The 179,852-nt window shown below is 66.7% G+C and carries 148 protein-coding genes, 1 tRNA gene and 2 riboswitches; of the genes, 69 read left to right on the forward strand and 80 right to left on the reverse strand.

The annotated features are described in order from the left end of the window. Positions 1–241: 241 nt before the first annotated feature. From ACFVTD_RS09210 to glyA, 8 genes are read right to left on the reverse strand one after another with little or no spacing between them, the layout of a single operon-like run. Positions 242–493 carry a hypothetical protein gene (locus tag ACFVTD_RS09210; protein WP_387561289.1) on the reverse strand — a complete coding sequence of 84 codons (252 nt, stop codon included), beginning with the start codon at positions 491–493 and terminating at the stop codon, positions 242–244. Positions 494–498: 5 nt separating this feature from the next. Continuing rightward, on the reverse strand, positions 499–1,395 hold the full coding sequence (gene purU / locus ACFVTD_RS09215; protein WP_387561292.1) for a formyltetrahydrofolate deformylase: 897 nt from the start codon (positions 1,393–1,395) through the stop codon (positions 499–501). A gap of 3 nt (positions 1,396–1,398) precedes the next feature. After that, positions 1,399–2,814: an L-serine ammonia-lyase gene (locus ACFVTD_RS09220; protein ID WP_387561295.1), complete on the reverse strand. Its 1,416-nt coding sequence runs from the start codon at positions 2,812–2,814 to the stop codon at positions 1,399–1,401. Continuing rightward, positions 2,814–3,464, reverse strand: a complete 651-nt coding sequence (locus ACFVTD_RS09225) for a sarcosine oxidase subunit gamma (protein WP_387561298.1) — start codon at positions 3,462–3,464, stop codon at positions 2,814–2,816. Before ACFVTD_RS09225 ends, ACFVTD_RS09220 begins: the two co-directional genes overlap by 1 nt. Beyond that, positions 3,457–6,399: a sarcosine oxidase subunit alpha family protein gene (locus ACFVTD_RS09230; protein ID WP_387561301.1), complete on the reverse strand. Its 2,943-nt coding sequence runs from the start codon at positions 6,397–6,399 to the stop codon at positions 3,457–3,459. The genes ACFVTD_RS09225 and ACFVTD_RS09230 overlap by 8 nt, the downstream gene beginning before the upstream one ends. Continuing rightward, complete coding sequence (locus ACFVTD_RS09235; protein ID WP_286399868.1) at positions 6,396–6,800, reverse strand: sarcosine oxidase subunit delta; 405 nt, start codon at positions 6,798–6,800, stop codon at positions 6,396–6,398. The genes ACFVTD_RS09230 and ACFVTD_RS09235 overlap by 4 nt, the downstream gene beginning before the upstream one ends. Before the next feature lie 29 nt (positions 6,801–6,829). Continuing rightward, complete coding sequence (locus tag ACFVTD_RS09240) at positions 6,830–8,050, reverse strand: sarcosine oxidase subunit beta family protein (protein ID WP_387561305.1); 1,221 nt, start codon at positions 8,048–8,050, stop codon at positions 6,830–6,832. Further along, positions 8,047–9,387, reverse strand: coding sequence for a serine hydroxymethyltransferase (gene glyA, locus ACFVTD_RS09245; RefSeq protein ID WP_387561308.1), 1,341 nt, complete (start codon positions 9,385–9,387; stop codon positions 8,047–8,049). The genes ACFVTD_RS09240 and glyA overlap by 4 nt, the downstream gene beginning before the upstream one ends. Before the next feature lie 125 nt (positions 9,388–9,512). Between glyA and ACFVTD_RS09250 the strand changes: the two genes are divergently transcribed. Beyond that, the gene (locus tag ACFVTD_RS09250) at positions 9,513–10,181 is read left to right on the forward strand and encodes a GntR family transcriptional regulator (protein ID WP_387561311.1); all 669 of its coding nucleotides are present in this window, start codon (positions 9,513–9,515) and stop codon (positions 10,179–10,181) included. A gap of 67 nt (positions 10,182–10,248) precedes the next feature. On the opposite strand, the gene ACFVTD_RS09255 is transcribed toward ACFVTD_RS09250, so the two are convergent. Then, entirely contained in the window at positions 10,249–10,536 is a 288-nt protein-coding gene (locus ACFVTD_RS09255; protein ID WP_387561314.1) for a hypothetical protein, read from the reverse strand. A 12-nt stretch (positions 10,537–10,548) separates the two neighbouring features. Continuing rightward, positions 10,549–12,006 carry an amidase gene (locus ACFVTD_RS09260; RefSeq protein ID WP_387561316.1) on the reverse strand — a complete coding sequence of 486 codons (1,458 nt, stop codon included), beginning with the start codon at positions 12,004–12,006 and terminating at the stop codon, positions 10,549–10,551. Between the two features lie 205 nt (positions 12,007–12,211). Here ACFVTD_RS09260 and ACFVTD_RS09265 point away from each other — a divergent pair, with 205 nt between their 5' ends. Both ACFVTD_RS09265 and ACFVTD_RS09270 read left to right on the forward strand, forming a co-directional pair. After that, entirely contained in the window at positions 12,212–14,125 is a 1,914-nt protein-coding gene (locus ACFVTD_RS09265; protein WP_387561319.1) for an amylosucrase, read from the forward strand. Positions 14,126–14,177: 52 nt separating this feature from the next. After that, entirely contained in the window at positions 14,178–15,032 is an 855-nt protein-coding gene (locus ACFVTD_RS09270; RefSeq protein WP_387561322.1) for a prephenate dehydratase, read from the forward strand. Positions 15,033–15,064: 32 nt separating this feature from the next. Here the strand turns inward: ACFVTD_RS09270 and betT are convergent, their stop codons facing one another. Both betT and ACFVTD_RS09280 read right to left on the reverse strand, forming a co-directional pair. After that, on the reverse strand, positions 15,065–17,299 hold the full coding sequence (betT, locus tag ACFVTD_RS09275) for a choline BCCT transporter BetT (protein WP_387561325.1): 2,235 nt from the start codon (positions 17,297–17,299) through the stop codon (positions 15,065–15,067). 189 nt (positions 17,300–17,488) lie between these two features. After that, positions 17,489–19,387, reverse strand: coding sequence for an FAD-binding monooxygenase (locus tag ACFVTD_RS09280; RefSeq protein ID WP_387561328.1), 1,899 nt, complete (start codon positions 19,385–19,387; stop codon positions 17,489–17,491). Between the two features lie 225 nt (positions 19,388–19,612). Here ACFVTD_RS09280 and ACFVTD_RS09285 point away from each other — a divergent pair, with 225 nt between their 5' ends. The 7 genes from ACFVTD_RS09285 to ACFVTD_RS09315 all read left to right on the forward strand — a co-directional run bounded on the left by ACFVTD_RS09285 (position 19,613) and on the right by ACFVTD_RS09315 (position 27,581). Then, positions 19,613–21,085: a fumarylacetoacetate hydrolase family protein gene (locus ACFVTD_RS09285; RefSeq protein WP_387561725.1), complete on the forward strand. Its 1,473-nt coding sequence runs from the start codon at positions 19,613–19,615 to the stop codon at positions 21,083–21,085. After that, positions 21,078–21,737: a GntR family transcriptional regulator gene (locus ACFVTD_RS09290; RefSeq protein ID WP_387561331.1), complete on the forward strand. Its 660-nt coding sequence runs from the start codon at positions 21,078–21,080 to the stop codon at positions 21,735–21,737. The genes ACFVTD_RS09285 and ACFVTD_RS09290 overlap by 8 nt, the downstream gene beginning before the upstream one ends. 61 nt (positions 21,738–21,798) lie before the next feature. After that, positions 21,799–23,310 carry a 5-carboxymethyl-2-hydroxymuconate semialdehyde dehydrogenase gene (gene hpaE, locus ACFVTD_RS09295; RefSeq protein ID WP_387561334.1) on the forward strand — a complete coding sequence of 504 codons (1,512 nt, stop codon included), beginning with the start codon at positions 21,799–21,801 and terminating at the stop codon, positions 23,308–23,310. Positions 23,311–23,384: 74 nt separating this feature from the next. Next, positions 23,385–24,464 carry a 3,4-dihydroxyphenylacetate 2,3-dioxygenase gene (gene hpaD / locus ACFVTD_RS09300; RefSeq protein WP_387561337.1) on the forward strand — a complete coding sequence of 360 codons (1,080 nt, stop codon included), beginning with the start codon at positions 23,385–23,387 and terminating at the stop codon, positions 24,462–24,464. Between the two features lie 2 nt (positions 24,465–24,466). Then, complete coding sequence (gene hpaH / locus ACFVTD_RS09305; protein WP_387561339.1) at positions 24,467–25,252, forward strand: 2-oxo-hept-4-ene-1,7-dioate hydratase; 786 nt, start codon at positions 24,467–24,469, stop codon at positions 25,250–25,252. After that, a complete protein-coding gene (locus tag ACFVTD_RS09310) occupies positions 25,237–26,049 on the forward strand; it encodes an HpcH/HpaI aldolase/citrate lyase family protein (protein ID WP_387561342.1) in 813 nt (270 codons plus the stop codon). The genes hpaH and ACFVTD_RS09310 overlap by 16 nt, the downstream gene beginning before the upstream one ends. A gap of 23 nt (positions 26,050–26,072) precedes the next feature. Continuing rightward, the gene (locus tag ACFVTD_RS09315) at positions 26,073–27,581 is read left to right on the forward strand and encodes an NAD-dependent succinate-semialdehyde dehydrogenase (protein ID WP_387561345.1); all 1,509 of its coding nucleotides are present in this window, start codon (positions 26,073–26,075) and stop codon (positions 27,579–27,581) included. 129 nt (positions 27,582–27,710) lie between these two features. Here the strand turns inward: ACFVTD_RS09315 and ACFVTD_RS09320 are convergent, their stop codons facing one another. Next, positions 27,711–29,276: a DUF1565 domain-containing protein gene (locus ACFVTD_RS09320; protein ID WP_387561348.1), complete on the reverse strand. Its 1,566-nt coding sequence runs from the start codon at positions 29,274–29,276 to the stop codon at positions 27,711–27,713. A 319-nt stretch (positions 29,277–29,595) separates the two neighbouring features. On the opposite strand from ACFVTD_RS09320, the gene ACFVTD_RS09325 reads away from it, so the two are divergent. Beyond that, positions 29,596–31,005, forward strand: coding sequence for an aldehyde dehydrogenase family protein (locus ACFVTD_RS09325; protein WP_387561351.1), 1,410 nt, complete (start codon positions 29,596–29,598; stop codon positions 31,003–31,005). A 73-nt stretch (positions 31,006–31,078) separates the two neighbouring features. Here the strand turns inward: ACFVTD_RS09325 and ACFVTD_RS09330 are convergent, their stop codons facing one another. The 6 genes from ACFVTD_RS09330 to ACFVTD_RS09355 form a co-directional block, all read right to left on the reverse strand. Continuing rightward, complete coding sequence (locus tag ACFVTD_RS09330; protein WP_387561354.1) at positions 31,079–31,465, reverse strand: hypothetical protein; 387 nt, start codon at positions 31,463–31,465, stop codon at positions 31,079–31,081. Positions 31,466–31,661: 196 nt separating this feature from the next. Next, on the reverse strand, positions 31,662–32,087 hold the full coding sequence (locus tag ACFVTD_RS09335) for a heat shock protein transcriptional repressor HspR (protein ID WP_141159097.1): 426 nt from the start codon (positions 32,085–32,087) through the stop codon (positions 31,662–31,664). 15 nt (positions 32,088–32,102) lie between these two features. Then, a complete protein-coding gene (locus ACFVTD_RS09340; RefSeq protein ID WP_387561358.1) occupies positions 32,103–33,074 on the reverse strand; it encodes a DnaJ C-terminal domain-containing protein in 972 nt (323 codons plus the stop codon). A 273-nt stretch (positions 33,075–33,347) separates the two neighbouring features. Continuing rightward, entirely contained in the window at positions 33,348–34,049 is a 702-nt protein-coding gene (locus ACFVTD_RS09345; protein ID WP_387561361.1) for a nucleotide exchange factor GrpE, read from the reverse strand. 3 nt (positions 34,050–34,052) lie between these two features. Beyond that, the gene (dnaK, locus tag ACFVTD_RS09350) at positions 34,053–35,921 is read right to left on the reverse strand and encodes a molecular chaperone DnaK (protein ID WP_387561364.1); all 1,869 of its coding nucleotides are present in this window, start codon (positions 35,919–35,921) and stop codon (positions 34,053–34,055) included. Between the two features lie 173 nt (positions 35,922–36,094). Beyond that, positions 36,095–36,418, reverse strand: coding sequence for an ArsR/SmtB family transcription factor (locus tag ACFVTD_RS09355; protein WP_387561367.1), 324 nt, complete (start codon positions 36,416–36,418; stop codon positions 36,095–36,097). 97 nt (positions 36,419–36,515) lie between these two features. On the opposite strand from ACFVTD_RS09355, the gene ACFVTD_RS09360 reads away from it, so the two are divergent. Next, a complete protein-coding gene (locus tag ACFVTD_RS09360) occupies positions 36,516–37,760 on the forward strand; it encodes an MFS transporter (protein WP_387561370.1) in 1,245 nt (414 codons plus the stop codon). Positions 37,761–37,778: 18 nt separating this feature from the next. Here the strand turns inward: ACFVTD_RS09360 and ACFVTD_RS09365 are convergent, their stop codons facing one another. After that, positions 37,779–38,075 (reverse strand): hypothetical protein, encoded by a 297-nt coding sequence (locus ACFVTD_RS09365; protein ID WP_387561373.1) that lies wholly within the window; start codon positions 38,073–38,075, stop codon positions 37,779–37,781. A gap of 93 nt (positions 38,076–38,168) precedes the next feature. After that, on the reverse strand, positions 38,169–38,915 hold the full coding sequence (locus ACFVTD_RS09370; protein ID WP_387561376.1) for a TetR/AcrR family transcriptional regulator: 747 nt from the start codon (positions 38,913–38,915) through the stop codon (positions 38,169–38,171). Between the two features lie 134 nt (positions 38,916–39,049). Between ACFVTD_RS09370 and ACFVTD_RS09375 the strand changes: the two genes are divergently transcribed. Beyond that, positions 39,050–39,970, forward strand: coding sequence for an NAD-dependent epimerase/dehydratase family protein (locus tag ACFVTD_RS09375; protein ID WP_387561728.1), 921 nt, complete (start codon positions 39,050–39,052; stop codon positions 39,968–39,970). A gap of 17 nt (positions 39,971–39,987) precedes the next feature. Here the strand turns inward: ACFVTD_RS09375 and ACFVTD_RS09380 are convergent, their stop codons facing one another. Next, positions 39,988–42,189 (reverse strand): MMPL family transporter, encoded by a 2,202-nt coding sequence (locus tag ACFVTD_RS09380; RefSeq protein WP_387561379.1) that lies wholly within the window; start codon positions 42,187–42,189, stop codon positions 39,988–39,990. 207 nt (positions 42,190–42,396) lie between these two features. Between ACFVTD_RS09380 and ACFVTD_RS09385 the strand changes: the two genes are divergently transcribed. After that, on the forward strand, positions 42,397–42,903 hold the full coding sequence (locus tag ACFVTD_RS09385) for a MarR family winged helix-turn-helix transcriptional regulator (protein ID WP_387561382.1): 507 nt from the start codon (positions 42,397–42,399) through the stop codon (positions 42,901–42,903). A 73-nt stretch (positions 42,904–42,976) separates the two neighbouring features. Here ACFVTD_RS09385 and ACFVTD_RS09390 read toward each other — a convergent pair whose 3' ends face one another. Then, positions 42,977–45,010: a phytase gene (locus tag ACFVTD_RS09390; protein WP_387561385.1), complete on the reverse strand. Its 2,034-nt coding sequence runs from the start codon at positions 45,008–45,010 to the stop codon at positions 42,977–42,979. Positions 45,011–45,198: 188 nt separating this feature from the next. On the opposite strand from ACFVTD_RS09390, the gene ACFVTD_RS09395 reads away from it, so the two are divergent. The 6 genes from ACFVTD_RS09395 (at position 45,199) to ACFVTD_RS09420 (ending at position 51,526) form a co-directional block, all read left to right on the forward strand. Continuing rightward, a complete protein-coding gene (locus tag ACFVTD_RS09395; protein WP_387561388.1) occupies positions 45,199–46,017 on the forward strand; it encodes a methyltransferase domain-containing protein in 819 nt (272 codons plus the stop codon). Positions 46,018–46,047: 30 nt separating this feature from the next. Further along, a complete protein-coding gene (locus ACFVTD_RS09400; RefSeq protein ID WP_387561391.1) occupies positions 46,048–46,671 on the forward strand; it encodes a LysE family transporter in 624 nt (207 codons plus the stop codon). A gap of 146 nt (positions 46,672–46,817) precedes the next feature. Continuing rightward, a complete protein-coding gene (locus ACFVTD_RS09405; RefSeq protein ID WP_387561394.1) occupies positions 46,818–47,351 on the forward strand; it encodes a low molecular weight protein-tyrosine-phosphatase in 534 nt (177 codons plus the stop codon). 72 nt (positions 47,352–47,423) lie between these two features. Next, positions 47,424–47,975: a DUF2231 domain-containing protein gene (locus ACFVTD_RS09410; RefSeq protein ID WP_387561397.1), complete on the forward strand. Its 552-nt coding sequence runs from the start codon at positions 47,424–47,426 to the stop codon at positions 47,973–47,975. A gap of 33 nt (positions 47,976–48,008) precedes the next feature. Beyond that, positions 48,009–50,120: an aminodeoxychorismate synthase component I gene (pabB, locus tag ACFVTD_RS09415; protein WP_387561400.1), complete on the forward strand. Its 2,112-nt coding sequence runs from the start codon at positions 48,009–48,011 to the stop codon at positions 50,118–50,120. A 137-nt stretch (positions 50,121–50,257) separates the two neighbouring features. Next, a complete protein-coding gene (locus ACFVTD_RS09420; protein ID WP_387561403.1) occupies positions 50,258–51,526 on the forward strand; it encodes a multidrug effflux MFS transporter in 1,269 nt (422 codons plus the stop codon). Between the two features lie 49 nt (positions 51,527–51,575). Here the strand turns inward: ACFVTD_RS09420 and cls are convergent, their stop codons facing one another. Continuing rightward, entirely contained in the window at positions 51,576–53,051 is a 1,476-nt protein-coding gene (gene cls, locus ACFVTD_RS09425; RefSeq protein ID WP_387561406.1) for a cardiolipin synthase, read from the reverse strand. A gap of 94 nt (positions 53,052–53,145) precedes the next feature. Between cls and ACFVTD_RS09430 the strand changes: the two genes are divergently transcribed. After that, positions 53,146–54,075, forward strand: a complete 930-nt coding sequence (locus tag ACFVTD_RS09430; protein ID WP_387561411.1) for an aminodeoxychorismate lyase — start codon at positions 53,146–53,148, stop codon at positions 54,073–54,075. A gap of 61 nt (positions 54,076–54,136) precedes the next feature. Further along, positions 54,137–54,601, forward strand: a complete 465-nt coding sequence (locus ACFVTD_RS09435) for a pyridoxamine 5'-phosphate oxidase family protein (protein ID WP_387561414.1) — start codon at positions 54,137–54,139, stop codon at positions 54,599–54,601. A 38-nt stretch (positions 54,602–54,639) separates the two neighbouring features. Here ACFVTD_RS09435 and ACFVTD_RS09440 read toward each other — a convergent pair whose 3' ends face one another. Beyond that, positions 54,640–55,344, reverse strand: coding sequence for a TetR/AcrR family transcriptional regulator C-terminal domain-containing protein (locus ACFVTD_RS09440; protein ID WP_387561417.1), 705 nt, complete (start codon positions 55,342–55,344; stop codon positions 54,640–54,642). Positions 55,345–55,569: 225 nt separating this feature from the next. On the opposite strand from ACFVTD_RS09440, the gene ACFVTD_RS09445 reads away from it, so the two are divergent. Next, positions 55,570–55,824: a hypothetical protein gene (locus tag ACFVTD_RS09445; protein ID WP_387561419.1), complete on the forward strand. Its 255-nt coding sequence runs from the start codon at positions 55,570–55,572 to the stop codon at positions 55,822–55,824. Between the two features lie 112 nt (positions 55,825–55,936). On the opposite strand, the gene opgC is transcribed toward ACFVTD_RS09445, so the two are convergent. After that, positions 55,937–58,405, reverse strand: coding sequence for an OpgC domain-containing protein (opgC, locus tag ACFVTD_RS09450; RefSeq protein WP_387561422.1), 2,469 nt, complete (start codon positions 58,403–58,405; stop codon positions 55,937–55,939). Between the two features lie 165 nt (positions 58,406–58,570). Further along, a riboswitch (SAM riboswitch) is annotated at positions 58,571–58,686 on the forward strand. A gap of 13 nt (positions 58,687–58,699) precedes the next feature. Here opgC and ACFVTD_RS09455 point away from each other — a divergent pair. From ACFVTD_RS09455 to ACFVTD_RS09465, 3 genes are read left to right on the forward strand one after another with little or no spacing between them, the layout of a single operon-like run. Continuing rightward, positions 58,700–58,975, forward strand: coding sequence for a DUF1737 domain-containing protein (locus ACFVTD_RS09455; protein WP_387561425.1), 276 nt, complete (start codon positions 58,700–58,702; stop codon positions 58,973–58,975). After that, on the forward strand, positions 58,972–59,382 hold the full coding sequence (locus tag ACFVTD_RS09460; protein WP_387561428.1) for a rhodanese-like domain-containing protein: 411 nt from the start codon (positions 58,972–58,974) through the stop codon (positions 59,380–59,382). Before ACFVTD_RS09455 ends, ACFVTD_RS09460 begins: the two co-directional genes overlap by 4 nt. Continuing rightward, the gene (locus ACFVTD_RS09465; RefSeq protein WP_141159079.1) at positions 59,383–60,591 is read left to right on the forward strand and encodes an O-succinylhomoserine sulfhydrylase; all 1,209 of its coding nucleotides are present in this window, start codon (positions 59,383–59,385) and stop codon (positions 60,589–60,591) included. A gap of 125 nt (positions 60,592–60,716) precedes the next feature. On the opposite strand, the gene ACFVTD_RS09470 is transcribed toward ACFVTD_RS09465, so the two are convergent. The 7 genes from ACFVTD_RS09470 to ACFVTD_RS09500 form a co-directional block, all read right to left on the reverse strand. Beyond that, entirely contained in the window at positions 60,717–61,943 is a 1,227-nt protein-coding gene (locus tag ACFVTD_RS09470; RefSeq protein ID WP_387561432.1) for a glutamate--cysteine ligase, read from the reverse strand. 67 nt (positions 61,944–62,010) lie between these two features. Beyond that, positions 62,011–63,534: a UDP-N-acetylglucosamine 1-carboxyvinyltransferase gene (locus tag ACFVTD_RS09475; RefSeq protein WP_387561435.1), complete on the reverse strand. Its 1,524-nt coding sequence runs from the start codon at positions 63,532–63,534 to the stop codon at positions 62,011–62,013. A gap of 115 nt (positions 63,535–63,649) precedes the next feature. Then, a complete protein-coding gene (locus ACFVTD_RS09480; protein WP_387561438.1) occupies positions 63,650–64,450 on the reverse strand; it encodes an energy-coupling factor transporter transmembrane component T family protein in 801 nt (266 codons plus the stop codon). Continuing rightward, positions 64,447–65,991 carry an ABC transporter ATP-binding protein gene (locus ACFVTD_RS09485; protein ID WP_387561441.1) on the reverse strand — a complete coding sequence of 515 codons (1,545 nt, stop codon included), beginning with the start codon at positions 65,989–65,991 and terminating at the stop codon, positions 64,447–64,449. The genes ACFVTD_RS09480 and ACFVTD_RS09485 overlap by 4 nt, the downstream gene beginning before the upstream one ends. Then, the gene (locus ACFVTD_RS09490; protein ID WP_387561444.1) at positions 65,991–66,614 is read right to left on the reverse strand and encodes an ECF transporter S component; all 624 of its coding nucleotides are present in this window, start codon (positions 66,612–66,614) and stop codon (positions 65,991–65,993) included. The genes ACFVTD_RS09485 and ACFVTD_RS09490 overlap by 1 nt, the downstream gene beginning before the upstream one ends. Before the next feature lie 67 nt (positions 66,615–66,681). Then, positions 66,682–66,822: riboswitch (TPP riboswitch) on the reverse strand. Between the two features lie 225 nt (positions 66,823–67,047). Then, the gene (locus tag ACFVTD_RS09495) at positions 67,048–68,448 is read right to left on the reverse strand and encodes an MFS transporter (RefSeq protein ID WP_387561447.1); all 1,401 of its coding nucleotides are present in this window, start codon (positions 68,446–68,448) and stop codon (positions 67,048–67,050) included. 116 nt (positions 68,449–68,564) lie between these two features. Further along, on the reverse strand, positions 68,565–69,500 hold the full coding sequence (locus ACFVTD_RS09500; RefSeq protein WP_387561450.1) for a dihydrodipicolinate synthase family protein: 936 nt from the start codon (positions 69,498–69,500) through the stop codon (positions 68,565–68,567). 167 nt (positions 69,501–69,667) lie between these two features. Here ACFVTD_RS09500 and ACFVTD_RS09505 point away from each other — a divergent pair, with 167 nt between their 5' ends. Both ACFVTD_RS09505 and ACFVTD_RS09510 read left to right on the forward strand, forming a co-directional pair. Next, a complete protein-coding gene (locus ACFVTD_RS09505) occupies positions 69,668–70,702 on the forward strand; it encodes a LacI family DNA-binding transcriptional regulator (protein WP_387561453.1) in 1,035 nt (344 codons plus the stop codon). A gap of 78 nt (positions 70,703–70,780) precedes the next feature. Beyond that, a complete protein-coding gene (locus tag ACFVTD_RS09510) occupies positions 70,781–71,044 on the forward strand; it encodes a DUF4235 domain-containing protein (RefSeq protein WP_387561456.1) in 264 nt (87 codons plus the stop codon). A gap of 16 nt (positions 71,045–71,060) precedes the next feature. On the opposite strand, the gene mnhG is transcribed toward ACFVTD_RS09510, so the two are convergent. The 6 genes from mnhG to ACFVTD_RS09540 are packed head-to-tail and all read right to left on the reverse strand — an operon-like array spanning position 71,061 to position 77,561. Beyond that, the gene (gene mnhG, locus ACFVTD_RS09515; RefSeq protein ID WP_387561459.1) at positions 71,061–71,465 is read right to left on the reverse strand and encodes a monovalent cation/H(+) antiporter subunit G; all 405 of its coding nucleotides are present in this window, start codon (positions 71,463–71,465) and stop codon (positions 71,061–71,063) included. After that, entirely contained in the window at positions 71,455–71,733 is a 279-nt protein-coding gene (locus ACFVTD_RS09520; protein WP_387561462.1) for a monovalent cation/H+ antiporter complex subunit F, read from the reverse strand. The genes mnhG and ACFVTD_RS09520 overlap by 11 nt, the downstream gene beginning before the upstream one ends. Beyond that, positions 71,730–72,275: a Na+/H+ antiporter subunit E gene (locus ACFVTD_RS09525; protein ID WP_387561465.1), complete on the reverse strand. Its 546-nt coding sequence runs from the start codon at positions 72,273–72,275 to the stop codon at positions 71,730–71,732. Before ACFVTD_RS09525 ends, ACFVTD_RS09520 begins: the two co-directional genes overlap by 4 nt. Next, positions 72,272–73,879 (reverse strand): Na+/H+ antiporter subunit D, encoded by a 1,608-nt coding sequence (locus ACFVTD_RS09530; protein ID WP_387561468.1) that lies wholly within the window; start codon positions 73,877–73,879, stop codon positions 72,272–72,274. Before ACFVTD_RS09530 ends, ACFVTD_RS09525 begins: the two co-directional genes overlap by 4 nt. Then, positions 73,876–74,478, reverse strand: coding sequence for a Na(+)/H(+) antiporter subunit C (locus tag ACFVTD_RS09535; protein WP_387561471.1), 603 nt, complete (start codon positions 74,476–74,478; stop codon positions 73,876–73,878). The genes ACFVTD_RS09530 and ACFVTD_RS09535 overlap by 4 nt, the downstream gene beginning before the upstream one ends. Continuing rightward, positions 74,475–77,561, reverse strand: a complete 3,087-nt coding sequence (locus ACFVTD_RS09540; protein ID WP_387561474.1) for a Na+/H+ antiporter subunit A — start codon at positions 77,559–77,561, stop codon at positions 74,475–74,477. Before ACFVTD_RS09540 ends, ACFVTD_RS09535 begins: the two co-directional genes overlap by 4 nt. Positions 77,562–77,756: 195 nt before the next feature. Here ACFVTD_RS09540 and ACFVTD_RS09545 point away from each other — a divergent pair, with 195 nt between their 5' ends. From ACFVTD_RS09545 to ACFVTD_RS09555, 3 genes are all read left to right on the forward strand, one after another. Further along, a complete protein-coding gene (locus tag ACFVTD_RS09545) occupies positions 77,757–79,157 on the forward strand; it encodes an MFS transporter (RefSeq protein WP_387561477.1) in 1,401 nt (466 codons plus the stop codon). A 62-nt stretch (positions 79,158–79,219) separates the two neighbouring features. Further along, positions 79,220–79,702 (forward strand): cation:proton antiporter regulatory subunit, encoded by a 483-nt coding sequence (locus ACFVTD_RS09550; protein ID WP_141159065.1) that lies wholly within the window; start codon positions 79,220–79,222, stop codon positions 79,700–79,702. A gap of 5 nt (positions 79,703–79,707) precedes the next feature. Continuing rightward, positions 79,708–80,889 (forward strand): cation:proton antiporter, encoded by a 1,182-nt coding sequence (locus ACFVTD_RS09555; protein ID WP_387561480.1) that lies wholly within the window; start codon positions 79,708–79,710, stop codon positions 80,887–80,889. 16 nt (positions 80,890–80,905) lie between these two features. Here ACFVTD_RS09555 and dcd read toward each other — a convergent pair whose 3' ends face one another. Then, positions 80,906–81,481, reverse strand: coding sequence for a dCTP deaminase (gene dcd / locus ACFVTD_RS09560; protein ID WP_159630142.1), 576 nt, complete (start codon positions 81,479–81,481; stop codon positions 80,906–80,908). 142 nt (positions 81,482–81,623) lie between these two features. On the opposite strand from dcd, the gene ACFVTD_RS09565 reads away from it, so the two are divergent. Continuing rightward, positions 81,624–83,321, forward strand: a complete 1,698-nt coding sequence (locus ACFVTD_RS09565; protein WP_387561483.1) for a CAP domain-containing protein — start codon at positions 81,624–81,626, stop codon at positions 83,319–83,321. A 17-nt stretch (positions 83,322–83,338) separates the two neighbouring features. Here the strand turns inward: ACFVTD_RS09565 and ACFVTD_RS09570 are convergent, their stop codons facing one another. After that, entirely contained in the window at positions 83,339–83,800 is a 462-nt protein-coding gene (locus ACFVTD_RS09570; RefSeq protein WP_387561486.1) for an SRPBCC family protein, read from the reverse strand. A 240-nt stretch (positions 83,801–84,040) separates the two neighbouring features. Here ACFVTD_RS09570 and ACFVTD_RS09575 point away from each other — a divergent pair. Beyond that, positions 84,041–84,114, forward strand: a tRNA-Gly gene (locus ACFVTD_RS09575). 30 nt (positions 84,115–84,144) lie between these two features. Here the strand turns inward: ACFVTD_RS09575 and ACFVTD_RS09580 are convergent. Beyond that, a complete protein-coding gene (locus ACFVTD_RS09580) occupies positions 84,145–85,524 on the reverse strand; it encodes an MFS transporter (RefSeq protein WP_387561489.1) in 1,380 nt (459 codons plus the stop codon). Positions 85,525–85,665: 141 nt separating this feature from the next. Here ACFVTD_RS09580 and ACFVTD_RS09585 point away from each other — a divergent pair, with 141 nt between their 5' ends. Together ACFVTD_RS09585 and ACFVTD_RS09590 are read left to right on the forward strand one after the other, a co-directional pair. After that, positions 85,666–86,520 carry a LysR substrate-binding domain-containing protein gene (locus ACFVTD_RS09585; RefSeq protein ID WP_387561492.1) on the forward strand — a complete coding sequence of 285 codons (855 nt, stop codon included), beginning with the start codon at positions 85,666–85,668 and terminating at the stop codon, positions 86,518–86,520. A gap of 168 nt (positions 86,521–86,688) precedes the next feature. Then, the gene (locus tag ACFVTD_RS09590) at positions 86,689–87,003 is read left to right on the forward strand and encodes a hypothetical protein (protein ID WP_387561494.1); all 315 of its coding nucleotides are present in this window, start codon (positions 86,689–86,691) and stop codon (positions 87,001–87,003) included. Between the two features lie 77 nt (positions 87,004–87,080). On the opposite strand, the gene ACFVTD_RS09595 is transcribed toward ACFVTD_RS09590, so the two are convergent. Beyond that, positions 87,081–90,587 (reverse strand): bifunctional proline dehydrogenase/L-glutamate gamma-semialdehyde dehydrogenase, encoded by a 3,507-nt coding sequence (locus ACFVTD_RS09595; protein ID WP_387561497.1) that lies wholly within the window; start codon positions 90,585–90,587, stop codon positions 87,081–87,083. 284 nt (positions 90,588–90,871) lie between these two features. Next, positions 90,872–92,335: an amino acid permease gene (locus tag ACFVTD_RS09600; RefSeq protein WP_387561500.1), complete on the reverse strand. Its 1,464-nt coding sequence runs from the start codon at positions 92,333–92,335 to the stop codon at positions 90,872–90,874. Between the two features lie 155 nt (positions 92,336–92,490). Here ACFVTD_RS09600 and ACFVTD_RS09605 point away from each other — a divergent pair, with 155 nt between their 5' ends. From ACFVTD_RS09605 to ACFVTD_RS09625, 5 genes are all read left to right on the forward strand, one after another. Next, positions 92,491–93,405 carry a LysR substrate-binding domain-containing protein gene (locus tag ACFVTD_RS09605; protein WP_387561503.1) on the forward strand — a complete coding sequence of 305 codons (915 nt, stop codon included), beginning with the start codon at positions 92,491–92,493 and terminating at the stop codon, positions 93,403–93,405. Between the two features lie 129 nt (positions 93,406–93,534). Continuing rightward, complete coding sequence (gene panD / locus ACFVTD_RS09610) at positions 93,535–93,960, forward strand: aspartate 1-decarboxylase (protein ID WP_387561506.1); 426 nt, start codon at positions 93,535–93,537, stop codon at positions 93,958–93,960. Between the two features lie 51 nt (positions 93,961–94,011). Next, complete coding sequence (locus ACFVTD_RS09615) at positions 94,012–94,938, forward strand: AEC family transporter (protein ID WP_387561509.1); 927 nt, start codon at positions 94,012–94,014, stop codon at positions 94,936–94,938. A gap of 38 nt (positions 94,939–94,976) precedes the next feature. After that, the gene (locus tag ACFVTD_RS09620) at positions 94,977–96,140 is read left to right on the forward strand and encodes an FAD-dependent oxidoreductase (RefSeq protein ID WP_387561512.1); all 1,164 of its coding nucleotides are present in this window, start codon (positions 94,977–94,979) and stop codon (positions 96,138–96,140) included. After that, positions 96,137–97,237: an alanine racemase gene (locus ACFVTD_RS09625; RefSeq protein WP_387561515.1), complete on the forward strand. Its 1,101-nt coding sequence runs from the start codon at positions 96,137–96,139 to the stop codon at positions 97,235–97,237. Before ACFVTD_RS09620 ends, ACFVTD_RS09625 begins: the two co-directional genes overlap by 4 nt. A gap of 68 nt (positions 97,238–97,305) precedes the next feature. Here ACFVTD_RS09625 and ACFVTD_RS09630 read toward each other — a convergent pair whose 3' ends face one another. From ACFVTD_RS09630 to ACFVTD_RS09640, 3 genes are all read right to left on the reverse strand, one after another. Continuing rightward, positions 97,306–98,769, reverse strand: a complete 1,464-nt coding sequence (locus tag ACFVTD_RS09630; RefSeq protein ID WP_387561518.1) for an MFS transporter — start codon at positions 98,767–98,769, stop codon at positions 97,306–97,308. Between the two features lie 69 nt (positions 98,770–98,838). After that, entirely contained in the window at positions 98,839–101,469 is a 2,631-nt protein-coding gene (locus ACFVTD_RS09635; protein ID WP_387561521.1) for a trehalase-like domain-containing protein, read from the reverse strand. Positions 101,470–101,692: 223 nt separating this feature from the next. After that, positions 101,693–102,688 (reverse strand): LLM class flavin-dependent oxidoreductase, encoded by a 996-nt coding sequence (locus tag ACFVTD_RS09640; RefSeq protein WP_387561524.1) that lies wholly within the window; start codon positions 102,686–102,688, stop codon positions 101,693–101,695. A 142-nt stretch (positions 102,689–102,830) separates the two neighbouring features. Here ACFVTD_RS09640 and ACFVTD_RS09645 point away from each other — a divergent pair, with 142 nt between their 5' ends. After that, positions 102,831–103,700 carry an aldo/keto reductase gene (locus tag ACFVTD_RS09645; protein WP_387561527.1) on the forward strand — a complete coding sequence of 290 codons (870 nt, stop codon included), beginning with the start codon at positions 102,831–102,833 and terminating at the stop codon, positions 103,698–103,700. A 64-nt stretch (positions 103,701–103,764) separates the two neighbouring features. Further along, positions 103,765–104,463 carry a type 1 glutamine amidotransferase domain-containing protein gene (locus ACFVTD_RS09650; protein WP_387561530.1) on the forward strand — a complete coding sequence of 233 codons (699 nt, stop codon included), beginning with the start codon at positions 103,765–103,767 and terminating at the stop codon, positions 104,461–104,463. 97 nt (positions 104,464–104,560) lie between these two features. Here the strand turns inward: ACFVTD_RS09650 and ACFVTD_RS09655 are convergent, their stop codons facing one another. Further along, positions 104,561–106,894 carry a chromosome segregation ATPase gene (locus ACFVTD_RS09655; RefSeq protein ID WP_387561533.1) on the reverse strand — a complete coding sequence of 778 codons (2,334 nt, stop codon included), beginning with the start codon at positions 106,892–106,894 and terminating at the stop codon, positions 104,561–104,563. Positions 106,895–107,214: 320 nt separating this feature from the next. On the opposite strand from ACFVTD_RS09655, the gene ACFVTD_RS09660 reads away from it, so the two are divergent. Further along, positions 107,215–108,192 carry an ABC transporter substrate-binding protein gene (locus tag ACFVTD_RS09660; protein WP_387561536.1) on the forward strand — a complete coding sequence of 326 codons (978 nt, stop codon included), beginning with the start codon at positions 107,215–107,217 and terminating at the stop codon, positions 108,190–108,192. Positions 108,193–108,266: 74 nt separating this feature from the next. On the opposite strand, the gene ACFVTD_RS09665 is transcribed toward ACFVTD_RS09660, so the two are convergent. Then, positions 108,267–108,965, reverse strand: coding sequence for a maleylpyruvate isomerase family mycothiol-dependent enzyme (locus ACFVTD_RS09665; RefSeq protein WP_387561538.1), 699 nt, complete (start codon positions 108,963–108,965; stop codon positions 108,267–108,269). Positions 108,966–109,295: 330 nt separating this feature from the next. Between ACFVTD_RS09665 and ACFVTD_RS09670 the strand changes: the two genes are divergently transcribed. The 4 genes from ACFVTD_RS09670 to catC all read left to right on the forward strand — a co-directional run bounded on the left by ACFVTD_RS09670 (position 109,296) and on the right by catC (position 113,070). Next, on the forward strand, positions 109,296–110,669 hold the full coding sequence (locus tag ACFVTD_RS09670; protein WP_387561541.1) for an MFS transporter: 1,374 nt from the start codon (positions 109,296–109,298) through the stop codon (positions 110,667–110,669). A 76-nt stretch (positions 110,670–110,745) separates the two neighbouring features. After that, the gene (locus ACFVTD_RS09675) at positions 110,746–111,666 is read left to right on the forward strand and encodes a LysR substrate-binding domain-containing protein (RefSeq protein ID WP_387561544.1); all 921 of its coding nucleotides are present in this window, start codon (positions 110,746–110,748) and stop codon (positions 111,664–111,666) included. Continuing rightward, positions 111,663–112,763 carry a mandelate racemase/muconate lactonizing enzyme family protein gene (locus ACFVTD_RS09680; protein ID WP_387561547.1) on the forward strand — a complete coding sequence of 367 codons (1,101 nt, stop codon included), beginning with the start codon at positions 111,663–111,665 and terminating at the stop codon, positions 112,761–112,763. Before ACFVTD_RS09675 ends, ACFVTD_RS09680 begins: the two co-directional genes overlap by 4 nt. A gap of 28 nt (positions 112,764–112,791) precedes the next feature. Then, complete coding sequence (gene catC, locus ACFVTD_RS09685) at positions 112,792–113,070, forward strand: muconolactone Delta-isomerase (RefSeq protein WP_387561731.1); 279 nt, start codon at positions 112,792–112,794, stop codon at positions 113,068–113,070. Positions 113,071–113,075: 5 nt separating this feature from the next. On the opposite strand, the gene ACFVTD_RS09690 is transcribed toward catC, so the two are convergent. The 5 genes from ACFVTD_RS09690 to benA form a co-directional block, all read right to left on the reverse strand. Next, positions 113,076–115,907: an AAA family ATPase gene (locus tag ACFVTD_RS09690; RefSeq protein ID WP_387561550.1), complete on the reverse strand. Its 2,832-nt coding sequence runs from the start codon at positions 115,905–115,907 to the stop codon at positions 113,076–113,078. A gap of 58 nt (positions 115,908–115,965) precedes the next feature. Then, positions 115,966–116,793 carry a 1,6-dihydroxycyclohexa-2,4-diene-1-carboxylate dehydrogenase gene (locus ACFVTD_RS09695; RefSeq protein ID WP_387561553.1) on the reverse strand — a complete coding sequence of 276 codons (828 nt, stop codon included), beginning with the start codon at positions 116,791–116,793 and terminating at the stop codon, positions 115,966–115,968. Further along, positions 116,793–118,364, reverse strand: a complete 1,572-nt coding sequence (gene benC, locus ACFVTD_RS09700) for a benzoate 1,2-dioxygenase electron transfer component BenC (RefSeq protein WP_387561555.1) — start codon at positions 118,362–118,364, stop codon at positions 116,793–116,795. The genes ACFVTD_RS09695 and benC overlap by 1 nt, the downstream gene beginning before the upstream one ends. 123 nt (positions 118,365–118,487) lie before the next feature. After that, positions 118,488–119,024 (reverse strand): benzoate 1,2-dioxygenase small subunit, encoded by a 537-nt coding sequence (benB, locus tag ACFVTD_RS09705; protein WP_387561558.1) that lies wholly within the window; start codon positions 119,022–119,024, stop codon positions 118,488–118,490. Positions 119,025–119,059: 35 nt separating this feature from the next. Continuing rightward, positions 119,060–120,445 (reverse strand): benzoate 1,2-dioxygenase large subunit, encoded by a 1,386-nt coding sequence (gene benA / locus ACFVTD_RS09710; RefSeq protein ID WP_387561560.1) that lies wholly within the window; start codon positions 120,443–120,445, stop codon positions 119,060–119,062. Between the two features lie 326 nt (positions 120,446–120,771). Between benA and catA the strand changes: the two genes are divergently transcribed. Further along, entirely contained in the window at positions 120,772–121,653 is an 882-nt protein-coding gene (gene catA, locus ACFVTD_RS09715; RefSeq protein WP_387561563.1) for a catechol 1,2-dioxygenase, read from the forward strand. A gap of 92 nt (positions 121,654–121,745) precedes the next feature. Continuing rightward, a complete protein-coding gene (locus ACFVTD_RS09720; RefSeq protein WP_387561566.1) occupies positions 121,746–123,023 on the forward strand; it encodes a benzoate/H(+) symporter BenE family transporter in 1,278 nt (425 codons plus the stop codon). A 43-nt stretch (positions 123,024–123,066) separates the two neighbouring features. On the opposite strand, the gene ACFVTD_RS09725 is transcribed toward ACFVTD_RS09720, so the two are convergent. After that, the gene (locus tag ACFVTD_RS09725; RefSeq protein ID WP_387561569.1) at positions 123,067–123,255 is read right to left on the reverse strand and encodes a hypothetical protein; all 189 of its coding nucleotides are present in this window, start codon (positions 123,253–123,255) and stop codon (positions 123,067–123,069) included. Positions 123,256–123,408: 153 nt separating this feature from the next. On the opposite strand from ACFVTD_RS09725, the gene ACFVTD_RS09730 reads away from it, so the two are divergent. The 7 genes from ACFVTD_RS09730 to ACFVTD_RS09760 all read left to right on the forward strand — a co-directional run bounded on the left by ACFVTD_RS09730 (position 123,409) and on the right by ACFVTD_RS09760 (position 133,257). Continuing rightward, the gene (locus ACFVTD_RS09730) at positions 123,409–124,035 is read left to right on the forward strand and encodes a TetR/AcrR family transcriptional regulator (RefSeq protein WP_387561572.1); all 627 of its coding nucleotides are present in this window, start codon (positions 123,409–123,411) and stop codon (positions 124,033–124,035) included. Between the two features lie 99 nt (positions 124,036–124,134). Next, complete coding sequence (locus tag ACFVTD_RS09735; protein WP_387561575.1) at positions 124,135–125,673, forward strand: aldehyde dehydrogenase family protein; 1,539 nt, start codon at positions 124,135–124,137, stop codon at positions 125,671–125,673. Further along, the gene (locus ACFVTD_RS09740) at positions 125,674–127,314 is read left to right on the forward strand and encodes a GMC family oxidoreductase (protein ID WP_387561578.1); all 1,641 of its coding nucleotides are present in this window, start codon (positions 125,674–125,676) and stop codon (positions 127,312–127,314) included. Positions 127,315–127,460: 146 nt separating this feature from the next. Further along, positions 127,461–129,035 (forward strand): APC family permease, encoded by a 1,575-nt coding sequence (locus ACFVTD_RS09745; RefSeq protein ID WP_387561734.1) that lies wholly within the window; start codon positions 127,461–127,463, stop codon positions 129,033–129,035. A gap of 150 nt (positions 129,036–129,185) precedes the next feature. Continuing rightward, positions 129,186–129,755, forward strand: coding sequence for a hypothetical protein (locus ACFVTD_RS09750; RefSeq protein WP_387561581.1), 570 nt, complete (start codon positions 129,186–129,188; stop codon positions 129,753–129,755). Then, entirely contained in the window at positions 129,752–132,601 is a 2,850-nt protein-coding gene (locus ACFVTD_RS09755; RefSeq protein WP_387561584.1) for an ATP-binding cassette domain-containing protein, read from the forward strand. The genes ACFVTD_RS09750 and ACFVTD_RS09755 overlap by 4 nt, the downstream gene beginning before the upstream one ends. A gap of 221 nt (positions 132,602–132,822) precedes the next feature. Then, a complete protein-coding gene (locus tag ACFVTD_RS09760; RefSeq protein ID WP_387561587.1) occupies positions 132,823–133,257 on the forward strand; it encodes a hypothetical protein in 435 nt (144 codons plus the stop codon). A 9-nt stretch (positions 133,258–133,266) separates the two neighbouring features. Here ACFVTD_RS09760 and metH read toward each other — a convergent pair whose 3' ends face one another. Together metH and ACFVTD_RS09770 are read right to left on the reverse strand one after the other, a co-directional pair. After that, positions 133,267–136,914 carry a methionine synthase gene (gene metH, locus ACFVTD_RS09765; RefSeq protein ID WP_387561590.1) on the reverse strand — a complete coding sequence of 1,216 codons (3,648 nt, stop codon included), beginning with the start codon at positions 136,912–136,914 and terminating at the stop codon, positions 133,267–133,269. Between the two features lie 214 nt (positions 136,915–137,128). Next, positions 137,129–137,851 carry a hypothetical protein gene (locus ACFVTD_RS09770; RefSeq protein WP_387561593.1) on the reverse strand — a complete coding sequence of 241 codons (723 nt, stop codon included), beginning with the start codon at positions 137,849–137,851 and terminating at the stop codon, positions 137,129–137,131. A 390-nt stretch (positions 137,852–138,241) separates the two neighbouring features. Between ACFVTD_RS09770 and ACFVTD_RS09775 the strand changes: the two genes are divergently transcribed. Further along, positions 138,242–140,056 carry an ATP-dependent endonuclease gene (locus ACFVTD_RS09775; RefSeq protein ID WP_387561595.1) on the forward strand — a complete coding sequence of 605 codons (1,815 nt, stop codon included), beginning with the start codon at positions 138,242–138,244 and terminating at the stop codon, positions 140,054–140,056. Between the two features lie 138 nt (positions 140,057–140,194). Here the strand turns inward: ACFVTD_RS09775 and ACFVTD_RS09780 are convergent, their stop codons facing one another. The 4 genes from ACFVTD_RS09780 to ACFVTD_RS09795 all read right to left on the reverse strand — a co-directional run bounded on the left by ACFVTD_RS09780 (position 140,195) and on the right by ACFVTD_RS09795 (position 143,219). Further along, positions 140,195–140,656, reverse strand: coding sequence for a hypothetical protein (locus tag ACFVTD_RS09780; protein WP_387561598.1), 462 nt, complete (start codon positions 140,654–140,656; stop codon positions 140,195–140,197). Between the two features lie 186 nt (positions 140,657–140,842). Then, on the reverse strand, positions 140,843–141,262 hold the full coding sequence (locus tag ACFVTD_RS09785) for a transposase (RefSeq protein WP_387561601.1): 420 nt from the start codon (positions 141,260–141,262) through the stop codon (positions 140,843–140,845). A gap of 74 nt (positions 141,263–141,336) precedes the next feature. Then, positions 141,337–141,801 (reverse strand): transposase, encoded by a 465-nt coding sequence (locus ACFVTD_RS09790; RefSeq protein ID WP_387561604.1) that lies wholly within the window; start codon positions 141,799–141,801, stop codon positions 141,337–141,339. A 365-nt stretch (positions 141,802–142,166) separates the two neighbouring features. Further along, entirely contained in the window at positions 142,167–143,219 is a 1,053-nt protein-coding gene (locus ACFVTD_RS09795; protein WP_387561607.1) for an LLM class flavin-dependent oxidoreductase, read from the reverse strand. A 139-nt stretch (positions 143,220–143,358) separates the two neighbouring features. Here ACFVTD_RS09795 and ACFVTD_RS09800 point away from each other — a divergent pair, with 139 nt between their 5' ends. Then, positions 143,359–144,303: an alpha/beta fold hydrolase gene (locus ACFVTD_RS09800; RefSeq protein ID WP_387561610.1), complete on the forward strand. Its 945-nt coding sequence runs from the start codon at positions 143,359–143,361 to the stop codon at positions 144,301–144,303. A 79-nt stretch (positions 144,304–144,382) separates the two neighbouring features. Here the strand turns inward: ACFVTD_RS09800 and ACFVTD_RS09805 are convergent, their stop codons facing one another. The 7 genes from ACFVTD_RS09805 to ACFVTD_RS09835 form a co-directional block, all read right to left on the reverse strand. Continuing rightward, on the reverse strand, positions 144,383–144,901 hold the full coding sequence (locus ACFVTD_RS09805) for a nucleoside deaminase (RefSeq protein WP_387561613.1): 519 nt from the start codon (positions 144,899–144,901) through the stop codon (positions 144,383–144,385). A 118-nt stretch (positions 144,902–145,019) separates the two neighbouring features. After that, positions 145,020–145,592, reverse strand: coding sequence for an SRPBCC family protein (locus ACFVTD_RS09810; RefSeq protein ID WP_387561616.1), 573 nt, complete (start codon positions 145,590–145,592; stop codon positions 145,020–145,022). Positions 145,593–145,685: 93 nt separating this feature from the next. Next, positions 145,686–147,146, reverse strand: coding sequence for a polysaccharide deacetylase family protein (locus tag ACFVTD_RS09815; protein WP_387561619.1), 1,461 nt, complete (start codon positions 147,144–147,146; stop codon positions 145,686–145,688). Positions 147,147–147,262: 116 nt separating this feature from the next. Next, complete coding sequence (locus ACFVTD_RS09820) at positions 147,263–148,174, reverse strand: intradiol ring-cleavage dioxygenase (RefSeq protein ID WP_387561621.1); 912 nt, start codon at positions 148,172–148,174, stop codon at positions 147,263–147,265. A gap of 330 nt (positions 148,175–148,504) precedes the next feature. Further along, a complete protein-coding gene (locus tag ACFVTD_RS09825) occupies positions 148,505–149,140 on the reverse strand; it encodes a GntR family transcriptional regulator (RefSeq protein ID WP_387561624.1) in 636 nt (211 codons plus the stop codon). Between the two features lie 39 nt (positions 149,141–149,179). Then, positions 149,180–150,643 (reverse strand): FAD-dependent tricarballylate dehydrogenase TcuA, encoded by a 1,464-nt coding sequence (gene tcuA, locus ACFVTD_RS09830; RefSeq protein WP_387561627.1) that lies wholly within the window; start codon positions 150,641–150,643, stop codon positions 149,180–149,182. 107 nt (positions 150,644–150,750) lie between these two features. Next, positions 150,751–151,419: a GntR family transcriptional regulator gene (locus tag ACFVTD_RS09835; RefSeq protein ID WP_224023586.1), complete on the reverse strand. Its 669-nt coding sequence runs from the start codon at positions 151,417–151,419 to the stop codon at positions 150,751–150,753. Positions 151,420–151,737: 318 nt separating this feature from the next. On the opposite strand from ACFVTD_RS09835, the gene ACFVTD_RS09840 reads away from it, so the two are divergent. The 5 genes from ACFVTD_RS09840 (at position 151,738) to ACFVTD_RS09860 (ending at position 157,940) form a co-directional block, all read left to right on the forward strand. Further along, on the forward strand, positions 151,738–152,829 hold the full coding sequence (locus ACFVTD_RS09840) for a PrpF domain-containing protein (protein WP_387561630.1): 1,092 nt from the start codon (positions 151,738–151,740) through the stop codon (positions 152,827–152,829). A gap of 39 nt (positions 152,830–152,868) precedes the next feature. Beyond that, the gene (locus tag ACFVTD_RS09845; protein ID WP_387561633.1) at positions 152,869–153,966 is read left to right on the forward strand and encodes an ABC transporter ATP-binding protein; all 1,098 of its coding nucleotides are present in this window, start codon (positions 152,869–152,871) and stop codon (positions 153,964–153,966) included. Further along, positions 153,963–155,747 carry an ABC transporter permease gene (locus ACFVTD_RS09850; RefSeq protein WP_387561636.1) on the forward strand — a complete coding sequence of 595 codons (1,785 nt, stop codon included), beginning with the start codon at positions 153,963–153,965 and terminating at the stop codon, positions 155,745–155,747. The genes ACFVTD_RS09845 and ACFVTD_RS09850 overlap by 4 nt, the downstream gene beginning before the upstream one ends. Before the next feature lie 32 nt (positions 155,748–155,779). After that, a complete protein-coding gene (locus ACFVTD_RS09855; RefSeq protein WP_286400165.1) occupies positions 155,780–156,898 on the forward strand; it encodes an ABC transporter substrate-binding protein in 1,119 nt (372 codons plus the stop codon). Between the two features lie 76 nt (positions 156,899–156,974). Beyond that, positions 156,975–157,940, forward strand: a complete 966-nt coding sequence (locus ACFVTD_RS09860; RefSeq protein ID WP_387561639.1) for a serine hydrolase domain-containing protein — start codon at positions 156,975–156,977, stop codon at positions 157,938–157,940. A 53-nt stretch (positions 157,941–157,993) separates the two neighbouring features. On the opposite strand, the gene ACFVTD_RS09865 is transcribed toward ACFVTD_RS09860, so the two are convergent. Then, positions 157,994–158,899 carry a LysR family transcriptional regulator gene (locus tag ACFVTD_RS09865; protein WP_387561642.1) on the reverse strand — a complete coding sequence of 302 codons (906 nt, stop codon included), beginning with the start codon at positions 158,897–158,899 and terminating at the stop codon, positions 157,994–157,996. A gap of 128 nt (positions 158,900–159,027) precedes the next feature. On the opposite strand from ACFVTD_RS09865, the gene ACFVTD_RS09870 reads away from it, so the two are divergent. Both ACFVTD_RS09870 and dctA read left to right on the forward strand, forming a co-directional pair. Continuing rightward, on the forward strand, positions 159,028–160,164 hold the full coding sequence (locus tag ACFVTD_RS09870; protein ID WP_387561645.1) for a PrpF domain-containing protein: 1,137 nt from the start codon (positions 159,028–159,030) through the stop codon (positions 160,162–160,164). A gap of 56 nt (positions 160,165–160,220) precedes the next feature. Continuing rightward, complete coding sequence (gene dctA, locus ACFVTD_RS09875; protein ID WP_387561648.1) at positions 160,221–161,531, forward strand: C4-dicarboxylate transporter DctA; 1,311 nt, start codon at positions 160,221–160,223, stop codon at positions 161,529–161,531. A gap of 209 nt (positions 161,532–161,740) precedes the next feature. On the opposite strand, the gene ACFVTD_RS09880 is transcribed toward dctA, so the two are convergent. The 7 genes from ACFVTD_RS09880 to ACFVTD_RS09910 are packed head-to-tail and all read right to left on the reverse strand — an operon-like array spanning position 161,741 to position 168,060. Then, positions 161,741–161,890, reverse strand: coding sequence for a hypothetical protein (locus ACFVTD_RS09880; RefSeq protein ID WP_387561651.1), 150 nt, complete (start codon positions 161,888–161,890; stop codon positions 161,741–161,743). Positions 161,891–161,922: 32 nt separating this feature from the next. Then, positions 161,923–163,296, reverse strand: a complete 1,374-nt coding sequence (locus ACFVTD_RS09885; protein ID WP_387561653.1) for an NtaA/DmoA family FMN-dependent monooxygenase — start codon at positions 163,294–163,296, stop codon at positions 161,923–161,925. Positions 163,297–163,308: 12 nt separating this feature from the next. Next, positions 163,309–164,370 (reverse strand): LLM class flavin-dependent oxidoreductase, encoded by a 1,062-nt coding sequence (locus ACFVTD_RS09890; RefSeq protein WP_387561656.1) that lies wholly within the window; start codon positions 164,368–164,370, stop codon positions 163,309–163,311. Continuing rightward, a complete protein-coding gene (locus tag ACFVTD_RS09895) occupies positions 164,367–165,200 on the reverse strand; it encodes a DUF1684 domain-containing protein (protein ID WP_387561659.1) in 834 nt (277 codons plus the stop codon). The genes ACFVTD_RS09890 and ACFVTD_RS09895 overlap by 4 nt, the downstream gene beginning before the upstream one ends. Further along, positions 165,197–166,213: a transporter substrate-binding domain-containing protein gene (locus ACFVTD_RS09900; RefSeq protein ID WP_387561662.1), complete on the reverse strand. Its 1,017-nt coding sequence runs from the start codon at positions 166,211–166,213 to the stop codon at positions 165,197–165,199. Before ACFVTD_RS09900 ends, ACFVTD_RS09895 begins: the two co-directional genes overlap by 4 nt. A gap of 9 nt (positions 166,214–166,222) precedes the next feature. After that, complete coding sequence (locus ACFVTD_RS09905; RefSeq protein WP_387561665.1) at positions 166,223–167,032, reverse strand: amino acid ABC transporter ATP-binding protein; 810 nt, start codon at positions 167,030–167,032, stop codon at positions 166,223–166,225. After that, positions 167,032–168,060 carry an amino acid ABC transporter permease gene (locus tag ACFVTD_RS09910; RefSeq protein ID WP_387561668.1) on the reverse strand — a complete coding sequence of 343 codons (1,029 nt, stop codon included), beginning with the start codon at positions 168,058–168,060 and terminating at the stop codon, positions 167,032–167,034. Before ACFVTD_RS09910 ends, ACFVTD_RS09905 begins: the two co-directional genes overlap by 1 nt. Positions 168,061–168,338: 278 nt before the next feature. Here ACFVTD_RS09910 and ACFVTD_RS09915 point away from each other — a divergent pair, with 278 nt between their 5' ends. The 4 genes from ACFVTD_RS09915 (at position 168,339) to ACFVTD_RS09930 (ending at position 173,796) form a co-directional block, all read left to right on the forward strand. Continuing rightward, entirely contained in the window at positions 168,339–170,300 is a 1,962-nt protein-coding gene (locus ACFVTD_RS09915) for an FAD/NAD(P)-binding protein (protein WP_387561671.1), read from the forward strand. Between the two features lie 4 nt (positions 170,301–170,304). Beyond that, positions 170,305–170,856, forward strand: a complete 552-nt coding sequence (locus ACFVTD_RS09920) for a GNAT family N-acetyltransferase (RefSeq protein WP_387561674.1) — start codon at positions 170,305–170,307, stop codon at positions 170,854–170,856. A 48-nt stretch (positions 170,857–170,904) separates the two neighbouring features. Continuing rightward, positions 170,905–172,659 (forward strand): helicase HerA-like domain-containing protein, encoded by a 1,755-nt coding sequence (locus tag ACFVTD_RS09925; protein ID WP_387561677.1) that lies wholly within the window; start codon positions 170,905–170,907, stop codon positions 172,657–172,659. Positions 172,660–172,803: 144 nt separating this feature from the next. Next, a complete protein-coding gene (locus tag ACFVTD_RS09930) occupies positions 172,804–173,796 on the forward strand; it encodes a hypothetical protein (RefSeq protein ID WP_387561680.1) in 993 nt (330 codons plus the stop codon). A 69-nt stretch (positions 173,797–173,865) separates the two neighbouring features. On the opposite strand, the gene ACFVTD_RS09935 is transcribed toward ACFVTD_RS09930, so the two are convergent. The 4 genes from ACFVTD_RS09935 to ACFVTD_RS09950 form a co-directional block, all read right to left on the reverse strand. After that, positions 173,866–174,735 (reverse strand): type IV toxin-antitoxin system AbiEi family antitoxin domain-containing protein, encoded by an 870-nt coding sequence (locus ACFVTD_RS09935; RefSeq protein ID WP_387561683.1) that lies wholly within the window; start codon positions 174,733–174,735, stop codon positions 173,866–173,868. 169 nt (positions 174,736–174,904) lie between these two features. Further along, positions 174,905–176,929 (reverse strand): NHL domain-containing thioredoxin family protein, encoded by a 2,025-nt coding sequence (locus ACFVTD_RS09940; RefSeq protein ID WP_387561686.1) that lies wholly within the window; start codon positions 176,927–176,929, stop codon positions 174,905–174,907. After that, on the reverse strand, positions 176,929–179,091 hold the full coding sequence (locus tag ACFVTD_RS09945) for a cytochrome c oxidase assembly protein (protein WP_387561689.1): 2,163 nt from the start codon (positions 179,089–179,091) through the stop codon (positions 176,929–176,931). The genes ACFVTD_RS09940 and ACFVTD_RS09945 overlap by 1 nt, the downstream gene beginning before the upstream one ends. A gap of 114 nt (positions 179,092–179,205) precedes the next feature. Next, complete coding sequence (locus ACFVTD_RS09950) at positions 179,206–179,490, reverse strand: HU family DNA-binding protein (protein ID WP_011693739.1); 285 nt, start codon at positions 179,488–179,490, stop codon at positions 179,206–179,208. Between the last annotated feature and the right edge of the window lie 362 nt (positions 179,491–179,852).

Raw genomic sequence — 179,852 nt, forward strand, 5'->3', positions numbered from 1 at the left:
GCCCGGGACTGTTCCCGGGCCGCACGCCCCTCTTGCTGCGCCCAATTGCCTGCCAGGTCTCCCCGGGTTGGCCTGGACTGCCCGCCGGACGACGGCGTGTGGCCGGGACACGCCGTCGTGCTTTCCCAAAGCCGGGGAAATTCAGCGCCGCCTGCCTTCCGGTAAGGCTATCGGCACATGCAAAAGCGCGGCCGGCGGCCCTTGTGGGGCAGCCAGCCGCGTTCTTGGCAGTCCAGGAGGATTACACGCTGACGGGCGCAGCCACCTGCAGGAGGTGGTGCGCTTCGAGCAGCTCCAGTTCGATCCAGACCTCAAAGTCCTCGTGGGCGTTGTAAAGAGTCCGGCCATGGGACGAGTCGGCCATCAGCCACAGCATGGAGGAATCCGGCATGACCTCGTCCACCACGCCGGTGCGGATGGTCCGGCCGTACCGCCGGACCTCCACGGGGATGCCCACGAGCCGGTTCCAGTCACGGTATTTGCGCAGCGACACGGCAGTTACCGGAGCACCACGGTGCGGTTGCCCTGCAGGATGACCCGGCCTTCGCAGTGCCACTTCACGGCATTGGACAGGGCCTTGCATTCGGTGTCGCGGCCGGCGGCCACCAGGTCCTCGGGGCCGTAGGTGTGGTCCACGTCCACCACCTGCTGGGAAATGATGGGTCCCTCGTCCAGCTCGGCGTTGACGTAGTGGGCGGTGGCGCCGACGGTCTTGACGCCGCGCGCGTACGCCTGGTGGTACGGCTTGGCGCCCTTGAAGCTGGGCAGGAACGAGTGGTGGATGTTGATGGCCCGGCCGTCCAGCTTGCGGGTCAGGTCGTCGCTGAGCACCTGCATGTAGCGGGCCAGCACCACCAGTTCCACGTCCAGTCCGTCCACCAGCGCCATCAGCGCGGCTTCCGCGGCGGGCTTGGTGTCGGCCGTGACCGGGATGTGGTGGAACGGGATGCCGTGCCACTCCACCAGTGCCTCGTGGTCCCGGTGGTTGGACACCACGGCAACGATTTCCACGGGCAACTCGCCGATGCGGGACCGGAACAGCAGGTCGTTGAGGCAGTGCCCGAACTTGGACACCATGATCAGTACCTTGCGCTTGGACCCGTGGCGTTCCAGTTGCCAGCGCATGCCGAACTTTTCCGCCACCGGGGCGAAGGAGGTCCGCAGCTCCTCCAGCGTGGAATCATCGCCTTCGGAGGCGAAGTGCACGCGCATGAAGAAGTGGCCTTCGGAGCGCTCACCGAACTGCTTGTTGTCGATGATGTCGCAGCCGTGTTCCAGCAGGAATCCGGACACTGCGTGCACAATGCCGGGCCCTTCCGGGCAGTCCAGGGTCAGGACGTGTTCCACGGTGGTGGGCGCCTTTGATGCGGGGAGATGGGTTTCAGTAACAGTCATGGCTCAGCACTCGATTACATTCACGGCGAGGCCTCCTCGGGAGGTTTCCTTGTACTTGGTTTTCATGTCGGCTCCGGTGTCGCGCATGGTCTTGATCGCCTTGTCCAGCGAGACCTTGTGGCTGCCGTCCCCGTGCAGGGCCAGCCGGGCCGCGTTGATCGCCTTCACGCTGGCGATCGCATTCCGCTCGATGCACGGGATCTGCACCAGGCCACCCACGGGATCGCAGGTGAGGCCCAGGTTGTGCTCGATCCCCACCTCAGCGGCGTTCTCCACCTGCGCCGGCGTTCCGCCGAGCACTTCGCAGAGCCCGGCCGCAGCCATCGAGCAGGCGGAGCCCACCTCGCCCTGGCAGCCCACTTCGGCGCCGGAGATGGAGGCGTTCAGTTTGAACAGGATTCCGACGGCGGCCGCCGCCAGCAGGAAGCGGACCACACCGTCGTCGTTAGCCCCTGGAACAAACTTCACGTAGTAGTGCAGGACAGCCGGAACGATGCCCGCGGCCCCGTTGGTGGGGGCGGTGACGATCCGGCCGCCGGCGGCGTTCTCCTCGTTCACGGCCAGCGCGAAGAGGTTAACCCATTCCATCGCGAGCAGCGGGTCGGCCGGTGCCTGGACGGGCGACGGCGACGCTGCCGCGGCTTCGGCGGTGGCGGCAGAGGCCGTCAGGGTGCGGAACAGGGCAGGCGCCCGCCGGGTGACGTTCAGGCCGCCGGGCAGGATGCCTTCGGCGTTGCAGCCGTTCTCTACGCATTCGCGCATGACGGCCCACAGCCCCAGCAACTGCTCGCGGAGTTCCGCTTCGCTGCGCCAGGTGAGTTCGTTGGCCAGCATGACCTCGGAGATGGACATGCCTTCACGGCTGCAGATCTGCAGGAGTTCATCCGCGGTGGAGAACGGGTACGGCAGCACGGTGTCATCAGGCACCACCTTGTCCGCACCCTCGGCGTCGCCGTCCACCACGAAGCCGCCGCCGATCGAGTAGAAGCTCCGCTCGCTCAGCACGGCACCCGCGTGGTCCAGGGCACGGAAGGTCATGCCGTTGGGGTGTGCGGGGAGGGACTTGCGCCGGTGGAGGACCACGTCCTCTTCCCAGTTGAAGTCCACCCGGTGAACCCCGGCGATGTGGAGTTCGGCGTCCAGCGCGGCGGCTGCCACCTGGTCGTCCGCCGTGAAGGTATCCACGGTTTCCGGATCCAGGCCCTTCAGCCCCAGGACCACCGCTTTATCCGAGCCGTGGCCGCGGCCCGTGGCGCCGAGGGAGCCGAAGAGTTCGGTCTGGACGCGGGCGGTGGCGGCCAGCTGGCCATCACCTTTCAGGCCGTCCGCGAACAGCTTTGCCGCCCGCATCGGGCCCACCGTGTGTGACGACGAGGGCCCGATGCCGACGGAAAAGAGGTCAAGGACGCTGAGCGCCATCAGGGAACCTCTGGCGAGGCGTACTCCCGCATGGCGTCCAGCAGCCACCGGCCAAGGAACTCGGCGAAGGAAGCGCGCGGGAAGATCCGGAAGGACTCCTCACCGGTCTTCCACAGGATGGCGGGGATGTTCGCGATTTCGGTGGAGAAGGCGGTGCCGGTCTTGAAGACCCGCGGGTGCAGGTCCAGCGAGTTGCCCTTTTCCAGGACGGCGCGGGCCCGGGGGCCCGTCAGTTCGAACGTGGTCCGGTTGGCGGACAGGTCCACCACCTGGCCCGCGTCGCCGCCCAGCGCTTCCCGGAGGGCGGGGATGAGGTCCCCGCCGAGGGATTCGTGCGCCTCGGTGGGTGCCACTACCAGGAACTCGGAGGGGCCAAGCCACAGCACGGAGGTGTCGCCGTTGCCGGCCACCGCGCCGGAGCCGGCGGGGAGGCCGCCGGTGACGCCGGCCAGGCGCTCCGCCGCGGCGGAGCCGGCCGGTACGCGGAGGCCCACCATGGTCAGGAAGGGCACCTCGGAGATTTCGACGGTGCCGGCCAGGGAGCCTGCCGCGAACTCGTCCGCCAACTGGCGGGCCGCGCTGACGCGGGCGGCGAGGTTCTTCTCGGCGTTGGTCTTTGCGGAGGTCGGGGATGCTGCTGTCTCAGCCATCTTTACGGGTCCCTTCAGAGTCAAAAAGCACTGTTTCTGCGACAACCACGTCCACCAGCTGGTCGCCGGCGGCTGCCACGAGCGTTTCGCCGATGCGGTTGCGTCCGTTCTTGATCAGGGCCAGGCCGAACGACCGGCCCAGCGCTGCGCTGTGGTAGCTGGAGGTGACGAACCCTTCCATCGGCACGGGACCGTAGGCGGGGTTGGTGGAGCGTCCCTTTTCCACGAGCTGGGTGCCTTCGGGCAGGCGCAAAGTACCGTCCACGGGAAGGACGCTGACCAGGTGCTTGCGGTCCTCACGCTGGGCGTCCGACCGGGTGTAGGAGCGCTTGCCGATGAAGTCCTTGGCCTTGGAGACGATCCACTCCATGCCGGCGTCCTGCGGGGTGACGGTGCCGTCGGTGTCCTGCCCGACGATCGGGTAGCCCTTTTCGGCGCGCAGCACGTGCATGGTTTCGGTGCCGTAGGGGGTGATGTTGAACTCGGCCCCGGCGGCGGCCACGGACTCCCAGGTGTTCAGCCCGTACCAGGCCGGAACATTGATCTCGTAGGCGAGCTCACCGGAGAAGGAGATCCGGCAGATCCGGGCGCGGATGCCGGAGGCGAGGGTGGTTTCGCGGAACGTCATGAACGGGAAGTTCTCCGCGTCCAGCCCGCCGTTGGTGGCCAGTTCCGGGGCCACCTTGGCAATCACTTCGCGGGACTTGGGCCCAACGACGGCGATGGTGCTCCACTGCTCGGTCACCGAGGTGCACTGTACGTCCAGCTCCGGCCACTCGGTCTGCAGCCATTCCTCCAGGTGGTCCAGCACCTTGGCTGCGCCGCCGGTGGTGGTGGTCATGAAGAAAGTGTCCTCGTCCAGGCGGAGGGTCACGCCGTCGTCGAAGATCATGCCGTCGGCGAGGCACATGACGCCGTAGCGTGCGGAGCCCGGGGCGAGCTTCTTGAAGGCGTTGGTGTAGACGCGGTTGAGGAACTCTCCCGCGTCCTTGCCGCGGATTTCGATCTTGCCCAGGGTGGTGGCGTCCATGAAGCCCACGGAGTCGCGGACGGCGGCGCATTCGCGCAGCACGGCGGCGTCCATGTCCTCCCCGGCCTGCGGGTAGTACCAGGGGCGCTTCCACTGTCCGACGTCCTCGAAGAGCGCGCCCTTGGCCACGTGCCAGGGGTGGATGGACGTGACGCGGGCGGGGTCGAACAGTTCCCCGCGCTGGCGCCCTGCCAGTGCGGCGAAGGCCACCGGGGTGAAGGGGGCGCGGTAGGTGGTGGTGCCGATGTCGCCGATTCCCCGGGAGGCTTCGCCGGCGGTGCGCAGGGCCGCAGCGATCACGCCGATGGCGTTGACGCCGGACGTCTTGCCCTGGTCGTTGGCGGTGCTGATGGAGGTGTACCGCTTGATGTGTTCCACCGAGCGCATGCCGGCTCCGGTGGAGCGGAGGACGTCCGCCACGGACTGGTCGCGCTGGAAGTCGACGAAGTGGTGGTGCCAGTCGTCCGGGGTGCCGCTCTCGCCCGGTACCAGCCACAGCTGGCGGGTGGGGGCGGAAGCCTTCGGCTCGCCAAACACGGACGGTTCGACGTCGGATTCGAAGCCTGCGGCGATAGCCGCCTTCGCGCCGGCGGAGATGCCCTCCGCGACGCAGTCTTCGGTGGCGAAGGAGCCGCGGCCGGCACCAATGGTCTGCTGGGCGGGAACCTCGGTGCTGGGCACGAAGGCTGCCAGCTCCTCGTCCCAGCGCAACTTGCCCTGGCGCTGGGAGTGCAGGTGGACCAGCGGGCTCCAGCCGCCGGACACAGCCAGCAGATCTGCTGCGATCTGTTCGACGCCGGAGGTGAGCTCGCCGTCGTCGTTGATGCTGCGGACGGTCACGCCGTCCAGGCGCCCGTCGGCGCCGGCGGAGGTGTTGGCCACGGCGCTGCCGATCAGCACCCGGATTCCGGATTCGACGGCGGCGCTGGCCACGGCGGTCAGGGCAGGGCGGGCGTCCACCACGGCGGCGACCTTGACGCCTGCGGCGGCGAGGTCGGTTGCCACGGCGTAGGCGCTGTCATTGGTGGTGCTGATGACGACGCGCTTGCCGGCGGCCACGCCGTAGCGGTTCAGGTAGCTGCGCACGGCGGAGGCGAGCATGATGCCGGGACGGTCGTTGTTTTCGAATACCAGGGGACGCTCGTGGGCGCCCGGAGCGACGACCACCTGGCTGGCACGGATGTGCCAAATCCGCTGGCGGGACACACCCGGGGCTGCGGGGCTGGTGAGATGGTCAGTGCGGTTCTGGACGGCGATGACGTAGTTGGCGTCGTAGGCGCCGAACGCGGTGGTGCGGTTCAGGACCGTGGATTCGGCGCCGGACACCAGTTCGGCTTCGACGTCGGCCACCCATTCCAGGGCGGGCTTTCCCTCGATGGTCTCGGCATGGCCGGGAGCGGTGGAACCGGAGAGCAGCGAGCCGCCGAGTTCGGGCTGGTCATCGAGCAGCATCACCCTGGCGCCGGTGCGGACAGCCTCGCGGGCCGCGGCGAGTCCGGCGGGGCCGCCGCCGATCACCAGGACGTCGGTGTGGACGTACTTCTTGTCGTATTCGGCGCGGTCGTCCTCCGGGTCCAGCTTGCCCAAGCCGTTGAGCAGGGTGGCCTGGAGTCCGTCCACCAGGGAGACGGCGGTGGCGGGAAGCATGGATTCGGCCACGTGGCCGGGGAACCGGGCTTCCACGCGGACCAGGGCGTTGGCCTCTTCCACGCCGGCGGACATGATGCCGCGGGCACGGTCCTCGTAAAGGGAGTTGCCGGCGGCGATGCGGCCGTTGGCCAGCAGTGCCGAGGCCAGGGTGTCACCGGGGTGGCCGGTGAACTCCTCGCCGTCCACGGTGAAGCGCCAGGAGATGGTGCGGTCGATGCGGCCGCCGGTAGCCAGGCGGGCGTTCTGGGAAGTCACTTGGTCGCTCCTTCCGGGGCGGTGGTGCTGAGGATGCTCGTGGTGGAGGTGCTGGGTGCGGCGGTTCCCGTGGTGGTGCTCTCGGGGCCGGTGCTGGCAGTCCCTGTTTCGGGTGCGCCGTCCGGGGAGCGGTCAGGCCGCTTCGACCCCATCGGGTAGACAGCCTTGATGTCGTAGCTCACGGTGTCGCGGAGCATGTTGAACCACTGGCGGCAGCCGGTGCTGTGGACCCAGCGTTCGGCGAAGATGCCTTTGGGGTTCTCCCGGTAGAAGAGGTAGCGGGACCACTCAGTGTCGGTCAGCTCGTTGGGGTTCTCGGGGTAGGCGACGTGGGCCTGTCCCCCGTAGTGGAATTCGGTTTCGTCCCGCGGGCCGCAGTTGGGGCATGGGATCAGCAGCATGTGCGTTAGTCCTTTTCTGGTGGCGGCGGCTAGTGGGCCACGGCGGCGGCGCCGTGTTCGTCGATGAGGGCGCCGGTTTCGAAGCGTTCCAGCGAGAACGGCTTGTTCAGCTGGTGCGGGGCGCCGGTGGCGATGGTGTGGGCGAAGGTCATGCCGGCGGCGGGCGTGCCCTTGAAGCCGCCGGTTCCCCAGCCGCAGTTCACGAACATGTTCTCCACCGGGGTGGTGCCGACGATCGGCGAGGCGTCCAGCGTGGTGTCCACGATGCCGCCCCAGGTCCGGAGCACGTGGGCCCGGGCGAAGATGGGGAAGAGTTCGACGGCGGCGGCCATCTGCTGCTCGATCACGTGGAAGGAGCCGCGCTGGCCGTAGCCGTTGTAGGAGTCGACGCCGGCGCCCATGACCAGTTCACCCTTGTGCGCCTGGGAAACGTAGACGTGCACGTGGTTGGACATGACCACCGTGGGGTGGACGGGCTCGTGCAGTTCGGACACCAGGGCCTGCAGCGGGTGGGACTGGATGGGGAGCTGGAAGCCCGCCATTTCGGCCAGGACCGAGCTGTGGCCGGCGGCGCAAAGACCCACCTTTTCGGTGTTGATGGTGCCGCGGTTGGTCTTGACGCCCACCACACGGTCGCCGTCCTTGAGGAAGCCGGTCACCTCGCAGTTCTGGATGATGTCCACGCCCATTTCGTCGCACTTGCGGGCGAACGCCCAGGCCACGTGGTCGTGCTTGGCGATGCCGGCGCGGGGCTGGTAGGTGGCGCCCATGACCGGGTAGCGGATGTTGTCGCGGATGTTCAGGATGGGGCAGAGTTCCTTGACCTGCTGCGGGTCCAGCCACTCGGCGTCCACGCCGTTGAGCTTGTTGGCGCCCACCCGGCGCATGCTTTCGCGCACGTCGCCCAGGGTGTGGGCCAGGTTCATCACACCGCGCTGGCTGAAGAGGAAGTCGTACTCGAGCTCCTCGGGCAGGATTTCCCACAGCTTGAGGGCCTGCTCGTAGATCGCCGCACTCTCGTCCCAGAGGTAGTTGGAGCGGATGATGGTGGTGTTCCGGGCCATGTTGCCGCCGGCCAGCCAGCCCTTTTCCAGGACGGCGATGTTGGTCATGCCATGGTTTTTGGCCAGGAAGTAGGCGGTGGCCAGCCCGTGGCCGCCGCCGCCGACGATCACGGCGTCGTAGGAGGACTTGGGTTCCGGGTTCCGCCAGAGGAAGTCCGGGTGTTCGGGGAGGTGGGGGGCGCTCACTGGGCTGCTCCAATCAGTTCTGCTTCTGCACCGGCCAGGCTGGCATCGGCGGAGAGGTGCGGGTAGAGGGGGAACTTTTCGGCCAGGGTGGTCACGCGGGCGCGGAGTTCGACGGCGGTGTCCCCGGGCAGGGTGCCCGTGCCGGCGGAGGCGATCAGTGCCGTGGCGATGATGTCTGCAACCTCGGTGAACTCGGCGGCGCCGAAGCCGCGGGCGGCCAGCGCGGGGGTGCCGATCCGGAGGCCGGAGGAGACCATCGGGGGACGGGGGTCGAACGGGACGGCGTTGCGGTTGACGGTGATGCCGATGCGGTGGAGGGCGTCCTCACCCTGCTGGCCATCCAGTTCGGAGTTGCGGAGGTCCACCAGGACCAGGTGGACGTCGGTACCGCCGTTGACCACCGAAATGCCCGCGGCTGCGACGTCTTCCTGGAGGAGGCGTTCGGCCAGCAGCTTGGCGCCTTCCAGCACGCGCTCCTGCCGCTCCTTGAACTCGGGGGCGGCTGCGAGCTTGAAGGCCACGGCCTTGGCGGCGACAACGTGCTCCAGCGGGCCACCCTGCTGGCCCGGGAAGACGGCGGAGTTGATCTTCTTGGCGTATTCCTCCTTGGCCAGGATGACGCCGCCGCGGGGGCCGCCCAGGGTCTTGTGGGTGGTGGTGGTGACCACGTCCGCGTACGGGACGGGGTTGGGGTGCAGGCCGGCTGCCACCAGGCCGGCGAAGTGCGCCATGTCCACCATCAGGTAGGCGCCCACGAGGTCCGCGATGCGGCGGAACTCGGCGAAGTCCAGCTGGCGGGAGTAGGCGGACCAGCCGGCCACGATCAGCTTGGGCTTGTGTTCGAGGGCAAGGGCTTCCACCTCGGCCATATCGATCCGGAGGTCCTCTTCGCGGACGTGGTAGGGCACCACGTTGTAGAGCTTGCCGGAGAAGTTGATCTTCATGCCGTGGGTCAGGTGGCCGCCGTGGGCCAGCGACAGTCCCAGGATGGTGTCGCCCGGGTTCAGCAGGGCGAACATGGCGGCGGCGTTGGCCTGCGCGCCGGAGTGCGGCTGCACGTTGGCAAACTCGGCACCGAACAGGGCCTTCACGCGGTCGATGGCCAGCCGCTCGATGACGTCCACGTGCTCGCAGCCGCCGTAGTAGCGCTTGCCCGGGTATCCCTCGGCGTACTTGTTGGTGAGCACCGAGCCCTGGGCTTCCATCACGGCGGTCGGAGCGAAGTTCTCCGACGCAATCATTTCCAGGGTGGACTGCTGGCGGTGCAGTTCCTGCGCCACAGCGGCGGCGACGTCGGCGTCGACCGTGGCGAGCGAGGCGTTGAGTACGTCCTGCATTGTTCTCCTTATGTGCCCTTCGGAGTTACTGACCTCTAACTGATCTGTAACTGATATATTAGAACTGTCGTAATAGTATGTTCCAGATCACTTGGACGTCAATAGCACTCCTGGGAAGGCTCGAAATGAGCGTCATATTAGAGAACCACCTGGCCGGCGACGGGGACCTCTCGCTTTCCGAACAGGCCTACCGGCACCTCCGCGACCGGCTCATCATGCTGGACATCCGGCCCGGCGAGGCGATCAACGACGGGAAGCTGGCCGCCGAACTGGGGATCGGCCGCACGCCGGTCAGGGAAGCACTCAAGCGCCTGGAGAGTGACCACCTTGTGGTGTCCTATCCCCGCCGCGGCACGTTCGCCACCATCGTGGACATCACCGAACTCGCCGATGTCTCCGAGCTCCGCGAGTCCCTGGAGCCGCTGGCAGCACGCCGCGCCGCCAAGCTGGCAACGCCGGCGCTTCGGGCGGAAATCCGGGAGACCGCGGAAGCGATTTCCACCATGGGTGACGACTATGACCCCTATGACCTCATGCGGTACGACATCAAGGTCCACCGCCTGATCTACCGGGCCGCGGCCAACGCACACCTTGAGGACGTCCTGATCCGCTACGACAACCTGGCCACGCGCATCTGGTGCATGGTGCTGGAAAAGGTACCGTCCGTCGCGTCCCACATCGCCGAGCACGTTGAGCTGCTCGAAGCAGTGGCCGACGGCGATGCGGACCGGGCCGGCAAGCTCGCCCTGGAGCACGTCACCAGTTTCGAGCAGGCCATCCGGAACGTGCTCTAGGCTGCTGCGCCAAAAGGGAGATTATTCGGCAACCATTGGAGTGCGGAATGGCCCGCGTGCGGTTTCCTTAGGCAGTGCGTTCAACCGGCAGGACGTAGCTTTTGACGTCTCCCACGTGCTGTATCTCGGGACGGGGCAGGCCGGCAGAGGCCACCAACTCCTGAAATGCCCGGCTGCCGCTGAACCTGTCGAAGATTTCCCGGTCCGGGCAGGTGTCCAGGACGGCAATGCCGTCTTTTGTCTGCACACACAGGTGCAGGTCGAGCTGGCCCTGGGGCAGGAGCGCCAGCAAGCGGTCGTGGCCGGCAAGAAGCTCGGCCGGGTCCCCGCGGAAGCTGTACATTCCCAAATACATTGCGCGTCTCCTTCACCTGGATTCGCTGCTGGATGGTTGCGGCGCGGATTCACTGAGCATCACCGCCGGGCGCCGCCCGGCCCAGGGACTGGCCTGCTCCAGCTGGGCTGCCAGCCGGAAGAGGGTGCCCTCGGCACCAAACGATGCCAGGAAGGACATACCGATGGGAAGCCCGGCAGAATCCACGGCCAACGGAACGGACATGGCCGGGTTGCCCGTAATGTTGGCGTACTCGCCGTCAAACATCAGGAAGCGGCCAGCCTCCCGTTCTCCGCGAAGGGGATCGTCCGCGGGCCCCGTCAGTGTGCCCAGCGGCAACGGCGGCCAGCCGACCGTCGGGGTCAGCCACAAGTCGTAACCTTCAAAGAACCCGGCAATCCGGCGGCTGAATCGCTGCAGTTCCTCGACTCCCTGAAGGTAATCTGCCGCGCTGACCTTCCGCCCGCGTTCGAACAGGACCTCGGTGTACGGCTCGATTTCCCCAGGTTCCGGCCCACGGTTCAGCCGCCGCCTCCAGTACCCCTCGATCCATCCCGCCGCTGCTCCGTAGACAGCGCGGATGGCGCGGTGTCCGGCACGGTCCAGCGGTTCGGGGTGAGCTTCTGTTACCTCGTGGCCCAGGCTTGCGAGCAAGTCCACCGTTGCATCGAACGCCCGCCGGTAGTCAGGATGGACCTGTTGGCGTCCGTTGGGTGCCGCCGTGGCTGCGATCCTCAGCCGGCCCGGGGCAGTCGCGGCTTCGGCCGTGTACGGTCGCAGCTGAGTCGGAGCGCAATAGGGGTCGCCGGCTGAAGGACCGGCGACGGCGTCGAGCAACGCCGCCGCATCGCGCACCGTACGGGTCAGCGCAAATTCGGCCGCGAGGCCACCTGCCACGTCCCCGTACTCAGGGCCCAGCGGCACCCTGCCCCGGGTCGGTTTGAGACCGAACAGCCCGCACCATGCTGCCGGGTAGCGCAACGACCCGCCCAGGTCGTTGCCGTGGGCCATTGGGACTATCCCGGCGGCAACTGCGGCCGCCGACCCTCCGCTGGATCCGCTGGTTGAAAGGGCCAAGTCCCAGGGGTTGCGTGTTGCACCGTGCAACAGTGGTTCGCAGTGCGGGCTCAAGCCAAACTCGCAGGTATTGGTCTTACCCGTGACAGCCAACCCGGCCCGGCGAAACCGCTGGGCGAGTTCCTGATCGCTGCGCGAGACATTCCCGGCAAGCCACCGCGAGCCCTCGGAGAAGGGTGTCCCGGCAATTTCCAGGGCAAGGTCCTTGACCATGAAGGGCACCCCCGGGAAAGGGGCTTCGACAGAGCTCTGCTCCCCTGTCAGCGCATTGCCGAGCGGCGGGACTTCCAGTTCAGTGACCACGGCGTTAAGGAGGGGGTTGAGGATCCTGATGCGCTCCCGGGCCTCTGCAAGGAGTTCGGCGGCAGTGACCTGTCCGGAGCGGACCAAATCGGCCTGCCCGGTTGCGTCCATCCAACGGAGTTGTTCATCCACTGCAACCTCCCGGTACGGGATCACTGCGGTCGCTGTCTGCGACAGTCTACGCCCGGACGCCGGGCGATGACAGGCCCGCACGCCCCCTTCCACGTCACACCGGCTCCACCTCGGTGTGACGTGGAATACTTCCGTACAGGGCCGCCAAATGTACCGGCGGGAAGTTCGGAAGGGACAGACGGTCATGCAGGAACACGTCAACGAGGACGAAGAAGCCCGGCGGCATGTCCTTGCGGCACTGTCGGCGGGACGGGAGCAAGGACTGCGACCGGGCCCGGACTTCGACCGCCGCTTCGACCAGCACTTCCCCACCCTCCGCAGCCTCTTCCACTCCCTGTACGGCGACCGCAATGACTGGATGGACCAGCTGTCCGCGCTGGTGGTCCAGAGCGCCCGGTCCTGGCAGGAACGCTCGCCGGAACTGAAGGCCCTGGACGCCGGCCGCGAACAAGAGCCGGACTGGTTCCAGTCCAACCGGATGCTCGGCGGCGTCTGCTACGTGGACCGGTACGCCGAAAGCCTGGAAGGGGTCCGTGCCCGCATCCCGTACTTCAAGGAACTGGGCCTGACCTACCTCCACCTCATGCCGTTGTTCCTGGCGCCGGAACCGCACTCGGATGGCGGGTATGCGGTCTCGAGCTACCGTGAGGTCAACCCCAAGCTGGGCGCCATGGAGCAACTGCGGTCCCTGGCCGCCGAGCTCAAGGCCAACGGAATCAGCCTGGTGGTGGACTTTATCTTCAACCACACCTCGGACGAGCACGAGTGGGCCCGCAAGGCAGCCGCCGGCGATCCGGAATACAGCGGCTACTACTGGATCTTCCCGGACCGGACCATTCCGGACGCTTTCGAAGCGAACGTCCGCGAGATCTTCCCCGAGAACCACCCGGGCTCCTTTATACGGATGGACGACGGCCGGTGGGTGTGGGCCACGTTCCACACGTACCAATGGGACCTGAACTACTCCAACCCCGAGGTTTTCCGGGCCATGGCGGCCGAAATGCTGTTCCTGGCCAACCAGGGCGTGGACATCCTGCGCATGGATGCGGTGGCGTTCATCTGGAAGCAACTGGGAACGCCCTGCGAGAACCTCCCCCAGGCGCACACGCTGCTGCGGGCCTTCAACGCGGTATGCCGGCTGGCCGCGCCGTCGCTGCTGTTCAAGTCCGAGGCCATCGTGCACCCGGACGAGGTGGCGCTCTACATCGACCGCAAGGAATGCCAGCTCTCCTACAACCCCCTGCAGATGGCGCTCATCTGGGAAGCCCTGGCCACCCGGGATGTCTCGCTCCTGGCTCAGGCTCTCCACCGTCGGCACAACATCCCGGACGGCACGGCGTGGGTGAACTACGTCCGCAGCCATGACGACATCGGCTGGACCTTCGCGGACGAGGACGCGGCCGAGCTGGGCATCAACGGCTTCGACCACCGGCGCTTCCTGAACTCCTTCTACGTCAACCGCTTTCCCGGCAGCTTCGCCCGCGGCGTCCCGTTCCAGGACAACCCGAAGACCGGCGACTGCCGGATTTCAGGCACGACGGCGTCCCTGTGCGGCATGGAGGTTGACCCGGCCGAGGCGGTGGAACGGATCCTCCTGGCCCACTCGGTCCCCTTCAGCACCGGCGGTGTCCCGCTGCTGTACCTGGGGGACGAAGTGGGGCAAGTCAACGACTACGACTACGCGTCCGAGCCGGGCCACGGGGCGGACAGCCGCTGGGTGCACCGGCCGCATTTCCCCGCGGAACAGTACGCCCGCAGGACAGACCCGTCCACGCCGGAAGGAGCAGTGTATGCCGGGCTGAAGCGGATGATTGAGGTCCGGGCCGGCACCCCCGAGCTGGGAGGGACCACGCTGATCGACTTCGGCACCAACAATCGCGCGGTGCTCGGGTACCAGCGGCCGGGCGGCCCTGGCGGCGGCCCCACCATCCTGGCCCTGGCCAACTTCAGCGACTCCGCCCAGACCCTCCCGGCGGAAACGTTCGGCGGGTTCTCCCCCGCCGCCGTCGACCTTCTCTCCGAAGCAGCCCTGCACATGGACGACGGCGTTACGCTCCTTCCCCGGCAATACCTCTGGCTGCGCGTCACGCCGCGGTAACCCCGGGACCAGTAATTGGGAGCTGGCGGCGCGCCGTGAAACCATACGGATCATGGCCTCCAAAATTGCGTACCAGGGTGAGCCCGGCGCCAACTCCAACATCGCGTGTCAGCAAATGTTCCCGGACATGGAAAGCGTGCCGTGCGCGAGCTTTGAGGACGCCTTTGAGCTGGTGGCCGGCGGCGAGGCGGAGCTGGCCATGATCCCGATCGAAAACTCCATCGCCGGCCGGGTGGCGGACATCCACATCCTGCTGCCGCAGTCCAGCCTGCAGATAGTGGGCGAATACTTCCTGCCCATCCACTTCGACCTGCTGGGCATCCCGGGCAGCACCATTGAAGGGGCCACCGAGGTCCACAGCCACATCCACGCACTGGGCCAGTGCCGGAAACTGATCCGCGACCACGGCCTCAAGCCGGTCATCGCCGGTGACACTGCTGGGTCCGCCAGGGAGGTGGCGGAGTGGAACGATCCCCGCAAGCTCTCCCTCGCCCCGCCTCTGGCCGCCCAGATCTACGGCTTGGAGGTCCTGGCCTCCCGGGTGGAGGACGATCCCTCCAACACCACCCGCTTCGTGGTCCTGGCCCGTGAAAAGGCACTCCCGGCCAAGGACGAACTTCCCGGTCCGGCCGTCACCAGCTTTGTGTTCCGCGTGCGCAACGTCCCATCCGCCCTGTACAAGGCCTTGGGTGGTTTCGCTACCAACGGCGTCAACATGACACGGCTGGAAAGCTACATGGTGGGCAACGAATTCGCCGCGACCATGTTCATGGCCGACGTCGAAGGCCACCCCGAGGACCTGCCGCTGAAGCTGGCCCTCGAGGAACTGGACTTCTTCACCACCGAGGTGCGGATCCTCGGCGTGTACCCGGCGGCCGACTACCGGGCCGCGGCAGCCACCGCCTGACCCAGGGCTCCCCGCCACAGCGCGCGGGGGTGTTACTCCCCGCGCGCTGTGGCGTCGGATTCCACCACTGCCATGCTTCCCGTGGACATTGGCGGGGTGAGCACAGACGCGTAGTCGTGCTGGGTTGAGTACGTGAGGAAGCCCAGGTGCGCTTCGTACCGGTCCAGGACGTCGTCGATCACTTGCTGGTGGGACAGTCCCATCAAGTCGTAGCCTTCGGAACCGGTCTGGGCGAAAACCTCCACCCGATAGTAGATATCGGTCTGCCTGGACATGCGGCCGCCAAACATCGGCACCGGCGCTTCCACGGCCTGGACCTGGTAATGGAAGTCCCGGTGCCCCGGGATGCTGACTACCAGGGCGTGGCTGGAAATACCCGTGTGCGGATTTGGCAGCAGGTCCAGGGTGGCGTGATACCCCTGCTTGGTGAACTCCTTCAGCACATCGGCGAGCGCCGGCTGCACCGTCTCCTCCATGAACAGGGCCACCTGCTTCTTCGACGGGTAGGCCCGCATGCCCGCAAGCCGCTGCCGCCAGGTTCGGTCCGGCACCTGGCCGCCGTGGGCCGCCGTCGACTGCCGCCGGAGGACCTGCCCTTCCCGTTCGGCCCGCTCCATCCGGAGCGCCTTGGAGAACGAGGCCATCACGAGCCAGGCGATGACGGTTACCGGAAGGGCGAAGATCAGGGTTGCGTACTCCATGGTGGTGACGCCCCCTGCCACCAGCATGGCAATGGTCAGCAGCGCCGTCAGGACAGCCCAGAAAATCCGCAGCCACTTGGCGCCGTCCTGTGCCGGGTCCGGAATGGTGGACGAGAAATTGGACATGACCATGGCGCCGGAATTGGCACTGGTGAGGTAGAACAGCATGCCGGACAGCGTGCCGAGCCCGATCAGGAAGCTCGCTCCCGGGAACATGTTCAGGAGGGCGTACCAGCCCTCCTCCGGGCTGGCCATGGCGAGCCTGGCAAACTCCGAGTTGCCGCCCAGGACCTCATGCATGGCGCTGTTCCCGAAGATGCTCACGATCAGGAAGTCGCAGAGTACCGGTGCGGTGATGGCGGCGATCACGAATTCCCGGAGGGTCCGGCCGCGGGAGATGCGGGCCAGGAACAGCCCCACAAACGGGCCCCATGCCAGCCAAAAGGCCCAGAAGAAGAGCGTCCAGCTGGCCATCCATTGCGAGCCCCCGTCCTCATAGGCGAAGGTCTGCAGGGTGCGGTCGGGCAGGGTGAAGAGGAACCTGCCGATGTTTTCCACCATGGAGTTGAGCAGGAAGGACGTCTTGCCCGTCACCAGGATGTACAGCAGCATGGCCGCGGCGCTCCAGATGTTCAGTTCGGAGATCCAGCGGATGCCTTTGTCCACCCCTGAGGTGCAGGCCGCCGCGGTGAGGACGACGGCGACAACCACCAGGGCGATCTGCAGCGCCAGGCCCTCCGGCAGACCGAACAGAATGGAAAAGCCGACGTTGAGCAGGACAACGCCGATGCCCATGGACGTGGCCACGCCGAAGACGGTGCCTACCAGGGTGACGATATCGATGGTGTCGCCCACTCCCCCGCGGACGCGCTTGCCCAGGAGCGGATACAGGACTGCGCGGATGGAGAGCGGCATGCCCCAGCGGTAGGCGAAATACCCCATGGCCATGCCCAGGAGCGAATACATTGCCCAGCCGGCGATGCCGTAGTGGAACATGGTCCACACCACGGCGTCCTGGGCTGCGGCAGCGGTTTGGCCTTCGCCTGCCGGGGGTTTCATGTACTGGGTGATGGGGCCCGTGACGGAGTAGAAGAGCATGTCGATGCCCACTCCGGCCGCGAACAGCATGGCCACCCACGTGAAGAGTTTGTACTGGGGCCTGGAATGGTCCGGTCCCAGCCGGACCTTCCCCTCCTTGGACAGCGCCACCCACAGCACGAATCCGATCACCACCGTGACGGTGAGGACATAGAACCAGCCCACATTGGTCGCGATCCAGGCCACCACCGATTTCATGGCGGATTGGGCGTTCGACGGCGCGAGCATGGCCCAGGCCGAGAACGCCAAAATGATGACCGATGAAATGATGAACACCCGCCAGTTGACCCTGGGCTTGGGTTGTTCGACGAGCTCGCCGGGGGCCCTGCTTAGCTCGCGGCTGGAAACGGGTGCGCGGTTCTCCCCGTCAGGGGCAGGGCGCCGCCGTTCGGTCCCGCCCAGCTGGCTGCGTTGAACAATCGCCGTCGGCTGCTGGTCCCCTGGGTGGCGTGCGTCTTCTTCGGCCAATGAAGTCCTCCTCCGATCGGCAGCGGGCCGGCCGGGCACCCGTGGCGGGTGGCCGCAGGAGACCCCGGTCCGGGAAAGGAGGGAGGCCGTGCACAGAAGGGCACTCGCCGTGCGGGCTGCATGCCAATGGTAGTACACGGCCTCCGGGCCGGGCCGGGCCGGGCGGAGTGGGACCGGGGAGGGCGGCACCTACACCTTTTGGGCCTGCCGGGTATTCAGCAGGGGTGAGAAAAACGCACTGAGTTCCGCGGTTGCCGTCAGCGGCAGGACATTGGCCACGTACTGGTCCGGGCGGACCACCACCACAACGCCGCTGCGGTCCAGGCCGCGGAGGTCGAAGATGTCCGCCTTCGGGTCCGTGGCGTACACCTTCTCGTAGTCGGTCAGCTTGAAGGGGCCCACCAGCGGCTTGAAGACGGCGGGCACGGCATTGATGTCGACGGCGGTGTGCGGCTGCTGGTAGATGACCTTCAGGTCGAACCACGCGTCCGGGTCGGCGCCGTTGGGGGTGGCGGCCAGCGGGGACTCCGGCGAGTTGCCAAACCAGTCGGCGAGCTTGTCCGTGGCCGAATTGGTGCCAGGCAGGGCGGGGTCGGCGAAGACGTAGATCCGCCAGCGCCCGTCGGCGGTGGCGTGGTGGCCCAGGTGGAGCGGGTTGGTGTCCCCCACGCGGACCACGGGCGCGGATTTGAAGCGCTTGCCCACGGGGAATCCGGCGGCCAGGTCCTGGTGGTCGGTGCCGCCAACAATCAGGGACGGCGTGTACTGCGTCATGAACCCGGCAGGGAATTCCGCGGTCTGTACGTAGAAGTCCTCAAGGTCGGAGGGGTGCTCGAACTCCTCCGGCTTCTTGGCCATCATCGTTGACCATTCCTTGTCGAAGTCGATGAGGTTCTTGGCCACCACCTGGCGTTCCTCCGAGTAAGTGGAGAGCAGGCTTTCCGGGCTGCGGCCCTCGAGGACGTGCCCCAGCTTCCAGGCGATGTTGAAGCCGTCCTGCATGGACACGTTCATGCCCTGGCCCGCCTTGGCACTGTGCGTGTGGCAGGCGTCGCCGGTGATGAACACCCGCGGGGTGCGCGTGCCGCGCTCGTCCGGCAGGACGTCGTCGAACCTGTCCGTAAGCCGGTGGCCCACCTCGTACACGCTGTGCCATGCGACGTTCCGGACATCCAGTGTGTAGGGGTGGAGGATCGCGTTGGCCTTGGCGATGATCTGCTCGATGGTGGTCTCGCGGACCGAGTGCTGGCTGGCGGGGTCCACCTCGCCCAGGTCCACGTACATGCGGAACAGGTGGCCGCCCTCACGCGGGATCAGCAGGATGCTGCCTTCGGCACCCTGGATGGCGCACTTGGTCCTGATGTCCGGGAAGTCGGTGACGGCCAGCACGTCCATGACACCCCAGGCATGGTTGGCCTGGTCGCCGGCAAGGGTGCAGCCGATGGCCTGGCGCACTTTGCTCCGCGCCCCGTCTGCCCCCACGACGTACTTCGCACGAACAACCCGTTCCTGGCCTTCGTTGGGTCCGGCGGTGCGCCGCAGCGTCACCGTCACCGGGTAATCCCCCTGCCCTGCCACCGTGAGGCCCTGGAAGTCGTAGCCGTAGTCGGGCTTCATCCGGGTGGGAGCGTTGGCCATGTACTCCGCGAAGTAGTCGAGGACGCGGGCCTGGTTGACGATGAGATGAGGGAATTCGCTGATGCCCATTTCGTCGTCAACCGCACGGGCGGTGCGGATGATGTTGGCGTGGTTGGCGGGATCCGGCTTCCAGAAGGCCATTTCGGTGATGCGGTACGCCTCGGCGATGATCCGCTCAGCGAAGCCGAAGGCCTGGAAGGTCTCCACGCTGCGCGCCTGGATGCCGTCGGCCTGCCCGATGGCGAGCCGGCCGGGTCGCCGCTCGACGATGCGGGTGGTCACGTTGGGGAACATGGACAGCTGGGCAGCGGCGAGCATGCCGGCAGGGCCGGTGCCCACGATAAGGACGTCCACTTCGTCGGGAAGTTCCTCGGGGCGATTACGGCCGACGCCGGCTGCCGGCTGGATTCGCGGGTCACCGGATACGTATCCGTGGTGGTGGAACTGCACGGGCTTTTCCTCACTTCGTTGTGGATGACTGTCGCTCTGAACGTGTTCTATATGAGAACACAAGGTTCGATAATCGAAAATTAAGCTTGGCTTCAACTGTACGCTCGATGTGATCCGGGCGACAAGTGCCATCGGTCCGGCCGCCAAAAGCCCGGAAAGCAGGGGTTGACGACCGGCGCGGGATGGGCAATAGTGATCGTATACGATTTCGTACTTGATGAGGAGATGGCTTTGGAGCAGGTCAACGGCGACACCCTGGCGGCAGCACGCAAGGTGATCGCAGTGCACATCAACTACCCCAGCCGGGCGGCACAGCGGGGCCGCACCCCTGCCCAGCCGTCCTACTTCCTCAAGCCTTCCAGCTCGCTGGCCCTGGGCGGAAGCCCCGTGGAACGGCCCGCCGGCTGCGAACTGCTCGGCTACGAGGGCGAGATCGCCCTGGTGATCGGCAAGGCCGCCCGCCGCATCCCGATCGAAGACGCCTGGAGCCACGTCGCCGCCATCACCGCCAGCAACGACCTCGGCGTGTACGACCTCCGCTGGGCGGACAAGGGTTCCAACCTCCGGTCCAAGGGCGGCGACGGGTTCACCCCCGTGGGCCCGGCACTGATCCCGGCAGACGCCGTCGACCCTTCCAAACTGCGCATCCGCACCTGGCACAACGGGGAGCTGGTCCAGGACGACACCACCGAAGACCTGCTCTTCCCATTCGCCCGGCTCGTCGCGGACCTCTCCCAGCTCCTCACGCTCGAAGAGGGCGACATCATCCTCACCGGCACCCCGGCCGGCGCCTCGGTCGCGAAACCGGGCGACGTGCTGGAGGTTGAGGTGGGCACCATTGATGGTTCGCTCTCCACCGGCCGCCTGGTCACCACCGTTGAGGAAGGCACGACGGCGTTCGCGGACTTTGGTGCCCAGCCCAAGGTCGATGACCTGCAGCGCGAGGAAGCCTACGGTTCCCGCGCAGCCGCGGGCCTTGCCGCCGTCGCGCCTGCTCTTACTCCGGAGCTGAAAGCCAAGCTGGAGTCCGTCGCCACCGCCACCCTGTCCTCCCAGATGCGCAAGCGCGGCCTGAACAACGTCAGCATCGACGGGTTGCAGGCCACCCGCCCGGACCGCCGCGTGGTGGGCCTGGCGCGCACCCTCCGCTACGTCCCCAACCGGGAGGACCTGTTCAAAACGCACGGCGGCGGCTTCAACGCCCAGAAGAAGGCCATCGACTCCGTCAACGAGGGCGAAATCCTGGTCATGGAAGCCCGCGGCGAAAAAGGAACCGGCACTGTGGGCGACATCCTGGCCCTGCGCGCCCAGGTCCGCGGCGCCGCAGCCATCATCACCGACGGCGGCATCCGCGACTACTCCGCCGTCGCCGACCTGGACATGCCCACCTACTTCGCCAACCCGCACCCGGCTGTGCTTGGCCGCCGCCACATCCCGTGGGACACCGACATCACCATCGCCTGCGGCGGAGCCACCGTGCAGCCCGGCGACATCATCGTGGCCGACTCGGACGGCATCCTGGTCATCCCGCCGGCCATCGCCGAAGAACTGGTGGACGACTGCATCCAGCAGGAAAAGGAAGAGGCCTTCATCTTCGAGATGGTCAGGCAGGGCAACAGCGTGGACGGCCTCTACCCGATGAACAAGGAGTGGCAGGCCCGGTACAAGGAATGGGAAGCAGGAAACCACAATGACTGAGGCCACCACGGTTGCCGGCAGCAAGTCCGAGCAGGCCTACCAGGCCGTCAAAGCCCGGATCGTCGAAGGCACTTACACCCCCGGCTACCGGCTGGTCCTGGGCGCCATCGCCAAGGACCTGGGCTTCAGCGTGGTCCCGGTCCGGGAGGCCATCCGCCGGCTCGAAGCTGAGGGCCTGGTGACCTTCGAACGCAACGTGGGCGCCACCGTCGCCGGCATCGATCCCACCGAGTACCTCTACACCATGCAGACCCTCAGCATCGTGGAAGGTGCCGCCACCGCGCTGTCGGCCCCGCTGATCGATCCCGCGGCGGTAGGCCGGGCCCGCGCCGTGAATGAGGAGATGCGCGCATGCCTGGACCACTTTGATCCGGTCCGCTTCACGCAGCTCAACCAGGACTTCCACAGCGTCCTGTTCGAGCACTGCCCCAACCCGCACATCCTGGACCTGGTGCACCGCGGCTGGAACAGGCTCGCGTCCCTCCGGTCCTCCACTTTCCGCTTCGTCCCCGGCCGCGCCCGCGACTCCGTGGAGGAACACGAGAACCTGCTGAAGCTCATCGAGACCGGAGCCGACGCGGACGCCATCGAAAAGGCAGCCCGGCTCCACCGGACCGCCACCTTGGACGCCTACCTCGCCCAAACCACCTAGCCGAATCGCCCGGCAGAACGCACACCACTTGTACGCAAAGAACACAGTTAGGACTTCAACGATGACTGCCTCTGTAGAAACCGCCAAGCACTACATCCCCGAGGATCTGCCCACGCACATCCAGCACTTCATCAACGGCCAGTTCGTCGACTCGGTCTCCGGCAAGACCTTCGATGTCCTGGATCCGGTGTCCAACCGGAACTACGCCACCGCCGCCGCCGGGCAGAAGGAGGACATCGACCTCGCAGTGGCCGCCGCCCGTGAAGCGTTCGTGAACGGCCCCTGGCCCAAGATGAAGCCGCGCGAGCGTGCCCGCGTGCTGAACAGGATCGCCGACGCCGTCGAAGCGCAGGAAGCCCGCCTGGCCGAACTTGAAACCTTCGACACGGGCCTGCCGATCACCCAGGCCAAGGGCCAGGCCCTGCGCGCCGCAGAGAACTTCCGCTTTTTCGCCGACCTCATCGTGGCGCAGTTCGACGACGCCATGAAGGTCCCCGGTTCGCAGATCAACTACGTGAACCGCAAGCCGATCGGCGTTGCCGGGCTCATCACCCCTTGGAACACCCCGTTCATGCTGGAGTCCTGGAAGCTCGCCCCGGCCCTGGCCACCGGCAACACTGTGGTCCTCAAGCCTGCCGAGTTCACCCCGCTCTCGGCGTCCCTCTGGGCCACCATCTTCAAGGACGCCGGCCTCCCGGACGGCGTCTTCAACCTGGTCAACGGCCTGGGCGAGGAAGCCGGCGACGCGCTGGTCAAGCACCCGGACGTTCCGTTGATCTCCTTCACCGGCGAGACCACCACGGGCCAGACGATCTTCCGCAACGCCGCCGCCAACCTCAAGGGCCTGTCCATGGAGCTCGGCGGCAAGTCCCCCTGCGTCGTCTTCGCTGATGCGGACCTGGACGCCGCCATTGACTCCGCGCTGTTCGGCGTCTTCTCCCTCAACGGCGAGCGCTGCACCGCCGGCTCCCGCATCCTCGTCGAACGCGCCATCTACGACGATTTCTGCGAGAAGTACGCCGCCCGGGCCAAGAACATCGTGGTGGGCGATCCCCACGACCCCAAGACGCAGGTGGGCGCCCTGGTCCACCCGGAGCACTACGAAAAGGTGGCATCCTACGTGGAGATCGGCAAGTCCGAGGGCCGGCTCCTGGCCGGCGGCGGCCGCCCCGGCCACCTGCCCGAAGGCAACTACATTGCACCCACGGTGTTTGCCGACGTCGCCCCCGACGCCCGGATCTTCCAGGAGGAGATCTTCGGACCTGTCGTGGCCATCACCCCGTTCGAGAACGACGACGAGGCCCTCGCCCTGGCCAACAACACCAAGTACGGGCTGGCCGCCTACATCTGGACCCAGAACCTGACCCGGGCCCACAACTTCTCGCAGAACGTCGAGGCCGGCATGGTGTGGCTGAACAGCCACAACGTCCGCGACCTGCGCACCCCGTTCGGCGGCGTCAAGGCCTCCGGCCTGGGCCACGAGGGCGGCTACCGCTCCATCGACTTCTACACCGACCAGCAGGCCGTACACATCACGCTCGGAACCGTCCACACCCCCAAGTTCGGCGCCTAGGACACCGTTCGGCGCCTAAGCCAGCCGGCCGCCGTCGTACCCTCCACGCCCCCTTTCAAAGAAGAGAGAATCCAATGACCAACTTCGTCCCCACCCCCACCGTTCCGGCTCCGGACATCGTCCGCTGCGCCTACATGGAGATTGTGGTCACCGACCTCGCCAGGTCCCGTGAGTTCTACGTGGACGTCCTGGGCCTGCACGTCACCGAAGAGAACGAGAACGCGATTTACCTGCGCTCCCTGGAGGAGTTCATCCACCACAACCTGGTGCTGCGCAAGGGACCGGTGGCCGCCGTCGCCGCCTTCGCCTACCGGGTGAAGTCCCCCGCCGAGGTGGACGCCGCCGAGGCCTACTACCGCGAGCTCGGCTGCCGGGTGGAACGCCGCAAGGAAGGCTTCACCAAGGGCGTGGGTGACTCGGTCCGCGTGGAGGACCCGCTGGGCTTCCCCTACGAGTTCTTCTACGACGTTGAGCACGTCGAGCGCCTCACCCAGCGCTACGACCTCTACTCCGCCGGTGAACTGGTCCGCCTGGACCACTTCAACCAGGTCACCCCGGACGTTCCCCGCGGCCGCAAGTACCTGGAGGACCTCGGCTTCCGCGTCTCCGAGGACATCAAGGACTCCGACGGCGTCACGTACGCCGCGTGGATGCACCGCAAGCAGACCGTCCACGACACCGCCCTGACCGGCGGCAACGGCCCGCGCATGCACCACGTCGCCTTCGCCACGCACGAGAAGCACAACATCATCCAGATCTGCGACAAGATGGGCGCCCTGCGGATCAGCGACAGGATCGAACGCGGCCCCGGACGGCACGGCGTCTCCAACGCCTTCTATCTCTACATCCTGGACCCGGACGGCCACCGCATCGAGATCTACACCCAGGACTACTACACCGGCGACCCGGACAACCCCACCATCACCTGGGACGTCCACGACAACCAGCGCCGTGACTGGTGGGGCAACCCCGTGGTCCCGTCCTGGTACACCGAGGCCTCCCTGGTCCTGGACCTCGACGGCAACCCCCAGCCGGTCATCGTCCGCGAGGAAAAGTCCGAAATGGCCGTGACCGTGGGCGCCGACGGTTTCTCCTACACCCGCAAGCCCGAAGGCGAAGCAGCCGAAGGCTTCAAACTGGGAGTCCAGGTCTAACCATGCTGGAACCGACGACGATTGAGGCCATCGCGGACGAACTGCTGGAAGCCGGCCGGACCCGCACCCCTGTTCCCCGCCTGACCGCCCGCTACCCGGACATGACCGTGGAGGACTCCTACGCCGTGCAGCAGCTGTGGCGGCGCCGCAACGAGGAAGCCGGCCGGACCCTGGTGGGGCGCAAGATCGGCCTCACGTCCAAGGCCATGCAGGCCGCCACCGGCATCACCGAACCCGATTACGGCGCCATCTTCGATGACATGGTGCTGGAGACCGGCTGCTCCGTGGAGTGGGACCGGTACACGCACCCCCGGGTGGAGGTGGAGCTGGCGTTCGTGTTGAAGGACGGGCTGAAGGGCCCGGGCGTGACCATCTTCGATGTCCTGAAGGCCACCGACTACGTGGTTCCGGCCCTCGAGATCCTGGACTCCAGGATCGAGATGGAGGGCCGGACCATCGTGGACACCATCTCGGACAACGCCGCGATGGGTGCCATGGTGGTCGGCGGGAACCCCGTCAAGCCCGACGCCGTGGACCTCCGCTGGGTCTCCGCCATCCTCTACAAGAACCAGACCGTGGAGGAAACCGGCGTGGCCGCCGGCGTCCTGGACCACCCCGCCAACGGCGTGCACTGGCTGGCCAACAAGATCGCCGCCCACGGCGACGCCCTGAAAGCCGGAGACATCATCCTCGCCGGGTCCTTCACCCGGCCCATGTGGGTCTACAAGGGCGATACCGTCCACGCCGACTACGGTCCCTTGGGGAGCGTGACATGCCGTTTCGAATAGAGGACACCTTCCGGTCCGCCTTGGCTGAGGCGGACCGGCCGCTGGCGGGGATGTGGGTCTGCTCCGGCAGCCCGCTGGTCGCCGAGCTGTGCGCCGGTTCCGGGCTGGACTGGCTCCTGGTGGATGCCGAGCACTGCCCCAACGGGCTCGAATCCATCCTCGCCCAGCTCCAGGCTGTCCACGGCTACCCGGTCCACACCCTGGTCCGGCCGCCAGTGAACGACACCGTGGTGATCAAGCAGTACCTGGACCTGGGCGTGCAAAACCTGCTGATCCCGATGGTCAACTCCGTGGCCGAGGCCGAGGCCGCCGTGGCCGCCACGCGCTACCCGCCCCTGGGCGTCCGCGGAGTCGGATCCGCGCTGGCCCGCGGAGCCCGCTGGAACCGGGTCCCGGACTACCTGGCCCGGGCCAACGAAACCATCAGCGTCACCGTCCAGATCGAATCCACCGCCGCCGTCGAAGCCGTCGAGGACATCCTCAAGGTGGACGGCGTTGACGCCGTCTTCATCGGCCCGTCCGACCTCGCCGCCTCCATGGGCCTGCTGGGACAGCAGGAACACCCGGAGGTGCGTGCCGCCGTCGACCATTGCCTGTCCACCGCGAGGGCGGCCGGGAAGCCCGCCGGCGTCAACGCCTTCAACCCCGACACCGCCAAGCACTACCTCGCGAACGGCGCCGGTTTCATCCTGGTGGGCGCCGACGTCGCCCTCCTCGCCCGCGGCTCTGAAGCCCTCGCCGCCAAGTACATTCCGCACCCGGCTGCTGGGCCTGACGAAACCCGCCCCAGCTACTGACCTTCCCTTCCTAAGGACATCCCATGACAGTTACTTCCGAGCTGCCCCCTGCCCTCACACCGGAGCGCGAAGCCACGCTCCTGGCGTCCGTTCCCACGGGCCTGTTGATCAACGGGCAGTGGGTGGGGGCGTCCGACGGCGGCACGTTCGACGTGCACGATCCCGCCACCGGGGACGTCCTCGCCACCCTCGCCTCAGCCACCAGTGCCGACGCTTTGGCGGCGTTGGATGCTGCCGATGCCGCGCAGGCCTCCTGGGCTCGGACCGCGCCACGGGTGCGGTCCGAGATCCTGCGCCGCGCCTTCGACCTCGTCACCGAACGCGCCGAAGACTTCGCCCTGCTGATGACCTTGGAAATGGGCAAACCCCTGGCCGAAGCCCGCGGCGAAGTGACCTACGGGGCGGAGTTCCTGCGCTGGTTCGCCGAGGAAACCGTCCGCGACTACGGCCGCTACCTCACCACCCCCGAGGGTAAGAACAAGATCCTCGCCCAGCACAAACCCGTCGGCCCCTGCCTGCTCATCACCCCCTGGAACTTCCCCCTGGCCATGGCCACCCGCAAAGTAGCCCCCGCCATCGCCGCCGGCTGCACAATGGTCCTCAAACCCGCCAAGCTCACCCCATTGACCGCGCAGTACTTCGCGCAGACCATGCTCGACGCCGGCCTGCCCGCCGGAGTGCTGAACGTCGTCGCGTCCTCCTCCGCGTCCGGGATCTCCGGGCCGCTGCTGAACGACTCCCGGCTGCGGAAAGTCTCCTTCACCGGATCCACCCCGGTCGGCAAGCGCCTGATGGCCGACGCCGCCCACAACGTGCTCCGCACCTCCATGGAACTCGGCGGGAACGCACCGTTCATCGTGTTCGAAGACGCCGACCTGGACGCCGCCGTCGAGGGTGCCATGGCGGCGAAAATGCGGAACATGGGTGAGGCCTGCACCGCGGCCAACCGTTTCCTGGTCCACGAATCCGTGGCGCAGGAGTTCACCCGCAAGTTCGCCGCCGCCATGGGCGCACTGACCACCGGCCGCGGCACCGGCCCGGACACCAAGGTGGGTCCGCTCATCGACGCCGGCGCCCGCGACGACGTCCATACCCTCGTCACCGCGGCCATCGATGCCGGGGCCGTCGCGGTGACCGGCGGCGCCCCCGTGGACGGGCCGGGCTACTTCTACCAGCCCACCGTCCTGGCCAATGTGCCCAACGACGCAGCGATCCTGGGCCAGGAAATATTCGGCCCCGTCGCCCCGATCACCACCTTCACTTCTGAAGAAGAAGCCATCAAGCTGGCCAACAACACCGAGTACGGGCTCGCGTCCTACCTCTACTCACGCGACTTCAACCGCCTCCTGCGCGTGGCCGAACAGATCGAGTTCGGCATGGTCGGGTTCAACGCCGGTGTCATCTCCAACGCCGCAGCACCCTTTGGCGGCGTCAAGCAGTCCGGCCTCGGCCGCGAAGGCGGCTTCGAAGGCATCGCCGAATACACCACCACCCAATACATCGGCATCGCAGACCCGTACGCAGGCAACTGAGACGGCCGGACTGGCCCAGTTTTGGCGGTGGGAAACCCGGGAAAATCAGGGTTCCCACCGCAGGCCACACCCAAAACGGGGCCAGTTTGTGCACCGCTGCGTCCTCGGGGCCCGAGGTGAACGCCCTGCCTAGGCTGTGAGCGCGTTCGCTACCAGGATCAGCGTATCGGCGGCGTAGCCGCTGATGTGCTTTTGCGACTGGGCGTTGAGCTCCTGGACGAAGGCTTCCAGGGCATGGTCCCCAAGCTTGTCCACGAGGCTGTCCCTGAGGCCCTGGTTGTCGATGTCACCCGAATCGGCGTAAACACCCACCAGCTTCTGCAGGGTTGCATAAGGGTCACCCTGGTCAGCGAGGTAGCCCAGGCCGTTCTTCTGGAGCTCACTTCCGGCCGCCGGCTTCAGGAATGAGACATCGGGAAGGGCACCGTCCTTTTTGCGGGGAGCGGTGAGTTGCTGCATGTCGAGGCTTTGGAAGTCTCCCGCAGCCAGGGCGAGACCACCGTTGACCGTCCACGAGTTGTTCGTCTCGTTTTCAGCCGGGGTGTTGTCGTTGGACGTCAGCGCACCGGTGTAGGCCACGTTGTTATGCAGGACTTCCCGATACCCGGCAATGTTGTCCGCACTCGTGGGGCTCACGCGTTCCAGCATGTTGAAGTTGGAGCCGTAGCCCGGTTTGTACGCGGTGTTGTTGAGCCAATAGGCCGACTGGCCCGGCTGATGGTTGGCATAGAAGTTGTTGGCGCCGTTGTCGGCGGCCAGGGAGTTGATGACCGTGTGCAGCGGGATGGGCTGGGGCAGTCCGTCGGTTCGGTAGGCATATCCCCCAACTTTGAATCCGTTCTGGTCACCCACCCCGTTCTGGTTGCCGTGGTGGCCGAAGGACCAGTCGTTGACGTAGGTAACCCGCCCTTGCGAAGTGATGCTGTCGAAGCCGTCATCGCTGTTGTGCCAGGCCCGGTCACCAATGAACCACACGTTCTTTCCGTGGGCACCGAACCCGTCCGTGTTTCCGGCTGACTTCGCGGTGGGACCGATGTTGTTGTAGGCATCGCTGTTCAGTACCACCCCGGTTCCGTCCAGCGTGTAGTAGAACCCGATCGCCTCGTTGTCGTGGGCAGCCATGTTTACGAAGTTGGCACCGCCGGCGATCCTGAACGCCTCAGACTGCTTTTGGTCACCAACCTTGACGCCCGTGACATCGAATCCGACGAAGTTGACGTCGGTTACTTGTGTTTCCACGTAGAACGCGGCGACGCGCTGGTCGGTGGGCACGCTGCTGAAATCAAAGACCGGCCGTGGATCCCCCGGGTATGCGGAATAGGTGATTCCGCTTTTATTGATGTCATTGACGTAGTGGTAGACATCTTCGAACGGGTTGTTGGTTTCGGGTATGTCGAACTGGCTGTAGGTGCCGCCGCGGATATAGACCACATCTCCCGCAGCCGCTGCCGACTGCGCCTTCATCAGTGTCCTGAAGGGGGCATCCTTCGTTCCAGGATTGTTGTCATTCCCGGTTGGCGAAATGAAATAGGCGTGGGCATCTACAGAGGGCGCAGGCTTCAGCGCACCCAGCACTGACAGGGTCGAATCCTGCGTTCGATCCACGGGGGCCGCGTGGGCAGGGGCTGTGACACCCAGGGCCCCCAACACGCAGGCACCGGCGACGGCCATAGCGGCACGCTTCGAGTTTTTCACGGACATGACTCCTTTGTATGTCGATTCATGGCGTCGGCCCCCTGGCGCCCAGCCACCCCAGCATGGGTGGAGTCAGAATCCGGCACCGTCACGACGATGAATCGATTCAAGCAGTCGGAAAGCGCTTTCACAAGGGGTTGGCGAAATTCGTGTTCCCTGGGTGCTCCGTTGCTGGCGCCAGTCCGGCTGCCCAACCTTCGCTCCCGCACAACTGTCCTGCGCACAAAGACAAGAGCCCGGACCGGGGCGCCAACCACACTGGGAGTAACCCGCTACGCCGACCGGCTGGCGTCCTTGCCTACTCGAAGTGGAGTATCCCGTGGAAACCTATGATGCGCTTCTAGCGTCCATTGCCCCCGCCGCCGGCACCGGCCGGACCATTTTTGACCCGGCCACCGGGGAAGCGGTGGGCGAAGCCCCCATCCACGATCTCGACTACCTGGAAAGTGCCGTGGCCGCAGCCGTCGCCGCCCAGCCCGCGTGGGCCGCCCTGGGCCACGACGCCCGCTCCGCCGCGCTCCTCAAAGCAGCCGACGCCGTCGAACGCTCCGCCGAGGAACTGGCCCAGCTGCTCTCCCGCGAACAGGGAAAACCGCTGAACGGCCCCAACGCCCGCTTTGAGGTGGGCGCCTGCATCGCGTGGTTGCGCGCCACGGCCGGGCTGCCGCTGGAACCGGAAACCATCGTGGACGACGGCGAAACCCGCGCCGAACTGCACTACCGGCCCATCGGCGTCGTCGGCGCCATCGGTCCGTGGAACTGGCCCATGATGATCGCCGTCTGGCAGCTCGCCCCGGCCCTGCGCATGGGCAACGCCGTGGTGGTCAAGCCCTCCGGCAACACACCGCTGTCCGTCCTGGCCCTGGTCAAGGTCCTCAACGAGGAACTGCCTGAAGGCATCCTCTCGGTGGTTTCCTGCGGCCGCGAAGTGGGCGCCCGCCTCACCGACCACCCGGCGATCGGCAAGATCATGTTCACCGGTTCCACCGCCGGCGGACGCGCCATCATCAAGTCCTCCGCGGACACCGTCAAAAGGCTCACCCTCGAACTGGGCGGCAACGACGCCGGCATCGTCCTGCCCGACGCCGACCCCAAGGCGATCGCCCAGGACATCTGCTGGGGCGCGTTCCTGAACACCGGCCAGACCTGCGCCGCACTCAAGCGCCTCTACGTCCACCACAGCATCTACGACGCCGTCTGCGAGGAACTCACCGCCGTGGCCAAAGCCATGCCGATGGGCAACGGCCTGGACGAGGACAACGTCCTGGGCCCGCTGCAGAACAAGGCCCAGTACGACGTCGTGGCGAACCTCGTGGAGGCAGCGAAGGCTTCCGGAGCACGCGTCCTGCTGGGCGGCAACCCGGACACCAGCCAGCCCGGCTACTTCTACCCCACCACCCTGGTGGCGGACATCGACAACGACAACCCGTTGGTGGCCGAGGAACAGTTCGGCCCGGCCCTGCCGATCATCCGCTACAGCACCATCGACGAAGCGGTGGAGAAGGCGAACGGGCTCGACGTCGGCCTCGGCGCCTCCGTCTGGTCCCCGGACCTGGAAGCCGCGCGCGAGGTGGCCGCCCGGATCCAGGCCGGAACCGTGTGGATCAACCGGCACGGCGCCGTGGACCCGCGCATCCCGTTCGGCGGCGCGAAGCAGTCCGGCTACGGGGTGGAATTCGGCGTCGAAGGCCTTAAAGCGCTCGGCGTCCCGCAGGTCATCAACGGCTGACCGGGACGGTAACGGCGGGGGTCCTGCATCCAACCCGCATGCAGGACCCCCGACGTATTGCTTGCCGGCGTTGCTAGCCCATGGCCGGGGCGGTGGACGTCCGGCCGGCTAACTGCCGGCGGGCCCAGCGGGCGAGCTTCTTCCCCTTGCCCTTCCACCAGTTGTCCTCGTCCTTGTTGTAGTGGAAGCGGAAAACGATGGCTACCAGCACGAACATGCCCATCACCACATCCACCCAGGACGAGACCACCAGCGCGATGAAGACTGTCAGCGCGTTGGCCATGACGGCGGGGATGGCCAGGGTCCGGAACACGGTGCTGGCCACGAAGCGCCGGTGCGACCGCGGGACCGACAACTCCCGGACCATGTCGAAGCAGACACAGACCACAACAATGGTCTGCCCGACGGCCAGCAGGATCTGCCCCGGCATGGAGCCACTGAAGGCACTTACCGCTTCCATTCCCGGACTCACGGCCGGGCCTGGCTGCTAAGAGCTTTGCTGAGAACTTTAAACACGGAAAACCCCCAGAACTTGCGGAACTATCGCCGCTGATCCGGCGATGGTTCCATTCAAGTTTCAGGGGGCTTTTCCGTCACGAGTAGTGGGTACTCTATTTTCGCGCGACGCCGGGAGTCGGTACCTGCTGGCCTGGCTCCTACTGCCCGATGGCCCGCGGCCGCCACACCACCATGGCCTGGGACCTGGGCCGTGGCCGCTGCCCGCGGGCCAGGCTCACCACGTCACCGGCAGCCCCGGCAGCAAAGATCCGGGAATCCACCGCGCGCGGGCGGCGCCCGAGTTCCTCGGTGAGTTCCGAGATCCGGCTCTGCAGCGCGGCTACCTGGTTTTCGAGTTCCAGGATGCGCTTGATCCCCTCCAGCGACACACCCTCGTGGGACAGGCGCTGCACTTCGCGCAGCATGTTCACGTCCCGCTGGGAGTAGCGCCGGGACTTCCCCGGGGCGCGGCTGGGCTTGACGATGCCGAGCCTGTCGTACTGCCGCAGCGTCTGGGGGTGCATGTCCGCCAGCTCGGCCGCCACGGAGATCACGAAGATCGGCTGGTCAGCACTGATGTCCACGGCTCACCTCCGCTCCTACAACCGGGCCTTGGCTGCCAGGCCCTCACGGACATCCGCCGACGACGTCGCCTCGGCGAACGCCTTGACCGCAGCTTCGGCTTCCTTGTTGAGATTCTTGGGAACCGCGACGTCGATGGTCACCAGGAGGTCGCCCGTGGCCTTGGACGTCTTCACGCCTTTGCCCTTGACCCGCAGGGTACGGCCCGACGGCGTGCCCGCCGGAACGCGGACCTTCACCTTCTCGCCGTCGATGGTGGGAACCTCGATGTCCGCTCCCAAAGCAGCTTCGGGGAAGGTGACGGGTACGTGGATGCGGAGGTTGTCGCCGTCGCGCGTGTAGAAGGCGTGGGGCTGGACGGAGACGGACACCACCAGGTCGCCGTTGCCGGCAGCACCGGGCTGGCCCTTGCCGCGGACGCGGACCTTCTGGCCGTCCTTGATGCCCGCCGGGACACGGACGTCGATGACCTCGCCGCTGGGTTCGCGCAGTCCAATAGTGGTCCCGCGGATGGAGCCGGCAAAGGAAATGCTGGTGGACGCGGTCCGGTCGGTACCTTTCTGCGGCGTGCGCTGGAAGCCGGGGGAACCGCCGAAGCCGCCGAAGAGGTCTGCGAATTCGGGCGGGATGCCGCCGCCTGCGGGGTTGAACCCGCCCGCGTGGCGTCCGGTGTTGCCGGTGAACAGGCCGCCGAACATGTCCTCGAACCCGCCGTTGCCGCCGGCGGCCCCGCCGGGAGCAAAACGGGCACCGCTGCCCATGGCGCGGATGGCGTCGTACTGCTGGCGCTCGTCGGGATCCGAGAGCACCGAATAAGCCTCGGAGATGTCCTTGAACTTCTTCTCGGAAGCAGCGTTCCCCGCGTTCGTATCAGGGTGGTGCTGCCGCGCAAGCTTCCGGTAGGCCTTCTTGATATCGGCTTCGGAAGCGTCCTTGGCAACACCAAGGATCTTGTAAAAGTCCTTGTCCACCCAATCCTGGCTAGCCAATGGCGTTTCCTTTCAGAGTTTCTAACTAACAGCTCTCCGCGGTACAGGGGCCCCCGCCCCTACGCTGGGTGGCTGAGGATCTGCGATCCCCAGCCACCCAGCTTCGGCAGGCCCGATGCCACTCCCGGGGCCCCTGTACCGCTGCGAGCTTCGTGGTTACCTCACCTTAGGCGAGATGACCGTTGGCGCGGAGGCCGGATATGGGGCGGCGGTGTGGAGGGCACCGCGAAGCGGGCACCGCCCCATGTCCGGCGTAGCGCCTGGCGACCCCGACTAAGCCGGAACCGCGACGATGACCTGGGCGGCGCGGAGCACGCGGTCGCCTGATTTGTAGCCGGAGCGAAGGACCTGGCTGACGGTGTCAACCTCGATGTCCTCGCCGGGCTGCTGGATCAGGGCCTCGTGGATCGTGGGATCGAACTCCACGCCGGTCTCGTTGATGCGGACCAGGCCGTAGGTCTTCAGCGCATTCTCCAGCTTGTTGGCGATCGCGGCGAAGGGGCCGTCGGTGAGGTCGCCGTGCTGCCGGGCGGCGTCGACGTCGTCCAGGACCGGGAGCAGGGAGTTCAGGACGCCGATGACGGCCATCTCCCCTGCCACGGCGCGGTCGCGTTCAACCCGCTTGCGGTAGTTGACGTACTCAGCCTGCAGGCGGAGCAGGTCGTTGCGCAGTTCGGCTGCCTCGGCGTTGCCGGCTGATCCTGCCGGAGCGCCCTGGGCCACGGATTCCTCGGCCGGCACGTCCACGCCGTTAAGGATCTCTTCGGCCTGGGCCAGCGCGTCGCCGTCGGAATCCGCTGCCCCGGCCTGGGATCCGGCCCCGGGGGCGGACTGGCCGCCCTCGGGGTGCCGGGCCTGCCCGGTCACCGGATCAACCTTGCGGTTGTCCCGGATGACCGGCTCCTGGCCGTTGCCGTGTGCGTTCTGCTGGCCGGCGGATGCGTTGTGCTCTTCCTCGTTACCGTGGTGCGGCATGGGTTACTTCTTCGCTTCGTCTTCGTCGATGATCTCGGCGTCGACGATGTCCTCGTCCGAGGAACCTGCCGAAGCTCCGGCGGCACCCTCAGCGCCGGGAGCGGACGCGCCGTCCGGGGAACCGGCCTGGGAGTAGATGGCCTCGCCCAGCTTGGTCTGGGAAGCCTGCAGCTTCTCAAACGCGGTCTTGACGGCGGCGTCATCCGTGCCTTCAAGGGCCTTCTTGAGGGCGTCGACGTCGGCCTGGACCTCGGTCTTGACCTCTTCGGGCAGCTTGTCCGCGTTGTCGGCGATCAGCTTGTCCACGGAGTAGGCGAGCTGCTCGGCGGTATTGCGGGTGTCGGTCGCCTCGCGGCGTGCCTTGTCCTCGGCTGCGTGCTCCTCGGCGTCCTTGACCATGCGGTCGATGTCTTCCTTGGAGAGGCTGGAGCCGCCGGTGATGGTCATGGACTGTTCCTTGCCGGTGCCCTTGTCCTTCGCGGAGACGTGCACGATGCCATTGGCGTCGATGTCAAAGGTGACCTCAACCTGCGGGACGCCACGCGGCGCCGGGGCGATGCCGGTCAGTTCGAACGTGCCCAGCGGCTTGTTGTCGCGGGTGAACTCGCGTTCGCCCTGGAAGACCTGGATGGCCACGGACGGCTGGTTGTCATCCGCCGTGGTGAAGGTCTCGGACCGCTTGGTGGGGATGGCGGTGTTGCGCTCGATCAGGTGCGTCATCACGCCACCCTTGGTCTCGATGCCGAGGGACAGCGGGGTGACGTCAATCAGGAGGACGTCCTTGCGCTCACCCTTCAGCACACCGGCCTGCAGTGCGGCGCCGACGGCCACTACCTCGTCCGGGTTCACGCCCTTGTTGGGCTCCTTGCCGCCGGCCAGTTCCTTGACCAGTTCGGAGACGGCGGGCATACGGGTGGAGCCACCGACCAGCACGATGTGGTTGATGTCGGAGAGCTTGATGCCGGCTTCCTTGATGACGTCGTGGAACGGCTTCTTAGTGCGCTCCAGCAGGTCCTTGGTGAGGTCCTGAAACTTGGCGCGGGTCAGCTGCTCGTCCAGGTGGACCGGGCCGTCGGGGGTGACGGAAAGGTACTGGAGGGAGACGTTGGTGCTGGAGGAGGAGGACAGTTCCTTCTTGGCCTGCTCGGCAGCTTCGCGGAGGCGCTGCAGGGCGATCTTGTCCTTGGAGAGGTCGATGCCCTTGACCTTGAGCTGGTTCAGCAGGTAGTCGACGACGCGCTGGTCCCAGTCGTCGCCGCCGAGGCGGTTGTCACCGGCGGTGGCGCGGACCTGGATGGTGGAGAAGTTGTCTTCGTCCTTGCCGACTTCGAGCAGGGAGACGTCGAAGGTGCCGCCACCGAGGTCGAAGACCAGGATGAGTTCGTCTTCCTTGCCCTTATCCAGTCCGTAGGCGAGGGCCGCGGCGGTGGGCTCGTTGACGATGCGCAGGACGTTCATGCCGGCGATCTCGCCGGCCTCCTTGGTGGCCTGGCGCTCGGCGTCGTTGAAGTAGGCCGGGACGGTGATGACCGCGTCGGTGACCTTTTCACCCAGGTAGGACTCGGCGTCGTTCTTCAGCTTCATGAGGATACGCGCGGAGATTTCCTGCGGGGTGTACTTCTTGTCGTCGATGCCCACGGTCCAGTCGGTGCCCATGTGGCGCTTGACGGAGGCGATGGTGCGGTCGATGTTGTTGACGGCCTGGCGCTTGGCGATCTCGCCAACCAGGACTTCGCCGGACTTGGAGAATGCAACAACCGACGGCGTGGTGCGGCCACCCTCGGCGTTGGCAATGACGGTGGGCTCGCCACCTTCGAGAACGGAGACGACGGAGTTGGTGGTTCCGAGGTCGATACCTACTGCACGTGACATGTGTTGCTTCCTTCTTCCCTTGGAAACTGGGTGGCGCCCAATGATTGAGCGTTCTGCACTCAACTTTACTCAGCCACCAAAGGATGTCAACACAAGTTGAGCGAACCACGCTCAACTTTGCTCAGGGCGTACAACAGCGCACGACGTCGGCACGCGCCGGCGGTGCGGAGGCGTCAGTCCGCGCCGGGCGCATCCAGGACCGCGGCGAGCAATCCGGGGAACCGGGCATCAAGATCCTCGGCGCGCAGGGTCAGCCTGCGCCCGCGCCCATTGGCCTCATTCCGGATAACGCCTGCCTCGCGGAGCACCTTCATCAGGTGGGACTTGGTGGACTTCGGCATATCCGGGTTGCCGAGGGTGCATTCAGCCATATCGAGAGGGCCGGCGCGGAGCTGGCGTGCGATCTCCAGCCGGTCGGGATCACTCAGGGCGAAGAGCACACTGGGTAATTGGAGGTCCGCGCGTTCGGGATGGGTGAGGTTCGCCGGTGTAGCCACGGTTCGACTTTAGTTGAACCATCGCGGCCATGCCAGTAGTCTGAGGTTTCGATTATTTTCGAACCAACCACACCCCCAATGCAGAAGGCGGCATGTTGTGACGCATCCACCCGCAGTCCGGCCCAGGGAGTCGCACCGGCGGCTGGGCTTCGTCCTCATTGCCGCTGCCACGGCAGCCATGATGGCCGGAGCCAGCGCGCCGTCCCCGTTCTACCCCACCCTGCAGGAGCAGCTGCACCTGCTGCCGGTGGCCACCACCGGGATCTTCGCCGTCTACGCCGTGGCCCTCCTGGCGGCGCTGCTGGTCTTCGGCTCCATCTCCGACCACCTCGGCCGCCGGCCGGTCATCAGCGCGGCGTTCCTGCTGCTCGCCGGCAGCGTCGTGACCTTCCTGGCCGCCGATTCGCTGGCCATGCTGCTGGCGGCCCGCGTCCTCCAAGGGGTGGCCAGCGGCATCCTGCTCACCACGCTCTCCGCGGCCATCGCCGATCTGGAACCGGAGGACGACCCGGGCTCCAGCGCCGCCTGGAACACCGTGGCACCCCTGGGCGGTTTGGCCGTGGGCGCGCTGGTATCGGGCCTGCTGTTGGACCTCCTGGCAGAACCCCGCGTACTGGTGTTTGTCTCGCTCTCGGTCCTGTACGTGGTGTTCGCCGCACTAGTGTGGGCATGCCCGGAAACCTCACCCCGGACGGCCGGGGCGGCGGCTTCACTCAAGCCGCACTTGACCCTGCCGCCGGCCGCACGCCGTGCATTCCTCACCGGCGCCCCGGCCGTTTTTGCCGGCTGGGCCACGGGCGGGCTGTACCTCTCCCTTGGCGCCGCGATCGTGCACACCACCTTCGGCATCCGAGAGCATCTGTGGCAGGGCATGGTGATCACCATCCTGGCGGGGACCGGAGCCGCTTCTGCCGCCTGCCTGCACCGGTTTGGAGCCCGCACCATCACCATCTTCGGCACCACGGCGCTGGCCGTGGGGACCGCACTGTCACTGCTGGCCCTCGGCCTGGATTCGTTTGGCCTGTTCCTGGCCGCCGTGGTGGTGGCAGGCGCCGGTTTCGGCACCGCCTTCATGGGCGTCATCCGGTCCATCAGCCCCCTGGTGGAGGATCATGAACGCGCCGGGACTTTTGCCTCGCTCTTCGTCGTGGCCTACACGGCCTTCGGCGTTCCGGCAGTGCTGGCAGGCCTGCTGGCCCCCATCCTGTCCCTCCCGGTCACCACGTACGCCTATGGCGGACTGGTGACGGTCCTTGCTGCGGTGGCAGCCATCAGCCGCGCCCGCAGCAAGGACGCCCAGCCCGCCAAGGAGGACAGCCTGGCGGCGGACGCCATCGGGTAACGGGACCCCTGCGGGTACTTACCGGCCGGAGTCGGGGCTCCCGTGCAGCGGGCCGCGCTCCTCATCGGTCGCCTGGACCTGGCCGTCGGTGAGGCCCTCGCGGACGGCACGCTCCGTCCGGGCGCCTCCGGTGGTGCCGGCGTCGCCGTAATCGCCTTCCTCGTATTCGCCATCCACAGCGTCGCGGTCGGGCTCGTTGATGGTCCCAGCGTCGCCATAGTCCCCGTCGACGTACTGCCCGCCCTCCCCTTCCAGCCCGGGGGCACTGCCGCCCTTGCGGGGTTCCTCAGCTGCAACTTCGGGATTCTCGGTCATGGTGCATCTCTCCTTTGAGGCTCCGCGTCCGTCCGGGCGCACTGGCAGTCTACCGACGGGGCGGGCGCACCAACAGGCCCTGAACCGCCGGCATCAGGAGGGCTGCACAGGCAGTCCCGCAATCCCCGCCAGGACGGCGAGGTGATGGTCGAAGAGTTCATGCGATGCCCGGAAGGTGTCCGGCCCGTACTGGTTGAACACTTCGAAGCTGACGGCACCGAAAAGGGAGCTCCACACCAAAACGCCCCGCGCCACCAGCTCGTCCGGGATGGCCAGCCCGAATTCCCGGCGGATGGCCTCCAGGTCGGCGGCCAGCGTGGGCGGAAGCTGCGGGCATGGTCCCACAACCGCCAATTGCCCCGCTTGGGAGGCGGCGTCCAGGATGCCGATGAGGCTGATGATGACGCGCGTGCCGGGACCCGTGGTGCGTTCGGCCGGGGCGCTGTAGCCGGGAACCGGACTGCCGAACAGGAGCGCATAGCTGGCAGGCTCGCGCAGGGCCCACGTCCTGACGGCTCCGCCCAGGGCCACGAACCGGCCAAGATGGTCACCCTCCGGGGCCGCCGCAACGGCCGCGTCCACTTCATCCCCCAACTCACCGAAGGCATCGATCAGCAGCAGCGTGAGGAGCTCGTCCCGGCTCTCCACGTAGCGGTAGACGGCGGAGGACACCACTCCCAAATCCCTCGCCACTGCCCTCAGGGAGAGGGCGGCCGCGCCCTCGGTGGCCAGGTGCCGCCTGCCCAAACGGACAATGTCCGCCACGGTTTGGGACCGTGCGCGCTGCCTGGGCGTCAAGGTTTGCGACCGGTCAGCACCTGTTTCGTGGGCATCATCCATGACCCCAGCATGCCATAAACGAGAGCGCCGGAAGCTAAAGAGAGCACCGCTCTTGACTCTGCCACCCAGAACGCGCATCCTTGTTGTCGAGAGCACTGCTCTCAACGACTGGATGGGAGACAGAAGTGCCTGACATATATGTGGTGACCGGGGCGGGACCGGTGGGGTGGACGGTAGCGGAACAACTGGCGGACCGTGGACGGCAGGTGCGCATCCTGACCCGGTCGGGCAGCGGACCGGACCATCCGCTGATCGAGCGCATCAGCGGGGACGCGAAGGACCCGGAGGTTCTGCGTGCTGCCCTTGCCGGCGCCAAAGCCGTCTTCCACTGCATCCACGGCTCGGCATACACCGCTGCCGCGTGGCGGGCAGAGCTGCCTGCCGCCGAGCAGGCAGTCCTCAGCGCCGCGCAGGAGGCGGGCGCCGTCGTCGTCTTCCCTGAAAGCCTCTATTCCTACAGCGCGCCTTACCGCGTGATGACCGAGGCCGGCCCGCGCCGGGCCACCGGAGGCAAACGCGGTGTGCGGACGGACCTGCTGCAGGCGCGCGAGGCCTCGGCCACGCCCACGGTAAGCGTGGTGGCCGGCGATTTCTTTGGGCCGCGCGTCCGGATGGCGCACGCCGGCGAGCGCATGGTGGCGCCGGTCCTTACGGGAAAGAACGTCAGCGTGATGGGAAGCGCCAGCCAGCCGCACTCATTCACCTACGTACCCGACCTGGCCCGCGCCTTGATCGCGGCCGCGGACCAACCGTCCGCCTGGAATGCCGTGTGGCATGCCCCGACGGGGCCGGCGCGCACGCAGAAGGAACTTGCAGCGGCCTTCGCTGCGGCGGCGGGACGGCCCACCCCGAAGGTGCGCGCCCTTCCCGGCTGGACCATCCGGACGGCGGCACTGGTTTCAGCCGGCGCCCGCGAGTTGGCGGAGATGCTGTACCAGTTTGAGCGGCCCTTCGTCATGGACTCCGCAGCTTCCGAGGCAGCACTGGGGGTCAGCCATACACCCCTGCAAACGGCTGCTGCCGCCACCGTGGAATGGTGGCGGCAGCAGCACTAGTCCGCGGGCCGCAGGGGTCAGCGGGCGGGAACCTCTTCCCGGGGTTCGACGCCGGGCTGCCGCGGCTTCACGGCGTCCCGGCCATCGGTCCGCCCCAGCTTGCCGGGCCACCAGATCTTGGGTCCGATGTCGTAGGCAAGCGCCGGGACCAGCAGCGAGCGCACCAGCACGGTGTCCAGCAGGACGCCGAACGCCACGATGAAGGCCAGCTGCACCAGGAACATGATGGGGATGACGCCAAGGGCGGCGAAAGTTGCGGCGAGCACCACGCCGGCCGAGGTGATGACGCCCCCGGTCACCACCAGGCCGCGCAGGATGCCGGGCCGGGTGCCGTGCTTGAGCGATTCCTCACGGACGCGGCTCATCAGGAAGATGTTGTAGTCCACGCCCAGGGCCACCAGGAACACGAAGCCGAACAGCGGAACGGTGGCATCGGCGCCCGGGAAACCGAAGAGGTTGTTGAACACGAAGGCCGACACGCCCATCGCGGCAGCATAGGACAGCACCACGGAGAGCACCAGCAGGACCGGGGCCACGATCGAGCGAAGCAACAGCATCAGGATGAAGAGGATCACCACCAGGACCACCGGGATGATGACCAGCAGGTCGCGCTGGGCGGTGGCGTTGGTATCCAGGGCCGTGGCCGTCACGCCACCCACCAGGGCGCTGGAATCAACGGCCTTCACCTCGGCGCGCAGGGACTTGATGGTTTCCTCTGCTTCCAGCGAGTCCGCGGCATTCTTCAGCGTGGCGTTGATGAGGACCTTCCCGTCCCGGACGTCCGGTGCGGTGGGGGCACCAGGGGCACCGGTGACCGGCATGCTGCCGCGGCCCAGCAGGTAGGCCTCGCCCACGCCGTCGTCCGCTTTCACCTTGTCCAGCACCTCCGCCGCCTTGCCCTGGTCGGCAACCACGACGGCGGGGCTGCCGCTGCCGGCGTCGAAGTGGCGGGCCAGCGCGTCCTGGCCGTCCACCGCGTTGGAGGCCGTGAGGATGACGTCCGTCTGCGGCACGCCATTGGCCTTCAACTGGAAGAGGCCGCCCGCGGCCACGAGGAGCAGGAGGACCGAGGCGACCCAGACAGTCCTGGGGCGCCGCGAGACGAGCGAACCGGTAGCCCGCCAGAGGCCCTTCTGGCCTTCAAGGCCGGTTACCAGCTCGGGCTCGCGCTGGTCCGCGGGCAGGAGCTTGGGGCGGAAGGGCCAGAATGCGGCCCGGCCCAGCAGTGCCATCAGCGCGGGCAGCAGGGTCAGGGCGGCGATCAGTGCGCACAGGATGCCTGCCGCGGCCACCGGGCCCAGGGCCTTGTTGGAGTTCAAGTCGGAGAAAAGGAGGCACAGCAGCGCAATGATCACGGTGGCGCCGGAAGCCAGGATGGGCTCAAAGGACGCCTTCCAGGCGGTCAGGACGGCTGCCGTGCGGTTGGTGGTGTGCGTCAACGCTTCGCGGAAGCGGGCCACGAAGAGCAGGGCGTAGTCCGTGGCAGCGCCGATCACCAGGATGGAGAGGATGCCCTGGCTTTGCCCGTTGAGCTGGATCCAGCCGGCCTTGGCCATGCCAAACACCAGCAGGATGGCCGCGCACAGGGCAAAAACCGAGGTCAGCAGCACCATGATGGGCAGCAACAGGGACCGGTAGACCACCAGGAGGATCACGAAGACGGCGGAGAGGGCCACGAGCAGGAGAATTCCGTCGATGCCGCCGAATGCGGCCGTGAGGTCCGCCGCAAGCCCGGCCGGACCGGTCACAAAGGTCTGGGCGCCCTCCGGCGCCGCATCCTTCACCGTTTCACGGAGTTCCTTGACGGCATCCTTGATCTCCGCCGACGAGCCGATGGGGACAACGAACTGGACGGCCTTGGCGTCCTTGGACGGGATCGGCCCGATGACAGTGCTGCCCACCTTGAGGTTCTCGAGGTCTGTTTTCAGTGCGGCCAGGCCACCCAGCTGCTGGGGCGTGAAGGCCTCGTTTTTTTCGATGACGATGATGCCGGGAACCTCGTCCGAGTCGCGGAACTTCGCCTGCCAGTCCTGCGCCTCTGTCGCCTCGGCGCTGGCGGGGAGGAAGGATGCCTGGTCGTTGGACGAGACCTCGTCCAGGCGGCCGAAGGTGGGTCCGCCCACCCCGGCCAGCCCCAGCCAGGCCAGCACCAGGACGACGGGGATCAGCCAGCGCAGCCAGAACGGAACCCGTTCCCGGCCAACTTTTGTGCGTTTCATGATGCCTTCCGTGGTGAGCAGGGGAGTATTATTTATTCCAGCATAGATTATCTCCATGATAGAGATAAGTGCCAGTCAAGCTTTTTCCTTGTTTGAATCCTTTGCGGAGTTGGGCATCCTCACCATTGGCGAATGCGTCTTGGAGTAATATCCGTCAGTACGCTTGGGCGATTAAGCCGCCCGGGGCATATCAGGTGGGAGGTGGAGATGGCAGGGAACAGCATGCCCGGCACATCCCCTTCCGCCCCGGCGGGACCGGAGTTCGGCCATCCGCTGCTGCGGATCCTGCAGGAGTTCACCCTCGAAGCGAACCGCTACGTGGATGCCGCCGGAGACCGCAAGGACATGCACCGCACGGACATGAACGCCCTGGCGGTGATCATGAGGCACACTGCCAGGGGAAATGTGGTGACGCCGGGCCTGCTGCGGAAGGAACTGAACCTGAGTTCCCCCGCCACGACCGCCCTGATAGACCGCCTGGACAGCGCCGGCCATGTGGTCCGGGAACGCCACAGCACGGACCGGCGGCAGGTCCAGCTGAAGATGACGCCCAAGGCCTTCCGGGAGGGCGGGGCCATCTTCGCCCCGCTGGCCAAGCACATGGGCAGCGCCCTGGCCGGATTCTCCGAAGCCGAGCTGGATACTGTCACGCGCTTCATGACCGCCATGATCGAAGCCACCGTGGCAGCGAGGACTGAGTCCGCCCCGGAATGACGGAGGCCCTGCGCACAAGAACGGGCCGCCGGGAGGTCCCCCAACAGCCCGTATTCCCGGCCACGGTGCGGGGCTACGGCGCTTTGGGCCGAAGCGCGGCAAGCCAACCGGCCCACTCGCGGGCGGCACTGAACTTCCACGTCTTCGGCCCGCCCGCACCAGCCGTCGCCTGGATGCCGTCGGCGAGTTCGAAGCGGCGCGCCCCGGCTTCAACCGCCTGGTTCATCCCGTCGGGCGATGTGAGGGTAACGGAACTCGAGTTAACGCTCATGCATCCGACAAGCATCGCGTTCGCGGTGGTGGTGGCCACCGCCGGGACGGTTCCTGCCGACGCTGCAGCGCCTGATGCGGACGTGGCGGCAGCAGCGGGCCCCGAGGCGCCGGAGTACCTTGCGATGCCGCCCCCGCTCGTGGTCGACGAAGTGGTCCACGCATACTCCGCGGGCTCGGACGCCGTGGCGACCTTGAAGTAGCCGTAGACCTTGGGATTGGCGATGCTGGTCACGGATGCCAGCCCGGTCCACCCGGCGGGGACGCCGGCCGCGCCGATGGTGCCGCCGGTGAGCGCTACACAGCCCACCAGCAGGTCGCCCTGGGCAACATTGGCCGGCTTGGGAATCCTGAGCGTGGTGGCTGCCGTGGTGTTGGTGGCCTGGCTGACGGATTCCCGAACGATGCCGGCTCCGCCTCCCGGTTGGCTGGACGTGACACTCCAGGTTTGCGTGGCTGGTGTCGGGTCGGTGTTACCGGCGGGGTCGGTGGCCCAGACACTGAAGGTGTGGGCTGCGACAGCCAGTCCGGCGTAGGCCTGGGGCGACGTGCAACCGGCACGGCCCGCCCCGTCGAGGCTGCACTGGAACGTGGAATTGGCTTCGGTTGAAGTGAAGGCGAAGGAAGCACTGGTCGATGTCGAAGACGCGGGCGGCCCGGAGGTGATGGCCGTGTCCGGCGGAGTGGTGTCCCCTGGCGGGGGCGGCGTGGACGGGCCGGCCCCGATCTTCCGTTGATCGTAGGCAGGATCGACCAGCAGGGCGGGTGAGTAGGCCGCCGCGATGGACTGCCATGGAACAAGCTTGAAGTTCTGCTTTCCGGTGTCATTGCTGGTGTCCTGCGTTACGAAGAAGCCCTGCGGGAACGGGCCGCCGACCCCAAAATTCGTGACGTCTATCCCGTCCATGCCGGTTACGGCGTCAATCCCGTTGCCGGCGGGTATGGCGAAGGCGCCCAGGGGCCGGTTATCGTCCCGGGCGTAGGCGTGGAAACGGTTGGAGCCCTGGCTCGCGGCCAGCAGGTAGCCTGCACCGCCGTTGCCGTAATAGATGCTGATGCCCTTGATGTCCTGGACGATGTCACCGCCGCTCTCGGTGGTGCTCACGACCCTCGTCCCCGCCGTCGGGTCCCCTGGTTCCGCACCGATGCGCCAGATCCCGCCGATGTCCTCCTGGGCTATGTAAAGCCGCTTCATCTCATCGTCCGCAACCAGGCCCTCCGTATGGGCTGGACCACTGACAGTCCAGCTGCGGACCAGCTTTCCGGTGACCGACCCCGTGGACCCGTCAAGCTCCCACTGTTCGACTTTCCCCACATCGGTGACGTAGGCGTAATACTTTCCGGTGTCCGGGGAGTGGTAGAAGGAGAACCCACGGGGCGTGGCGATGTTGGCGGTTGGCGCGAAGCTGCCCACCTTCGTCAGCGAGCGGTCGGACTCATTGACTTTGTAGAAGTCAAGGCTGCGCACCCGGTTCGACGCTCCCACCAGGCCAACACGGCTGCTGCCCAGCGGGAAGTTGTAACGGACATCAACATTGTTCATCCGCCCGTCGGGGTAATAGAACAGCTCCCGCCCCGACAGGTCGTACACCACCAGTCCGCGCCCGTCCGTGCTCTTGTCCGTGCCGATGACGGTGCTCCTGGCCGGGTCGGTGGGGTGGATCCAGATGGCGGCATCGTCGGCGGCGTCCCCTGTCCCGTGTATCGGGGCGGTTTCCACCGTCGCGGGCACCTGCGCCACCGCCGCGTTGGCCGTTTGGACGCCGAGGCCGCCAAGCAGCCCCGCGAGCATTACCGCCGCTGTCAGTACGGCAGCAAATCTCGAATTGCTTTTCACCCCTGGCCTCCCAAAGCTCGATGCCGCACATCGTATTCCCGGCGCCTCACGCGGGGGTACGGGGTTTTCAACCCTTCCTGCACCGGCGCGGTACGGGGTGCACTGCAAGCCCTCCTGGCGGCGAAAACACGGCACAAAGATCATGGCGTGCCCAGCAGCTGGACAGCGGGTGGGGGTAGCGTTTGCTTATGAGTGCGCAGCAGCCGGAAGACGACGTATACACGCACGGCCACCACGAATCGGTGGTCCGCGCCCATGCCGCCAGGACCGCCGAAAATTCCGCGGCCTTCGTCCTTCCCTACCTGGCTCCCGGGTCCACCTTGCTCGACGTCGGATGCGGACCGGGCACCATCACCTGCGACTTCGCAGCCTTGGTCAGCCCCGGCAGGGTCACCGGCCTGGACCGCTCGCCGGACATCGTCGCCCAGGCCCAGGCGCTCGCCGTCGAACGCCAAGTGCCCAACGTCGAATTCGTGGCAGGAAACATCTACGACCTGGACTTCGCCGACGAAACGTTCGACGTGGTCCACGCCCACCAGGTCCTCCAGCACCTGACCGACCCCGTCGAGGCACTCCGCGAAATGCGGCGCGTCGCGAAGCCCGGTGGCATCGTGGCCGTGCGCGACGCCGACTTCCACGGCATGAGCTGGTATCCGGACGTCCCCGAGCTGGACGAGTGGATGGACCTGTACCAGCGGATCGCGCGGCGCAACGGAGCAGAGCCCGACGCCGGGCGGCGGCTGGTTAGCTGGGCACAGTCCGCGGGTTTCACCGATGTCGCGCCCACCAGCAGCAACTGGCTGTACGCGACGGCGCAGCAGCGGCGCTGGCAGGCGCGGGTGTGGGGTGAGCGGGTGCTGCATTCGGCCTTCGCCGAGCAGGCGCTGGAGTACGGATTCGCCGACGCAGCAGGCCTTGCCCGGATTTCTGCCGGCTGGCACCGCTGGGGATCCACGGACGACGGCTGGTTCCTGATCCCCAACGGTGAAGTCATCGCGCGGGCCTAGCGTCCGGTGCCTGCACCGTAAGATTGTCAAGTGCAATCTTCCCTATGGCTGGCCCTGGCGGGTGCCGGCGCCCTGATCAGTTTCACCCCGGGCGCCGGGGCCATCAACACCATGAGCAACTCGTTGAACGCCGGGTTCCGCCGGTCCATCTGGGGAATCCTGGGGCAGCAGGCGGCCCTGGTGGTGCACGTACTGATCGTCGCCCTTGGTGTCGGCGTCCTGGTGGCCAGCTCGCCGGTTGCCTTCAACGTGATCCGCTACGCCGGGGCGGCCTACCTGGTGTACCTGGGTGTCCGCCAGTTCCTCAGCAAGCCCTCCGCGGCCCAGGAGCAGGCCGCCACGCTCCGCAACGAGCCCGCATGGTCCATCTTCCGGCGCGGCTTTTGGGTCAACCTGCTGAACCCGAAGGCGATCGTGTTCTTCCTCGCCTTCACGCCCCAGTTCATCCGGCCCGAGCAGCCCCTGTTTACGCAGTACGCCGTGCTGACGGCCACCATTGTGGTCATCGACATTTTGGTGATGTGGTTCTTTTTTGCCGCGGCAGCCAGGTCATTCCAGCGCTTCACCAGCACCGAACGGGGCCAGCTGGTCCTCAGCAGGGTGTTCGGTGTCCTCTTCGTGGGCGTGGGCATCCTGCTGGCCCTGATCCACTAGCATCCGGCGCCGCAGGCGGGACCTCCGCGGTCGCACCACATGGGCCCGTACCCGTTTTCATATCAAGTAATGCATCTTTACAACCCAGTAAAACAATGTGAACCGGCGGCTGGCCAAAGGTGGCCGGAGCGCGCATGCTTAGATCCATGACCTCAACGTCGAGCGCCTACCGCGTCATTACTGTCTGCACGGGCAACATTTGCCGGTCTCCCATGGCCGAGCTGATGCTCCAGGCAGCACTTGAACGCGAGGGCCTCGACAGGCTGGTTGAGGTGGATTCCGCAGGCATCACGGGGTATGAGGCCGGCCGGCCCATCGATCCCCGCGCTGCCCGCCGCCTCGCGGCAACCCAGCTGGCCTCCGAACACCATGTGGCCCGCGAGTGGGAGCCGGAGTGGTTCCGCGAGCGCGACCTGATCCTGGCGCTCGACATCGACCACTATGCCTGGCTGAGTGAAGCGGCTCCGGACCAGGACTGCCTGGACAAAATCCGGATGCTCCGCAGTTTTGATCCCGCCATGGCGGACCGGGACCGGCTGGACCAGGGCATCGAGGATCCCTGGTACGGCGGCCATGCGGATTTCGACGCCGTCTGGCACCAGATCCACACGGCGCTGCCGGGCCTGGTCCAGCACATCAAGTCAGCGGTCCTGCAGAACACCCAACTCCAGCCGCACTAGCCGAAAGCGCCCGGCAGGGACTGCGGGCGAAAAACGGGTGCGGCACGGCAGCACCAGGAGTATTTTGTGCTCATGCGCGCCGCTTCCAGCCCCGGCAGGTACACCCGATTCCTTGGCAGCCTTGAGGATGCCACAGCGTTGGACGCCGCTGTCGAAGCAGCCGAACCCCTGGCGTCCCAGCTGATGTCGCAGCCCCGGATCCGGTCCATTGTCCGCGGCGACACCACCGGCATACCGCTGCACACCATCCTCACCGACGGGCCCTTCGGCGCCTGGTGGTCGGCAGTGTTCCTGGATTTCTTTGATGACGACGCTTCCCGCCGCTCCGCCCAGCGGCTGGTGGCCCTCGGCATCATCGGCGCCGTTCCCACCGCCCTGTCCGGCTGGGCCACCTGGTCCGGCAAGGACCGGCCCTTGAAGCGTGTGGGCATTGTGCACGCCGGCGCCAACGCCGCAGCCACCGCCGTGTATATCGCCTCCTGGCGTGCCCGCTCCCGCGGCAACCACCGGCTGGGCGTCCGGCTGGGACGGGCCGGAGCAGTCCTGCTGCTGGTGAGCGGGTTCCTGGGCGGCCACCTCAGCAGCGGACGGCATGCGTCACGGCAGGGCGCACTTCATGTCTGAAAGCGGACAACGGAAAACGGTACGCTCTAGTCCATGAGCCCAGCCCCCGTCATCATCGCCGTGGACGGGCGTTCCGGCGCAGGAAAGACCACCCTCGCCGTCGAGCTTGCGGCACGGCTCCGCACCCACCACAAGGTCTCGTTGTTCCATCTTGAAGACATCTACCCAGGGTGGGACGGCCTGGCGGCCGGCGTGGAGCGCTACGTCGCCACAGTGCTCACCCCGCTAAGCCGTGGGGAGGCGGCCACCTGGACCAGCTGGGACTGGGAGAACCATTACGACGGCGAAGCCCGGGTCACGCTGCCCGCCGAGATCGTCATCGTGGAGGGAGTAGGGGCCGCCGCCGAAGCTGCCCGGCCCATGCTGGACGCCGTGATCTGGGCCGAGTCTCCGGACGACGTCCGCCGCACCCGGGCGCTGGACCGCGACGGCGCCACCTATGAGCCGTTCTGGGACCAATGGGCCGCCCAGGAGGAAGAGTGGCTTGGCCGGGACGACGTCCCCGGAAACGCAGACCTCCGGGTGCAGAACGTCACCGACGGATCGGCCCCGGCGGACCTGCTGCACCTCCTCCCCTACCTGCCGGCGCTGGCGCCCGCGCTGGCCCCCGAACTGTCCGCACGCCGTGCCCTCCGGCTCCATGCCGAGCGGCTCGACGCCCTCCCGGACGCGCCGGCACTGTTCCACTCGCTGTACGGCGCCTCACCCAATGCAGTGTGGCTGGATTCCTCCAACGCGGGCGCCGGGGCAGCTGCCGCCGGACAAGAAGGGGACGGCACGGACCTGGAGGCCCGCACGGCCGCGGAGCGCAGCCGGTTCAGCATCATGGCGGACGACGCCGGCACGTTCGGACAGTTTGTGACCCACCATGACGGGATCAGCCTGGTCAGCACCGGTTCCGCAACTGCCAAAGTGCCGGGCCCCTTCTTCCGCTGGCTGGATACGGTCTGGGGGCGGCGCGCCGTCCGCACGCCCGAGGGCTACCCCGGCGAGTTCACTCTCGGCTGGCTCGGCTGCCTGGGTTACGAGCTGAAGCGTGAAACGGGCGGCAGCGATCTGTCCGGACCCACTCCGGACGCTGCCCTGATCTTCGCCGGCCGGGCCGTCGTACTGGACCATGCCGACGGCGCCGCGTGGCTCCTCGCGCTGGAGGCCCCCGACGCCGGTGAGTGGCTGGCCCAGGCCAGGTCCGCGGTGGCAGCCGCCGGCAGCGGCCCCCAGCCGCCTACGCCTGGCCAGGGACGGGAAGCCGGCGGCAGCACCGGCGTCGTCCCTCCCGCACCGCCTGTTTTCCGCAGCCGGGACACGGGTGCGCAGTACCGGGAGAAAATCACGGCGGCCCAGCACCAGATCGCCCAGGGAAATACCTATGAGGTGTGCCTGACCACCACGCTCGAGGCCAGGGTGCCGGAAAGTTCCCTGGATCCGTGGACCACCTACCTGGCCCTGCGCCGCCGGAACCCGGCCCCGTTCGCCAGCTACCTCCGGCTGGGAAACCTTGCCGTGGCCAGCACCTCACCGGAGCGGTTCCTGAAGATCGCGTCCGACGGCGGCATGCGCGCCGAACCGATCAAGGGCACCCGGCGCCGGGCTGCGGACCCGCAGGAGGACCAGCGGCTGCGCGGGGACCTGGCCACGTCCTTGAAGGACCGGGCCGAGAACATCATGATCGTGGACCTGCTGCGCAACGACCTCAGCCATTTTGCCGAGCCCGGTTCCGTGACCGTGAGCCGGCTCTGCGCGATCGAGAGCTACGCCACGGTCCACCAGATGGTCAGCACCATCGACGCCCGCCTCCTCCCTGGCGCACCGCGGGCCGAGGCCGTGGCTGCCTGCTTCCCGGCCGGCTCCATGACCGGAGCGCCCAAGATCAGCACCATGGCCATCCTGGACCGGCTGGAGGCCGGGCCGCGCGGGCTCTACTCGGGAGCCATCGGCTACTTCTCGCTCAATGCCGCCGCCGACCTCGCCGTCGCCATCAGGACCCTGGTGGTCCGCGCGGAAGGTGACGGTACCGCAGAACTGTCCCTCGGCGTCGGCGGCGCCATCACCTCGGACTCCGCGCCCGACGACGAATACGAGGAAATCCGGACCAAGGCCTACGGGGTGCTCTCCACCCTTGGCGCCGTCTTTCCAGGGGACTGACGGACACCCGGAGCCGGGGCATCCAGCCTGCGGACACCTGTTTGGGAGACGGGCGCCGGGGGTACGCCCCTGAGGTCGACTGAACCGCCCAAGCCACGCGGCGGACAGAAAGCGCTTCCACGAGTTAGGTTTGCCGCGTGACGGACCCGCCCCATTTCCCCAACCGCAAGCAGGCACCGCGCACTTTCAAATACATCCTCATGCTGGGCGCCCTGGCGGCGCTTCCCGCCCTTACCACGGACATGTACCTGCCGTCCCTGCCGGCCGTGGAGGCCGATCTCCACACCACCCAGGCCGCCGTCCAGCTGACATTGTCCGGGACACTCCTGGGGGCAGGGATCGGGCAGCTGGTCATCGGCCCGTTCTCGGACCGGTTCGGACGGCGGCTGCCGCTGGTCATCGGCATCTCCCTGCATGTGGCCATCTCGCTGCTGTGTTCGGTGACTCCGAACATCGAAACGCTGACCGGGCTGCGGGTACTGCAGGGCTTCTTCAACGCGGCCGCTGCCGTGGTGGCGCTGGCCGTGATCCGGGACCGCTTCGTCGGTTCCGCCGCTGCCCAGCTGCTGTCCCGGCTGATGCTGGTGGTCGGCGTTGCCCCGCTCCTGGCCCCTACCGTGGGCCAGGCCATTGCCGGGCTCTGGGACTGGCGCGCCGTCTTCTACGCACTGGCGCTCATCGGGGTGGCCTTGGTGGCAGTTGTCTGGAGGTTCATGCCCGAAACCCTCCCGGCGGACAGGCGCAGCCCGGGGCATCCCCGGCATGTGGCGGGCGCGTACTGGTCCCTGCTGCGGGACAGGCATTTCATGGCCCTGGCCGTGATACCGGGGCTGGGGCTGGCCCTGATCATGAGCTATGTGGTGGGCTCGCCCTTCGTTTTCCAGAACGAGTACGGTTTCACCGCCCAGCAGTTTGCTTTGGTGTTCGCCCTCAACGGTGCGGCGCTTGTCCTCTCGGCCCAGCTCAACGCCGCCCTGGTCCGGAAGTTTCCACCGGTCCACCTCCTGCGCACCGCCCTCCTGGTACAGCTGGGCCTGGCCCTGGCGCTGCTCGGCGTGGTGGCCACCGGCGCCCTGGGACCGGTGGGCCTGGTGGCAGGCCTGTGGCTGGTCCTGTCGGCCCAGGGCATGATCCCGGCGAACGCCTCCGTCCTGGCCCTGCACGACTACGGCCACATGGCGGGGACGGCGGCGGCGGTCATCGGCGCCCTGCAGTCCGGCGTCGCGGGATTGGTCAGCCCGCTGGTGGGCCTCCTGGGCGGAAACTCGCTCTCGATGGTCACCGTCATGATCGCCAGCTGCACCGCGGGTGTGGTGGTGCTTGCCCTGGGAACGCCCGCCTACCGGAAGGGCGGCCGGCCGGTGCGGGCAGGGCACGACGACGTCCCGCGGATGAGTGCCGACTGACCCCTTGCCGGACCGTGTCTTATTCGACCGTGTTCGATTAGACCGTGCTTTATTGGACCGTGGCCGTCAGCCGGGCCACGTTGTCGACGTAGCGTGCGGCGAGGGGCCTGGTGAGCCAATCCGCGAGCTTGAGTTCATGGGAGATGTCCCGGTACGTGTCCTCCACCGCCCGCATCTTGTTCACGATGTCCTCGCCGAGCAGCATCACTGACACTTCCAGGTTCAGCGAGAAGGACCGCATGTCCATGTTGCTGGACCCGAGGACAGCGACCTCGTCATCGATGGTGAAGTGCTTGGCGTGCAGCACGAACGGGGCCTTGTACAGGTAGATCCGCACTCCGGCCTCCAGGAGCGCCTCGTAGTAGGACCGCTGGGCGTGGTGGACCAGGAACTGGTCGCCCTTCTCCGAGACGAACAGTTCCACGTCGACGCCCCGCTGGGCGGCGGTGGTGATGGCGTAGAGCAGTGAGTCGTCCGGAACGAAGTACGGGCTGCAGATGGAGATGCGGTGCTGCGCTGAGTAGATGAGGGTGTTGAAGAGCCGCAGGTTGTTTTCCGTGATGAACCCCGGACCGCTGGGCACCACCTGGGCTGTGACGTTCCCGGGTTCCGGGTTCGGCGGGAGCTGCAGCTGGTGTTCCAGCGACTCGTCGGTCTCGCTCAGCCAGTCGGTGGCGAAGACGACGTTCAGGGTGGTCACGATGGGTCCGCGCAGGCAGGCCATCAGTTCCACCCATTCGCGCCCCGCCTTGCGGTGCCGTGGGTTGTTGTAGGAGGGCTCGATCAGGTTCTGCGACCCCGTGAAGGCGATAACGCCGTCGATCACCATGATCTTACGGTGGTTGCGCAGGTCCGGCCGGCGCCATTGTCCGTGGATGGGCAGCAGCGGCAGCATCCGCTTCCACTGGATCTTGCCCGCGCGGAGGCGCTGGAGCAGCTTCCGGTACCCCTTGATGCGGAGGGTGCCGATGTGGTCGAAGAGGAGCCGCACCTCCACTCCGCGTTCCGCGGCCTCCTCCATGGCGGTCAGCAGGTCATTGGTGACGTGGTCCGAACTCATGATGTAGAACTCGGCGTTGACGAACTTCTTCGCTTTCCGCACCGCCTGGGTCATTTCCAGGATGGAGTCGGGGTAGCCGGGAATGAGGTCCACCGAGTTTCCGTCCACCATGGGCAGGGAACCCAGGGTGCGGTTGAGTTCAGCAGCGGATTTCACCCATTCCGGGCCCGGGTAGTCGCTTTCCGCGTCGGAGAGTGCGGTGATGCCTGCCTGCACGCGTTCGTTGACCAGTTGCTGCTGGGCCCGCCTGCGGCTGGACAACCTGAAGTTGCCGAAGAGCAGGAACAGGACGATGCCCAGGAACGGGATGAAGAAGATGCCCAGCAGCCAGGCCATGGCCGTGGTGGGACGCCGGTTGCCGGGGATGATGCCCAGCGCGAGGACCCTGATCACCAGGTCGGCGAAACCCAGGAGCACCACCACCCACGTCGGAGCGGTGCCGGCAAGCGAAAAAGGCCACAACACGTCTTAAACCCCCGGGGAGATCGGGCTCCGGAGGACGGCTTCCGGCCGGTGCACTCTGCCCAGCTTATCCGCGGTACCGCACTAAGCTGGTGCCATGACCTCTCCAGCCCCCGTGGTTCTCGCTTTCCTCGATCCCGCTCACCCCGATGGCCGGGTGGCCGACGCCTCCAAGCCCCAACTGCTGGTCACCGACCTGGGGGTTACGCGCGGCGACGGCGTCTTCGAAACCATGCTGGCCGTGGGCGGAACGGTACGGAAAATGCAGGCCCACCTGGACCGCCTGGCCGGCTCCGCCGCGGCGCTGGACCTGGACATTCCGGACCAGGAGGCCTGGCGGCGCGTCATTGCGGCGGCTGTGGCCCGCCACCGGATGGAAAACCCGCCCGCAGACCCGGCCGCCGATGAGCTGGTGGTCAAGCTGGTGGTCACCCGGGGCGTGGAAGGCGCGCCCACCCCCACAGCCTGGGTGCAGGCCACCCCTGCCGGGGCGGCCGGCCGGCGCCAGCGCGAAACCGGCATTGACGTCATCCTCCTGGACCGGGGCTATGACAGCGACGTGGCCGACCGGGCACCCTGGCTGCTCCTCGGCGCCAAGACGCTTTCCTACGCCGTCAACATGGCAGCCCTGCGCCACGCACACAAACAGGGTGCCGACGACGTCATCTTCTTCTCCTCCGATGGCCGCGTGCTGGAAGGCCCCACCTCGACGGTGCTGCTCGCGCATGTGGAAAAGTCCGACGACGGCACGACGGTGAAGCGGCTCATCACCCCGCAGCTGGACAGCGGCATCCTGGCCGGGACCTCCCAGGGTGCACTGTTCGCCGCCGCCAAGGCCGCGGGCTGGGAACTGGGCTACGGTCCGCTGGAACCCAGGGACCTCATGGACGCTGACGCGGTCTGGCTGATTTCGAGCGTCCGCCTGCTTGCCCCCGTGAACCGGATCGACGGCAAGGAGATCGGGACGCCGTCCCTCCAGAAGGAACTAACCGCCGAGTTGGGTGAACTTTTCGCCGGCATCCAGTAGCGGCGCAACAAGCGGCACAATTCCCTTTTCCCGCTCCGGCATCACCCGTAAGGTGTGGACCATGGACTCGCGAAACCTGCCGATTGAAAACCTGTCCTTCGACGACTGCTGGGTACTCCTGGACAACGACACGGTGGGCAGGCTGGCCATCGTGGTGGACGAACATCCCGAGATCTTCCCCGTGAACTACGCTGTCCACCTGCGCAGCATCGTCTTCCGCACCGCGCCCGGTTCAAAACTGTGGGACGCCCGGATGGAACGGCCGGCCGCCCTGGAAATCGACGGCTACGACCCCGCCTCGGAACAGGCCTGGAGCGTGGTGGTGCGCGGCGAAACCGAAATTATCGAGGACCAGGGCGTGAAGGATGCCGTGGATGCACTCGGCCTGGAGCCGTGGCAGCCGGGCGAAAAGGCCCACTACGTCCGGCTCAACGCCAAAGCCCTGACCGGGCGCCGGTTCCGCGTCAACAAACCGGACATTTGGAACACCCGTCTGCAGGACCGCCGTCGGGCGTCCTTCGAATAAGGTGCTTGCCTGACCGGCAGCCCGACGCTGCCTGAACGTCAGGCGGCGGGGCCCGCCGCCGTGCGGGACAGTTGGGCTTCGAGCCCGGACAGCAGGATGCCGAGCCCCTGGTCGAGCTCCGCAGAGCCGTCGTACTCAGCCAGCGCCGGAGCCAGTGCACGCAGCTTGGGGAACTCCTTCGCGGGCAGCCGGTGCAGCCCCAGCCGCAGCAGGACCTCGTTCTCTTCAGGGTCCACCACGTACTCCTGCAGTTCGTTCAGGATGTGCCCGTACAGGAAGCCGTAATAGGCGCGGTAGACGTGGAGGGCGTCAGCAGGTTCGAATCCCGCCGCCACCAGCAGGGACAGGATCTGCTCCAGGGGCCGCAGCGTGCCCAGCGGCCGCATCCCCAGGGGGGTGGACAGGGGCCGGGTGACCAGCAGCGGCACAACGTTGGGGTGCTCGAGGGCCAGCCGGCGAAGCTCGTGGGCGAGAAATCTGAGCTGCGCCATCCAGTCGGGGTCGTCCGGCTGGATGGAAAGCTCGTCCAGGACAAGCTCCGCCACTCCATCGAGCAGGGCAGCGCGGTTCTCGGCGTAGCGGTAGAGGCTCATGGGGTCCCGGCCAAGCTGCTGCCCCAGGCGGCGCATGGTCAGCGCGTCCAAGCCCTCGGCATCGACAAGCTCCAATGCCGCGGCCAGCACGATCTCCCGGCTCAGCCTCGGTTTGGGCGAGCCGGGCCCGGAAGTATTGGCGGAAGTCATGTGGAGGTCCTCACTGCCGGCCCCATCCCGGCAAAAGCGGGACGGTTGCCTCATATCTGGTCTACGGGTAAAGTCTACATCGTAGACAAGTGGTGACAGCACCTTCGTTTCCCCCGGATCTCCAGGGGATGCAGCTACATAATCCTTTGCCACTTTGTGCAGGGCATTGAGGTTCGCCGCTGTAGCCTCACGGCGGCACCACGCACCGAGCGAAGGGACGCCACCATGGCCAATTCGCAATTTGACCTTTTCCTCCAAGAAGCCACCTACGCAGACCAGGCTTCCGAATCGAGCCTGGACCGTGACCGCCTGTATGGGCTGTACACGAGTTGGTGCTTCGTCAACGAACAGCATGCCGGCACCGAGTCCAGCTTCTGGGCTGCCATGAAACACCGGGTCTCGGCCCGCCACAACGGACTGCGCATGAAGGGGCCTGCCGCGGCGGACTACATCATGAGCAGCTACCCCCGGCTGGTATAAACCCCCAAGCCTTGCCAACGCGGCGCCGGGCACCCGTAACCGCACGATCACATGCTGTGGCACTTTGGTGCCGCAGCATTTTTCATGCCTCCCGCCGGTGTGACTGCTCCGCCTAGGTGGGAATGATCCGGAAGAGGAACCTGGTCCGGACCATCACCCACAGCAGGCCCAGCACCACGGCGTAGGCGGCTGTGTTGAGGAAGATGCTCTGCTGCTGAAGCGCAGGGATGTTGGCCACGACGGCGATCAGCACCACATGCATGATGAACACGTAGAGCGTGGCGCGGCCCAGCGGGATCAGGAACCAGCCAAGGGCCCGCTGCACCGGTTTCCAGTAGGCACTGAGGAAGGCATAGGCGGCCACCACCAGGACCAGGACGTTGAGCAGGCGGCCGGGCGCCAGGTAGGTCCGGCCAAACAGCGCGTCATACATGGTCCGGTAGGCGGCGTCCGGCATGAGCGCCAGGCGGACGTCGTAGTTGTTGGCCAAGTACGGGTTGCCCCAGGACAGGAAGGCCAGGACGAATGCCGCGGCGGTGCAGGCTGCCACCACCCAGGTGTGCGCCGCCAGCCAGGCCACGATACCGCGGCGGTGGTAGCCGACAACCAGGCCCAGTACGAAGAGCACCTGCCATACCAGCAGCGGGAATGAGTCCTCGAACTGGGACGGCAGCAGCCTGAACCTGGTCACCGCGCCTACCGCATACACGGCGAAGGACGCCAGCAACACCCAGATGGCCTTGCCGCGGTTTAGTGCCGCAAGGATCAGGGGACTGACCAGCAGGAGCACCACGTACAGGCCCATGACGTTGAACTGCCAGGGCCCGAACTGCAGCAGCAGGATGGCCGGGAGTACCTGGGGCGGCACGGGGAACTGGAACAGCGATGACATGCCCGCATAGAGGTCGTAGGTCCGGCCGGCGCCGCTGTGTCCGGCGCCGCCGGTTCCCTGGTCCACGAACGTGGTCAGGGCCTCGGTGTGGAAGAAAGGCAGCAGCGACAACAGGAAGACGCCGATCAGCACGGCCAGGGCAGTGACATAAAGCTTCCCGGCCCGGCGGGATGTCAGGTCCACCACCCTGCCGAAATCCTCCTTGGCCTTGGGCCCGTACACCATGCCCACCACCAGGCCGGAGAACAGGACAAACAACTCGGCGCCTGACACGAAGCCCACCGCCTCCTGGGTGAGCAGCTGGAACAGCGAGGCCATGCCCAGGTGGTTGACCACCACGAAGACAATGGCCATTCCCCGCAGCAGGTCCACCCGCGAATCCCTGGCGGAAGGGTCCTGGTAACTCCAGGACGTGGCGGCGTTGATCCGGCGCGGCACCTGCCACAGGGCCACCAGGAGGATGACCATGGCAGCAGCCACAGTCCAGGCGGCGGCACCGGAGAGCGTATTGCTGCGCTCATAGGTGCCTGAGGCCGCCACCTCGGTGACAGGTCCGGCGACCATAGGCGAGGCCTTCAACCGGTCCAGGGCGGCCTTGGCGATGTCCGGGTTGCCGGTAAGCAGCCAGCTGATGCTCGCAACGCCGGTGTCCCGGGTGCTGGTGCGTTCGTCCCACACCACGGCGGCTGTTCCGGCGAACGCGGGCGACGTGGCGGTGGCCACCACCTGGTCCCACCACCCGGTTTTGATCCCGGCCTCGGGCGCCCCGCCGGACGCCGGGCTGTAGAACGCCGAGGTCTGGAGCAGGAAGGGCTTCTTGCGGCCTTCGGCGTAGGTGCCGTAGAAGTTTTCGCTGCCTGAGGCCGTCAGCATGTCTTCGAGTTCACCGGAGTGCGGGAGGGAGTTGACGGCGGCCGCGCCGGCAGTGTCGTCGTGGTAGGCCGCCAGCCCCACCCAGTCCACGGCATCGTCACCCGGGTAGTACGGGGCATAGGCGCTGTCGCTTCCGTTCCAGGTACCGTCGCCATTCGTGTCCAGCAGGGAAAACCCCTCGCTTCCGGGCTGCGGCGCATTCCGGTTGCGTTCGAAGGGATAGTCCTTCCCCAGGTACGGCGCCCACACCATGGTGGCCCGGCCGCCGTCGCCCTTCTTGAACGCTGCCGACACCGCCTGGAACGCCTGCCGGTACACGGCCGGCTGCTGGCCCCAGGCCACCCAGCTGGCATTCATGTCGGGGGCGAACCGGACGAGCAGTTGGCCCTTGAATCCCGACGTCAGGCCTCGCACCAGCGCTGTAAACGCTTCCGCCTCCGCGGTGCCGAGCTGATCCAGCGGCACCGACGGCTTGACCGTGAGCATGGCGTGGGCACCCTTGGCTGCCGTCTGCTGCAGGAAGCCCTCGATGTCGTTCCGCTCTGATTCCCGGTACGGAATGGTGATGTCGTGGCCGAAGAGCGCAGGGCTTGCACCCAGCCGGTCACTGAAGCCCGCGGCGGTATCCTCCCCCCACTCCAGGACCGCCCCCAGCCAGGGTTTGCCCTTGTCCGGAGTGGGTGCAGCCGCCTGTGCCGGGGCCGCCGGGGCCACCACTGCCAGCAAGGCGATCAAAACGGCGGCCAGGAAGGACGCGGCGGAACGCGGACGGTTCCACCGGCTGGCGGCATGGTGGTGCGATACGTGTGCCCGCATGCTGACAAGGACCCCCGGTACTCATTGCTCTGGATACGGGGCGGCGCCCCCGGTAGAACTTTATCGGTCCACAGCCGCCCCTGCCCCGCGTGGCGGGCAGCTCAATGACGGAACATGACGACGGCGGCAATGCGGCTTGGCGCGGCAAGTGTTACGTTTTTGGGGAGTAATGAGTACCGGCGCCAAGCCCTGACTTGCCGGTCGGCAACCCTCCCTTTCGCGGCGGGGTGCCTCAGGTGAATACTCGGCATATCGACCGATTCGAGCTGCAAGCGTGAAAGAAGGAGATCCGTCGTGTCCGACGCGCCCGCCCCTGACGAAAAACTGTCCTACCGCCTGATTACCGGCGCGGACACTCGTGAATTCTGCGAGCGGATCTCCGCCGCACTCGCCGACGGCTACGTACTGCACGGCAGCCCGGCAGCTACTTTCAACGGCACCAGCGTCATCGTGGCGCAGGCAATCGTCCTGCCGTCCGCGATCGCCACGGCCGATGCCGCCGTCGCCACCGCAGTGGACCAGCTCGACGCCGGCCTGGAGGGCGATTTCGACGGCGAGGGCCACGCATGAGCTACGCAGGAGACCTGACGCCGCAGGAAGCATGGGCCAAGCTGGAGCAGGGCGCCATCCTGGTTGACGTCCGCACCGAGGGCGAATGGGCCCACATCGGCATCCCGGACACCAAGGCCACTGACAACGATCCCCTGTTCATCCAGTGGACCTTCCCCGGCGGCATCCCCAATCCCGACTTCGTCAAGGACCTCCAGGCGCAGGCGCCGGAGGATTCCCAGGCGGAACTGCTCTTCCTGTGCCGCTCCGGGCAGCGGTCCATCGCGGCCGCGACTGCCGCCACCCAGGCCGGCTTCACCGCGTACAGCGTGCTGGAGGGCTTCGAAGGCGAGCCGGACCGCTACGGCGAACGCACCGTCAACGGCTGGAAGAACCGCGGCTTCCCCACCAACCTCGGAAAGAACTAAGTGACCTTCAACCCAGACGCCCCCGGCTGGAACCCCGATACGCAGGCAGTCCGCGGAGGCCTGGACCGCTCCAACTTCCAGGAAACGTCCGAGGCCATCTTCCTGAACTCCGGGTTCGTCTACGAATCCGCTGCGGCAGCCGAACGCGCCTTCACCGGCGAGGACGAGCGCTTTGTCTACTCCCGCTACGGCAACCCGTCCGTGGCCACCTTCCAGGAACGGCTTCGACTGCTGGAAGGCACCGAAGCCTGCTTCGCGACGGCGTCGGGCATGTCTGCCGTGTTCACCGCGCTGGGCGCCCTGCTGGCTGCGGGCGACCGCGTGGTGGCTGCCCGTTCGCTGTTCGGTTCTTGCTTTGTGATCCTGAACGAGATCCTGCCACGGTGGGGCGTGGAAACGGTCTTCGTGGACGGTCCGGACCTTGACCAGTGGCGCGAAGCCCTGTCCAAGCCCACCACCGCCGTCTTCTTCGAGTCCCCGTCCAACCCGATGCAGGAAATCGTCGACATCGCCGCCGTCAGTGAGCTGGCGCATGCGGCCGGTGCCACCGTGGTGGCTGACAACGTCTTTGCCACTCCCCTGCTGCAACGCTGCGGGGACCTCGGCGCCGACGTGATCGTCTACTCGGGTACCAAGCACATCGACGGGCAGGGCCGGGTGATGGGCGGCGCCATCCTCGGCACCAAGGAGTTCATCGACGGACCCGTCAAGCAGCTGATGCGCCATACGGGCCCTGCACTGTCCGCATTCAACGCCTGGGTCCTGACCAAGGGCCTGGAAACCATGGGCCTGCGCGTCAACCACTCGTCCGCCACCGCGCTGCGGCTGGCCGAATGGCTGGAGGAACAGCCGGCGGTGGGCTGGGTGAAGTATCCGCTCCTGAAGTCGCACCCGCAGTACGGGCTGGCCGCGAAGCAGATGAGTGCCGGCGGAACGGTCCTGACGTTCGAACTGGCCCCGACCGGCGGCCGTTCGGGCAAGGAAGCAGCCTTCGCCCTCCTGGACGGGCTGCGGATCATCGACATATCCAACAACCTGGGCGATGCCAAGTCCTTGATCACGCACCCGGCCACCACCACCCACCGCGCCATGGGCCCCGAGGGGCGGGCCGCGATCGGCCTGAGCGACGGCGTGGTCCGGCTCTCCGTGGGGCTCGAGGACCCGGAAGACCTCCTCCGCGACCTCGAGCAGGCGCTGAAGCAGATCTAGTTTTCGACGCGCCTCCGCGTTTTCGACGCGCAGATTCCCTGGCGCGCACGAATGTGGCGCGCGCAAAGGAGCATGCGCGTCGAAAAGGAATATGCATGCCGCGGACGGGCAAACCAAGCGGCGGGTCAGGCCTGGCGCACGCGCAGCAGCTCGGGCGCGTCCGCCACGTCTGACAGGTCCAGCGCGTCGCGCATCGTCAGGTGGACGGCCTGCCGCACCACGGCGCCGAACCCCATGTCCTCGGGCGACTGCCCCGCCAGGGCCTTGTCACGCGCGCGGCGCTGCTCAGCCGACCCTGTCCCGCGGGCGATGATGTCCTCCACCCCCTGCCGGGCCAGGGCCAGTTCGCCCTGTTCCGCCAGGACGGGTGCCAGGTAGTCCACCAGGGAACGGACCACATCCGCGGCCGGCGCCGGCCTGAAGTTGCCGAAGTCCAGGAGTTCGCCGCTCAGCCCGGCGCTGCTGGCCTGCCAGGACGCCATCCGCAGCAGCACTGTGGGTACGGGGGCAGGGTCCACGTCGTCGCGCCATTCCCGGCCGGCGGATTCCACCAGGGCGCGGACCAGCACGGCGATAAGGGCCGCATCCTCGGCCCGGAGGCATACGTCAGCCACCCGTACTTCCACCGTGGGATGGTTCCGGGAGAGGCGGGCGTCGAAATACAGCATGCCCTCATCAAGCATGACGCCGCTGTCCAGCAACCGTGTCACCACGCGGCGGTACGCGGGATACGTTCCGTAAATGCCTGCCGGGCCCGCGGTGGGCCAGCGGTTCCAGGCCTGCGTCCGGTAGCTTTCGAATCCGGTGGGGACGCCATTCCAGAACGGCGAATTCGCACTCAGCGCGGTGAGCACCGCCAGCTTGTCGCGGATGCGGTCCAGGACCGCCACGCCTTCTTCCGGCGATTCAATGAAGGTGTGGACGTGGAAACCGCAGGTCAGCTGTTCCTGGGCAGTGAGGCCAAAGCGTTCCAGCATCCTGGCGTAGCGCGGGTCCGGCGTGGTGTGGCTGGGCGATGCCACGGGAGAGGTGGCGAGCGCCGCAACCCGGGCCCCGTGCTTTCGGGCTGCCTGGTCCGCCAGCGTCCGGCCGGCCCGGATCTGCTCCAGCAGGCTTCCGTAATCGGTGCACGGCCGGGTCTGCGTCTCGATCTGCTCAAGCTTGAGCTCGGCACTCAGGCCCATCTCGTCGTCGTAATCCGCCTGGCTGCCGGCATGCCTGCCGTCCAGCTCCACGGGAGCATCGTCTGCTGCCACGCGGTGGCTGGCCAGGAGGGCATCGGCCAGGGCAAGCGGCTCCCCGGACTCCGGATCAACAATCAGGAGTTCTTCCTCGACGCCGAATGTACGCATACGAACATTCTGCCGCGCCCGCAGGGCATTCAAAGGGGCGCCGCACTTCATGACGAAGGATGAATGCCTAGTCCTGGAAGTACTCCACCTTGGCGCCGATGGTGTTCAGTCGCTCCGCCAAATCCTCGTAACCCCGCTCGATGACGTAGATGTTCCGCAGCTCGGACACGCCCCGCGCGGCCAGCATCGCCAGCAGCAGGCAGGCGGCCGGACGGAGTGCCGGCGGGCAGCCGACCTCGGCGGCGCGCCACTTGGTGGGCCCGTTGACGTAGATCCGGTGCGGGTCCAGGAGCTGCACTTGCGCGCCGAGCCGGTTCAGCTCCGTCAGGTAGATGGCACGGTTTTCGTACACCCAGTCGTGGATCATGGTCTGGCCGTGGGCGTTCGCAGCGATCACGGCAAAGAACGGCAGGTTGTCGATGTTCAGCCCGGGGAACGGCATGGGATGGATCTTGTCCTCGGGCGCGCGGAGCTCGGAGGGTTTGGTGGTGACGTCCACCAGGCGGGTGCGGCCGTTGCGGGCCATGTACTCGCCCGAGACCTCCAGTTTCTGGCCCATTTGTTCCAGCGTGGCCAGTTCGATTTCCATGAACTCGATGGGGACCCGGCGTACCGTGACCTCGGAGTTGGTGACGATGCCTGCCGTGATGAGGCTCATGGCCTCAATGGGGTCCTCAGAGGGGAAATACTCGATCTCGGCGTCGATTTCCGGCCGGCCGGCAATCCGCAGGGTGGTGGTGCCCACGCCGTCGATGGTGACGCCGAGCATCTGCAGGTAGAAGCACAGGTCCTGCACCATGTAGTTGGGGCTGGCGTTGCGGATCACAGTGGTTCCCGACCGGTGGGCCGCGGCCATGATCGCGTTCTCGGTGACGGTGTCCCCCCGTTCGGTGAGGACGAAGGACCGGTCCTCCCCATCCGCGGGCGGGGCCTGGACGGTGTAGAAACCCGCCGTGGCTTCCACCGACAGGCCGAACTCGCGCAAAGCCTGCATATGGGGCTCCACGGTGCGGGTGCCCAGATCGCAGCCGCCGGCATACGGCAGGCGGTACTCCCGCGACTCGTCCAGCATGGGGCCGAGCAGCATGATGACGCTGCGGGTGCGGCGGGCAGCGTCCACGTCCATGGCATCCAGGTCCAGGACGGCGGGCCGGCGCAGGCGGAGGTCCGTGTCGTTAAGCCAGGTGCACTCCACGCCGATGCTGGTCAGCACCTCGACGATGCGGTTGACTTCCTCGATCCGGGCCAGCCGGCGGAGCACGGTGGTGCCGCGGTTGATCAGGCTGGCGCACAGCAGGGCCACGCCGGCGTTCTTGCTGCTGTTGACGTCCACGGCGCCGGACAGGGTGCGCCCGCCTTCCACCCGCAGGTGCGTCATCTTCGGCTTGCCCACGTTCACGATGCTGCGGTCAAAGATGTTTTCCAGCCGCTGGATCATTTTCAGGCTCAGGTTCTGCTTGCCCTGCTCCATCCGGGCAACGGCGCTCTGGCTGGTGCCTAGCTCGGCGGCCAGTTGGCCCTGGGTCCACCCCTTCTCGCTCCGGGCGTCCCTCAGCATGGCGGCAACGTGTTCAGCGGTTTCCTGGGTCATACCGCGAATATATCATAAATGAGTTATGCAGCCCGACCTGGAGGGCCAGCAGGGGATGCATCACACGCGATACCCATTCGGTGCGATAGGGAAGTAAGCGTAGCTTTTACGGGACCTAGCTGCCGAGCCACACCATGTTCCACGTGCCTGCAGAGACAGCCGCTGCCAGCGCAAGTCCTGCCACCAACACACCGCCGGCGACCACCCAGGAGTCCAAGGGGCTGAAGGTGGATTCCCTGGCCCACGTCCGCCGGCCGCCGCCGAATCCCCGCGCCTCCATGGTCACGGCGAGCCTCGACGCACGCCGGATGGCCTGCACCAGCAGTCCGAAGCTCTGGCCCAGCGTCGCCTTCACCCGCTGGCCGAGGCTGCCGCGGGCGCCTACCCCCCGGGCACGGCGCGCCATCCCGATGGTCTGCCACTCCTCTGCCATGAGCCCCACCAGGCGCATCGCGGCGAGGGTACCCAGGACGAACCGGTGGGGCAGCCGGGCCTTCTGCGCCAGTGCATCGGCGAGATCAGTGGGGTCGGTGCAGCTCATCAGGAGCACTGCCGGGAGGGCGATCGCAAAGCCGCGCAGGAGGAAGCCGATGCCCAGCTGGAGGGAACCCTCGCTCATGCTCCAGATGCCGACGTCGAGCAGGATCCTTCCGCTGTCCGGCGCCAGGATGGCGGTACTCCAGCCGCCGATGGCTGCGGCGAGGATCAACGGCCATCCGCGCTGCCACAGCAGGGACACGGTGAGCCCGGCCAGGGGAAACAGCATCAGTTCGAAGACCAGGGCCACTGAGGCGGACACCCAGTCGATGGACAGCGCCAGGACCGCCGTGATGAGCAGGACCGCCGCGAACTTGCTGAGTGGATTGGCGCGGGCCAGGAGGGCGCGGTTGCCGCCCAAGGTGAGTTCCTGCCTCATGGTGCCACCGCTTCCGTGGCGGCCATCCGCAGTTCCGTTCCGCCCAGGGCGCCGGTGAACTCGGCGTCGTGGGTCACGGAAACCACCGCCGTGCCGGCATCCAGGAGCTCGGACAGGAAGGATGCGAGTTCGGCCCAGGTATTGGCATCCTGCCCAAAAGTGGGCTCGTCCAGGATCAGCACCTGGGGGCTGGCGGCAAGGACGGTGGCCACCGAGAGGCGGCGCTTTTCCCCGCCGGAGAGCGTATAGGGGTTGGCGTCCACCAGCTGGGTGAGCCGCAGGCGCTCCAGCAGTTCGTCCACCCTGTCTTCGCCGTGCCCCAGGTGCTTCGGGCCGAACTGCAGTTCGTCCAGCACCTTCCCGGTGACGAACTGGTGTTCCGGTTCCTGGAAGACCGTGCCCACCCGTGAAATCAGTTGCTCGGCCTTCCATTTGTAGGGGTCGATGCCGGCGCCCCGGCTGAGGTCCAGCGTGGCGGACACCGTCCCTGCCACGGGCTCCAGCAGGCCGGCCAGGGTCAGGGCGAACGTCGACTTGCCGGCGCCGTTGGGACCGGTGATGGCCAGGGCCTGCCCGGCGCGGACCTGGGCGGCCACGCCCTCCTGGACCGGCACCGGCGGTGTCTTCCGAAAACCCTGGCGGCGCGGACGCTCCCGGGACACGGCCAGCTGCTCAGCGGCCAGCAGGAGGGTGCCCGTTCCGTGGGCCGGGACGGCGGCGCGCGAACGGGTGGCCGGGACGTACCCGGGGACCCACACGCCGGCAGCGGCCAGCATGGTCCGCGCCTCGTTGAGCACGTGGTCCGGCGGGCCGTCCAGGAGCACGGCGGGCTCGCTGGCGGAGCCGGGCTGCAGGACCACGATCCGGTCCACCAGGTCCTTCCACACGGACACGCGGTGCTCCACGACCACCAGGGTGGCGCCGGTTTTGTCCAGGGAGCGGGCCACGGCGTCCCGGACTTCGAGCACGCCGTCCGGGTCCAGGTTGGCGGTGGGTTCGTCCAGCAGGATCAGGCCGGGGCGCATCGCCAAGATGCCAGCGAGCGCCAGGCGCTGCTTTTGGCCGCCGGACAGGGCCGACGTCGGGTGGTCAAGCGGGAGGTGGGAGAGTCCGACGTCGGCCAGCGCTGCCTGCACGCGGGGCCAGATCGCGTCGCGGGGCACCGCGAGGTTTTCGGCGCCGAAGGCGGCGTCGTCCCCCACCCGGGAGAGGACCACCTGCGTCTCGGGGTCCTGCTGCATCAGGCCGGCGCGGCCGCGCTGGGAGCGGGGCGCGGCGCCGTCCACCAGGAGCGAACCGGACTCGTCGGCGTCGCCTGCCTCGCCGTCGTCGTTGATGTCTCCCAGGACGCCGGCCAGCGCGTGCAGCAGCGTGGACTTCCCGGCGCCGGAGGGGCCGAGCAGCAGCACCCGCTCCCCGGGGGCGATGTCCAGGTCGAGGCCGTGGACGGCGGGTTTGGCCCGGCCGGCGTGCCGCCAGCCCCAGCCGCGGGCGGTGACGGCGGCGGGGCGGACCGCGCCGGAGTCCTGGGAGGGTGCCATCAGGAGAAGACGGGCTCCGTGGCGGCCTTGCGGGACGCGAAGGAGCTCAGGACGCCGGTGCGGGCCAGGCCGCGGGTGGCGAGCCAGGCCAGCGCGCCGGCCAGGATGGCTCCGGAAATGGTGGTGAGGACAATGTAGGCCAGCTTGTCCGCGCCGGAGTAGGCGATGTTCCAGCCCCACGGTGCAAACGAATCGTTCAGGCCGCAGAAGAATCCGGCCGCAGCGCCTGCCAGCAGGGACACGGGCAGGTTGAATTTCCGGTACACGAAGATTGCGAAGATGATTTCCGCGCCCAGGCCCTGGATGAAACCGGAGAAGAGGACCGAAGCGCCGTACTGGGAGCCCATGAGCAGCTCTCCGGTGGCGGCCACGGTTTCGCAGAACAGGGCAGCCCCGGGCTTGCGGATGATGAGCATCCCGAGCACGCCTGGAATCATCCATCCGCCGGCGAGCAGCCCGGTGAGGGGTGGGTAGGCGGCGTTCATGGGAGCGGACAGGGCGGCGGCGCCCTGGTCCCAGGCCCAGAAGATGACGCCGCCGGCGATGGCCACCAGGGCGGCGACGACGATGTCCACGACGCGCCAGGACTTGCTGGTGGTCTTCTTGATTGCTGCAGTGCTCATGTGATCCTCCTGGGAAACAGGAGGGGAAAGTGGACCCGGCCGGCGGCCTGTGGCCGTGGAACCGCGACACTTTGAGAACTCGACTCCCTTGCGCCGGTACTAACCGGATCAGGTTCGAGGGTCTGCGGCTGTCCGCACTCTCAGCGCCCACCTGCGGTGCCCGGCTGGTGCCAGGTTGCCCGACGGCGGCGCTCCCCTGTCGTTTTTAGTGTTGCTTTTGGTGTGGGTAACGCTTGTTGGTGTGCCCGGTTGGGCGAGGTCAAGTTTACACCTGGCAGGGCTGGATTGCGGGGCCCCGTGCGCCAATCCGCCGGATATGACCGGGTCCGGTCTGGAATGCGCCGCGCGCCGGCCGGAAGGCAACCTTAACTGCCAATGGCAGCGGCACGGACCCAAGGAGGTTCCAGCCGCTGCCGTGGAGGCGGTTTGTCGTTTAGGGCGAGAGCTCTTCGAGGACCCGGCCTTTGGTTTCGATGGCGAAGAAGATAGTGATCAGGCCGCCGATGAGGGCGACTGCTGCGAAGACGGTGAAGACGAAGCTGATGCCGTAGTTGTCGACGATGTAGCCCACAAGGATGGGCCCGATCGCTGAGCCGGCGCGGAGCCAGGCGCTGCCGAAACCGGTTCCGATGGCGCGCAGCCGGGTGGGGTAGAGCTCGGCGGAGTAGAGGTACAGGGAGAAGGAGATGGTTTGGAGGATGGCGTAGGCGATGCTGGCGAACACCACCACTTGGGTGGCGGAGACGGCGCCGAGGGCGGTGAGGACGACGAGCGGCACCGTGGCGGCGAGGAATGCCCACGAGTACCAGCGTTTGCGGCCGACGCGGTCGATGAGCAGTGCGCAGACGATCGACGCGACGACGCCTACTGCCGACGTGACCCAGCCGTAGGCGAGGCTGGTTTGCAGCGGAAGGTTGAAGGTCTGCTTGTAAAGCGTGGGGAGCCAGGTGATAAGGCCGTTGTTGACCATGTAGACGCAGATCCAGAGCATCCAGATCATGAAGGTGCGCTTCTTGTAGATCCCGGAAAACAGTTCTCGCCAGCTGGTGCGGGCCGTTGCCTTCGGATCCACGGGGCGGACGACAGGATCGGAGAGGGTGTGTCCGGCTTTTCGCGCTTCCTTTTCCAGCATGGCGACGACTGTCTCGGCCTTGTGGATGTGGCCCCTGGAGGCAAGCCAGCGCGGGGATTCGGGCATGAGCCAGCGCATGGGGATGGTGAGGAGGGCGGGGATGATGCCGACGATGAACATGGCCTTCCAGCCAACGACCGGGACGAGGAAGTACCCGGCGATGCCGGCGAACATGAGGCCGACGGGGAAGATGACCTCGTAGAGGAGGAAGAAGCGGCCGCGCTTTTTGGCGCCGACGAATTCGTTGATGTAGGCGCTGGCGACCGGCACTTCGCCGCCGGTGCCGATGCCTTGGAGGAACCGGAAGATGATCATTGACGTGGCACCCCATGCGAAAAGGCAGGCGACGTCCATGGAGACGAAAAGCAGGATGGTGATGAGCAGGACTGGAAGGCGTCCGATGCGTTCGGCGAGTTGGCCGAAGAAGAGTGATCCGAAGATTTGCCCGACGTAGCCGGCGGAGAGGATCATTCCGATTTCCCCGGCGTTCAGGTGCCATTCGGTGGACAGCTGGGGCATCGCGAAGGCGATGGCCAGGACGGTGTACGCGTCGAAGAACGTGGCTGACCCGATGACCACGCGGATCAGGGTCAGGCGCCGGGTGAGCGGGAGCCTCTCGAGGCGGGCTACGAGCTCTGCATTGATCCTGGCGGCGTTGGGGCCGCCCGCCATGGTGGTGGTGGTGGTGTTCGGCTCGCGCATTGCGAGTCCTCCTTCTCCAGCGGTGATGCTGGGGTCCTCATTGACCAAGAGTGGAGATGGCTAAAGCCTAGGGGAGGATGGCGGGAGTTGCTCCCGCCATCCTTGGGATCCGTGGATCAGACAGCGGCGGTGACTTTGCCGATGTTGGCGGCGGCGAAGGCTTCCGCGATTTCGGTCTCGGCGCCCTCGGGCAGGGGCAGGAGCGGGGTGCGGACCGTGGCGTGGTCCAGGATGCCGCGGTTCACCAAGCCCCACTTCAAGGCGACGGTGCCCTCCATGTGGGAGCCGCGGTGGTAGACATTCTTGGTCACCGGCAGCAACCGCTCATGAATGGCGTGGGCACGCTTGTAGTCCTGCGCCTTGCCGGCCTCGATGAGTCCGACGAGCAATTCGGGGGCGATGTTGCCGTAGCCGACGAGCAGGCCATCGACATCGAACATTGTCGGCAGCAGGTACTCGTCATGGCAGGACAGGATCTGCAGTTCGGGGTACGCGGCGCGCAGGGCGGGGATTTCGGTGTACCAGCGGCGCATGTTCCGGACGCCGTTCTTCGTGGCGAAGACGCCTTCCTGGCCGGCGATCTCCAGCTGGGTGTCGAGGTCGTAAGTCGCCTTGGTGTTGTCGGGGTACTGGAAGAGGATCAGCGGCAGGCCGGACTCTTCATAGATCTCTTTGTAGCGCGACTGCGGGGCGCCCTGCTGGTAGCCGAAGCGCAGCCAGCCGTGCGAAGGGTAGACCAGGCCAGCGGATGCGCCCGCCTCGACGGCCTTTTTGGCCTCGAGGGCCGCGGTCTTGTTGCCCTCCTTGGTAATGCCGGCCACGACTGGGACGCGGCCGTCGGTGGACGCCACGAACGCGCGGATAACGTCCAGCTGCTCCTCTTCGGTGAGGAACGTTCCTTCGCCGGCGTGGCCCAGGACGACGAGGCTCTTCACGCCGTCAATCGATCCGAGCCAGGAACCCAGGCGCTGGATCGCATCGAAGTCGACAGCGCCATCTTCGGTGAACGGGGTGACGGGTGCGGGGCTGAGTCCGCGGAGATCGAGTGCCATTGCAGCTACCTTCTTGTCTTCTTTGATGGTCGGTAGTCCCGCTAGAATGAAATCGTTTGCGGGAACGTTTTCAAGTTTGCACGTGTCACAGGTCACTGTCAAGGGAACGTTTGCAAGAAGGAGGAATTAGAGTGGCTGTTACACCCTTGCTGAAGAGGAGAACCGCGATGGAACGGGCCGTCCCCGGCGAAATCATCACCCTGAAGGACGTCGCGGCTGCCAGCGGCGTGAGCGTCTCCACGGCCAGTCGCGCCCTGGATGAACGCACCACGTCCAGATCCGCAGCTGCAGCCCATGTCAGGAAAATCGCCGAAGAACTCGGGTACCGCAGGAATTCTTTCGCCTCCAGCCTTCGCCGCGGCGAGACAAGGACCTTGGGCGTCCTCGTTCCCAGGCTCAGCGACACGGTCATGGCTTTGATGTTTGAAGAGCTCGAAAAAGCCGCCTCATCCCGGGGCTACTTTGCTATGGTCGCCACCAGCGGGGACGATCCTGACGATGAACGCCGCGCGGCGGAGACCCTCTTGGACAGGAACGTAGACGGCCTTATCCTTGCGACTGCCCGCCTCGATGACGAACTGCCGCGGCTGCTGCGTGAGCGCCGCGTAGCGCATGCCCTGGTACTCCGCACCGACGGCGTCAGCCCCTCTGCGCTTGGCGACGATGAGGTCGGCGGCTATCTCGCCGTGCGCCACCTCATCGACCTCGGACACCGAGATATCGCCGTCGTCACGGGCCCTGCCTTTACCTCGACGGGAACGGCGCGTCTGGCAGGAGCCCGCAAAGCCTTCAATGAAGCTGGCATCCGGTCCCGGGAAGACTGGCTGATCGCTGCGGGTTACGGCATCGAAAACGGCTACACGGCGGGTGAGAAACTCTTGGGAGGAACGCCACAAACCCGCCCTACAGCGATCTTCGCCGCCAACGACAACATCGCCATGGGTGTGATGGCCGCGGCCCACCGCAGCGGAATAAGCATCCCCGACGATCTGGCCTTGGTCGGATATAACGACACGCCCCTCTCCGCGCGCCTGCCCACCCCACTTAGCTCAGTCCGCGTACCCCTGGACCAGATCGCAGCCACCGCCATCGACCTCATCGTCAACCCAGGCCCGGAGCCCCTCATCCGCCGATCGATGCCAACCCTCATCCCACGCCAATCCAGCGGAACACCCCGGCGGCCGCCAATGCCCCGCGTGTAATCCGGTCGATCCCAATTCCCGCCGGATGGACGGCTAGGCTGGGAGCAGTCCGTTTTCCGCCCGCAAGGAGTACCTGGAATGAACCTTCTCATCAAACTGCTCGGGACGGCCGTGAGCCTCGGCGCAGGCTTCGCCGGCACCAAGCTGGTCAATGCCATCTGGGAAAAGACCACCGGACAGAAGCCGCCCACCGGCAAACACGAGGACGTACCCACCAGCCTGCGTTCGGCGCTGACCTTTGCGCTGATCTCGGCGTCGGTCAGTTCCATCATCCAGGTCCTGGCCAACCGCGGCACCCAGCGCGCCATCACCCGCTTCGCGAAGACCCAGGACATCGTCTAGCGTCCTGCCCTCAGCGTTACCGGCCGTCGTCGGGACTATCCTTCCGGGCAGTCTCGGCGGCGGCTTTTTGCACCACTGCCTCCAGTTCATCGGCGGTGAGCAGTTCCCGGTGCAGGTGCTTGGTGCGGTAGCCCGCGCGGCCCACCATGTGGGCGGACACGGGCACCGTGAGCAGCTGGAAGATCCACGCCACCGCCAGGACCGGCCACACCCACCACGTCCGCATCTGCAGCCCGATGGCCGCCAGCAGCAGGAACAGTCCCAGGACCTGGGGCTTCGTGGCAGCGTGCATGCGGCTCAGGAGGTCCGGGAACCGCAGCAGGCCTATCGCGGCGCCCAGGGACATGAGGGCGCCCACCACCATGAACACGGCGGAGGCGAGGTCGATCCAGGCATCGGGCCCGGAGAAGTCAGGATTCATTCGGTTTGACCCTCCTATCGGCCACGAACCTGGCCACGGTCACGGACCCAATGAAGCCGATGATGGAGATCGCAACCACCAGCATCAGGTTGTTCAGGTGCCGGTTCACTGCCATGTCGATGCACAGCGCCCCGGCCAGGATGGCGAGCAGCACATCAGCGGCCAGCACCCGGTCCAGCAGCGAGGGACCGCGGGCGATCCGGATGATGGCACCGGCGGCCGCCAGCGAGAAAATGACGGCTGTGACAGCCAGGACAACGTGCATCATGCGCTGGCCTCCATACGGACCTCGTCCAGTTCATCCATGGTGCCCATGATGCGGATCAAGCCCGCTTCAATGGAACGGACCTCGTTCCGCAGGCCCTCCACGTCCTTTTCGGAGGTGATGTTGAGTGCGTGCAGGTACAGGGTGGACGTGGAACGGTCCACCTCAACCACCAGGGAACCCGGGATCAGGGAAATCACGTGACCTGTGGCGGTGACGATCAGGTCCTGGTGGCTGCGCAGTCTCACCGCGACCACGGCGTTGGTCACCTTGGGGCCGCGGACCGCTGCCAGGTACAGGACCTGCGCACTGGCCACCACCACCTTGCCCACGAAGGCCAGCGCAAAAGGCACGGCGTAAAGGATATTGAACCGGCCACTGAGCTCCACCGGCGGGAGGTAGAAGAGCCGGGCCACGCCAACGGCCAGCAGGGCCCCGAAGAGCAGGTTGCCCGGGCTGAAATCCTGCCACAGGGCGCCCCACACAATCACCAGCCAGACCAGGAGCGGCAGCTCCTGGCGCAGCGAAATGCGTTTGCGGCTCATCGTCCTCCTCCCGCTGCGGTGGCTCCGGGAACGGCGGTACCGTCACCCAGCACCGCCTGAATGTACGGCGTGCGGTCAAGCATGTCCCGTGCGGCCCGGTCCGAAAGGGAGAACAATGGTCCGGCAAAGACGGTCAGGGCAACACCGAGCACCACCAGGCCGGCCGTGGAACCCACCATGGTGCGCGGCAGGAGCGTCACGGTGTTGTTCAGTTTGGCTCCCGGACCGGAAACCCTCGCAGCGGGAGGCGCAAGGAGCACAGGGGCCGGGTGCTCGGCGTCCTCCGGCTTCCGCCAGAACGCACGGTTCCACACCCTGGCGATGGCCAGCAGCGTCAGAAGGCTGGTCACCACGCCGCCGATCACCAACGCGTAGGCCAGCGGCGTGCCCAGCTCAACGCCGGCCTGCAGCAGGCCAACCTTGCCCAGGAACCCGGAGAACGGCGGGATGCCGGCCAGGTTCATTCCGGGGATGAAGAACAGCAGCGCCAGCATGGGTGAGAGCTTGGCCAGTCCACCCAGCCGGTCAACGGACGAACTGCCGCCGCGCCGCTCGATCAGGCCCGTCACCAGGAAGAGGCTGGTCTGGATGGTGATGTGGTGCGCCACGTAGAAGACCGCCGCCGCCAGCCCAACAGCCGAGGACATGGCCAGCCCGAACACCATGTAGCCGATGTGGCTGACCAGGGTGAACGAGAGGAGGCGCTTGATGTCGCTTTGGGCCAGGGCGCCAAGGATGCCCACCAGCATGGTCAGCAGCGCCACCACCATCAACGGCGTGTTCAACGTATCACCGGGGAAAAGCAGGGTCTCGGTGCGGACCATCGCATAGACCCCCACCTTGGTCAGCAGGCCTGCGAACACGGCAGTGACCGGCGCCGGAGCGGTTGGGTAGGAGTCGGGAAGCCAGAAGGACAGGGGAAAGACGGCGGCCTTGATGCCGAAGGCCACCAGGAGCATCACGTGCAGCAGCGTTTTGGTGCCCTGGTCCAGTTCGCCCAGCTTGAGGGCCAGGTCCGCCATGTTCACGGTCCCGGTGGCCCCGTAGACCATGGCGATGGCAATCAGGAACAGCACAGAGGACACGACGGACACCACCACGTAGGTGACGCCGGCCCGGATCCGCGGCCCGGTGCCGCCCAGGGTCATCAGCACGTAGCTTGCCGTCAGCAGGATCTCGAAACCTACATAGAGGTTGAAGAGGTCCCCGGACAGGAATGCGTTGGACACCCCGGCCACCAGGATCAGGTAGGTGGGGTGGAAGATCGACACCGGCGCGTCGTGGTCGCCGTCGGCCATGCCCTGGCCGGTGGCGTACACCAGCACCGCAAGGCTGACGGCGGAGGACACCACCAGCATCAGGGACGAGAACTGGTCCACCACCATGACAATGCCAAACGGGGGAATCCACCCACCGATGGTCACCGCTGCGGTGCCGCCGTTCCATGCGGACGCCAGCAGGAGGCATTCGAGCGCAAGCGTCAGTGACAGCAGGCCGATGCTCACCGCGCGCTGGGCCCGGGAGTGCCGGATCAGCAGGAAGGTCAGGGCGGCGCCCAGGATGGGAAGCACGACGGCGAGCGGGGCAAAGCTTGCGATGTTCACTTTCCGCCTCCTTCCGGGCTGGGGTCAACGTTGAGGGAGCCGGGTTTTTCCTCCGCGGCAGCATGTTCGGCGGGCATTTCCCGGCCGCCGGCCACAAGCGTGGCCACCCGGTCCGTGTCCTGGTCCGTGTCCCGGCCGGAAGCACCGTAATCCGAGACGTTCCGGCCGTCGGAACCGAGCATGGTGAGTGGGAACTCTGATGTTTCCGCGGGGACTTCGGCGTCATCCTCGGCATCGAAGCTGGGAGTCTCGGCCACCCGGAGGTCCTCGGCGTCGTCCTGGATGTCGTCCTGCCGGGCCAGCACCCAGGTGCGGTAAATGATGCCGAGCATGAAGGCGGTGACCGCGAAGGAAATCACGATCGATGTCAGGATCAGGGCCTGCGGCAGCGGATCGTTGTATTCCTGGGCGGCCGTGTCCTTGCTGAAGAGTGGTGCCAGTCCCGCGTATCCCCCGGTGGCCAGGATCAGCAGGTTGGTGGCATTGGCCAGCAGCATCAGCCCCAGCAGCACCCGCGTGAGGCTGCGTTCCAGGATCAGGTAGATGCCGCAGGCGTACAGGGCTCCCATGACAATCAGCAGGGTCAGGTTGACGCTCATGCGCAGCCCTTCGCGGTGGTCTCGGCAGGAATCCCGTCCGGTTCCTGTTCCAGCTCCCCGGCACCCGGCCCCTCCACGGCAACGCCATGCTCCTGGCCAGCTTCCTGGTCCGGTTCCGGCTCCTGTCCGCCGGCTGCGGGCTGGTCCTCGAGGTGTTCATCGATCTCGGCACCGAGGCTGCGCAGCACGTCAAGCACCAGGCCCACCACCACGATGTACACGCCGATATCGAAGATGGTGGAGGTGACGAACTTGATGTCCCCGAACACGGGCAGCCATACCTGGATGATGGCGGACTGGAACACCTGCCCGCCCAGCAGCAGGGGTGCCATGCCGGATGCGGCGGCGAGGGCCAGGCCGATGCCCAGGAGGGCGCCCGGACTCAACGGAGCGGCCTCCTGGAGCTCGAAGCGGCCGCCCGCCAGGTAGCGGATGGTCAGCGCCAGGCCGGCAGTGAGGCCACCGGCGAATCCGCCGCCGGGCAGGTTGTGCCCTGCCAGCAGCAGGTAGAGCGAGAAGATGATCATCGAGTGGAAGATCAGCCGCGTGACCACCTCAAAGATGATGGAACGGCGCTCCGGGGCCAGGGTCCGGCCGGCCACGATCCAGGCGTCCCGGGTGGAGGCCGCGAACTTCCGGCTGATGGCCAGCGCCGCAGCGTCACGGGAGCCGGGGTCGACGCCTGGGTGCCGGCCCACGGTACCGGCCGCGACGCTGGCGGACGACTGCAGGCGGTCGCCGCGTCCCCGCACGAAGATCAGGCTGGCCACGCCGGTGGCCGCCAGCGCCAGGACGCTGATCTCGCCGAACGTGTCCCAGGCGCGGATGTCCACCAGGGTCACGTTGACCACGTTCAGGCCGCCGCCGCCCTCGTAGGCGAGCTGGGGGAACTGCAGTGACACCGGGATGGCCGTCCGGGCACCCATGGCGAAAATGGCCGCAAACACCATGGTGACGCCGAAGCCGGCACCGATGATGACGCGGAGCACCCGGTATTTTCCGCCGGTGCGGTCGCGCAGTTCGGGGGGCAGCCTGCGCATGGCCAGCACGAAGGCCACCAGGATGATGGTTTCAACCAGCATCTGGGTCAGGGCCAGGTCCGGGGCGCCCTGCAGGGCGAACACCAGCGCGATGCCGTAGCCGGTCACGGAGACCATCAGCACGGCCAGGAAACGTTTGTTGGCCTTGACGGCTGCCAGTGCGCCGATGACGATGCCCATGCCGGCCACCAGCTGCAGCGGCGAGTTCGGGTCCACCAGGTAGACGTCCTGCGGGAGGGCGTTGCCGCCGAGCAGGATGGCCGCCAGGGGCAGGACGAACGCGACGCTCAGGATCACTGCGAGGTAGAAGTACAGTGAACCGCGCTGGGTCCGGCCGGTAATCCAGACGGCAGCGTCGTCCAGCGCCCCGATGGTCAGCTGGTAGGCGCGGTCGCCGTCCACCCAGGCCGGGACCAGGGACTGGGCGCGCGCCACCGCGGTGCGGCCAAAGTACATGGCGGCACCGAGCACGAAGGTGATGGCCGTCAACCCAAGCGCCGGGGTGAACCCATGCCACAGCGCAAGGTGCCCTGCCTGCGCTGCGGGAGTTCCGGCGTCGGGCGCTGTGGACGCGAACAGCGCGGCGTACGGCTGGATCCAGGCGTCCACCGGAACCGGCCAGAGCCCGTAGGCGATGGTCAGAAGGCTGAGGACGGCGGGTGCGGCCAGGAAGGAAGGCCTGATGGCCTTGAACGGTGTGGGTTCCACCCCGGGTTTGGCCGCGAACGCACCCCACATGAAGCGCGCGCTGTAGGCGAAGGTCAGGATCGAGCCCACCACGACCCCTACCAGGACCACCATGCCCCACGCACCGGAATGCGGGTCCGTGGCGTGGTGCACGAAGGCTTCCAGCACCGATTCCTTGGCTACGAACCCTGCCAGCAATGGCACGCCGGCCATGGACGCGGCGCCGATGCCGGCCACGATGCCGAGGGCGCGCGAGGAGCGGAAGACGCCGGACAGTTTGCGGACGTCGCGGGTCCCGGACTGGTGGTCGATGATACCCACCACCAGGAACAGCGTGGCTTTGAACAGGCCGTGGGCCAGCAGCATGGCCAGGCCCGCCAGTGCGGCGTCGGGCGTTCCCAGGCCTACCACCATCGTGAGGAAGCCCAGCTGGCTGACGGTGCCGTAGGCAAGGATCAGCTTGATGTCGGTCTGCCCCAGCGCGCGGTAGCCGCCCACCAGCATGGTGGCCAGGCCGAGCCCCAGGACCACGGGCAGCCAGTACGCCGTCTCCGAGAAACCTGGCGCGAGCCGTGCCACCAGGTAGATGCCGGCTTTGACCATCGCCGCGGCGTGCAGGTAGGCGCTGACCGGGGTGGGCGCGGCCATGGCACCCGGCAGCCAGAAGTGGAACGGGACCAGCGCCGACTTGGTGATGGCACCCACCAGGATGAGGACGACGGCGGCGCTTACCATGGCCCCGGACGTCCCGGCGGCCAGCGTGGGGGCTTGCTCCAGGATGCCGGAGATACGGTAGGTGCCGGCGGCCGTGCCCAGCATGATCAGGCCCACCAGCATGGCAAGGCCGCCGGCGGTGGTGACCATCAGCGCCTGGAGGGCGGAGCGGCGGGCGGCAAGCCGGGTCCGGGCAAAGCCGATCAGCAGGTAGGACAGGATGGTGGTCAGTTCCCAGAAAATGAACAGCAGCAGCAGGTCGTCCGCCGTGACCAGGCCGAACATGGCGCCGGCGAACGCCAGCAACTGGGCACCGAAGCCGCCGAGGTCTTGGTCCGTCCGCTTGAAGTACCGGGCACAGTAGACCAGCACCAGTGTGCCGACGCCGAGCACCAGGAGGGACATGACCCACGCCAGCGCGTCCATCCGGAAGGCAAGCTCCAGATGGAGGCCGGGGATCCATTCGAAGGACTCGGTGATGGCGCCAGGGCCTGAATAGATGGGGTTGTGCTGGAACATCAGCCAGCCGAAGGAAACTGCCGGGACGGCCGCCAGGGCGTAGAAGGCGTTGCGGCCCCAGAGCCGGAAGAGGAAGGGCGCGAGGACAGCCACCGAAAACTGCACGGCAAGGACTGTGATCACTGTATTCTCCGCAACGTCAGGGATTCGATTGTCAAAAGTTGGAGCAGGCGGCAAAAAGTAAGGTCCGGGAGGGTTCAGTTTATCAAGGCCGGTCCGGCGTCTCCCCCGGTGTTACCCACCGCACCGGCCCGAATCCCCGGCATGAAGGGCCCGTGGTCCCCCGGCTGTTCGCCACGGGCGGATACGATGCATCCTATGAACAGCGCCAGCGCTCCGGGGGCGATGCAGCCCGCCTCGGATCTTGTTGCCGGAACCGGTTCCTCCAAAGGGCAGGTCCTGGCCTGGGCTTCCTGGGACTGGGGCTCCGCGGCCTTCAACGCCGTCATGACGACCTTTGTCTTCACGGTTTACCTGACATCCAACGCCTTCGGCGGCGAAGACAGCGCCTCGGCGGTGCTGGGCGGAGCGCTGGCGGTTGCCGGGTTCGCCATCGCGCTGCTGGCACCGGTCACCGGGCAGCGATCGGACGCGGGGGGCCGGCGCAAGCTGTGGCTGGGAGTCAACTCGGCTGCCGTCGCCGTCCTCACGGCCCTGTGCTTCTTCGTGTTCCCGCACCCGGAATTCCTGCTGCTCGGGGTCTCCCTGATTGCACTGGGCAACGTCTTCTTCGAATTCGCCGGCGTCAACTACAACGCCATGCTCGCCCAGGTGTCCACACCGCGGAACATCGGTAAGGTCAGTGGTTTCGGCTGGGGCGCCGGCTACCTGGGCGGCATCGTTGCGCTCCTGATCGTCCTGCAGCTGTTCGTCCAGCCTGCCTTTGAATGGTTCGGCGCCTCCACTGACGACAGTCTCAACATCAGGCTGGTGGCTGTTTTCTCCGCCCTGTGGTTCTTCGTCTTCGCCCTCCCCGTCCTGTTCGCCGTCCCCGAAGTGCCCCGCTCCGGCGAGGCCGCGCGGCTGGGATTCATCGCGAGCTACGGGCTGCTGTTCCGGCGGATCAAGGCAATCTACGCCACCAGCCCGCACACCATCTATTTCCTCCTGGCCAGCGCCGTGTTCCGGGACGGCCTCGCGGCAGTCTTCACCTTCGGCGGCATCATCGCGGCCGGCACCTTCGGTTTTGCCCTGTCCCAGGTCATCTTCTTCGCCATCTTCGGGAACGTGGTGGCGGCCATCGGCGCCGTCCTTGGCGGGTTCCTGGATGACAAGGTGGGCCCCAAGGCCGTTATCACCGGTTCCCTGGTGGGCCTCCTGGTTGCCGGCAGCGCCATCCTGGCCCTGGGAAACGGCAACTATTCCTTCTTCGGCATGGAATGGCCCGGCAGCACCACCTTCTGGGTCTTCGGACTGTTCCTCTGCCTGTTTGTCGGTCCTGCCCAGTCCTCGTCCCGCGCCTACCTTGCCCGGCTGGCGCCGCACGGCGAGTCCGGCGAGCTCTTCGGCCTGTACGCCACGACGGGCCGCGCCGTCAGCTTCCTGGCGCCCGCCCTGTTCACGCTCTGCATCACGGTGGCAACGCCGCTGGTGCCCGCCGGGCAGGCGCAGCGGTGGGGCATCCTGGGCATCATGGTGGTCCTCCTGGCAGGGCTCCTGGTGCTGCTGCCGGTGAAGGCGCCGGAGCGGGCACCCATCGCCGTGGTACCGGCCAGCTGAAACCACGTTCCAGGCTGGTGCAGGCCGCCGCCCGGTGTTGCCAGGCCGACTAGGCTGGAGTCATGAACGTGGATGAAACGAACCTTCCCGGCCTGGGCCGCCGGAAGGATTTCATGACCGCCTCCGGACGCCGCATCGGCGTCGTGGAGCTACGGGAAGGCCAGACGGAACTCATCGTTTCCACCTGGGACGACCCCGATACCTGCCAGGCCTCGATTCCGCTCACCAGCGATGAAGCCGCCACCCTGGGCAACCTCCTGGGCGGCATGCACCTGGCCATGAAACTCGCGGAAGAGCACAAGGACGTCCCTGGCATCGTCACCCGGCAGTTCTCCATTGCGGCGGACTCCCCTTTCCAGAACCAGCCCATGGGCAAGGCGTCGATCCGCACGCGGTGCGGCGTTTCGATCGTGGCCATTATGCGGGAAGGTGAGGTGCTGCCTTCGCCGGGACCCGACGTCGTGCTCCACGCCGGTGACCTGCTGGTGGCAGTCGGCACCCAGGAAGGCCTCGACTCAGCGGCCGACATCCTCCGCCGCGGCTAGTTTCCATGGACCCGTTGGCCCAGACCCTCATTGAACTGGGGGCCGTTGTGTTCTTCCTAGGCCTCCTGGCCAGGCTGGCCGGACGGATCGGCATGTCTCCCATCCCCTTCTACCTGCTGGGCGGGCTGGCTTTCGGCGCCGGGGGCATCGTCAAGCTTGAAGGTATGCACGAATTCGCGCACCTCTCGGGTGAGATTGGCGTCATCCTGCTCCTGCTTATGCTTGGTTTGGAATATACAGCGGCCGAGCTTTTCACCGGGCTGCGGCGCTCCTGGCAGGCGGGTGTGCTGGACCTCGTCCTGAACTTCCTGCCCGGCGCTGGCCTCGCGCTCCTCCTGGGATGGGGCGGCGTGGGGGCTATGGTCATGGGCGGGGTGACCTACATTTCCTCGTCGGGCATCGCCGCCAAGGTGATCACGGACCTGGGCCGGCTGGGCAACCGGGAAACCCCCGTCGTGCTGTCCATCCTGGTGTTCGAGGACCTGGCCATGGCCGTATACCTTCCCATCCTCACCGCCACGCTTGCCGGGGTGGGTTTCCTGGGCGGGCTTACTACCGTGGGGATCGCCCTGGCCGTGGTCAGCGTGGTGCTCATGGTGGCACTGCGGCACGGGCACCACGTCTCCAAGGCGGTGCACAGCGAAAACTCCGAGGTCTTCCTGCTCAACGTCCTCGGCGCCGCCCTGCTGGTGGCGGGCGCGGCGTCCGCCATGCAGGTTTCGGCAGCAGTGGGTGCCTTCATGCTGGGGATCGCCATCTCGGGGTCCACCGCCCACAACGCCACCCGGATCCTTGAGCCCCTGCGGGACCTGTTTGCTGCCATCTTCTTCGTGGCGTTCGGGCTTAACACGGACCCTTCATCCATCCCGCCGGTGCTCGGATGGGCCCTGGTCCTGGCCGTGGCGACGGCGGCAACCAAGATGCTGACCGGCATCTGGGCGGCCAAGCGGGCAGGGATCGCCCGGCCCGGCCGCTTCCGTGCCGGCGCCGCCCTCATTGCCCGCGGCGAGTTCTCCATCGTCATTGCAGGCCTGGCGGTTGCGTCAGGGGCGGTCCCGCATGAGCTCGCGGCGCTGGCAACCGCCTACGTGCTGCTGATGGCCGTGGCGGGCCCGCTGGCCGCACGATACGTCGAACCCGTGGCCAGGCCGTTCATCCGGAGGCCCGCGGTAGCTCCGCAGACGTGATGCGCCCCCAGTGCTGCTAAATGCTGGTGCGGTGGAAGTTCAGGTGGCTGCGGCTGGCGGTGGGACCGCGCTGGCCCTGGTAGCGGTTGCCGTATTCGCCTTGGCCGTACGGGAATTCCGCGGCAGAGCTGAGCCGGAAGAAGCAAAGCTGGCCGATCTTCATGCCCGGCCACAGCTTGATGGGCAGCGTCGCCATGTTGGACAGCTCAAGGGTGACGTGTCCGGAGAAACCGGGGTCGATGAAGCCCGCGGTTGAGTGCGTCAGCAGGCCCAGCCGTCCCAGGGACGACTTTCCTTCCAGGCGGGCCGCGATGTCATCGGGCAGGGTGACGGTTTCATAAGTGGAGCCCAGGACAAACTCCCCCGGGTGCAGGATGAACGCTTCGTCCTGCTCCACTTCAACCAGCCGGGTCAGCTCCGGCTGCTCCTGCGCGGGATCGATGTGTGCGTACTTGTGGTTGTCGAACAACCGGAAGAATTTGTCGATCCGGACATCCACGGACGACGGCTGGACCATCGCGGGATCGAACGGTTCCAGCACGATCCGCTGGGAATCAATTTCGGCACGAATGTCGCGGTCAGAGATCAGCACCGTCCCAAATTACCGTATCGGTTATCCACACCTGCACTTTCCCGTTGTTGCTGTGGCCTCGTGGGGCTAATGTTGCGAATGAAAGCCGCCGGAATGGTCTCCCGGATGGCGTAACAGAGCTGGGGATGTTGTGAATAAATTAGTGGCACCGTCTTTTCTCGGCGTGCTTTGCGCGCTGGCGCTGGTCTCGTCTTCAGCCACCGCACCTCCCTCGCCATTGCCGCTGACCCAGGCGGGGGCGGCGAGCATTTCGCTGGCGGCTCCGCTGGTGCAGGGTGGCGGTGCGTCCACGGCGGGCGGGGCTTCCACCGGGCGTCTCACCCCGGCCGTAGACCCGGACATCCGGGTGGCGTCACCGCTGCCGGATGCCGCGCCTGCGCCGGCACCCATCCCCGCGCCTGCCACGCCCGCGGCCCAGCCCACCACCGAAGCGGTGCCGCCGGCACCTGCGGCGCCCTCCACCGAGTCCGCTCCCCAGACCGTGTCCATCCCGCCGCTCTGGGCGCCGGACCAGGAGTTGGCGTCGCCCCCGGCCACCCGGCTCACGGCTCCGGAATCGGCCGCCCCCGGTGTTTCCACGGAAGCCCTTGTCCCGGACAACAATTCAGCGGCCATCCTCACCGTCTTCACCAAGATCAACGAGTACCGCGTGGCCAACGGCCTCAACAAGGTCAAGTACCACCCCACCGTGGCCGGGATGTCCCAGGAATGGTCCAACAACATCGCCACCCGTGAGGTGATTGAGCACCGGGCAAATTTCTGGACCGATCCCCGGGCCATGAACCCCACCAACGGCGCCGGAGAGATCATCGCCATCCGCACCGACCGGGACGCCGCGCAGCTGGTGGAATGGTGGAAGGGTTCGCCTGGCCACAACGCCATGCTCCTGGACCCGCGCTTCAACGTGATGGGCGCTGGCATCTCCTACACCAACTCCACCTACCAGATCTGGGGTGTGGTGAACTTCTTCGGGTACACCACGCTGCCGGCAGGCACCCTCGATTCACCCGGTGGCTCGGCATCGGGCGATGCTTTCCCGCCGTCACCGCCAAGCCTGTGCGACGCTCCCGTGAAGCACATGCCGCCCACCCTGAATCTCGCCGCCGCGGCAATCACCGGCCCCGCCGACCTCGTGTCCGTCGACTCCGCCGGACAGCTGTTGGACCGGGCTTCCACCGGGCCCCGCACCTATGCTGCGGCCCGCGTGATCGGCTCCGGCTTCGGCGGGGCCAAGGAAGTCTTCGTCACCGACTGGGACCGCGATGGCGCCTTTGACGTCCTGACCCAGTGGACCAACGGCAACCTCACGCTGCACCGGGGCATCGCCACCGGCGGGTTCCAGGCGCCCATCACGGTGGGCATGGGAGGCTGGGACTCCCTGACCCTCGCCGTGGGCGGCTGGTGCGCCAACAACCGAATGCCGCAAATCCTGGCCCTGGACGGCGGCGGAAACCTGTACCTCTATGGCAACAAAGGCACCGGCGATATTGCCGAACGCGTCACGGTAACCACTGGCGTTAGTGCGTCCCGGCTGGCCATGGTGGACTACGACGGTGACGGCTTCCAGGACCTCCTGGGGCTGCGGTCCGACGGCACCGTGCAGCTCTACCGGGGGTGGGGCAGCACCGCCCTCCGCGCTGAAGCCCGGGCCACGGTCGCTACCGGCTGGGCGGACGTCACCGGAATCCGGTCCCTGCGTGACGCCACCGGCCTGAACACCAGGGGCGTGGCCCTCCGCCGGGCCAACGACACCGTGCAGTACTGGGACCTTAGCTCCGGAAGCCTCGCGTCGCCGTCGAACATTGCCGGGCCGTGGGCCGGGCAGCGGCTGGCGCAGTAAAGGGCGAAGAGACCGGCTCACACGGCCGGCTGTAGCTCCAGCACGTTCTTCAGCCGGTCCAGCTGGGCCACATCGGAACTGACCCGGCGCTGGAGCATCCCGTTAAAGAAGGGCCGTTTGCCGAGGACCCCGAACCGCCCCTCGCGTTTGGCTTCCATGGAAAACCGGACCCGGGTTCCGGCCTCTTCGGTGCTGAGGTAGTAGCCGCCCCACCGGGTGGCTGGACCGGACACCACGTGGAACTGGATTTCGGCGCCGGGCCGGACATGGGTGATCTCCAACTCGGCGGGAATGCTCAGGCCGGAACGTCCGGCCACCATCTTCCGGTAGACGGCGCCCCTGGTGCCGCCCGGGCCCTGCACGAGCTTGACGCTGCGGACGTCGCTGCGCCAGGCGGGAAGGTTGGTGGCGTCAAGGAGGTACTGGTAGACGGCCATGGCGTCGCGTTCTATGAGGACCTCGTGCTCTGCGATTGCCATGAAGAAATTCCTGTGGTTGACGTCGGCTGCCCGCAATAGCTGCCTCCCCCAAAGCGGCCGCTACCCGGATCAGGTTAGCCACCGCCCAACGCCCAGGCCTAGCCGGCAGCGCGGACGTTATTGAAGAGTTACTGGATGACGCCACGGTTGGCAGGACACGGCGCGGCCGCCGGTCCGGGTTGGCGGGGAGCCCGCAGATCTGCGCTAAGCTAAGTTCTGCCCCGCGCGAGCGAGGGCATTGCGGCTGTAGCTCAATGGTAGAGCGCTAGCTTCCCAAGCTTGATACGCGGGTTCGATTCCCGTCAGCCGCTCCATTCCTCCAGCGGATCCGGCGCCGCACGCTTCTACGCCGTCGCCCGCCGTGCAATCCGCACCGGGTTCCGCCGGTCCCGCCAGTCCACCGTGAGTTGCAGTGAGCCTTTGCGTGCCAGGATGGCGGCCACGGTCAGGGCCGCGAGAGCGGGCACGCCGCCGGAAACCAGCAGGGCCACGCGCGGATCAGCGTGTTCCGCGATCCAGCCGAGCATGGGTCCGCCCAGCGCCTGCCCTCCGATTAGCACCATGATGTACAGGCTCATCACGCGGCCGCGGATCCCCATGTTGGAACTGACCTGCACCAACTGGTTGGACCCGGTCAGGAACATGAGGCACCAGAAGCCGGACAGCACCATAACGGCGCCGAACCACACCATGGACGGGGCGAGGACTGCCAGGCAGAGCATTAATCCGTACATTCCGGCGCAGAACACCACCGACCGCAGGCGCAGCTGCCGCCGGCGGGTGGATGCCACCGCGCCGGACAGGGCGCCGAGTGCCACCAGGGCGTTGAGGAGCCCATACCCTCCGGCACCCACCTTGAACACGTGGTCAGCGAAGGCGGCCAGGAGCACCGGCAGGCTCATGGCAAAGACGGAGATGAAGCCGGCCATCAGCCACGGCCAATAAATGGTGGGCTTGCTCAGGGCGTAGCGCAGGCCCTCCCGGAGCATTCCCTTGCTCTTGGGGGTGGGCGCGTTGACGTACAGCTGGTCCTTGCGCAGGAGCAGGAGCATCACCACCGTTGAACAGCAGGCCACAGCGTTTGCCGCGAAAGCCCAGCCGGCCCCCACCGCCGTCAGCAGCAGGCCGGCAATGGCTGGACCGATCAGGCCGCCAAGCTGGAACGTGGTGGAGTTTACGCTGATGGCGTTCCGCAAATACCGGGGACCCACCAGCTCATTGACGAACACCTGGCGTGCCGGCTGGTCCAGGACGGTCACCAGGCCCAGGACCAGGGCGATGGCGTAGACGTGCCACACCATGATCACGCCGGTGAGGGCCAGCGTGGCCAGCGTTGCGGCCAGGACCGCGGCAACGCTCTGGCAAAGGATGAGGATCTTCCGCTTGGCGAACCGGTCCGCGATCATGCCGCCCCAGGGACCCAACAGCAGGGACGGGAGGAATTGCAGTGCCACGGTAACCCCTACTGCCGTCACTGACCCGGACAGCTGCAGGACCAGCCAGTCCTGGGCGATCCGCTGCATCCAGATGGCGATCACGGCGATGAAGTGGCCGGCGGCGAAAATCCGGAAGTTGGGCACCTTCAGGGAGATGAAGGTGTGCTTCCAGGGCAGCCGCTCAGCAACCGCGGGCAGCGGCTGGGTTTGGTTCTCCGGCGGCGCTGCGGCCGCCGCATCGATGACTGGTTGGGAAACTGAAGCCGACGAAGGGGGAGGCGGTGCCACAGGAGTGTCCTCAAGTTGCGGGCGGTCTGGGATGTCCTTAACGCTATGGCTGGCCGAGACGATTATGGAGAGGTATGGTCCCTATAACTCGTATTGCGAAATGCAATGAACAGCCCACCAGGAAGGACACTGGAGTCCCAAATGTTCGAACCAGCACAATTGCGGTCCTTCCTGGCGGTGGCCGACACCCTGAGCTTCACCAAGGCTGCCGAACGCCTGGGCCTGGCACAGCCCACCATCAGCCAGCACATCCGCAAGCTCGAGTCCGCCGCAAAGCGCAGCCTGGTCACCCGGGACACCCGTGACGTTCGGCTTACGGACAACGGTGATGCCATGGCCGGTTTTGCCCGCAGCATCCTGTCAGCGCATGACGCCGCGGCCCGCTATTTCTCGGGGTCGGCGATGCGCGGGCGGCTGCGGTTCGGAACGGCTGACGATCTCGCCATCACCGGGCTCCCGCGGATCCTGCGTGAGTTCCGGCAGATCTACCCGCAGATCAACCTGGAGCTTACGGTGGGCCAGAGCGACCAGCTGTACCGCAAGCTCAACGCCGGGCAGCTGGACCTCGTCTTCGTCAAATGGGTGGCCGGAGCCAAGGACGGCACCGTGGTCCAGCATGACTCGTTTTCCTGGGTGGGCCTGGAACAGACCGTGATGGAACCGGGGAGCCCGGTGCCCCTCATCGCCTACCCAGCGCCCAGTCTCAGCCGGAAACTGGCCATCGATGCGCTCGAGGCCCACGGCAGGACGTGGCGGATCACCTGCACCACCCGCCAGATCAGCGGGGTCCTGGCGGCGGTCAGGGCGGGCATCGGGGTGGCGGTCATGCCCACGTCGCTGGTGCCAGAAGACCTGAAGATCATCACCCGTCGGTTCGATCTGCCCTCGGTGGGGGATGTGGACTTCACGTTGATCCGCAACCCGCTGGCCAATGCCGAAGTGATCGACGCCCTCACCCAGTCCATCGTGGGACGGACCATTAACCGCCAAACTTAACTCTCCGCCGGCACAAATTCCAGCATTTAGGGGAGTTAGGGGGACCGTGTCCATTGATAGGGGAACTGGCATGGCCTATGCTGATTTTCCAAGGTCAAGCAGCAGGCCGGTTCACCGAAACAAGCGCGTTTCTGCATGCCGGAAACCACCGCTTGGGACAGGCAGCCAATGACGACAGCCAGGAACATTCACCCAGGTTCTGCGCACGCACGCCCGTACTCTCCCGCACGGCCGTCCACCCGCCAGAACACCCTTGGAACCGGCCACGCCTCCGTGGACTCGGGATACGTGGGGAAACCCACCTGCGACAAATGCCGTACGGACGAGTTTGTTTACCTCGAGTCGTACATTCCGCCCACCTACCGGCGCGACGGAACGGTGTCCACCCTTGGCGAGGTGGCCTACACCTGCACCCGCTGTGAGGATTTTTCCGCCCACAGCGTCCCACTCACCTGGACCCCGCCCGGCTGGTATTTGGGCTAGCGGATACAGCGAAAAAGGTCCGGTGGTTAGGCCCGTTTACACGAGCCAGCCACCGGACCTTTTTGCTGCCCTGGAGCCTAGATCAACTGGTCCGAGAGGTGGTTCGGGGTGCCGAACCGGTGCGCGGTGATGCTGACGGCCTGCTCGTGCAGGAACGGCAGCAACTCCACGCGGCCCGCCTCCGTGACCGGGTGGGCGTAGATGGCCAGGTCCGGCCGCCCGCCCGTGGCCTCAGCCAGCGCGGACGCGTCGCCGCCGATCAGGCGGATGCGGCCCCCTGACAGCTTGCCCGCTGCGGCGAGGTGTCCGGCGGAAGCCAGCCAGCCGGCGTCGGACTCCACCGCCACGTCGATGTCCTGAGCGGTGAGCACGGAGCGCAGCTGGGCGGGAAGTTCGACGGCGGTGGACACCGTGAGTGCCGAGCCCGCCAGAATGCCGGCGGCCACGGTCCGGACCAGGTGTGCCAGCGGCGCACCTTCGGAAAGGCGGATGGTGACCGGCAAGCTGCGGTAGCGGAAGATGTTGCGCTCGGCGCTCAGCCCGGAGACGTCCTTGGCGGTGCCGAACTCTTCAGCCCAGGCTTCTGCATCCGATGCCAGGGCCCGCTGGACGGACTCGAGTTCCGCCGGCTCCAAGGCGGGGCCGGCTGCGTAGAGGAGGCGGCGGACGGCCGCGTTGGCTGCCGGAGCCTTGGCGGATGCCTCCGCCGGGAGCCAGTCGCCCAGGCCGGCCAGGTAGTTGGGGCCGCCGGCCTTGGTGCCGGCACCGACCGCCGACTTCTTCCAGCCGCCGAAGGGTTGGCGCTGGACGATGGCGCCGGTGATGCCGCGGTTGATGTAGAGGTTGCCGGCCTGGATGGTCTCCAGCCAGATGCCCAGTTCCTCGGAGTTGAGGGAGTGCAGGCCTGCCGTGAGGCCGTATTCGATCTGGTTCTGGATGGCGATGGCTTCCTCCAGGGTGTCCGCGGTCATGACGCCCAGGACCGGACCGAAGAACTCGGTCAGGTGGAAGTAGGAGCCACGCTTGACGCCGTAGCGCACGCCCGGGCTCCACAGCCGGCCGGTGCCGTCCAGCTTCTTCGGTTCAACGGCCCAGTTCTCACCCTCGCCCAGCGTGGTGAGGGCGTTGAGGAGCTTGCCGTTGGCGGGCTCGATGATCGGGCCCATCTGGCTGGTGGGGTCCTGCGGGTAGCCAACCTTGAGGGAGGTGACGGAGTCGATCAGCTGGTTGTGGAACCGCTTGGAGGTGGCCACGGAACCCACCAGGATCACCAGCGAGGCGGCGGAGCATTTCTGCCCGGCGTGGCCGAACGCCGAGTAGGCCACATCCTTGGCGGCGAGGTCCAGGTCGGCGCTGGGGGTGACGATGATGGCGTTCTTGCCGCTGGTTTCGGCCAGCAGCGGCAAGTCCTTGCGGAAAGAGCGAAACAGTTCCGCGGTCTCGTAGCCGCCGGTGAGGATCACGCGGTCCACGGAAGGGTGGCTGATCAGCTGGGTGCCGAGTTCCCGCTCCCCCAGCTGCACCATGGTCAGCACGCCCTTGGGCACACCGGCCTCCCACAGCGCCTCGACCATGACGGCGCCGCTGCGGGCGGCCTGTTTGGCGGGTTTGATCACGACGGCGGAGCCGGCGGCGAGTGCCGCGAGGGTGGACCCTGCCGGGATGGCGACCGGGAAGTTCCAGGGCGGAGTGACGACGGTGAGCTTGGCTGGGACGAACGTGGCGCCGTCGACCGTGTCCAGCCTGCGCGCCGATTCGGCGTAGTAGTGGGCGAAGTCCACGGCCTCGCTGACCTCCGGGTCGCCTTGGTCGATGGTCTTGCCGGTCTCGCTGGCCATGACCTCGAGCAGGTCCGCACGGCGGGCTTCCAGGATCTCCCCGGCGCGGTGCAGGATCTCTGCACGCTCGTTGCCGGACAGCTGGCCCCAGGCCTTGCCCTTGTCCACGGCGTTGGCAATGGCCGAGTTGAGCGTGTCCTCGTCATTGATGAAGGCGGCCTTCACCGCAGCGTCGCCCAGCGTGGAGGAGGGGACGCGGCCAAGGATGGCCCGGCCCCAGGTACGGTTGGCCGGCAGCGCGGGATCGGTGTCCGGAGTGTTCCGGAACCCGGTGTTCGGCATGCCCTCCGGGGGAAGGGCCCGGTCCTGCCGGCGGTTGGGCAGGGGGACGGTGTTGTCCAGCGCGTCGAGAGACGAGAGGAAACGCTGCTTCTCGCGCTCGAACAGCCCTTCGTTTTCGCTGAGCTCGAAAACCGCAGACATGAAGTTTTCCTGGCTGGCGCCTTCTTCCAGGCGTCGGATCAGGTAGGCGATGGCGACATCGAACTCGGACGGGTGCACCACGGGCGTGTAGAGCAGCAGGGAGCCGACGTCCTTCTTGACGGCCTCGGCCTGGCCTTGCGCCATGCCCAGCAGCATCTCGAATTCGATGCCGGATTCGACGCCCCGCTGCTTGGCCAGGAGCCACGCGAAGGCGATGTCGAAGAGGTTGTGGCCGGCCACGCCGATGCGGATGTTCTTGATGCGTTCGGGGTGCAGCGCGTAGTTGATGACGCTCTTGTAGCTGGTGTCCGAGTCCTGCTTTGAACCCCAGGTGGCCAGCGGCCAGTCATGCAGCGAGGCCTCCACCTGTTCCATGGGCAGGTTGGCCCCCTTGACTACGCGGACCTTGATGCCGGCGCCGCCGTTGGCGCGGCGCTCAGCGGCCCAGTCCTGCAGCCGGATCATGGCGGACAGCGCATCCGGGAGGTAGGCCTGGAGCACGATGCCGGCCTCGAGGTCCTGGAACTCAGGCTTGTCCAGGATCCGGGTGAAGACCGCGATGGTCATGTCCAGGTCCTTGTACTCCTCCATGTCCAGGTTGATGAACTTGTTCTTCTGTCCGCTGCCGGAATAGGAGGCGGCGCGCCGGAAGAGCGGGGTGAGTTTCTCGACGACGTGTTCCACGGCTTCGTCGAAGGCCCAGGCGGAGTGCGGGGCCACGGTGGAGGAGACCTTGATGGAAACGTAGTCGACGTCGGGCCGCGACAGCAGCGTATGCGTTCCTTCGAGGCGGCGGGAGGCTTCGTGCTCGCCGAGGACTGCCTCGCCCAGGAGGTTGACGTTTAGCTTGATGCCGTCCTTCTTGATCTTGGCGATGGCGGGGCCCAGCTTGGCGTCGGTGGCATCCACGATCAGGTGGCCCACCATTTCGCGGAGGACCTTGCGGGCGATGGGGATGACCACCTGCGGCAGGACGGGGGCCATGGTGCCGCCCAGCGCCACGGCGCTGCGCATGTACCACGGCAGGAAGGCGGGAACCTTGGGCGCGAGCTTGGCGAGGTTGCGGGCCGCGACGTTGAGGTCCTCGGGGCGGACCACGCCGTCCACGAAGCCCACCGTGAAGTCCAGGCCGTTGGGGTCCTTGAGGACGCCGGCCAGCTGCTCTGCGGAGGCGTCCACCGGAACCTTGGAGGCCTCCGTGAGCCAGCGCCGGACCAGGGTTACCGCCTCATTGGCGAGGGCCTTGGCCTGGGGGACGTCGACGTCGACAGTCTGCGGGGTGGCCGCCTGTGCGACTGCCGGTTCCATTGCAACGTGGGTCATTGTTTTCCCGATCTTTCTGGTGTCCTGGGAGGTCTTTCCACCAGTATGAGCTTCAACTCACATAAGATAAAGCGATCTTTTCCAACTAATACAGGTTAGGAAACCCAATGTTTACCCCCCTTCCAACGCCCCATCACCTTCCACCCCGAAACCGCCAACGCACCTTCCTGAAACCAACAAACCCTCCCCCACGGAATGTGGGGGAGGGTTCGGCTGGACGCCGCATTATCTGATGGGGCGGTGGGGGAAATCGGGCAGAAGGTGATGGCGCGCCCGGGGAGAGGTCAGGTAAGCGGGCGGTGCAGCTCTGCGAGCTCCTGGTGCCGGGGGCTGTTGGGGTTCATCAGCGAGTGCTTGCGGCCGTAGCCGAAGTAGATGATGAGGCCGATGATCAGCCAGACCACGAACCGCAGCCACGTCTCCCAGTGCAGCTGCAGCATCAGGAAGGCCGAGGCCAGGACGCCGAAGGCCGGGATCACAGGCATCAGGGGCAGGCGGAACGTACGGGGAGCATCAGGCCGCTTGTAACGAAAGATGATCACGGACAGGCACACGACGACGAACGCGGCCAGGATGCCGATGTTGGTGAGGTCCGCGACCGCCTTGATGGGGAAGACGCCGGCCAGGAAGGCGGATGCGATGCCGCCGATCCAGGTCACGCGCTGCGGGGTGCCGTGGCGGTCGGTCTTGGCAAACCAGCCGGGGAGCAGGCCGTCGCGGCTCATGGAGAACCATACGCGGGTGACGCCGAGCAGGAAGGTGAGCATCACGGTGAGGATGGACAGCACCGCGAACACGGAGATGATCGTGGCGATGACGGGCAGACCCACGGAGGTGAACGCGGAGGCGAAGCCGGCCTTGGGGTCGATGTCCTTGTAGTTCTGCATGCCGGTGAGGACCAGGGTGGCGGCGACGTAGAGCAGCATGGCGATAATGAGCGAGAGCACGATGGCCTTGGGCATGTGCTTCTTGCCGTCCTTGGCCTCCTCGGCGGCGGTGCTCATGGCGTCATACCCGAACACGGCGAAGAAGACGGTGGCAGAGCCTGCAACAACCGGGCCGAAACCGCTGGGCATGAACGGGTTGTAGTTGTTGGTGTCGATGTAGAAGATGCCCAGGCCCACGATAAAGAGGATCAGGACGATCTTGATGGCCACCGCCACCAGTTCGAAGCGGCCGAAGGCTTTGGTGCCCCGGGAGAGAATCCAGGTCACCAGGAGGCAGACCAGGATGGCCGGGATGTTGACGATGCCGCCCTTGCCTTCGTCAAAGGTGGACGTCATCCAGGTGGGCAAATGGATGCCGATGCCGGCGAGGAAGGCGTCCAGGTAGCCGGAGATGCCGATGGCCACTACCGCCACGATGGCGATGTATTCCAGCAGCAGGTCCCAGCCGATGAACCAGCCGATCACCTCGCCCAGGGCAACGTAGCCATAGGTGTAGGCGGAACCTGCGCGCGGGATCATGCCGGCGAACTCCGCGTAGGACAGGGCGGCCGCGGCGGAGGCCAGGCCTGCAATCAGGAATGAAATCAGCACCGCTGGCCCCACTCCAGGGTTGCCTTCGCTGCCGGCGGCCACCAGTCCCGCGAGGGAGAAAATGCCGACGCCGATAATCCCGCCAACGCCAATTGCGGTGAGCTGCCACAGCCCGAGGGACTTGAACAGTCCGCTGTGCTTGCTCTCTTCTTCGATGTCATCGATGGGCTTTCGCCGCATGATCGATTGGCTCAAATCTTTGCTGCTCATCAGGAACTCCTGGTTGGGGTGCGACCCCGCCGCGGCACGCCAAGGAACCTGGCTGTGACGGGGGTAACTCGGTTTCAACAGTATGCGTGCGCAATTGCGTTAGATAAAGTGGCTACTTCTAACCTATATTCGTTAGTTTCAGTTAGGAATCCACCATGCTCGATGTGCGCAGGCTGCGGCTGCTCCGGGAGTTAAGCATCCGTGGGACGCTCGCGGAGGTGGCCGAGGCACTGCAGTACAGCCCGTCGTCGGTGTCGCAGCAACTGGCCCTCCTGGAGAAGGAAGTAGGCGTGGAACTGCTCCGGAAAACGGGGCGGCGGGTGCAGCTAACACCCCAGGCCGAGGTGCTGGTGGCACACACCGCCCAGCTGCTGGAAACCATGGAACAGGCGGAAGCGGACCTGGCGGCGTCGCTGACCACGGTTACGGGAACGGTGCGGATTGCCGTGTTCCAGTCCGCTGCCCTGGCGCTCATGCCGGACACGCTAACCCGGATGGCCGCGACATACCCCGAGGTCCGGATCGAGATGATCCAACGGGAGCCGGAGACGGCTTTGCACGAAACGTGGGCGCGCGACTTCGACCTGGTGATTGCCGAGCAGTATCCGGGACACGCCGCCCCGCGCTACCCCGAACTGGACAAGGTGAAGCTCACCACCGACGCCATCCGGCTGGCCGTTCCCCCGGCTTCCGGCGGAAGCCCTGCCATCCGTTCCTTGGAGGACACGGCAGACCTGCCCTGGGTCATGGAACCCCGCGGCGCAGCGTCGCGCCACTGGGCAGAACAGGCTTGCCGCAGCGCAGGATTTGAGCCCGATGTCCGCTTTGAAACCGCCGACCTGCAGGCCCAGGCCCGCCTGATCGAGTCCGGCAATGCCGTGGCCCTGATGCCGGACCTGGTGTGGACCGGCCGCGGCACCACGGCCCAGCTGCTTGAGCTTCCGGGCAGGCCGCACCGCACCATCTTCACGTCGGTGCGCCGCTCCAGCGCCCAGCGCCCGGCCATCCTGGCAGCGAGGGAGACCCTGGCTGCGGCTGCCGCGGCGGTGGCAACGGACGACGCCGGGTGACCGGCCGCCGTCGTCCGCATCTTTCCGTGCGCAGCCACGCAGCCCGTCGGTGCGCAGCCACGTCACCTGCCGCCTTGTGTTTCTTACGTCACTGCGGGTGAGGGGCCGCAGGTCTAGACTGGAGCCGTTATGAATCGAACAATGTTCAAGTCCAAAATCCACCGGGCCACCGTGACACACGCCGACCTGCACTACGTCGGCTCGGTCACCGTTGACCTCGACCTGCTTGAGGCCGCCGACATCCTGCCCGGCGAGCTGGTGTCGATCGTGGACATCACCAACGGCGCACGGCTTGAGACCTACACCATCGCCGGTGAACGCGGTTCCGGCGTCATCGGCATAAACGGTGCAGCGGCGCACCTGATGCACGAAAACGATCTTGTCATCCTGATCACCTACGCCGAAATGACCACCGAAGAGGCCAGGGCCTACGAACCCAGGGTGGTCCACGTGGACCAGGACAACCGGATCATCCAGCTGGGCAATGATCCCGCAGAAGGCCTCAGCCCCGGCATGATGCGTCCCCCTTTCGCGCTTAACAACGCCACCCTGTAACCGGAGCGTGCGTCCCGGTCCCTGCCTCCGCCGTGCCCGAACGGCTGTTCCTTGCTAGGGGTGCTCGCGGGATTCTTCGTCGTCTGGTGCATCATCCTGGTGGGATGGTTCGTGGGCCGGCAGCGGATCCTCGGCGACAATGCCCGCCCCGTCCTGAGTGGCCTGACGTTCTTCGTCGCCAGCCCGGCGCTCCTCTTTGAAACCCTCAGCAAGGCGCGCCTGCAGGAAGTCTTCGCCGAACCACTGCTGGTCACGGCGGTGGCAGCGATCGCCACGGCCGGGATCTACCTGGTGCTGGCCAAATTCTGGCTGAAGCGGGACCTCCCGGAATCGCTGATGTCCGCGATGTCCGCGTCCCTTGCCAACTCGGCGAACCTTGGTATTCCCATCGCGGTATATGTCCTGGGCGATGCGAGCTATGTGGCGCCGCTGCTGATCTTCCAGCTGGCTTTCTTCACCCCCACGTTCCTGATGATCCTGGACTCGAGTACCAGCACGCACCGGACCACCGTCCTGGGCTTCTTCCTGATGATCCTGCGCAACCCCATGATCGTCGGCTCCGGCTTGGGGCTTCTGGTGGCAGGCACCGGATTCCAGGTGCCGGCACTGGTCATGGAGCCGATCCACCTGATTGGCGGGGCCGCGATTCCGGCCATGCTGATGTCGTTTGGGATGAGCCTGAACGGCACCCGCCCGCTGCAGGCCTCGGCCGGCCGCCGCGTGGACACCCTGCTGGCCAGCGGCTTCAAGCTCGCGGTCCAGCCGGCCCTGGCCTATGTCTTTGCCCGCTTCGCGCTGGGGATGGACGGGCATGCCTTGTTCGCGGTGGTGGTGACGTCCTCGCTGCCCACAGCGCAGAACGTGTTCGTGGCCGCCAGCCGGTACCAGACCGGCCTCACCGTCGCCAAGGACACCGTGCTGATCACCACCGTGGTGGCGGTGCCCGCGATGATCGGTGTGGCCCTGCTGCTGGCCTGAGCGCCGGCCAACAGACCTAACTGCAGCTTGGAGGGCTGATGAATACTGTGCTGGATACCGTTGTGATCGGCGGCGGGGCCATGGGCTCAGCGGCCGCGTGGGCACTGTCCCGCCGCGGCCGGCAGGTGACGCTCGTGGAGCAGTTCGGCCCCGGGCACAAGATCGGCGCGTCCCACGGTGCCACCCGGAACCTCAACCCCGGCTACCACCAGCCGGACTACGTGGCGATGCTGGCTGAGGGGCTGGACCTGTGGGACGAGCTGGAGCAGGACAGCGGCGTGCAGCTGCTGACGCGCACCGGCGTCGTAAACCATGGTCCCGGCGGCGAACTCCCCAGGGTTGCCACGGCCCTCGCCGAGGCTGGCATCCGCGCCGAATTCCTGGACCCTGCCGCGGCCGGCGAGCGCTGGCGCGGCATCCGCTTCGACCGGCAGGTCCTGCATATGCCCGACGGCGGCCAGCTCAACCCGGAGGCGGCCCTGCCCGCCTTCCAGCGGCTGGCCTCCGCCCGCGGCGCCGAGATCAGGCACCACACCAAGGTGGTGGACTTCGAGGTGTTCGACGACGGCGTGCGGCTGGTGCTTGAATCCACTGCGGGCACGGAGGTGGTCACCGCAGCCCAGGCCGTGGTGACGGCCGGCGGCTGGACGGAAAAGCTGCTGGCCCGGGCTGCCGGCACGGGCGCCGCAGCGTTGCGGATCCCAAAGCTCCGCGTGACGCAGGAGCAGCCGGCGCATTTCCGGGTGGCGGACGCCGGCGCGGTGTGGCCCGGATTCAACCACTATCCCGGCCCGGATTACCAGGGCTGGTACTCCCCCGTGTACGGGATGCAAACGCCGGGCGAAGGCATCAAGGCCGGCTGGCACGGGGTGGGCCCGGTGGTGGACCCGGACCATCGGGATTTCCTGCCGGAACCGAAGCAGCTCGCCGCCCTGCAGGACTACGCACGGCAGTGGCTGCCCGGCGTGGACCCTGATTCGTTCGAGGCCATCAGCTGCACGTACACCACCACCCCGGACGAGGACTTTGTCCTCGACCGCATCGGCCCTGTGGTGATCGGTGCGGGCTTCTCCGGCCACGGCTTCAAGTTCACGCCGGTGGTGGGGCGGATCCTGGCTGACCTTGCCACCGGGACCCGGCCCGCGCCGTCGATCTTCCGGGCGTCCCGCCAGTGGCCCGACCTAAGGAAAGGGAACCAGTGATGACAATCCCAGAAGAAGTCGATACTCCAGAGATCCTGGTTGACCGGGATGTGCTCCAGCGGAACATTGAACGCATGGCCGCTGCCGTCCACGCCAAAGGCCTGAATCTCCGGCCCCACGTGAAGACCCACAAGGTACCCGAAATCATGCAACTGCAGCTGGCGGCCGGTGCAGTCGGCATCACCGTAGCGACTCTCGGGGAGGCTGAAGTCTTTGCAGGACACGGAGCTACCGACATCTTCGTCGCCTACCCCATCTGGGTCGGTCCCCGTCAAGCCGAACGCCTGCGCCGGCTTGCTCCCACCACAAAGATCTCAGTGGGACTGGATTCGCGGGAGGCAGCCCAAGCCATGGGAGCGGCCTTGGCCGACGCAGCCAGCGACTTCGACGTGCTGTTGGAAATCGACAGCGGCCACCACCGAAGCGGAATCGCCCCGGAAGCGGTCGTTGACGTAGCCCGCGCCGCAGCACGTGCCGGCCTGAGGGTCAGCGGCGTCTTCACCTTCCCGGGCCACAGCTACGCTCCCGGGATGCCCCTCAAAGCAGCCGAAGAAGAACGGTCAGCACTCGAACGGGCCTCGGACCTGCTCACCCAAGCAGGATTTGAAGTCCTGCACCGCAGCGGCGGTTCAACTCCCACCGCCACCCTCACGGGTGATTCCATAGCCACCGAGGTCCGGCCGGGCGTTTATGTCTTCAATGACGCCCAGCAACTGGAACTGGAACGATGCGCCCCTGAAGACATCGCGCTGACCGTCGCCGCAACGGTGGTAAGCCGGCATGAGGGCGACGACGCCATCCCGCGGAGGGTCGTCCTGGACTCCGGCAGCAAAATCCTGGGCGGCGACCGACCTGCGTGGGCCACCGGCTTTGGACGGCTGCTCGACTATCCCGAAGCACGCATCACCGCACTCTCGGAACATCACGCGACCGTGGTCTGGCCGGCAGACGCTGAGCTCCCGGCTCTTGGACAGCGGTTACGGGTGGTACCGAACCACGTGTGTGTGGCTGTGAATCTCGTTGACGACGTCACCGTGGTCAGCGGCGGCAGGATCGTGGACCGCTGGCGCGTAGCCGCACGCGGAAAGAATAAATAGCACTAGGGACGGGCACCACACATCCGCTCTTAGGGCTTGTCTGTAGGAGCACCTCCGCGGGCGGAAGCCTAGCTGGGGCTGCCGTCCGCGTTGGTGGGCACCGGCTCCGCACCGGAATTGCCGCTGTCTTCGGCCTTGACCGCCGGCATCGCCAGAACTGCGGCCACCGTGAGCAGCCCGGCCACGAGCGCAGCCAGGAATACGGCACCGGACGCGCTGATGACCGTGGCGGGATCGGCGTCGCCACCGATGCTGCCGCCGTAGATGGCGTTGGCCACCGCACCGAACACGGCCACGCCCAAGGCGCTGCCGATGGAACGGGCGAACATGTTGGTGCTGGTCACCACGCCGCGTTCGTGCCAGGGCACGCTGGACTGGGCGGAGATCAGGGTGGGGGTGGCCAACAGGCCCAGGCCAAGCCCGACGACGAAGCAGCTGACCGCGATGAGCGCCACGTTGGGCGCCGAGGCAGTCAGCGAAAGGATCAGCAGGCCCGCCACAGCGATAGCGATGCCGATCAGGGCCGTGGACTTGAACCCGATCCGCAGGTAAAACTTCCCGGCCTGCGAGGCGCTGAGCGGCCAGCCGAGGGTCAGGGCCGCGAGCGCCAGGCCGGCCACCAGCGGCGAGGAGGACAGTGCGCCTTCGAGGAAGGTGGGCACGTAGGACGTCAGGCCGATCATCATGGTGCCCACGCCGAAGGACACCAGCGCGGTGGTGGCAAGCAGGCGCCGGGACACCACCCAGGCCGGCAGGATGGGTTCCGCTGCCCTGCGTTCCACCAGCAGGAAGGCGGCCAGCAGGACTGCGCCCACTACGAACACCCCAATGCTGATGGGCGAGTTCCAGGCCCAGGCCTGGCCGCCCTGGAGGGCGCCGAGGATGAGCAGGCCGAGCGATCCTGCGAGTAGGACAGCGCCGGCGTAGTCCACCTTGTGGGTGGCCCGTTCAACGTTCTCGTGCAGGGTGCGGACCAGCATCCAGCCTGCCAGCAGGCAGAGCGGCACGTTGACCAGGAAGATGCCGCGCCAGATGCCCAGCGCGGAGAAGACGCCGCCCAGGCTGGGGCCCACGACGGAGGAGATCGCCCAGACACTGGCCAGGTAGCCCTGGACTTTGGCGCGCTCCTGCAGGGTGTAGATGTCCCCGGCGATGGTCACGGACACCGGTAGCACCGCACCGGCGCCCAGTCCCTGCAGGGCCCGGAAGGCGATCAGCGAGGGCATGCTCCAGGCCACGCCGCACAGCACAGAGCCCAGCAGGAAGAGGCCGATGCCGGTGAGGATGATCGGCTTGCGGCCCGCCATGTCGGAGAGCTTGCCGTAAATGGGCACGGACACTGCCTGCGCCAGCAGGTAGGCGGAGAAAAGCCAGGGGAAGGAGGAGAACCCGCCGATGTCCCGGACGATCGAGGGGACCGCGGTGGCCACGATGGTGGAGTCGATGGCCACGAGTCCCGTGGACAGCATGAGGGCGATGAGGATGGGGCCCCGTTCAGAACGGAACCCGACTCCCTGGGCGCGGGCGGTCATCAGTGGTCTCGTTTCGATGGTTGGTCCCTGGTACCTCCACTCTAGCCACCCGGCCGCGGCGCGCAGCGGCTATCTTTTGCCTTGGTGGGCGTCCAGGAGCCGGGCGCAGCGGATGAAGCCCAGGTGCGAGTATGCCTGCGGGTGGTTGCCGAGGTGGGTCTCGGTGCCCGGGTCGTATTCCTCCGGGAGCAGCCCGGTGGGGCCGAAGAGGTTCACCAACTGGTCGAAGAGGTCCCAGGCCTCATCGATGCGGCCCACGGCCACGTACGCCTCGATCAGCCAGGTGGTGCAGATGTGGAAGCCGCCCTCCAGGCCCGGCAGGCCGTCGTCGTACCGGTACCGGAACACCGTGGGACCCACCCGCAGTTCCCGTTCGACGGCGGTGACGGTGTCCAGGAAGCGCGGGTCCGTGACGTCCAGCAGCCCCGAGAGGCCGATGTGCAGGACGGCGGCGTCGAGGTCGGGGCTGTCGTAGGCCACGGTGTAGGACCTGGCCGATTCGTCCCAGCCCTCGCGCAGCACCTCGCTGCGGATGGTTTCCGCCGTGTCCGCCCACGCAGGGTCCGGGTGGCGCCCATGGCGGGCCGCGGTCCGCAGTGCCCGGTCGAGGGTGACCCAGCACATCACTTTCGAGTAGACGTGGTGCCGTGCTGCGCGCCGGGCCTCCCAGATGCCGTGGTCCGGTTCATGCCAGCGTGCCAGGACCGCGGATGCCATCTGCACCATCAGATCCCAATGGGCATCGTCCAGGACGCCCTCACGCTCGCTCAGTGCATGGATCAGCTCGGCGACAGGCCCAAAGACGTCCAGCTGGACCTGGTGGTCCGCGGCGTTGCCGATCCGCACCGGACGCGACCCCGCATACCCGGGGAGGCTGTCGACGACGGCCTCGGTGGAGAGCGGGGCACCGGTCACCGAATACAGCGGGTGCAGCCATTCGGGGCCGGGTGCATGTTTTAGGATGCGGCCCAGCCAGCCCAGGAAACCCGCCGCCTCAGCCGTGGAACCCAGATCCACCAGCGCGTTCACCGTCATGGACCCGTCGCGCAGCCAGCAGTACCGGTAGTCCCAGTTCCGGGTCCCGCCAATTCCTTCGGGCAGGGACGTGGTGGGCGCGGCCAGGACGGCACCGGTGGGCTGGTGCACCAGGGCGCGGAGCACCAGGGCCGAGCGGCGCACCAACGATGGTTTGACGGAGGGCAGTGCGAGGTCCTGTATCCATTGGCGCGATCGCAGGGCCACGCCGGCGCGCCGTTCCGTCTCCCCGGCGGGATCCGCGGGTTGCGGGTCGGTATCTCCGCAGCGCAGGTTCAGCACCACGGGACCGTCCTGCAGGTTCACCGACGCCGTGGCCGTGGCGTGGATGCCGTCCGAGGCGATGCTGAAGGTCACGCCCGGCGCGAACAGGATGATGGGCTCCGAGGTTCCCACCACGTGCAGTTCCCCGCCCCGGGCTTCCATGCTGAAGGGCGCGTTGGCGTAGTCCGGCCGCGGTGCGAACGTGATCCTGGCGGCGCCGTGCCCGGAGAGCACCCGAACCAGGCTGGTGATGCCGTCCGCGGCGGGCTCCAGGTAGTCGGTGACCGTCACATCCGCCCACCGGGTTTCGACGATCATGGTGCTGTCCACGTACCGCTGGCCCAGCACCTGGGAGGGCTTGACCGGCTCCACAGAGAAGTGTCCGGCGGCGTCCCCGCCCAGGATATGGGCGAAGAGGGAGCCCGAATCCGGCAGCGGATGGCTCATCCAGCAGATCTTGGCGTCCGGGGTCAGCAGTGCCGTGGAGGACCCGTTGCCGATCATGGAATGCCGTTCCAGGCCGACGGCGTCCTCCCCGAACAGCCAGGCACGGCGCAGTTCGAACAGCAGCGCCAGGAAGCGGGCGAAGGCTTCGGGATCCCGGACACGGTGCGCGGCGGACGTCTCCCCCGGCCCCACACGCAGCCCCAGGTCCGGGCCGCGCAGGGTGGCCATGGCCAGTTCATCGCTGTAGGCATCGCCGGCAAACATGGCGGCGCTGGCACCCAGCCGGGAGCGCAGGCCCTCCAGGGCTTCCGCCTTGGACGGTTCCACCACGGAAAGATCCAGCACGGAGCCGTCCACAATGAAGAAAAGGCCGTGCTGGCGGGCGATCTCGCGGGCGGTTTCCGTGACGGATTCCACCACGTCCGGCGGCGCGGGCCGGGTGTGGACGGACACCGCCACGGGTTTGCGTTCAATCCAGATGCCCTCCTGGAAGCCGACGGCCTCGTTGAGGGCGGCGTTGACCTTGAGCAGGACGGATTCGGTAGCCAGGCTCTGGGCATGTGCGAAGCCCATGTCCGACTCCGCGCCGTGCGACCCGATCAGGTGCACCTCCACAGGCAACCTGGATACAGCCGCCAGGTCGCGGAGGGACCGGCCGGAGATAATTGCTGCATGCGTGTTGGGCAGAGCCGCCAGGGCCCGCAGGGCAATGGCCGCGTTGCCCAGGGGCAGGATCTCCGTGGAAATCCCCTCAGCCTCGCAAAGGGTGCCGCCATAATTGCAGGCCACCAGCAGGGAGGGGACTCGGGCAAGCACTTTGAGTTCAGCCAGCAACGCCGGCGTCAGCCCGTTGTCGGCCGCATCGGACTGGATGAAGGCACGGAGCATGTCCAGGGGTAGAGAGCGGGTGAGCAGCGCGGATTCCGCCACGCTCTGGTTTAACGGCGTAGGCATCCAGGTACCCCTTCAAGGCAGGACCAGGCCGGGAACTCAGCCGCTGGATCGCCTGCGGACAACCGGTTGGTGCCCCGCCCGGAAATCCCAGCAATCCCTGACGGGGCAGTACCCATCTTCAGCCGCGGGGGTTTCCCCCCGGAGTCGCCCTTATTGCGCCTGTGTAAAAGCGGCGGACACGGCCCACATGTAAAAGCGGCGGACACGGCCCACAGCGAAACCCTCAGGCGCCCACCCGCAAGAGTCCTGCAGCCTGGGCCAGCAGTTCGACCGACCGCAGCCGGTCCTTGGTGCCGGGGCTTTGGTGCGCCACGATGAGTTCGTCGGCGTCGGCGTGCTTGCCGAAGCCGTCCAGGTAGTCGATGACGACGTCGGGCGTCCCCACCGCGGAGTACGTCATCATTTGTGCCATGTGCTGTCCCTGCGGCGAGTCCAGGATCATGTCCGCTTCGTCGTCGGTGAACTCCCGGCCGCCGCCGAAGAACAGGGAAACACGGGCGCGCTTGGTGGCCTGGAACATGGCCTGCGCTTCGGAGGCGGAGTCGGCGGCAATCACGTTGACGCCGGCAATCACGTGGGGGGCGTCCAGCTGGGCGGACGGCTTGAACTCGCGCCGGTAGATGGCCACCGCGTCCTGCAGGGCGGCCGGGGCGAAGTGGGATGCGAAGGCGTACGGCAGGCCCAATTGCGCGGCCAGGCGGGCGCCGAAGAGGGACGAACCCAGGATGTACAGCGGCACATTGGTGCCCTTGCCGGGGGTAGCCTCCACGCCCTGGATCCGGGTGGGTCCGGTCAGGTAGCCCTGCAGTTCAAGGACGTCCTGCGGGAAGCTGTCCGCGGACATCGGATCGCGGCGGAGCGCGCGCATGGTGTTCTGGTCGCTGCCCGGGGCCCGGCCCAAGCCCAGGTCGATCCGGCCCGGGTGCAGGGTTTCCAGGGTGCCGAACTGTTCGGCGATGGTCAGCGGCGAATGGTTGGGCAGCATGATGCCGCCGGCGCCCAGCCGGATGCTTTCGGTATGCGCGGCTACGTGGGCGATCAGCACGCTGGTGGCGGAGGAAGCGATGGAGGACATGTTGTGGTGCTCGGCGTACCAGATGCGCCGGTAGCCCAGCTTCTCGGCGCTCTGCGCCATGGCCACGCTGCCCGCGAAGCTCTCCGCCGCCGTCTGGCCTTTGCCGATGGTTGCCAGGTCAAGGATGGAAAGGGGAAGAGTCACGTCGGTTGCGGCCTTTCAGGAACGTTTCGTAAGAAATCGCCCGGCCGGATCACGGCGGGCACTTGGTGCATAACGACGGCGGGACCGGGGTTATTTCTGTGATGTGCGGAATACTCAGCACACTGATCATGTTGCCGCCCCTATGAGCCATAATTCAACGAACCAACTGGAACTGTCCGCAACCATCGACCTCAAGGACCTGGGAACCGTGCACCGTCTTGGTTTTGGTGCAATGCGCATCGTGGGTGACGGTGTCTGGGGTGAGCCAAAGGACCGCGAAACCGCGCGCACTGTGCTGCGCCGCGCCGTCGAACTCGGTGTGGACTTCATCGATACCGCCGATTCCTACGGCCCCAACATCAGCGAGGAAATCATCGCCGAGGCCCTGCACCCCTACAAGGAGGGGCTGAAGATCGCCACCAAGGTGGGCTTCACGCGCACCGGGCCCAACAAGTGGATTCCCGTGGGCCGGCCCGAATACCTGCGCCAGCAGACCGAGCTGAGCCTGCGCAAGCTGAAGGTGGACACCCTGGACCTCCTGCAGCTGCACCGGATCGATCCCAAGGTGGACGCCGAGGAGCAGTTCGGCGTGCTGCGCGAGCTCCAGGACGAAGGCAAGGTCCGCGCCCTGGGGCTGTCCCAGGTCAGCGTGGAGCAGCTGGAAGCGGCCGGGAAGCACTTCACTGTGTCCACGGTCCAGAACCGCTACAACCTGACCGACCGCAGCTCGGAGGACGTGCTCCGCTACTCAGAGGAGAACGGCATCGGCTTCATCCCGTGGGCCCCGATTTCCGCCGGCGAGCTCGCCCAGCCCGGCGGCCCGCTGGACGAGGCCGCCAAGCGCCTGGGCGCCACCACCTCCCAGGTGGCCCTCGCCTGGCTGCTGCGCCGCTCCCCCGTGATGATGCCCATCCCCGGCACGGGCTCCGTACAGCACCTCGAAGAGAACATCGCCGCCGCGGGCATCACGCTCGACGACACGTACGCTGAGCTCGAAGCAGCCGGCAAGTAGCAAGCGGCTTCCAGCCACTCACGTCAGCAAAGACACCCACGTCAGCAAGGTCAGGAGAAACACCATGGCAAACATTTTGATGGTCGTCTCGGCCGCAGATTCCCTCACCATGAAGGACGGCAGCGAGCATCCCACCGGCTACTGGGCAGAGGAATTGGTGGTGTCCCACCAGACCCTGACCGAGGCCGGCAACACGGTAGACATCGCCACCCCCGGCGGCCGGAAGCCCACCGTGGACCAGGTGAGCCTGGCCGCCGAGTCGGCAGGTGGGGACGAGCGGGCGCAGGGGTTCAAGGACTACATCGCTAAGATCGACGGCGAGCTGGCGCACCCGCGGGTCCTCGCCGACGTCGACATTGCCGGCTATGACGCCGTGGTGATGCCCGGCGGCCACGGCCCCATGGCCGACCTGTACAAGGACGCCGACCTGGGCCGCATCCTGGTGGCTGCCAACAAGGCCGGCAAGGTCATTGCCCCGTTCTGCCACGGCCCCGCGGGGCTGCTGAGCGCAACGGACGACGACGGCGGGTTCGCTTTCAAGGGCCGGCGCCTCACGGTCTTCACCAACGAGGAAGAACTTGGCGGCGGCACGGGCGAGAACACGCCGTGGCTGGTGGAGGACGCGCTCAAGGAGAAGGGCGCCGTCATCGAAAACGGCGCGGCCTGGTCCTCCAACGTGGTGCGGGACGGCAACCTCATCACCGGGCAGAACCCACAGTCCAGCGAGGATGTGGCAAAGGAAGTCCTTGCGGCACTGGCGTAGGCAACCGGCCGTGACGCACTAAAGAGGGGACCAGCCCACCGGGCTGGCCCCCTCCTTGCGGCGCACGTCGTTGGGCGCCGGCCATCATCCCCGTGGATCAGGCCGCGCAGCCCCCGTTCGCGATGGTGGGATCGATCGCCGCGATCTGCTTCTGGATGTCCGCCAGCTGGGTTTGCAGGCTGGATACCAGCAACTTCTGTACCTTGATGGGATCCGCGTAGTTCCCCTTCTTGGCTTGCAGGGTCCGGAGAGTGTCCTGGGCAGCTGTAACCTGGGCGTCCACCGCACTCAGTTGGCTCTGCAGCGTCTTTAGGTTTGCTTCCGCCGCGCTGATCTCGCCATTGAGGCCATTGAGCTGGTCCAGCAGCGGCGTCACTCGGCCCTGGAGGTCGAGGACGCTGGACTCAGCACTGGCGATCTGGGCATTGAGCGCCGAAATCCGGGCCACCAGGTCGTCGCCCAGCTTGTTGAGCGACGCGATGTCCGCTGTCTTCGAGGCGACGGCAGTGTTGGCCGAATCCAATGTGGCTTGCAGTGCCGGGAGCTGATCTTGAAGAGCCGAAATTTCAGCCTTCTTGTCATCCACTGCGGTGTTGGCCTCTGCAAGCGCAGCGTTTGCCTGGACCAAGGTGTCGTTCAAACCGTCGAGAACTGCCCGCTGGGCGGTAATGGCCTGCTGGGCTTGATCCGCGTTCTCGGTGAGGCTGGCCAGCTCTGCCGTCATTCCATCCAGTACCTGCTGCTGGGCCAGCACCGCGCTGGCGGCGTCCTTTGCTGCCTGCTCCAAGCCCGGGAGTTGCCCCTCCAGGGTGGTGAGCTCCGCCTGCTTGGAAGTCACCGCCGTATTCGCCTGGTTGACGGCAGTTTGGAGTGCAGGCACCTGGGCCTTGAGGGTGGCGATGTCGTTCTGCTTTGAGGTGACCGCGGTATTGGCTGCGTCCAACGAAGCCTGCAGCGGCGCAGCGTTCTGCTGCAGAGTGCTGCTTTCCTGCTGCTTGGCCAGCAGTTGGGAGTTCAGGTCGTTCACCTGCGCCTGAAGGGTTGCCAGGTCGCCCTGTAGGCCAGAGATGGTGGCGCTCTTATCGGCGATCTGGCCGTTCACGCCGTCGAGCTGGTTCTGGACGGAAGTGCGCTGGGCGATCAGGTCGCGCTTCGCTTTCGAGTTGCCGTTGATCGCATCGATTTGTTTGGTCAGGTCAGCGATCTGCGCAGTCAACGCGTCCTTCTGCGCGGTCAGCGCTGCAAGGTCGTTCTGGGCCTGAGTCAGCGCAGCCTGCTTCGAGGCAATCTGTCCGTTCACCGTGCTGATTTGGCTCTGGAGGCTGGCGATGTCGGCATTGACGGTGGAGATTTTGGCGCTATTGTCGCTGACGGCCTTTGCAGCAGCCACCGCATTGGTTTGAAGGGTCCGCAGGTCTGTCTGGGCTGCGGTGATCTCGGCGTTCTTGGCATCGAGGGCTGCCTTGGCAGCGGCGGCAGTGGACTGCAGGGTACCGAGCTCGGCCTGTGCGGCAGCGATCTGGTCCTTCTTACTGCTGACAGCGGCGTCCGCGGCTGCAGCGGTTTCCTGCAGCCCGTTCAATGTCGCTTTGGCGGCGTCAACCTTGGCCTGCTGGGCCTGAAGCTCTGAAGTCGCGGCGGCACCTGCCGCCTCAAGCACCGTCAGCTGGGCCTCTGCATCGGTAACCGCATGCTGGGCAGCGTCGGCGGCATCAGCCGCCTGCTGCGCCTGACCGGTCAGTGCCGTCAGCTGGTCCTGGGCCTGCTGGATCTCGCCTTCCTTGGCAGTAAGCTCGGCCGCCGCCTGTTCGGCAGCCCCTTGCAGCCCGGAAAGCTGTGTCTGTGCGGCCGCAATGGCTGCGCTGTTGGCTACAAGATCTGCTGCCAGCTGGTCGGCCTGTGCCTGGAGGTCCGCGGAGGCGGCCTTTGCAGTCGCCAGTTCCTCCTGTAGCGGCGCGAGCTGGCCCTCCACGCTTGCCTGCTGCGCCTGAAGGTCGGTGAGGGCGGCTTTCGCTTCCGCTACCTGGGCACCCAGGCGCGTTTGCTCGGCGGTCAGCTTGTCGAGAGATGCCTGTGCTGATTCTTCCTCGGTGTTCAGTTGCGTCTCCTGGGCTGCGAGGTCGGCCAGCGCCTTATCAGCCTCGGCCTTTTGCGCCGCCAACGCATCCGCCTGGGCCTGGAGCTTTGCCCTGTCCGCCTGCAACGCGGCGATCGCGTCCGCATTCTTCCTGGCAGCGGCCTTCAGCAGGTTCTCCTGCACAGCGCCGCGGTGTGCCAACTGGTTGACGACGCCGTTGCACATCCCTGTGGTGGATGTGGTCGCGGCGACCGCAGGCTGGACCAGCACCATACTGGTCGCAAGGACTCCGGGCAGGACAATGGCAGCAGCCAAACGGCGGGTACGGACAGAGGGGGATAGGGACGTGCGCATGCGAGCTCCTGGTGAGACCTTGGCGGCGGACCACTCTGGCCGCCTCATAGCCCAACCGTAGGTTCCCGTCCAGGGGGAGAACACGCGTAATCACCACTTGTCTTTTTTGCCCGGGTACTCGCTTTCTGCTGGATGGGTGACAGGCGCCTGCCCGGCAGGATCACGGCCGGCGAATGTGACCGCCGCGGTCCTCCGGTGAACTGCCGTTACTCCCTGTATCCCCGGGTTTCACGGCCTTTGATTCCCCCGCCGCGGCTGCCGGATAGTGGCTGCAACGCGCACATCCCGCTGCATCTTCCACCCCGTTCCAAGGAGGAACCATGGCCATCACCACCAGGCCGGCCGCCGTCGTGGCCCTTACAGTCTCAGCACTGCTGGGACTGGCTGCCTGCTCGGACCCCGGCGCTTCGGCGGCGACAGCACCGTCGTCGTCCGCCACCACTTCCGCCGGCAAAACCTTCAACCTGTCCCCGGAGCAGGACCGCTTCAAAGTCGCTGCCGACCCCGCCGCTGCCGCGTTGGTCCCGGAGGCGATCAAGGCCGACGGCAAACTCACCGTGGTGACCACCGGCGGCGCGGCGCCGCTCAGCCTCTTCGCCACGGATAACAAGACCCTGATCGGCAGCGAGGTGGACATTGCCTACGCCGTGGGCGAGTCACTGGGCCTGCAGGTGGAGGTCCTGCCGGTGGCGTGGGCGGACTGGCCGTTGGGCATCGAATCGTCCAAGTACGAGGCCGTCCTCTCCAACGTCACCGTCACCGAGGCGCGCAAGGAAAAGTTCGACTTCGCCACCTACCGCAACGACCTCCTGGGCTTCTATGCCAAGAGCGGTTCGGACATCGGGGAGATCAAGGAGGCCAAGGACGTGGCCGGCAAGAGGATCATCGTGGGCTCCGGCACCAACCAGGAAGCGATCCTGGTGCGCTGGGACGAGGAGAACAAGAAGAACGGCTTGGCGCCGGTCCAGTTCCAGTATTACGACGACGATTCCGCCTCGAGCCTGGCGCTTCAGTCAGGCCGTGCGGACCTGACGTTCGGGCCCAACGCGGCCGCCGCCTACAAGGCGGCACAGGACGGGAAGACGAAGCAGGTGGGCACGCTGAACGGCGGCTGGCCGCTGACGGCACAGATTGCCTTCACCACCAAGAAGGGCAATGGATTGGCAGTCGCCGCCCAGGCGGCGCTGAACCACCTGATTGACAATGGCACCTACGCCAAAATCCTGGACCGCTGGGGCCTCTCCTCCGAGGCCATCCAGAAGTCCGAACTGAACCCGGCGGGCCTGCCCAAGAAGTAGCGGCCTGCCGACGAAGGAATCCCCGCCGGGCGCAGCCAGCAATCCGCTGCTGCCCGGCGGGGATTTTTCCTTGGCTACCAGGCCGGAAGCGCGGGCACCGGCCCTGCCGCCTCAACATCTTCGGCGTCGCCGCGTGCCAGCCATTTCAGGAGGCCCCCCCGGTCCGACTCAACCCGCAGGGCACCGTCACCGATCACCCACTCATCGCGTTCCTCGGTAACGAGCGTCATCCCGGGCGCCCCCTTGGCACGCATGGCACGCACCACGGCCTCGATGGCGTTCAACAGCGAATCGGGGTCGGCCTCTTCAATGGTCCAGGCGGTGTCCAGGTCATGGTGGTGCACCACCACCTCGGCAATCCGCAACGCCACAATGGACGTTGCCGGCAGCTCCCGGCCACCCACCTTAACTTCCGGCGCCGCAAGGTCCCCGGTCAACCGCTGGGCTTCATCGGCGAAAGCGGCGGCCGAGTCCCGCACTTCAGCCAGGAGCTCCTCCCGCGGCAAGGCCGCCAGGGCGGCGATGGCCTGCGAGCGCGCTTCGGGGGACGCGTATAGCTGGCGTTCCTCCCCGGACGTGGCCCAGTCGATCAGCCCAACCAGCGCTCGCCCGCTGGAGGCGACGTGGGCGATGACGTGGGCACGGGTCCATCCTTCACACAGCGAAGGAGCGGCCAGCTCGTCATCGGACAAGGAGGAGACCGTGGCCATGAACATGTCCGTCTCCCGGCCAAGGCGGGACAGGTCTGAGTGCAGCCGTGCTGGATTGATCATTCCGCCAGCCTAACCGCGGCGCCATGACCACGGCCATGGTTACGGACCGCCTGGTTCATACCCTCCGTGTATGGACTAAGACCCGAGCTCCCTCTGCCGCCAGGTGCCCCCTGCCTCCGGGCGCGTTTGGCCTGTTACTGCGGCATCCATCGCGAAATCTGCCCCCTTTGATACGCAGGAACAGCACAATGCACCCCCGGCGGGAAACCGGGTATTCCCCTCATATGCCGCGCGTCACATTGGCTGTCAGGCTGGGTTGCCGAGGCCCCGGCGCGGATCCATCCGGATGCCGCGGCGCCTCCTCACCCGCCCCCTGAAAGGACTTGCGCCATGACACTGCCGCACCCCCAATCCACGACCTCCGGAAACCCGGGAAAGGAGACCCGGACAGCCAACTGGGTGGCATTCGTCATCTGCGCCGCACTCCTGTTCGACGGCTACGACCTGGTGGTCTACGGCACCGTCCTTCCGGGTCTGCTCGCAGACGCGGGCCAAATCGGGCACTTCGATGCAGCTACCGCCGGGCTCCTGGGGTCCTGGGCCCTCATCGGCGTACTGGTGGGGTCGCTGGCATGCGGTGCGATCGGTGACTTCTTCGGCCGCCGGCGGCTGATGCTCGCGGGCATCGCCTGGTTCTCCCTGGGCATGTTCGCCACTGCCCTGGCCACGGACGTCACCGCCTTCGGCGCCCTCCGGTTTGCCACCGGGCTGGGCCTGGGCGTCGTCATCGCCAGCGCCGGCGCCACGATGGCCGAGTTCGCACCTGCGGGACGGCGGCAGTTCTACAACGCGATCGTGTACTCCGGGGTCCCCGCGGGCGGCGTGCTGGCGTCCGTCTTGGGCATCGCGTTCCTGGACAGCATCGGCTGGCGCGGCCTCTTCATCATCGGACCCCTGCCCCTCCTGGTCATCCTGCCCCTTGCCTGGCGGAAGCTTCCGGAATCCCCGCGGTGGCTGCTGGCCCGGGGACGGGAAGAGGAAGCCCTGGCCGCTGCATGGCGCACCGGAGTGCCGCTCGCCGAAGAGCAGGTGATCCGGGAGGCCGGCACCGCCCCGCGGAAGTCCGGGTTCGCCGCCGTCTTCTCCCGCCAGTTCGCTGTGGCCTCCATCCTGCTGGGCCTGATGTCCTTCTGCGGCCTCCTCCTGACCTACGGGCTCAACACGTGGCTGCCCAAGATCATGGAGGGCTACGGCTACGGCCGGACCTATGCCCTGTTCTTCCCGCTGGCCCTGAACCTCGGTGCCGTGGTGGGCGGACTTCTCGCTTCGCGGATGGCCGACCGGAACGGACCGCAACGGGTCATTGCTGCCACGTTTGCCCTCGCCACCATCTCCCTTGGACTGATGACCTTCAGCTTCCCGCTGCCGCTGCTCTTCACCTTCATTGCCACCGCAGGGGTGGGAACCCTGGGCACCCAGGTGTTGATCTACGGTTTCCAGTCCAACTACTTCACCACCAATGCCCGTGCAGCCGGCGTCGCCTGGTGCGCCAGCGTGGGCCGGCTGGGCGGGGTCCTGGGTCCGATCATCGGCGGCTGGCTGGCAGCCGCGGGGATCGGCGGGGCAACAGCCTTCTACATTTACGGCGCGGTGGCCCTGCTCGGCGGCGCCGTCACCATCCTCGTACCGCGCCAGCGCAGGCTGGAGGAAGCCCTGCCCATCGTCGACGAGCCGCAAGATTACGTCGAAAAAGTGTCTAAGTAAGGCTTTTTATGGTTATTCTATGAATCAATGAGGCCGCACCGCGCCTCACCCCGCACGTTGGAGAGGTGGCAGCGCAATGGAGATACGGCAGCTGAACTACTTCATTGCGGTCGCAGAGGAGCGGCATTTCGGCAGGGCGGCCAAGCGCCTGCACATGGCGCAGCCACCCCTGTCGCAGCAGATCCGCCAGCTCGAGGACCAGCTGGGCGTCCAGCTCCTCAACCGCACCACCCGTCGGGTGGACCTGACGGCGGCGGGCCAGCTCCTGCTGGACCGCGGCCGCCAGATCGTCAATGACGTCGAGACGCTCCGCGCGGATGTCTACCAGGTGGGCAAGGGCGCCACCGGCGTCCTCCGGGTGGGGTTCTCCGGCTCGGCAACCTACGGCGTCATGCCCCGGATAGCACGACTCACCAAACAGGTCCTTCCCGGCCTGTCGCTGGCGCTGAACGGAGAGATGCTGACGCCGTCCATGGAGGCGGGGCTGCGGAACGGGACCCTGGACGCGGCACTGCTGCGTCCCCCCGTTGCGTCCGAGGAGATCGACTACCGCGTGGTCACCCAGGAGCCGCTCGTCGTCGCGCTTCCCTCCTTCAGCGCCCTGGCGGTGGACCGGCCCGTGGCCATGCACGAACTGCAGGACCAGGACTTCATCGCCTACTCGCCGGAGTCCGTGCTGAACCGCATCACCTCGGACCTCTGCCGCCAGGCAGGGTTTCAGCCGCGGATCACGCAAGTGGTGGGTGAGACCTCAACCATGCTGGCGTTCGTGGCCGCGGGCGGCGGCATCGCCGTCATGCCGTCCAGTGTGCGTGCCTTCCAGCTAGACGGCGTCGCTTACCGGGAAATCGACAATGTTCCCCCGGTGGAACTCGCCGTCGCCTGGCTGCGCGGCCACCCGTCCGCACTGCTGCAAAACTTCCTGGACATCGTGGCCACGGCAACCGCTGACGCCGCCACCCCCGCTCCCGCTGATGAAAGGCTCCCCCCATCATGAAGATCGCAGCCATCGAGGCGATCCCCTACTCGATCCCGTATCGGCACCCGCTCCATTTCGCCTCCGGCTCCGTGCACGAGGCCGATCACGTCCTGGTCCGGGTCCACGCCGACGACGGCGTGGTGGGAACCGCAGACACCCCGCCGCGCCCGTACACCTACGGTGAGACGCAGAAGTCCATCATCGCGGTGGTGCAGGATGTCTTCGCCCCGCAGTTGGTGGGCATCGACGTCTTTGACCGGGAAAAGATCCAGGCCGTGATGGCCCGGACCATCCACAACCAGACGGCCAAGGGCGCGGTGGACATCGCTGTTTGGGACGTCATCGGCAAGACCCTGGGGCAGCCCGTGACCAAGCTGCTGGGCGGCTACACGGACTCGCTGCGCGTCTCCCACATGCTCGGCTTCAAACCCGCCAGGGAACTCCTTGCCCTCGCCCTGGAGTTCCGGGAAACCTACGGCATCAATACCTTCAAGCTGAAGACCGGCCGCCGTCCGCTTAACCTGGACATCGAGGCCGCCAAGGTACTGCGGGAAGGCCTGGGCGAAGACGCCGAGCTGTACATGGACGCCAACCGCGGCTGGACAGCCAACGAGGCCGCCGAGGTGCTGCGCCGCACCGCCGACCTCGGCCTGCAGTTCCTTGAGGAACCGGACGACGCCCGCGAGGTCCTGGGCCGCCGCCGCCTGGTCACGAACTCCCCCATCCCCATTGCCGCGGATGAATCCGCCGCCAACCTGGGCGAGGCGGCCCGCGAAATCCTGACCGGCGGGGCCAACCTGCTGTCCGTCAAGACTGCACGGTCCGGCTTCACCGAGGCCGCCAAGATCGTTGGCATGGCCGAGGGAATGGGTATCGATGTCTACATCGGCAACCAGATCGACACCCAGGTGGGCACCGTCGCCTCCGTGGTGTTCGGGGCAGCCTTCGCCCACACCGCCAAGCGTGCGGCGGAGCTGTCCAACTACCTCGATATGACCGATGACCTGCTGGCCCAGCCGTTGGCCATCACGGACGGCCGGATCCATGTTCCCGAGGGCCCCGGCGCGGGCACTGACGTGGATGAGGACAAGCTCGCCCATTACCGCACCGACTGACACCTATCCCTTCCACCGAGAGGTCACCATGAAGTACCTGGTCCACATGGACGTCAACCTGCCCGCCGGCATGCCTGCCGAAGAAGCTGCAGCAATCAAGGCCACGGAGAGGGCCTACTCACAGGAACTGCAGCGCTCCGGCAAATGGCCCGAGATCTGGCGGGTGGTGGGTGAATACGCCAACTACTCCATCTTCGACGTCGAATCGAACGACGAGCTGCACGGGATCCTGCAGGGCCTTCCCCTGTTCCCGTACATGGACATCACCGTGGTCCCGCTGGCCAAGCACCCCTCGGACGTGAAGTAGCCAGCTCAGTCCTTGGCCCGGAACGCCGCCGCGAGTTCGCTGCGTGACCGGATTCCCATCTTCCGGTACAGCCGCGTGAGGTGGTACTGCACCGTCTTTTCGGCCAGGAACAGGGCCCGGGCCGCCTCCTTGTTGGTCGCCCCCGCAGCCACCAGCTCGGCCACGGCCTGTTCCTGGGCCGTGAGCTGTTGATGGTGGCTGCCCACCGAAGAAAGCACCGGGTCAGCCGGGTCCGGCAGGTTCCCCACGTCCAGGCCCGTGGCCTTCAGCTCGCGGTCGCACCGTTCCACATAGGTGGCCGCGCCAAGGGTGTCGTACAGGTCCCGCGCCGCCCGCAGCACCGATGACGCCAGGCGCCGCTTTCCGGCCCGGCGCATGCTTTGCCCGAACGCGAAACTGATCCGCGCCCGCAGATAGGGGCGGTTGAGCCCGCGGAGGTGTCCCAGTGCCGCCTCGAAGTACTCCCTGGCCGTGTCCGGGTCCCCCTGCGCGGCCAGCAGCCGGCCCCTGGCCCACGCCACGCGGGCCAGGTCGGAGGGGACCTCCCGCTCGCGGTGCACTCCTTCGAACGCGGTAAGGAACGTATCGGCGGCGTCGAGCTTGTCCGTCATCACCAGCGCGTTGACGTAGGTGTCCTGCCATGGCCAGAAGGACACCCGTTGATCGGTCCAGGGGTCCAGCTCCGCCAGCGGCTGCAGGGCGGCCAGGGCACTTTCGTAGTCCGCCCTCGCCTCGTGGAAGCGGGCGCGCGCCAGGCTGGCCGGGACCTGCATGGCCCGGTACGTTCCCGGCTGCACCGCGGCCTGTGACACGTAGTAGCGTGCCCGGTCCCAATCGCCCCGCATGGACCACAGCTCGGCGGCCGTCCAGTACAGCAGCGGCCGGATCAGCGGCATCCGCGAGGTTTCCAGCCGGACGCTTGCCCGGGAAATGGTGGCGGCGGCCGCGTCCCAGTTGCCGAGCACCAGGTGGGTGCGGGCCAGCCAGGCCTCGGCCCACAGGGAGATCCGCAGCGATCCCCCGCGGTACTCGGTAGGGGCCGCCGATTCAAAATTCACCAGCGCGGATTCGGCGTTGTCCAGGCGCAGGGCCAGCCAGCCGGCGCCCATCTGCACCCGCTGCTTCTGGGCATTCTCGGCCGCCTGGGCGGAGGCCCGCTGGTAGGAGGCCTCGGCGTCGCCTATCCGGCCCTGGGCATACAGGCCCAGGCCATAGATGGCTTCCGACTCGATGTGCGCCGGCGTTCCGGGCTCGGTCAGCGCCATGGCGCGTTCGGCCCAGCCGGTGATCATTGGACCGTCCCAGGAGGCCACCCCGTGGAGCACGAAACGCTGGGCCACCTGGGCTGCCGCAGCGGGTTCATGCTGTGGGTTGCTGGTCCGCCAGGCCATCTCCAGCTGGCTTTGGGCGCTGTCATTCTGGCCGGACACGGTGGACAGGTACCCCAGCACCGAGGAGCGCAGGGGCGACGGCGGCAGGGCATCCACCGCCCCGGCCCAGGCCTGCGCCTGGGCCACATTGCCGGAGCCCACCAGGGCGTCGACGGCTTTCAGGAGCCGTAGGTTCCGGGCACGGATATCAGGGGACAGCCGCGAGGCGGAGAACAATGCAGTGGAGGCGTCCTGCCACGCGCCCACCGTGGCCTGCCGCCGCGCGAACTCTTCCAGTTCCACGGCCAGGGTTTCGTCTGCGGCCGGGGTGGCCGCAACGAGGTGGCCCAGCTGTTCACCCTCAGACTGGACGGCCTCGGCTGCCTTCCGGTGCAGGGCGATGCGCCGGCTGGGGACGATCTGTTCGTAGACGGCTTCCGCGGTTCCGGGTTCGAGGAAGGCGACGGCGGAGCGGGACTGGTCCACGGACAGTCCCAGCAGCCCGGCGCGGTGCCCCTCATCGAGGGCCGGCATGGCGGCTTCCAGTCCACCCACACGGGCCACCTCCACGAGGCCCGCGCCGGGGCCGAGCACCGCTGCGGCTTCCGCGGCGGCCACCAAGTCCGGGGACGCGGCCGCCAGGACACTGCGGACCCTGGCGCGCACCCGGGAAGTGGGCGGAAGGGACGGGAACCACGACTGCCAGGTCTCCGGGGGCAGCTCACGGAGCAGCTCCACGACGGACTGGGCTATCCCGCCGGTATGCGTCACCAGGCCGTGGGCCGCCGTCGCGCTGAGGTCCAGGCCGAACAGGCTCCGGGCCACGTCCTGGACCTGCTGCGGCGAGAGAGGTTCCAGCGGAATGCGGACCACCTGGTGGCCGGTGAGAAAGTCGAGCACGCCGGCGGGGACACGGGGCGCGTCGACAGGGTTGAGGGTCAGCAGGAACAGGACCCGCTTGTCGTGCAGCCTGCGCATGACGAAGGTGAGGACACGCAGGCTCTCCTCGTCGAGCTTGTGGACGTCGTCGACGGCGACCACCACGATGCCGTGCGTCTGCAGGCCTTCGAGATGGGTGCTGAGGGTGGAGGCGTAGTTGACCACCTGGTCGGGGGTCAGGGAGGCGACCGGCCCCGGCGCCAGGGCCGGGCCGCCGTCGTAATCCTTTGCCGTCCGGAGCGGCAGGGTCCGCATGAGCTGGGAGTAGCCGGCCAGGGCGAACTGCGCCTCCCAGTCGTCCCCCATGGCGGACAGGACGCGGACGCCGCGGGCGGCCGTCCGGCAGTGGTCAAGGAAGAGTTCCAGGAGCGCGGTTTTGCCGGACCCGGACGGTCCGGAGAGGACCACGGTGCCCACCTTGCCCTTGCGGACGGTGCGGAGGATTTCCAGCAGCTGCTCGAACGCCGCGGCCCTGCCCGCCAGCGGGAAGTCCTCCGCCATCCCGCCCTGGGGGGAGCCCGCTGTCATGGCCGCAATCCTACCGGAGCGGCCCGGGCGCCCCCATGGCGTGCATCCATCGGATGCATTAGCCCAGGTCGCCGCCGGCCACCGGGAGGATGCTGCCGGTCAGGTAGGACGCCTCGTCCGAGGCAAGGAACACGATGGGCGCGGCCTGCTCGTCCAGGGTGCCGTAGCGCTTCATGAACGAGGACTCCACCGTCTGGTCAACGATGGTTTGGTACCAGTCCTTCTCGGTGGCGGATTCGGCTTCCGGCCCGCGCTTGACCTTGCGCGGCGGGGCTTCCGTGCCGCCCGGGGCGGTGGCCACCACGCGGATGCCGTGCCCGGCCACCTCCATGGCCAGCGACTGGGTCAGGGCGTTCACGCCGCCTTTTGCCGCGGCGTAGGGCACCCGGTGCATTCCCCGGGTGGCTACGGAGGAGACGTTCACGATCGTGCCGGAGCCCTGCTCCATCATGGCCGGCAGGACCGCCCGGCAGGTCCAGAGCGTGGGAAAGAGGGAGCGGCGGATTTCCTTCTCGATCTTGTCCTCGTCGTACTCCTGGTAGGGCCGGGCCCAGATGGTCCCGCCCACGTTGTTGACCAGGACGTCCACCCGGCCGTGGGCGGCGAGGGCGGCCTTGATGGCCTGGGTGGCGCCGGCGAAGGTTTCCAGGTCCGCGGTGACGGACGTGGCCGAGCCGCCCGAACCCGACGCCTTTGCGGCCTCCCCGATGCCGCGGGCAACATCGTGGACAAGGTCCGCGCGGTCCACCAGGACCACGGCGCCGCCTTCGGCGCCGATGCGTTCGGCCACCTTCTGGCCGATCCCCTGGGCGGCACCGGTGACGACGGCGACCTTGCCGCCGAACCTGCCCGGGGTCACGTATTGCCCGGCGTACGGCGCGGCCATCAGTGGGCGGCCTTGGCGTCGATGGCCCCGACCATGGTCCCCTTGGCGTCCTGGGCGTGGGCCATGATGACTTCGCGCAGCCGGGCTTTGTCGCCGCGTTCAAAGGCGTCGACGACGTCGAGGTGGTCCTGCGTGACGCGCTCGAAGATCGGTGTGCCGGCTTCGAAGGCCGCGGCCATCTGGGCGTGGACGTCCAGGCGGCGGTAGGACTCCAGGAGCATCGGGTTGTCGCAGATCGTGAAGAGGTACTCGTGGAATTCCTCGTTGGTGCGTGCAAACGCGTCGGGATCGGTGATGTTTCCGGCCTGCACCGAACCGGTGGTGGCTTCGGCCAGGCGGCGGAACTGGCGCAGCTGCTCCTGGCTGAGCCGTCCCAGCAGCAGTTCGCTGACTGCAAGCTCCAGGCCCATGCGGGCGTCCAGCTGGGCGAAGCTGTCCTCCTTGCGGAAATCCAGCCTGCCGGTCTCCAGCGAGGACACGGCCTCGCCGCGGGTCATGGTGTCGCCATCGGCCTGGATTTTCTCAACCGGAGCCGGGGCACCCGTTTCGGCGTCGCCTCCGGTGGTTTCCTTCGGCGCGAACCGTTCGAAGTAGAAGTTGGCGGGCTCGATCCCTTCGGTGTCCAGCCACTTGGAGACAGCGTTGACCATGGGCGGCGGGCCGCAGAGGTAGATGTCCACGTCGCCGTCGTTCAGGTGCTTCGGTTCGATGATCTGGGTGACGTAGCCGGTGTGCGGGGCGGAGGTGCCGGGCTCGGAGGCAATGTAGTCCCAGGTGAAGCCTGGCAGTTTCGCCTCGTAGGCGCGGAGCCAGTCCAGGCCCACGATGTCGGCCTCGCGGGTGAGCCCGTAGATCAGGTGGACCGGGGCGGAGGGCGGGTTTTCGGCGAGCTTTTCCAGGAGGGACAGGAGCGGGGCCAGGCCGGTGCCGCCGGCCAGGAGCAGCAGGGGCCGCTTGGGCTCGCGCAGGAAGAACGATCCGTACGGGCCGGTGAAGTTGATGGTGTCACCCACGGCAGCGCGGTCGCGGAGGTACTCGGACATGGCGCCCTGGGGAGTCACCCGGACCATGAAGGATGCATCCTGGACCTCGGGGCCGCTGCTGAAGGAGTAGGAGCGCTCGGCGTCGGTGCCGGGGACCTTGAGGTTGACGTACTGTCCGGGGAGGAAGGCCAGCGCGTCGCGGTTGTCCACCTCAAGGGTGAAGGAGACCGTGGTGTCCGTGTGCCGGTTGAGCTCCTTGATGGTGGAGGTGAAGGACGCGGCTGCCGTCTTCGCCGATTCGGACGTGGCCGGGATTTGGATGGCGAGGTCCGACTCCGGCACGGCCTGGCAGGTGAGCAGGTAGCCCTTTTCGAGTTCCTCCTCCGTCATGGCGTCGTCGATGAAGTCGCCCGGGTCGAAGGAACCGGAATCGCAGAAGGCCTTGCAGGTGCCGCAGGCGCCGTCCCGGCAGTCGGATGGAATGTTGATGCGTGCCTTATAGGCGGCATCCATGACGGTCTCATAGTCGCCGACCTTGATGACTTTGGTGACGCCGTCCTCGAAGCTGAGGGCTACTTTGTGGCCCATGGGGTCCTCCTGACTGTCCGGGCGCGCCATCGCGGTCCGGTAAAAGTTGTGGCGTGCCCGGCGGGCACTGGGTGGAAAATGCCGTGCGGCGCCCGCAGGTCCCGGGCGCCGGCTGCGGGCGGGTCAGATCATGTAGACGTCCACCACGTGGTGGATGTAGTCGTTCTTCAGGACCACCTTCTTCTTCAGGATCACCGGCTGCGGACCGGAAAGGTCCAGGGTGTAGTAGCTGGTGCCGAAGTAGGTGTCCGTCGTGTTGTAGCGGAAGTAGAGGGTGAACCAGTTGAAGCGCACGTCCACCGTGCCGCCGTCGTTCGCCAGCACCTCGACGTCCGTGATGTTGTGGCCCGTGCGGGGCTCCGGGAGGGAAGTGGCCGATGACCTGTCGGTCTTGATCCGGAACACCCGGTCCTCGATGCCGCCCCGGTTGTCGTAGTAGATCAGGGAGATCTCGTTCTGGGGGTCCTGCGTCAGCTGGTCGTCCACGTCCCAGGCCGGCATCCAGAATTCGGAGTCCGGGTGGTAGCACTCCAGCCATTCATCGAACTGGCGGTCATCCAGCAGGCGGGCTTCCCGGTAGAGGAACGCCCGGACGGTTTCGAGGGTTGCGATCTCCTCCGCGGTCTTCAGGACCGGGGCGGTGTGGGTCAGGTTGGTCATGGGTTCTGCGCTCTCTGTGGTTCCGGCGGGCTCTCTCAGGCGGTGACGGGAACGGATTCCAGGGCGGAACGCTCCTCTTCCTCCGCCAGGGCCCGGTCCATGACTTCCTTCCAGTACCCGTGCTGGATGGGGTAGAGCCCTTCGTCTTCGGTGCGCATGCCGGAGGCGATCACCCGGGTCATGCCCAGGGCCTGTGCCTGCTCATCCGGGCCGCTGATCTCGTGGGTGGAGCCGCGGGTCATGTCGTTCCACGGGGCGCTGGTGGCCCAGTAGGTTTTGTTGCAGGAACGGAACTCCTCCAGGTCGTCCGGCGTGGCCATGCCCGTGGCGTTGAAGAAGTCCTCGTACTGGCGGATGCGCTTGGAACGGTTTTCCTGGGACTCCCCCTTGGGGGCGATGCAGTAGATAGTCACCTCGGTCTGGTCCGCGGAGATCGGGCGGAAGTGGCGGATCTGCGAGGAGAACTGGTCCATGATGTAGACGTTCGGGTACAGGCACAGGTTGCGGGAGATGTTGATCATGAAGTTCGCCATCTCCTCGCCGTACTTGGCCACGAGCTCGTCGCGGCGGTCCCACAACGGGCGGTCCTGGGGGTTGGTCCACTCCTGCCACAGCAGCAGGTGCCCGTGGTCGTAGGAGTAGAAGCCGCCCTTGACCTTGCCCCACTTGCCGGCGTCCATGGCCTTGGTCTTGTTGGCCGAATCCCCGGCGCTGCGGCGGGCCGTGGTGGCCGCGTAGTTCCAGTGCACGGCGGTGACGTGGTAGCCGTCGGCGCCGTTCTCGGCCTGGACCTTCCAGTTGCCGTCGTAGGTGTAGGTGGAGGATCCGCGCAGCACTTCCAGGCCCTCGGGTGACTGGTCCACGATCGAGTCGATGACCTTGGTGGCATCACCCAGGTGCTCCTCGAGCGGAAGCACGTCGGCCTTCAGCGAGCCGAACAGGAAGCCGCGGTAGGACTCGAAGCGGGCCACCTTGGTGAGGTCGTGCGAGCCTTCCTTGTTGAAGGTCTCGGGGTAGCCGGCGTTCCGGGAGTCCTTGACCTTCAGCAGCTCACCGGAGTTCTTGAAGGTCCAGCCGTGGAACGGGCAGGTGAAGGTGGTGCGGTTGTCCGTCTTGCGGCGGCACAGCATGGCGCCGCGGTGCGAACAGGCGTTGACCAGGCAGTTCAGGTTTTCATCCTTGTCCCGGGTGATCATCACCGGGGTGCGGCCGATGTACGTGGTGAAGTAGTCACCCACGTTGGGGATCTGCGACTCGTGGGCGAGGTATACCCAGTTGCCTTCGAAGATGTGCTTCATCTCGAGTTCGAAGATCTCCTGGTCGGTGAAGATCTCGCGCTTGGCCCGGATGACGCCGTTCGCACGGTCGTCGATCACGGCGTCGGCAAGGACCTCGCGGGCATGGATCAGGTTCTCGGTCATGGCGTGCTCCTTCATTGGAGATTGCTGGACGGATGGTCGGAGGTCCACTCGGGAAGAGGCTTCGGCGGCGGACGTTGTCCAGCAATTCTTGCCGCTCGTGATTGGCCTCACATCAGGCAAATGCCTAGGTTCCACCAAGGGTGTCTTTATGTAGCGATAATGACTCAAAAGACGCCTAGTTGATATTTGTAGCGTCCTTATCTGCGGGCCTACGCTTGAGACCGACATCACGCGGTGCGGCGCAGGGCATAACGACTGGCCCGGCAGCCCGCGTCGGGTGCAGGAGCCCTTCCTGTCCCCATTCAATGAGGAAGGTGGACATCGTCATGACCCAAACCCCAACGGACAGCCGCACGGAAAACGAAGGCACCGCCGTCGAAGCAGGCACCAAGGCAACCGAGCGGTTCGCCGCGTCGGGCAAGCTCGCCAAGGTGGAGGTATCCAAGGAACGGGTGAGCCTGCTGGCCGGCGCGCTGATCAAGGCCGCCAACGACATCGTCGAGGAACACCAGGTCACCTATGAGGAATACAACGCGCTTAAAGCGTGGCTGATCAAGGTCGGGACGGACGGTGAATGGCCGCTGTTCCTCGACGTCTGGCTTGAGCACACCGTTGAGGACGTCAACTCCCAGGACCGTCCCGGCACCGTGGGCACCATTGAGGGCCCCTACTACGTTCCCAACTCCCCGGAACTCCAGACGCCCGCCACGGTTGAAATGCGCGACGGCGAGGAGGGCACCCCGCTGCGCTTCAGCGGCCAGTTCACCGACACCGACGGCAACCCCATCCAGGGCGCCCAGGTGGAGATCTGGCACGCGGACGCCGCCGGCTTCTACTCCCAGTACGCTCCGGGCCTGCCCGAGTGGCTCTTCCGCGCCACCGTCAAGGCTTCCGACGATGGCCGGTTCGAGATCAACACGATGCGTCCGGCGCCCTACCAGATCCCCACGGACGGGGCCTGCGGGCAGCTGATCAGTGCGGCGGGCTGGCACGCCTGGCGTCCGGCGCACATCCACATCAAGGTGTCCGCACCGGGCTACGAGCCGGTCACCCAGCAGCTCTACTTCCCCGGCGATCCGCACAACACCGACGACATCGCCTCGGCAGTGAAGCCCGAACTGATGCTGGACCCCCGCCCCCGTACCGACGGAAAGGGCGAGGAAGTAGTTTATGACTACGTCCTGGCAAAGCAGGGCCAGAAGAAGTAGCACGCAAACTGGGAGATACCCCCGCACGGAGGCGCTCCGGAGCTGATGCTTCGGAGCGCTTCCGGTTTTTCCGCCCCCAGCCAGGAGCCCCGATGAGCCACCCCCGCCACCATCCGACCGCCAGCTCCGTCTGGCCAGACCAGCCTGCGCCGGAACCCCTGCTGGAACGTCCGGGGGTCCGGCCCGCAGGCCCCCGCCGGATTCTTCACGACCTGGGCCTGTCCTATGCCTCGAACGGCGCTATCGGGCTCATTTTCGCGGCGTCAGGACCTATAGCCGTCACCCTTGCCGTTGGGACGGCGGGCGGCCTGACCCAGGGCCAGCTCTCGTCCTGGGTTTCTGGCATTCTGTTTTCGGGCGGCGCGGCCACGCTGCTGATGTCGCTCATTTACCGGCAGCCCCTGGGCTTCGCCTGGTCCATCCCCGGCACAGTGCTCCTGGGACCGTCCCTGCAGCACCTTTCCTTTCCCGAAGTCGTCGGGGCCTTCTTCACCTCCGGCGTGCTGATCCTCGCCCTCGGCGCCACCGGCGTGGTGCGCAAAGCCATGGCGCTGGTACCCATGCCGCTCGTGATGGCCATGGTGGCCGCGGTGTTCCTGAAGTTCGGCACGGACATTGTTGCCTCCACCCAGGACAATCCGGCCGTGGCTGCTCCGATGGTGGCTGCGTTCCTGGTCCTCACCGCGGTTCCCACGCTTGGCAGGTTCCTGCCGCCGGTCCTGGGCACCCTGGTGGCAGGCGGCATCGCCGTGGCCGTGAGCGGCCAGTTCCACCTGGCGCCCGGCGGCCCGCTCCTGGCCACCCCGGTTTTCACCGCCCCCGAATTCACGTGGGCCGCGCAGCTGGAGCTTGTAGTTCCGCTGGCCGTCACCGTGCTGTTCGTCCAAAACGGCCAGGGTATCGCCGTCCTCCGCGCTGCCGGCCACCGGCCGCCCGTGAATGCCTTCGCCATGGCCTCCGGCGCATTCTCGGTACTGAACGCCGGGTTTGGCGCCGTATCAGCATGCGTCACAGGCCCCACCAACGCCCTGTTGACCTCATCCGGGAAGAGGGAGCGCCAATACACGGCGGCCGTGGCATACGGCCTGCTGGCCCTGGTGTTCGCGGCATTTGCCCCCACCCTGACACGGCTGATGCTGGCCGCGCCCAAGGAGTTCGTCCTGGCACTGGGCGGCATCGCGATGCTGCGGGCCCTCCAGCAGGCGTTCGTCACGGCCTTCGCCACCAGCTTCACCCTGGGTTCGCTGGTGACGTTCGTGGTGACCATCTCCGGCATGAACCTCTTCAACATCCATGCAGCCTTCTGGGGCCTGGTGATTGGCTACGGGGTGTCCCGCCTGCTGGAGCGCGCCGACCACGCCCAGCCCTGAGCCGGGACCGGACCGTTGCGCAGCGCGGCCGCCGAATCTTGCGTCAGCGGGGGTCCGGCTCCAGCGCCCACGCCAGCCGGTGCAGGAGTGTCGCGGTCCTGCTCCGGAAAGCCAGCCACGCGGACCGCTTCCGCCCGGGTTTCGCGCTGAGTTGCGGCGCGTGGGGCTGCGCGCTTTCGCCGGCGCGGAAGGCGCCGGCGAATAAGAGGGCAATGAGGCTGGCGCTTTCCATCGTTCTCCAAGCTGTACTAAAAAATCCCGCGTGTACAACCACCGTGCCCTTAAGCGACGGCTTCAAACACACATCACAGACTGGACTACCGCATGGCAGGGCTCGCTGGAGCCGCGTTAGGCACGTGCACGGCGCAGGCAATAGTCTGGCCAGATGGGGACCAGTGCCGTGAACTCCGGCGAACAGACTGACAGGCAATCGCGCATCCTTGACGCAGCCATGGAACTGCTGTCACGCCACGGGATTTCGGGCGTCAGCATGCGCGCGGTGGCGCGGGAGGCCGGCGTGGCGCTGGGCCTGGTCAACTACTACTACGACGATAAAACCACCCTGATCCGCGCCGCCCTGCGCCGCGTGGACGAGCATGACCTGTTACTCGTCGCCCCGGACCCGTCGGTTGCCCCGGATGAACAGTTGCGGCGGGCGCTCCGGCGGGTGGCAGGAGCCGACCTGCTCACCACGCGCTACCTGTCATTGCGCCTGCATCTGTGGGCCCTGGCCCAGGCCGATGAGGACTACGCGCAGATCAACGCCGCCGCCTTCGACCGGTATATCGACGGCGTCGCGGCACTCATTTCCAGCGCCAGGCCGGAGCTGCCGTGGGAGGTGTGCAGGGACCGGGCATCGGACATTGTGGTCATCCAGAACGGCGTCTGGCTGACCGCGCTGCTGGGTGTTGACAAGGCGTCCATTGAGCGGAGCATCGAGCGGACGGAGCAGATCGCGTTCGCACCGCTGGACGGCCCAGCGCGCCAGGACCACAAAGCCGGCCAGCCCTAACAACCCCCCAGCAGCGCAACTGTAGCGCCCCGCGCAGCATTGAACAAGTGTTCAAGAAAAGTATTGAACACTCGTTCAATGTGCACTACTGTCCTTCCTATGACTTACGCCACACCGGCCCAGGAAGCCGCCCCGAGCACTGCAACCGAGACAGCCGCCACCCTGTTCGTCAACGGCAAATGGGAACCGGCAGCCTCCGGCGCCCTCCGTGAAATCCGCAACCCGGCCGACGGCGAGCTGGTCGCCACCGTCTCCGAGGCCGGCCGCGAGGACGCCGAACGCGCCATCGCCGCAGCCCGCGCCGCCTTCGACTCCGGCGTCTGGTCGAACGTCCCGGCACCCGAGCGTGGAGCCTTCCTCCTGAAGGTCGCCGCCGGACTGCGCGAACGGCGGGAAAAATTCGCCCGCGCCGAGTCCCTGGACACCGGCAAGCGGATGGTGGAAAGCCGCATCGACATGGACGACATCGCCGCCTGCTTCGAATACTTTGGCAGGCTGGCCGGGCAGCAGGCGGGCAGGATTGTCGACGCCGGGAACGCCGACGTTGTCAGCAGGATCGTCTACGAACCCGTCGGCGTCTGCGGCCTCATCACGCCGTGGAACTATCCCCTGCTCCAGGCGGCGTGGAAGATCGCCCCTGCGCTGGCCGCCGGCTGCACCTTCGTCCTCAAGCCCTCCGAGCTGACCCCGTCCACCAGCATCCTGGCCATGCAGCTGCTGCAGGACCTCGGCCTGCCGGACGGCGTGGCCAACCTCGTCACCGGCGCCGGCGCCCAGGCGGGCGCACCGCTCTCGGAACATCCCGACGTCGACCTCGTTTCCTTCACCGGCGGCCTGGAAACCGGCAAGCGCATCGCCGCTGCCGCCGCCGGCACCGTCAAGAAGGTGGCACTGGAGCTCGGGGGCAAGAACCCCAACGTGGTGTTCGCGGATGCGGACTTCGACGCCGCCGTGGACAATGCCCTGAACGGCGCGTTCGTCCACTCCGGCCAGGTCTGCTCCGCGGGCGCCCGGCTGGTGGTGGAGGAATCCATTGCCGAACGCTTCGTGGATGAACTGGTCCGCCGGGCGAAGGAGATCCGGATCGGCGGCCCCTTCGACGACGACGCCGAGACCGGCCCCCTGATCTCCGCCGCACACCGGGACAAGGTGGACGCCTACGTCCAGCGCGGCATCAAGGAGGGCGCACGGCTGCGCACCGGCGGTGCGGCTCCGGGAGGCGAAAAGTACGACGCCGGGTTCTACTACCAGCCCACCATCCTCGACCACGTGCAGCGCGGCATGTCCGTGGTCACCGACGAGGCGTTCGGCCCGGTGGTGACGGTGGAAACCTTCCGCACCGAGGACGAGGCCGTGGCCACCGCCAACGACACCATCTACGGGCTGGCCGGCGCCGTCTGGACCCAGGACGCCGGCAAGGCCCAGCGCGTGGCCGGCCGGCTCCGGCACGGCACCATCTGGATCAACGACTACCACCCCTACCTCCCCCAGGCCGAGTGGGGCGGCTTCGGCCAGTCCGGCGTCGGCCGCGAACTGGGCCCCACCGGCCTTGCCGAATACCAGGAAGCCAAGCACATCTACCAGAACACCAGCCCGCAGGTCACCGGCTGGTTCGCTGACCACAGCAAGGAGAACTAGATGCACTACGACAACATCGAGGACGTGAGCGAGCGCGGGTTCGACTACGTCGTCATCGGCGGCGGGTCCGCCGGCGCCGCCGTGGCCGCACGGCTGAGCGAGGATCCGGAGGTGACCGTGGCCCTCGTCGAGGCGGGCCCGGACGACCGGAACATCCCCGAAATCCTGCAGCTGGACCGCTGGATGGAACTGCTGGAATCCGGGTACGACTGGGACTACCCCATAGAGCCGCAGGAGAACGGTAACTCGTTTATGCGCCACGCCCGCGCCAAGGTAATGGGCGGATGCTCCAGCCACAACTCCTGCATCGCCTTCTGGGCCCCGCGCGAGGACCTGGACGAATGGGAGTCCAAGTACGGCGCCGCCGGCTGGAACGCCGCGAACGCCTGGCCGCTGTACCAGCGGCTGGAAACCAATGAGGACGCCGGCCCCGACGCACCCCACCACGGCGACTCCGGCCCCGTGCACCTGATGAACGTTCCCCCGGCGGATCCTGCCGGCGTCGCGCTTTTGGATGCCTGTGAGCAGGCCGGGATTCCGCGGGCGAAGTTCAATACCGGCACCACCGTGGTCAACGGCGCCAACTTCTTCCAGATCAACCGCCGCGCGGACGGTACCCGTTCCTCCAGCTCCGTCTCCTACATCCACCCGATCGTGGACCGCCCCAACTTCACGCTGCTGACCGGCCTGCGCGCCCGTCAGCTGGTGTTCGACGCGGATAAGCGCTGCACTGGCGTGGACGTGGTGGACGGCGCGTTCGGCCGGACCCACCGGCTCACCGCCCACCGCGAGGTCGTCGTGTCCACCGGCGCCATCGACTCCCCCAAGCTGCTCATGCTCTCCGGCATCGGCCCGGCAGAGCACCTGGCCCAGCACGGCATCGAGGTGCTGGTGGACTCCCCCGGCGTCGGCGAAAACCTGCAGGACCACCCCGAGGGCGTGGTGCAGTTCGAGGCGGAGCAGCCCATGGTGCAGGCCTCCACCCAGTGGTGGGAGATCGGCATCTTCACCCCCACCGAGGACGGGCTGGACCGCCCCGACCTGATGATGCACTACGGCTCGGTGCCGTTCGACATGAACACCCTGCGGCACGGCTACCCCACCACGGAGAACGGCTTCAGCCTCACCCCCAACGTCACCCATGCCCGGTCGCGCGGCACGATCCGGCTGCGCAGCCGCGACTTCCGCGACAAGCCCATGGTGGATCCCCGCTACTTCACGGACCCGGAAGGCCATGACATGCGCGTCATGGTGGCCGGCATCCGCAAGGCCCGCGAAATCGCCGCCCAGCCCGCCATGGCGGAATGGACCGGACGCGAGCTGTCCCCCGGCATCGAAGCACAGACTGACGAGGAGCTGCAGGACTACATCCGCAAGACCCACAACACCGTGTACCACCCCGTGGGCACGGTCCGCATGGGAGCGGACGACGACGGGATGTCGCCTTTGGATGCCCGGCTGCGGGTCAAGGGGGTCACCGGCCTCCGGGTCGCCGATGCGTCCGTCATGCCTGAACACGTCACCGTCAATCCCAACATCACCGTCATGATGATCGGCGAGCGCTGCGCCGACCTGATCAAGGCGGACTACGCCGGCACCGACGCCCTGGAAGAGAAGGAGCTCACCACGTCCCTCGCCTGAGCGGCGGGTCATCAGGGGCCGCGTTCCCAACAGCGCGGCCCCCGCAGAACGTTTATCTCGCCGCACCCCAGGGCGGCCGTACCCATCGTGCTTTTCTGAACTAGGAGTCCATATTGGAACCCAGCAAGAGTATTGATTCAAGCGGCATGGACGAATTCGGCTACACCCAGACGCTGGATCGAAGCATAGGCAAGTTTGCCAGCTTCGCAGCGGGTGTCAGCTACATCTCCATCCTCACCGGTGTTTTCCAACTGTTCTACTTTGGCTTTTCCATGGCCGGCCCGGCGTACGCCTGGTCCTGGCCCATCGTGTTCGTCGGCCAGCTGATGGTGGCCCTCTGTTTCGCTGAACTGGCAGGCCGCTACCCGGTGGCCGGCTCCGTCTACAACTGGGCCAAGCGGCTCGCCTCCGGAACCTCCTCCTGGCTGGCCGGCTGGCTGCTGCTGTTGTCCTCCATCATGGCCCTGGGCTCCGTGGCCCTGGCCCTGCAGATCACCCTCCCCCAGCTCTGGGAGGGCTTCCAGTTCGTCGGTGACGGCACCGGCCCCTACGACTTCGCCATGAACGGCGTGGTGCTGGCCACCATCATGATCACCATCTCCACGCTGATCAACGCGTTCGGCGTGAAGCTGATGACCCGGATCAACAGCATCGGCGTGTTCGTGGAGCTCATCGCGGCAGTGCTGCTGATCCTGGCACTGGCCTGGCACGTGGTCCGCGGCCCGGAGGTCTTCTTCCAGACCAACGGCTTCGGCGAAGGAAATGATTTGGGCTTCTTCGGCGTCTTCCTGATCGGCGCCATGGCCTCCGGTTACGTCATGTACGGCTTCGACACCGCCAGCTCCCTGGGCGAGGAAACCAAGGATCCCAAGAAGACCGCACCCAAGGCCATCCTGCGCGCTGTGACTGCTTCCTTCCTGCTGGGCGGGGGAATCCTGCTGTTCGGCATCCTGGCCGCACCGGACCTCACGGACCCGCAGATCGGCTCCCCCGACGGCGGCCTGCAGCACATCGTGCTCTCCGTCCTGGGCGGCCCGTTCGGCAAGGCCTTCCTGGCCTGCATCGTGGTGGCCGTGGTGGTCTGCACCCTGGCCGTCCACGCCGCCGCCATCCGCATGATGTTCGCGATGGCCCGCGACAACAACCTGCCGTTCAGCCGGCAGCTGAGCAAGGTGGACCCGGTCCGCCGGACCCCCACCGTGGCCGCGATCGTCATCGGCATCCTGGCGGTCATCCCGCTGCTGGTCAACGTGATGCAGCCGGCCATCTTCACCATCCTGTCCAGCATCAGCATCGTGCTGATCTACCTGTCCTACCTCCTGGTCACGGTCCCCCTGCTGCGCAAGCGGCTCGCCAGGAAGTGGCCCATCCTCGATGACGGTTCCGAACCCGGGTTCTGCATGGGCAAATGGGGCCTGCCGGTCAACATCCTGGCCGTCCTCTGGGGCGCCGCCATGACCATCAACCTGGTGTGGCCGCGCCCGGAGATCTACAACTCTGTGCCGCCCTTCGAGTGGTACCTGCAGTGGGGCGGGGTGATGTTCGTGGCCGCCGTGGTGATCGGCGGCGCCCTGCTCTACCGCCTGAAGATCCGCCACCAGACCGGAGTGCTGGCCGAGCACGCCGCAGCCGTGTCCGCCCATCCGTCGTCCAATGACCCTCGGTATGACGCACCGGAGGAGACGGTGCCGGCAAACGCGGTCATGGCAACCGAAAGCTAGCAACACCACATGCCAGGGGTCGACGGCGGCACTCACGCGAGTGCCGCCGTCGACCCTTTTTTCGTTGGCCAGGCCAGCTGTTGGCGAGGGCCCGCGTCACACAACGGAACGGCCATCGGCTCCGGGGCGCCAACGCCCTACCCTTGACAGGTGACATTGACTAAACTTCGCACCGCGTCCGCGGGCTCCCTGGCCGCCGCAGGCCTCCTGCTCACCCTCGCCGCCTGTTCCACGCCGGCCCCCACCCAGCCAAACTCCTCGGCCCCTGCCTCTTCCGCAACGGCTTCGTCGAGCGCCAGCGCCGCCTCTGCCTCTGCCGGCCCCTGCGCCGGGGTGAAGGTCGTCGTCGATTCGGCCGCCCTGAAGCAGTCCGCCGCCGACGCCTCCTCTTGCGTGTCCGTGGACGGGCCCACTCTGGCATCTGACGTGCTGGGCAAGGCCAACGTGAAGATCGAAGGCACCGCCAAGTACCCCACGAGCTTCGCGTGCCGCGTCAACGGAGTGCCCGCTGCGGACTTCGACATCAAGCACAAGGGTGGCACTACCCGCGAGGCGTGCGATGACAAGAACACGGTCTCGTACTGGGCCCTCTGGGTGAAGCCCGCCGCCGGCACGTGGGCGTATGCGCAGGAAGGCCTGGACAGCCTGAAGCTCAACCCCGGCGAGAGCCTTGAACTGCTCTACACCGTGGACAACGAACCGGCAGCACCCGCGTCATGACCTTCCGGCCCGCGCCGTTGCGCGCAGCAGCGGTTCTCGCTGCTGTGTTCATCGCGGCGCGGGTCGCCTACCGGGTCCTCTTCAATGGAGTGGCCACCGGCGCCCCGGTCCTCCTGGACCTGCCGCCGCTGCGGCTTCCCGCCCCGTACGCCCATGTGGTGTTCCTGGGCCCGGTCACCGCGCCGGGGCTGTGGGCGGCGGTGTTGTCCGCCCTGCCGATCGCACTCACCATCTTGGCGTTCGGCCTGCTCAATGCCTGGGTGGATGTGTCCCGCGGCTTCGTCCGCCTGGCCCGCGGCGGACCCCTGCAGGGTGTGGCCCGCGTGCTGGTGGTGGCGTGGGCGGCGCTCCCCGCGCTGGCCGATGCCGTGGCCGCGGTGCGCCTGGCGTTCCGGCTGCGGGGCGAAAAGTTCGGACCGCGTGCCCTGGTTCCCATCCTCGAGCGCACGCTGGAGCACGCCGGCAGGGTTGCCGCGGCCTTGGAGCTGCGCGGCTTCGGCAGCCCTGCAACGCACCCAGGAAATCACGACGACGGCGTGCCGCTTCTGGTGCGCGACGCACAGTTTCGGATTGGTGACGCGTGTATCCGGGTTGAGTCGTTTGCCCCGCCGGCCGGGTCCGTTGCAGTGCTCACCGGGCCCACGGGCTCGGGCAAATCCACCATCCTGCGCGGCCTGGCTGGACTCCTTTCGCACGTGGACGGCGGGGAACTGTCCGGCACCGTGCTGGTTGCCGGGGTTGACCGCGCCTGCGCTCCCCCGCGCGATACGGCGCGCTTAGTGGGCGTCGTGCTGCAGAACCCACGGGCAGCGTTCGCCACCACCCGGGTGCGGGACGACATCGCCCTGGCCCTTGAACTCCGCGCCGTGCCCTCTGCCGACGCGAAGGCCCGGGTGCGGGAGGTGGCTGATCGCGTCGGGGTCTCCGCGTTGCTGGACCGTGACGTCAGCACCCTCTCGGCAGGTGAGGCCACGCTCGTGGCCATTGCCGCCGCCGTCGTGGACCACCCCAGGCTTCTCCTGGTGGACGAGCCTCTGGCCGACCTCGACGCCACGGCCCGCAGCCGCGTCATCGCTGTCCTGGACACCTTGGCCCGCGACGACGGCGTGTGCGTCCTCGTCGCCGAGCACCGGGCCGCGGCGCTGGTTCCCGTGGCTGGTTCCTGGTGGACTATCGACGGCGGGACCCTCGTGCCGGGCACCGCGCCCACCCCGTCCGCTCCCGCCCAAGTCCGGCCAGTAGCCGTCCCCGCACACAGCCATGCCCCCGTGCTGACGGCAACGCACCTTGAGGTGCAGCGGAAGGGGACGCCGCTGGTCCGCGACGCTTCCGTGGCCCTGCACCGCGGCGAGATCGTGGCCCTGGTGGGACCTAACGGGGCCGGAAAATCCTCGCTGCTGGTGGCGCTGGCGCTGGGTGAAGGTAGGGGCGCAACGTCCGACGACGGAAGGGTCGCCCTGGTGCCGGACGCCTCCGACGACCTCTTCACCCGTGACACGGTTGCGGGCGAGCTGCGCTCGGCGGAACGGCGGTTGGCGAGTGGCAAGAACGGCGTACAGCCTGCACCAGGGTTTGCAGCTGCGCGCCTTGCCCGCCTGCGCGGTATTGCGGGAATGCCCATCGGCCACGAGCATCCGCGGGACCTGTCTGCCGGCGAGCGCAGGATCCTGGCCATCGCGCTGCAGACCATGGAAAGCCCGGATGTGCTCTTGATTGACGAGCCGACGCGCGGACTCGATCCTGCCGCGCGGGCGGCGGTGTCGGCGGCGCTGCGCGCTGCGGCGGAGGACGGCGCGGCAGTCCTAATCGCCACGCACGACCGCGACTTCGCCCACGGCCTGGGTGCCCGGATCCTCCCGATGCATGACGGCGCTGCACCGTCCCTGGAACCTGTGCCCGCCCCTGCCCCGTATCTCCCGCCGCCCAATCCCGCTGTTGCCAGCCCTCGACCGGTGGTGGCCATCGACCTCCCAGCGGCCGGGGACACGAGGAAGGCCCACCGGATCCGGATGCCGCGCGGCGCCGAGCTCGCTGCCCTCGCAGCAGCCAGCCTGGCCGCCCTCGCGGCGTTCTGCTGGCCCTTGCTCGCCGCGGCCCTCCCCCAGGACGCCGCCGCCGCAACCCCCTACATTGCCCTGGCCATCGCACCCGTGGCCGCGGTCGCCGTCGTGCTTTCCCTGGACGGCTCGGTCCGATCGGCACACACGGTGGCGCTGCTCGGCGTGCTGGCCGCGGTCGGCTCGGCCGTCCGGGTGGCGAGCACCGGCGTCGGGGGCGTGGAAGCGGTCTTTATCCTGCTGATCCTGGCCGGCCGGGCATTCGGTGCCCGCTTCGGGCTGCTGCTCGGTGCCGCCACCATTGCCGTCTCCAGCGCGCTGTGGGGCGGGATCGGGCCGTGGACGCCGTTCCAGATTTTCGCCTGCGCGTGGGTGGGCGCGGGCGCCGGGCTGCTTCCCCGCCGGGTACGTGGCAGGGCCGAGCTGTGGATGCTGGCCTGCTATGGCATCGTGGCGTCGTACCTGTTCGGCCTGCTGCTGAACCTGTGGTTCTGGCCGTTCGCCGTAGGTGCGGGCACCGGCATTTCCTACGTGCCGGGCGCGCCGCTGGGCACCAACCTCGGCAGCTTCCTGCTCTACTCGCTGCTGACGTCGACGGCGGGCTGGGACACCCTGCGCGCCGTCACCACGGTGATTGGCATCGCCGTGGTGGGCCGGGCGGTGCTTGCCTCGCTGCGGCGGGTGAAGCCGGTGTCCGCGGGGACTGCCGGCTCTGACGCGAAGGCCGCCCAACCCTCCTCCTCCACACCGGGGCGCTCCGCCGGGGACCGGCGCCAGCTCACACCCTAAGGCGGGCGGTCCCCCATATCCGGGCACGCGGGGTAGTCGATCAACAAGCGGACACCGCGCCCACCGCACGTAAATGCCGTCGCGGGATTCGGGTACCCGCTACCCGGGTGCCCGCCGGACCGCGGCCGTACCGTTTACAGAGGCCTTGCTGCTTACAGAGGCCTTGCTGCGCCCTACGCGCCGGAGCGCAGTGAAACACAATCTGAAGGAGATCGGCCATCATGCCCCCTCGCGAAGCACCAGCCTACGAGCCGACGCATCTCGAACCTGGATGGCGGTTGAAGCCGCGCCCGTGGCCTGTTGGCCCCAGCGAGAGCTACGGAAAAGTGGACTTTGACGACAGCGAGGGAAAGACCGTCCTCACCCTCTACATCCAGCGCGCGCCCGATGAAGGCTACGTCCTCCACGTCGAGCACTTAGGCGCGCCGTTACGGGTGGACGGCACGCTCGTTCGCCTGAGCCCGGTTCCTTCCGTGAACATGGAGGCCGCCGACTACCGCCGGATCTCCGCGGCACGTACGGCTGCCGCGAAGGCCGAGGCCGAGCTCGAAGCAGCAGTCAGCGCCGCCCGCGCGAAGGGAGACTCGTGGGAGGTTATCAGCGCTGCCCTCGGCACGTCCGCTCGAACTGCCCGGGAGCGGTTCGGAAACCACTGAGGCGCCAGCTCACACCTTGAAGTACTTCGCCTCCGGGTGGTGGAAAACGAAGGCGTCGGTGGACTGTTCGGGATGCAGCATCAGCTCGTCGCTCAGGACCACGCCCATCCGCTCGGGCTTCAGCAGCTCGGTGACCTTGCGGCGGTCCTCCATGTCCGGGCAGGCAGGGTAACCCAGCGAGAACCGGGCACCGCGGTAGTCCAGCTTGAAATACCCAGCCGTGTCCTTGGGCTCCTCGGCGGCGAAGCCGAGCTCCTTGCGGATGCGGGCGTGCCAGAACTCGGCAAGTGCCTCAGTGAGCTGCATGACCAGGCCGTTGAGCTCGTAGTAGTCGCGGTACTGGTTGGCGGCGAACATCTTGGAGGTGAACTCCTCGATCTTGGAGCCGGCGGTGACCAGCTGCACCGGGAGCACGTCGATCTGCCCGGACTCGCGCGACTTCACGAAGTCCGCCAGGCACAGGTGCCTGTCACGGCGCTGCCGCGGGAAATCGAACCGCAGGCGGTCGGTGCCGATCGGGCCACCTGAACCACCGTCCGGGGCGAGCAGGCCCGCCTGGCCCAGGACGCCGTCGGGATCCTCGCCGTGGTGCAGCACCACCACCTGTTCGCCCTCGGAGACGACGGGGAAGTAGCCGTAGGCGACGGAGGCGTCCAGCATGCCTTCGCCCAGGATGCGGTCCAGCCAGTAGCGCAGGCGCGGCCGGCCCTCGCGTTCCACGAGTTCCTCGTAGGAGGCGCCGTCCTCGCCGCGGCCGGGCTTGAGGCCCCACTGCCCCATGAAGGTGGCGCGCTCATCAAGGAAGGCGGAGTAGTCGTGCAGCGAGACGCCGCGGACGATGCGGGTGCCCCAGAACGGCGGCACGGGCACGGGGTTGTCTTCGGCGACGTCGGAGCGGCCGGGCATGGCTTCGGGCTCGGTGATCGTGAACTTCGCCCCGCCCTTGTGGATCCGCTTCTTCAAAGGCGGCAGGCCGACGTCGTCCGGGGATTCACCGCGGGCCACGCGGACCAGCGGCTCCATGAGGGACAGCCCCTCGAAGGCGTCCTTGGCGTAGCGGACCACGCCGTCGAACTGCTCGGCGAGGTCCTGCTCCACGTAGGCGCGGGTGAGGGCTGCGCCGCCCAGGATCACGGGCCACTTCTTGGCCAGGCCGCGGGACTGCAGCTCCGCGAGGTTTTCCTTCATCACCACGGTCGACTTCACCAGCAGGCCGGACATGCCAATGACGTCGGCGTTGTGCTGCTCCGCGGCGGCGATGATCTCGGCGATGCCCTGCTTGATGCCGATGTTGATGACCTTGTAGCCGTTGTTGGTGAGGATGATGTCCACCAGGTTCTTGCCGATGTCGTGCACGTCGCCGCGGACGGTGGCGATCACCATGGTGCCCTTGCCGGAGGAGTCCGACTTCTCCATGTGCGGTTCGAGCAGAGCGACGGCGTTCTTCATGACCTCGGCGGACTGCAGCACGAACGGCAGCTGCATCTCGCCGGCGCCGAAGCGTTCGCCCACCACCTTCATGCCTTCGAGCAAGTGGTCGTTAATGATGCCCAGCGGGGTCATGCCCTCGCTGCGGGCCAGGTCCAGGTCTGCTTCGAGGCCCTTGCCTTCGCCGTCGATGATGCGCCGTTCCAGCCGAGCGCCGGTGGGCAGCGCGGCGAGTTCGGCGGCGCGCTGGTCCTTGAGTGCTGCGGTATCGACGCCGGCGAACATGTCCAGCATGATGGCGAGGGGGTCGTAGGTGGTGTTGCCGTCGTCGTCGTATTCGCGGCGGTCCCAGACCAGGTCCAGGGCCACCTTGCGCTGCTCATCGGGCAGCGATGCGAGCGGGACGATCTTGGCGGCGTCGATGATGCCGCTGGTCAGGCCTGCCTGGACGGCCTCGTGGAGGAACACGGAGTTCAGGACGACGCGCGCGGCCGGGTTCAGGCCGAAGGAGACGTTGGAGACGCCAAGCGTGGTGTTGATGCCGGGGTACTTGGCGGTGATCTGGCGGATGGCCTCGATGGTTTCGATGCCGTCGCGGCGGGTCTCCTCCTGGCCGGTGGCGACCGGGAAAGTGAGGCAGTCGACGATGATGTCCTCGACGCGCATCCCCCATTCACCCACCAGGGAATCGACCAGGCGGGAGGCGATGGCCACCTTGCCCTCGGTGGTGCGGGCCTGGCCCTCCTCGTTGATGGTCAGGGCGATGACGGCCGTGCCGTGTTCCTTGACCAGCGGCATGATGCGGGCGAAGCGGCTGTTGGGTCCGTCGCCGTCCTCGTAGTTGACGGAGTTGACCACGGGGCGCCCGCCGATGAGTTCCAGCCCGGCCTTCAGGACCGGAGGTTCGGTGGAGTCGATGACCAGCGGGAGGGTGGAGGCGGACGCGAAACGGGAGACGATCTCCTTGACGTCCGCCACGCCGTCGCGGCCCACGTAGTCCACGCAGACGTCCAGCAGGTGGGCGCCGACACGGATCTGTTCGCGGGCAATGTCCACGCAGTCGTCCCAGCGCTCCTCGAGCATCGCCTGGCGGAACGCTTTGGAGCCGTTGGCGTTGGTGCGCTCACCGATGGCGAGGTACGCGGACTCCTGGTCGAAGTTCACGTGCTGGTAGAGAGAGGCGACGCCGGCTTCGCGCTCTTCGGGGATTCTCGCCGGTGCTGTTTTATCCTCGGTGGTGACCACGGCTTTGTTGCGGAAGGGAGCAAGACGCTCGACGACGGCGGCCATGTGCTCCGGCGTCGTACCACAGCAGCCGCCCACCAGGCCCAGGCCGAACTCACGCACGAACTGTTCGTGCGCCGTGGCGAGTTCGGTGGGTGTGAGCGGGTAGTGCGCGCCGTCGGCGCCGAGGATGGGAAGGCCGGCGTTGGGCATGCAGGCGATGGCGACGGAGGACTGCTTGGCGAGGTGGCGGAGGTGCTCGCTCATCTCGTCCGGGCCGGTGGCGCAGTTCAGGCCGATGGCGTCGACGCCGAGCGGTTCCAGGGCGGTGAGCGCGGCGCCGATTTCGGAGCCCATGAGCATGGTTCCGGTGGTTTCGACGGTCACTTCGACGAAGATGGGGAGGCGGATGCCGCGGTCCACGATGGCCTGCTTGCAGCCGTTGACCGCGGCTTTGGTCTGCAGGAGGTCCTGGCTGGTTTCGATGAGGAACGCGTCCGCGCCGCCGTCGATGAGGCCCTCGGCCTGGAGGGCGAAGGTCTGCTTGAGGTAGTCGTAGCTGGTGTGGCCGAGGCTGGGGAGCTTGGTGCCGGGGCCCATGGAGCCGAGGACCCAGCGCATGCGGCCGTCTGTTTCTTCGGCTGCTTCGGCGCGTTCGCGGGCGATCTTGGCGCCTTTTCTTGCCAGCTCCTCGATGCGATCGTCAATGCCATAGTCGGAGAGGTTGGACCAGTTGGCTCCGAAGGTGTTGGTTTCCACCGCGTCGATGCCGGTGGCGAAGTAGGCGTTGTGGATGTCCGCGATGACGTCCGGGCGCGTGTCGTTGAGGATCTCGTTGCAGCCCTCGAGGTTCTGGAAGTCCGTGTCCAGCTGCAGGTCCCGGCCCTGCAGCATGGTGCCCATGGCGCCGTCGGCGATGACCACCCGGTGGTTCACGGCGTCCAGCAGCTCCTGGGACCGGGCGGGACGGGGGACGGACTCGATGTCCAGTGCGAAACGAGGCATTTAAACAGGTTACGGGCGTGGCGCCAAACGTTGCGCTGTGTGTCTGGATGCTACGGGGGGCGGGCTAGTTTCCTCCGGACTCAGAGCACGACTCCAGAACGATTTCACCGCCGCGGTCTTTCGCTTCCCCCGCAAACCACATCCATCAGTAGTAGAGGCGATAGTGAGTCGTAGCCGGTTCTCAAACAATTCAGGGACAGGTGCCTGAAACGGGTTAGCGAAATTCCTGACCGTCTGTAACTTTCACAGCATGATCCGTTCCGCCCGGCCCGCGACTGACTTTCCATATGATTGGCATTTCCTCGCCTGGCGGTACAAAGACCATGTACCAGGGGTGATTACCCTTCCCTTCCGCACGGAATGCACCTCGGAGCGTGCCGAGTGTCCAGCGGCCTGTATGACCGTCCTCATTCCATATCTTCACCAACGCGCCGACAACAGCAAGGGGGATAGCGCTAGGCACGTACACGCGTCTTTTTTTACCAGTAGGGCTATTGAGATAGACCGCGCTATCGTCACTCTCCGGCGTGAAGGCAGCCCACAGGTCTTCTGCTCCGGTACTTTGTTCCGCGTCAGTGTCCGGAATGCTGTCACTTGCGCGTTTGACCGCAAGATTCGAGACTTTTTCATCAACACCACTCAGTACTTGTTGAAGCTCAGCGAGCACTCGCCGCTGGTAGCGATCTGAAATCTTTCCCTCCCTCGACTGGCGTCGAAAGATGAGGTAGGCGAGCAGCACACCTGCCAGCGAGATAACTACACCGATATACCCAATGATGTTCAGAAGGGGTTGCTCAAGCCATCCTCCTCCACCCATCCACCAGAGCAATAAGCAAGCGGCGGCTACGACAAGAACGGCGACAGTACACACCAACACATCAATGCAGACAGTGCTTTTTTGCCCGATTCTTTGGTCCACTTCATTTTCGGTCGACACATCAACTTCCTTCACAGTAAGAAGCAAACCACACGTCCGTCTCCACCCCTTCACCAACTGCACCCACATGCCATATTCCTACCCAAGAGAATCCGTCTCGCTGAATATCAGAAAACAAGAGTGTGAAGTCCTGAAAATGCGGAAAAGGGAAGGTATGCCAGCAGTTTCAGGACCGTTTAGCGGCTTGAACGAAATAATCGCACCCCCCAGAACTAGGCTAGTATCTAAAGGTTTCCTAAGCGTGTCACTTGAACTAGTTCGTCTGCGACGACTCACTCAAGCTCTTGGTCGCTTCGGCACCGACTTCGATCACGTAGGCCCTTAGAGTCAACTTAGAAGTGATTTTAAACGAGCGAGCCGAAATGCAGCTGTAGAGAATAGGACAGAAAAATGCTTGAAGGCGCCGTCCCGAGTGAAGGGCCCAATTGGGTCGAAATCCTTGGTGTCGAAATAGGCAATGCTGAACGGGCGCGTGTGCGTCTTAGATCACTTTCGATCGGCGGCAATGCTCCTCTGAAGCTGGATCCTTTCGGTATCACTGCAATTGTCGGCTCGAACAACAGCGGCAAGTCTACCCTTCTGCGACAGTTGCGAGACGTGTTAGCTGCAGGGCCTCAAGCTCTACAGAATTTCCCACACAAGATGGCAACAGGCGTGCAGATCAACTCAGTTGGATCCTCAGCCGATTTTTTGGCGTGGCTGACGGAGAACGCCCACTACGCCGAAGCCTTACCAGGACAGTATGGAAGGGGGATCTTTCGGTATGGCCACCATAGTGTTGAGGTTCTGAACGCTGAGGCCCAGTGGAACGGCCTGAACAACGCCCAATCGCTGGGCGCTTTGGCGCCCATTTTCTCTTTTTCCGCCAATGGCGACAACAGATTTCAGTACGCGCAGCCGGCACCAGCCCGAGCGGAGGGCAGCGATCCACCCTCTGAACCCCTTCACCATCTTCAAGACGACCGCGACTTATTTCGGAAGCTCAGCGAGCTGTCCCAAAGAGTATTCAATCAGCCGCTAACCCTAGACGATTCGGGCAGTTCCCTTCGAATCAGGATGGGAAGATCGGCGGTGACCGTTCCTAGACTCGACGAGAGCCGGCGCGAGTATGCCAAGGCGTTAGCCCAGCTTCCCTCTTTAGACGTTCAGGGCGATGGTGTCAGAGCGTTCTTCAGTTTGTTTGTCCCCCTAATGGCTGCCACTTACGCGATAGTTATCGTCGACGAACCAGAAGCGTTCCTCCACCCCCCTCAAGCTTTTGCGGCAGGCAAAGCGATGGGTGAAATCGCAAAGTTGTCTGAAGTGCAGGTGATATTGGCTACCCATGATAAAGACTTCCTAGCAGGCGTTCTGGCATCCAACGCTCCCCTGCGGATTGCACGTCTCCAGCGGAACGGATCCGACGTAGTGGTCCGAGACGTCGCTGCCTCCGCCCTGCAGGATCTCTGGCAGGAGCGACTCCTTCGATATAGCAACGTCTTATCAGGCTTGTTCCACCGACTGGTTGTTATATGCGAGGGAGAACAGGACTGCCATTTCTATCAGGCGGCGTTGGAAGACTATCTGGAGAGTCGGGCCGACACCGACCCTGTTCCTCTTGCGGCATCAGACGTACTCTTTGTACCTACCAACGGCAAAGCGGCTATGGCTCAGGTTGCCGGCATCGTCAGCGCTGCTGGTGTACCCACCGTCATTGTTCCTGACTTAGACGTGTTGGATGACAAGACGATCATCTCCCGGATGGTCACCACGTTGAGCGGCGATTGGGAAAGATACGCGGCAGACTTTATGGCTACTACCACTCCAATCGAACGTCGAAACGCTCCTCCCAAGGTGCAAGCCCTTAAGGATGATTTGGACGGATACCTCGACGAGGTTTTGGATGCAGATTCAGACGCAGTTCTGGACCAGGACCATAAAGAGAAAATCGATCGGATACTGCGGACGTCAGAGTCCGACTGGGCCCTCGTCAAAGTGGCTGGCATCTCAGTCTTTCGGGGCAACCAGAGACAGGCTGCGGACCGTCTGCTTAAGGAACTCGCAGCACTTGGAATTGTCCCCCTCGAGGTAGGGAGTCTAGAGAGTTTTGCTCCTACCTTTGCCAAGAACCGAAGATGGTTACCGCGCGCACTGGAAACCGGAGCCCATCGTTCTGCACAGGCAAGGTCACTCGTTGAAAGGATTCTGCAGGGATGCTTCTATTGACGTCAAGCTCGCCACGGAGCGATTCGCTAGCAGGATCCGGTGTTCGGTTGGATCGGCAAGATGCCCACCTTCCCGGCGGGATAACTTCAGTTTCAGAGTGTCGTTGTGCGGGTCACTTTTGTGCAGAAGCTCGGGCTTCTATGAGCTCGTGTGGGTGCGTTCGCCTTTAGCGATAGCTTTTGGAGAGGCCAGGGAAGCATAGTTCCCTTTCGGCGGTATGCCCTTCTCGGCGAGGTAGTTGTCGAAGACCTCCGGGTCCCGCAGAGCAAAGCGGAGAACACGACGCTGACGGAGCTGTGGAGGACGGCCGAGGTATTCCCAGGCTTGACGCCCTGCCCGCTTCCGGCGAATCGAAAACGTTCCGAAAGACCAGAACGCAACGACAAACCATAAAGCCACCGTGGATAACATCAAGGTGGCCAACCAATCCGGCATCGTCCGCGTGAGCATGGCGGCAAAGAGGATAGCTATGACGATCGGCCAAAGTATAAAAAAGTAGCGAAGGTATTGGGCGGCACTCTTAAGTGTATTAGCGGCTACTCGACCGATCCTCGGTTCCCAGTCTTCGCTGAACATGTCACGACTTCGGTTGCCTTTCATGAGGTGTACTTTAACTCCCCAACAGGAGACCCCGACCATAAGGAAGCCTCGGACTCTTGAGCGGCGCCAAATTGAAACCCATCCGCCCGTTGTACCCTCTTCATCACGCCGACCGTAAAACCGCGATCAACGGAGTGTCTACCGACTGCTAGGCACTGCCCCTTTCAGGCGTATCGCCTTCCGCTCCTAGTAAGCGTGTTGCGAGGTTGCGTGATCGCTGAAAACCTCGTTAGCCGTAGTGAGCGTTCGAAAGATTTGTCGTGTGATGTAGCGCTTCAAACTCCGGATGATTTCCTTCTTGTTCCGCCCTTCACGGGTCCGGCGGACTACATATTCCCTGGTCTCCTGATGCCAACGCATTCTTACGACGGCGATCGTGTGAATCGCCTTGTTCAGCTGACGATCCCCGCCTCGATTGAGCCTGTATCTGGTCGTTCCCCCTGATGAAGCTGGAATTGGGCATGTGCCGGCAAGTGCTGCCAGCGCTGCCTCCGAGCGAACGCGGCCCGGATGAGACCAAGCAGTAAGGATTGCTGCGGCGCTGATCGGGCCCACACCTGGCATGTCCAGGAGTGCTTGATTGGTCTGCTGGACTAGCAGAGTCATATCAGCCCGGTTCTGCTCGAGCTGGTCTTCAAGCGCGAGGATTTGTTTAGCCAGCCGGGTAGCCTCCGAACGACTTACCCGGGTACCGACACCTTCATCCCGCGTCCTCCACGCCGCGATAGTTCCGATCGTTTCAGGGGTTGGCCGGCACGCGGTTCTCGAAGCTCATTCGTATCTATTCCAAGGACAGCCCTAGCCGCCCGGGCTGCGTCAATGCTGTCTGACTTACCCCTTTTCCGCCCAATCCGACGCTCAGGAAACGGTGCTTCAACTACTCGGAAGCCCGACTCCGTTGCCAGCTGCCGAAGTTTGGCCCCGTATGATCCGGTTCCTTCCATGGAGAGCAGTACCCGTGACTTATCCTCGGTGCTGCGACGGGAAATCCAACGCAGTGCCCGGCTCATCCCAGTACTTGTTGATGGGAAAGTTTCGTTGGCAATCTCGGCCCCGGTTACCGCGGAAATGATTGCCAAGGTATGAGTTTTCGAGTGCGTATCGATGCCGACAACAAAGTCGTAAGCCTGCGCCACGACGGCCATTTGTACCTCCTGCAGTTCCTTCGGATCAGTGCGGGTATCAGTGGAATACGGCGAGGCAAGTCTGGGATGGGCCACAGCCTGTGAGGCTGGGCAGGCTTCTAATCAAGCCATCGCAGTAGACAGAACCGATGCTGGACTCCGGATGAGCGGGCAGATCCCTGCAAGCGCACCTCGCGGCAAAACCGAAGGGCAAAACGACACAAGGGCCACACCCGTCCACAGTCACAGCACCAGCCTGCCAGCCAGTCTCAGACCGGCTGTTCAAACACTCCCAGACGATTCATTCCATAGCCGTCTTCGGAAGGCGCTCCTGCAAGTCGTCAAGAAGTTCCCGCGCCGGTATTCGGTGGTCAAGTGCCAGGTTACTAAGACACCTGCTGGTCGCATCCCGCAGACGCCCACCCCAACGCCGGCCCCAGTTTGCCCGCAGTGTCGGTCAGGATCTGGACGTAGTCCTCATGCTCAAAGCTGAATGGCAGCGCGAAAGCCACCTCATCCACCTCCTGGAAACCTGCATGCGCGTACAGCTGCTCGGCGATCTCCTCGCTGGTGCCGATTAAATCAGCCGCGAACATCATTCCCCGCGGCCCCTGCGGCGCAGCCGTGCGGGGAGTGCGTTCGTCGACGTACCGCTGGTACTTTTCCCGCTGGGCCGGGGACGCCGAGTCGGTAGGAATCACCACCAGACCCTGCGAAACCCGCGCCTGAGTATTCCCCGAGGCAGCAGCAGCCTCACGGAACGCCCGGATCTGGGCCTGCTGGACCAGGGCGAAGTCCGGCTCCTGGTCCTTGTCGGGAAAGATCACGCTGCTGGAGAGCAGGTTGAACCCATTGGACCCGGCCCACACGGCCGACTTCGTACTGCCGGCACCGTACCACAGCCGGCCCCGCAGCCCCGGCGAATGTGGCTCCACCCGGTTGGAGAACTCCTCCACCACGCCCTGCTTGCCGGAGAACTCCCGCACCGGCTCCCCGGCAACCAACCGCGCAAACCGCTCCACCCTGGCGTAGCTGAAGTCCTCCACATCCGCGGTATCCGGGTACAGCTCATGCTTCACCGTGTCGAACTGCATCGGCTCGCCCACGCTCACTCCGGGGTTGATCCGTCCCCCGGCCAGCAGGTCCACGGTGGCCAGGTCCTCGGCCAGCCGCAGCGGGTTTTCCCACCCCAACGGCGTCACGGCAGTACCCAGCTCAATCCGGGAGGTCCGCTGGCTGGCGGCCGCCATCACCGCCACAGGAGAGGAGATCCCGAACTGCAGGTGCCGGTGGCGCAACCAGGCACTGTCGAACCCCAGCCGCTCACCCAGCTCAATGATCTGCAGCGTGGACTCGTGGCCCGCAGCCGGATTGGCGGGATCGAACAGGCCAATGGTGAGGAATCCCAGCTTGCGCAGGGGACGGTCGGGGTGCGGCATCGGCTTCCTTCAAAGAGACGGGATTGGTTTCAGACTAGGCGGAAGCCCCCTAAATGAACCAGCAATCATTGACGACTATGACGGCATTGTGGTTAGGCTCGCCTCAAGCCAGCGACGGCGCCGGCACGGGAGGGAAGATATGTCACTGCAGGAAATCGAGTTCACGTCCGCCAACGGCCGCGACACCATCCAGGCCTGGGTCTACGAACCCATCGGGCAGCCCAAGGCCATCGTGCAGCTGATTCACGGGCTCGGCGAGCACTCCCGCCGCTACCTCCACCTCATCTCCACGCTGGTGGACGCGGGGTTCATTGTGGTGGCGGGAGACCACTCCGGGCACGGGCGAACGGCTATGCAGCAGGGCACCTGGGGCGACGCCGGCGAGGACGCGGCCAGCGTGGTGGTCGAGGACGAGGTCACCCTCCAGGCCAAGGCCAAGGAAGCCCTCCCCCAGTTGCCCTACGTGGTGTTCGGCCACAGCTGGGGCTCCATGATCGCCCGCGGCATGGCCGTGGACCCGCGGACGCAGCTGTCCGGGTTGATCCTCTGCGGCATCGCCGCCCAGATGCGCGGCATCGAGAAGATGATTGACCGGCCCGAACTGGCGCGGCTTGCCTCCGGCGAGCGCGGGGCCGATCCCGCGCCGCAGGAACTGGTGGCCCAGCTGTTCGACGGCTTCCTGGGCCGCTTCGGCGAAGGTGCCGGCCCCACCGCCTGGGTGGCGCTCGACGCGGACGTGGTCACCGACCACGGCAGGGACCCCTTCAACAACTTCGGCGCACCGCTCAGCGCCCGCTTCCTGCAGGGCTTCGTGGACCTCTACGACCAGGTCACCTCCGACGACTGGTACAAACAGCTCCCCGCGGAACTCCCCGTCCTGATCCTCGCCGGCGACCAGGACCCCGTCACAAACTACGGCGAAGGCGCCTACCACGTGGCCAACCGCCTGGCTGATTCGGGCCACGCGGACGTCCGCACCCGCGTCTTCCCCGGCGTCCGCCACGAAGTGCACAACGAACCCAGCACCCGCGCGGAAACGGAACGCGAAACGGTCGCGTTCATCCAGCGGGTCGCCGGCAGCTGAGGTCCCCAAGCACCTCCCACGGAAGGTACGACGGCGGCACTCGCCACCCCGCCGTCGTCGTCCCTTTCAGCAGGGCAGGCTATCCGGCAGGCTCCTCCGCGATGTCCTCGGCCCACAGGTCCGGGTGGTCCTCCTGAAACGAGCGCATCATGTCCACGCACCGCGGATCGTCCAGGACCACCACCTCAACGCCGCGCGACCGCAGAAGGTCGAACTCGCCGTCGAACGTCCGTGCCTCACCCACCACCACGCGGGGAATCTTGAACTGGATGATGGTCCCCGTGCACATGGCACACGGGGCCAGGGTGGTGTAGAGCGTGGTGTCCCGGTAGCTCTTCTGCCGGCCGGCCGCGCGGAGGGCTGACATTTCCCCGTGCGCTATCGGGTCGCCGTTCTGGACCCGTTCGTTGTGCCCGCTCGCGATGACCACACCGTCCCGGGCAAGGGCTGCCCCGATGGGGATACCGCCCTCCCTCACGCTCTTCTGGGCGGCCTCGAAGGCGGCCTCGAAGGCGGCCTCGAAGGCGGCCTCGAAGGCGTGGTCGTGAGGGGCGTGCCCCTCTCCGGTGGCGGCAGAAAGCGTCGGCTCGAGTGTCATGCGTCATTCTTGCATACGGCCAATCGGTGCACCGCTGGCTTGGCTGGGTCCCTGCAGGAACGTCCGACGACGGCACTCACCAAGCCGCCGTCGTCCCCTCCGGCGAGTGCCGCCGTCGTCAGCCCTGTCTCGCCTTATGCCCCCAGCGGGCCACGCGCGCAAAGGTGGGACCCGCGGGCTGCGGGATTTTGGCAGGATCGGCACCCGGCCGCCGCCGGCGAAGTTCCAGGGCCAGTGCCTCCTGCCCGCGCGCCATCGCCCACCGATGGTTTGCCGCGAAGGCGGGCTTGAGGAGCCAGCTCAACCGCCGCAGCAGCGGTTTCGCCGCGCTGACCCGCCAGTCGTAGGTGACCACTGTTTCGGGACCGTCCTGCTCGAACGTCCAGCGTCCGGCGCCGTTGAGGTCGCCCCTCGCCGAGAGGGCAAAACCCTGCTCCGTGACCGGCTCGGTGAGGGTGAGTTGCCATGTGAGCGTGTACGGCAGCCAGCCTTTGGTATGGAGGAAGAACGCCTTGCCGGTGCCGTCCGGACTGCCCGGATCACGGGGCTCAACCGACAGATACACGGACGGCCACCAGCGGGGGAGCGTGCCGGCGTCGCCGAGAATGTCCACCACTTCGCGCGGTGTCCCGGCCACGCGCCAGACGGTCAGGAACTCGTAGTCGGTGCTGCTCTTCGAAACGCCGCGCATGGGTGCCTCCACGGCAGGGGTGGATAAGTGGACCCACAGTACTCACGCCAGATTTTCGCCGTCAATGGGCGGGGCCAACGTGTGAAGGCGCCGCTACTGGCGCCCAGGCCGGGACCGGTAAACGTGGCCGGGCTGCAGCGGAATTCCTTCGAACAGTTGAGGAACGGACACCAGCCGGTAGCCCTGCCCCTGCAGGCTGGCCATCAGCTCCTGCTGACCGGCGATGGTGCTGGGCTGGACGTCATGCATGAGCACCATGGCGCCGGGCGTGATTTCCTTGAGTACCTTGGGCACGAAGGCCGCCGGATTCTTGCTCTGCCAGTCCAGCGAGTCCACGGCCCAGATCATCAGTGGTTTGCCGACGGCAGCCTGGACCGCGGCGTCGGCCGCACCGTACGGCGGACGCATCAGGTTGGGGGTCGAACCTGTGGCTGCCAGGATGGCCGCGTCCGTCCGGTCGATCTCTTTCCTGACCGCGGCCGGGGACAGCTTGGTCAGGTAGGGGTGGCTGTAGGTGTGGTTGCCAATTGCGTATCCGGCATCGGCCACCTGCTTTGCCGTCGCCGGGTTGGCGGTGGTGTTGGACCCGGTCATGAAGAACGTGGCCTGGGCGTTCTTCTCCCTCAGGATGTCCAGTAACTGGGGCGTGGTGCGGGCGTCCGGCCCGTCGTCGTAGGTCAGCGCAGCGCACGGGACGAGATCGCAGTTCACGTGCCTGAGGGCCGGAGCACTGGCCGGGCGCGGCGCTGCGCCGGCGTTCAGCTGCCCCAGCACCTGGCGGCCGTAATCGCTGAGGACAGCCGCCGTGTCCGCGGCATTCATCGTGGCCGTCACCTCCCGGCCAGGCATCCCGGGCTGCTCAGCGGAAACGGTCAGTTCCCCGTCCGGACTGAGGACAAGGTCGGCAGGGATTCCCTGCGGGGAGCGGGCCGCGATGTCGGCAGGGATGCCCGCCGCGCGCGCCAGGACGGCGGGCATGGCGTCAGGCCTCAGCAGGTCGGTGCCGCTGTGGACCGCACCGGAGGCCAGATCGACATAAACGGTGGCGGACGCCATCGCGCTGGCTCCGTCCGGCCCGGTGTCCGACACTCGTTGACGGACCACGAGGACATTGCCCTTGGCCTGGACGGGTTTGGCCGAGATGACCATTTCCCTGCCCTGGTGCTGACCGGCATTCAGTGCCATCGCGGGCCGGTAGCGGCCACCCGTGGGGCCTGCCGCGTCAAGGAGTCCCAGCAGCCAGGAGTCATTCTGGGCGTTGAAGGCTGGCAGCCCGTCAACGTAAGTCCAGGACGCGTGGACGTGGTGATTTCCCACTTGGGCCGTCAAGGCCATCGGGTACCCGCCCGGGACAGCGGCTGGCTGATCCAGCACGTCCGACAATTGCTCTGGCATCGGCACCACCCGCGGCTGGCTGGAAACCCGGTCATGGGGCTGCAGCAAGGAAGGGGCCACCGCACTGCCGGTACCGCTTGCCAGCACTGCCGCTGCGCAGAGCGAGGCAACGAGCAAACGCAGGCAGGCAGCAGCCACGCTCCCGCGGGTGCGCCCCATACCCAGCCCCATCGATCCGCACGCTCCTCAGGTGTTGACCTCTCGATTGTCCCTCACTACCAGGCCCACATGACGAAACCGGAGGCAGTTGCCTGGCAGCGGGGAGCTGCGGCAGCCTAGATGGTCACGTTGAGCCCCGCCGTGTAGCCGGCAGCGGCAGACCCGGTCATCGTCGCGAGCTGGTAGATGCCGCCGTCGTCGCCGAACACGTTGTCCGATTTCAGGGTGGTGCGGGTCATGTTGGTGATGCTCTTCTCGTATCCGGGGGTGGCATAGACGTCGTCGCAGGCCGCCTGCGGCAGCGCGATCTGGGAGACGGCCAATACCTGCCCGGCAGCGGTGGCATTGTTCATGGACTCGAACACCTCGAAGTGGATGTGCGGCCAGCGCCCGGAGTAGGCGGCCGGGAAGATCGACGTGAACGTGACCTGGCCATTCGCGTCAGCTTCCTGCACGCCCCGCAGGTAGTTCTCGTTCTTCAGGCTCGAGTCGTACATCGAGTACTTCCCGTCCCGGTCGCAGTGCCAGGCGTATACCGCGGCACCTGCCATCGGGGTGCAGCCGTTGGCGTTGTCCAGGAGGGTCAGGGTGAAGGTCAGCGGAACGCCCTCGGCTTTTGCGGAGGCAGTCCCGAAGCTCGATGTGATGTCCTTCCGCACCACCCCGGAAGCTTCCAGGACGTTCGGCCCGTTGGAGCCATCGCCGGGATAGGGGCCGGCGGTCTCCTGCGGGATTTCTACGCCGCATTCAGCGATGGCCCTGGTCAGGGTCGGAGTGGCGGTGGCGTCAGTGGCCGTAGCCGACGCCGAGGACGTGGCAGCCGTCGCCGTGGTTGTTGCCGTCGCCGTGGAGCCAGAGGTTGCCGAGGGTGTGCAGGCGGCGAGCGCGGCCACGGCACCGCCTGCGCCGAGGAACAGTCCCAGGGACCTGCGGCTGACCAGGGTGTTCAGGTCGAACTCCAGCCCCCGGTCGTGGTCGGGGTGCGGCTGGCCAGAATCGGGCTGGCGGGGTGTACGTGAAGTGGTCATGATGCAAGCAAACCGCGCGCGGCTATGCCGCGGGCCGGTTGCTGCTGTGCCATTGCTGTGCGTCCGGACGGGCGCCTCCCCACAGGAAGCCAGCCCCCGCAGAAAGCACGACGGCGGCACCCGCCCGCCGCCGTCGTCGTCCGTTCCAGCGCAGCCGGCCCGGAGCGTACGGCGACGGAAAGGCGAGGCGGGGCAGGCCCATTGGAGCCTGCCCCGCCTCTTTGCACCGGCTGATGCCCTGCGCCCGACTTTCGGGTTTCCTGTTGCGATGGAGTATGCAGGAACATCTGCCGGCGGGTCTGGTGCGGGACGTCCGCGGCCGTCGGCGGCCTAGAGCGTCCTGGGATCTTCGGCGTACATCTTCAACCTGATGTCCAAAGCGTCCGACATGTGGCGGGCGGCGATCTCCCCGGCGCGGGCGGAGTCGCCGTCCCCGATGGCGGCCAGCAGGCCGGCATATTCCGCCAGCACCACCGGCCACCGCCCCGGGTAGGTCAGCGTGGTGAGGGTGTACCGGCGCACCTGCTGGTCCAGGCGTTCCAGCAGGCCGATCAGCGACGGGCTGTGCGTGGCGTGCCACAACTGGGCGTGGAAGGCACGGTTGGTTTCGGCGAGCGCCCGGCCGTCACTGGGGTCCAGCTGCTGCATCTGCGCCAGCAGCCCCGCGAGCAGTTGGCGGTCCAGGGCGGTCGCATTGACGGCGGCCTTGGCAGCCGCGGCCTGCTCCAGGATGATCCTCGACTCGTAGATGTCGATGATCTCCTCGGCCGAATGCGTTCGGACCACCACCGCCTTGCCGCGCCGTTCCACCAGCCCGTCCTGCTCCAGCCGCTGCAGCGCCTCCCGCACCGGTGTCCGGGAAGCCCCGTACCGCTCGGTGAGCTTGGCCTCCGTGAGCGGCTCATCAGGCGCAAAGACGCTCGCGAGAACGTCCTCACGGAGCCGCTGGTGGATGGGATTGGCCACTTTTTCCTCTTTCCGTTGCTGGTGGGGCTGGTGTGTTGGCTAGGCGATGGAGCCGGCGCGGCGGCCGAAGACGGCGCCCGCCGCAAGCCCGGAGCCGCCGGGGTAGTTTCCGCTGAACAGGCCGCCCAGCGCTTCCCCACAGGCATAGAGCCCGTCGAGCGGTTCCGCGTCTTCGGTCAACACGCGCCCCCAGGTGTCCGTTTTCAGGCCGCCGAAGGTGAAGGTGATTCCGCAGGTTACCGGGAAAGCGTAGAACGGGCCGGTGGAGATGCTGCGGGCCCAGTTGCTCTTGGGCGGCTGCGTATCGGCGCGGCGCCCGTCCTTGACGTTGGGGTCAAACGGGGCAGCCTCGGTGATGGAAGCATTGAAGTGCTGCACCGTTTCCTCCAGCCCTTCGGGACTGATGCCGGCTTTCTGGGCCAGCTCGGCGAGGGTCGGCGCGGTGACCACCGAGACGCCCGGCATGTCGTACTCCTCGGCCCGCAGCATGGGGCGGGAAGAGCCGTCAAAGATCTGGAAGGCAGCCGATCCCGGCTGGGCAAGGATGTCCCGGCCGTACTTCGCGTAGGTGTAGTTGCGGTAGTCGGCGCCTTCGTCCACGAACCGCTTGCCCTCGCTGTTCACCACGATGCCAAGCGGGTACCCGCCGCGGGTGAGCTGGTTGGTGAGCTCCAGGTTGCTCTCGTTCTCCGGATGCCAGGCGTCCCAGGCCACGCTGTGGCAGGTGGACCAGTCGCCGCCCCTGGCCGCGCCTGCGTCCAATGCGGCGAGGATCATCTCCCCCGTGTTGCCCGGCGTGCCGCGGACTTTCGCGTTCTGCCAGCCCTCACCCAGGTGATGGCGGCGCAGTTCCGGCGAGGCTTCAAAACCTCCCGAGGCAAGGATGACCGACTCGGCCCGGAACTCGCCCGCTCCCGATGACGTCCGGTAGCTGACCCCGCACACCCGGCCATCTTCCCGGATGAGCCCCGTGGCCGCGCAGTCATAGACCACCTCAACACCCATGCGCTCCGCCGCTGCCCGGTGGTCGGCCATGAGCCCCTTGCCGCCGCCCACGTTGCCCACGTGCAGTCCGCCCCAGAACAGGTAGCCGCCATCCCCGGTCCGGTAGGCCTGCCGTTCGTACATCAGGCGGTACTTGAGTCCCATGCCCTGGAGCCAGCGCAGCGTCGGATTGCTTTCGTTGACCAGGACCTCGGAAAGCTCGGGGTCGTTGCGCCCTTCAGAGACTTTGGACAGATCGGCAAGGTATTCGGTGGCGGTGTAGGCGGGGACCTCGCTGGCGGCGTGCCGCTCATCAGGTTCCACAAATTCGATCAGCTCCTGAAGCCCGTCATGGGAGATGCGCGTGGCACCGGCGGTGTAGAAGCTGTTGCCGCCCGACGCGGCCTTCTGCGCCTTTTCCAGCAGGACAACCCTGCGTCCACGCTCAGCGGCTGCAAGTGCTGCCGCGAATCCGGCGTTGCCGCCACCCACTACCAAAACGTCGCTCTTGATCATCATTAATCTCCTCAGCTCCATCGCTGTACACGATTGTATACATAAGTATGCCGATGCATGCAATGGCGCATTCGGGTGCGTTGAGGCGGGGTGGTACCGGAATCAGGCGGTTACCCCAGGCGGGGACTGCTGATTTCCTGGGCGTCGATGTACATCTGGATGCGGATGTTCTTTGCCTCGTCCATGTGGGCGCTGGCGATGCGGCCGGCCTCCTCCGCGTTCCGGGCGCGGATGGCCACCAGCAGCTCCTCATGCTCCTTCAGCACGCGGTCCCAGCGCTCCTTAGTGGAGAGCGTGGTGCCGGGGTAGCGGATGAAGTGGACCAGGATCCGGTCGAGGAGGTCAAGGAGGGCGGCGCTGTGGCTGGCCGCCCAGATGCGCTCATGGAAGGTGCGGTTGGCGGCGGCCAGTTCAGCCGGAGTGGCAGCATCAAAATCAAGGGTGACCATGGCCTGGTGCGCCCGGTCGATCAGCATCAGGTCCATGTCCGTGTGCCGGAGGGCCGCAGTTTTTGCGGCCGCCTCCTCCAGGAAGGTCCGCACCTCGTAGAGGTCCAGCATCTCCTCCGGCCGGTACTCGCGCACCTGCATGCGTGAACCGTAGCGCTCCACCAGCCCCTCGGTTTCGAGGCGCCGCAAGGCCTCCCGGATGGGCGTCCGGGAGACGTTGTACTTCTTGGCCAGGGCGCTTTCGACGAGCTGGGCACGGGGAGGCAGCTCCTGCGAGATGATGGCGTTCCTGATCATCAGGTAGGGGCTTGTCTCTGGTTGCGACGCCACGGGCGGCCTCCGGTCTTCATGGAAACAAGCGGCAGGACGCGCCGGCGCCATACCTTTAGCCGCAATTCTAACGCACTGCATACCGTTTGGACGTGCTGTGAACACGGTGACCAATGCTCCGCACACCGTCTCACCCGGCAAGGCCTCCAGATCGCCCATTGGTATTCAGATTCAAGTGACTGTTGCTTTAGTCATACCAACGGTATACCGTTTGTGACCAATGCCATACAGAGCAGCAATTACCGGATTCCGGTTTGCTCAGCTTTGAACATTTACCCGGCAGCTGCACACGCCGGCTGGGGTACTTCAGGAGAACCAATGACGCTTCTATTCAGGGAAGAGCCGCAGGACGGCACCCTCCCGGTCACCCCGGTCCCGGCCACTCTGGTCCGTGGCGGAACCAGCAAGTGCTGGATCTTCCGGGACGAGGACCTTCCAGCTGACGCCCTGGAGACGGACCGTCTCCTCATCCGCACCTTCGGCTCGCCGGACCTCCGCCAGATCGATGGCGTAGGCGGGGCCTCGTCAACCACCAGCAAGGCGATCACCGTGGCCGGTACCGGCCCGGACGGTACGGTCCACTACCGGTTCGCCCAGGTGGCCATCGACAAGCCGGCTGTCGAATGGGCCAGCAACTGTGGCAACTGCGCCACGGCCCTGGGCCTGTACGCGCTGCATGCCGGACTCGTCACTCCCTCCGGCGAAGTCACCCGCGTCCCCATCCTGAACACCGTGACCGGCCTTCGCCTCGTTTGCGAGATCCCCACACCCGGGGCGCAGGTGCCGGCCTATGGCGGGCGGCGGCTCGACGGCCAGCACTACCCCGGCGTCCCCATCGACGTCATCTTCCAGAAGGCCTCCTGGTCCAGCTACGGAGCACAGTTCCCTACGGGCAACGCCGTCGATGACATCGAGGTCGACGGGAAGCGCTACCAGGCAACGCTGATCGACGCCGGCGCACCGGCAGCGCTCTTCGACGCACAGGACCTGGGACTGGATGCCACCGGCAGCGAGGAGGAGTTGGAGAAACTGGTCCGGATCGCCCCGCAGCTGCGCGCAGCGGCCGCCCGCCTGATGGGCCTTCCGGAGAACCTCACTTCCATTCCGAAGGTGGGCATCGTGGGACCTCCGCCCGCAGGCGCAACCGGCGTCTCGGCCCGGATGATTTCGATGACCGCGCTGCACCCCGCCATCGGCCTGACCAGCGCCGTCGCCGTCGCTGCAGCTTCGGGCACAACAGGCAGCGTGGTGCAGCGCAGCGTAGTCCCGGCGGCGGAGGCCGGACTCTTTATCCACTTACTGAAAGGCAAGACGGCGCTGGCATTGGATGCAGCCGATCCCGCTGAAGTCTCCTTTCAACGCTCGGCCCGCGTCATCAGCGAAAGCACCATCCTGGTGCCCAGCGACTGAAGAAACCCCTACCGGACAAACCCAGCCAAGGAATCAGCCATGAAAATCAGCATTCAAAACCTGCAGCTGAAGTACGGAAGCTTCACTGCCATCGAAAATCTCAACCTCGACATCGAAGACGGCGAGGCCCTGGTCCTCCTGGGCCAGTCCGGCTGCGGCAAGACCAGCACGATGCGGTGCATCGCCGGCCTGGAGGAGCCCACCTCGGGGCGGATCATCATCGACGACGTCGTGGTCTTCGACTCCGAAAAGGGCATCAACCTGCCCCCGAACAAGCGCAACGTCGGCATGGTCTTCCAGTCCTACGCGGTGTGGCCGCACATGACGGTGGCCCAGAACGTTGCCTATTCGCTGAAGCAGAAGAAGCTTCCCAAGAGCGAAATCGATGAGCGCGTCATGGAGGCCCTTACGCTGGTGGGCCTGGAGCCCTACGCCGACCGCGGCGCCAGCCTGCTCAGCGGCGGCCAGATGCAGCGCGTCGCCCTGGCGCGCAGCCTGGTCATGCGGCCCAGCGTGCTCATGCTCGACGAACCGCTCTCCAACCTCGACGCCCGCCTGCGTGACCGGCTCCGGGTTGAACTGCGTGAGATCCAGCTCCAGCTGGGGCTCACCTGCGTGTATGTCACCCACGACCAGCACGAAGCCTTCGCCCTGGCCGACCGCATCGCCCTGCTCCAGGGCGGCCGGATCGTGCAGATGGGCGCCCCGCAGCACATGTACGAAGCCCCCGCCAGCGCGTCGATCGCCCACTTCCTGGGTGTTTCCAACATCATGGACTGCACCCCGGAGGGCACGGCCTCCGGGGCCACCACCGCACGCATCACCAACAGCGGGCTCACCATCGAGTCGGCGCAGCAGGCCAGTGACGCCGGCACTTCCCCCAAGGTATGCATCCGGGCCGAGGACCTGCAGATCACCGCCATGCCCACCGAACACCCCAACTCGTGGCCGGGAACGGTCCGCGTGGCGGGCTTCCAGGGCAACGACATCAGGTACGCCATCCAGCTGGAATCCGGACCCGAACTGGACGCACTGGGCGGCCTGCGCCGCGGCGAACAGCACAAAGTCGGAGACCGCGTGTGGGTCACCGTCAACCCCCGCGAAGTCCAGATCCTGCCGGCTGAGGTCCTCGCATGAGCCTCAAGACCACCGAAGCGGCCACCCGCGCCGAGGCCCGCCTGGCACCGAAGCCCGAACCCCGGGACTACCGCTGGGCCCGCACCCTTGCCGGCCTCCGCAAGAACACGCCCGGCCTGATCGTCCTGGTCATCCTCGGCGTCCTCATCGTCCTCCCCCTTGCCCTGGTCCTGCTGGCCGCGTTCTCGGACAGCGTTCCCCGGCCGGGCAGCATCTCCCTAGGCGGCCTGACGCTGTCCAACCTGGCACTGCTGGCCACCCCGGAAGCACTCGGGGCCCTGGTCAACTCGCTCATGGTCGGAGCCGGCTCAGCGCTCATCGCCCTGCTGATCGGCGCCTTCCTGGCCTTCGTCTGCGCCCGCTCCGATGCGCCGTGGCGGAAGTTCATCTTCTTCATCGGCATGGCGCCGATGTTCATCCCCGCCCTGGTGGGCGCCCTGGCGTGGTCCCTGTTGTGCTCGCCCAGCGCCGGCTACATCAACATCTTCCTCCGCGACCTGGGCATTGACGCCGCAATCAACATCTACAGCCTCCCGGGCCTGGTGTTCGTGCTGGGCATCTTCTACGCCCCGTACGCCTTCCTGCTGCTGCACAGCTCCCTGTCGATGATGAACGCCGACCTCGAAGAGGCAGCCACCGTCCACGGGGCTCCGCTGCGCACCATGCTGCGGACCGTCACCCTGCCCCTGGCCCTGCCGGCCATCCTGGGCTCCGCCGTCCTGGTCTTCGCGCTCACGATGGAAAACTTCCCGGTGGCCCAGGTCATCGGCAACCCCGCCGGCGTGGACACACTGCCCACCTACATCTACCGCCTGATGAGCGCCACCCCGGCCAAGAGCAACCAGGCCGCCAGCGTCGCCGTCATCCTCACCGTTGCGCTGATGGCCGTGACCCTCATCCAGCAGCGCATCATCAACAAGCGCAAGTTCACCACCATGACCGGCAAGGGCAACCGTCCCCGCCAGGTACCGCTCCGCAGGATGCGCTGGCCCTTCACCATCATCGCCCTGGCCTACTTCGCAGTCTCCGTGGTGCTGCCCATGCTCGCCCTGCTGGCCGCGTCGATGCAGGCCACCCCCTTCGTGTCCTCGATATCGCAGCTGCTTGAAGCGAATGCCCTCAGCTTCGCCAAGCTGGGCGAGGTCCTGGGTTCCAACGACTTCCAGCTCGCCCTGAAGAACAGCGTCCTGGTGGCCCTGATTGCAGCCTTCGCCGGCACCACCCTCAGCTTCATCGCCTCCTACATCCGGTACCGCACCAAGTCCAAGGTGGGGCGCCTGATCGAACTGGTCGCCATGACTCCGCTGGCCGTCCCCGCCATCGTCATGGGCATCGGACTGCTCTGGACCTGGCTGCTGCTTCCCCTGCCCATCTACGGCACGCTGGCGATCCTCGCCGTCGCCTGCGTGGCAGTGTTCATGCCCCAGGGCTACCGCGGCGTCTCCGCCTCGATGCTCCAGATGGACCAGGACCTCGAGGACAGCGCCGTGATGCTCGGCGCCGGACGGACCAGGTCCGTCCTGGACGTGACGCTGCCCCTGATGCGGGTGGGCATCATGTCCTCGTTCCTGCTGTTCCTCATGCTGTCCATGCGTGAGCTCAGCGCCTCCATCTTCCTGTTCACCTCCAACACCCGGATCCTGTCCATCCTCGTGTTCGACAACTTCGACAACGGCCAGAGCCAGGCCGCTGCCGCCGTCAGCGTCCTGTACTGCCTCGTCATCGGAATCCTCGCCGTCATCGCCCAAAAAGTCGGCGGCGAACGCAAGACCAAGCACTGAACCTCACACCACCTTTGAAAGGGACACCCACAATGAAGTTAGCGTCCAAGCTCCCCGCCCTCACCGCCGCCGGAGTACTGCTCGCCCTCAGCCTGACCGGCTGTGGAAGCGCCGCCCAGAGCGCCGGGGTCGTCACGGCCACCGCGGCCGTGAACACCGACAACGGATTGGTCATCAACGGCGAGTCCATCGCTGACAAGGCCACCTATGAGAAGGCCAAGACCCAGACCCTGTCCCTCTACTCCGGCTACACCGATTCCTCCGAAAGCGCCCTGGTGGACGCCTTCACCAAGGACACCGGCATCAAGGTCAACGTCGTCCGGCTCACCCCGAACAAGCTCTCCGAGCGCGTGCTCTCCGAACAGGGTGCCGGCAAGCTGAGCGCCGACGTCATCCGCACGTCCGACTACCGGATCGCCAAGTCCATGGAGGACGCCAAGGTCTGGAAGGCCTACGACGTCCCCGGAGCCTCGGCCCTCAAGGACGTTTCCGTGGACGGCGGCCAGTTCACCCGCATGTTCAACTCCGTGTACACCCTGGGCTACAACACCCAGCTGGTGAAGGAAGCCGATGCCCCCAAGTCCTGGGCGGATGCCGTCGGCGGCAAGTGGCAGGGCAAGCTGGGCATTGTCCAGGGCGGTTCGGGCGGCAGCACCGCTGCGCTGAACAGGTTCATGGAAACCAAGATGGGCGGCGACTACTTCGCCAAGTACGCGGCGCAGAAGCCCAAGATCTACGACTCCCTGGGCGCTGAAGCCACCGCCCTGGCCCGCGGCGAAGTGGCCGTCGGCACCGTGACCATCAGCGGCACCAACATCTCGGCCGTCCAGGACAAGGCCCCGGTCAAGTTCATCGTTCCGGAAGAAGGACTGGTCTCCTACGACTACTACCTGGGCATGACGGGCACCGCCACGAACGTGGAAGCCGCGAAGGTCTTCATGAACTACAACCTGTCCAAGCAGGGCCAGCAGGTCTTCGCGCAGATCGGTGAATACCCGGTCCGCACCGACGTGGCACCGCCCACCATCATGGGTGTGACCCTCCCCGCCGTCGATTCCGGCAAGGTCTACCGCATGCAGAACAGCGACGCCACCACTTACGGCAAGGACGACCTGGCCAAGTGGAACCAGGTGTTCGGCTACACCAAGTAACCCTGCAGTTCCATCCCTGGGGACCCGGCCGCCGCCGGGTCCCCAGCGCCGTTAACCCACCCCCTGAGGAGCCCCCGTGACCGCGCCGACCACAGTCTTGTCCGTGCCCAGCAACACCACGTCCCTGCTGGTCCTCCAGGACGGCAGGACCGTCGTCGAACGGGGCGACACCACCCGCGCCAGCTACGTCGCCTCGGTGCGCAAAAGCCTGCTCTCGATTCTCTTCGGCATCCAGGTGGCAGCCGGCACGGTCAGCCTGGATGACACGTTGGGTGCGCTGGGGATCGATGACACCGGCGGCCTGCTCCCTCTCGAGAAGACAGCGCGGCTCCGCCATCTCCTGACCTCGCGGTCGGGGGTCTACCACCCGCCGTCCAGCCCCGGCAGCGACGAGGATGCCTTTCCGCCACGCGGCACGAAGACGCCGGGGCAGCATTTCGTCTACAACAACTGGGATTTCAACGCCGCGGGTGCCATCTTCGAGAAGGCCGGCGGCCTGACCGTCTTCGAGGCGTTCGAGAAGTACCTGGCCGGTCCGCTGGGGCTGAGCGACTACGCCCCCCGCCGCCAGCGGATGCTCGGCGACCCCGGAAAGTCCGCCTTCCCGGCCTACCACTTCTTCCTCTCCGCACGGGACCTGGCGAAGATCGGGCTGCTGATGGCTGCCGGCGGACAATGGGAGGGCCGGCAGCTTATGTCCCGGGAATGGATCCGGGAGAGCACTGAACCGCACGTGAGGCGCGCAGGCATGGCCCCGGCCACCGGTTTCGGCACCTGCGACTACGGCTACCTGTGGTGGCTGCCCCGGGAATCCGGCCCGCAGTGGGAGGGCGCGTTCCTGGCTGCGGGCAACTACGGCCAGTTCCTGCTGGTCCTGCCGGCAATCCGCAGCGTCATTGTGCACCGGCGCTTCGTCAGCGACAGCTTCGCCATCGCCCGCAACACCCGCACTGCGGCTTCGGTGGCGTCCCCGGCTCCGGTCACGCACGCCGAATTCATGGACCTGGCCCGCGCGCTGGTGGCCGGTCCCCTGGCCCCGTAGGCACCCAAAAGACCATGCACGACGGCGGCGCCCGCCTTTGTCAGGAAGCCGCCTCAGGAAGCCGCGCCCTTGGCGATGGACCGGAATACCTTGGTTGCCTGCTGCGCGGCGGGGCTCAGCCGGCGGTTCTCCAAATGGGCCAGGAGGATGCGCCGCTTCGGTGCCCCGGCGAGCGGGACGGCCACGACGTCGGGGCGGAGCGCGGTCAGCGCCAGCCGGGGCGCCAGGGCGATCCCGATGCCGGCCGCCACCATCCCCTGCGTCTCCTGGTAATCGTTGGCCGCGAAGGCGATCCGGGGCTCGAACCCGGCGTCGCGGCATACCCGGCTGAGGACGTCGGCCACGGGGTGCTCGTCGCGCACCACCCATTCCTGGTCGCTCAACGCGCCGATGCGGACCGAGCCCAGTTTCGCAATGGGGTGCTCCCGCGGCACCAGCAGCACAGTTGGATCATTGGTCAGCCTGACCAGGGCAAGGTCGGGATCCTCGATCTGCTGCCAGGGATAGTCCCACAGCAGTGTCAGTTCGATTTCCCGCCGCCGCAGCCGTTCCAGCAGGCCGTCCCGGCGGGCACTGACCACCGTCACGGCCACCTCGGGGTGGCGGGCGCGGAAGGCCAGCACCACGTCCGGCATCAGGGAGGCCCCGCCGGTGGGAAAGGTTCCCAGCCGGAGCTGGCCGCGCCGGAGGCCCGCGAACTCCCCCATTTCGGCACGGGCCGCTTCCACCGTCCTGTCGATGTCATCGGCATAGTGCAGCAGGGCGTGCCCGGCTTCGGTCAGGACTACGCCCCGGGGGTGGCGCTCAATGAGGACCACCCCCATCTCCTGCTCAAGCTTGGCGATCTGCTGCGAGACCGCGGAGGTGGTGAAGGAAAGGGCGGCTGCAGCGGAGGTCAGGGAGCCGGACCGGCCCACCTCGCGGAGCACGTGGAGCCGGTGGAGATCGAGGATTGCCATGCACTGAGTTTAGCAAAAGTAGATAGTTGTCCATTTATTTGCGATTGTGCTGAAGGCTCCCATCCCGGATCGTAGAAGTACAAGGTGCTGTGAAGTAGGGCACCTGCAAGTTACGAGGGAGAAATACAGTGGGACTCAAAGGACATTGGTACCGGGGCGGCACCAGCAAGTGCTGGCTCTTCGATGCCAGGGACGTGGCCCTCCACGCCCCCACCCGCGAGGAAATCCCCGCACTGCTGTCAGCCGCTTTCGGCGCAGCGGATGCGCGGCAGCTGGACGGCGTGGGCGGCGGAACGTCCACCACGTCCAAGGCTGCAGTCATCTGGGCAACCCCGGGTGCCGAGGCAGACCTCGACTACCTCTTCGCCCAGGTGGGCATCGGCGACCCCACCGTTGAGCTCGGTTCCAACTGCGGCAACTGCGCCACCGCCATTGCCCTGTTCGCAGTCCAGAACGGCATCGTTCCCGCCCGGGACGGTATGACCAAGGTCCGCATGCGCCACGTCACGTCCGGCGCGGTGCTCAGCGGAGCGGTTCCCACTCCCGGCGGCCACATTCCCAAGTCCGGCCTGGCCCGGGTTCCGGGCAGCAGCGCGGCCGGTGTTCCCGTCAGCCTCTCGTTCCACGGCCCCTGGGGCCAGAACACCGGCGCCCTCCTGCCCACCGGCAACGCGGTGGACCAGCTTGAGGTAGACGGCAAAAAGCTCACCGCAACGATGGTGGACGCAGGCGCCCCTGCCGTGCTGCTCGCAGCCGACCAGGCCGGCGTCGACCTTTCCTCAATGACGGACAACCTCGCCGCCCAGCTGCCGGACCTCATCGCGGCACGGGCATCGGCCGGCCTCATCATGGGGCTGCGGAAGCCGGACGATCCGCCGCAGAACGCGGTCCCGAAAGTCGGGGTTGTAGCGCCGGCGGGCGACTACACCGCCGCGGACGGAACAACCATCAGCGCCGGCAGCCACGACGTGCGCGTGCGGATGCTGTCCATGCTCGCGCCGCACCCGGCCATCGGCCTCACCTCAGCGGTGGCAGTCGCCTTGGCGGCCTCGCAGCCGTCATCGGTGGCAGCCGCCGCGGCAGGCCAGCCCTCCACCGCCGGAAGTCCCCGCGTACTGCGGATCGGGACGCCCGCCGGCGTGATCACCGCCGAAATCATCACCGATGACACCGGCGCCGTCAGCGAAGTGGCCCTCCACCGGGCAGCCCGACACATCGCCACCGCAGATATCGACGTGGCCCCGGCCGCCGAGCTGTCCGCCTAAAACCCCTGTCTCTTTGCCCCATCATTAAGGGGCCGCACCAACCAGGAAGTTGTTCAATGAAGATCAAATCCATCCTCGGACACCTGTATGTCCAGGTACTTATCGGAGTCGCACTCGGCGTCGTTGTCGGCGCACTGTGGCCGGACCTCGGCGCATCCCTCAAGCCCATCGGCGACGGCTTCGTGAAACTCGTGAAGTTCATGATCGCCCCCATCGTGTTCTGCACCATCGTCGGAGGAATCACCTCCCTGCGGGACACCAGGAAGGTGGGCCCCACACTGATCCGTTCGCTGGGCCTCTTCTACGCACTGACCGCACTCGCCCTGGCCCTGGGCCTGGCCGCGGTGACGCTGTTCCAGCCCGGCGCCGGCATGCACATCGACCCCACGCACCTGGACTCCTCGGTGGCGCAGAAGTACACCACGCAGCTGCCCAGCAGCAACCCCGTGGACTTCATCCTGAGCATCATCCCCACCACGTTCGTCGGTGCCTTCGCCGACGGTGAAGTCCTGCCCGTGCTGGTCATTGCCCTGCTGTGCGGCTTCGCCTTCAGCAAGCTCGGCGCACCCGGCAAGCTGGCACTGGACGTGGTCAACAGCTTCAACAAGCTGCTCTTCATCATGTTCGGCTACATCATGAAGGTAGCCCCGCTGGGCGCCTTCGGGGCCATGGCCTTCACGGTGGGCAAGTACGGCGCCCACTCCATCGGCAACCTCGGCATGCTGATCCTTGCGTTCTACGCCGCCTGCATCGTCTTCGTGGCGGTGGGCCTGGGCATCCTGGCCAAGGTGACGGGCTTCAGCCTGTGGCAGATTCTGCGCTACTTCAAGGACGAATTCCTGATCGTCCTGGCCACCTCCTCCAGCGAACCGGTCCTGCCGCGCCTGCTGTCCAAGCTCGAGCGGATCGGCTGCGACCGCAGCGTTGTAGGCCTGGTGGTCCCCACCGGCTACTCCTTCAACCTGACCGGAACAGCGATCTACCTCACGCTTGCCTCCATGTTCATCGCCCAGGCCTGCGACATCCACCTCAGCTGGGGCCAGATCCTGCTGATGCTCGGCATGATGCTGCTGACCTCCAAGGGCGCGGCCGGCGTCACCGGAAGCGGCTTTGTGGCCCTGGTGGCGACCCTGACGGTCATGCCCACCCTGCCGGTGGCCGGCGTGGCCCTCATCGTTGGCATCGACCGCTTCATGAGCGAGGCCCGCGCGCTCACCAGCACGGTCTGCAACATCGTCTCCTGCGTGGCAATCGCCAAGTGGCAGGGCGAGCTGGACATGGCCAAGCTCCGCTCCGAGCTCCAGGCCGGCTTCGTGCCCACCGAGGCGGAAAAGGTGCAGCTGGCCGAACCGGCCCTGGCCCACTGACCGGCCGGCAGGCCACCACCCCCAGTGTTTGCCCGGGATCCCAGCAGGGGTCCCGGGCAAACCCTTGCAAGGGGTACTACTTCACACACCCCCCCACGGAAAGGACCGTCATGAGTGAGCGCCAAACGGAGCAGGACACAGCGGAAGACTGCGACGCCGGCACCTGCTTCTACTGCCAAAGCCCGGAAACCGACTAGGGACGGCAGGGCCTAGAGCCACTGCTCCCATATCGTCAGCTGGAGGGTGACGGTCCCGGACGGGCCAGCCACAACAGCGCCAGCCCCCGCGGAAGGGTCGACGGCGGCACCCGCCGTGACGCCGTCGTCGTCCCTTCCAGCGAAACCAGCTGCCACAGCCATGCCGGGCCTCCCGGCAAAGACCGCCCAGCGCATTACGCGCGGACCGCCTCAACAGCCTCATCCGCGGAACGCACCGGCGTCTCCAGCCCCAGGTTTTCGCGGAGCGTGGCGCCACGGTACTCCGTGGGGTAGACGCCGCGTTCCTGCAGCTCCGGGACCAGGTGGTTCACGATGTCGTCCAGGCCGGTGGGGACCAGCCACGGCGAGATGTTGAACCCGTCGACGGCGCCCACACGGGCATATTCGGCCAGGTGGTCCGCCACGGCCGTGTAGGAGCCGGTGAAGGTGGCGTCGATCCGGGCCGTCTTCGAGGTGACGAACTGCCGGATGGACAGCCCCTTGTCCTTGGCCTCGGCACGCCACTGGTCGGCCAACTGCCGCGCCTTGGCACCGTGGAAGCCACTGCCCCGCGTTTCGGACGTCTCCTCCACCACCGGATCGATCGCCGGCAGCGGGCCGTCGGGATCAAAGGCGGACAGCTCGCGGCCCCAGAACTGCTCCAGGTAAGCGATGGCCTGCTGCGGGCCGATCTGCAGGCTCCGCACCCACTCCTTTTTCTCCAGCGCTTCGGCATCGGTCGGCGCCAGGATGAACTCGCTGGCCGGCATGATCTGCACGGCGTTGGCCCCGCGCCCGGCGGCCAGGGACCGCTCCACGAGGTCCCTGCGGAACTCCACGGCGTCATCGAACTTTGGGTGGGCGGAGAAGATCACGTCCGCCTGACGTGCGGCGAAGTTGCGGCCCTCCGGCGAGTCCCCGGCCTGGAACAGCACCGGCCGGTACTGGGCGCTGCGCGGCAGCCGAGGCGTCACGTCCACCGTGTAGTGCCGGCCCTCATGGAGCACCCGGCGGGCGGGACCGTCCGGCGTTTCCCACGAATCCCAGATCCGCTTGGCCGTCTCCACGAACGCCTCTGCGTGCTTGTACCGGTCGGCGTGGTCCAGGTACCCTCCGCGGCGGAAGTTCGCCCCGGTCCAGGCGTTGTCCGTGGTCACGATGTTCCACGCGGCACGCCCGCCGGAGATCAGGTCCAGCGATGCCAGCCGGTGGGCCAGGTCCGCAGGATCGTTGTAGGTGGTGTTCTGGGTGGCCACCAGCCCGATGTTCTTCGTGACGGACGCCAGGGCGGCCAGCATGGTCTGCGCGTCCGGGCGGCCCACCACGTCCAGCGCGTGCGGGCGGCCCAGGTGTTCGCGCAGGCGCAGTCCCTCACCCAGGAAGAACGCGGCGAAGAGCCCGCGCTCGGCGGTCTGGGCGATGCGGCGGAAGGATTCGAAGTCCGTCTGCGACCCCGATTCGGGGGCCTTCCAGATGGTGCCGGAATTGACCCCCTGGAAGAAGACGCCGAACTGGATCTGGCCGCTCGGCGTAAAGACATCGGATTTAGCACGGATGTGCTGTGTCATTGGATTTTCCCCTTACTTTCCGGCGGCGGCGGCGGGCGCGGCGGAGGCGGTTGCGTAGCGGCTGGCCGGGCGGTCCAGGCCCAGCAGGCCGCGGAAGGTGCCGTCCTGCACCACCGGGCGCAGTGCCCCGCGGCGGCGCAGTTCCGGCAGCACCAGGCGGCCAAGTTCGTCCAGGTCAACAAAGAGCGACGCCGGGTGCAGCCGCACGCCGTCCGCCTCCTCTAAAAGGTCGGCGAGGAAATCCGCGAGCCCGGCTGCGGACCCTGCGTAAGCCGCCCGCCCGCCGTCGAACGAAGCACCCCGGGCCGCCGCGGCCTGCCCGCGGGAGTCCAGCACGACGTCGAGCTCAGCCACGACCGCAACGCCGGCACCCACGCGGGCCCGCACGTCCCGCGCCTCGGCAGCGAGAAGTTCCGGCGTCGGGGCGGATACCAGCACTGCGTCCACGGCCTCCACCGGCACTTCGCCAATCAGCGAAGCAGGGGCCAGCACCGGCAGCTGACCTTGCAGCGGCCGCGGAATGATGGACGGCCCTTTCACGGAATAGCCGGCGCCGGCAAAGCCAGCAGGCGTTTCAAAGTCCGCATAGTGCAGCTTGTCCACGTCGATGTACCGGCCGGTGGCGACATCGCGGATCACTGCGTCGTCCTCCCAGGAATCCCACAACCGGCGGGACACCTCGATGGACGCCGCGGCCTCCTGGCCCAGCGCTGCCCCAGTGACGGAGGGACGCCCGACGGCGGCGGCAGCCTCGGGTGCCTCAACGGCCGTGACGATCCACCCGGCGCGGCCCCCGGAGACGTAGTCCAGGCTGGCCAGCTGCGTGGAAACGTGGAACGGCTCCGTATATACAGTGTCAACTTCGGGGACCAGGGCGATGGTCCGGGAAATTGGCCCGGCGAACGCCGCCCGCTGCAGGGCGTTGGCACGTCCCGGTGCGGGCGCGTCGGTGAAGGTGGCGGCGTGCAAGCCCGCGGACTCTGCTGCCAGCACGGCCCGGGTGAGGTCCGCACCGTCCCAGCCGGCGCCGTCGAGCTCGATCGCCAGGAATCCCGGCTTTTCAAAGGTAGTCACTGCTGGTCCTGACGTTCGTAGGGAATCTTTTCGCCAGCCTCGATGGCCACGGGCAGCCGGTTTTCGGCCGGTGGGAGCGGGCACGTGGCCAGGTCCGTGTAGGCGCACGGCAGGTTCACGGCCCGGTTGAAATCCAGCAGCACGGATCCGTCGGCGGCGGGCACCACGGAGAGGGACCGATTGGCCGCGTACGTGGTCTTGCCCGAGGTCTGGTCCGTGAACAGGACCGACAGCGAGCCCGGGGCATGGCCGTTGAACGCGGTCAGCGCTAGTTCCTGCCCGGCCAGCTTGAAGCGGATCTCGCCCGGCGCCTCGTACACATGCTGGATGCCCTCGACGGCGGCACCCACGGTGGTGGGCCGCGGCGAGTCGAACGGCACGAAGGTTCCGCGCACCGCGTACGCCGCATCGGGCGAGTAGGCGGGCGTGCCCTGGTACTCCTGCAGGAGCGGGTTTTCCGGATGACGCGGCCGCACGATGTACTCACCGCCGCGCTTGGCCAGTTCGATCACCGTCTCGCCGGACACCAGGTTGATGCCGCCGCGCTCCTCGATGGGGCCGAACTCCAGCGATGCGCCGGCCGGGGTGTTCAGTTCCCTGCCGTCCCGCTGCAAAATGTCACCCGGCGCCAAAACCACGCGGACGACGTCGGCCGCCACGCTCCAGGTGCCCGGGGCACCGTCCAGCCGCGAGGGTTCGTCGCCCAGCCAGTGCAGGTGCGTCACCGCCAGGAAACCGTGCGGGTGCGCCCGTTGCTGCTCGTGCGCCGCGTGCCATGCCTGCCAGTCGGCGTCGAAGGTTTCGAGGGCTGTGCCGGTAGACGTGCTCATTTCGCAGCTCCAAACGTTTCCTGGGTGATGGTCTTGGACTCCGGCAGGCCTTCCTCGGACAGGCCCCAGCGTTCCAGGACCTTCCCGTAGGAGCCGTCCTGGATGACCTCGTTCAGCGCCTCGGAAATTACCGGTGCGAGCCCGTTGCCGCGCAGCGTGGTCGCGGCCACCAAAGTTTCGGACGGCCAACCGGCGTTGACTTTCCCCACCACTTTGAGGTCATCACGGGTGTTTTCGCGGTACACGGTGGACGGGTACGGCGCGATGTTCAGGTCCGTCCGGCCGGAGGACAGCGCCAGGATGGTGTCGGCGTCGGACGAGTAGTACTGCAGCGTGGCCGGCGCCTTGCCCTTGGCCTCCAACTCCTTGTTCCAGGCCAGCAGGATCTTCTCCTGGTTGGTGCCGGAGCCCACGGAGATCTTCAGGCCGGAAATGTCGTCCGAACCCTTGATGTCGTAGGTGGAGGACTTTTTCGCTTCGAACCCCATGTACGCGGCCCGGTAGCTGGCGAAGTCGAACAGTTTCACCCGGTCCTTATTCACGCCCACGTTGGAGAACACGGCTTCGAAGTCGCCGGACTGGGTCTTCAGCGGCCAGTTCTCCCAGGACGTGACCTGCACATCCAGCTCCAGGCCCAGCTTGTCCGCCACCAGCTGGGCGATATCCAGCTCGGAGCCGATGGGCGTCTTGTCGTCCGTGGCGTGGAAGGACAGCGGGATGGACCCGGCGGTGGTGGCGACGGTGAGCTTGCCGTCCTTGCCGATCAGCTCCGGGACCTTGGCGGCGAGCGCCGCGTCCTTCTCCGCCCGGATCCGCTGCTGGTCCGGGGAAGTGTTGTAGACCACGCCGTTGCGGGCCGCCGTCGTCTGCGCCCCTCCGGTGGGATTGCCGGCGGCGGAGGCGCCGGGGTCAGCGCAGCCGGCGAGCGCGGCTGAACCAAGGAGCGCGGTGCCGAGGAGTACGACGGCGGGACGCGCCGCGAGGGCGGGGCGGCGGCTGGTGGGGAAAGCCATGGGAGTTCCTTAGATGTTGAAGGCCGGTTCCAGCACCTTGGAGAAGAAGCTCCGGGTGCGCGGTTCCTGGGGGTTGCTGAAGATGTCCTGCGGGGTGCCCTGTTCCACGATCTGGCCCTGGTCCATGAACACCACGGTGTCCGCCACGTCGCGGGCGAAGCCCATCTCGTGGGTGACGATGATCAGCGTGGTCCCGGACTTGGCGAGTTCGCGGATCACGTCGAGGACCTCGTTGACCAGCTCGGGGTCAAGGGCGGAGGTGGGCTCGTCAAACAGCAGGATCTTGGGGTCCAGGGCCAGCGCGCGGGCAATCGCCACGCGCTGCTGCTGGCCCCCGGAGAGCTGGCGCGGGTAGGCATCGGCGCGGTCCTTGAGGCCCACCCGGTCCAGCAATTCCAGGCCGCGGCGGCGGGCTTCCGCCTTGGAGCGGCCCTGGGCTACCACCGGCGCTTCCGCCACATTCTCCAGCGCGGTGAGGTGCGGGAACAGGTTGAAGTTCTGGAACACCATGCCGATTTCGGTGCGCTGTTTCAGGATGTCCTTTTCGCGCAGCTCGTGCAGCCGGTCGCCGCGGACCTCATAGCCCACCAGCTGCCCGTCGATGGTGATGTGGCCACCGTCCACCTTTTCCAGGTGGTTGATGGTCCGCAGCAGGGTGGACTTGCCGGAGCCGGACGGGCCCACGATCACTGCCACGCCACCCGGTTCCACGGTGAGGCTGACGCCCTTGAGGACCTCCGTGGCGCCGAAGGACTTGCGGACTCCGGTGATCTCCACCAGTCCGCGGGTGGCGGTCGGGGCGGTAAGGGTCTCAGTCATCAGAAGTTCCTCCGGGTGGGGACAGCCGCGTGGGTGGCGAAGAATTTGCGGGCCTTCTGCAGGGGCGTCAGCGGCAGGTTACGCACCGCGCCCTTGGAGTAGTGCCGTTCGATGTAGTACTGGAAGACGCTCAGCACGGAGGTGATCACGATGTACCAGAGGGTGGCAACCAGCAGCAGCGGCAGGACCTGCTGCGTGCGGTTGTAGATGACCTGCACCGTGTAGAACAGCTCGGAGTAGGCCAGGACGTAAACGATCGAGGTGCCCTTGACCAGGCCGATGATCTCGTTGAACGCGGTGGGCAGGATGGCCCGCATGGCCTGCGGCAGCACGATCCTGGTGGAACGGCGCCAGGCCGGGATGCCCAGGGCAGCCGCGGCTTCCAGTTGGCCCTGGTCCACCGAGAGGATGCCGCCGCGGATGATCTCCGCCGAGTAGGCGGCCTGGTTCAGGGTCAGGCCCAGCACTGCTGCCGCAAACTGGCTGATCAGTGTGGTGGTCTGGACCTCGAAGAACCGGACGTCCGTGAACGGGATTCCCAGGCTGATTTTCTCGTACAGGTAGCCCAGGTTGTACCAAAGCAGCATCTGGACCAGTAGCGGGGTGGACCGGAAGATCCAGGAGAACGTCCAGGACACCGAGACCAGCAGCGGCGACGCGGAAAGCCGCATAAGCGCCAGGACGAAGCCGAGCACGAACCCGAGAATGCCGGAAATGGCGGTCAGCTTCAGCGTCTCCACCAGGCCGTTGACCACCGACTGCGCCGTGAACCACTGCGCCACCACGCCCCACTCCCAGCGCGGGTTGGTGGCCAGGGACCACGCCACCGCCAGGACGCCGAGCGCGACGACGGCAGTCCCCACCCAGCGCCACGGATGCTTTGCTGCCACTACCCGGTAGGACGAGTAGTCGGGGGCCTGCCGGGCGGCCGCCCTGTCTTCCGGCCGTCCGGTTGTCGGTGGCGTTTCCGCCGGCGGTGCCGGCTGCGGCTGTTGCGACTGCGCCACCGTCGTTGCTGCTGAACTCATGTGCCACCTCGTTTCTCGTCGTGGGTTCGGTTGGGCCGTTGGCCTTGCCGGGACCATGCGGCCCGTTGCTGGCTGCAAATCTAGGACCGGCCGGAACGGGCCAGCAAGGCGGCAGGTTGCAATAGTTCACGGGGCTTCGTACGGCGTCATGAGTCGGTTTTTTGCGTCCCGTAACGCGCCGTGACGCGGAGTTAACGGCCGTGAACAGGTGCTCGACCGCCGTCGTCACGGTTGCCTAGCATGGGCACTCAATCCAGCCCCCGCCGTCAGGAGCAGCCATGCCAGCCACCATCCCGGCCATCGTCTTCATCGGCGGCGGACCGCGCACGGCCGGCGTGCTGGAACGGATCGCGGCCAACCGGCCGGACGTCTTCGCCGGCCCGCTGCGGATCCATGTGGTGGAGCCGCACGTCCCGGGTTCGGGCCGCATTTGGCGGTATGACCAGGACCCCGGCCTCCTGCTCAACTCCGTGGCGGCGGACATCACCATGTTCACGGATGCGTCCGTGGACTGCGCCGGCCCTGCCGCCACCGGGCCCGGTTTGGCAGAGTGGGCCGCCGGCGTCCTGGACGCCTCGATCATCGACGTCCCGGACTTCCCGCAGCAACTGTGGGACCAGCTCCGCGCGCTGACCGGAACTACCTTCCCCACCCGCCAACTGCAGAGCCAGTATTTGGAGTGGTTCTTCCGCCGGGCTGCCAAATCGCTGGGCCGCAGTGTGACGGTCCACCGGACCACCGCCCTCGGCATCGCCGCCGTGGATGGCGGCCATGAGGTGGAGCTGGCCAATGGCCGGAGGCTGCGCGCAGACATCGTCGTCACCGCCCTGGGGCATACCGACTCCCGGCCTGACGCAGTCTCGGCCGGATTCTCGGACTTCGCCGCCCGGCACGGCGCCTACCACGCGGCGCCCAGCTACACCACCGACGTCGAATACTCCCCCATCGCTGCCGGGCAGGACGTCATCGTCGCCGGGATGGGCCTGGCCTTCGTTGACCTGCTGGTCCTCCTCATGGAGGGGCGCGGCGGCAGGTTCGAGGAAACGGACGACGACGGGCTGCGCTACCTTCCGTCCGGGAAGGAACCACGGCTGTGGGCAGGGTCGCGCCGCGGCGTTCCGTACCACTCCAAGATTTCCGCTTCCCTGCGCGGCCAGGCCCCGGGGCCGCTGCGCTTCTTTACTGCTGCCGCCGTGGATGCCCTCCTGGACGCCCACGGCGAACTGGACTTCCGGCAACACCTCTGGCCGCTGATCGCCAAGGAAGCCGGGTACTGCTACTACCGCGAACTCCTGACCGGCACCCCGAAGCGCGCGGCCATGGAATGGGAAGAGTTTGCCGCCCGTTATGCGGAGGTGGACTGGTACAGCGGCGCGCGCACGGAACTGGTGGCCGCCGCCGTCCCGGACACCGGGCTGCACCTGGACCTGGAACGGCTGGACCGGCCCTTCGATGGTGTCCACTTCGCCGGCCACCAGGAACTGCAGGACGCCGTGGCCGGGTACATAGGGAACGATCTCTCTTTGCGGGACAGCCCGGACCATCCGGAAACCCTGGCCCTGTTCCTGGCCCTGCTGCACGTGTACATGGAGGTGGGGCGCGTAGTCCCGCCCGAGCGGCTCAATGCCAGGTCCCAGCAGGTCATCCACGGCTGGTGGCATGGCTTCTTCAGCTTCGTGGACTCCGGTCCGCCGCCGCACCGCCTCCGCCAGATGCTGGCGCTGCACCGCGCGGGGCTGCTGCAGTTCCTGGGCCCCGGCCTGGAGGTCACCCTTGATGAGGAAACGGGAACTTTCCGCGCCGCCTCCCCGCAGTCCGGGGTTTCGGTTTCCGCCACCGCGCTGGTCGAGGCGCGGCTGCCGGCCCCATCGGTGGCCCGCTCCCTCAACCCGGTGCTTTCTTCGCTGTACGACGGCGGGCTGGGCACCGAGCAGCAACTGCTGACCTCGGACGGTATTCACTCCACCGGGAAGCTGCTGGTCTCTTCCGGGCACCATCTGGTGGACGCGGACGGCCGGGCGCAGGCCACCCTGTTCGCCGTCGGGCCGGGAACATCCGGCTGGGGTGCCGGCGCCTTCGCCCGGCCCCACACCAACGCCGCGCCGTTCCGGGAGAACGACGCCCTGGCCCGGACCATCCTCGGCGTTGCCCGGGACATCGCCGCCCAGGGCCCGGCCACCGATGTGCCCACCGCGCGGGGCACAATAACTCCAGAACCAGCCGCCATCGGAAAGAAATAGCACCATGACCGCAGAACCTCACCTCAAGCCCCGCCCCCTCGATCCCGCCAGGCTGTCGGTCCTCAGCCTGCCCATGCACGATCCGCGGGTCCGGCCGCTGCTGGACGAGCTCGCCGTCGAATATGACACCCGCTATGGGGACCTGTTCGGGCGGTCTGCCGCTGCGGACGAGCTCAACCGCTACCCGGCCGCCGAATTCGAGGGACCGGACGGCGCGCTCCTGATAGTCCAGGAGGACGGGAACTCGATCGCCGGCGGGGCGTTCCGCCGGTACGACCCCACCACGGCGGAACTGAAGCGGATCTGGACGCACTCGGCCCACCGCCGTCGTGGTTTAGCCCGGCTGGTACTCGCCGAGCTCGAAGCCCTCGCCGCAGCCCGCGGCTACGCCCGGCTGTACCTGACCACCGGGCCGCGGCAGCCGGAGGCCAAGCACCTCTACCTCACCACGGGATACCAAGCGCAGTTCAACCTGGCGGCAGATCCGGAAACCATCGGGCCGCTGGCCTTCACCAAGGAGCTGGCCACTGTCCCGGGGGACGCACGGAAGAACTGACCGCCCGGATCCCACCGCATCCGGGGCAGCCGCCGCTAAGCTAGCGCCATGGCCACCAAAACCACAGCAGAGAAGCTTGCCACCATCCAGCAGGGCTACATGCTGGAAGGCGCCACCATCGAACTGGGAGCCGCCATCATCGACGGCGAACTCCACAAGGATGCGCCGGTGCGCCTGCCGCTGGCCATGATGAACCGGCACGGACTCGTGGCCGGCGCCACCGGAACCGGCAAGACCGTCACACTGCACATGATGGCCGAACAGCTCTCCACGGCGGGCGTTCCCGTGTTCCTGGCCGACATCAAAGGGGACCTCTCCGGCCTGGCGACTGCCGCCGTCGGCAGCGACAAGCTCAAGGCCCGCACGGACAGCATCGGCCAGGCATGGGCGGGCAAGACGTTCCCCGTGGAGTTCCTGGCACTCGGCGGCGACGGCAACGGCGTCCCGGTCCGCGCCACGGTGACCTCCTTCGGTCCCGTCCTGCTTTCGCGGATCATGGAACTGAATGACACGCAGGAATCCAGCCTGCAGCTCGTCTTCTACTTCGCGGACAAGAACGGCCTTGAGCTGATCGACCTCAAGGACCTCCGCGCCGTCATCCAGTTCCTCACCTCGGACGAGGGCAAGGACAAGCTGGAGGAACTCGGCGGACTGTCCAAGGCCACCGCCGGCGTGATCCTGCGGGAGATCGTGAACCTGGAAGCGCAGGGGCTGGAGAAGTTCTTCGGGGAGCCGGAATTCGACACGGCCGAGCTGCTGCGCACCGCCCCCGACGGGCGAGGCGTAGTCACCTGCCTGGAACTGCCCACCCTGCAGACCAAGCCCATGCTGTTTTCCACGTTCCTGATGTGGCTGCTGGCGGACCTGTTCGAGGACCTCCCCGAGGCCGGCGACCTGGACAAGCCCAAGCTCGTGTTCTTCCTGGACGAGGCGCACCTGCTCTTCAACGGCGCCACCAAGGCCTTCCTGGACGCCATCACCACCACCGTCCGGTTGATCCGGTCCAAGGGTGTGGGCATCTTCTTCGTTACCCAGACCCCCAAGGATGTCCCCGCCGACGTCCTGGGCCAGCTGGCCAACCGGGTCCAGCACGCCCTGCGCGCCTTCACCCCGGAGGACGCCAAGGCGCTCAAGGCCACGGTGTCCACGTTCCCGGTCAGCGACTACGACCTGGAAGAGACCCTGACGTCGGCGGGCATTGGCGAGGCCGTCATCACCGTCATGAACGAAAAAGGCGCGCCCACGCCGGTGGCCCTCACCCGGCTGCGCGCCCCGGAATCCGTCATGGGTCCAAGCGAGGAAGCGCTGGTCCGGAGCACGGTGGCCGGCTCCGCCCTGCTCGGCAAGTACGGGACCACGGTGGACAACCCCTCCGCCTACGAGAAGCTCACCGGCAAGGCCGCAGCCCCCACGGGCCCGGCGGCATCTGCACCCGCCGCCAGCGCGCCTGCCAGCGCACCTTCAACAACGGGCGCTTACGACGTGGACGCCGAGGCCCGCCGGATCGAGGAGGAAATCCTGGGCCGGCCCAGCAGCAGGCCCGCCCAGGCCCCCGAACCGCAATACCACGAGCCCGCGGACATTGAACCATCCAGCCCGAGCGGCAGGGCACCGCGGGCTCCGAAAGCCCAGACCCGCCGGCCGGAGCCACAATCCGGCGGCATGATGGGTGACCTGGGCGGCGTCCTCGGCGGTGCGCTGGGCGGCGGGCTGAAGAGCATGGCGCGGTCCGTGGGCACCCAGCTGGGACGCGAACTGCTCCGCGGCGTGTTCGGAACGTCGTCCCGGCGCCGTCGCCGCTGACCCTGCCGGGACGCTGCCCAGGGCGCCCGTGCGCGCTGTCCCTGCACCCCGCCGTCGGGCGTCAATGGGGTATTGCCCGGCAGATTAGGGGGGACCCCAACTTTAGTGTGCGTCCGCACTGACGTTACTGTGTAGAACGTGCAGATGAGTCAAGCGTTGGTGAGGATCGCAGCCGGATGGTTGCTGGGCCTCATGCTTGCCGTTGCCGGAGCCGTGGTGGCCATCAACGTGGTGAACAATACGGTGGCCAGTCCGCAGCAGCCCGTCAGGGAATACCTGGACGCGCTGAAGAGCGGGGACGGCGGGCGTGCGCTGGGGATTCTGCGGGCCGCTGTTCCGCCCAGCAACGCCGCCATGCTGGACGGTCCCGGGCTGCAGACGTCCGCGTCCCGCGTCACGAATGTGAATATCGGCGATCCCGAGGAACGCCCCGGGAACCAGGTCATGGTCCCGATGGAATACACCATTGACGGCAGCCGGCTGCACACCGAATTCCTGCTGCAGAAGACCGGTACGGAGTGGCTGTTCTTCAACACCTGGGCCTTCGTGCCGTCGCGGCTGCCCACCGTCGACATCACCGTGGTCAACGGCAATGAGGCAGCGGTGAACGGCGTCCCGGTGAACATGCCCAACGGCCGCAATTCCTTCGCCGTCTTTTATCCGGGCGAGTACGAAGCCTCCCTTAACGGGCAGTACTTCTCCGCTCCCGCCACCCGGGCCACGGTGACCGCCAAGGACGCCCCGGTGGCGCCGCTGAACCTGCTGACCCAGGCAACGGACAAGCTGAAGAACGATGTTGCGGCCAAGGTCCGGGAATTCCTGGACGGCTGCGCGGCCGAGGCCGTCAAGGAACAGAAGCTCCAGCCGGACTGCCCCTTCTATTACGCCAGCAACAACCGGGTCCAGGACGGCACCATCAAGTGGACCGTCACCGAGTACCCGGGTGTATCGGTGGAACCCTTCGACGGCCGGTGGGTGGTGTCCCCGCTGGACGGCAAGGCCAAGGTGGAGGCGCTCCAGCAGAACTCCTTCACCGGTGCCTGGTACCCGCTGGACGCCGAGGTGGACTTCAGCTTCACCACCCGGCTGGACGTCACCGGTGACACGGTCAAGGTCACCCCGCAGCTGAGCTTCTAGGGTCCCGGCCTCCGCCTAGGCCCGGACTGGCCCAGTTTTGACGCCACGCCTGCCGTGTTCTCCACTGTCCTAAACCCAATCGCGCCGAAAACTGGGCTGGTTCCGGTGCGGCCACCGCAGTGACCCGCGTGCCAGTACCTCCCGGACCTGTGCCAGCACGGACTCCGGGGCGTAAACCACATCGTCATAGAAGAACCTGAGCACCGGAAGACCGTGACGTACCGCTTGGTTGTCCCTGCGGCGGTCCTTTTTGAACTGGCGTGGTTCAAGGTGGAAGGCGAGCCCGTCAATTTCCACGATGAGGAAACCCTCCAGCAGGAAGTCCACACGGCCGATTCCCTCTATCCACACCTGGGTCTCGGTGGCTATGCCGGCATCCCGGAACAGCACCCGGGCCAGCGTTTCCAAAAGAGAGTCTGCGCCCCGTTCGACCTTGGACACAACATTGCGTGCCTTGCCTGACCGGTTGCCCTTCAGGTGCTGCAACAATGAGGACGGCTCAATGTCTCCCCTGTTGTAGGCACACTCCACCATCACCAGCGACTCAAGTTCGGGCAGGCACAGCAACGCGTGAAGCAGGACGTCGGGAAGTGCGGCCAGGGTCCGGTGAGCTGCCCGCTGCGTCAGGGGTAGCCGGTGGCTTACACAGCGGACGGTGCTTCTTCCGTTGCTTTGCCAGTAGTGCGGCCGGGCAGCCGGTTGAAGCTGCCATAGTCCGTAATGCGAGGCGGCCGAGGCACATGTCAGGAGGCTCCGGACTCGCCCTGCAGCCACCACGTCTGGTCCAGCGTCCGGAGCGGCCAGCAGCCCGCGCTCCAGCCGCACCACCGATCCAGTCCGGATGGCACGGTTGATGTCCCTCTCCGTTGCCCCGGCGGCGGCCACGTCACGCCGCAGCAGCACTCCCCCGGCCGATTTGAGAATGTCTGCAGGTTCCATCACGCCACAATGTCTGCTCCGCGTGGCCGGCGGCAGGCATCCGCGACGCCATGTGGACAAACAAGCGCCCCGAACTGGCCCAGTTTTCGGGCCGCTGAAACGGAACTGGCCCGGTTTTTAGGCTTTAGCAATCTGAAAACCGGGCCAGTTCGGCAAGACCTGGGCCGGGTCAGTCCATCCCGCGGAGGTCCAGGACCAGTTCGGTGTCGCCGTCGGCCTGCAGGACCACCGGGATGCCCCAGTCCTGCTGGTAGAGGTGGCAGGCGGCGTGGTCGGGGATTTCGCCGTCTTCGGTCTCGGGGCCGTCGCACGCCGCGGCGCGGGCGGTAATGTGCAGCACGCCCTCGGGAACGTCCGGGGACAGCTCCAGGGTGCGGAGGAGTCCCACCGAGGTGCCACCGCCGGCCACCAGCAACTCGGGCGGCGTGGAGGAGATCTTCAGCTGCGTCGGGTCGCCCCAGCGGTCATCAAGCTTCTGCCCGGTGGGAGCGGTGAAGCGGACGGTCAGGTCCAGCGTGCCGGGCGCGACCGGGCTCTTGGGCCGCTGGGTCTGCGATGCGCCCTCGTCCACCTGCTGCGCTTCCTTGGGGATGGGCACGTAGACCAGCTGGTGCTTGTTGGCCTCGACCACCACCAGCAGGGGCTCCGAGCCGGCGGATTCCGTGTGGTCCACAATGACGTCGGATGGCTCGGCGAGTCCGCGGGCCAGCGTTGAAACCGTTCCGGACGCGGGGTCGTAGCGGCGTACGGCTCCGTTGTAGGTGTCCGCGATGGCCACGGAACCGTCGGGCAGGACAGTCACGCCGAGCGGGTGCTGCAGGCGGGCTTCGGCGGCGGGGCCGTCGCGGAAGCCGAAGTCGAACAGGCCCTTGCCGACGGCGGACTCCACGGTGATGGACGCGTCGTCGGCGATGACCAGCTTGCGGAGTGCCGAGGTTTCGGAGTCAGCCACCCAGATGTTGCCGTCGGCGTCTTCAGCCAGGCCGGAAGACTGCGCGAACCAGGACTCGTGGGCGGGCCCGTCCAGCAGCCCTTCCAGGCCATTGCCGGCGATGATGGACACCGCGCCGGTAACGGGGTCGAAGCTGAAGATCTGGTGCGTGCCGGCCATGGCCACCACCACCGCATTGAGCTTGCGCGACCAGACGACGTCCCACGGCGAGCTCAGCGCAACATCCAGCGGGTCGGTGCCCAGCGAGCCGCTGAAGCCTGCGCCCTCCTCGTCCACCCGCGCCGGGCCCGTCTCCAGCAGGCGCTGGATGCCGTTTCCGGCCAGGGTGGAGGCCTTGCCGTCCGTGAGTGAGAGCCCCCTCAGGCGGTGGTTGACCGAGTCGGCAATGACGACGTCGTAGCCAGCCTTGGCTGCCACGTCTTCCGGCAGCAGGACCAGGCCCTGCGGCTCGTTGAACTGGGCGCTGGCGGTGTCCCCGGCGGCGGGGCCGTCGGCGTAGCCCTTGGTGCCCGAGCCGAAGGTGGCCAGGACGGTTTCGAAGTCGGTGCCGAGTTCCACCAGGCGGTGGTGCCCGGTGTCGGTGACCAGCCAGGAACCCTTCTCCGCAGCAACGGCAGCCGCGGCACCTGCTGGCGTCCCGGCGTCGGCCGTTCCAGCCAAAGCAGTGGAACCGCGTCCCGGCGGGAGGAAGAGTGCCTTGCCCGGGAAGCGCAGTGTGCCGGAGGTCGCTTCGGGCGCCACGTACGGGCCGGAGCCGCGGTGCAGGGTGCCCTTGGCCTCGTGCTCGGCGATCAGCTCGGGGATGAGCACGGCGAGGCCGTCCGCGTGGCCCTCGCCGGAGAGGTGCGCCACAATGTAGCCCTCGGGGTCGATGACCACCAGGGTGGGCCAGGCGCGGGCCGTGTAGGCCTTCCAGGTGTCCAGCTCGGGGTCGTCCAGGACGGGGTGGTGGATCTCGTAGCGCTCCACGGCAGCCGCCAGCGCCACCGGGTCGGCCTCATGCTCGAACTTGGGCGAGTGGACACCGACGGTGACCAGTACGTCGGAGTACTGCTGCTCCAACGGCCGCAGCTCATCGAGGACGTGCAGGCAGTTGATGCAGCAGAAGGTCCAGAAGTCGAGCAGGACGATCTTGCCGCGCAGGGCTTCAAGGTCCAGGGACTTGCCGCCGGTGTTCAGCCAGTTGCGGCCCACCAGTTCGGAGGCCCGGACCCGGGCATGGGTGCGTACGGTTTCGCTCATCAGCGTCCTTCCAGCTTGTTGCGTTCAGCCAGCTTGGCGTCGCGTTCGGCCAATTTGGCAAACATATCGTTGTAAGCAGTCAGTTCGGCGTCGTTATTCCTGTCGGCCGCCCGGTCCACGCGTGTCGCCTCCCGCTGGCTGGACCTGGACCACATGATGGCGACGCCGATCGCCACCAGCAGGGTGGGCACTTCGCCGATGCCCCAGGCCACGGCGCCGCCGGCCTGCTGGTCGGCCAGGGCCGACGGTCCCCAGGCGCGGCCCAGGTTGCCGAAGTAGTCCGCGGCCAGGAGCCCGGTCCCGCCCATGATGGACACGCCGAAGAAGGCGTGGAATCCCATGGTGGCCAGGAGCAGCAGCAGCCGCATGGGGTACGGTGCACGGCGCGGCAACGGGTCCGTGCCGATCATCGTCAGCACGAAAATGTAGCCGGTCAGCAGGAAGTGCAGGTTCATCAGCTCGTGGCCCACGTGATCGCGCATCGCGTAGCCGAACAGGTCCGAGTAGTAGAACAGGATGATGGAGCCGGCGAAGTTGGCCGCCGCGAACAGCGGATGGGTGACCAGCTGCGAGAACTTCGAGTGCACGAAGACCAGGAGCCACTCGCGGGCACCGCGTGAGCCGTCGCCGCGGGCGGGGAGGGCGCGGAGGGCCAGGGTCACCGGAGCGCCGAGCACCAGGAAGATCGGAGCCACCATGGTCAGTGCCATGTGGTCCACCATGTGGGCGGAGAACAGGATGCGGCCATAGACCGACGGCGGCCCGGACGTGATGTAGGTCAGCACCACCAGGCCAATGACCCAGTTCACGGACCGGAACCACTGCCAGGAGTCTCCCCGCCGGCGGACCTTGGCAACGCCCAGGAAGTAGGCGACCAGGCCGAAGAGGGCCACGCCGACCCAGATCCAGTCCAGGCGCCACTCGGTGAGCCAGCGTTCGGGAGTCAGCTCGGGGGCCAGCTCGTAGCCGCTGAGGATGAAGGCGGGCGAGGCGTTGGGTGCCAGCTCCGTGGGCTGCGGCGGCGCTGAGCGGCCCAGCGCCACGGCGATACCCGAGGTGGCCCCCATGACCAGCAGCTCCGCCAGGATCAACTGCCACAGCACGCGCCGCGAGGACATGGTGGCTCCCTTGCGGCCCAGCTGCGGGATGACCCACTGCCGGTGCATGAAGCCGATGCCGCCCAGCACCACCGCGCCCGCGGTCTTGGCCAGGATCAGCTGCCCGTAGGCGGAACCGAAGAGGTCCGCCCAGCTGGTGACGCGGATGCTGGCGTTGATGATCCCGGAGCCGAAGACCAGCACAAAGGCGAAGCCGGCCAGGGTGGAGAACCGCTTGAGCGTGGGTTCGGTGATGTCAGAGGCCGCACCGGCTTTGGGCCCCGTCAGGATTCCGGAGAGCAGGGCCAGAATGATGATGCCGCCCACCCATGTGCTGACGCCGAGCAGGTGCAGGCCGAGCGAGTTGATGGCGCCCTCGTGGTCCGAGGAACTGGAGGAGTGTCCGATCAGGGCCGTGGGCACCAGGCCGATGAGGGCCAGGATGAGGGTGAGGGCCAAGCCACCGAGGGACCTGACGCCGAAGAGCGCCGTTGTCACGATTGCAGCGATGATGGTGACGGCGAGCCAGGCCCGGCCGGTATCGATGTCCGTCATGAAATACACCAGGGCCTGCGTGAAGGCAGGATCGCCCGATAGTCCCTGCCCGGCCACGTCTGCGTAGGTCAGGACCAGGACCGCGATGGCGGACAGGGTCCACACCGCACCCGCAACGGCCGCCACGGCGAGGACGCGGGTGAAGGCGGGATGTTCAGGTGCCCCGCCGCCCGCGGAGGCTTCCCGGTCCCGTCCACGCGCGTTGAGGTTCTTGGGCAGGATGCCGACGGCGAACACCAGGCCGCCGACAACGGTCGCCAGGGACACGTTGTGGATGGCCTTGCTGATGGGCAGTCCCCAACGGACCAGGGCGCCCGGATCCGCGACGCTGCGGGCCGCTGCAGCGCCTGAGAAGATTAGTGCCGCTGCAAGGCCCAGGAAGAGCGCTGCCAGGCCCGCCAGTTGCCAGGGAACCGGGATCCCCCGGGTTCCGGCGTCCCGGACCGCAGCTCCCTTGCCAGGGCTGGAGTGTGGCGGGGTGGAACGGGGTTTTGCGGCAGAAGACACCATCCCATTGTCCGCTACGCCCGCCCGGGCGGCGAATCCGGGTTAAACGCCAAGGAGCGGCAACCCGGGGGTTGCCGCTCCTTTTCCGGCCGGCTGCATGCCGGCTGGGAATAAGCTCTACTTCTTGGAGACAGCAGCCTTCAGCTTGGAGCCGGCGGTCAGCTTGACGCTGTGGCCTGCTGCAATCTGGATGGTCTCGCCGGTCTGCGGGTTGCGGCCGGTGCGGGCTGCACGGTCGGTACGCTCGACGGCGAGCCAGCCCGGGATGGTGATCTTCTCGCCGGCGGCGACAGAAGTCTCGAAAACCTCGAACAGTGCGTCGAGGACGGAGTTGACGGCAGCCTGGCTGGTGCCGGCCTTGCCAGCTACCTCTGCAACAAGTTCACTACGGTTCTTAGCCATTGATGTCCTCCTGGACGGTTCTGATTCTGGAGCCTGCACGCGGCATGCGCGCAGGCCACTGTTCGAAAACTTACCAGCTTGGGCGGTTGCGGGCCGCAAATTCCGCGTGTTTCCGCCATTTTTTGAGGTTAATCACCGGATTTCAAGGGGTTTCCACCCTCCTCGCCCGTTGCGCGGCTTCCGGCGGCACACGCTCGTAGGAAGAGTACGACGGCGGGTGGCGTCTTTCCGTGGGCTGCATGGTGGGGTGCGTGGGGCTGGGGCCGGGTGGTGTCGGGTATGCCGGGTTTAAATGTGGGAGGCCCCGAACCGTGTGGTTCGGGGCCTCGACCAGTAATAGTTGTTCCGGCGGTGACCTACTC

The sequence above is a fragment of the Pseudarthrobacter sp. NPDC058119 genome (assembly GCF_042884655.1).
GTDB lineage: Bacteria > Actinomycetota > Actinomycetes > Actinomycetales > Micrococcaceae > Arthrobacter.

Excerpts from the sequence above, each read along its gene's own strand:
- ACFVTD_RS09490 (WP_387561444.1), bottom strand. The coding sequence starts at position 66,614 with ATGAGCACTGCAGCAATCAAGAAGACCACCAGCAAGTCCTGGCGCGTC.
- dctA (WP_387561648.1), top strand. The coding sequence starts at position 160,221 with ATGAAGATCAAATCCATCCTCGGACACCTGTATGTCCAGGTACTTATC.
- ACFVTD_RS09785 (WP_387561601.1), bottom strand. The coding sequence starts at position 141,262 with ATGACTCTGCTAGTCCAGCAGACCAATCAAGCACTCCTGGACATGCCA.
- ACFVTD_RS09555 (WP_387561480.1), top strand. The coding sequence starts at position 79,708 with ATGGACCCGTTGGCCCAGACCCTCATTGAACTGGGGGCCGTTGTGTTC.
- ACFVTD_RS09720 (WP_387561566.1), top strand. The coding sequence starts at position 121,746 with ATGAGCCACCCCCGCCACCATCCGACCGCCAGCTCCGTCTGGCCAGAC.
- hpaH (WP_387561339.1), top strand. The coding sequence starts at position 24,467 with ATGCTGGAACCGACGACGATTGAGGCCATCGCGGACGAACTGCTGGAA.
- glyA (WP_387561308.1), bottom strand. The coding sequence starts at position 9,387 with ATGCAGGACGTACTCAACGCCTCGCTCGCCACGGTCGACGCCGACGTC.
- ACFVTD_RS09945 (WP_387561689.1), bottom strand. The coding sequence starts at position 179,091 with ATGGTGTCTTCTGCCGCAAAACCCCGTTCCACCCCGCCACACTCCAGC.
- ACFVTD_RS09310 (WP_387561342.1), top strand. The coding sequence starts at position 25,237 with ATGCCGTTTCGAATAGAGGACACCTTCCGGTCCGCCTTGGCTGAGGCG.
- ACFVTD_RS09445 (WP_387561419.1), top strand. The coding sequence starts at position 55,570 with ATGGCCAATTCGCAATTTGACCTTTTCCTCCAAGAAGCCACCTACGCA.
- ACFVTD_RS09235 (WP_286399868.1), bottom strand. The coding sequence starts at position 6,800 with ATGCTGCTGATCCCATGCCCCAACTGCGGCCCGCGGGACGAAACCGAA.
- ACFVTD_RS09855 (WP_286400165.1), top strand. The coding sequence starts at position 155,780 with ATGAAGTTAGCGTCCAAGCTCCCCGCCCTCACCGCCGCCGGAGTACTG.
- ACFVTD_RS09270 (WP_387561322.1), top strand. The coding sequence starts at position 14,178 with ATGGCCTCCAAAATTGCGTACCAGGGTGAGCCCGGCGCCAACTCCAAC.
- ACFVTD_RS09545 (WP_387561477.1), top strand. The coding sequence starts at position 77,757 with ATGAACAGCGCCAGCGCTCCGGGGGCGATGCAGCCCGCCTCGGATCTT.
- hpaD (WP_387561337.1), top strand. The coding sequence starts at position 23,385 with ATGACCAACTTCGTCCCCACCCCCACCGTTCCGGCTCCGGACATCGTC.
- ACFVTD_RS09405 (WP_387561394.1), top strand. The coding sequence starts at position 46,818 with ATGACCTCAACGTCGAGCGCCTACCGCGTCATTACTGTCTGCACGGGC.
- ACFVTD_RS09650 (WP_387561530.1), top strand. The coding sequence starts at position 103,765 with ATGGCAAACATTTTGATGGTCGTCTCGGCCGCAGATTCCCTCACCATG.
- ACFVTD_RS09460 (WP_387561428.1), top strand. The coding sequence starts at position 58,972 with ATGAGCTACGCAGGAGACCTGACGCCGCAGGAAGCATGGGCCAAGCTG.
- ACFVTD_RS09525 (WP_387561465.1), bottom strand. The coding sequence starts at position 72,275 with ATGAGCCGCAAACGCATTTCGCTGCGCCAGGAGCTGCCGCTCCTGGTC.
- ACFVTD_RS09930 (WP_387561680.1), top strand. The coding sequence starts at position 172,804 with ATGAGTCAAGCGTTGGTGAGGATCGCAGCCGGATGGTTGCTGGGCCTC.
- ACFVTD_RS09920 (WP_387561674.1), top strand. The coding sequence starts at position 170,305 with ATGACCGCAGAACCTCACCTCAAGCCCCGCCCCCTCGATCCCGCCAGG.
- ACFVTD_RS09675 (WP_387561544.1), top strand. The coding sequence starts at position 110,746 with ATGGAGATACGGCAGCTGAACTACTTCATTGCGGTCGCAGAGGAGCGG.
- ACFVTD_RS09485 (WP_387561441.1), bottom strand. The coding sequence starts at position 65,991 with ATGGCACCCTCCCAGGACTCCGGCGCGGTCCGCCCCGCCGCCGTCACC.
- hpaE (WP_387561334.1), top strand. The coding sequence starts at position 21,799 with ATGACTGCCTCTGTAGAAACCGCCAAGCACTACATCCCCGAGGATCTG.
- ACFVTD_RS09365 (WP_387561373.1), bottom strand. The coding sequence starts at position 38,075 with ATGACCGAGAATCCCGAAGTTGCAGCTGAGGAACCCCGCAAGGGCGGC.
- ACFVTD_RS09645 (WP_387561527.1), top strand. The coding sequence starts at position 102,831 with ATGAGCCATAATTCAACGAACCAACTGGAACTGTCCGCAACCATCGAC.
- ACFVTD_RS09595 (WP_387561497.1), bottom strand. The coding sequence starts at position 90,587 with ATGACCCACGTTGCAATGGAACCGGCAGTCGCACAGGCGGCCACCCCG.
- ACFVTD_RS09865 (WP_387561642.1), bottom strand. The coding sequence starts at position 158,899 with ATGGCAATCCTCGATCTCCACCGGCTCCACGTGCTCCGCGAGGTGGGC.
- ACFVTD_RS09395 (WP_387561388.1), top strand. The coding sequence starts at position 45,199 with ATGAGTGCGCAGCAGCCGGAAGACGACGTATACACGCACGGCCACCAC.
- ACFVTD_RS09500 (WP_387561450.1), bottom strand. The coding sequence starts at position 69,500 with ATGGCACTCGATCTCCGCGGACTCAGCCCCGCACCCGTCACCCCGTTC.
- ACFVTD_RS09780 (WP_387561598.1), bottom strand. The coding sequence starts at position 140,656 with ATGAAAGGCAACCGAAGTCGTGACATGTTCAGCGAAGACTGGGAACCG.
- dnaK (WP_387561364.1), bottom strand. The coding sequence starts at position 35,921 with ATGTCACGTGCAGTAGGTATCGACCTCGGAACCACCAACTCCGTCGTC.
- ACFVTD_RS09380 (WP_387561379.1), bottom strand. The coding sequence starts at position 42,189 with ATGAAACGCACAAAAGTTGGCCGGGAACGGGTTCCGTTCTGGCTGCGC.
- ACFVTD_RS09330 (WP_387561354.1), bottom strand. The coding sequence starts at position 31,465 with ATGGAAGCGGTAAGTGCCTTCAGTGGCTCCATGCCGGGGCAGATCCTG.
- pabB (WP_387561400.1), top strand. The coding sequence starts at position 48,009 with ATGAGCCCAGCCCCCGTCATCATCGCCGTGGACGGGCGTTCCGGCGCA.
- ACFVTD_RS09925 (WP_387561677.1), top strand. The coding sequence starts at position 170,905 with ATGGCCACCAAAACCACAGCAGAGAAGCTTGCCACCATCCAGCAGGGC.
- ACFVTD_RS09740 (WP_387561578.1), top strand. The coding sequence starts at position 125,674 with ATGCACTACGACAACATCGAGGACGTGAGCGAGCGCGGGTTCGACTAC.
- ACFVTD_RS09260 (WP_387561316.1), bottom strand. The coding sequence starts at position 12,006 with ATGGACGCAACCGGGCAGGCCGATTTGGTCCGCTCCGGACAGGTCACT.
- catA (WP_387561563.1), top strand. The coding sequence starts at position 120,772 with ATGACCCAAACCCCAACGGACAGCCGCACGGAAAACGAAGGCACCGCC.
- ACFVTD_RS09790 (WP_387561604.1), bottom strand. The coding sequence starts at position 141,801 with ATGGCCGTCGTGGCGCAGGCTTACGACTTTGTTGTCGGCATCGATACG.
- ACFVTD_RS09845 (WP_387561633.1), top strand. The coding sequence starts at position 152,869 with ATGAAAATCAGCATTCAAAACCTGCAGCTGAAGTACGGAAGCTTCACT.
- ACFVTD_RS09435 (WP_387561414.1), top strand. The coding sequence starts at position 54,137 with ATGGACTCGCGAAACCTGCCGATTGAAAACCTGTCCTTCGACGACTGC.
- ACFVTD_RS09950 (WP_011693739.1), bottom strand. The coding sequence starts at position 179,490 with ATGGCTAAGAACCGTAGTGAACTTGTTGCAGAGGTAGCTGGCAAGGCC.
- ACFVTD_RS09795 (WP_387561607.1), bottom strand. The coding sequence starts at position 143,219 with ATGCCGCACCCCGACCGTCCCCTGCGCAAGCTGGGATTCCTCACCATT.
- ACFVTD_RS09585 (WP_387561492.1), top strand. The coding sequence starts at position 85,666 with ATGTTCGAACCAGCACAATTGCGGTCCTTCCTGGCGGTGGCCGACACC.
- ACFVTD_RS09620 (WP_387561512.1), top strand. The coding sequence starts at position 94,977 with ATGAATACTGTGCTGGATACCGTTGTGATCGGCGGCGGGGCCATGGGC.
- ACFVTD_RS09730 (WP_387561572.1), top strand. The coding sequence starts at position 123,409 with ATGGGGACCAGTGCCGTGAACTCCGGCGAACAGACTGACAGGCAATCG.
- ACFVTD_RS09810 (WP_387561616.1), bottom strand. The coding sequence starts at position 145,592 with ATGCGCGGCGTTTCGAAGAGCAGCACCGACTACGAGTTCCTGACCGTC.
- ACFVTD_RS09440 (WP_387561417.1), bottom strand. The coding sequence starts at position 55,344 with ATGACTTCCGCCAATACTTCCGGGCCCGGCTCGCCCAAACCGAGGCTG.
- ACFVTD_RS09385 (WP_387561382.1), top strand. The coding sequence starts at position 42,397 with ATGGCAGGGAACAGCATGCCCGGCACATCCCCTTCCGCCCCGGCGGGA.
- ACFVTD_RS09635 (WP_387561521.1), bottom strand. The coding sequence starts at position 101,469 with ATGCCTACGCCGTTAAACCAGAGCGTGGCGGAATCCGCGCTGCTCACC.
- ACFVTD_RS09265 (WP_387561319.1), top strand. The coding sequence starts at position 12,212 with ATGCAGGAACACGTCAACGAGGACGAAGAAGCCCGGCGGCATGTCCTT.
- ACFVTD_RS09410 (WP_387561397.1), top strand. The coding sequence starts at position 47,424 with ATGCGCGCCGCTTCCAGCCCCGGCAGGTACACCCGATTCCTTGGCAGC.
- ACFVTD_RS09370 (WP_387561376.1), bottom strand. The coding sequence starts at position 38,915 with ATGGATGATGCCCACGAAACAGGTGCTGACCGGTCGCAAACCTTGACG.
- ACFVTD_RS09900 (WP_387561662.1), bottom strand. The coding sequence starts at position 166,213 with ATGGCTTTCCCCACCAGCCGCCGCCCCGCCCTCGCGGCGCGTCCCGCC.
- ACFVTD_RS09940 (WP_387561686.1), bottom strand. The coding sequence starts at position 176,929 with ATGAGCGAAACCGTACGCACCCATGCCCGGGTCCGGGCCTCCGAACTG.
- ACFVTD_RS09680 (WP_387561547.1), top strand. The coding sequence starts at position 111,663 with ATGAAGATCGCAGCCATCGAGGCGATCCCCTACTCGATCCCGTATCGG.
- opgC (WP_387561422.1), bottom strand. The coding sequence starts at position 58,405 with ATGCGGGCACACGTATCGCACCACCATGCCGCCAGCCGGTGGAACCGT.
- ACFVTD_RS09800 (WP_387561610.1), top strand. The coding sequence starts at position 143,359 with ATGTCACTGCAGGAAATCGAGTTCACGTCCGCCAACGGCCGCGACACC.
- ACFVTD_RS09535 (WP_387561471.1), bottom strand. The coding sequence starts at position 74,478 with ATGAGCGTCAACCTGACCCTGCTGATTGTCATGGGAGCCCTGTACGCC.
- ACFVTD_RS09665 (WP_387561538.1), bottom strand. The coding sequence starts at position 108,965 with ATGATCAATCCAGCACGGCTGCACTCAGACCTGTCCCGCCTTGGCCGG.
- ACFVTD_RS09630 (WP_387561518.1), bottom strand. The coding sequence starts at position 98,769 with ATGACCGCCCGCGCCCAGGGAGTCGGGTTCCGTTCTGAACGGGGCCCC.
- ACFVTD_RS09910 (WP_387561668.1), bottom strand. The coding sequence starts at position 168,060 with ATGAGTTCAGCAGCAACGACGGTGGCGCAGTCGCAACAGCCGCAGCCG.
- ACFVTD_RS09505 (WP_387561453.1), top strand. The coding sequence starts at position 69,668 with ATGGAACGGGCCGTCCCCGGCGAAATCATCACCCTGAAGGACGTCGCG.
- ACFVTD_RS09495 (WP_387561447.1), bottom strand. The coding sequence starts at position 68,448 with ATGCGCGAGCCGAACACCACCACCACCACCATGGCGGGCGGCCCCAAC.
- ACFVTD_RS09895 (WP_387561659.1), bottom strand. The coding sequence starts at position 165,200 with ATGAGCACGTCTACCGGCACAGCCCTCGAAACCTTCGACGCCGACTGG.
- ACFVTD_RS09550 (WP_141159065.1), top strand. The coding sequence starts at position 79,220 with ATGAACGTGGATGAAACGAACCTTCCCGGCCTGGGCCGCCGGAAGGAT.
- ACFVTD_RS09760 (WP_387561587.1), top strand. The coding sequence starts at position 132,823 with ATGCCCCCTCGCGAAGCACCAGCCTACGAGCCGACGCATCTCGAACCT.
- ACFVTD_RS09670 (WP_387561541.1), top strand. The coding sequence starts at position 109,296 with ATGACACTGCCGCACCCCCAATCCACGACCTCCGGAAACCCGGGAAAG.
- benC (WP_387561555.1), bottom strand. The coding sequence starts at position 118,364 with ATGGGCCACAAAGTAGCCCTCAGCTTCGAGGACGGCGTCACCAAAGTC.
- ACFVTD_RS09255 (WP_387561314.1), bottom strand. The coding sequence starts at position 10,536 with ATGTATTTGGGAATGTACAGCTTCCGCGGGGACCCGGCCGAGCTTCTT.
- ACFVTD_RS09520 (WP_387561462.1), bottom strand. The coding sequence starts at position 71,733 with ATGATGCACGTTGTCCTGGCTGTCACAGCCGTCATTTTCTCGCTGGCG.
- ACFVTD_RS09725 (WP_387561569.1), bottom strand. The coding sequence starts at position 123,255 with ATGGAAAGCGCCAGCCTCATTGCCCTCTTATTCGCCGGCGCCTTCCGC.
- ACFVTD_RS09510 (WP_387561456.1), top strand. The coding sequence starts at position 70,781 with ATGAACCTTCTCATCAAACTGCTCGGGACGGCCGTGAGCCTCGGCGCA.
- ACFVTD_RS09735 (WP_387561575.1), top strand. The coding sequence starts at position 124,135 with ATGACTTACGCCACACCGGCCCAGGAAGCCGCCCCGAGCACTGCAACC.
- ACFVTD_RS09935 (WP_387561683.1), bottom strand. The coding sequence starts at position 174,735 with ATGGAACCTGCAGACATTCTCAAATCGGCCGGGGGAGTGCTGCTGCGG.
- ACFVTD_RS09600 (WP_387561500.1), bottom strand. The coding sequence starts at position 92,335 with ATGAGCAGCAAAGATTTGAGCCAATCGATCATGCGGCGAAAGCCCATC.
- ACFVTD_RS09590 (WP_387561494.1), top strand. The coding sequence starts at position 86,689 with ATGACGACAGCCAGGAACATTCACCCAGGTTCTGCGCACGCACGCCCG.
- purU (WP_387561292.1), bottom strand. The coding sequence starts at position 1,395 with ATGACTGTTACTGAAACCCATCTCCCCGCATCAAAGGCGCCCACCACC.
- ACFVTD_RS09345 (WP_387561361.1), bottom strand. The coding sequence starts at position 34,049 with ATGCCGCACCACGGTAACGAGGAAGAGCACAACGCATCCGCCGGCCAG.
- ACFVTD_RS09655 (WP_387561533.1), bottom strand. The coding sequence starts at position 106,894 with ATGCGCACGTCCCTATCCCCCTCTGTCCGTACCCGCCGTTTGGCTGCT.
- metH (WP_387561590.1), bottom strand. The coding sequence starts at position 136,914 with ATGCCTCGTTTCGCACTGGACATCGAGTCCGTCCCCCGTCCCGCCCGG.
- mnhG (WP_387561459.1), bottom strand. The coding sequence starts at position 71,465 with ATGAATCCTGACTTCTCCGGGCCCGATGCCTGGATCGACCTCGCCTCC.
- ACFVTD_RS09820 (WP_387561621.1), bottom strand. The coding sequence starts at position 148,174 with ATGACCACTTCACGTACACCCCGCCAGCCCGATTCTGGCCAGCCGCAC.
- ACFVTD_RS09225 (WP_387561298.1), bottom strand. The coding sequence starts at position 3,464 with ATGGCTGAGACAGCAGCATCCCCGACCTCCGCAAAGACCAACGCCGAG.
- ACFVTD_RS09570 (WP_387561486.1), bottom strand. The coding sequence starts at position 83,800 with ATGGCAATCGCAGAGCACGAGGTCCTCATAGAACGCGACGCCATGGCC.
- ACFVTD_RS09850 (WP_387561636.1), top strand. The coding sequence starts at position 153,963 with ATGAGCCTCAAGACCACCGAAGCGGCCACCCGCGCCGAGGCCCGCCTG.
- ACFVTD_RS09660 (WP_387561536.1), top strand. The coding sequence starts at position 107,215 with ATGGCCATCACCACCAGGCCGGCCGCCGTCGTGGCCCTTACAGTCTCA.
- ACFVTD_RS09815 (WP_387561619.1), bottom strand. The coding sequence starts at position 147,146 with ATGGGGCGCACCCGCGGGAGCGTGGCTGCTGCCTGCCTGCGTTTGCTC.
- benB (WP_387561558.1), bottom strand. The coding sequence starts at position 119,024 with ATGACCAACCTGACCCACACCGCCCCGGTCCTGAAGACCGCGGAGGAG.
- catC (WP_387561731.1), top strand. The coding sequence starts at position 112,792 with ATGAAGTACCTGGTCCACATGGACGTCAACCTGCCCGCCGGCATGCCT.
- ACFVTD_RS09805 (WP_387561613.1), bottom strand. The coding sequence starts at position 144,901 with ATGACACTCGAGCCGACGCTTTCTGCCGCCACCGGAGAGGGGCACGCC.
- ACFVTD_RS09755 (WP_387561584.1), top strand. The coding sequence starts at position 129,752 with ATGACCTTCCGGCCCGCGCCGTTGCGCGCAGCAGCGGTTCTCGCTGCT.
- ACFVTD_RS09885 (WP_387561653.1), bottom strand. The coding sequence starts at position 163,296 with ATGACACAGCACATCCGTGCTAAATCCGATGTCTTTACGCCGAGCGGC.
- ACFVTD_RS09905 (WP_387561665.1), bottom strand. The coding sequence starts at position 167,032 with ATGACTGAGACCCTTACCGCCCCGACCGCCACCCGCGGACTGGTGGAG.
- ACFVTD_RS09840 (WP_387561630.1), top strand. The coding sequence starts at position 151,738 with ATGACGCTTCTATTCAGGGAAGAGCCGCAGGACGGCACCCTCCCGGTC.
- ACFVTD_RS09475 (WP_387561435.1), bottom strand. The coding sequence starts at position 63,534 with ATGACCCAGGAAACCGCTGAACACGTTGCCGCCATGCTGAGGGACGCC.
- benA (WP_387561560.1), bottom strand. The coding sequence starts at position 120,445 with ATGACCGAGAACCTGATCCATGCCCGCGAGGTCCTTGCCGACGCCGTG.
- ACFVTD_RS09880 (WP_387561651.1), bottom strand. The coding sequence starts at position 161,890 with ATGGCTGTGGCAGCTGGTTTCGCTGGAAGGGACGACGACGGCGTCACG.
- ACFVTD_RS09915 (WP_387561671.1), top strand. The coding sequence starts at position 168,339 with ATGCCAGCCACCATCCCGGCCATCGTCTTCATCGGCGGCGGACCGCGC.
- tcuA (WP_387561627.1), bottom strand. The coding sequence starts at position 150,643 with ATGATGATCAAGAGCGACGTTTTGGTAGTGGGTGGCGGCAACGCCGGA.
- ACFVTD_RS09745 (WP_387561734.1), top strand. The coding sequence starts at position 127,461 with ATGGACGAATTCGGCTACACCCAGACGCTGGATCGAAGCATAGGCAAG.
- panD (WP_387561506.1), top strand. The coding sequence starts at position 93,535 with ATGAATCGAACAATGTTCAAGTCCAAAATCCACCGGGCCACCGTGACA.
- ACFVTD_RS09605 (WP_387561503.1), top strand. The coding sequence starts at position 92,491 with ATGCTCGATGTGCGCAGGCTGCGGCTGCTCCGGGAGTTAAGCATCCGT.
- ACFVTD_RS09470 (WP_387561432.1), bottom strand. The coding sequence starts at position 61,943 with ATGCGTACATTCGGCGTCGAGGAAGAACTCCTGATTGTTGATCCGGAG.
- ACFVTD_RS09690 (WP_387561550.1), bottom strand. The coding sequence starts at position 115,907 with ATGACAGCGGGCTCCCCCCAGGGCGGGATGGCGGAGGACTTCCCGCTG.
- ACFVTD_RS09220 (WP_387561295.1), bottom strand. The coding sequence starts at position 2,814 with ATGGCGCTCAGCGTCCTTGACCTCTTTTCCGTCGGCATCGGGCCCTCG.
- ACFVTD_RS09315 (WP_387561345.1), top strand. The coding sequence starts at position 26,073 with ATGACAGTTACTTCCGAGCTGCCCCCTGCCCTCACACCGGAGCGCGAA.
- ACFVTD_RS09695 (WP_387561553.1), bottom strand. The coding sequence starts at position 116,793 with ATGGCCGCGCCGTACGCCGGGCAATACGTGACCCCGGGCAGGTTCGGC.
- ACFVTD_RS09250 (WP_387561311.1), top strand. The coding sequence starts at position 9,513 with ATGAGCGTCATATTAGAGAACCACCTGGCCGGCGACGGGGACCTCTCG.
- ACFVTD_RS09480 (WP_387561438.1), bottom strand. The coding sequence starts at position 64,450 with ATGAGGCAGGAACTCACCTTGGGCGGCAACCGCGCCCTCCTGGCCCGC.
- ACFVTD_RS09290 (WP_387561331.1), top strand. The coding sequence starts at position 21,078 with ATGACTGAGGCCACCACGGTTGCCGGCAGCAAGTCCGAGCAGGCCTAC.
- ACFVTD_RS09285 (WP_387561725.1), top strand. The coding sequence starts at position 19,613 with ATGGCTTTGGAGCAGGTCAACGGCGACACCCTGGCGGCAGCACGCAAG.
- ACFVTD_RS09775 (WP_387561595.1), top strand. The coding sequence starts at position 138,242 with ATGCTTGAAGGCGCCGTCCCGAGTGAAGGGCCCAATTGGGTCGAAATC.
- ACFVTD_RS09430 (WP_387561411.1), top strand. The coding sequence starts at position 53,146 with ATGACCTCTCCAGCCCCCGTGGTTCTCGCTTTCCTCGATCCCGCTCAC.